At 65.7% G+C, this 230686-nt stretch carries 171 protein-coding genes, 18 pseudogenes and 1 riboswitch; of the genes and pseudogenes, 80 read left to right on the top strand and 109 right to left on the bottom strand.

Annotated features, from left to right (window positions below):
- The first annotated feature begins 323 nt into the window (after window positions 1-323).
- The 4 genes and pseudogenes from EAG14_RS00935 to EAG14_RS23690 all read left to right on the top strand — a co-directional run.
- Window positions 324-1103, top strand: coding sequence for a type 1 glutamine amidotransferase domain-containing protein (locus tag EAG14_RS00935; protein ID WP_240456897.1), 780 nt, complete (start codon window positions 324-326; stop codon window positions 1101-1103).
- Window positions 1104-1197: 94 nt separating this feature from the next.
- Complete coding sequence (locus tag EAG14_RS00930) at window positions 1198-2094, top strand: LysR substrate-binding domain-containing protein (protein WP_121727788.1); 897 nt, start codon at window positions 1198-1200, stop codon at window positions 2092-2094.
- 202 nt (window positions 2095-2296) lie between these two features.
- A complete protein-coding gene (gene sbcD, locus EAG14_RS00925) occupies window positions 2297-3553 on the top strand; it encodes an exonuclease subunit SbcD (protein WP_121727787.1) in 1257 nt (418 codons plus the stop codon).
- A pseudogene (locus EAG14_RS23690) lies at window positions 3550-4167 on the top strand (AAA family ATPase); the annotation flags it as partial. The gene sbcD and the pseudogene EAG14_RS23690, both read left to right, overlap by 4 nt.
- Before the next feature lie 2287 nt (window positions 4168-6454).
- On the opposite strand, the pseudogene EAG14_RS23685 reads toward EAG14_RS23690, so the two are convergent.
- Window positions 6455-6577: pseudogene (locus EAG14_RS23685) on the bottom strand (hypothetical protein); the annotation flags it as partial.
- Here EAG14_RS23685 and EAG14_RS23680 point away from each other — a divergent pair.
- The gene (locus EAG14_RS23680; protein WP_369827696.1) at window positions 6565-7062 is read left to right on the top strand and encodes an SbcC/MukB-like Walker B domain-containing protein; all 498 of its coding nucleotides are present in this window, start codon (window positions 6565-6567) and stop codon (window positions 7060-7062) included. The pseudogene EAG14_RS23685 and the gene EAG14_RS23680 sit on opposite strands and share 13 nt — an antisense overlap.
- Window positions 7063-7161: 99 nt before the next feature.
- Here the strand turns inward: EAG14_RS23680 and EAG14_RS00915 are convergent, their stop codons facing one another.
- Window positions 7162-8082 (bottom strand): LysR family transcriptional regulator, encoded by a 921-nt coding sequence (locus EAG14_RS00915; protein ID WP_121727785.1) that lies wholly within the window; start codon window positions 8080-8082, stop codon window positions 7162-7164.
- Window positions 8083-8210: 128 nt separating this feature from the next.
- On the opposite strand from EAG14_RS00915, the gene EAG14_RS00910 reads away from it, so the two are divergent.
- The 3 genes from EAG14_RS00910 (at window position 8211) to yjjJ (ending at window position 11619) form a co-directional block, all read left to right on the top strand.
- Window positions 8211-9047 (top strand): pirin family protein, encoded by an 837-nt coding sequence (locus EAG14_RS00910; protein ID WP_121727784.1) that lies wholly within the window; start codon window positions 8211-8213, stop codon window positions 9045-9047.
- Between the two features lie 83 nt (window positions 9048-9130).
- Window positions 9131-9775 carry an NADPH-dependent F420 reductase gene (locus EAG14_RS00905; RefSeq protein WP_121727783.1) on the top strand — a complete coding sequence of 215 codons (645 nt, stop codon included), beginning with the start codon at window positions 9131-9133 and terminating at the stop codon, window positions 9773-9775.
- A 485-nt stretch (window positions 9776-10260) separates the two neighbouring features.
- Window positions 10261-11619 (top strand): type II toxin-antitoxin system HipA family toxin YjjJ, encoded by a 1359-nt coding sequence (yjjJ, locus tag EAG14_RS00895; protein WP_121727781.1) that lies wholly within the window; start codon window positions 10261-10263, stop codon window positions 11617-11619.
- A gap of 157 nt (window positions 11620-11776) precedes the next feature.
- Here the strand turns inward: yjjJ and fosX are convergent, their stop codons facing one another.
- The 12 genes and pseudogenes from fosX to EAG14_RS00835 all read right to left on the bottom strand — a co-directional run bounded on the left by fosX (window position 11777) and on the right by EAG14_RS00835 (window position 27842).
- Window positions 11777-12193 (bottom strand): FosX/FosE/FosI family fosfomycin resistance hydrolase, encoded by a 417-nt coding sequence (fosX, locus tag EAG14_RS00890; RefSeq protein WP_121727780.1) that lies wholly within the window; start codon window positions 12191-12193, stop codon window positions 11777-11779.
- 358 nt (window positions 12194-12551) lie between these two features.
- Window positions 12552-12656, bottom strand: a pseudogene (locus EAG14_RS22575) (DUF2130 domain-containing protein); the annotation flags it as partial.
- A 41-nt stretch (window positions 12657-12697) separates the two neighbouring features.
- Window positions 12698-14869: an AAA family ATPase gene (locus EAG14_RS00885; RefSeq protein ID WP_121727779.1), complete on the bottom strand. Its 2172-nt coding sequence runs from the start codon at window positions 14867-14869 to the stop codon at window positions 12698-12700.
- An 82-nt stretch (window positions 14870-14951) separates the two neighbouring features.
- The gene (locus tag EAG14_RS23145; RefSeq protein ID WP_240456896.1) at window positions 14952-15134 is read right to left on the bottom strand and encodes a 3'-5' exonuclease; all 183 of its coding nucleotides are present in this window, start codon (window positions 15132-15134) and stop codon (window positions 14952-14954) included.
- Window positions 15135-15326: 192 nt separating this feature from the next.
- On the bottom strand, window positions 15327-16181 hold the full coding sequence (locus EAG14_RS00875) for a DUF6216 family protein (RefSeq protein WP_162995869.1): 855 nt from the start codon (window positions 16179-16181) through the stop codon (window positions 15327-15329).
- A gap of 381 nt (window positions 16182-16562) precedes the next feature.
- On the bottom strand, window positions 16563-18683 hold the full coding sequence (locus tag EAG14_RS00865) for an alpha/beta hydrolase domain-containing protein (protein WP_205603473.1): 2121 nt from the start codon (window positions 18681-18683) through the stop codon (window positions 16563-16565).
- Between the two features lie 266 nt (window positions 18684-18949).
- A complete protein-coding gene (locus EAG14_RS23620; protein ID WP_121727777.1) occupies window positions 18950-20587 on the bottom strand; it encodes a methyl-accepting chemotaxis protein in 1638 nt (545 codons plus the stop codon).
- A gap of 339 nt (window positions 20588-20926) precedes the next feature.
- Window positions 20927-21910 carry a glycerophosphodiester phosphodiesterase family protein gene (locus EAG14_RS00855; protein ID WP_121727776.1) on the bottom strand — a complete coding sequence of 328 codons (984 nt, stop codon included), beginning with the start codon at window positions 21908-21910 and terminating at the stop codon, window positions 20927-20929.
- Between the two features lie 117 nt (window positions 21911-22027).
- Window positions 22028-22384 carry a DUF4124 domain-containing protein gene (locus EAG14_RS00850; RefSeq protein ID WP_121727775.1) on the bottom strand — a complete coding sequence of 119 codons (357 nt, stop codon included), beginning with the start codon at window positions 22382-22384 and terminating at the stop codon, window positions 22028-22030.
- A 38-nt stretch (window positions 22385-22422) separates the two neighbouring features.
- A complete protein-coding gene (locus EAG14_RS00845) occupies window positions 22423-24471 on the bottom strand; it encodes a UvrD-helicase domain-containing protein (RefSeq protein WP_121727774.1) in 2049 nt (682 codons plus the stop codon).
- A 231-nt stretch (window positions 24472-24702) separates the two neighbouring features.
- Window positions 24703-24933 carry a hypothetical protein gene (locus EAG14_RS00840; protein ID WP_121727773.1) on the bottom strand — a complete coding sequence of 77 codons (231 nt, stop codon included), beginning with the start codon at window positions 24931-24933 and terminating at the stop codon, window positions 24703-24705.
- Window positions 24930-27842 carry a DNA topoisomerase III gene (locus tag EAG14_RS00835; protein ID WP_121730227.1) on the bottom strand — a complete coding sequence of 971 codons (2913 nt, stop codon included), beginning with the start codon at window positions 27840-27842 and terminating at the stop codon, window positions 24930-24932. The genes EAG14_RS00840 and EAG14_RS00835 overlap by 4 nt, the downstream gene beginning before the upstream one ends.
- 133 nt (window positions 27843-27975) lie before the next feature.
- Here EAG14_RS00835 and EAG14_RS00830 point away from each other — a divergent pair, with 133 nt between their 5' ends.
- The 4 genes from EAG14_RS00830 to EAG14_RS00815 all read left to right on the top strand — a co-directional run bounded on the left by EAG14_RS00830 (window position 27976) and on the right by EAG14_RS00815 (window position 30925).
- Window positions 27976-28566: an SET domain-containing protein gene (locus tag EAG14_RS00830; protein WP_099742386.1), complete on the top strand. Its 591-nt coding sequence runs from the start codon at window positions 27976-27978 to the stop codon at window positions 28564-28566.
- A complete protein-coding gene (locus tag EAG14_RS00825) occupies window positions 28563-29423 on the top strand; it encodes a biotin--[acetyl-CoA-carboxylase] ligase (RefSeq protein WP_099742387.1) in 861 nt (286 codons plus the stop codon). Before EAG14_RS00830 ends, EAG14_RS00825 begins: the two co-directional genes overlap by 4 nt.
- Window positions 29424-29460: 37 nt before the next feature.
- Window positions 29461-30183 (top strand): sporulation protein, encoded by a 723-nt coding sequence (locus tag EAG14_RS00820; protein ID WP_099742388.1) that lies wholly within the window; start codon window positions 29461-29463, stop codon window positions 30181-30183.
- 274 nt (window positions 30184-30457) lie between these two features.
- On the top strand, window positions 30458-30925 hold the full coding sequence (locus EAG14_RS00815; protein WP_099742389.1) for a YidB family protein: 468 nt from the start codon (window positions 30458-30460) through the stop codon (window positions 30923-30925).
- A gap of 13 nt (window positions 30926-30938) precedes the next feature.
- On the opposite strand, the gene EAG14_RS00810 is transcribed toward EAG14_RS00815, so the two are convergent.
- Window positions 30939-32336 (bottom strand): acyl-CoA dehydrogenase family protein, encoded by a 1398-nt coding sequence (locus tag EAG14_RS00810; protein ID WP_121727772.1) that lies wholly within the window; start codon window positions 32334-32336, stop codon window positions 30939-30941.
- Window positions 32337-32532: 196 nt separating this feature from the next.
- Here EAG14_RS00810 and EAG14_RS00805 point away from each other — a divergent pair, with 196 nt between their 5' ends.
- Window positions 32533-33324: an SOS response-associated peptidase gene (locus EAG14_RS00805; RefSeq protein WP_121727771.1), complete on the top strand. Its 792-nt coding sequence runs from the start codon at window positions 32533-32535 to the stop codon at window positions 33322-33324.
- A 165-nt stretch (window positions 33325-33489) separates the two neighbouring features.
- Here EAG14_RS00805 and EAG14_RS00800 read toward each other — a convergent pair whose 3' ends face one another.
- Together EAG14_RS00800 and EAG14_RS00795 are read right to left on the bottom strand one after the other, a co-directional pair.
- Window positions 33490-34887, bottom strand: coding sequence for an esterase-like activity of phytase family protein (locus EAG14_RS00800; protein WP_121727770.1), 1398 nt, complete (start codon window positions 34885-34887; stop codon window positions 33490-33492).
- A gap of 104 nt (window positions 34888-34991) precedes the next feature.
- The gene (locus EAG14_RS00795; RefSeq protein ID WP_121727769.1) at window positions 34992-35882 is read right to left on the bottom strand and encodes an aldo/keto reductase family oxidoreductase; all 891 of its coding nucleotides are present in this window, start codon (window positions 35880-35882) and stop codon (window positions 34992-34994) included.
- A gap of 109 nt (window positions 35883-35991) precedes the next feature.
- Here EAG14_RS00795 and EAG14_RS00790 point away from each other — a divergent pair, with 109 nt between their 5' ends.
- Window positions 35992-36888 (top strand): LysR family transcriptional regulator, encoded by an 897-nt coding sequence (locus EAG14_RS00790; RefSeq protein WP_099742394.1) that lies wholly within the window; start codon window positions 35992-35994, stop codon window positions 36886-36888.
- 20 nt (window positions 36889-36908) lie between these two features.
- On the opposite strand, the gene EAG14_RS00785 is transcribed toward EAG14_RS00790, so the two are convergent.
- Complete coding sequence (locus EAG14_RS00785) at window positions 36909-37859, bottom strand: DMT family transporter (protein ID WP_121727768.1); 951 nt, start codon at window positions 37857-37859, stop codon at window positions 36909-36911.
- Window positions 37860-37925: 66 nt separating this feature from the next.
- On the opposite strand from EAG14_RS00785, the gene EAG14_RS00780 reads away from it, so the two are divergent.
- A complete protein-coding gene (locus tag EAG14_RS00780) occupies window positions 37926-38915 on the top strand; it encodes a LysR family transcriptional regulator (protein WP_121727767.1) in 990 nt (329 codons plus the stop codon).
- Here EAG14_RS00780 and EAG14_RS22570 read toward each other — a convergent pair.
- Window positions 38885-39046 carry a hypothetical protein gene (locus EAG14_RS22570; protein WP_158235604.1) on the bottom strand — a complete coding sequence of 54 codons (162 nt, stop codon included), beginning with the start codon at window positions 39044-39046 and terminating at the stop codon, window positions 38885-38887. The two genes, EAG14_RS00780 and EAG14_RS22570, sit on opposite strands and share 31 nt — an antisense overlap.
- Before the next feature lie 388 nt (window positions 39047-39434).
- On the opposite strand from EAG14_RS22570, the gene EAG14_RS00775 reads away from it, so the two are divergent.
- The 5 genes and pseudogenes from EAG14_RS00775 (at window position 39435) to EAG14_RS00760 (ending at window position 50476) form a co-directional block, all read left to right on the top strand.
- Window positions 39435-39680, top strand: coding sequence for a hypothetical protein (locus EAG14_RS00775; RefSeq protein WP_099742396.1), 246 nt, complete (start codon window positions 39435-39437; stop codon window positions 39678-39680).
- Between the two features lie 50 nt (window positions 39681-39730).
- Window positions 39731-46594: pseudogene (locus EAG14_RS00770) on the top strand (glucoamylase family protein); the annotation flags it as partial.
- Between the two features lie 107 nt (window positions 46595-46701).
- Window positions 46702-48702, top strand: a complete 2001-nt coding sequence (locus tag EAG14_RS23675; protein WP_371414390.1) for a GH36-type glycosyl hydrolase domain-containing protein — start codon at window positions 46702-46704, stop codon at window positions 48700-48702.
- 234 nt (window positions 48703-48936) lie between these two features.
- Window positions 48937-49596, top strand: coding sequence for a Crp/Fnr family transcriptional regulator (locus EAG14_RS00765; protein ID WP_199173454.1), 660 nt, complete (start codon window positions 48937-48939; stop codon window positions 49594-49596).
- 178 nt (window positions 49597-49774) lie between these two features.
- Window positions 49775-50476 carry a Crp/Fnr family transcriptional regulator gene (locus tag EAG14_RS00760; protein ID WP_121727766.1) on the top strand — a complete coding sequence of 234 codons (702 nt, stop codon included), beginning with the start codon at window positions 49775-49777 and terminating at the stop codon, window positions 50474-50476.
- Window positions 50477-50603: 127 nt separating this feature from the next.
- Here the strand turns inward: EAG14_RS00760 and EAG14_RS00755 are convergent, their stop codons facing one another.
- From EAG14_RS00755 to EAG14_RS00715, 9 genes are all read right to left on the bottom strand, one after another.
- On the bottom strand, window positions 50604-51113 hold the full coding sequence (locus EAG14_RS00755; protein WP_240456895.1) for a BON domain-containing protein: 510 nt from the start codon (window positions 51111-51113) through the stop codon (window positions 50604-50606).
- A gap of 284 nt (window positions 51114-51397) precedes the next feature.
- Complete coding sequence (locus EAG14_RS00750) at window positions 51398-53098, bottom strand: NAD(P)-binding protein (protein ID WP_121727764.1); 1701 nt, start codon at window positions 53096-53098, stop codon at window positions 51398-51400.
- A gap of 2 nt (window positions 53099-53100) precedes the next feature.
- The gene (locus EAG14_RS00745) at window positions 53101-54093 is read right to left on the bottom strand and encodes a two-component system response regulator (protein ID WP_121727763.1); all 993 of its coding nucleotides are present in this window, start codon (window positions 54091-54093) and stop codon (window positions 53101-53103) included.
- On the bottom strand, window positions 54090-57845 hold the full coding sequence (locus EAG14_RS00740; protein ID WP_121730226.1) for a PAS domain S-box protein: 3756 nt from the start codon (window positions 57843-57845) through the stop codon (window positions 54090-54092). Before EAG14_RS00740 ends, EAG14_RS00745 begins: the two co-directional genes overlap by 4 nt.
- Before the next feature lie 263 nt (window positions 57846-58108).
- Window positions 58109-59680, bottom strand: a complete 1572-nt coding sequence (locus EAG14_RS00735; RefSeq protein ID WP_121727762.1) for a polyamine aminopropyltransferase — start codon at window positions 59678-59680, stop codon at window positions 58109-58111.
- A 137-nt stretch (window positions 59681-59817) separates the two neighbouring features.
- Window positions 59818-61977: a TonB-dependent siderophore receptor gene (locus tag EAG14_RS00730; RefSeq protein ID WP_121727761.1), complete on the bottom strand. Its 2160-nt coding sequence runs from the start codon at window positions 61975-61977 to the stop codon at window positions 59818-59820.
- A 152-nt stretch (window positions 61978-62129) separates the two neighbouring features.
- Window positions 62130-62351: a DUF350 domain-containing protein gene (locus tag EAG14_RS00725; RefSeq protein ID WP_099657108.1), complete on the bottom strand. Its 222-nt coding sequence runs from the start codon at window positions 62349-62351 to the stop codon at window positions 62130-62132.
- Window positions 62352-62408: 57 nt separating this feature from the next.
- Window positions 62409-63920 (bottom strand): DUF4178 domain-containing protein, encoded by a 1512-nt coding sequence (locus EAG14_RS00720; protein ID WP_121727760.1) that lies wholly within the window; start codon window positions 63918-63920, stop codon window positions 62409-62411.
- Between the two features lie 123 nt (window positions 63921-64043).
- A complete protein-coding gene (locus tag EAG14_RS00715; RefSeq protein ID WP_121727759.1) occupies window positions 64044-65084 on the bottom strand; it encodes an SPFH domain-containing protein in 1041 nt (346 codons plus the stop codon).
- Between the two features lie 251 nt (window positions 65085-65335).
- Between EAG14_RS00715 and EAG14_RS00710 the strand changes: the two genes are divergently transcribed.
- Complete coding sequence (locus EAG14_RS00710) at window positions 65336-65590, top strand: DUF2061 domain-containing protein (RefSeq protein WP_121727758.1); 255 nt, start codon at window positions 65336-65338, stop codon at window positions 65588-65590.
- A gap of 102 nt (window positions 65591-65692) precedes the next feature.
- Here the strand turns inward: EAG14_RS00710 and proX are convergent, their stop codons facing one another.
- From proX to EAG14_RS00690, 4 genes are all read right to left on the bottom strand, one after another.
- A complete protein-coding gene (gene proX, locus EAG14_RS00705; RefSeq protein WP_371414389.1) occupies window positions 65693-66739 on the bottom strand; it encodes a glycine betaine/L-proline ABC transporter substrate-binding protein ProX in 1047 nt (348 codons plus the stop codon).
- 116 nt (window positions 66740-66855) lie between these two features.
- Window positions 66856-68157 carry a glycine betaine/L-proline ABC transporter permease ProW gene (proW, locus tag EAG14_RS00700; protein ID WP_121727757.1) on the bottom strand — a complete coding sequence of 434 codons (1302 nt, stop codon included), beginning with the start codon at window positions 68155-68157 and terminating at the stop codon, window positions 66856-66858.
- 46 nt (window positions 68158-68203) lie between these two features.
- Window positions 68204-69460, bottom strand: a complete 1257-nt coding sequence (proV, locus tag EAG14_RS00695) for a glycine betaine/L-proline ABC transporter ATP-binding protein ProV (RefSeq protein ID WP_121727756.1) — start codon at window positions 69458-69460, stop codon at window positions 68204-68206.
- A gap of 482 nt (window positions 69461-69942) precedes the next feature.
- The gene (locus EAG14_RS00690; RefSeq protein ID WP_099657115.1) at window positions 69943-70497 is read right to left on the bottom strand and encodes an adenine phosphoribosyltransferase; all 555 of its coding nucleotides are present in this window, start codon (window positions 70495-70497) and stop codon (window positions 69943-69945) included.
- 341 nt (window positions 70498-70838) lie between these two features.
- Here EAG14_RS00690 and EAG14_RS00685 point away from each other — a divergent pair, with 341 nt between their 5' ends.
- Window positions 70839-73892, top strand: a complete 3054-nt coding sequence (locus EAG14_RS00685; RefSeq protein WP_121727755.1) for an EAL domain-containing protein — start codon at window positions 70839-70841, stop codon at window positions 73890-73892.
- Between the two features lie 270 nt (window positions 73893-74162).
- On the opposite strand, the gene EAG14_RS00680 is transcribed toward EAG14_RS00685, so the two are convergent.
- On the bottom strand, window positions 74163-76148 hold the full coding sequence (locus tag EAG14_RS00680; protein ID WP_099742408.1) for a monovalent cation:proton antiporter family protein: 1986 nt from the start codon (window positions 76146-76148) through the stop codon (window positions 74163-74165).
- A gap of 79 nt (window positions 76149-76227) precedes the next feature.
- Between EAG14_RS00680 and EAG14_RS00675 the strand changes: the two genes are divergently transcribed.
- From EAG14_RS00675 to EAG14_RS00660, 4 genes are all read left to right on the top strand, one after another.
- Window positions 76228-77229, top strand: coding sequence for an SIS domain-containing protein (locus tag EAG14_RS00675; RefSeq protein WP_099657118.1), 1002 nt, complete (start codon window positions 76228-76230; stop codon window positions 77227-77229).
- Between the two features lie 182 nt (window positions 77230-77411).
- Complete coding sequence (locus tag EAG14_RS00670; protein ID WP_371414388.1) at window positions 77412-77900, top strand: KdsC family phosphatase; 489 nt, start codon at window positions 77412-77414, stop codon at window positions 77898-77900.
- On the top strand, window positions 77900-78529 hold the full coding sequence (gene lptC, locus EAG14_RS00665) for an LPS export ABC transporter periplasmic protein LptC (protein WP_099658872.1): 630 nt from the start codon (window positions 77900-77902) through the stop codon (window positions 78527-78529). Before EAG14_RS00670 ends, lptC begins: the two co-directional genes overlap by 1 nt.
- Before the next feature lie 36 nt (window positions 78530-78565).
- On the top strand, window positions 78566-79351 hold the full coding sequence (locus EAG14_RS00660) for an SDR family oxidoreductase (protein ID WP_121727753.1): 786 nt from the start codon (window positions 78566-78568) through the stop codon (window positions 79349-79351).
- A gap of 89 nt (window positions 79352-79440) precedes the next feature.
- On the opposite strand, the gene EAG14_RS00655 is transcribed toward EAG14_RS00660, so the two are convergent.
- Entirely contained in the window at window positions 79441-79995 is a 555-nt protein-coding gene (locus EAG14_RS00655; RefSeq protein WP_121727752.1) for an RNA-binding protein, read from the bottom strand.
- 292 nt (window positions 79996-80287) lie between these two features.
- Entirely contained in the window at window positions 80288-80680 is a 393-nt protein-coding gene (locus EAG14_RS00650) for an RNA-binding protein (protein ID WP_099657122.1), read from the bottom strand.
- A 234-nt stretch (window positions 80681-80914) separates the two neighbouring features.
- Window positions 80915-81097: riboswitch (yybP-ykoY riboswitch) on the top strand.
- A gap of 16 nt (window positions 81098-81113) precedes the next feature.
- Between EAG14_RS00650 and EAG14_RS00645 the strand changes: the two genes are divergently transcribed.
- From EAG14_RS00645 to metW, 3 genes are all read left to right on the top strand, one after another.
- Window positions 81114-81680: a TMEM165/GDT1 family protein gene (locus tag EAG14_RS00645; protein WP_099743647.1), complete on the top strand. Its 567-nt coding sequence runs from the start codon at window positions 81114-81116 to the stop codon at window positions 81678-81680.
- A gap of 160 nt (window positions 81681-81840) precedes the next feature.
- Window positions 81841-83022, top strand: a complete 1182-nt coding sequence (locus tag EAG14_RS00640; protein WP_121727751.1) for a homoserine O-acetyltransferase — start codon at window positions 81841-81843, stop codon at window positions 83020-83022.
- A complete protein-coding gene (metW, locus tag EAG14_RS00635) occupies window positions 83019-83603 on the top strand; it encodes a methionine biosynthesis protein MetW (protein WP_121727750.1) in 585 nt (194 codons plus the stop codon). Before EAG14_RS00640 ends, metW begins: the two co-directional genes overlap by 4 nt.
- A 27-nt stretch (window positions 83604-83630) precedes the next feature.
- Here metW and EAG14_RS00630 read toward each other — a convergent pair whose 3' ends face one another.
- Window positions 83631-84212 carry an NAD(P)H-dependent oxidoreductase gene (locus EAG14_RS00630; protein WP_121727749.1) on the bottom strand — a complete coding sequence of 194 codons (582 nt, stop codon included), beginning with the start codon at window positions 84210-84212 and terminating at the stop codon, window positions 83631-83633.
- Between the two features lie 330 nt (window positions 84213-84542).
- Here EAG14_RS00630 and EAG14_RS00625 point away from each other — a divergent pair, with 330 nt between their 5' ends.
- The 9 genes from EAG14_RS00625 to ubiD all read left to right on the top strand — a co-directional run bounded on the left by EAG14_RS00625 (window position 84543) and on the right by ubiD (window position 93962).
- Window positions 84543-85766, top strand: coding sequence for a diguanylate cyclase (locus tag EAG14_RS00625; protein WP_121727748.1), 1224 nt, complete (start codon window positions 84543-84545; stop codon window positions 85764-85766).
- 153 nt (window positions 85767-85919) lie between these two features.
- Window positions 85920-87416: a M20 family metallopeptidase gene (locus tag EAG14_RS00620; protein WP_121730224.1), complete on the top strand. Its 1497-nt coding sequence runs from the start codon at window positions 85920-85922 to the stop codon at window positions 87414-87416.
- 46 nt (window positions 87417-87462) lie between these two features.
- Window positions 87463-88332 carry an alpha/beta hydrolase gene (locus tag EAG14_RS00615; protein WP_121727747.1) on the top strand — a complete coding sequence of 290 codons (870 nt, stop codon included), beginning with the start codon at window positions 87463-87465 and terminating at the stop codon, window positions 88330-88332.
- A 284-nt stretch (window positions 88333-88616) separates the two neighbouring features.
- Window positions 88617-89669: a peptidase U32 family protein gene (locus tag EAG14_RS00610; RefSeq protein WP_121730223.1), complete on the top strand. Its 1053-nt coding sequence runs from the start codon at window positions 88617-88619 to the stop codon at window positions 89667-89669.
- Window positions 89670-89754: 85 nt separating this feature from the next.
- Window positions 89755-90687: a U32 family peptidase gene (locus EAG14_RS00605; RefSeq protein WP_099742415.1), complete on the top strand. Its 933-nt coding sequence runs from the start codon at window positions 89755-89757 to the stop codon at window positions 90685-90687.
- Between the two features lie 32 nt (window positions 90688-90719).
- Entirely contained in the window at window positions 90720-91301 is a 582-nt protein-coding gene (locus EAG14_RS00600) for an SCP2 domain-containing protein (RefSeq protein ID WP_121727746.1), read from the top strand.
- A 13-nt stretch (window positions 91302-91314) separates the two neighbouring features.
- Window positions 91315-91788: a putative zinc-binding protein gene (locus EAG14_RS00595; RefSeq protein ID WP_240456894.1), complete on the top strand. Its 474-nt coding sequence runs from the start codon at window positions 91315-91317 to the stop codon at window positions 91786-91788.
- Entirely contained in the window at window positions 91781-92410 is a 630-nt protein-coding gene (locus EAG14_RS00590) for a UbiX family flavin prenyltransferase (RefSeq protein WP_121727745.1), read from the top strand. The genes EAG14_RS00595 and EAG14_RS00590 overlap by 8 nt, the downstream gene beginning before the upstream one ends.
- Before the next feature lie 64 nt (window positions 92411-92474).
- Complete coding sequence (gene ubiD, locus EAG14_RS00585) at window positions 92475-93962, top strand: 4-hydroxy-3-polyprenylbenzoate decarboxylase (protein WP_121727744.1); 1488 nt, start codon at window positions 92475-92477, stop codon at window positions 93960-93962.
- 72 nt (window positions 93963-94034) lie between these two features.
- Here ubiD and EAG14_RS00580 read toward each other — a convergent pair whose 3' ends face one another.
- Window positions 94035-94517 carry a DUF2262 domain-containing protein gene (locus tag EAG14_RS00580; protein WP_162995868.1) on the bottom strand — a complete coding sequence of 161 codons (483 nt, stop codon included), beginning with the start codon at window positions 94515-94517 and terminating at the stop codon, window positions 94035-94037.
- A gap of 58 nt (window positions 94518-94575) precedes the next feature.
- Window positions 94576-95160, bottom strand: a complete 585-nt coding sequence (locus EAG14_RS22565; protein ID WP_162995867.1) for a hypothetical protein — start codon at window positions 95158-95160, stop codon at window positions 94576-94578.
- A 260-nt stretch (window positions 95161-95420) separates the two neighbouring features.
- On the opposite strand from EAG14_RS22565, the gene EAG14_RS00570 reads away from it, so the two are divergent.
- Window positions 95421-95942, top strand: coding sequence for a GNAT family N-acetyltransferase (locus EAG14_RS00570; RefSeq protein WP_121727741.1), 522 nt, complete (start codon window positions 95421-95423; stop codon window positions 95940-95942).
- A 33-nt stretch (window positions 95943-95975) separates the two neighbouring features.
- Here EAG14_RS00570 and EAG14_RS00565 read toward each other — a convergent pair whose 3' ends face one another.
- Window positions 95976-96869, bottom strand: a complete 894-nt coding sequence (locus tag EAG14_RS00565; RefSeq protein ID WP_121727740.1) for a LysR substrate-binding domain-containing protein — start codon at window positions 96867-96869, stop codon at window positions 95976-95978.
- Between the two features lie 129 nt (window positions 96870-96998).
- Here EAG14_RS00565 and EAG14_RS00560 point away from each other — a divergent pair, with 129 nt between their 5' ends.
- Entirely contained in the window at window positions 96999-97928 is a 930-nt protein-coding gene (locus EAG14_RS00560; protein ID WP_121727739.1) for a DMT family transporter, read from the top strand.
- A 56-nt stretch (window positions 97929-97984) separates the two neighbouring features.
- Window positions 97985-98461: pseudogene (locus EAG14_RS00555) on the top strand (NUDIX hydrolase); the annotation flags it as partial.
- Window positions 98462-98505: 44 nt separating this feature from the next.
- Here the strand turns inward: EAG14_RS00555 and EAG14_RS00550 are convergent.
- The 5 genes from EAG14_RS00550 to EAG14_RS00530 all read right to left on the bottom strand — a co-directional run bounded on the left by EAG14_RS00550 (window position 98506) and on the right by EAG14_RS00530 (window position 105260).
- A complete protein-coding gene (locus EAG14_RS00550) occupies window positions 98506-99480 on the bottom strand; it encodes a tripartite tricarboxylate transporter substrate binding protein (RefSeq protein WP_121730221.1) in 975 nt (324 codons plus the stop codon).
- A gap of 213 nt (window positions 99481-99693) precedes the next feature.
- Window positions 99694-100875, bottom strand: a complete 1182-nt coding sequence (gene tcuB, locus EAG14_RS00545; RefSeq protein WP_121727738.1) for a tricarballylate utilization 4Fe-4S protein TcuB — start codon at window positions 100873-100875, stop codon at window positions 99694-99696.
- Entirely contained in the window at window positions 100862-102334 is a 1473-nt protein-coding gene (tcuA, locus tag EAG14_RS00540) for an FAD-dependent tricarballylate dehydrogenase TcuA (protein ID WP_121730220.1), read from the bottom strand. Before tcuA ends, tcuB begins: the two co-directional genes overlap by 14 nt.
- Before the next feature lie 236 nt (window positions 102335-102570).
- Window positions 102571-103503 carry a LysR substrate-binding domain-containing protein gene (locus EAG14_RS00535; RefSeq protein ID WP_121727737.1) on the bottom strand — a complete coding sequence of 311 codons (933 nt, stop codon included), beginning with the start codon at window positions 103501-103503 and terminating at the stop codon, window positions 102571-102573.
- 149 nt (window positions 103504-103652) lie between these two features.
- Window positions 103653-105260: a methyl-accepting chemotaxis protein gene (locus tag EAG14_RS00530; RefSeq protein WP_371414387.1), complete on the bottom strand. Its 1608-nt coding sequence runs from the start codon at window positions 105258-105260 to the stop codon at window positions 103653-103655.
- 337 nt (window positions 105261-105597) lie between these two features.
- Here EAG14_RS00530 and mnmA point away from each other — a divergent pair, with 337 nt between their 5' ends.
- A complete protein-coding gene (mnmA, locus tag EAG14_RS00525) occupies window positions 105598-106731 on the top strand; it encodes a tRNA 2-thiouridine(34) synthase MnmA (protein ID WP_121727735.1) in 1134 nt (377 codons plus the stop codon).
- A 237-nt stretch (window positions 106732-106968) separates the two neighbouring features.
- Here the strand turns inward: mnmA and EAG14_RS23130 are convergent, their stop codons facing one another.
- The 11 genes from EAG14_RS23130 to EAG14_RS00470 all read right to left on the bottom strand — a co-directional run bounded on the left by EAG14_RS23130 (window position 106969) and on the right by EAG14_RS00470 (window position 124160).
- The gene (locus EAG14_RS23130) at window positions 106969-109464 is read right to left on the bottom strand and encodes a DUF5682 family protein (RefSeq protein WP_371414386.1); all 2496 of its coding nucleotides are present in this window, start codon (window positions 109462-109464) and stop codon (window positions 106969-106971) included.
- A gap of 268 nt (window positions 109465-109732) precedes the next feature.
- The gene (locus EAG14_RS00515; protein ID WP_121727734.1) at window positions 109733-110851 is read right to left on the bottom strand and encodes an AAA family ATPase; all 1119 of its coding nucleotides are present in this window, start codon (window positions 110849-110851) and stop codon (window positions 109733-109735) included.
- A 131-nt stretch (window positions 110852-110982) separates the two neighbouring features.
- Complete coding sequence (locus EAG14_RS00510) at window positions 110983-111696, bottom strand: Bax inhibitor-1 family protein (RefSeq protein WP_121727733.1); 714 nt, start codon at window positions 111694-111696, stop codon at window positions 110983-110985.
- A 79-nt stretch (window positions 111697-111775) separates the two neighbouring features.
- Entirely contained in the window at window positions 111776-112345 is a 570-nt protein-coding gene (locus tag EAG14_RS00505; RefSeq protein WP_121727732.1) for a hypothetical protein, read from the bottom strand.
- A gap of 232 nt (window positions 112346-112577) precedes the next feature.
- The gene (locus EAG14_RS00500; RefSeq protein ID WP_121730219.1) at window positions 112578-116387 is read right to left on the bottom strand and encodes a DUF4132 domain-containing protein; all 3810 of its coding nucleotides are present in this window, start codon (window positions 116385-116387) and stop codon (window positions 112578-112580) included.
- 200 nt (window positions 116388-116587) lie between these two features.
- Window positions 116588-118720, bottom strand: coding sequence for an SWIM zinc finger family protein (locus EAG14_RS00495; protein ID WP_121727731.1), 2133 nt, complete (start codon window positions 118718-118720; stop codon window positions 116588-116590).
- A 24-nt stretch (window positions 118721-118744) separates the two neighbouring features.
- Window positions 118745-119893, bottom strand: coding sequence for a VWA domain-containing protein (locus EAG14_RS00490; protein ID WP_121727730.1), 1149 nt, complete (start codon window positions 119891-119893; stop codon window positions 118745-118747).
- 137 nt (window positions 119894-120030) lie between these two features.
- Window positions 120031-120591 carry a single-stranded DNA-binding protein gene (gene ssb, locus EAG14_RS00485; protein WP_099742431.1) on the bottom strand — a complete coding sequence of 187 codons (561 nt, stop codon included), beginning with the start codon at window positions 120589-120591 and terminating at the stop codon, window positions 120031-120033.
- Window positions 120592-120693: 102 nt separating this feature from the next.
- A complete protein-coding gene (locus tag EAG14_RS00480; RefSeq protein WP_121727729.1) occupies window positions 120694-121893 on the bottom strand; it encodes an MFS transporter in 1200 nt (399 codons plus the stop codon).
- A 172-nt stretch (window positions 121894-122065) separates the two neighbouring features.
- Entirely contained in the window at window positions 122066-122806 is a 741-nt protein-coding gene (locus EAG14_RS00475) for a choice-of-anchor U domain-containing protein (protein ID WP_162995865.1), read from the bottom strand.
- Between the two features lie 292 nt (window positions 122807-123098).
- Window positions 123099-124160, bottom strand: coding sequence for a helix-turn-helix domain-containing protein (locus tag EAG14_RS00470; protein ID WP_121727727.1), 1062 nt, complete (start codon window positions 124158-124160; stop codon window positions 123099-123101).
- A gap of 108 nt (window positions 124161-124268) precedes the next feature.
- Here EAG14_RS00470 and uvrA point away from each other — a divergent pair, with 108 nt between their 5' ends.
- Window positions 124269-127325, top strand: a complete 3057-nt coding sequence (uvrA, locus tag EAG14_RS00465; RefSeq protein ID WP_121727726.1) for an excinuclease ABC subunit UvrA — start codon at window positions 124269-124271, stop codon at window positions 127323-127325.
- Window positions 127326-127391: 66 nt separating this feature from the next.
- Here the strand turns inward: uvrA and EAG14_RS00460 are convergent, their stop codons facing one another.
- Together EAG14_RS00460 and EAG14_RS00455 are read right to left on the bottom strand one after the other, a co-directional pair.
- Window positions 127392-128363 carry an alpha/beta hydrolase gene (locus EAG14_RS00460; protein ID WP_121727725.1) on the bottom strand — a complete coding sequence of 324 codons (972 nt, stop codon included), beginning with the start codon at window positions 128361-128363 and terminating at the stop codon, window positions 127392-127394.
- 176 nt (window positions 128364-128539) lie between these two features.
- Window positions 128540-129136, bottom strand: coding sequence for a hypothetical protein (locus EAG14_RS00455; protein WP_121730218.1), 597 nt, complete (start codon window positions 129134-129136; stop codon window positions 128540-128542).
- A 205-nt stretch (window positions 129137-129341) separates the two neighbouring features.
- Between EAG14_RS00455 and ompR the strand changes: the two genes are divergently transcribed.
- Window positions 129342-130085 (top strand): two-component system response regulator OmpR, encoded by a 744-nt coding sequence (gene ompR / locus EAG14_RS00450; protein ID WP_099658886.1) that lies wholly within the window; start codon window positions 129342-129344, stop codon window positions 130083-130085.
- Entirely contained in the window at window positions 130082-131467 is a 1386-nt protein-coding gene (locus tag EAG14_RS00445) for an ATP-binding protein (RefSeq protein ID WP_121727724.1), read from the top strand. The genes ompR and EAG14_RS00445 overlap by 4 nt, the downstream gene beginning before the upstream one ends.
- Window positions 131468-131530: 63 nt before the next feature.
- On the opposite strand, the gene EAG14_RS00440 is transcribed toward EAG14_RS00445, so the two are convergent.
- Window positions 131531-133495 carry a sigma-54-dependent Fis family transcriptional regulator gene (locus EAG14_RS00440; protein WP_371414436.1) on the bottom strand — a complete coding sequence of 655 codons (1965 nt, stop codon included), beginning with the start codon at window positions 133493-133495 and terminating at the stop codon, window positions 131531-131533.
- Window positions 133496-133840: 345 nt separating this feature from the next.
- Between EAG14_RS00440 and EAG14_RS00435 the strand changes: the two genes are divergently transcribed.
- The 4 genes from EAG14_RS00435 to EAG14_RS00420 all read left to right on the top strand — a co-directional run bounded on the left by EAG14_RS00435 (window position 133841) and on the right by EAG14_RS00420 (window position 137868).
- On the top strand, window positions 133841-135364 hold the full coding sequence (locus EAG14_RS00435; RefSeq protein WP_121730217.1) for an aldehyde dehydrogenase family protein: 1524 nt from the start codon (window positions 133841-133843) through the stop codon (window positions 135362-135364).
- Between the two features lie 257 nt (window positions 135365-135621).
- Complete coding sequence (yiaY, locus tag EAG14_RS00430) at window positions 135622-136776, top strand: L-threonine dehydrogenase (RefSeq protein ID WP_121727722.1); 1155 nt, start codon at window positions 135622-135624, stop codon at window positions 136774-136776.
- A 13-nt stretch (window positions 136777-136789) separates the two neighbouring features.
- The gene (locus EAG14_RS00425; protein WP_099658887.1) at window positions 136790-137200 is read left to right on the top strand and encodes a DUF779 domain-containing protein; all 411 of its coding nucleotides are present in this window, start codon (window positions 136790-136792) and stop codon (window positions 137198-137200) included.
- A gap of 221 nt (window positions 137201-137421) precedes the next feature.
- Window positions 137422-137868 (top strand): acyl-CoA thioesterase, encoded by a 447-nt coding sequence (locus tag EAG14_RS00420; protein WP_099657154.1) that lies wholly within the window; start codon window positions 137422-137424, stop codon window positions 137866-137868.
- Between the two features lie 75 nt (window positions 137869-137943).
- On the opposite strand, the gene EAG14_RS00415 is transcribed toward EAG14_RS00420, so the two are convergent.
- The 10 genes from EAG14_RS00415 to def form a co-directional block, all read right to left on the bottom strand.
- Window positions 137944-138936 (bottom strand): succinylglutamate desuccinylase/aspartoacylase family protein, encoded by a 993-nt coding sequence (locus EAG14_RS00415; RefSeq protein WP_240456892.1) that lies wholly within the window; start codon window positions 138934-138936, stop codon window positions 137944-137946.
- Window positions 138937-138944: 8 nt separating this feature from the next.
- Window positions 138945-139940, bottom strand: coding sequence for a tripartite tricarboxylate transporter substrate binding protein (locus EAG14_RS00410; RefSeq protein ID WP_121730215.1), 996 nt, complete (start codon window positions 139938-139940; stop codon window positions 138945-138947).
- Window positions 139941-140139: 199 nt separating this feature from the next.
- A complete protein-coding gene (locus EAG14_RS00405; protein WP_099742441.1) occupies window positions 140140-141036 on the bottom strand; it encodes a LysR family transcriptional regulator in 897 nt (298 codons plus the stop codon).
- Between the two features lie 76 nt (window positions 141037-141112).
- Window positions 141113-141940: an orotidine-5'-phosphate decarboxylase gene (pyrF, locus tag EAG14_RS00400; RefSeq protein ID WP_121727721.1), complete on the bottom strand. Its 828-nt coding sequence runs from the start codon at window positions 141938-141940 to the stop codon at window positions 141113-141115.
- A gap of 375 nt (window positions 141941-142315) precedes the next feature.
- Window positions 142316-143512 (bottom strand): phosphoglycerate kinase, encoded by a 1197-nt coding sequence (locus EAG14_RS00390; protein ID WP_121727720.1) that lies wholly within the window; start codon window positions 143510-143512, stop codon window positions 142316-142318.
- A 120-nt stretch (window positions 143513-143632) separates the two neighbouring features.
- Window positions 143633-143968 (bottom strand): AzlD domain-containing protein, encoded by a 336-nt coding sequence (locus EAG14_RS00385; protein ID WP_099657158.1) that lies wholly within the window; start codon window positions 143966-143968, stop codon window positions 143633-143635.
- Window positions 143965-144762 (bottom strand): AzlC family ABC transporter permease, encoded by a 798-nt coding sequence (locus EAG14_RS00380; protein ID WP_099657159.1) that lies wholly within the window; start codon window positions 144760-144762, stop codon window positions 143965-143967. Before EAG14_RS00380 ends, EAG14_RS00385 begins: the two co-directional genes overlap by 4 nt.
- 29 nt (window positions 144763-144791) lie before the next feature.
- Entirely contained in the window at window positions 144792-145769 is a 978-nt protein-coding gene (fmt, locus tag EAG14_RS00375; protein WP_121727719.1) for a methionyl-tRNA formyltransferase, read from the bottom strand.
- Between the two features lie 93 nt (window positions 145770-145862).
- Window positions 145863-146429, bottom strand: coding sequence for a hypothetical protein (locus EAG14_RS00370; RefSeq protein WP_121727718.1), 567 nt, complete (start codon window positions 146427-146429; stop codon window positions 145863-145865).
- Complete coding sequence (def, locus tag EAG14_RS00365; RefSeq protein WP_099657162.1) at window positions 146426-146935, bottom strand: peptide deformylase; 510 nt, start codon at window positions 146933-146935, stop codon at window positions 146426-146428. Before def ends, EAG14_RS00370 begins: the two co-directional genes overlap by 4 nt.
- Window positions 146936-147134: 199 nt before the next feature.
- Between def and EAG14_RS00360 the strand changes: the two genes are divergently transcribed.
- The gene (locus tag EAG14_RS00360; protein ID WP_121727717.1) at window positions 147135-148337 is read left to right on the top strand and encodes a LysM peptidoglycan-binding domain-containing protein; all 1203 of its coding nucleotides are present in this window, start codon (window positions 147135-147137) and stop codon (window positions 148335-148337) included.
- A gap of 97 nt (window positions 148338-148434) precedes the next feature.
- The gene (gene dprA, locus EAG14_RS00355; RefSeq protein ID WP_121727716.1) at window positions 148435-149595 is read left to right on the top strand and encodes a DNA-processing protein DprA; all 1161 of its coding nucleotides are present in this window, start codon (window positions 148435-148437) and stop codon (window positions 149593-149595) included.
- 83 nt (window positions 149596-149678) lie between these two features.
- Here the strand turns inward: dprA and EAG14_RS00350 are convergent, their stop codons facing one another.
- The 5 genes from EAG14_RS00350 to EAG14_RS00330 form a co-directional block, all read right to left on the bottom strand.
- Window positions 149679-152072: a DUF1631 family protein gene (locus EAG14_RS00350; protein WP_121727715.1), complete on the bottom strand. Its 2394-nt coding sequence runs from the start codon at window positions 152070-152072 to the stop codon at window positions 149679-149681.
- Window positions 152073-152089: 17 nt separating this feature from the next.
- The gene (gene secF / locus EAG14_RS00345) at window positions 152090-153043 is read right to left on the bottom strand and encodes a protein translocase subunit SecF (protein ID WP_099657166.1); all 954 of its coding nucleotides are present in this window, start codon (window positions 153041-153043) and stop codon (window positions 152090-152092) included.
- An 11-nt stretch (window positions 153044-153054) separates the two neighbouring features.
- The gene (gene secD, locus EAG14_RS00340) at window positions 153055-154941 is read right to left on the bottom strand and encodes a protein translocase subunit SecD (RefSeq protein ID WP_121727714.1); all 1887 of its coding nucleotides are present in this window, start codon (window positions 154939-154941) and stop codon (window positions 153055-153057) included.
- A gap of 109 nt (window positions 154942-155050) precedes the next feature.
- Window positions 155051-155386 carry a preprotein translocase subunit YajC gene (yajC, locus tag EAG14_RS00335; protein ID WP_099657168.1) on the bottom strand — a complete coding sequence of 112 codons (336 nt, stop codon included), beginning with the start codon at window positions 155384-155386 and terminating at the stop codon, window positions 155051-155053.
- Window positions 155387-155816: 430 nt separating this feature from the next.
- Window positions 155817-159389 carry an indolepyruvate ferredoxin oxidoreductase family protein gene (locus EAG14_RS00330; RefSeq protein WP_121727713.1) on the bottom strand — a complete coding sequence of 1191 codons (3573 nt, stop codon included), beginning with the start codon at window positions 159387-159389 and terminating at the stop codon, window positions 155817-155819.
- 333 nt (window positions 159390-159722) lie between these two features.
- Between EAG14_RS00330 and EAG14_RS00325 the strand changes: the two genes are divergently transcribed.
- Together EAG14_RS00325 and EAG14_RS00320 are read left to right on the top strand one after the other, a co-directional pair.
- Complete coding sequence (locus EAG14_RS00325; protein ID WP_099657170.1) at window positions 159723-160211, top strand: Lrp/AsnC family transcriptional regulator; 489 nt, start codon at window positions 159723-159725, stop codon at window positions 160209-160211.
- Window positions 160212-160402: 191 nt separating this feature from the next.
- Window positions 160403-162154 (top strand): MFS transporter, encoded by a 1752-nt coding sequence (locus tag EAG14_RS00320; RefSeq protein WP_121727712.1) that lies wholly within the window; start codon window positions 160403-160405, stop codon window positions 162152-162154.
- A gap of 99 nt (window positions 162155-162253) precedes the next feature.
- On the opposite strand, the gene EAG14_RS00315 is transcribed toward EAG14_RS00320, so the two are convergent.
- Window positions 162254-163117, bottom strand: a complete 864-nt coding sequence (locus tag EAG14_RS00315; protein WP_121727711.1) for an SDR family oxidoreductase — start codon at window positions 163115-163117, stop codon at window positions 162254-162256.
- Window positions 163118-163225: 108 nt separating this feature from the next.
- On the opposite strand from EAG14_RS00315, the gene EAG14_RS00310 reads away from it, so the two are divergent.
- The 3 genes from EAG14_RS00310 to EAG14_RS22555 all read left to right on the top strand — a co-directional run bounded on the left by EAG14_RS00310 (window position 163226) and on the right by EAG14_RS22555 (window position 165390).
- Window positions 163226-164101 carry a LysR family transcriptional regulator gene (locus EAG14_RS00310; RefSeq protein ID WP_121727710.1) on the top strand — a complete coding sequence of 292 codons (876 nt, stop codon included), beginning with the start codon at window positions 163226-163228 and terminating at the stop codon, window positions 164099-164101.
- 220 nt (window positions 164102-164321) lie between these two features.
- Window positions 164322-164801: a hypothetical protein gene (locus EAG14_RS00305; protein WP_240456891.1), complete on the top strand. Its 480-nt coding sequence runs from the start codon at window positions 164322-164324 to the stop codon at window positions 164799-164801.
- A gap of 70 nt (window positions 164802-164871) precedes the next feature.
- A complete protein-coding gene (locus EAG14_RS22555; RefSeq protein WP_162995864.1) occupies window positions 164872-165390 on the top strand; it encodes a hypothetical protein in 519 nt (172 codons plus the stop codon).
- 38 nt (window positions 165391-165428) lie between these two features.
- Here the strand turns inward: EAG14_RS22555 and EAG14_RS00295 are convergent, their stop codons facing one another.
- Together EAG14_RS00295 and EAG14_RS00290 are read right to left on the bottom strand one after the other, a co-directional pair.
- On the bottom strand, window positions 165429-167384 hold the full coding sequence (locus tag EAG14_RS00295; RefSeq protein WP_121727708.1) for a phosphatase PAP2 family protein: 1956 nt from the start codon (window positions 167382-167384) through the stop codon (window positions 165429-165431).
- Window positions 167385-167559: 175 nt separating this feature from the next.
- Window positions 167560-168783: a murein transglycosylase A gene (locus tag EAG14_RS00290; RefSeq protein WP_099743661.1), complete on the bottom strand. Its 1224-nt coding sequence runs from the start codon at window positions 168781-168783 to the stop codon at window positions 167560-167562.
- A 238-nt stretch (window positions 168784-169021) separates the two neighbouring features.
- Here EAG14_RS00290 and EAG14_RS00285 point away from each other — a divergent pair, with 238 nt between their 5' ends.
- Window positions 169022-169666 carry an OmpA family protein gene (locus EAG14_RS00285; protein ID WP_099657174.1) on the top strand — a complete coding sequence of 215 codons (645 nt, stop codon included), beginning with the start codon at window positions 169022-169024 and terminating at the stop codon, window positions 169664-169666.
- 13 nt (window positions 169667-169679) lie between these two features.
- On the opposite strand, the gene EAG14_RS00280 is transcribed toward EAG14_RS00285, so the two are convergent.
- The 4 genes and pseudogenes from EAG14_RS00280 to EAG14_RS23555 all read right to left on the bottom strand — a co-directional run bounded on the left by EAG14_RS00280 (window position 169680) and on the right by EAG14_RS23555 (window position 177361).
- On the bottom strand, window positions 169680-170309 hold the full coding sequence (locus tag EAG14_RS00280) for a response regulator transcription factor (protein ID WP_099657175.1): 630 nt from the start codon (window positions 170307-170309) through the stop codon (window positions 169680-169682).
- Between the two features lie 5 nt (window positions 170310-170314).
- On the bottom strand, window positions 170315-172357 hold the full coding sequence (locus EAG14_RS00275; protein WP_099743662.1) for a nitrogen regulation protein NR(II): 2043 nt from the start codon (window positions 172355-172357) through the stop codon (window positions 170315-170317).
- A gap of 5 nt (window positions 172358-172362) precedes the next feature.
- Window positions 172363-173181, bottom strand: coding sequence for a carbon-nitrogen hydrolase family protein (locus EAG14_RS00270; protein ID WP_121727707.1), 819 nt, complete (start codon window positions 173179-173181; stop codon window positions 172363-172365).
- A pseudogene (locus tag EAG14_RS23555) lies at window positions 173181-177361 on the bottom strand (YhdP family protein). The gene EAG14_RS00270 and the pseudogene EAG14_RS23555 overlap by 1 nt, the downstream one beginning before the upstream one ends.
- Before the next feature lie 282 nt (window positions 177362-177643).
- Here EAG14_RS23555 and glnE point away from each other — a divergent pair.
- Window positions 177644-180401 (top strand): annotated as a pseudogene (gene glnE, locus EAG14_RS00260) (bifunctional [glutamate--ammonia ligase]-adenylyl-L-tyrosine phosphorylase/[glutamate--ammonia-ligase] adenylyltransferase).
- Window positions 180402-180507: 106 nt separating this feature from the next.
- Here the strand turns inward: glnE and EAG14_RS23615 are convergent.
- The gene (locus tag EAG14_RS23615; RefSeq protein ID WP_121727706.1) at window positions 180508-182370 is read right to left on the bottom strand and encodes a methyl-accepting chemotaxis protein; all 1863 of its coding nucleotides are present in this window, start codon (window positions 182368-182370) and stop codon (window positions 180508-180510) included.
- A gap of 195 nt (window positions 182371-182565) precedes the next feature.
- On the opposite strand from EAG14_RS23615, the gene EAG14_RS00250 reads away from it, so the two are divergent.
- The 14 genes from EAG14_RS00250 to EAG14_RS00185 all read left to right on the top strand — a co-directional run bounded on the left by EAG14_RS00250 (window position 182566) and on the right by EAG14_RS00185 (window position 198700).
- Window positions 182566-183285, top strand: a complete 720-nt coding sequence (locus tag EAG14_RS00250) for a CerR family C-terminal domain-containing protein (protein ID WP_121727705.1) — start codon at window positions 182566-182568, stop codon at window positions 183283-183285.
- A gap of 50 nt (window positions 183286-183335) precedes the next feature.
- On the top strand, window positions 183336-184739 hold the full coding sequence (locus EAG14_RS00245; protein ID WP_121727704.1) for an efflux transporter outer membrane subunit: 1404 nt from the start codon (window positions 183336-183338) through the stop codon (window positions 184737-184739).
- A 51-nt stretch (window positions 184740-184790) separates the two neighbouring features.
- The gene (locus tag EAG14_RS00240) at window positions 184791-185960 is read left to right on the top strand and encodes an efflux RND transporter periplasmic adaptor subunit (RefSeq protein ID WP_121727703.1); all 1170 of its coding nucleotides are present in this window, start codon (window positions 184791-184793) and stop codon (window positions 185958-185960) included.
- Between the two features lie 11 nt (window positions 185961-185971).
- Window positions 185972-189070, top strand: coding sequence for an efflux RND transporter permease subunit (locus EAG14_RS00235; RefSeq protein ID WP_121727702.1), 3099 nt, complete (start codon window positions 185972-185974; stop codon window positions 189068-189070).
- Between the two features lie 77 nt (window positions 189071-189147).
- Entirely contained in the window at window positions 189148-190359 is a 1212-nt protein-coding gene (locus tag EAG14_RS00230; RefSeq protein ID WP_121727701.1) for an HD-GYP domain-containing protein, read from the top strand.
- 307 nt (window positions 190360-190666) lie between these two features.
- Window positions 190667-191284 (top strand): glutathione peroxidase, encoded by a 618-nt coding sequence (locus EAG14_RS00225; RefSeq protein WP_121727700.1) that lies wholly within the window; start codon window positions 190667-190669, stop codon window positions 191282-191284.
- Between the two features lie 245 nt (window positions 191285-191529).
- Complete coding sequence (locus tag EAG14_RS00220) at window positions 191530-192849, top strand: NAD(P)/FAD-dependent oxidoreductase (protein ID WP_121727699.1); 1320 nt, start codon at window positions 191530-191532, stop codon at window positions 192847-192849.
- Complete coding sequence (locus EAG14_RS00215) at window positions 192846-193649, top strand: DUF1365 domain-containing protein (RefSeq protein WP_121727698.1); 804 nt, start codon at window positions 192846-192848, stop codon at window positions 193647-193649. Before EAG14_RS00220 ends, EAG14_RS00215 begins: the two co-directional genes overlap by 4 nt.
- A 42-nt stretch (window positions 193650-193691) precedes the next feature.
- On the top strand, window positions 193692-194924 hold the full coding sequence (locus EAG14_RS00210) for a cyclopropane-fatty-acyl-phospholipid synthase family protein (protein ID WP_121727697.1): 1233 nt from the start codon (window positions 193692-193694) through the stop codon (window positions 194922-194924).
- A gap of 28 nt (window positions 194925-194952) precedes the next feature.
- Window positions 194953-195504, top strand: a complete 552-nt coding sequence (locus EAG14_RS00205) for a chalcone isomerase family protein (RefSeq protein ID WP_121727696.1) — start codon at window positions 194953-194955, stop codon at window positions 195502-195504.
- Complete coding sequence (locus EAG14_RS00200) at window positions 195501-196778, top strand: MFS transporter (RefSeq protein WP_121727695.1); 1278 nt, start codon at window positions 195501-195503, stop codon at window positions 196776-196778. Before EAG14_RS00205 ends, EAG14_RS00200 begins: the two co-directional genes overlap by 4 nt.
- A gap of 76 nt (window positions 196779-196854) precedes the next feature.
- Complete coding sequence (locus EAG14_RS00195) at window positions 196855-197400, top strand: DUF3833 domain-containing protein (RefSeq protein WP_121727694.1); 546 nt, start codon at window positions 196855-196857, stop codon at window positions 197398-197400.
- Window positions 197397-198203 carry an SDR family oxidoreductase gene (locus tag EAG14_RS00190; protein ID WP_121727693.1) on the top strand — a complete coding sequence of 269 codons (807 nt, stop codon included), beginning with the start codon at window positions 197397-197399 and terminating at the stop codon, window positions 198201-198203. Before EAG14_RS00195 ends, EAG14_RS00190 begins: the two co-directional genes overlap by 4 nt.
- Window positions 198204-198226: 23 nt before the next feature.
- Window positions 198227-198700 (top strand): nuclear transport factor 2 family protein, encoded by a 474-nt coding sequence (locus tag EAG14_RS00185; protein WP_121730214.1) that lies wholly within the window; start codon window positions 198227-198229, stop codon window positions 198698-198700.
- Window positions 198701-198959: 259 nt separating this feature from the next.
- Here EAG14_RS00185 and aroQ read toward each other — a convergent pair whose 3' ends face one another.
- The 6 genes from aroQ to EAG14_RS00155 all read right to left on the bottom strand — a co-directional run bounded on the left by aroQ (window position 198960) and on the right by EAG14_RS00155 (window position 204236).
- The gene (gene aroQ, locus EAG14_RS00180; protein WP_099657192.1) at window positions 198960-199403 is read right to left on the bottom strand and encodes a type II 3-dehydroquinate dehydratase; all 444 of its coding nucleotides are present in this window, start codon (window positions 199401-199403) and stop codon (window positions 198960-198962) included.
- Between the two features lie 163 nt (window positions 199404-199566).
- Entirely contained in the window at window positions 199567-200571 is a 1005-nt protein-coding gene (locus EAG14_RS00175; RefSeq protein WP_121727692.1) for a TRAP transporter substrate-binding protein, read from the bottom strand.
- Between the two features lie 78 nt (window positions 200572-200649).
- The gene (locus EAG14_RS00170) at window positions 200650-201930 is read right to left on the bottom strand and encodes a TRAP transporter large permease (RefSeq protein WP_099742478.1); all 1281 of its coding nucleotides are present in this window, start codon (window positions 201928-201930) and stop codon (window positions 200650-200652) included.
- 60 nt (window positions 201931-201990) lie between these two features.
- A complete protein-coding gene (locus EAG14_RS00165; RefSeq protein ID WP_121727691.1) occupies window positions 201991-202608 on the bottom strand; it encodes a TRAP transporter small permease in 618 nt (205 codons plus the stop codon).
- 175 nt (window positions 202609-202783) lie between these two features.
- Window positions 202784-203506 carry a TetR/AcrR family transcriptional regulator gene (locus EAG14_RS00160; protein WP_121727690.1) on the bottom strand — a complete coding sequence of 241 codons (723 nt, stop codon included), beginning with the start codon at window positions 203504-203506 and terminating at the stop codon, window positions 202784-202786.
- A gap of 112 nt (window positions 203507-203618) precedes the next feature.
- Window positions 203619-204236, bottom strand: a complete 618-nt coding sequence (locus EAG14_RS00155) for a glutathione S-transferase N-terminal domain-containing protein (protein WP_121727689.1) — start codon at window positions 204234-204236, stop codon at window positions 203619-203621.
- A gap of 158 nt (window positions 204237-204394) precedes the next feature.
- Between EAG14_RS00155 and purB the strand changes: the two genes are divergently transcribed.
- Window positions 204395-205774, top strand: a complete 1380-nt coding sequence (purB, locus tag EAG14_RS00150; RefSeq protein WP_121727688.1) for an adenylosuccinate lyase — start codon at window positions 204395-204397, stop codon at window positions 205772-205774.
- Window positions 205775-205878: 104 nt separating this feature from the next.
- The gene (locus EAG14_RS00145; protein WP_099658894.1) at window positions 205879-206439 is read left to right on the top strand and encodes a YaeQ family protein; all 561 of its coding nucleotides are present in this window, start codon (window positions 205879-205881) and stop codon (window positions 206437-206439) included.
- A 100-nt stretch (window positions 206440-206539) separates the two neighbouring features.
- On the opposite strand, the gene EAG14_RS00140 is transcribed toward EAG14_RS00145, so the two are convergent.
- From EAG14_RS00140 to EAG14_RS00130, 3 genes are all read right to left on the bottom strand, one after another.
- Window positions 206540-206845, bottom strand: a complete 306-nt coding sequence (locus EAG14_RS00140; protein WP_099657199.1) for a putative signal transducing protein — start codon at window positions 206843-206845, stop codon at window positions 206540-206542.
- 58 nt (window positions 206846-206903) lie between these two features.
- The gene (locus EAG14_RS00135; protein ID WP_121727687.1) at window positions 206904-207359 is read right to left on the bottom strand and encodes a DUF3717 domain-containing protein; all 456 of its coding nucleotides are present in this window, start codon (window positions 207357-207359) and stop codon (window positions 206904-206906) included.
- A 207-nt stretch (window positions 207360-207566) separates the two neighbouring features.
- Window positions 207567-208259: a TerC family protein gene (locus tag EAG14_RS00130; RefSeq protein ID WP_121727686.1), complete on the bottom strand. Its 693-nt coding sequence runs from the start codon at window positions 208257-208259 to the stop codon at window positions 207567-207569.
- Between the two features lie 536 nt (window positions 208260-208795).
- Here EAG14_RS00130 and EAG14_RS00125 point away from each other — a divergent pair.
- The 3 genes from EAG14_RS00125 to EAG14_RS00115 all read left to right on the top strand — a co-directional run bounded on the left by EAG14_RS00125 (window position 208796) and on the right by EAG14_RS00115 (window position 210633).
- Window positions 208796-209527: a TerC family protein gene (locus EAG14_RS00125; RefSeq protein WP_099657202.1), complete on the top strand. Its 732-nt coding sequence runs from the start codon at window positions 208796-208798 to the stop codon at window positions 209525-209527.
- Window positions 209528-209678: 151 nt separating this feature from the next.
- Window positions 209679-210173, top strand: coding sequence for a hypothetical protein (locus EAG14_RS00120; protein WP_121727685.1), 495 nt, complete (start codon window positions 209679-209681; stop codon window positions 210171-210173).
- Between the two features lie 106 nt (window positions 210174-210279).
- Window positions 210280-210633, top strand: coding sequence for a phage holin family protein (locus EAG14_RS00115; RefSeq protein ID WP_121727684.1), 354 nt, complete (start codon window positions 210280-210282; stop codon window positions 210631-210633).
- On the opposite strand, the pseudogene EAG14_RS00110 reads toward EAG14_RS00115, so the two are convergent.
- Window positions 210601-212096: pseudogene (locus EAG14_RS00110) on the bottom strand (M48 family metalloprotease). The gene EAG14_RS00115 and the pseudogene EAG14_RS00110 overlap by 33 nt on opposite strands.
- Before the next feature lie 227 nt (window positions 212097-212323).
- On the opposite strand from EAG14_RS00110, the pseudogene moaC reads away from it, so the two are divergent.
- Window positions 212324-212809 (top strand): annotated as a pseudogene (gene moaC / locus EAG14_RS00105) (cyclic pyranopterin monophosphate synthase MoaC); the annotation flags it as partial.
- Between the two features lie 177 nt (window positions 212810-212986).
- On the opposite strand, the gene EAG14_RS00100 reads toward moaC, so the two are convergent.
- The 14 genes and pseudogenes from EAG14_RS00100 to sucC all read right to left on the bottom strand — a co-directional run.
- Window positions 212987-213178 (bottom strand): Wzy polymerase domain-containing protein, encoded by a 192-nt coding sequence (locus tag EAG14_RS00100; protein ID WP_371414435.1) that lies wholly within the window; start codon window positions 213176-213178, stop codon window positions 212987-212989.
- Window positions 213179-213678: 500 nt separating this feature from the next.
- Entirely contained in the window at window positions 213679-214452 is a 774-nt protein-coding gene (gene tfpZ, locus EAG14_RS00095; RefSeq protein ID WP_162995861.1) for a TfpX/TfpZ family type IV pilin accessory protein, read from the bottom strand.
- Between the two features lie 67 nt (window positions 214453-214519).
- Entirely contained in the window at window positions 214520-215050 is a 531-nt protein-coding gene (locus tag EAG14_RS00090; RefSeq protein ID WP_121730212.1) for a pilin, read from the bottom strand.
- Window positions 215051-215320: 270 nt separating this feature from the next.
- Window positions 215321-215845, bottom strand: a complete 525-nt coding sequence (locus EAG14_RS00085) for a pilin (protein ID WP_121727681.1) — start codon at window positions 215843-215845, stop codon at window positions 215321-215323.
- Between the two features lie 218 nt (window positions 215846-216063).
- Window positions 216064-216858, bottom strand: coding sequence for an MBL fold metallo-hydrolase (locus tag EAG14_RS00080; RefSeq protein ID WP_121727680.1), 795 nt, complete (start codon window positions 216856-216858; stop codon window positions 216064-216066).
- A 94-nt stretch (window positions 216859-216952) separates the two neighbouring features.
- Complete coding sequence (locus EAG14_RS23100; RefSeq protein WP_240457089.1) at window positions 216953-217675, bottom strand: adenylate/guanylate cyclase domain-containing protein; 723 nt, start codon at window positions 217673-217675, stop codon at window positions 216953-216955.
- Window positions 217676-218131: 456 nt separating this feature from the next.
- A pseudogene (locus tag EAG14_RS23095) lies at window positions 218132-219204 on the bottom strand (CHASE2 domain-containing protein); the annotation flags it as partial.
- A 65-nt stretch (window positions 219205-219269) separates the two neighbouring features.
- Window positions 219270-219922, bottom strand: a pseudogene (locus tag EAG14_RS00070) (FHA domain-containing protein).
- A gap of 43 nt (window positions 219923-219965) precedes the next feature.
- Window positions 219966-220751, bottom strand: a pseudogene (locus EAG14_RS00065) (Stp1/IreP family PP2C-type Ser/Thr phosphatase).
- Window positions 220752-220768: 17 nt separating this feature from the next.
- Window positions 220769-222253, bottom strand: coding sequence for a serine/threonine-protein kinase (locus tag EAG14_RS00060; RefSeq protein ID WP_162995860.1), 1485 nt, complete (start codon window positions 222251-222253; stop codon window positions 220769-220771).
- 289 nt (window positions 222254-222542) lie between these two features.
- The gene (locus EAG14_RS23670) at window positions 222543-222938 is read right to left on the bottom strand and encodes a CHASE2 domain-containing protein (RefSeq protein ID WP_121727677.1); all 396 of its coding nucleotides are present in this window, start codon (window positions 222936-222938) and stop codon (window positions 222543-222545) included.
- 112 nt (window positions 222939-223050) lie between these two features.
- Window positions 223051-223224, bottom strand: coding sequence for a hypothetical protein (locus EAG14_RS00045; RefSeq protein WP_162995858.1), 174 nt, complete (start codon window positions 223222-223224; stop codon window positions 223051-223053).
- A gap of 388 nt (window positions 223225-223612) precedes the next feature.
- Window positions 223613-224474: pseudogene (sucD, locus tag EAG14_RS00040) on the bottom strand (succinate--CoA ligase subunit alpha).
- Window positions 224475-224494: 20 nt separating this feature from the next.
- Window positions 224495-225633 (bottom strand): annotated as a pseudogene (gene sucC, locus EAG14_RS00035) (ADP-forming succinate--CoA ligase subunit beta); the annotation flags it as partial.
- Between the two features lie 174 nt (window positions 225634-225807).
- Here sucC and argC point away from each other — a divergent pair.
- Window positions 225808-226702, top strand: a pseudogene (gene argC, locus EAG14_RS23090) (N-acetyl-gamma-glutamyl-phosphate reductase); the annotation flags it as partial.
- 74 nt (window positions 226703-226776) lie between these two features.
- Here the strand turns inward: argC and recX are convergent.
- A pseudogene (gene recX, locus EAG14_RS23665) lies at window positions 226777-227209 on the bottom strand (recombination regulator RecX).
- A 98-nt stretch (window positions 227210-227307) separates the two neighbouring features.
- Window positions 227308-228378, bottom strand: a pseudogene (gene recA / locus EAG14_RS00020) (recombinase RecA).
- 242 nt (window positions 228379-228620) lie between these two features.
- On the opposite strand from recA, the pseudogene EAG14_RS00015 reads away from it, so the two are divergent.
- Window positions 228621-229095, top strand: a pseudogene (locus EAG14_RS00015) (MarR family winged helix-turn-helix transcriptional regulator).
- A gap of 172 nt (window positions 229096-229267) precedes the next feature.
- Here EAG14_RS00015 and EAG14_RS23660 read toward each other — a convergent pair.
- Together EAG14_RS23660 and EAG14_RS23655 are read right to left on the bottom strand one after the other, a co-directional pair.
- Window positions 229268-229477: a hypothetical protein gene (locus EAG14_RS23660; RefSeq protein ID WP_371414385.1), complete on the bottom strand. Its 210-nt coding sequence runs from the start codon at window positions 229475-229477 to the stop codon at window positions 229268-229270.
- A complete protein-coding gene (locus tag EAG14_RS23655; protein WP_371414384.1) occupies window positions 229462-229626 on the bottom strand; it encodes a hypothetical protein in 165 nt (54 codons plus the stop codon). Before EAG14_RS23655 ends, EAG14_RS23660 begins: the two co-directional genes overlap by 16 nt.
- Window positions 229627-230686: the final 1060 nt, after the last annotated feature.

Raw genomic sequence — 230686 nt, 5'->3', positions numbered from 1 at the left:
AAAACAGAAGCACCTGCCGACACCGGCCATAGCCAGGGCCTTCACAGCTGCCGGGGCCATCGCGCCACCGGCACTGCACCAGCGCCCCACCAAAGCGGAGCCAACCAGGCACGGGTGTGCCCTGGCGAGGCATGCACCCACTGCATGGCATGACCCGTGCCCGGCGCATCGCAGGCACCCCGGTTCCACCGTCCAATCGTGTCTGCGGTGGTGGACGGGGCTGCGCATCTGCGGCCGCCATCGCCACCCATCACCCGGCGGCGATGGCCCCCTGCCCCATCACTGCGCCGCCCCTTTGAACCTCTTTTTGCAAGGAAGCCCGCATGACCTCCCTGAACCGCCGCTTTGCCATGAAAGCCCTGGCCGCTGCCGCCACCCTGGCTTCGGTGCACGGCGCCGCCAATGCCCGCACGGCCAACGGCCAGGCGCCCCGCATCCTCATCGTTGTCTCCAGCCACGACCGCAAAGGCAAAGACCTGGTGGCAGGCTTCTGGTTTCCCGAGCTCACCCACCCCGCCAAAGTGTTTGCCGAGGCGGGCATCGCCTTCGACATCGCCAGCCCGCAAGGCGGCATGCCGCCCTTTGATGGGTTTGACCTCAAGGACGAGGGCAACAGCTGGTTCTGGATTCAGCCCACGCTGCGCAACCAGCTGGCGCACAGCCTCAAGCTGGCCGATGTGGACCCCACGCGCTACGACGCCGTCATGCTGGTCGGCGGCCACGGGCCGATGTGGGACTTTGCGCGCAACAGCCGCCTGCACACCGTGGTGCGCAGCGTGTACGAGCGCGGCGGCATCGTCAGCGCGGTGTGCCACGGCCCCGCCGGGTTGCTGGGGCTCAAGCTGTCTGACGGCACCCCTCTCATCGCGGGCCGCAAGCTCACCGCCTTCACCAACGAAGAGGAGGTATCGCGCCAGTACGACAAGCTCATTCCGTTTGAGCTGGAAACCGCACTGCGTGCAGAAAACGCAGCGTTTGAAGAGGCCCTCATCTTCCAAAGCCGCGTGGTGGTGGACGGCAGGCTGATCACGGGCCAGAACCCGGCCTCTGCCAAGCCGTTTGGCGAAGCCGTGGTGGCCGCACTGAAGGCCCTGCCCGCCTGATCTGCAAGCCACGCCCCCGGTGGGCGGGGCTGCACGGGTTTTATGATGGCCTCACCGCCCACCGTGCCCCCGTGCCGTCCACCCCCAGCAGCCCATGAGCGACATCACCATCGCCGCCCTCCATGCCTTTCGGGCCGTGGCGCAGTGCGGCAGCTTCACGGCGGCGGCCGACGACCTGGGCTGCTCCCAATCAGCCATCAGCCGCCACATCGCCCTGCTGGAAGAAAGCACCCGCCAAACCCTGGTGCTGCGCGGGCACCGGCGCATACAGCTCACCCCGGCGGGCACCCTGTACCTGGAGACCGTGCAGCGCGCCCTGCAAGAGCTCGAGCGCGGCACCGCCCGCCTGGCCAGCCACGCGCAGCGCCCGCACAGCGTCAAGATTCTGGCCATGCCCTCGTTTGCCGCACGCTGGCTGGTGCCCCGCCTGGCCCATCTGCACCTGGCGGGCATTGATGCCGAGATCGAGCTGGCCACCTCCATCTGGGACGCTGACTATCGCAAAGAGCGCTTTGACATTGGCATCCACTACGGCGACGGCTCGCTGCCCGGTGCGCAGCTGCTCATGCACGACAGCCTCGTCCCCGTCATCGCCCCCCGCCTGGCCCACGAACGGCCCGTGCGCACGCTCGAAGACCTGGGGCGCTTCCCCTGGCTGCACGACGCACTGCGCAGCAGCAAATGGCCGCAATGGCTGGCGGCCTGCAACGCACCGCAGCTCACCGGCATCCGCCACCTGAAGCTGCAAGACGCCGAGCTGACCCTATCGGCCGCCGTGGCAGGCCTGGGCATCGCCATGGGCCACGAGGTGCTGGTGGCCCACGACATCGCCGAAGGCCGCCTCGTCAAAGCCTGGCCCCAGCACCTGCCCATGGCTGCGGGCTACCACCTGCTGCTGCCCGCGCGCGGCAAAGACAACCCCCACACCCAAGCCATCGCCCACTGGCTGCTGCGCGAAGCGCGGGTGGCGCAGGGCACGCCCCCGGCCTGAGCGGGTGAAGGCCGATGCACCCGGGTTGGCGCCCCGCAAGCAAGGCGCAGCACCGCCTGTCTTCTGGTCAAATGGCCTGATCGACAAAACCCCTGAGAGACCTCTCCCACCCGTTCGGGCGGAGGCACAAATCCCATCAGGTCAAATTGGCCTCTAGCGCAATCTCGATCAGCGCAAGAAGCTATCAAAACCGTAGTACCCCATGCGCATCCTTCACACCTCCGACTGGCACCTGGGCCAGCATTTCATGGGCAAGAGCCGCCAGGCCGAACACCAGGCGTTGATCGACTGGCTGCTGGTGCAGGTCGATGCGCATGCGGTGGATGCGGTGCTGATTGCGGGCGACATTTTCGACACCGGCGCACCCCCCAGCTACGCCCGCGAGCTGTACAGCCACCTGGTGGTGCGCCTGCACCGCGCAGGCGTGGCGCTGCTGCTGCTGGGCGGCAACCACGACTCGGTCGCCACGCTGGGCGAGAGCCGTGCGCTGCTGGCGGTGCTGAACACCACGGTGGTGGGGGCCGTGGGCGATGCGGCCGACCATGTGGTGGTACTGCCCCAGCGCGGCGATGCTGGCGGCAGCCATGAGCCCGGCTGCATCGTCTGCGCCGTGCCCTTCATCCGCCCGCGCGATGTGTGGCAAAGCCAGGCGGGGCAAAGCGCGCAGGACAAGCAACAGTCCCTGCAAGCCGCCCTCCAAGCCTATTACCAGGCGGTGGTGGATGCGGGCCGCGCGCGGCAAGCGCAGCTGCAGCAGACGCTGGGCCGCGTGGTGCCGCTCATCGCCACCGGCCACCTCACCACCGTGGGCGCCAGCAGCAACGACTCGGTGCGCGAGATTTATGTGGGCTCGCTCGACGCCTTCCCCACGGCCGCGTTTCCGCCGGTGGACTACATCGCCCTGGGCCACATCCACCAACCGCAAAAGGTGGGCGGGCTGCACCACATCCGCTACTGCGGCTCGCCCATTGCGCTGGGGTTTGACGAGGCCAAGCAGCAAAAGGAAGTGCTGCTGGTGGACCTGGACGCCAGCGGGCTCGCGGGCGTCACGCCGCTGCCCGTGCCCCGGTTTCAGGCGCTCATCGCCGTCAGCGGCAACCTGGCCGCGCTGCCGCAAGCCATTGCCACCGCCGCCACACAAGGCACGGCCGAGCAGCACGCGTGGCTGGAAGTGACCGTGGCCGAAGACGACTACCTGCAAGACCTGCCCGAGCGCATCAACGCCATGGTGCAGGGCCTGCCCGTGGAGGTGCTGCGCGTGCGCCGCCAGCGCACCAGCGCCGCCGCCGCGCTGCAGTCGGCCGCCCAGGAGACGCTGGACGAGCTGAGCCCCCACGACGTGTTTGCCCGCCGCCTGGCCGCCGAGACCCTGGCGCCCGAGCTGCAGCAAGCGCTGCAGGAGCGCTACCGCACCGTGGTGCAAAGCATCACCAGCCCCACCGAGGAAGGCGCCGCATGAAGATCCTGAAGCTGCGCCTCAAAAACCTCAACTCGCTCAAGGGCGAATGGGCCATCGACTTCACCCAGCCGCCGTTCACCGAGAACAGCCTGTTCGCCATCACCGGCCCCATGGGCGCGGGCAAGTCCACGCTGCTCGACGCGATCTGCCTGGCGCTGTACCACCAGACGCCGCGCCTGAGTAGCGTCTCCAAATCCGCCAACGACCTCATGACGCGCCACACCGCCGACTGCCTGGCCGAGGTGGAGTTCGAAGTGAAGGGCGCCGTGTACCGCGCCTTCTGGAGCCAGCGCCGCGCCCGCGACAAGGTGGACGGCTCGCTGCAAGACCCCAAGGTGGAGCTGGCCCAGGTGGACCCGGCCACGGGCCTGGGCACCATCCTCAGCAGCCAGAGCAACGACAAGCTGCGGCGCGTAGCCGATGTGACCGGGCTGGACTTTGGGCGCTTCACGCGATCGATGCTGCTGGCGCAGGGCCAGTTTGCGGCCTTCCTCAACGCCAGCGCCAACGACCGCGCCGAGCTGCTGGAGGAACTGACCGGCACCGACATTTATGGCGAAATCTCCCGCCGCGTGTTCGAGCAGGCGCGTGACGCCCGCGAGCAGTTGAACCAGCTCAAGGCCCGCGCCGACGGCGTGGAGCTGCTGCCCGCCGAGCGCATCGCCGCGATGCAGGCGGAGCAGGAGGCATGGACACACACGCTGGCCGAGGTGCAGCAAGCCCACGCCACCACCAGCGCGCAGCGCCAGTGGCACATCGACGTGGACCACAGCGCGCAGGCCGTGCACGACGCCACCACCGGCCAGCAGCAAGCCACCGCCGCCCTGCAGGCCGCCGCCCCCAGCCTGCAACGCCTGGCCGACAGCGAGCCCGCCCAGGCCCTGCGCGCACCGCACGCCGCGTGGCGGCAGGCCCAGGCCGCCTGCCACAGCAGCGATGCCCTGCTGGCCAGCCTGCAAGCGCAGCACCGGGCCGAAGCGGGCCTGCACGCCCAACACCACCGCACCGCCGCCATACAGGCACAGCGCGTGGCCCGCGCTGCGCAGGCCGAGCTGGCGCAGGCCGAGGCCGCCCAGCAGCGCCACACCGACTACTGCAGCGCCCACGCCCAGCACGCCCACCTGGGCGAGCGCCTGGGCGAATGGCGCCAGCTACTGCAACAGCAACACCAACGGCACACCCGCCTGGCCGAGCAGCAACAGGCCCTGCAAGCGCTGCAGACGGACATTGCCCAGCGCAGCGCACAAGCCACAGCACAGCACGGCCACGTAGAAGCCGCAACACAGGCCCAGGCCACTGCCGCCGCCGCACTGCACGCCGCACAGGCAGACCACGCCGACGCGCTGGGCGGCCACAGCATTGCCACGCTGCGCGAGCGCTGGCAACACGCCCAAAGCCACGTAGCCGCCTGGCAGCAGGCCATGCAACAGGCCCAGCAGCGCCGCGAGCTGGCAGACCAGCACACCGCGCTGGGCACCGAAGTGCTGCGCCTGCAAGCCGCCGCCACAGAGCAAGAGGCCACACGCCAGGCCCTGCGCGCGCAGTACAACGCCCTCAAGGAACAGGTGGCCGACAAGCGCCAACTGCTGGAACAAGAGCGCCGCATCCAAAGCCTGGACCAGCACCGCCACGCCCTGCAGCCCGGCCAGCCCTGCCCGCTGTGCGGCGCCACGGCGCACCCCGCCATCGATGCGTACCAAGCGCTGGACGTATCGGCCACCGAAGCCGCGCTGCAGCACAAGCAAGCCGAGTTAGAGGCCGTCACCACCCAAGGCCAGGCCGTGGCCGAAGCCCTGACCACCAGCCAGACCCGGCTGGCCGAGCGCCAAGCGCAGCAGCACGCCACTGCCCAGCGCATCGTGCAGTGGGAGGCCAACTGGGCCGACTGGGCCACCTTGGCCGCCCGCCTCGGGCCGCTGGGTGCCGAGCACACCCTGCACCCCGAAGACTGGCAGCACGCCGACCGCATCGCCGCAGGCCACACCGCCGCCCAGGCCACCCAGGCCCAACTGGAGGGCGCCCTGCACCGTGCAGAGGCCGCCGCCCAGCGCGTGCAGCAGGCCCAGGCCGCCGCCAGCCAGTGCGACCAAACCCTGCAAACCGCCACGCACCAACTAGCGCTGCAGCAGCAAGCCGTGCACGAAGCACAAGCACGCCAAGCCGCCCTGGCAGACGCCATTGCGGCGGCCCAGGCCGAAGGCACCGCGCTGCAGGCCCACCTGCGCGCCGCCCTGCAAGCCGCAGGCTACGACCTGCCCGCAGACCCCGCCCCCTGGCTGCAAGCGCGGGACGCCGAATGGCAGCGCTGGCGCGACACCCAGGCCGAGCTGCACACACTGGCCCAGCGCATCACGCGCCTGCAAGCGCAGTGCGATGCCGCCCAGGCGCAAGCCCAGCAGTGGTCGCAACGCTGGGCTGCGTTGCAAGCCACGGCCCATGCGGCCACCGAGGCGGCATGGGCGGGCGAGCCCCACGACACAGCGCACGACATAGACCAAGACAGCGCCATCGATGCCGCCGCAGCCCTGCAAGCCAGCGTGGCCGAGATCGAGCGCCTGCAACGCACCCTGGCCGCCCTGGAAGGCCGCCAAGCCCAGGCACAGGCCACGCGCACCCAGCAAGCCACCGAGCTGGAGGCGGCCACCCACGCATGGCACGCCGCACTGCAGGCCAGCCCCTTTGCCGACCTGGCCGCCTTTGAAGCCGCCCTGCTGCCCGAGCCCGAACGCCAAAGCCTGGCAGCCCAAAGGGAAGCCTTGCTGGCCGCCCAGCAACGCGCCGACGCTCTGCTGCAGGCCGCACAGGCCCGCCACGCCCAGTTGCAGGCCCAAGCGCTCACCCCGCAAACACTGGATGCGCTGAACGCCCACTTGGCCGCGCTGGAAACCCAGCGCAGCGCCCTCAGCGAACAGATTGGCGCCCACCGCGCCCTGCTGGCCAAAGACGCCCAGCAGCGCACCAACCAGCAGGCCCTGTTCGCGCAGATCGGCCAGCAAACCGCAGACAGCGATGTGTGGCAGCGGCTGGACGCGCTGATCGGCTCTGCCAAAGGCGACAAGTACCGCAAGTTTGCCCAGGGCCTCACGCTCGACCACCTGCTGCAACTGGCCAACCAGCACCTGGCGCGCCTGCACGGCCGCTACCTGCTGCGCCGCAAAACCACGGGCGAGCTGGAGCTGGAGATCGTCGACGCCTGGCAAGGCGACGCAGCGCGCGACACCCGCACCCTGTCGGGCGGCGAAGGCTTCCTCGTCAGCCTGGCCCTGGCCCTGGCGCTGTCCGATCTGGTGAGCCACAAAACGTCCATCGACTCGCTGTTCCTGGACGAAGGCTTTGGCACGCTGGACGGCGACACGCTGGAGGTGGCGCTGACCGCGCTGGACTCGCTCAACGCCAGCGGCAAGATGATCGGCATCATCAGCCACGTCGAAGCGCTGAAGGAGCGCATCCCGGCGCAGATCCGGGTCGTCAAAGGCGGGGGCGTGGGGCATTCGCGGCTGGTGGTGTAGGGCCGCTGCCGGACACATCCGTTCGGGCTGAGCCTGCCCGAGCCTTGCGCGGCGCTTCGACAAGCTCAGCGTGAACGGCTCCAGTGACCTCCTGCCTTGTCATCCATCACCCTGCGGCGGCAGTTCCTGCATCGCGCCCATCTTGCTGATGACCAGCTCAATGAAAGCCGACACCGCCAGGGGCAGATAGCGCCTGCTGGGGTAGACCATGTGCACGCCGTGCCCCTGCCGGTGGTACTGCGAGAGCACGGGCACGAGCAGGCCCGCGCGCAAATCGCGCTGCGTCAGCGTGGAGGGCAGCAGCGCAATGCCCAAGCCCGCCAGCGCGGCTTTGCGCAAGGCCTGCGCCGCGTTGCCGCTGAAGCGGCCAGTCACCTGCACCTCGGCCGGTGCGCCCTCCGGCCCTGTCACGCGCCAGGTGGCCTTGCCGCTGGGGTGGCTGAACACCAGGCAGTCGTGGCCTGCCAGGTCTTGCAGCGTGGCCGGAACACCCCGGCGGGCGATGTAGGCCGGGCTGGCCATCAGGCCGTCGCTGCCCGCGTCCAGCACCTTGCGGGCAAACAGGCCCGAGTCCTCCAGAATGCCGCCGCGAAACGCCACATCAATCCGGTCTGCAATCAGGTCCGCGCGGCCGTCGCTCAGCACAAAGTCCACCCGCACCTTGGGGTGCGTGACCAAGAACTCGGTCAGCCACTCCATCGCAAAGAAATCAAAAAAATCAGCCGGGGCCGCCACCCGCACCAGGCCGCTGGGCTCCTGGTTCACCGCCAGCAGCTCCTCGCCCGCATCCATCAGCCCCTCCACCGCGCCGCTGCAACGCTCCAGAAACACCTGGCCCGCGCTGGTGAGTGTGAGGTGGCGGGTCGAGCGCTGCATCAACCGGGTGCCCAGCTGCGCTTCCAGCTGCTGCACCCGGCGGCTCAGGGTGTTGGGCGGCACGCCCAGGCGGCGCGATGCCTCGGCAAAGCTGCCGCAGCGCACCACCTGCACAAAGATGGCCACGTCGTTCAGATCCAGCATGGTTGCGCGCCCTCACTCACTAATTCATTCGATTAATGGACGAGTGCAATCATATTGCGCTATCTAGTCAATCAATCGATGAATTTTTAAGCTACAGGCATCAGTTCAACATCTCCAAGGTTCTCTGTATGTCTGCACCCGCCACCGCCCCACGCGCCATCACACACCGCACCCGTGGCACCACACACGGCCCCATCACCCGCCTCATGAGCCCTGGGGACCTGGGCCAAGTGCTCAAGCCCTTCATCTTTTTGGACCTGGTGCACTTTCAGCCCGGCGCAGCGCAGCAGGGCTTTGGCATGCACCCCCACTCGGGCATCGCCACGGTCACGTTTTTGTCGGAGGGCGATGTGCGCTACGAAGACAGCACCGGCCAAGCGGGCCTGCTGCCTGCAGGCGGTGTGGAATGGATGCGTGCTGGCAACGGCGTGTGGCACACCGGTGCCCCCGTGGGCGACACGCCGGGCCGGGGCTTTCAGCTGTGGGTGGCCCTGCCCGCCGCGCTGGAAAACGCCCCCGCCCACAGCCAGTACCTCGCCCCCGAGCTGGTGCCCCAGGTGGGCCCGGTGCGGGTGCTGCTGGGCGAGTACGGCGCAGCACAAAGCCCCGTGGCGGCGCCCGAGGGGATGACCTATCTGGCCGTGCAGTTGGCCCAGGGCGAACGCTGGACCTACACGCCGCCCCCCGGCCACACCGTGGCATGGGCGGCAGTGGCCACCGGCGCGCTGACGGCGGGCGAACCCATTGCGGCAGGCGAACTGGTGGCGTTTGAGCCCACCCACCAAAGCATCGACTTTGTGGCCACCGAAGCCACCCGCTTCGTGCTGGGCTCTGCCGTGCCGCACCCGCATGAGCTGGTCATGGGGACTTACTCCGTGCACACCAGCCAGGCAGCACTGCGGCAGGGCACCACAGAAATCCGGCGCATTGCAGGGCAACTGCGCCAGGCCGGGCGGCTGGGTTAATCCCTTTCACATCCCCCTCCACATTCGACTTTTCACTGTTCCCTTTCCCTCCACCCACTTCACTCATTGACAAGGAAATCACCATGAACATCGGCATCATCGGCTCAGGCGCACTCGGCTCTAACGTGGCGCGCGCATTGGCCAGCAAAGGCCTGTCGGCTACCCTCTCCACCCGGCGCGGTCCGGAATCACTGGCCCCGCTGGTGGCCGAACTGGGCCCCACCATCAAAGCGGGCACCGTGGCAGAGGCTGCTGCCGCAGACATCGTGCTCATCGCCGTGCGCTGGGAAGACCTGGGCCAGGCCCTGGGCGGCCTGCCTGCGTGGAACGGTCGCATCGTCATCGACGGCACCAACCCCGTGGAGTTTCTGGACCCCAACTCGCCCGCCGCCAAAGACCCCAGCAACCCGCTGGCGGCCTACGGCATCAAGGCCATCGACCTGGGCGGGCGCTCGTCCAGCGAAGTGTTCAGCGAATTCGTGCCCGGCGCCCGCGTGGTCAAGGCGTTCAACCACCTGGACGTGAACGTGCTGGCCCAGCCCCAAGTCTCCGGCGGCCAACGCGCCATGTTCTACGCAGGCGACGACGCCGCAGCCAAGGCCGAAGTGCGCAAGGTGCTGGACGCCATCGGCTACTTCCCGGTGGACCTGGGCACGCTGGCTGTGGGCGGTCGCCTGTCAGAGCTGCCGTTTGGCGCGTTGTCGGCCAGCCAGTTCATCAAAATCTGAGCCAGAGGTGCCTGACAAGGCACCTACAGAAGGCCCCCAACGCAGTTTGCGCTATGCGAAGTGCCTGGGGGCTTTCGTGCGTTCATGCGTTCATGCCAAATCGATAAAGCAATGCCCCACGCTCAAGGCCATTGATGAATAGCCGTTGGCAAAAAATGAGGCCGCCACTATGAAAAATCATGGCATTTCATGTATTCACAGCGTCTCTGTCTGTATCGAACCTGCTTGAACTTGCGCTAGCGCCCCCACCGCCTGCCTCCCTGCCGACTTGGCACAGGCTCCAACTCTCGGTACCGTAGCGCAAAGCCACAGCCACAGCCACAGCCACAGCCACAGCCACAGCCACAGCCACAGCCACAGCCACAGCCACAGCCACAGCCACAGCCACAGCCACAGCCACAGCCACCAGTATCTATTCACAAATGGCTGTAATTCATTGATAAATAACGATTTTTATAAAAATAAATCTATTCATATAATTATTCATGCCTCCAACCCCAGACCTCTCCGCGAGCATCGTGCAAGCCCTGCGCCGCCAGGGCGGGGCACTTAGCAGCGCCGAGCTGCAAGACCAGCTACGGGTGAGCCAGCCCACCGTGTCGCGCGCGCTGGCCCCACTCATTCAGTCGGGCGAAGTGCAAAAGGTAGGGGCCGCCCGCAAACAGCGCTATGTGCTGCCCCGCACCGTGCGCGATGTGGGCCGCAGCGTGCCGGTCATGCGCATCAACGCGCAGGGTCAGCCCAGCCCGTTTGCGCGCATGGTGCCGCTGGCCAGCGGCGCCGTGTGGGTGGACGAAGAAGACGGCCTCTCCAAGCGCTTTGACGGCCTGCCCTGGTTTCTGGACGACATGCGCCCCCAGGGCTTCATGGGCCGCACCTTTGCCACCACCCACCCTGAGCTGCAGCTGGCCAAAGACCCCCGCTTCTGGAGCGATGACGACGTGCTGCGTGCACTGGCCCTGTGCGGCGACGACCTGCCCGGCAACCTGGTGGTGGGCGAGGCCGCGTTTGCGCGTTTTCACACCCTGCCGCAGCGGGCCAGCCGTGCGGCATCGCCTGCCGACTACCCGGCCCTGGCCGATGCCGCCATGCAAGGCAGCATCGGCGGCTCGTCCGCCGGGGGCGAGCAGCCCAAGTTCTGCACCATCGTGGGGGGCGACGCCTCGGGTGAAGTTGCTCGCCATGTGCTGGTCAAGTTTTCGCCTGCGGGCAACGCCCCCACCGACCTGCGCACCCGCGACCTGCTGGTCTGCGAACACCTGGCCCTGCACACGCTGGCCACTGCCGGCATTGCCGCCGCCTCCAGCCGCATCAGCACCGGCGCAGGCCGCGTGTTTTTGGAGGTGGAGCGGTTCGACCGCACACCCATCAACGCCGCCAACCCGCAGGGCCTGGGGCGCATCGGCATGGTGTCGCTCAAGGTGTACGACGCCGAATACGTGGGCGCCATGGACAACTGGGCCGCCACCGCCAACCGCATGCAAGAGCGCGGGCTGCTGCGCCCTGCCGACGCGCGCACCCTGCGCCTGCTGGAGGCGTATGGCGAGCTGATCGCCAACACCGACCGGCACTATGGAAACATCTCGCTGCTGCTGGACGGTGACGACTGGGCCCTGGCCCCCGCCTACGACACGCTGCCCATGCTCTACGCCCCCGTAGGCGGCGAGCTGGTGCCGCGCGACTTTGCAGCCCGCCCCCTGCAACCCACCGCAGCCACCCTGCCCGAGTGGCCGCAGGCGCTGGCCCTGGCCCGCAGCTTCTGGGCCGCCGCCAGCGCCGATGCGCGCATATCCGACGGCTTTCGGCAAATAGCCTCAGAAAATTTGAGCCATATCAGCCGCTAGACCTCATGGAATAAGCGCAAGCAGCTATTAAAAACGCAGCAAAATGGGTTTCTGCACACGCGTTTGAGCCGTGTTGCAGCGGTATTCACCGCACAAAACGCGGTGATTAGAAGAAGCGCCCCCGCCTAACGGCGCAGCGGCAGACCAACCCTACGCCCTACCCCTGCGCATACCGCGCCAGCCGCTGCGCCAGCGCGCCGGTGTGCAGCTCAAACAGATGGTTGTCAAAGTCATAGAAGTACAGCGACTGCCCCTCGCCCTCCACACGAGGCCGGGGCGGCTTCACCTCCACCCCCAGCGCCCGCAGCCGCGCCTCGCAGGCGGGCAAATCGCCATCGGCCACGGCAAAGGCGACATGGCGGTAGGTGCGTTCTGCGGGAGGCTCGCCCTCCATGAACGCCAGCCACAGCCCACCCAGCAGCACAAACTTTTCGCGCGAGAGCGAGAAGTTGCGGCCCTGGCTGTCGTAGACCTCTTGCGCGCCCAGGCCTTCGCAGAAAAGGTGGGCGGTGCGGTCTACGTCGCGCACGATGAAGGTGAGGTGGCTGAGGCCGAGGATGGGAGCGGGTGCCATGGGGGGAGCCTGTACTCATCAATGTGCTGAGGGGTGGTTGTGCCGCATGCATGGCCCGCCCCACACAAACCAACCCTCCTCTATGCGTTTAACCCATTGTTTTCATTAAGTTTTCGGTAAAAAAGCAGAAAACACAAAACATACCGAAATGCACAAATTCAGCCCTGCCATCACACATGGCTGCCGGCCAAACACGCCAGCGAGACCGAGTTGTGGGTGCGCTTCTTCCAAAAGCCACAGGCCAGCCGCTCAGCCCAGCGTGATTTGGTGGCGCGAAGAACCATGCGGCTCCGCAAATCTGGCCGCAATCGTTGGGTTACCGCGTGTGAGCTTCTTGATCGTCAGGTGATCGGCCTTGTCGTTGGCCGAACTCGCCATCGCGCACCTGCTTGAGGATGTCGGCATACCCCGCCTCGTCAATCTTGAAGGCTTTGCTGCAGTGGGGGCAGATGATTTCGTGCATGGGGAATGGAGCCCTTATAGATTGAACAGTTAGCAATTGGCCTAAATTTCCAACAGACCATCAACTTCTTGGTAGAGACGGATCAGATGATCAATGGTTAGATCAAGTATTGGTTCGTACATGAACGAGTTCAGGTGAATATTCGAGCTGACAGTGATGCTTACCTTTTCCAAGGTGCGCAGTGCGTTAGACCCTGGCTGCAATTTTTTGTATTCCTTCACCAAGAAACCAAATTGACTCTTAGACTCACACCAATAGCCGGGGTCCTGTTTGATCTCTCTGATTTTGCGAATGAGGAATTCTTCTGACTTCATGCGAATTGCCATGGAAAGCAAAACCTTGTCTTCCAAATTCAATCCAGCGTGATCTGCTTCATTCGATATGGCAGTAGCTTGTTCATGAAGCAAGTCCTTGATCGGCTTGTTTTGCCCGACATGCGCAGTCCCAAAAGTTCGGTTGTAAATCTCGAAATAATCCATTTCGGTAATGGCGTCTGTGCCCTCCTTCCAGTGAAGTAGGCAAGTTAGCTTGAGATAGTCCGGATCATTTTCTCCCTTGGTGTACTCGATCAGATTCCTAGTAAACGGAATAGTCGCACACAGTGCACGAGGATTTACGTGTACCTTTTCTTTGAGAATTCCGATGAAGTAGTTCTTGATTCCATCGGCTTTTGACAAAGTGATATGCGCGGCATGACGGTTTGCCATCAGGCATCTATCACGATGAACAAAGTTGTTCGCAAGGGTCCTGAAAAAGTCAAAGTTGTGTGTCAGAATAATTTGAAAAAAATTAGGATTACCATCCAAATCTTCCAAATATTGAACAATCGCATGCTTGTTCTTGTAATCAAATGAGTCGGCTACATCGTCAATAATGAATAGTGTTTTTTGCGAAACAAGAGATCTTGCCTCGACTTCAAAAATAAAATTCAACAAGTAGAGTGCGCGTTTCTCGCCTTGACTTAACGTCTTAATCTCGGAGCGACCCCATTCAACAACGTCATCACCGTCTTTGAATGTGAACTTTAGTTTGGCCTTCTCCTTGCCGAGCGCAGCTTGGGCCTGATTGGCGACGGACAAGCTGAATGGCATGTCAACGAAACGATCATTAAAAAGGGCAACCGCCTCAGTCCATTTCGGCGCTGCTTGAGCTGCAGCCATTTCGATAGCCTTGATCTCTTCCTTGGTTTGTTCATGTAACTCAATGAAGTCCGTGGCATCGGAGCTATTTTGTACATGGTGAGCCCATATGTCCTGCCGAAAGTCAGCTTGTCGCTCTGGCCTTAAATTTTCAAGAAGCTCGTCAACTTGGGTTATTGGCAAGCTCTCGATGAGGTCCGACAAAGCCTGTGTTTGAGCATTCTTGGCCAAGCTCGAGCGTATTTTTCTTAAACTTTCATCGCCGTCTATTCGAGCATGAATCTTCTTCAATCGTTCATCCAGCTCAACCTTGCCAATAGCGGTTGCTTCGCCTCGCATTTGCAAGCGATGTCCACCATTGAAAAACCCTTGCTTATCCAATGTGCTGAAGGAAGTCTCGGCTCTTGCAGGATTAAAAACTCCTTTCTGATAAATCGATCCTTCTTGACTGAAGAGTTCTTGGTACCGCGTGTTGAATTCTTTGGAATTTGAAATAAAATCTGGACTTCTCAAAACATCAATGGCTTTCGGATCGAAAAGGATGCTGTAGTTAAGGTGAGCGAGTTCACACAGGATTTTGCGCGATCTGAGACTAGTGATGCATTCCGGGAATTCATGAAATCCGATGTCATCAAGCAGTGTTTTCTCAATGTCCTTTTTCGGCACACCCGACGCCTTTTGTAGGCTGGCAATGAGCATTGTTTTTTGCTTATCGATATCAATGAGTATTGCGTCGTAGCGGGATTTATTCTCCGGGTTGACAAGGATATCAGTAAGTGCCGGACTGTCATCTTGGATATCTATCTCTGACTTGAGAACATAAATTGACTCTTTCGGCATTTGAGCTCCATCCATCCGTGCCTCGGATATCGATGCTCTGTTATAGCGTTCCTCCACAGCTGCACTTCCCACGGCCAGCTTTTCAAACGTCCTAGTGAATGAAGTTTTCATCAGTCCATTCGGCGCGTACACGGCGAAAGCTTTATTTCCAGGTTTGCCATTTCCAAAATCGAACTCATGTTCAAGAGACTGGATTCCGTAGCAGTTTTTAAATTTTATAGCGAGTTTTTTCATATTTCACTCTTCTGACAGTTGTGCAATATTGATGCGGCTGATGTTTGGTTTCTCAACTCATTGCTGAGTGATCGACCTTCGATTAATTCAGTCTTCGACCCAAATACCTACTCGCGTTCGCACCAATCACTAACCGTTGCGTCGCCCGCGTAGCCGCCACATAAAACGCCCGCGCCGCTTCCTTACCGTCCTCCCCCGCGGCTGGCATATGCCACACGCCGGGTAGCGCCACCATGGGGAACTCCAGGCCTTTGCTGACCTTCATGGTCATCACCTTGATCTTGTTGCTGGTGGGGTCAAAGTCGCAATGCCCAGCCTGTTCTCTACCGGCAGCTTGCGTTGGGCTAGGGCGATGGCGCACAGGTCCATGGTTTTCCAGTCCGCACACAGCACCGCTTTGTCCCCAAGCAAAGTCATATCCATGCACCTTCGTTTTGTGCAGTCAAAGTGCGCGACTTCAGTCTTTTGCACCATACAAATCCAACTCGACCTGCTCCCCCGGCAAGGTAGATGGCAACCCACGGGCCAACAGATCCTTGGCACTGACGACCTTGTTCAAAACCACGACCACGCGAGCAAGCAGAGCAAGAAAGAACAACGTGCAAACAAACAAAGACCAGCGCTGCTCTTTCAGCTTGGTCGCCAGATGCGCTGGCCACTCGTCGGCTGACAAAAGCTCGCACAACGTTTTCACTTCCGCCTCGGTGAAGGAGGTGCGCGCCGCGTTCGTTGCCAGCGGCTGATCGCAGTCGCTCTTTTTCAATGGGTTTCTGTTGAAGAGGACGGGGGGCCACAAGGTCTGCGCGCTGAACTCTGTGGCGAGAAAGGTGCGCTCGCTCGCCTTGAAGGTGAACGGTACTTGCGGAATCAGCATCAGCCAGGCGCAGCCTATCGACGCAAAGAGAAACACGACGAACGCAGCGATATGGGCATAAAGGTAGGGGCGTGAGGGCAAGTCTTGCTTACGCACCTGCCGCAACCCGGTGTCGAAGTAGTGCCCGCAAGCGGCGATTTGGCGCAAATCCAAGCGGTGGAGTTGTGCCCACTGAACCAACTGGTGCGCTTCTTCCAGGCTGGCGGCCTGCACGCCAGAGAACATGCGAAAGGACATGAGGTTGGTCTGCTCGTCCACATACGAACGGATCTTGGGGTCCGAGATTTCATCGCTGCCGTGCACCAGCAGCCACAGGCGCCGCAGCAGGGTGTGCAGCGACACCGTGCGCCAGATGACAACGGCAAAGCCAGCAATCAGTACGAGTGGAATCAAGGCGGCCAAGGCGCCGCCGAACTGCGTGATGGTGGCGAAGTCCATCACGCAGCAGAGGGCGCGCATCGCCCAAGGTGGTGCGGCCTCGATGCAAGCGAGTCGTTGGCTTTCTCTTGCGGCCTGTCAGCCAGGCGTTTTTCTCCACGGGTCATGCGCGGCAAGCACGCACCCAGTGCCGGTATCAATGTCGCCATGCTGCTGGCAGTTTCCCTGAGCTGAATATGTGTGTAATTGTTAAAACACTGTAGGGTCAGGGATCGGTTTGCGCAACTGCCAAAGTTGGTAGGTACCTCAATTTATAAAAAAACAGGCTCTAGCGCTTATTGAATAAGCGCTAGCAGCTATGTTTTTAATAGCAAATTGGCACACCGACACGCTGCCGCCCCACTGTGCACGCCGTGTGCAGCGGGGTGGCTGTGCGGGTGCTCAGGGCAGGCGGGCCAGGGTGCCTGCCTCTGCCGCGCGCACGGCGGCCTGGGCGTCGGCGGGGAGCAGCAGGCGTTGTTGCTCCAGGCGCCAGGCGGCGGCGCGCACGGCGGTGGTGTAGGCGTCTGGCGTGGGGTAGCGCTCTGCGATGGAGGGGCGGGGGTCTTTGCGGGCCAGGCGTTCTGCGCGGGTGGCGGCCAGGGGCAAGGTGCTGCCTTGCTGGGTGCAGATGCCGGAGGGGTTCAGAGGATCGATGGGCGCGGTGGTCTTGGCGTTCCAGCCCACGTAGGTGGCGCGGGGCACGGCCACGGCGGGCAGGCGCACGGTGCCCAGGGCCAGGCCGTCGGCGTCGGTGCGGGGCACCAGCACGGGGTAGTGGCCCAGCACGGTGGGCAGGCCGCTGGCGCTGTCGGTGCGCCACGATGGGGTGGCGTAGCCCTGGTAGCCCAGCAGGGTGCGCAGGCCTTGGTATTGGCCGGGGTAGCTGGTGTGGTCGGGGGGCACCAGGGTGCCGTCGGCCACGTTGGGGTAGTGGCTGGCCGGTGGCTCGGTGCCGTGGCGCACCCAGTCGTTCATGCCGGTGAGCAGGGCGCGCATGAGCGGGCCGACGTAGATGGGCGATGTGGGCAGCAGGCAGCCAGCCTCGGGCTTGGCCAGGGCGTCAAACGCGGCGAAGTGCGGGGTGCCTGCCACCAGGTAGGCGCGCACGTTGGCGGGCAGGGGCAGGTGCTGGGCCTGGGGGTCGGTCACGCTTTGGCTGCCGTGCGATGCCCACATTTCGTATTCCGAGTCGACCTGCATGATGCGCGGGCAGGTGCTGGTGGCGGTGCAGCGTTGCAGCAGGCCGTCGGTGCGGCCGGTTTGCGCATCGGTGCTGGTGGCGTAGGCCATGGGGAACTGGTCTACGGGGTACAGGTCGTCGCTGTTGGGGCCGGGGTTGCGGGCGGGCTGGGCAAAGCGGGCGTTGGTGTAGCTGCGGCGCCCACCGGGGATTTGCAGCAGCAGGCCGTCGTACACGGGGCGGTGGTCGGCGCTTTCGTTAAAGCCCAGGTACACAAAGTCGCGCAGCACGCGGCCCGATTGCGAGATGCCGGTGCCCAGCAGGGTTTGCATGGTGGGCTGGCCGCCTGCGGCCAGGGGGTTGGCGGCGCTGGTGTCGTGCCGCAAGAAGTGGGCGATGTCGCGCAGCGCGGCCAAGCCCAGGCCCATGACCTTGGCGCCCCGGGCGGTGTAGGTGAATTCGTAGATGGCGTCTGCCGGTTGATTGGCTGGGCGGGTGATGGCGATGGTCTGGTCGTCCACAAACCGCCATGCCAGGCCTGCGGGCTGGGTGCGGGGGTCTTGCACGCGGGCGCGCACGGTGAGCTGGGCGCCTTCGCGCGTGGCGGCGGGGTAGGCGAGCTTGACGGTCTGCTCGGCCTCGGTCTGCTTGGGGGTGAAGACCCATTCGTCGCGCGAGGGGCCGGTGATGCCTGGCAGCGTGGGCACGTTCAGGCCCAGCGCTGCAGCGCCTTGGCCGCCGCTCACGGGCAGGTCGCCCTGCCAGCCGATCCACGCCAGGGTGTAGCCCTGGGCCAGCAAGAAGCCTGCGCCTGCGTCGGCGGGCTCGCTCAGGCGGCCGTAGCTGGTGGGGGCGTCGTCAAACCCGGGGCCGATGAGCTTGCGGCCCCGGTTGGGGGTTTCGATGAGCAGGGTGCCGTTGGGGCGCTGGGGCTGCAGGATGACGACGTCGGCCACGCCGGTGACGCGGCCTGCGGCGTTGCGCGGGGCCAGGGCGATGTCGGCAATGGCGGCGTTGCGGGGGTCTGCGGGGTCGACCGCAAAGGTGGCGCGGGCGGTGATTTTGCGGGCGGTGCCGCGCTCGCCAAAGCTGCGGGCCTGCAGGGCCGGGGCTTGGGTGCTGAGCACTTCAAACTGCGTGACCTGCGCCTGCACGGGGGCTGCGGCGCACAGGGCCAGCGCGCCAGCCACCCAGCCGCCCTGCCACAGGCTGGCAAGGGCGGTGCGGGGTGCCAGCCACCGGGCCAGCAGGGTGACCTGGGGCCGGTGGGCCGCGGGGGCAATGGCCGCAGGGGCGGCCATGCGGACCGGTGCGGGCGAAGGAGTCAGGTGGAGGTGCATCGTGAAACCCTTGGGCTGGAACGGGTGGACAGATGGAATGCCAACGGTGTGGTGGGGCATGGGTGAGGCCATGGTGGGCAAGCTGGGGTGCGCAGGCAATAGGTGCCGACACCGATCCACCAGATGCGCAACGCAAGCCCGCCGCATGGTGTGGTTTGGTGTGGTGCGCGGGGCGCTGCGCGCGCAGGGCTGCAAAAGAAAGATAGGCGGACGCCATGGCACGCACGGTGCGCTGCGCCCCAACCTCAGGCAGCCTCAGGCCACGCTCAGGCCAGGCGCAGGGTAGGCTCTTGGCCCCGGCCAGGCTGGCCCAGCGCACCGGCGCCCTGGTTGGTGCCAACTTGTGCGCTGGCGCCGGGCACCCGAAAGACGGCTACCAGCTCGGCCAGTTGGCGGGCCTGGTCGTTGAGGGCATTGGCCACGGCGGCAGATTCTTCGACCAGGGCGGCGTTCTCTTGGGTGACCTGGTCGATCTGGGCCACGGCCTGGTTGACCTGGTGGATGCCCGCACGCTGCTCTTGCGATGCGGCGGTGATCTCGTCAATGATGACGCGCACTTGCTGCACGGCGCCCACGATTTCTGTCATGGTGGTGCCCGCGCGGTCGACCAGGCCAGAGCCTTCGCGCACTTTGCCTGCCGAGGTGTCGATCAGGCCCTTGATCTCTTTGGCGGCCTGGGCGCTGCGCCCGGCCAGGCTGCGCACTTCGCTGGCCACCACGGCAAAGCCACGGCCTTGCTCGCCTGCGCGGGCGGCTTCCACCGCTGCGTTCAGCGCCAGGATGTTGGTCTGGAAGGCGATGGAGTCGATGACGCCGATGATTTCTGAGATGCGGTTGGAGCTGTCGGTGATGCCACGCATGGTGTCCACCACGTTGCCCATCACGGCGCCGCCGCGCTCGGCAATGGCAGCGGCGTTGTGCACCAGCTCGCCTGCGCGCTGGGCGTTGTCGGCGTTTTGGGTGACGGTGCTGGTGAGCTGCTCCATGCTGGCAGCGGTTTGCTGCAGCGAGGAAGCTTGCGATTCGGTGCGCGAAGACAGGTCGAGGTTGCCCGAGGCGATTTCGCTGGCGGCGTGGCGGATTTCTTCGGTGCCATTGCGGATGTTGCCAATGAGCCCCGCCAGGCGGTTTTGCATGGTGTGCATGGCGGCCATCAGGCTGTGCGGGTTTTTGCCCGAGACGGGCACCACCACCGTGAGGTCGCCATCGGCAATGCGGCCGGCCACGTCACCGGCCTGCGCGGGCTCGCCACCCAGGCTGCCCGTGACGCTGCGGATGATGAGCAGCATGGAGACATGGATGATGGTGCCCAGCACCAGCACGATGGCCAGCAGCTTGGTGATGGTTTTGTAGAAGGAGGCCTGGATGTCGCCCACCAGCACGCCCGCCATGATGTGCCAGTCCCACGCCTTGTTGTAGCGCACGTAGGTGACTTTGGGCATCCGCTCGACCTTGCCATCGGGCTGTGTCACGCCAGCCTGGTAGGAGACAAAACCCTGGCCGTTCTTCTGGCCCATGGCGGCCAGCTCTCGGTAGTAGGCAACGCCGTCGGGGTCTTTGCGGTCGCCCACGTTGGTGCCAATGAGGTTGCCGCCCGTGGGGTGCATCAGCATCAGCGGCGCCGAGTCGATGACGAAAAGGAAGTTCTTGCCACCGTCAAACCGCAGCTTGGACAGCCGGGCCAGGGCCTGCTCTTTGGCGGCGGGCAGCTCCAGGCGCCCGGCGGCCACCTCTGCGGCATACGACTCCACCAGGCTGTAGCCCAGGTCCACCACATGGTTGACGGCGGCCTGCCGCTCGTCGGTGACCACAGAGCGGGCGTGGAACGCGGCCCACGCACCGAGCAAGAACAGCCCGAGCCACATCAGGATCAAGGCCAATGTCAGTTTGGTTTTCAGTCGCATAGAGAGATGGGGCCCCAGGGGGACTAGACGGGTTGGAAACAAATCAGGACAACGCGACCCGCCGGAGCAGACACCCAAGACCTAGGGTTAACACCAATAACGGAATGCGAGAGGCTGGATTGTTAACCAAATCTCGTAACCAAATATTTCTATTTGACATTCAAGCAACATTTTTTGTTGCGTTCTCAACCCCTTTTGCTGCGCTTCATTGCGCGCGATGGATTGAGTATAAAAAAAGCGGCCAGCGCTTGATAAATAAGCGCTGGCCGCTATAAAAAATGAAGCAAATGGTGCACCAACAGCCTCAGGGGCGCCAACCCCTGGGGCGCTCAGGTGGCCTTACTTGCCTTGCACGTAGGTGTTGCGGGCGGCGACAGCCAGGTCGGGGTAGTTGGCAAACATGCCGTCCATGCCCATGTCCAGGAACTGGCGGAACTCAGCCGCCGCCAGGGTGGCGTCGGCCTGGGCAAAGGTCCAGCCGTGCACCTTCAGGCCCGCGGCGTGGGCCTGGTCGATGAAGGCTTTGGTGAGGGGGTAGGTGGTGTTGTTGATGAGCACGCCCACGCCTTCGGTGAAGCCCGCCACCTCTTGCAGCGTGAGGGTGGTCACGCTGGTGCTGCCCACCACGCCCATGCGCAGCGAGCCATCGGCCGCCTTGGTGGCCACGCCCAGCAGGATGAGCGGCATCTTGTTGTTCTGCGCGATCTGCTTGGTGCGCAGGCTGCGCAAGGTGGCGTCGCTGAAGGATTGAATGAAGAGCTTGCTGCCAACGTTGTAGCCGTTGGCGTTCAACGTCTTCAAAATGCCGTCTTCCATCACCGGGTCGGCCTGCTTGGCCTCGGGGTAGATGCCCACTTCGCGGCCCACGGCGTTGCTTTGCTTCTTGGCAAAGTCCACCACTTCTTGGAAGGTGGGCACCGTGAAGGGGCTGGCGGCGCTGGGGGTGAAGCCGGGGTAGCTGGTCTTACCCGTGCCGGTGGGGATCACCGTCAGGGTCTTGATCTCGGCCAGGGTGAAGTCGGCGACCTTGTAGCCGCCATTGCGCTGCGCAAACAGCGTGGCCACGTTGGTGGTGCGGTTCAGGGTGTCGTCGTGGATGGCGACCAGTGCGCCGTCTTTGGTGATTTGCAGATCGGGCTCGATGAAGTCGGTGCCCATGCGGATGGCCAGCTCGTAGCCGCCCAGGGTGTGCTCGGGCAGGTAGCCGCTGGCACCCCGGTGGGCAATGACCTGGGGCTGTGCGGGCGCGTCATCGCTGCCACCGCAACCGGCAAGGACCAGGGCAGACAAGCAAACGGCGGCAAGGGATGTGAGGGCTTTCATGGCGTGATTCCGTGGTGGGAAAAACGCGCGACTCTAGGGGCGCGCAATGACATTGTGGTGACATTGCGCGATGGGGCTGACGCCGACCGGACAGGGCGGCGCGGGACGTGCGCGGCCTTACCGGGGCAGCGTGGTCACGGCGCCGCCGTCCAGCAGTTGCTCCTGGCTGCCGGGTGGGCAGGGCTGGTCGGTGTAGATGGTGCGCCCTTGCTGCACGCATTTGCGGGGCGTGGGTGCCACGGGGGCCGATGCGCCACCGCGCGCACTGCCGGCACCGCCTGCGTTAGCAGATGCCGCCTTGCGGTCCTGCGGCAAGGTGTCTGCGCCGGGGCGGGTGGCTTTGCGCCAGGCCTGCTCGGCCCAGGGCTGCACCTGCCCGGCCCATTGGTCGCGCGTCCACCACGCGGCGACGGCGGCGGCCAGCAGCAGCACGGCCAGCAAGGTCCAGAAGGCGCGTTGGCGGGGGCTGCGCATGGTGTGGGCTCCGGTGTGTGGTGTGCGGTGGATGCGGCTTAGGTCTCTGCCGTGCGGGCGCCGGGCACGGCTGTATCGCCTGCGTCCGCACCCTTGGCAGCGGCAGCGGCTGTGACTTTGGGGCTGGCGGCGTAGCCCAGTTGCTCCACAAACACGCTGGGGTGCTGGCGGTGCGACAGCAGGGTGAGCTGCTGGCGGGCGCGGGTCATGCCCACATACAAGGTGTTCTTCTCTTGCGCAAAGGGTGCCTGCGGGTCGGGGAAGGCGCCCTGCTCCAGATAGGGGATGAGCACATGCTCAAACTCCAGCCCCTTCACATGACCAATGTGGGCCAGCACCAGGCTGGCGGTGCTGCGCAGCTCGCGCTGGCGCTGCTCGGCGGCGTTGAGGTGCAAAAAGTAGTCGCGCGCGCTGCCAAAGGCCTGGGCGGCGTGGCTCAGGCCCGCCAGGTTGGCCAGGGCGTCGGCACGGCGCTGGCGCGAGACGAACACCTCGCGCACCACGGCCTCGATCTGCAGGGCCTCCAGCAGGCGGGCCAGGGTATCGGGGCCATGGGCTTCCTTGGCCACCTTCAGCGCGTTGCGCAGGCGCCGCTGCATGGCGGGCTCAACGTTGGGCACGATCTGGTTGGTGAAGAAGCTCTCGAGAAACAGCGGGTTGTCTGTGACGCTGCGGATGGCGTCGGCCAGCAGGTCGTGCTGCGATTCGTGCTCGCGCCCCTTGACCACGATGCGCGCACCGCAGAAGAAGACCAGGGCGCGCATGAGCTTTTCTCGCGTACGCGGCTCGGTCACGCTGTCGAAGTTATCGGTGGCCACGGCCAGCAGGCCGCGCACCAGCAGCACCTCGGGGCGCAGCAGGTAACTTTCAAAACCGCTGATGGTGTAGGGCACGCCGTCGGCCAGCAGCCGGTTTTCGATGGCGATGGACTGGCCCGGGTGGCGCAGCAGCACGGCCAGCCCGGCCATCTTGCCGCGCGTGGCGGTGCGCCACTGCTGCACCTGGTGGGCGATCAGGTCCACACATTCGGCCTCGTTGTCGTAGCCCAGCAGTTGCACGGCGGTGTCGTGCGCAGCCAGCGACCCGTAGGGCTTGTCTGCCAAACGCCCGGCCTTGATGGCCAGCTTGCGACCAAAGCGGTGGCTGGGCGTGAGGGGCAGGCGCGCCACCGGGCGGCTGGTGTGCGCGGTGATGGCGTCGCCCATGAACACGGCGTCGGCCCCGTGCGCGCCGTAGATGACCTGGTCGCGGTCGCCCACGCCGCAGAATTGGCACGGGGTCGAATCGAGCAGCTCGCGCAGCACGCGGAACGAGGCCGCGTTCATGTCGTGCATCTCGTCCACCAGCACCATTTGCAGGTTGCGCGGCCAGTGCGGCAGGCTGGCGGCGGTGTCGCCTTCCAGCAGGCGGCGGGCCAGGTCGTAGGTGGCGTCGTAGGGGCCGCGAAACAGCGGCTGCTCGGCCAGCTCACGGCGGCGGATGCGCTCGTACGCGCGGAACACCTTGAGCTGCGTGTAGCCCAGCCCCAGGTCGCCCGCATAGTCGGGCGTGGCCGGGCCGTCGTCACGCTCCAGGTCGTCTTTCATCGTGCCCTTGAGCCACAGGGCCATGGCCAGAAAGTCTTCGATAAAGCCCGCATCGCCCGCGCTGGGCAGCTGCAGTTCTTCGGGCCAGCGCTCGTATTCGTTGGCCTCCACACGCTGCACGGCCTCCCACACGTAGGGGCGCAGGGCCTCCATGGTGTCGATCTGCTCTACCGGCGGGGCATAGGGCTCTTGCAGCATGGCAGCGCAAAAGGCGTCAAAGCTGGCGATGCGAAAGCGCTTCACCACAGGCGCGGGCAGGCCGATTTTGCGCAGCGCGGCCTGCAGGGCCTGGCAGGCGGTGTCGGTGTAGGTGAGGGCCAGGCAGCGCTCGGGCGGCATGCCGGTGGTCCACGCCTGGGCCATGCGCAGCGCCAGCGTGGTGGTTTTGGCGGCGCCTGCGTTGGCCTCGATGATGAGCGTGCGCTCGGCAGACATCTGCACGGCGACTTGCTCGTCGGTGGGGGTGATGTGCTTGGGTTGGTAGGGGTGAACGGTGGCCAACGGGGGTCCTCTTACCGGGTATGCCGGGCATGCCGGTGGGCATTCAAAAAATCGACACAACCTTTCATGCGGGGCCTGTTGCAGTGCACAGGCCGTGCCCTGGCTTCGACAGGCTCAGCCCAATCGGTTAGGGCTTGGGCCGCGGCTCAGTCCCTGACGGATCGAACGTGCACCGGCGCCCCCGGTACGGGGCGCGGGTTGCATGCAAACGCTGTGGGCACAGCGCGAAGGTCAGCGCCGCCGGCCCACGCCCACGTCAATCTCGCCATACACGGTAACGCCGCTGCTGCCGCCGCCCATGTCCGTCACAGCGTTGCCCTGGGGGCCACTGCTGCTACCTGCGCTGCGTTTGTACAGGGGGCCAGGGGCATCGCCCCCGGCGGCTGGCGTGCCAGCGCAGCCTGCGAGCAGGCCCAGGGCTGCGCACAGCGCCCAGACCCGTGCGCAGGCCTGCGCGGTCATGCGTCGCCGCCCAGGTGGTTGCCCAGGATGCCCGCCAGCTCGAACATGCCCGCGCTGTCTTTGCCGAACACGGCGCGCAGCTTGTCGTCGGCGACGATGGTGCGCTTGTCCTTGGGGTCTTGCAGGTTGTGGGTCTTGATGTATTCCCACATCTTCTTGACGGCCTCGGGGCGTGCCACGGGTTCGCTGCCAATCACAGCGGCCAGGGCGGCGCTGGGGGCCTTGCCTGCGGCGGCCTTGCGCGGGGCTTTGGCGGCGGTGGACTTGGCTGCGGCCTTTTTGGCAGGGGCTTTCTTGGCGGCAGCGGTGGTCTTGCCTGCCTTGGCGGCGGCGGTTTTGGCCGCAGCGCCCGGGCGGGGTGGGAACTTGCTGGGCGCAAACTCGAAGTTGACCTTGCCCGCTTCCTTGTCCCACGCCAGGTGGGCCTTGAAGTTGCGGCGCGTGCGCATGCTCACGAACTTGTCGAGCAGGTCGGTCTTACCGGTCTCCAGCAGCTTGTGCATCTGCTCGCGCTCCACGGGCTGCTGCAGGATGATCTTGCCGCTCTTGAAGGTGCAGCTCGGTGTGGGCTGCGCTGCAGTGGGCACGGCTTTGCTGCACACGTAGTTGCTGCCATGCTCGTGCACGTCTGATCCGCAGATAGGGCAAGGGCCGAGGGCGGCATCTTCAAACTCGACAATCTCGCCGGACTCTTCGCCCTTCTTGTCGTCGCCGAAGTCGAACTCGAGCTTGTAGTTGTGCGCTTCGTCGTCGTACTTGATGACGATCTCGGAGGTGAACGGCCAGCCCGCCTTGGAGCGGAAGCCTTCCAGCGGGCCGATCTTCTTGTCGCGCAGCAGAGCGTTGGCCTCTGCGGTTTCAAAGGTGCGGCCTGCGGGAGATTTGCCAAAGCTGAAGCCGCAACCCTCGGCGCCGGGCTTGCCCACACAGGCAAAGCGGCGGTAGTTTTCCTTCACCACACCGCCGCAGTTGGGGCACGGCGATTCGAGCGTGGCGTAGTCGCCTGGGATGGTGTCGCGGTCGTATTCCTTGGCCTTCTTGACCATGCGCTCCGTCATGGCGGCGATCTCGGCCATGAAGGCTTCGCGGCTCAGTTGGCCCTTTTCCATTTGCGAGAGCTTGTACTCCCACTCGCCGGTCAGGTCGGCGCGGCAGAGCTCCTCCACCTCCAGCCCGCGCAGCAGCGTCATGAGCTGGAAGGCCTTGGCCGTGGGGATGATCTCGCGGCCTTCGCGCAGCATGTACTTTTCAGTCAGCAGGCCTTCGATGATGGCCGCGCGCGTGGCAGGTGTGCCCAGGCCCTTTTCCTGCATGGCAGAGCGCAGTTCTTCATCGTCAATCTGCTTGCCCGCGCTTTCCATGGCGCCCAGCAGCGTCGCTTCCGAATACCGGGCGGGGGGCTTGGTCTTGAGGCCCTTGGGGTCCACCGCCAGGGTGTTGACGCTTTCGCCGGGTTTGACCGGCACCAGGTTCTGGCCCTTGTCGCCGTCCTTGCCGCCTTCGACTTCTTCAGCGGCTTCCTTGCCGTAGATGGCCAGCCAACCCGGCTTGACCAGCACCTTGCCTTCGGTCTTGAAGCTGTGCGGGGCCACGGTGCTGATACGCGTGGTCACGGTGTATTCAGCACTCGGGAAGAACACCGCCATGAAGCGGCGCACGACCAGGTCGTACAGCTTTTGCTCGGCCTCGCTCAGGCCGCTCGGTGCCTGCAGCGTGGGGATGATGGCAAAGTGATCGCTGACCTTGCTGTTGTCAAAAATGCGCTTGGACGGGCGCACGTAGTTGTTATTCAGCGCGGTGAGCGCGTGGGGTGCCAGGTGGCGCATGCCGCTGTCGGCCAGCATTTCAAAGGTCTGCTTGGCCACCGGCAAATAGTCTTCAGGCAGCGCGCGCGAATCGGTACGCGGGTAGGTCAGGGCCTTGTGGCGCTCGTACAGGCTTTGCGCCAGGGCCAGCGTGGTCTTGGCGCTGAAGCCGAACTTGCCGTTGGCCTCGCGCTGCAGGCTGGTCAAATCGAACAACAGGGGCGACGCCTGCGTGGTGGGCTTGCTCTCTTCGGTGACGGTGGCCTGCTTGCCGCGCACGGCGTTGGCTATTGACTGTGCCTCGGCGGCAGACCACACGCGGTCCGCTCGCATCTCTGCATCCTCGCCCTTTTTCCACTTGGGGTCGAACCACTTGGCGGGGTATTCACCGGCCTGGGCGCCAAAGGTGGCGTGGATTTCCCAGTAGTCGCGGCTGATGAACTTGCGGATCTTTTCTTCGCGCTCCACCACCAGCGACAGGGTGGGCGTCTGCACCCGGCCCACGGTGGTCAGGAAGAACCCGCCGTCGCGCGAGTTGAAGGCCGTCATGGCGCGGGTGCCGTTGATGCCCACCAGCCAGTCGGCCTCAGAGCGGCTGCGCGCCGCGCTGGCCAGGCCCGCCATCTGCTGCTCAGAGCGCAGGGCGTTGAAGCCATCGCGGATGGCCTGGGGCGTCATCGATTGCAGCCACAGGCGGCGCACGGGCTTGCCCAGGGGTTTGGAACCACCGGCGTACTGCTCGATCAGGCGGAAGATGAGCTCGCCCTCGCGGCCCGCGTCACAGGCGTTGATGAGTTCAGACACGTCCTTGCGCTTGGCCTGCTTGACCACCGCGTTCAGGCGGCTCTTGGTCTTGTCCACGGGCTTGAGGTCAAAAAACGGCGGGATCACGGGCAGGTGCGCAAAGCTCCACTTGCCGCGCTTCACATCAAACTGCTCGGGGGCCTGGATCTCCACCAGGTGGCCCACGGCGCTGGTGACTACATAGCGGTCGTTCTCGAAGTGGTCTTCGTGCTTGTCAAACTTGCCAGCCACGGGGGTCAGGGCGCGCACGATGTCCTGCGCCACTGAGGGTTTTTCTGCAATTACCAGGGTCTTGGTCATTTTGGGGCTCTCGCCAGTCATTCTGGTTGCCCGGGTTGCGGGCGCTTCTACAATTCGGCTCTCACGCGCATGCACACGCATACACGCGCACGCACACACATGTGTGCACCATCAAGTTAACAGAGTTTTTGCCATGGCCCGCAATGCAACGCCCGCCGACCCCAACGCCCACTCCGGCCGCCGCATCCAGACCCGGCGCTCGGGCGTGCACGGCAGAGGGGTTTTTGCCCTGCAGGACATCGCCGCTGGCGAGGTGCTGGTGGAATACACCGGCGAAATCATCAGCTGGCAAGAAGCGCAAGACCGCCACCCCCACGACCCCAGCCAGCCCAACCACACGTTTTACTTCCATGTGGACGAGGACCGGGTGATCGACGCCAACTACGGTGGCAACTCGGCCCGCTGGATCAACCACAGCTGCGATCCCAATTGCTTTGCCGACGAGCAGGACGGCCGCATTTTCATCACCGCGCTGCGCAACATCAAGGCGGGCGACGAGTTGAACTACGACTACGGCCTGATCATTGAAGAGCGCTACACCCCCAAACTGAAGGCCGAATACCCCTGCTGGTGCGGCGCTGCCACCTGCCGAGGCACGCTGCTGGCCCCCAAGCGCGGCTGGCGCCCGCCCATGCCCGACCTGCCCCCGCCAGAGCCCCGCGCTGCACGGGGCAAAGCCAAGGCCACCAAAGCCACGAAGGGCGACAAGGGCGGCAAGGCATGACCGCCCCCATCCGCTGGCCCGCCGAGGCCGTCTGGGAGGCCGTGGCCCCACTGTTGCCGGGCTTCACGGTCGAGGTGCTGCCCAGCATCGATTCGACCAACACCGAGCTGATGCGCCGCGCCCGGGCCGGGCAGACCGAACCCACCCTGCTGGTGGCCGAGCAGCAAACCGCCGGACGCGGCCGCCTGGGCCGGGTGTGGCAGAGCGATGTAGGCGCGTCGTTGATGTTGTCCTTGGGCCTGCCGCTGGCGCCCAAGGATTGGTCCGGCCTGTCGCTGGCCGTGGGCGTGAGCGTGGCCGAGAGCCTGCAGCCCGCCCTGCCCCCGCTGCAGCCCGGCCACAGCCCCCGCATTGGCCTGAAGTGGCCCAACGACCTGTGGCTGAGCGGCGACCGCAAGCTGGGCGGCATTTTGGTGGAGACCGCCAGCTTCGTATCGCCCCAGGCCGCACAAGCCGCCCCCGGCGCCAGCCAGCATGGCACCGCCGCCCGCTACGTGGTAGTGGGCATTGGCATCAATGTGCTGCCCCGCAGCGCCGAGGGCATGAGCATGCCCCCCGGCAGCCTGCAGGATGTGGAGCCGGGCCTGGATGCGCCCGCCGCCCTGCTGCGCATCGTGCCCCCGCTGGTGGGCATGCTGCAGGGCTTTGAGGCCTGCGGCTTTGCGCCCGTGCAGCCCCGCTTTGCTGCGCGCGATGTGCTGCAGGGTCGCCCTGTGACGCTGAGCGACGGCCAGACCGGCACCGCCCATGGCGTGGGCGAAGACGGCGCGCTGCTGGTGCACACCGCCCAGGGCATGCAGGCCGTGACCAGTGCCGAGATCAGCGTGCGCCCTGCCGTGGTGGCCGCCCCGCTGTGACCCCCACCTTGAACTGAACCGAGAGAAGCCCCCACCCATGCTGCGCCTTGCCGTCATCGCCCTGCTGCTGGCCAATGCCGGTTATTACGCCTACACCCAGGGCTGGCTGCGCAGCGCAGGCCTGGCCCAACCCGAGCAGGCCGAGCCCCTGCGCATGCAGCAGCAGATCCGCCCCGAGACCCTGAAAGTGCTGCGCACGCAAGGCACCACCGCCGCCCCCACGCCGCCCGCCCCACCGGCGGCTGCGGCCGATGCCGGGGCCTCTGCCACGGCCGCAGCTGCCACGGCCGCAGCTGCCCCGGCCGCCGATGCGGGCGAATGCCTGCAGGCCGGCGTGTTTGACGACAAGCAGGCGGCGGCACTGCGCACCGCTGCCGCCAGCTTGCCCCAGGGCAGCTGGACGCTGGAGCCCACGCCCATCACCGGGCGCTGGATGATCTACATGGGCCGCTTTGACGACCAGGACACGCTGGACAAAAAGCGCGCCGAGCTGCGCGCCCGCAAGGTGGACTTTGACCGCGCGGGCGGCACGCTGGAGCTGGGCCTGTCGCTGGGCCGCTTCTCCACCGAAGAGGCCGCGCAGCGGGGCCTGACCACCCTGAACGCCCAGGGCGTGCGCACCGCCCGCGTGGTGCTGGAGCGCCAGGCCGCCCCGGGCTTCACCCTCAAGCTGCCCGCTGTGACCGATGCCCAGCGCCAGCAGTGGCTGGCCACCCTGCGCCCCGCCATGGCGGGCAAGACGCTGGGCAGCTGCGGCTAGCAGAACAATTCAAAGAATCCAGGCAGCGGTCCTCTGCCTACTCTGTCCGCTAGGGATTCGGCACGGGCCCGAGCGGAGATTTCAAGTTCAAAGAGGCTGAATCAACCGGCCCCGCCAGTTTGCACAAGTTGACCATTGGCCCAGCAAGCCCATGGTGGCTTGCGGCACACTGCCCCACGCACACGGCTGAGAGCCTGAACCGGCCCTCAGCCCGTGCCGCGCAGCGGTGGGCCACCCCGCCCGCCTTTTCAACGGTTTCACAGGGAGCAGCACCATGGGTTTATTCGATTCAGTCGTCGGCGCAGTCTTGAACAACGCAGGCCAGGCCGGGGGCACTGCCGCAGGCGGTGGCCTGGGCGGGCTGCTGGGCATGGCCGCCCAAAACCCGCAGCTGGTGCAAGCCGTGCTGTCCCTGCTGGGCAACGATGGCGCGCACGGCGGGCTGGCGGGGCTGGTAGAGCGCTTTCAGCAAGCGGGGCTGGGCAATGTGCTGCAGTCGTGGATTGGCACGGGCACCAACCTGCCGATCTCGGGCGAGCAACTGGCCAGCGTGCTGGGCCAGGGCACCCTGTCGCAGCTGGGCAGCCAGGTGGGTGCAGCCCCGGCCGATGTGGCCCAACAGCTCAGCCACCTGCTGCCCGGCCTGGTGGACCAGCTCACGCCCCAGGGCCAGGTGCCCCAGGGCGGCCTGGGCAACAGCAGTGACCTGATGGGCGTGCTGGGGCAGTTTTTGCGCGGCTGAAGCCCCAAGCCGCTCAGGCCTTCAGGCGCGGCGGGGCCGCCAGCTGCTCGGGCGTGGTGAAGTAAGCCGTGTGGCTGCCCAGGCCCGCGCGCGCCTGGGCCAGCACCTGCCGGGCCACGGTGCGCAGGTGCACCTCGTCAGGCCCGTCCATCAGGCGCAGGGCGCGGCCCCAGGTCCAGAAGGCGGCCAGGGGCGTATCGGGCGACAGGCCCATGGCGCCAAAAATCTGCATGGCCCGGTCCACCACGCGCTGCTGCAGCCGGGCTGCCACCACCTTGATGGCCGCTACCTGCGCGCGCACCTGCCGGGCGTTGGCCGCTTCTGGCCCAGCGCCTTGTCCAGTGCCCTGCCCCGTTTTCACCCCGCGTTCTTCCCCGTGCGGGCCTTGGTCCAGCAGCCAGGCCGTGTGCAGCACCAGCCAGCGCGCCTGGTCGATCTCGATGCGCGAGTCGGCCAGCCACTCCTGCACATTGGCTTGTTCAGACAGCGGCTTGCCAAAGGCGTGGCGCTCCAGCGCGCGTTCGGCGGCCAGTTGCAGGGCCAGCTCGCACTGGCCGATGGTGCGCATGCAGTGGTGCACCCGCCCCGGCCCCAGGCGCGCCTGCGCCATGGCAAAGCCTTGCCCCCAGGCGCCCAGCAAGGCGGTGGCGGGCACACGCACGTTGTGCAGGCGAATTTCGCAATGCCCCTCGGGCGCGTGGTGGTGCAGCACGCGGATGTTGCGCACCACCTCCACCCCGGGTGTGTCCAGGGGCACCAGCACCATGCTGTGGCAGTGGTGGGGGTCATGGTGGTGGGAGCCACCCAGGCTGTCGGGGCTGTCGATGCGGTCGGCGTCTTCGTCCCCATCGGCGTTGCGGCACAGCACGATGAGCAATTGGCACTGCGGGTGCGCCGCGCCAGTGATGAACCACTTGCGGCCATTGAGCACCAGGACTTCACCCTCGCGCCGCACCGTGGTCTGCAGGTTGGTGGGGTCGGACGAGGCCACGTCCGGCTCGCTCATCGCAAAGGCCGACCGGCACTGGCCGTGCAGCAGTGGCTGCAGCCACTGCACGCGCTGCGCAGGGCTGGCAAAGCGGTGCAGCAGCTCGATGTTGCCGGTATCCGGTGCGCTGCAGTTGAACACCTCGGCCGCCCAGGGCAGGCGGCCCATGGCTTCGGCCAGCGGTGCGTAGTCCAGGTTGGACAGGCGCGTGCCGGGCTCGTCATCGCGCAGCGTGGGCAAGAAGAGGTTCCACAGCCCCTCTTCGCGGGCCAGGGCCTTGAGGTCTTCGAGAAACGGCGGCGGGTAGTCGCCCGCCTGCACGGCGGCATGCCAGGCGGCGTTGTAGGGCAGCACGTAGCGGTCGATGAAGGCGTTGAGCCGATCGCACAACTGCCGCGCCAGGGGGGAGGGGTTGAAGTCCATGCGGGCATTGTGAAAACCGCGCAGGCCCCTGTCAGAACGCAGGCGACACCCGGCTTGACGCAGGTCATCGCAAGGGCGCGGCACGCCCTTGCATCGCACCTAAACGCTATTATTTTCATAGCTTCTAGCGCTTATTAGATAAGCGCTAGAAGGCATTTTTAACCCAAACCCAGGCTTTCCACGGTACGATCCGCGCATGACCACCCAGTACGAAACCCTGCACCCCGAAGACACCTACCGCGAGGCCTTTGGCGTGGAGCCCCCCGAGGTGCCTGCCGAGCGGATGCTGTGGCCGCGCAAGCCGGGGTTCTTCATCGTGCACCGGCCCGTGGCCACCGCCCTGCGGGCGCCCGCAGCTGCAGGGCCTGAGGTGACGGCGGCTGCGCCCCAGGCCGTGGCGGCCGATGCGCCCTCCGCAGAGGCCCCGGCCCCCACACCACCCGCCGACCGCACCCGCGTGCTGATGCCCGCGCAATGGGGGTTGGTGCCGCACTGGGTCAAGTCGGCGTCGGACGCCAAGCTGCGCGCCCCCAAGCTGACCACGGCCAAGTCCGACCTGCTGGGCACCGGCACCGCCTTTCGCGAAGCCTGGCTGGCGGGGCAGCGCTGCATCGTGCCCATGCAGGCCTTTTATGCAGACGACCACCGCAAGGGCAAGCCCGTGCCCACCCGCATTGCCCGCGTCGACGGCAAACCCATGGGCCTGGCAGGCCTGTGGGCCCGCTGGCAGGGGGCCGAGGGCGAAGAGATCATCAGCTACGCGCTCATTACCGTGAACGCCAACAACCATGCGCTGCTCAACCGCTACCAGCCCCCGGGCAGCGAAAAGAGCATGCCCGTCATCCTGAACGAGGGCGCCTACGACGCTTGGCTGACCGCCCGCACCGACAAGGCCAAAGAGTTTTTGCGCCAGTACCCCGCGCAGTCGCTGCTGGCCAACCCGGTCGAGAAGAAGGCCGACAAGACGCCCAAGGGTTGGCTGGACTGAGCGCTCACGCGTTGCGCAAGGCTTCGACAAGCTCAGCCCGAACGGTCGGTAGGTGCACCAAGCCCCCTCCCGACCCCGCCCCACCCTACCCGTTCGGGCTGAGCCTGTCGAAGCCAGGGCACGGTGCCTGGGCAGTCCCACATCCGCCCGCAGGCGGTGCAACCTTCAGCGCGCCTTGAGCAGCGCCTCCACCTGCAACAGCACCAGCTCGTTATCGTCCGCCTTGTTCGGGTCGCGGCTGGAGCTGAAAGGCAGGTTGTTGTCATTGCCCACCACGATGTGCTTGTCGTCCACCACGTCCACGTTTTCAATGGTGAAGAACGGGAAGGTGAGCACGCCATTGTTCAACGGCTTCTTGGCCAAGCGCTGCGGGTCTTGGATATTCATCAGGTCGATGTAGCCCACCTTGCGGATTTCGCCGCCCACGTTGGCGTCGTTCAATTCCACCTTGTACACCCGCTTGAACTGCGCCAGGTCGTGGAAGCAATCCGTGCGCTGCTGGCCCGTGGGGCAGGCCTTGTCGGCCGTGCCTTCGCCGTTGTCGCGCTCGATGATGAGGCCCATGGCGCTTGTGCCATCTCCCGAGATAGTGGCGTCGATCATGTTGAAGTCGCCAATCGCGTGGTGGTTGGCCTCCAGCACGTACTTCCAGTGACGGCCCGTCCATTGCTCGGTCTTCACATCGAATTCGAGCACGCGCAGGTACTGCTTGCCGCCCACGTTCTCGTAGGCCTTGGCGGCGTCGTTCCACAGCGCGCCTTCGAGCAGGGCGTAGAGCTTGCTGCCGTCCTTGCTGGCGGCCATGCCTTCAAAGCCCTTGGAGCGCTTCACATCGAACGCGGTGGGCTTGGCATCGGGCGCGCCGGGCATCAGCACGCCGGGGGCATCGGGCGAGCGCACCACCTTGCCGTCCACCTTCGTCTCAAACACCGCCAGCACCTTGCCGTTCAAATCGGCCTTGATGAGGAAGGGGCCAAACTCGTCGCCAATCCACAGCGCACCGCCCGCAAACTGAAAGCTCTCGGGGTCAAAGTCCGCGCCCGTCAGGTAGCGCTTGTCGGTGCCCTCTTGTGTGATGCGGAAAGGCACCTTCTTGTCCGGGTCGTGCAGGAAGATGGTCTTTTGGCGGCTGAACTGGCCGCTTTGGAAATCCACCTGGTAGTGGCTCAGGTGCAGCATGAAGTCGGGCGAATTCGCCTTGGAGCCCGCGCCGTTGTCCGTCAGCAGCCAAAAGCTGCCGTCCGGCATGCGCTTGATGCCCGAGTGCCCTTGCAGCGGCTGACCGTCAAACGGCAGACCAATGCCCGTGGGGCGCCCAGCCGAAAGGCCCGCCACCGAGCCCAGCTTTTCCACGCGCTGCGCGGTGGTGAACTTGCCCGCATGGCGCAGATCGGCCGGGGCATCGGCGGGGGCAGCAATCACCGTCATGGCAGGCATCACGGCGTGACCGGCCAGCGTGGAGGGAAAGGCTTGCTGGGCGTGGGCAGTGAAAGCTGGCGACAGGGCAACGCAAGCCAGCGCAACGCTGGCGGCCAGACGATTCAAGGAGAAGAAAGCAGACATAGTGGCAAGGGTGCACAAAAGGAAAGGCGCAACCTTGCCGGGGGGATGTGACGTGGGTGTGACGCCGCAACACCCGGCCGGGCAATGCGTCCAATGCTGTACGTTTACGCCGGGTGGTTGCCCGCGCGGTCCTGCACCACGCAATCGAGTTCTGCGAGCACTTCGGGTGCAAGCGCGAGTTGCGCACTGGCCAGGTTTTGCCGCAGGTGATCGACGGACGAGGTGCCCGGAATCAACAGCACATTGGGTGACCGCTTCAGCAACCATGCCAGCGCCACTTGCAGCGGCGTGGCCCCCAGCCGCAGGGCGATGCTCGACAACTGGGTCGACTGCAGCGGGCTGAATCCTCCCAGCGGGAAAAACGGGACATACGCAATGCCTTGGCGTGCCAGTTCGTCCACCAAAGCATCGTCCTGACGATGTGCCAGGTTGTATTGGTTTTGCACGCAAACCACAGTGCACAGGCGCTGGGCCTCAGCGACCTGGGTCCGGGTGACATTGCTCAGGCCAATGTGGCGAACCAGCCCCTGCTGTTGCAGCTCGGCCAGCACGCTGACCTGCTCCTCAATAGCGCCTTCGCTCGGGCCAAACGCATTGAACATCACGCGCAGGTTCACGACATCGAGCACGTCCGCACCCAGATTGCGAAGGTTATCGTGCACAGCCTGAGTCAGCTCATGCGCCGATGCTGCCGGCAGCCAAGCGCCTTGATCGTCTCGGCGCGCACCGATTTTGGTCACGATGGTCAGGTCACCTCGGTAGGGGCTGAGCGCCTCACGAATGAGTTGGTTGGTGATGTGGGGGCCATAGAAGTCGCTGGTGTCGATGTGATTGACGCCGCTTTCCACAGCCGTGCGCAGCACCGACAGGGCGGCTGCTTTGTCCTTGGGTGGCCCAAAGACCCCTGGCCCCGCCAACTGCATGGCACCGTAGCCCAGACGGAAGACAGGGCGGCTACCGAGCAAAAACGTGCCAGCTTGTTCAAGAGAGTGCATGAAGTGGTCCTTGGTTGCGAGGGTGAATGGGGATGGGTCGCAGTGTAGAAACGCACCAAAGAATTGATAAGCCCGCACAGTGCGCACAGCTTGTGCAGAATGGCGCACAATGAATGTGGACCTGAACGACCTCAAAGCACTGCTGGCCGTAGCGAAAGCCCAAGGTTTTCGCGGAGCGGCCAAGCAGCAGGGTGTCAGTGCATCGGCCATCAGCGAGGCCGTGCGGAGACTGGAAGGACAACTGGGCGTGCGCCTGCTGAACCGCACTACCCGCAGCGTGGCACCGACCGAAGCCGGGCAGCGACTGCTGGAGCGACTCGCCCCCGCGCTGCAGGAGGTAGGGGACGCACTCGATGCGGTCAACTCCTTGCGTGACCGCCCTGCGGGCACGCTGCGCCTGAACGTGCCCGTTGCCGCCTGCAAACTGGTGCTTCCGGCGCTACTGCCGGGGTTCAAAACGGCTTACCCCGACATCACGGTGGAGGTGGTTGCGGAAGACAGTTTTGTCGATGTGCTGGCCGCCGGTTGTGATGCGGGCATCCGCTACAGCGAAAGCCTGGAGCAAGACATGATCGCGGTCCCCATAGGGCCCAAGGTGCAACAGTTCGCCTGCGCTGCAGCACCGGGCTACATCTCCCGCCGAGGGATGCCCGCCCATCCGCACGCGCTACTGGAGCATGACTGCCTGCGTCTGCGTTTTCCAAGCGGCAACCTTCCGCCGTGGGAGTTTCATCAAGGCAGTGAAACACTGACCGTGAACCCCGTGCCTGCCCTTCTGGTGCAAGGGGGCGCTGCCGCAGACCTGGCCGTAGATGCGGCCATCAGAGGCATGGGCATCGTCTATCTTTTCCGCGACTGGTTGCAACCCCATCTGGACCAGGGCGCGCTCGTGCCCGTGCTACAGACGTGGTGGCCACAGTTCTCTGGCCCGTTTTTGTACTACCCCGGCCGCCGCCTGGTACCGGCACCGCTGAGAGCCTTTGTTGACTACGTGAAGGCGGCTTGACGTACCAGCGCGTCATCCCCTCACCGCCGCGCCATCCACAGCGCCGCCCCCACCACCAGCGCCCCGCCCAGCCAGCCTTGCGGCCCCAGGCTCTCGCCCAGCCAGGCCACGGCAAACAGCGCCCCCCAGGCGGGCTCGGTGCCGGTGAGCAGGCCCACGCGGCTGGGGCTGGTGTGTTTGAGGGCCCAGTTTTGCGCCACCAGGGCGAACACGGTGCAGCCCAGCACCAGGTAGGCGGTGGCCCACCAGAAGGCGCTGGCGGCGGCCCAAGTGGGCAGGGGCGGCAGGCCTTGCGGCAGCAGCGCCCAGCCCATGGCCAGGGTGCCCAGGCCCACCACGGCCGACTGCACGGTGGTGAGCAGCAGCACAGGCACGGGTGCCGCGCCCGGGGCTGCGCTGGGCGAGATGTGGCGGGCCGCCCGTGCGGTGGCGCAGGCCATGAGGGCGCGCAGCACGGCGGCGGCCAGCATGAGGGCATCGCCCCCGCTCCAGGCGCCCTGCCAGCCCCCGGCCAGCAGCAGTGCGCCGCACAGCGACACGGCCACGCACATCCACACGGCCCGGCTGGGGCGCTGGCCCATCAGCGCCCATTCGGCCACGGGGGTGAAGACCACGCACAGGCTGATGAGGAAGGCGGCGCGGCTGGCGGGCGTGTGGGCCACGCCATAGGTTTCGCACACAAAAATGGACAGCAACAAAGCCCCGAGCGGCAGCCCCTTGCGCAGCGCGCCCCACCGCTGCGCGGCCGTGGTGCCGCGCAGCGCCACCGGTGCCAGCAAGGCCGTGGTGAGCAAGAAGCGCACGGCCAAAAAACCGAGCACCGGGTAAAACGCCAGCGCCCCCTTGGCCACGCCGTAGCTGGTGCCCCAGACGATGGCCACCAACAGCAGGGCCAGGTCGGCACCGCGCAGCAGGGGGGATGGGGCGGTTGCCAGGGAGGAAGCGCTGTGCACGGCGGCGGGAGAGTTCATGCCTGCGATCGTAAATTTGCGCAGCCATGCTGATAATCCAGCCTTTCAGAACAACATTTGTTCCCCATGCGCACAAATGAAGCCTTGGCACCCATCGCGCACCTGGCGCACCTGACCGACATGGCCGTGTTTGCCCGGGTGGTGGAGGCGGGCAGTTTTTCTGGCGCGGCGCGGGCGCTGGGCACCACACCGTCGGCCGTGAGTCGGCAAGTGGCACGGCTGGAAGGCTTGCTGCAGGTGCGCCTGCTCGAGCGCACCACCCGCAAGCTGCGGCTGACCGAAGCAGGCCACGCCGCCTACACCCGCTGCCAGGCACTGGACAGCGCCGCCCGCGAGGTGCTGCAACTGGCCGAGCAGCACACCCACACCCCGCAGGGGCTGGTGCGCATGAGCGTGCCCAAGGCCTATGGGCGCCAGCGCATCCACCCACTGGTGCCCCCGTTTCTGGCGGCGCACCCGCAGGTCGATGTGCAGCTGGTGGTGACCGACCGGGTGGTGGACCTGTTTGCCGAAGATGTGGACCTGGCCATTCGCATCACCGACACACCCCCGCCCGGGCTGGCGGGCCGCCCGCTGGAGGCGGTGGAGCACATCGTGTGCGCCAGCCCCGCCTACCTGGCGCGCCGTGGCACGCCGCAGCACCCGGGCGAGCTGGCCGCGCACGACTGCATTTACCTGGGCGAAGACCCGAGCGACCGGCGCTGGCGGTTCACGCAGCGCGTGGCGCCAACCAAGGGAAAGAGAAACGACCCAGCAGGCCCAAAGCCGCTGCAGGATGGGGAACAAGCCACCGTGTCAGTGCACGGGCGCTACGTGGTCAACCACAGCGAGATGCGGCGCGAGGCCGCCATTGCGGGCCTGGGCATTGCCAGCCTGCCGGGATTTGCGGCCCAAGCGGCCCTGGCCAGCAGCGCGCTGGTGCGGGTGCTGACCGCATGGCGGCACGACACGGCCTATTCAGGCACGGCGTGGCTGCTGTACCCGCCCAACCGGTTTTTGCCCAGCCGGGTGCGGGCGTGGGTGGATTACTTGGCCAGCGCGATGGGGGCAGGCTGAGCCACGGGCAGCGCCCAAGCGCGTGCGGTGACGGCCAGCAGGGCCATGGCGGTGGCATTGCTGGCGTGGGCCACGTGGGCCATGTTGGCAGCGATGCGGGAGACGATGGAGGATGCAGACAGAACAGGCATGACAGTCCAAAAACACAACAAGATGAAGACAAGCGAGAGCTTGCCCACGCGCTGTGACGGCGGTATGACAGATCGAGCGCCATGGCGTGACAGCGCGGCGCAGGCTAGCCAGGTGGCGAAGTGGGCACCCTCCTTCACTGCACTGTCTCTTCAGCCTCCATCGCACTACATTTTTGATAGCTGCTAGCGTATATATATCAAGCGCCAGATCCTCTTTTTCCCTCTACCTACACAGCCTTGTTCTCCATGGTGCCCCAGCAGAGTTGCCAGTGCCAAGGGCCCAGGTTGTGTTCGTCAACGCACAGACGCCCCGGCATCCGGTCGGTACAAGTGAACCAGAGCAGGGCGGCACCGCCGCCGTGCCGTTCACCCGCCACAGGAGGCCGCCATGACCCACCCCATCCACCCCCCAACCTGCGCCTGGGACACCGCCTGTGCGGGGCAGCCTGCCGATGTGTCGCTGCTGGAGTTGTCCAGCCTGGGCGAGCACCTGCAGCACTGCGGCGCCTTGCGTGGGCCCATGGACAGCCTGCTCACGGGCGCCCTGTGGCTGCAGGCCGTGGTGGCTGAGCATGTGGTCACGGTGGTGCTGGTCATCACACTGCTGGTGGGTGCGGTATCGCTGGCGCTGTGAGCGCGGCGCGCAGGGCGCTGCGCGCGCAGTGGCCCTGGGTGCCCGCCGCGATGGAGGGCATGCTGGACGCACGCGCTGGCGCGGTGCTGGAGCCGGTGCGCGCCGAGGTGTTTGGCCTGGCACGCTTTGAGGAGCACGGCAGGCACCTGGGCAACACGCACCGCGCCCGCAAGGCCCCGTTTGGGCGGGCCACGTTCTACCCCCGGCTGCAAAGCAACATCCGCGCGTTGCGCTCGGCCCACCGCTACCTCTTTGATGCGCCCCATGAAGAGCACACCATCAGCCCCGCCGCCGAATGGCTGTTTGACAACTTCCACCTGATCGAGAGCCAGCTCAAAGAGATCCACGCCGGGCTGCCGCCGCGCTACTACCGCTCGCTGCCCGTGCTGCAAAACGCCCCGCTGGTGGGGCTGCCACGCGTGTATGGCGTGGCCTGGTCGTTTGTGGCGCACACCGACAGCGCGTTTGACGAGCCCCTGCTGGTGCATTTTCTGAACGCCTACCAAGAGACCTGCGAGCTGAGCCAAGGCGAGCTGTGGGCGCTGCCCACCACGCTGCGGGTGGTACTGATTGAGAACCTGCGCCGCCTGGCCGAGCGGCTGGCCAGCCACAAGGCCGCGCAAGAGCTGGCCAGCCTGTGCGCAGCCCGCTGCAACGACCTGACGCTGCCCACCCTGGACGCGGCCTGGGCCGCCATGGAGCGGCGCGGCGTGGGGGCCGTGTTTTTGGTGCATCTGGCACAAGCCATGGCGGGGCGCAGGGCGCAGGGCGGCACCAGTGGGGATAGCAGGGAAGCGGCCTCGGCAGCGCCCCAATGGCCCGTGCAGCAATGGCTGGCAGGCGCGGTGCCCGACCTGGCCGCGCTGCAAACACAGCAGCAGATCAACCAGGCTGCAGACCAGCTCAGCATGGGCAATGCCGTCACGGCGCTGCGGCTCATTGGCGCGGCCGACTGGAGCGACATCGTGGGACAGACGAGCCTGGTGCTGCGCGCCATGCTGCAGTCGCCCGTGTTTGCGGCAGAAGACGAGTCCACACGCAACACCACACTGCACGGCATTGAGCGCCTGTCGGCCCGCAGCCACTGCGGCGAAGCGGCCGTGGCGCAAACGCTGATAGCGCACATGGGCAGCGGGGTGGGCACGGGCGGTGAAGCCGCAGCGCCCAGCCACACACCGCACAGCACCCAGCACAGCGCCCTGGCGGGCTACTGGCTGCAAGGGCCGGGCCGGGCCGCGCTGGAGCAAGCCCTGGGCGTGCGCCACCACGCCATCACCGCCGCTGCGCTGTGGCACGCCGCCGTGCGCGCCCTGCGCGTGCCCTGGTACCTGGGCGCGCTGCTGGTGGGCACACTGGCCCTGCTGGCCTGGTGGCTGGCGCCGCTGTGGCATGCCTTGCCCACCTGGCCTCCTGGCCCGTGGCCTTCACCAGCGGCATTCATGGCTGCAGACGTGGAAGACGGTGGCGCAGACCTGGCCTGGCTGGCGGGCCTGGGCAGCTTCGCAGGCGTGGCGTTGCTGCTGCTTTTGCCAGCGTCCGAGATCGTGGTGGCGGTGGTCAACCGACTGGTGGGCGAGTCCATTCGCCCCAGCTACATGCCGCGCTACCTGCTGCCCGGCGGTATACCGCCCACCGCGCGCGTCCTGGTGGCCGTGCCCGCCATGCTCAGCAGCCCCGGCGCCATTGCGCGACTGGCCCACCGCATGCACCTGCACTACCTGGCCAACCCCGAGCCCTGCGCCCAGTTTGCCCTGCTGAGCGACGACGTGGACGCCCCAAGCCCCACCCTGCCCGCAGACGCCGAACTGCTGGCACTGGCCAGCGCACAGCTGCAGGCCCTGAACGCCCAACACCCGGTGGCCGCTGGCCAGCCCCCCCGCTTTGTGCTGCTGCACCGCGCCCGCACCTACAGCGCCACGCAGCAGCAATGGATGGGCTGGGAGCGCAAGCGCGGCAAGCTCGAACAACTGGTGGCCGAGCTGGCCACCGAAATGCCCGGCGCCTTCATGCCGCTGGGCACACTGTCGCAACTGGCCGCAGACACGCGCTACGTGCTCACGCTCGACAGCGACACGCTGCTGCCCCCGGGGCGCCTGCGCAGCCTGGTGGGCGTGGCCGAACACCCGCAAAACCAGCCCCGCCTCGACGCCAGCGGCCTGCGCGTGGTGCAGGGCTACGGCATTTTGCAGCCGCGCGTGCTGGCGCCGCTGCCCGCGCAGCGCCACGCCACCCTGTGGCAGTGGATTTTTGCCGGGCAGCAAGGGCTGGACCCCTACAGCGCCATGACCTCGGACGTGTACCAGGACGTGTTTGCCGAAGGCAGCTTCACCGGCAAGGGCCTGCTGCATGTGGCCACCGTGCACGCGGTGCTGGGCGGGCGCTTGCCCGCCGACCAGGTGCTCAGCCACGACCTGCTCGAAGGCGCGCTGGCGCGCTGCGCCATGGTCAGCGACGTCACGCTGGTCGAAGCCGAGCCCGAACACAGCGACAGCGCCGCTGCCCGCCTGCACCGCTGGACGCGGGGCGACTGGCAGCTGTGGCCCTTTTTGCGGCACGCCCGGCGCTGGGGGCTGTCGCCCATCCACCGCTGGAAGATGGCAGACAACCTGCGCCGCTCGCTGCTGGCCCCGGCCTCGCTGCTGCTGCTGTGGCTGTCCTTTGCGGGCGTGGGCCTGCCCCTGGCCGCCACCTTGGCCGTGGTGCTGGCGGCCCACATGGCCGCACCGCTGATGGGCGCGCTGGCGGGCGGCGTGCCTGCCCGCTTTGGGCTGGTGGGCCTGCGCTTTGCCCATGCCGCAGGGGCCGACTTGCTGCGCGCGCTGGCCAGCGGCGTGTGGCACCTGGCGCTGCTGCCCCAGCAAGCCTGGCTGATGGCCGACGCCGTGGTGCGCACCGTGCACCGCCAGGCCGCCAGCCGCCTGAATCTGCTGCAGTGGACCACCGCCGAAACCGCCCAAAACAACCTGGTCACCCGCCTGGGCCCCACCCTGCGCCGCCACACCCTGGCACCCTGGCTGGCCTTGGCCACTGCGGCTGTGCTGTGGGCCTGGGGTGGGGACAGCGTGCCGCCCGCACTGGCGTGGCCGGTGCTGGCACTGTGGGCCCTGGCGCCGCTGCTGGTGTGGGGTGCCAACGCCGCCCGCCAACGCGGCAGCGCACAGGCGCTGACGGCGCCAGACCGTCTGCTGCTCGAAGGTGTGGTGCGCGACACCTGGCGGCTGTTTGAGCGCTGCGTGGACGCTGCCAACCACCACCTGCCGCCCGACAACCTGCAGACCGCCCCCTACGAAATGCTGGCGCACCGCACCTCACCCACCAACATCGGGCTGTACCTGCTCAGCGCCACCTGCGCACGTGAGTTTGGATGGATTGGCACGCAAGACCTGCTGCTGCGCCTGGAGGCCACCCTGGCCACGTTGCAAGGCATGGAACGCCACCGGGGGCACTTTTTGAACTGGTACGACACCGAAACGCTGCAGCCCCTGCTGCCGCGCTACGTCTCCACCGTGGACAGCGGCAACCTCAGCGCCCACCTGGTCGCCGTGGCCCAGGCCTGCAGCGCCTTGGCGCACAACACCTTGAGCCCATCAGGCCCGCTGAACCCCGCCGCCAGCGTGCTGGCCGTGCGCGCCTCTCGGGCGCGGCTGCAGCCCTGGCTGGATTCGCTGCAGCACGGCACCCGCAGCCTGTTGCACCAAAGCGCGCTGTGCCAGTTGCTGGGCATGCCCAATGCAGAGCCCCTGCAACCAGCGTCCGACCCGACACCCGACCCCACCTCAAGCGACGCCTACGCCGCCCTGCTGGCGCGCGCCCAGCAAGAGCTGCACAGCATGGCGCTGCCGCACTACCCGGCCATCGTGCAGACCCCGCCCACCGCGCACGACGAGCTGCAGTGGCTGCTGGCAGACCACCTGGCCACGCTGCAATCGGCCGAGCGCGACCGCGCTGCCGCCCAGCAGCCCGGCGGCGCGCAGGCGGCCGCCCAGCGCCTGATGGCGGTGGCCGAGGCGCTGGATGCGCTGGCGTGGCAGGCCGATTTCCGGTTTCTGTACCACCCACGGCGGCATCTGCTGCACATTGGCTACCGGGTGGAAGAGCAGCAACTGGACGCATCGTTTTATGACCTGCTGGCGTCTGAGTCGCGCACCACCAGCTTGCTGGCCGTGGCCAAGGGCGACGTGCCCGTGCGCCACTGGGCCGCGCTGGGCCGCCCGTTCTTTGCCAGCGGGCACCGCGCCGTGCTGCGGTCCTGGTCGGGCTCGATGTTCGAGTACCTCATGCCCACGCTGGTGATGGCCGAGCCCCACCTGAGCGCGCTGGGCGAGGCGGGCCGATCGGCCCTGCGCGAGCACCGCGACTACGTGCAGGCGCAAGCCCAGGCCCACAGCGCCGAAACCCTGCGGCACCCCGCCACGGGCAGCGCCCTGCCCATGCCCTGGGGCATTTCAGAGTGCGCGTACGCCGGGCGCGACCACACGCTGGCCTACCAGTACGCCCCGCAGGGCGTGCCGCGCCTTGCGCTGCGGCGCGCACCAGTGGGCGAGCTGGTGATTGCCCCCTACGCCACGGCCCTGGCCACGCAGGTGGATGCGGGCATGGCTTGCAGCAACCTGCGCACCCTGGCCGCCCTGTCGGCACGCGGGCGCTATGGCTTTTACGAAGCGCTGGACTTCACCCCCGAACGCCAGACGCACGGCGCACCCTACACGCTGGTGCACACCTACATGGCCCACCACCAGGGCATGACCATCGTGGCGCTGGCCAATGTGCTGCTGGACGGGGTGGCCCAGCGCTGGGGCATGGCGCATGCCCGCATCGAAGCCGTGCTGCCGCTGCTGCAAGAGCGTGCACCGCGCGAGCTGCCCTCACTGCGCCTGGCGCCGCCCCGCCTGCCGCTGCACACCCGCCAGCAAAAAGCGCCCGACCATGTGCGCGCCGTAGTGCCCGGTGCACAGGCGCTGGAGCCCACCCACCTGCTAGGCAACGGCCGCTACAGCGTGACGCTGCGCCCCAACGGCGCGGGCTGGAGCCGCTGGCACCAGACCGGCATCACCCGCTGGCGCGACGACGCCCTGCGCGACGCGCATGGCAGCTTCATCTACGTGCGCGCCGCCGGGGGCGTGCCGGTGTCCACCACCAGCCACCCCGCACCCGATGCGCAAGCGGTGTACCGCAGCGTGTTCCACACCGACCGCGTGTGCTTTGACGCCCTGTGGCCCGGCCTGAAAGTGCACACCACCGTGTGGGTGAGCCCGGAGGACGACATCGAGCTGCGCCGCGTGGAGGTGAGCAACCTGGGCACGGAGACGCTGGAGCTGGAGCTGATCTCGGCGCTGGACATCACGCTGACCAGCCATGCTGCCGACGAGGCCCACCCGACCTTCTCCAACCTCTTCGTCACCGCACACTGGCTGCCTGCCGAGCAGGCGCTGCACTTTGAGCGCACCCCACGCCTGCAAACCGAAGCCACGCTGCACGCCGCCCACTTTGTGGCCCATGCCGAGGGCCAGGTGCTGGGCCTGCTCTACCAGACCGACCGCCAGCACTGGCTGGGGCGCAACCACACGCCTGCCCGTCCCCTGGCGTACCTGCAGCCCGTGCCCACAGATCCGAATGAACCGAACCAGCCCACTGTGCTGGACACGGGTCTGGACCCTGTGGCGGCGCTGGGGGTGCGCCTGCGCCTGGAGCCCGGCGGGCAGGCGTGCATCACCTTTGGCACGGCGGCCTCGCCCAACGCGGTGACGCTGCGCGCCATCGTGGACAAATACCGCCAGCCCAGCTATGTGGAGCGCGCTTCGGCCATGTCGGCCACGCTGGCCAGCATCCAATGGGCATCGCACCGCCCGCACCGCGACTACCTGCCCGCCCTGCAAATGCTGACCACCGCCCTGGTGCTGACGCTGCCCAAGGTGGATGCGCCCGGCACCCACGTGCTGGCCGTGCCGCCAGCGCCCTCGCGCGTGTGTGACCGGCGCGTGCTGTGGCAGCTGGGCCTGTCGGGCGAGCGGCCGCTGGTGCTGGTCACCGCCGGGCCACCCCAAGGCATGGGACTGCTGCGCACCCTGGCCCAGGCCCTGCGCGAATGGGCGCACGGCGGTGTGGCCTGCGACCTGGTGGTGCTCAGCAGCGAGCCCCACTCTTACCTGATGCCGCTGCAGCGCGAGCTGACGCTGCTGCGCGAGCACCACGACACCGACCTGCTCGCCCACAGCGGCCCGGCGGTGACCAGCTTGCGGGTGCTGCGGCTGGAGGAGCTATCGGCCCAGCAACTGGGCACCCTGGCCAGCCTGGCACGCATCACACTGCAGGCCGATGGCCATGCCCTCATGCACCAGGTCAAGGCCTGGGTGGCCGCGCACGGCGCCGCGCGGGGGGGCGCGGGTGCCAGCCCTTGGCGCGGCGGCGCTACCGACGACGTGCCCACCCACGCAGCGCACACCACCGTGCCCGCGCCAGTGGGACAGTTTGCGCCTGGCACAGGCACGTTCGGGTTTGAGGTGTCGCCGCAGCTGCGGCCCACCCGGCCCTGGGTGAATGTGCTGGCCAACCCGCACCTGGGCACCCTGGTGTCGGAAACGGGCGGGGGCAACACCTGGGCGGGCAACAGCCGCCTGAACCAGCTCACGGCCTGGTCTAACGACCCCGTGGCAGACCCCACCGCCGAGTGGCTGCTGCTGCAAGACCGCCGCACCCGCGAGGTGTGGAGCCTGACGCCTTCGGCCTGGGGCGCGGGCGTGCCCTACCGCGTGGAACATGCGCAGGGCACCACCACCATCACCCACCGCCGTGGGCCACTGCAGGTGGTGGTGCGCTGGTGTGTGGACGCTGCCACCGCCGTCAAACAGGTGCATGTGCAGGTGACCAACCTGGGCACGCAGCGCGCGCATTTGCGCACCGTGGCCATGGTGGAGTGGATGCTGGGCGAAAAGCGCAGCGACCGCGCCACGCTGGCCACCCGGCCCTGCTTTGAACCGGCCGATGACACCGAACCGAGCCCAGAGCGGCTGCTGGGCCTGCTGTGCACCCAGACCGAAGCGGGCGCAGGGCTGGGCGGGGGACGGCGTTTTTCTGCGAAGCATCGGTTGGGGCGGGAGAGGAGGAGCGGTCCAACGACAGCACCGACTGGACCTGTGACCGCAGCGAGTTCTGGGATGCGCAGGGCCGCCTGGTGCTGCCGCTGCAACTGGGCCAGCGCAGCGGCTTTGGGCTGGACCCGTGCGCCGCGCTGTCCCGCCTGGTCACGCTGCGCCCGGGGGCCTCGTTTGCGCGGGTGTATCTGCTGGGCTATGCCGCCACCGAGGCCGCTGCCCGCACGCTCGCCCAGCAGGCCGCTGGCGTGGCTGCGGCCGAGCGCGAGCACGCCACCCTGGCGCAATGGAACGCCCTGCTGGGTGCCACCCAGGTGCGCACCCCTGACCCATTGCTCGATGTGCTGGTCAACCGCTGGCTGCTGTACCAGACCGTGTCATCGCGCCTGTACGCCAAGGCGGGCTTTTACCAGGCGGGCGGCGCCACGGGCTACCGCGACCAATTGCAAGATGCCATGGCCCTGGTCTGGGCGCAGCCCGGCCTGCTGCGCTCGCAGATCGTGCTGTGCGCATCGCGCCAGTTTGAGGCGGGCGACGTGCAGCACTGGTGGCACGCGCCGGGCGGCGCGGGCGTGCGCACGCACTTTTCCGACGACCTGCTGTGGCTGCCTTTTGCCTGCGCGCACTACCTGCAGCACACCGCAGACAGTGAGCTGCTAGGCGAGCAGGTGCCTTTTTTGCAAGGCGCCGAGATCCCCGAAGGGGCAGAAGATGTGTACGAAACCCCGCACACCAGCGCCACCACGGCCAGCATCTACGAGCATGCTGCCCGCGCCATCGATCACAGCCTGAACGTGGGCGCCCATGGCCTGCCGCTGATGGGGGGCGGCGACTGGAACGACGGCATGAACCGCGTGGGCGATGGCGGGCAGGGTGAATCGGTGTGGCTGGGCTGGTTCTTGTGCACCATCACCCGCGCCTGGATTGCGCTGGCCCGCCAGCAGGGCGACCTAGCCCGCGTGCAGCGTTGGGGCGATGCCCTGGCCGGCTGGCGTGCAGCGCTGGCCACCACCGCGTGGGACGGCGACTGGTACCTGCGCGCCTTTTTTGACGACGGCACCCCCCTGGGCACGCACACCCGGGCCGAGGGGCGCATTGACCTCATTGCACAGGCCTGGGCAGTGCTCTCTGGCGAGGCCAGCCAAGTGCGCCAGCATGGCGCCATGCTGGCCGTGCAGACGCACTTGGTTGACCCTGGTGCCGGGCTGATCCAGCTGCTGGAGCCGCCGCTGGTGCATGCACAGCCCAGCGCAGGCTACATCCAGGCCTACCCACCGGGCGTGCGCGAAAACGGGGGCCAGTACGCCCACGCAGGCGTGTGGGCGCTGATGGCCGCTGCCACACTGGGCGTGCAAGACCCCCGCAACGCTGAGGCAGCCCGGGTGCCCTACCGCTACTTCACCTACCTGAGCCCCGCCCACCGCGCGCAGCACCCCGTGTGGGGCGCGCAGTACGGGGTGGAGCCCTATGTGATGGCGGCAGATGTTTACAGCCAGCCACCGTATGTGGGGCGCGGCGGCTGGAGCTGGTACACCGGCGCCGCAGGCTGGCTGCACCGGGCGGCGGTGGAATCCATCCTGGGCCTGCAGATGAGCGCCCACGAGCTGTTTGTGGCGCCCTGCATGCCGCACGACTGGCCGAGCGCCGAAATCACCCTGGTGCGCGGCCCGCGCACCCTGCGGCTGCTGCTGGTGCGGGTGACGTCGGCCATGGCGCTGTACCTGCTGCCGCCCAACGCACCCGCTGGCGCGCGCCTGCTGCAGGCCGGCGAGCCCCTGCGCTGGGCCGACCTGCCCGGCAGCGCGTGCTTTGTAGTCCCCCTGTATGCCCCAGCCATGGCGCCCCTTGCCTCCCAGGATCCCCGCGCACCTGGCGCAGCCCCCCAGCCCACGCCCCCTCGGGTGGACGAAGCGGGGTCGTTTTCGGCCTAGCAAAGCCTCTGCACCGTCTTTTTTGCGGGGGGCGTACCCTATGTGCGGTACCGTACAGACTGCGCGCGGCCCAGCATCGCACACTGAGCTTCGCGCAGCGTGGCGGCACCCGGGGAGGCGTGCCGTCCCCCCGGGGTGCTGCCACGCCTCCTCACGACGACGAAGGGGCCCGCCATTCACGCCACCGATAACCCCCTGAACAACCGGCTGTTGGCCGCCCTGCCCCCAGCCGATATGCAACGCTGGCTGCCACTGCTGGAGCCTGTGGATTTGTCGCTCGGGCTGGTGCTGTACGAGTCCGGCGCGCACATGCCTTATGTGTACTTTCCCACCAGTGCCATCGTGTCGCTGCTGTATGTGCTGGAGAGCGGCGCATCGGCAGAGATTGCTGTGGTGGGCTTTGAAGGCGTGGTGGGCGTGTCGATTTTCATGGGCGGCGGCTCGACCCCTAGCCGGGCCGTGGTGCAAAGCGCCGGACGGGGCTACCGGCTCAGCGCCCAGGCCATCAAGGCGGAATTTGAGCGCTCGGGGCCCGTCATGCACCTGATGCTGCGTTACACCCAGGCCCTCATCACCCAGATGGCGCAAACCGCCGTGTGCAACCGCCACCACTCACTTGACCAGCAACTGTGCCGCTGGCTGCTGCTGAGCCTGGACCGGCTGCCAAGCAGCCAACTGGTGATGACGCAAGAGCTGATCGCCAACATGCTGGGCGTGCGCCGAGAAGGGGTGACCGAAGCTGCCATGAAGCTGCAAAAGGCAGGCCTCATCAGCTACGCCCGGGGGCACATCAACGTGCGCAACCGCCCTGGCCTAGAGGCACGCACTTGCGAGTGCTACGAGGTGGTGAAAAAAGAATACGACCGGCTGCTGCCCAAGGGAGTCGCCAGCTAGACCGCTGTGCGCACTGCGCTGTGTGCGGTATCAGACAGTCACACCCAACACAAGCGCCCACACTGAACGCAGACTGGCACGGCGTGCTGCCACCCCATCATGGAAGGGGCAGGCCACCGTGCAGTCCTCAGGCTGCGGCCCCTTCGGACTGCGCTGATTCCTTTGTGAAGCGCACTGCATGCACCGCCCTGAAAACAAACTCCTTCGCCAGCTGCCGCAGGCGGCACGCCAACAACTGTTGGGCCACTGCGAGCTGTGTGAACTGTCGTTGTCCACCGAGCTGAGTGTGCGCGGGCAGCCGCTGCGCCACGCTTACTTTCCGACCGAGGGGTTTTTGTCACTGGTGATTGATGTGGACAGCCACCCCGCGCTGGAGGTGGGCATGCTGGGGGCCGAAAGCATGCTGGGCTCAGAGCTGGTGCTGGGGCTGGCCGCTACCCCCTGGCGGGCGCTGGTGCAGGGCGCGGGGGCTGGCTGGCGCATTGGGACCAACGACCTGCGTGCGCAATGCGATGCCCTGCCCTCCCTGCAAAAGCTGCTGCAGGCCTGCCTGCTGGTGCGGCTGCACCAGCAAACGCTGGCTGCGGCGTGCCAGCGCTACCACCTGATTGCACCGCGCCTGGCCCGCTGGCTGCTGATGAGCCAGGACCGCTCACGCACCGAGAGCTTTCACCTCACACAAGAGTTCATGGCCCTGATGCTGGGCGTGCGCCGCGTAGGGGTGACGGAGGCCGCCAGCCTGTTCCAGGACAGCGGGCTGATCTCGTACCACCGGGGAGAACTCACCGTGCTCAACCGCAAGGCCCTGGAAGCCGAGGCCTGCAGTTGCTATGCGGCAGACAAAGACATCTACCAGCGCCTGATGCACGTGGGTGCGTAGGCGCTGGAGGGGATGGCGGGCTGAACACGTTGAATGGGAAGGGACGCGATGAGGAAGAGCTTGCAGGAGGCACAGCATGGAAAGGGCCAATGCCTCCCCCTTGCCCCGCGCAGCCTCTTTTTCACACTCAAGGCTTGATGAGCAACTCGTCCTGGATGCTGCCGATACCCAAAACACGGTAGGCCAAGGCCCTCATGGGCGAGACCGTGGGACTGTACGGCCGTCCGCCAGCATCGTCGGCAGCCAACGGGCTGCTGAGTGTGGGCAGCTCGTCAGGGGTGGACTGCGCGGCTTCCAACCCTTCATCGGGCCTGCCATAGTCCATCGCGGCGTAGGCGACGCCCGGCATGAAGATGAAGCTGTCCACCTTGTGCACGCCGCGCACGCTTTGGGCCACAAACACGGCCAGGTCGCGCTGGGTGGCATCGTCCACCCGGCCACTGAGCAACACCACGCCCTGGCGCACATCCACGCCGATGTAGATGCTGTTTTGCACGGGCGACAGCAGCAGCGCAGCCTTCACGCGCGAGGTCAGCACGCTGTCTTCCAGGTAGGCGCTGGGCGCCGGACTCACCAGCGCCCAGGAGGTGGTGGTGTCCACGTGCTGGCAGCCCTGCAAGGCCAGCAAAGCCAGCACGCCACCACAAAGGGCAACAGAGCGCGCGCGTCTGCGCGTGCGGCGAAGGCGTTGGATATGGTTTTTTTGGCGGCGCATGGAACAGACCCTCAGAAGGTAAAAGCCACCGGGCGGCAGCCTCTGCAGTCACTGTCTCACGCGGGGGCACCGCCGTCTGTTCGCAGGCGCACCATGGGTGCTAGCTACGCCACTGGAGCGCCGGCATCGCAACAGGGAAGTTGCAAACAAATTGCTATATTTTTAATAGCTTTTAGCGCTTTATTAGCAAGCGCCAGAGGGCTATTTCATCCCTGCCACAGCCCCGCCGCGTGCCCCCGCGTAAAAGCCTCTTCAAACACCGAGTAGCCCGACCAGTCGCTGTGCGCAAAGGCCAGCCGCGCGGTGGCCGGGGTGGGGATGGGGCGCTGGCGCTCTCCATTCAATAGCAGCTTGCGCTTACCCTGTGCGCCCTGCAGCCCGATTTGGCTTAAAAACTGCTGTACCCCCGGCACGGGGATGGACATGGCATGCCCGTAGCGGGTGACCTGCACGCGGGTGGCGCGCTGCAGCACGTCGGGGTGCGGGCCCGCCAGCGACGCCAGGGCCGCCCTGCCCCAATGTTCGGCGTTGTGGGTGGCCAGTTGCTGGCGCGCATCGGCCACGTCGCCCAGGGCCTGGTAGCAGGTGAGCACGGTGGGGCCGGGGCGGGGATCGAGCTTTTGGTGGGAGGCATCGACGTAGCCCAGGCCACCGGGGTTGGTGTCGCCGTAGATGACGTTGTCCCACGCCGGGGCGGCGCCGGGGCGGTCGGTCAGCGGCGCATTCAGGTGGATGTTGGTCACGGCCCAAGGCGCCCACTGCAGGCGCTGGGCGGCTTGCGCCAAAAACGCGGGGGGGCTTTGCACCACGCGGGCGGCCACGAACACGGGCAGCGCCACCACGCAGCGCGGCGCCTGCCAGCGCTCTACGTTGCCCGTCTGGTGGTTGTAGGCGTCCACCTCCACGCCACGCCGGGTTTCGGCAATGCGCAGCACGCTGGTGGCGGTGCGCAGCTGGCCTGCCGCCTTCAGCGGTGCGACGAGCTGCTGGGTGAGCCAGCCATTGCCCTCAGGCCAGGTGAGCACGCCTTCGCGGTCTTCGGCCACGGCCTCGCCGGGTGCGTGAAAGCCGTGGCGGCTGGCAAAGTAGTGCAGCCCGGCCCAGGCCGACACGCGGGCGATGCCTGCGCCGTAGTCGTCGCGGCAGCAGTAGTCCAGGTACCAGCGCAGGTGCGCATCGTCCAGGCCTTGCTGCTGCAGCCATGCTTCCAAAGTCATAGCGTCTAGCGCTTGATGGGCGGGCGTCAGGCCGGTTTTTGTATTCAATGCGGCAAACAGCGGCATGGTGAAGCGGGCGGCGCGGCTGGCGGCGTCTACCGCCTGGGCAAAGCTGCGGTATTGGGCCAGGGTGGATTCGCCCACGCCTTGCACGGGCAGCAGGCCTTCTTGCCACTCGTGCTCGAAGTACAGGCGCTCTTGCGGGCTGTGGCACAGGTGGCGGCCGCCCTCGCCGCCGTATTCCCAGCGCCCGGCCACGCGCTGGCGCAGGCCCAGTTCTTCGAGCAGGTCTTGCACCTCGGGCGCATCGTCGCCGGGCACGGGCAGGTAGTGCGCGCCCAGGGGGCAGGCCACGCCGTTGACGGCGCCGCCCCGGCTGTTGCCGCCTGCGGTGTCTTCCAGCTCCAGCAGGGCAAAGTCGTGCACCCCGGCCAGGCGCAGGCTGCGCGCGGCGGCCAGCCCCGCCACACCGCCCCCGGCGATGATGACCTGGGCACGGCGCACCACGGCGGGCTCTGGCAAGGTGCCCCGGGCCAGCAGGTCGCGCAGCGCGTGGCCACGCTCCATGTCGATGCCTGCAAAGGCGTATTCCAGCGCGGGCGGCGGGCTCTGGCAGCCGCTAAGCAGCGAGGCTGCAGACAGGCTGGCCACCGAGGCCGCAGCCCCGGTCACAAAGTGGCGTCGTTGCATGGTCAGTCGGCCCACTGGGCGCGGATCTCCAGCAGCTGGGGCAGCAGCGGGATGAACAGCGCCACCAGGGCCGGGTCAAAGTGCTTGCCCGCCTGGGCGGTGATGTGGTCCATGGCCTCTTGCACGGGCCAGGGCTCTTTGTAGGGGCGGCGGGTGGTGAGGGCGTCAAACACATCGGCCACGGCCACGATGCGGGCCGACAGCGGAATCGCCTCGCCCGCCAGGCCGTTGGGGTAGCCACTGCCGTCCCATTTTTCGTGGTGGGCCAGGGCGATTTCGCGGGCCAGTTGCAGCACGCCTGAGGGGTGCTGGCCAATGATCTCGGCCCCGATCTCGGGGTGGCGGCGCATGGTGTCCCACTCGCTGGCGTCCAGCGGGCCGGGCTTGCGCAGCACGGCGTCGGGGATGCCGATCTTGCCTACGTCGTGCATGGGCGCGGCGTTGAGTAGGTCTTCGGCCCAGGCGGGGCTGCAGCCCGCCGCCAGCGCCAGCCGCTGGGCAAAGTGGCTCATGCGGATGACGTGCAGGCCGGTCTCGTTGTCCTTGTATTCGGCCGCGCGGCCCAGGCGCTGCACGATCTGCAGGCGGGTCTGGCGCAGCTCGTCCATGCGCACCAGCGACAAATGCGTGCGCACCCGTGCGCGCACCACGGGCGGGCTGACGGGCTTGGTGATGTAGTCCACCGCCCCCGCGTCAAAGCCCGCCGTCTCGTCCTGGCTGTCGCTCAGCGCGGTGATGAAGATCACGGGAATGTGGGCGGTGGCGGCGTCGGCCTTGAGGGCGTGGCACACGGCGTAGCCGTCCATGTGGGGCATCATGATGTCCAGCAGCACCAGGTCGGGCTGCTGCTCGCGCGCCACCTGCAGTGCGCGCTCGCCGTCGGTGGCAAACAGCAGGCGGTAGTCGGCCTGCAACACATGGCGCAGCACCTGCAGGTTGGTGGGCTCGTCGTCCACCAGCAGCAGACGGGGGCGCTGGTCAGGGGCCTGGTTCATGCGGGGGTCTCCGTGGGCTCGTCGATCCAGTGGGTGCGCAGCTGCTGCAGTTGCACCAGCGCCTGGTCAAAGTCAAAAGTATCGATCGCTTCCTGCAGCCGCTCCATGGCATCGCCGGGCAGCAGCTGTGCCAGCACGTCCAAAGGCGGCTGGGCCAATTCCGATCGTGCCAAAGCCTGTGCCAAGGCCTGCGCCGCCGCCAGGGCCTGCGCGCGCTGCGCAGGCGCCAGCGGCGCGTGCTGGCCCACGCCGGGGGCGGGTGCGGCGGCGGCATCGGCCTCGCTGGCCAGGGCCTGCTGCACAGCCCGCATGGCGGCGGGCAGAGCGGCCACCAGCGGGACCAGGGCGGTGCGGTCCAGCGCGCGGGCAGCTTCCTCAATGCGCTGGGCCAAGGTTTGCAGCGGCACCAGCGCCAGGTTGGCCGCGGCCCCGCGCAGGCGGTGGGCCAGGGCCCGGGCGCTGTCCAGGTCGCGTTGGGCCACCAGGGCCTGCAGTGTTGCGGGGGTGGCCTCGTGCTCGCCCACCAGGCGCGCAATGGCATCGCGCAGCAGCGCGCGCTGGCCCCACAGGCGGGTGCCGCGCTCCCAGTCGATGACGCCCTGCGCCTGGGGGGCAGGCGCCACGGCAGGGCTGCTGAGCGCAGCCGCTGCGGTCAGTGCGCCCCAGTCCGAGGCCGCATCGGGCTGCAGGTTGAGCACCCGTGCGATCTCGCGGAACAGCCGCGCGGGCTCCAGGGGCTTGCTGGCAAAGCCGTCCATGCCCGCCGCGCGGGCGTTGCGGCGGTCTTGCTCCAGCACGCTGGCCGACAAGGCGATCACCGGCACAGGCTTGCGGCGCCGCGCCTGCTCAAACGTGCGGATGCGGCGCGTGGCCTCCAGGCCGTCCATGCCGGGCATTTGCAGGTCCATCAGCACCACATCAAAGCGCCCCTGTGCATACGCCTGCACAGCCTCTTCGCCGTCACGCGCCACGGTGACCTGGTGGCGGCCACGGTGGAGCTGGATTTGCAGCAGTTCGATGTTGGCGGGCACGTCGTCCACGGCCAGCACGCGCAGTGGTGGCAATTGCGCCGCATGGCTGGGGGTGGCCACGGCCTCGGTGGCCTGGCCGGTGGGCAAGGGCAGGCGCACGGTGAACGTGGTGCCCACGCCCAGGGTGCTGCGCACGCCGATGGTGCCGCCCATCAGTTCGACCAGTTGGCGGGAGATGGTGGTGCCCAGCCCGGTGCCACCAAACTGGCGGGTGGTGGACGCATCGGCCTGCGCAAAGGGGTCGAAGATGCGGTCCAGGTGCTGGGCTGCGATGCCAATGCCAGTGTCCTCGACCTCCATCACCAGCGAGCCGTCCTGGTAGTCCAGCCGCAGCAGCACATGGCCTTGCTGGGTGAACTTGAGCGCGTTGCCCAGCAGGTTCAGCAGCACCTGCTGCAACCGCAGCGCGTCACCACGCAGGTAGGCAGGCACCTGCTCGGTGGCCAGGCACTGCAGCTCCAGCTGCTTCTTGGCGGCATGGATGCGCAGCGAAGCCAGAATCTGCTCGCACACCTCCTGCAGCGAGAAGTCGGCAATCTCCAGCTCGACCGCACCTTTTTCGAGCTTGGCGGTGTCCAGAATGTCGTTGAGCAAACGCAGCATGGAGCGCGCCGCATGCTGCACCGTGCCCAGGTGGCGGCGCTGCTGGGGTTCCATGGGGGTGTCGAGCAGCGCTTCGGTGAAGCCGATGATGGCGTTCATGGGCGTGCGGATTTCGTGGCTCATGTTGGCCAGGAAGGTGCTGCGCGCGGCAGCGGCCTGTTCGGCACGCTCTTTGGCGGCGCGCAGCTCTTGCTCCATGGCGCGGCGCTCGCTCAGGTCGGTGGCAAATTTCACCACCTTGAAGGGCTGGCCCTGCGCGTCGAAGATGGGGTTGTAGGTGGCCTGGATCCAGATGCGCCGCCCGCCTTTGCCCAGGCGCTGGTATTCGCCACCGTCCAGCTTGCCATCGCGCAGTTGCTGCCAGAACTCGGTGTAGGCGGCGCTTTGCGCATAGGCCGGCTCGCAGAACATGCGGTGGTGCTGGCCCACGATTTCGTCCAGCCGGTAGCCCATGAGTTCGCGAAAATTGGTATTGGCCGTGAGCACGTTGCCTTGCAGGTCGAACTCCACCACCGCCAGGGCGCGGTCAATGGCGCGCACGGTGCTTTCAAACTCGGCGTTGCGCTCTTTGAAGACCGTCATGTCCATGATCACGCCGTCGATCCACTGCACCTCGCCATCGTCGCCCACCACGGGGCGACCGCTTTCAGACACCGAGCGCACACGGCCCTGGCGGTCCAGCAGGCGAAATTCAACGTGGTAGGGCCGGCGCTGCGCGATGGCGGCCGACACTTCTTCCCACAGGCGGGGCACTTCTTCGGGCAAGGTGAGCTGCGTGAAGTTGACGCGCCCCTCCAGAAAGTCCTGCGGCTGCCAGCCGGTCAGGGCCGTCACGGCATCGCTGATGAACAGCATGGTCCAGTCCGCGTCGTAGCTGCAGCGAAACGTCACCCCGGGGATGTTGCCCATCAAGGAGCGCAGGCGCTGTTCGCTGCGTTGCAGCTCTTGCTCCATGGCACGGCGCTGGCTCAGATCGCCGATGAAGCCCACAAACACCGGGTCACCATCGAGCCGCACACGCCCCACCGACAGGCGGATGGGCACGGTGCTGCCATCGCGCCGCAGGGCCTGCACCTCGCGGCTGCTGGAGCCCACAATGCTGCCGCCCTGGCCGCGGAGGTAGCGCTGCAGGTACCCATCGTGGCGCGAGCGGTCGGGCTCGGGCATGAGCATGGACACGTTCTGCCCCACCACTTCGCTGGGGTGCCAGCCCAGGATGCGCTCGGCCGCCGCATTGAACGACTGCACCAGCCCCCGCGCGTCGATCATCACGATGCCGTCTGCTGCGGTGTCGGCAATGGCCCGCAGGCGCGATTCGCTCTGGCGCACCTTCATGAACATCTGGCGGTAGCGCAGGCCAGCGTTGATGGCGACCACCAGCAGCCCGATGACCACCGCCACGCCCGCAATGGCCAGCGCCAGCGGCGTGCTTCCGGCAGAGGCTGCCAGCAGCTCGGGTTCGTCCGGGGCATCGATGAAGCGCAGGGCGGCCATGCCGGTGTAGTGCATGCCCGCAATCGCCAGGCCCATCACCGCGCCCGCCGCCCAGTTCAGGCGCTGCCTGCGCCAGCGCACCGCGCGCTCCAGCCCAAAGCGCACCCACAGCGCCACAATGGCCAGCAGCACCGCCACCAGCACCGATGCGGCAAAGCCCCAAGGGTCATAGCGCATGACGGGGGCCCACTCCGATGCCGCCATGCCGATGTAGTGCATGGCCCCAATGCCCGCACCCACAAACACCCCACCCGCCACCAGCGCCATGCGGCCCACCTCACGGCGCATCAACAGCCCCAGCGCCACCCACGAAGCCAGCACGCTGGGCAACATGGACAGCACGGTGGTCACTGCATCGAACCGCCCCCGGGCGCACACCGCAAAGGCCAGCATGCCAATGAAGTGCATGGACCAGATGCCTCCGCCCAGCGCCAGGGCCCCCGAGCCCCGGGCCAGTTGCCGGGTGAACCCCACATCGGCCCGGCGCGCCAGGGCGGCCATTTGCAGCGCCAGCACCGAGGCCAGCATCGCCATCGCCACCGACAGCGCCACCAGCCAGGGGTTGTGCTGCGCCCATAGCAAGGGGTAGGCCTGCGCTTTGCTGATGAAAAATTGGTCCAGCATGGAATCCACCTGTGTGATCGGAGCCTGGTGCGGTGAACAAAACCCAGCAAGGCAGCCTGGGCCAAGCGCTCAGTAGCCGGCCAGTCCTGCGCAGCAGAGCGGCGCCATGGCGCCAAGGGCGTTTTGTGAACCGCGCCCAAGGCGCTTGTTTCCAGCGGTTACCGCCTGTTTTTTGGCATGGTAGCGGGAATAACTGCACCGCATCGACAAAGCCTGAGCGCCCCACGTGAACACGGCGCGGTGTACACGCCGGGCAGCCAGGCTCAGTGCGCCACCACCTTGCCCCACTCACGCTCGTAGGTGTGCACCAGCACCTGGTTGGACAGGCGGTTGACCTCGGCAGGCACACGCGCCATGTCCAGCGGAAAGTCAAAGAGCAGCGGCAACGTTTGCGGGCTCAGGAACTGCAATCCACCGGGCAGCGCATCGGGCATGCGCCAGGGGCGGCGGCTGGCCAGCACGTAGCCCCACTCGCCAAAGCTGGGCACATGGGCGTGGTAAGGGGCCGTGCGCAGGCCCACCGATTCGATGGTGCTCACCACCGTCCAAAAACTCTGGCGCGCCACCAGGGGCGAGGTGGTTTGCACCACGGCGTAACCGCTGGCCGACAGGCGCTTGTCCAGCAGCGAATAGAAACTGTTGGTGTAGAGCTTGCCAATCGAAAAATTGGTCGGGTCTGGAAAGTCCACCACGATCACGTCAAAAGTGTCTTCCCCTTGCTGCAGCCACTGAAAGGCGTCGGTGTTGACGATGTGCACCTTGGGGTTCTTCAGCGCGCCGCCGTTCAGCCGCGCCAGCGTGGGGTGCTCGGTGAAGGTGCGGGTCATGGCCGGGTCCAGCTCGACCAGCGTGACGGATTCGACCGAGGGGTATTTGAGAATCTCGCGCACCGCCATGCCGTCCCCGCCGCCCAGCACGGCCACGCGCTTCGGACGACTGTGCGCCGCCATGGCTGGGTGCACCAGGGCCTCGTGGTAGCGGTACTCGTCACGCTCGGCAAACTGCAGGTTGCCATTGAGGAACAGCCGGTGCCCCGCCTTGCCGTGGGTGACCACAATGCGCTGGTAGGGCGATGCGGTGCTGTAGACCACGCGGTCCTGGTAGAACTTGTCTTCGGCCAGGGTGGTGATGTGGTCGGCCCCGGCAAAGCCCGCCAGCAGCGCCAGCAGCACCATCACGCAGGCCACCGCATGCGCGCGCAGCCGCCGCAGCTCGGCACGGAACAACCACACTGCCCACAGCGCCACGGCCGCATTCATCAACCCAAACAGCAGCCCTGTGCGGATGAGTCCCAGGTGCGGCACCAGCAGCAGCGGAAAGGCCATGGACACGGCCAGTGCGCCCAGGTAGTCAAACGTGAGCACCTGCGACACCAGGTCCTTGAGGGCGGTGTTGCGCTTCAAGATGCGCATGACCAGCGGAATCTCCAACCCCACCAGCGTGCCCACCATGAGCACCATGCCGTACAGCAAAAACCGAAAGGCCCCCGGCGCATACGCATTGGCCAGGAACAGCGTGGCGGGCAGCGCCCCGCCGATCAGCGCCACCAGCAGCTCAATGCGCAAAAAATGCGCGGGCAGCTGCCGCTCAAAGTACCGCGACAGCCACGACCCCACGCCCATGGCAAACAGGTAGGTGCCGATGATGGTGGAGAACTGCAGCACCGAATCGCCCAGCACATACGACGCCAGCGCCCCCGCCGCCAGCTCGTACAGCAGGCCACAGGCCGCCACCACGAAGACGCTGATGAGCAGGGCGATGTCGATGGGGCGGGGGCCTGGGGAGGGCAATTCGGGCGCCGTAGCGCCCGCAATGGAGTGGGGGATGGAAGACATGCGAAGGAGACCGGGCAATGCCCTGACAAATCAGCCCAGTATTGTGGGGGTGAATGCCTTGTCCCTCTGCAACAAACCCCGGAGCCAAAGACCGGTATGGCGTCCCTGCACAGACGGGGTGCTGCCGATACCGAGTCTCAGAACTGGTAGTTCACACTCAGAAGCACGCTGCGGGGAGCACCCGGCATGCTGGACGAGCGCCAATACTCCTTGTCCAACAGGTTGGACAGAGCCAGTGTGGCGCTCCAGGGGGCAGCACGCCAGCCGACCAGGGCGTCCCAGCGGGTGTAGCCGGGCAGGCGGGTGGTGTTGGCCTCGTTGGTGTAGCGGCTGCTGGTGTGCGTCACGCCCAGTTCGCCATACCAGGCGCCATCGGGTGCGTAGCGCACGAACAGATTGCCGTTGCGCTTGGCGGTGTCACGCAGGTTTTTGCCTTCGTTGGCTGGCACGCTGCGGTCCTCCACTACCTTGGCGCTCATCAGGCCAACGCCACCACGCACATACCACGAAGGCGCCAAGCGACCTGCTGCACTCCACTCAATGCCGCGCGAGCGCTCCTTCCCTCGCACCATGTAAAGCAGAGGGTTGTTCACGGGCTCCGGCTGGTAGCGAATGTTGTAGTGCTCCAGTTGGTACACAGCCAGCTGGGTAGACAACTTGCCATCCAGCCAGTCGCTCTTGATACCGGCCTCCATCTGACGTGAGTGCTGAGGTTCTGCATCGAACACAGCATTGGGAACCACGGATACCCCCAGCAACCCACGCCCTCCGTAGGGAGAAAAGCTCTTGCTGTAAGAGGTGTAGAGACTGTGGTCACGCACAGGCTGCCAGACCAGCCCAACACGCGGGCTCACAGAATCCCCGCTGGACGAGCGCTGGACTCCACTGAGTTGGTTCAAGGTGGTGAAGTCAAAGCTGTCGTAACGCCCGCCAAGCAGCAACTTCCACTGCGGAGCCAAGTGGATGAGATCTTGGGCGTAGAGCGCTTTGGCTTGCGCTTCATGCAGGTTTTGCTGCGACGGCGCGCCTTGCACGGGGCGCACGGCGTTGAGCACCGGATTGAACGGATCGATCGACCCATTGCTGTTGGCCGTTGAGAACAAGCGGGGGTTACGCACCTCTTCACTGTGTTCCAGTCCCACCAACAACTCATGGCGCATGCCCGCCAGATCAACCCGGCCAGTGAGGTCCAGGGTGTGATTCGTCGTCTTGTTACTGGTCTGCTGCCAAGCGTAGCTTTGGCGGACGCGACCGGGGTTGGCGCACGCCACGCCCGCGGATGTACGCCCCTGCGCATTGCAGTACGTGCCCGCAAAGTAGTGGTCAAAGTCTTGACTGGCCTCGCGCTTGCTTGCCACCCAGCGCAGGCTCCAGGCCGCGTTGAAGTCGTAGCTCAGGTCCGAACGAAGCACACGCAGGCGGTCTTCCACGTAGTCTCCAGGCTGCGCAAACCCCTGCCGAATGGACACCCCCGCTGGCAATTGATCGTATGCAGGCCCACGGTCGGGTACACGCCACACGTTGTCATAGGTGTATTGACCCGTCCAACGCAAGCCTGTGCGCGTGTCCACCGTGATGCTGGGCGAAACCATTTCGTTCTTGTTGCGGATGCCACTGCGAAAGCTGTGCGCCTGCTCGCGGTCCGCGGTCACGCGCACGGCCACGTTGGGGTTGATGACTTTGTTGATGTCCAGCGTGCCGCCGTAGTTGTCCCACGAGCCACCTCGCAGGGTCAGGCTGCTCTTGGCATCAAAGCGTGCCTGTTTGCTGACCATGTTGATCACCCCACCGCCTGCGCTGCGGCCGTACAGCACCGATGCGGGGCCCTTGAGGATTTCAATGCGCTCGACGTTCGCGGTGCTGCGGCGCACCTGGCCGCTTTCGCGCACGCCGTCACGGTAGATATCGCCCGAGTCCGCTGCAAAGCCCCGGATCATCACGCCCTCGCCGCGCATGTCATAGCTGGTGTTGACGCCCGGCACGCCGTCGAGCATGGTGGCCAGGTCGTTGATGCCATAGCTTTTGTATTTGTTGACTTCCAGCGTGTCGATGGTTTGCGGAATGTCCTTGGGCGCCATGTAGGTTTTGGTGGCGGTGGTCACGCCTTCGGGGCGCACATCGTCGGGGTCATATTGCGCACCCGTGACCTGCACAGCCGGCAGTTCTGCGGCCGTGCGCAGAGTGTCTTGCGCCAAGGCCTGGCCGCCCCAAGAGCCAAAACCCACTAAAAGGGCTGCGCCCATGCGGCCCAAAGGAAAACGGGCAGCCTTGCTGCCCGTGCTGGAATCGATTGCCATGTCAACGTCCTAAATAGCGCGCGCTTCTTTGCAGGAGGCGCCAAATACTGAACGTCACATTTTAATGCAAATGAGAACAATTATTATTTAATAATTTACCAAAGCGACACATTGAAGCCACACAGCGCACAGGCCTGCGCGCCAACGACACATCAATGGATCGCGGCCGCCACGATGATGCTGATGCCCAGGCACATGGCGGCCACCACCAAGCCCAGGGCCTGGTTCTGCTTTTCCACGATTTCGCGCCACAGGTCATAGGGGGTGATCTTGTCCACCACGATGAAGCAGACCCAGAAGATGACGACGCCGATGAGTGCGTAGAGGATGGACCCGAGGAACGCTGCGGGCTTGAGCCATTCGATTCCGACCATGGTGGTTGCTCCTTGAAAAGAGGGAAAGACTGAGAGTTTTGGAATGACAGCCGCAGGCTACTTGTGCCCGCCGCCGGAGGAATACCCGCCGTACGAGCCGCCCGAACTGCGGTAACCCGATGAGGAGCAGTTCTCGACCCGTGGGTCGCAGCTGGAGCAGCGGCTCATGAGGATGAGCACGATGATGATGACCACCGCGATGAGGATGATGGTGCCGCAGCCCATGCCCGACTTGGCCACAAAAGGGCCGGTGTCGTCACGCTGGAGCACGTCCTTCTTGTCGTCGAGCTTGAAGGCCTTGGCCACCGTGTCGCTGCTGAGCTTGTCGCCCGACGACCAGGTGATTTCGTTGGCGCTTTGCTCCAGCGACAGCAGGCCTTTGCTGCTGGCGAAGTCGCGGTTGGAGGTTTTCTGGCCCCGGCTCACTTGCCAGTAGAACTCGCCCAGCACGTAGGTGGTTTCAGCCTCGTAGGTGTATTTGAGGTCGTACTTGGTGCCCATGTACGTGGCCGAGCGCCCACTGGAGGCCAGCTGCGGCGCGCCGGTGGTGGGGCGCACCATGCTCCAGCCTTCTTCGGAGTCGACCAGGAACGCGAAGCCGCGCTTTTGGTTGTAGAGCAGGTACTCGCTCCAGCCAAAGTGCTCGTCGTCGCCAGGCTCCACGCCCATGCGGTGCTGAAAGCCCACCACCTGCCAGTGCACGCCCTGCAGCTGCCCTTTGGTGCCCAGTGGGATGATGGGCTGCACGGGCTCGTCCTGCACGGCAGCGCGCAGCTCGCCGCCCACGCCACTGTCCAGGTTGATGAGGCTGGCGCACGAGCCGCAGGTGAGGCTTTTGGTGGTGGACAGCTGCACCTGCACCGGCGCGCCGCAATGCGGGCAGTTGAACTGGCGGCCTTTTTCTTCTTTGGCCGATTCGTCCTTGAGGCCTTGCAGTTGCAGGTCTTCGAGCAGCACCGAGGTGCCGCGTTCCACATTGGGCGGCGTGTGGCCGTAGTCGATGCTGAGCACTTCGCCATCGGCGCTGCGCAGTTCCACCATGTCAAACGGCTGGCCCAGGGGCGGCAGTTTGGGCAGCTCGCCCTGGGCGGACAGCAGCTGCGCGCTGCCACTGAAGGCCACGCTGTAGCTTTTGCCGTTGATGGCCGTGGTGGCCCCCAGGCGAAAGCGGCTGGCCTCGGGCAGCTCACGGCCCGGGTTGATCTTGCGGGTGAAGACGTAGGCGCCGTTGTCTTCGCCCAGGCTGGCCATGGTGCCGTCTTGCAAAAACGCCACCCACTCGGTCCAGACCCCGGCCTCGGTTTTGTACTGCAGCCGCCCGATCAGGGTGAAGGGCTGCTCTTTGCCATCGAGCTTGGCGCGCCCGCTGGCCATGAGCTGCAGCGGGCTGTGGTCGTCGAACAGCTCGGCCATCTTGCCCAGGCGCGTGAGCACGTCGCCGCTGCGCACCACAGTGCTTTGGCAGTAGCCGCACACGGCATGCGTGGATTGCGCGCTCTTGAATTCCACCGGCGCGCCGCAGCCGGGGCAAGGGGCGCGGTAGGCGCGCTGGGTTGGGTCTGTGGCCATGGGCAGGCGATGGGAAGGCGGTGAGCGAGTAGGCGTCACCTGCGAACAAGGGCTGAAGGCAAAAAATGCCTCCAGCCCTCATTCAACAAGCGCGAGCAGCTATTGATTCAATAGCAAATCCGGTCAGACCAGCTTTTTCAGCAGCTCTGCCTTCTTGGCGTCGAACTCTTCCTGCGTGAGGATGCCCTTGGCCTTGAGGTCGCCCAGCTTTTCCAGCGTGGCCATCACCTCGTCAGGGCGCACGCCTGCGGGTGCTGCGGGCACTGGCGCGGCCTGGGCGCCGCCGCCTTGCAGGCCCTGCTGCAGGTTTTGCGCCAGCACCTGGCCCAGCGCCACGCCCGCACCCAGGCCCATGGCGTCGCCCGCAATGCCACCGCCATTGCCCGCACCTTCGGCAAATTTGGGGATGGCTTGCGCCGTCTGGTACTGCATGAACTTGGCCATGTCGTTGCCGACCATGCCCATGCCGATCTTCTGGTCGAGGATCTTTTGCAGCTCTTCGGGCAGCGACACGTTCTGCACGGTCATGGCTTCGAGCAGCAGACCGATCTTGGCAAAGGCGGGTTGCAGCTCTTTGGCCAGCGCGTCGGCAAACGCAATCTGGTTAGCCGCCAAATCCAGGAACGGCAGGCCGCTGCTGGCGATGGCGTTGCTGATGTTTTGCAGCACCAGGCCACGCAGTTGGCCGTCCACTTCGGCCACGGTGTATTCCTCGCGGGTGCCGGAGATTTCGGTGTGGAACAGCTTGGGGTCGGCCACGCGGAAGGCGTAGTTACCGAAGGCGCGCAGGCGCACGGCACCGAAGTCCTTGTCGCGGATGGTGATCGGCTGGGGCGTGCCCCACTTCTGGTCGATCTGCTGGCGGGTGCTGAAGAAGTAGACATCGCTCTTGAAGGGCGACTCAAAGAGCTTGTCCCAGTTCTTCAGGTAGGTCAGGACGGGCAGCGTCTGCGTGGTGAGCTTGTGCGTGCCGGGGCCAAACACGTCGGCCACTTTGCCTTCGTTGACGAAGAGCGCCATCTGCGACTCGCGAACGATGAGCGTGCCCCCGTTCTGGATTTCCATGTCGCGCATCGGGAAGCGCCACGCCAGGGTGCCGTCGCTGTCTTCAGTCCACTGGATGATGTCAATGAACTGTTTCTTGATGAAGTCCATCAGGGCCATGTGTGCTCCCAGTAGCGCTTGCGCGCCTGCGCTGTTGAAAAGACAACCATCATAGCAACGGGGGTGTTGCGAAGAAAGAGCACGCGGCGTATGGATTTAGGGCAGGCGGCAACACGGCATTGCAGGGCCATCACGCTCGCTTATTCATAGTGGCTATCTTTTGTTTAGCCAATGCCAATTGGTGTTTGCTATTGAGAATGCCTACCATTTGAGCCAGTCCCCACAGCACACCATCCCTCAAGGAGCCCGCCATGTCCCACATCCGCCGCATCGCCCGCCAGAACAAGACCATGCTCATGAAGACGGGCAGCTACTACCTCATCCACATTGGTGTCGCAGCCATGGTCGCCTATGCCGTCACGGGCAATTTGCTCGCGTCGCTCACGCTGAGTTTGCTGGAGCCTACGGTGCAGGCGGTGGCCTTCTTCTTTCACGAAAAGGCCTGGGCACGCAGGCAGAACGCGCCAATGACGCAAGCCGCCCCAACCGCCCCAGCAGCAGCCTGACCCGTGCGGAGCACCACCATGGCACGCACCCACTGGAATGACTTTGCAGGCTGGCTCACGCAACGTCTGGCCGAGCAGGCGCGCTGCGGCGCTTGAATCCGCCTACCGCGCCGCCGCCAGCGCCTGCGCCACCCACCCGTCATAGGTTTTTTGGTGGGCCTGGATCCACCCCTTCACATGGCGCTCAATGTCTTGGGGTTTGTTCTCGCCATCGCGCATGCGCAGGTTCTGTGCGTTGACATCCGACACCGGCAATTGCATGACTTCAAAGAGCTTGGCCGCAGCGGGGTTCTTTTGAGCAAACGCCTTGTTGGCCACGATGCGCTGGGTGTTGACCGTGAAGCCAAAGTCCTTCCCATCCGGCAGCCTGGTGCTGAGCTTGGCTTGATCGCCCGGCAAGGAGGAGTGCGGCACCTGCAGCCAGACCACATCTTTGCCAGGCTGCAGCACACCGCTGACCCAGTAGGGCGTCCAGGTGTAGTACAGGATGGGCTGGCCTTGCTTGTAGCGCGCGATGGTGTCCGCAATCAGCGCGGCGTAGCTGCCCTGGTTGTGTGTGACGGTGTCGCGCAGCTTGTAGGCCGTGAGTTGGTGCTCAATGACCAGCTCGCAACCCCAGCCAGGGTTGCACCCGGTCAAATCGGCTTTGCCGTCGCCATTGGTGTCGAACAGCTTGGCCAGCGCCGGATCGGACAGCTGTGAGATGTGGGTGATCTTGTATTGGTCGGCGGTCCTCTTGTCGATGAGATAGCCCTGCAAAGAGTTGCGCACATAAGCCCCCTGCCGCCACAGTTTGTCATCGCCCCCCGCGTTGCGATAGAAGTCGGCATGCAACGGGTCCCAATGGGTGGCCATGAAGGTCGCATCGCCGTTGGCAAGGGCCAGATGCCCGGTTGCGTATTCGGTCTCTTGGGGGGCTTTCACCGTGTAGCCCAGCGTCTCTAGCGCTTTGGAAACCAGCATGGTTTGAAAGGCCTCCTCTGCGATAGAACTCTGAATGGGTTGGACCGTGGTGCCCATACCAGGCAGCAGCTCCTGGGCCTGCGCCGCACCCGCCAAGCCCAGCGAGAGAACACCCACAGACAGCGCCGCCGCCAGGCGGTTACGGGTTAGGCGGTACACACCTGTCATCAAATTTTGGGGGTGCATGAAATAGCTCCTTCACGGGTGAATGAATGCAAAAGGCCTGCGTTCCCGTTGTGGCAACGGGCACGCACGGTGGGGAAGAGGAAAAAGGGAAAGGCGCGCAGGCTGGCGCGCCCCATTCACGCCGCAGCCTGGGCTGCAGGCAGCGGGTGCGCGCCAGCGGTGTCTGTGTTTGCAGGCGCGGTGGTGGCTCGGTGCGCTGGAGCCCTGCGCAAACGCGCCCACAGCCGGACCACCCAACCCACCGGGCCCACCTGCCACCAGTGGCGCGCACCACGGCGCGCTTGGCCCATGGCCTGGGTGATCCGGTCCAGGGTGATGGCCAGCAGCACGATGCCCAGGCCACCCACGGTGGCCAGCCCCATGTCCAGCCGCCCGATGCCGCGCAGCACCATTTGGCCCAGACCACCCACGGCAATCATGGAAGCGATCACCACCATGGACAACGACAGCATCAGCGACTGGTTGATGCCCGCCATGATGGAGGGCATGGCCAGCGGCAGTTGCACCTTCACCAGCATCTGCCAGGGCGATGCCCCATAGGCGCGGGCCGCTTCGATCAGGTCAGGGCGCACCTGGCGGATGCCCAGATTGGTCAGCCGCACCAGCGGAGGCAGCGCAAAGACGATGGTGACCACCACGCCGGGCACGTTGCCGATGCCAAAGAGCATCACGACGGGGACCAGGTACACAAACGCCGGAGTGGTTTGCATCGCATCCAAAAAGGGCCGCATCCAGCGCTGGGCCCGGTCACTGCGGGCCAGCACAATCCCCAGCGGCAGCCCGATGGCCAGACAAAACGCGAGCGAGGTCAGCACCAGAGAGAGGGTGACCATGGCTTCAGACCAGATGCCCAGCAGGGCCACCAGCAGAAAGGACACCATCGCGCCGATGGCTACGCCACGGCCTGCGCATTGCCAGGCCAACAGGCTCAGCAGCGCCACCATCCACAAGGTGGGCACGCTTTGCAGCAGCCCTTCCATTGCGGTCAGCGTGCTGTCGATCGGACCGCGCACGGTCTGGAAAAATGGTCGAAAGTGCTGGACCACCCAGCCCAGCCCCTGGTTGATCCAGGACTCCACCGGCAGGCTGCCATCCCACAGCGCGTGCAGCGCAAACCCTGGGTCGGCACCGTCAATACCCGCCGGTGCGTCCAGGGCGCCCGTGGAGGTTGCTGGGGCCGCCCCCAGCCAATCTCCCCCGGCATCGGGCACGGCCGCAGTCTCGCCCCAGGGGTTGGCAGATGCCGCGTCGGCAGCGACATCGGGCGATGCCAGGGACGGCGCCTGCACAGACGCCGCGTCGGCATTGGTCCAGGGGTTGTCTGCCACCGGTGCGTCGTTGGAGGGTGGTGGTGTGGACGGCGCGGCGCTCAGTGGGGTGTTGTCGTAGGGGTTCTTTTCAAGCGTCAGGTCAGACATGGGTCAGGTTCTTTCAAGTTCTGGAATCGGAGCGTTTCGTCGGCCGTCAACGCACTGGCGCAGACGCCACATCGGCCCCAGAGGGAGGCCCCGAAGGAGGCACTGGCGGGGTGTCCCGGTCCAAAAACTTGAGCAAGGTGGTCTTGCTGATGGCGCCGCCGAAGCGGCCATCGGCCTGCACCACGGGCATGGCAAACGGCGCATGGGCGACACGACCAAACAACTCACTGACGGGCTCGTCGGCCACAACGGGCTGCACCCCTGGCAGGTAGGCGTGCACCAACCCCAGTGGCCCCTGGTGCCCCGCCAAAGCCGAGCGAAGCGACTCCACCGACACCACGCCCAGGAACTGCTGCGCGGGGCTGACCACATACGCGTACTCACGGTCTTGGTCCTGCAGCATCCTCAACGCCGCGCGCGAGCCCCGATCGGCATGCTCGGCCACCACGGTGAGGGGCTTTCGCGCGATGTCCGCGGCCTTGAACACGGCAGCCGCGTCCACACCCCGAACGAAACTGCGCACGTAGTCGTTGGCGGGGTTGCGCAGGATGTCGTCGGGCGTGCCCACCTGCACCACCTGCCCGTCTTTCATGATGGCAATCCGGTCGCCAATGCGCATGGCCTCGTCCAGGTCGTGCGAGATGAAGACGATGGTGCGCCGGCGCACCTTTTGCAGGCGCAGCAGCTCTGACTGCATTTCGGTGCGGATGATCGGGTCCAGCGCCGAAAACGCCTCGTCCATCAACAGGATCGAGGGGTCCGATGCCAGCGCCCTGGCCAGCCCCACGCGCTGCTGCATCCCGCCGGAGAGTTCGTCCGGGTAGCTATCGCCCCACCCGGCCAGGCCCACCTGCTCCAGCGCCTGGGCTGCCTGCGCCTGGCGCTGAACCCGATCGACACCGGCCAACTCCAGGCCCAAGGCCGTGTTGTCCAACACCGTCATATGGGGCATCAAGGCAAACGACTGAAACACCATGCTGATGTCTTTGCGGCGCAGCGCCCGCAGTTGCGCATCGGGCAACTGCGCGATGTCCACCCCGTTCACCAGGATGCGGCCGGCGCTGGGCTCAATCAGCAAATTCAGCAGCCGCACCAGGGTGGATTTGCCAGAGCCCGACAGGCCCATGACCACGAAAATCTCGCCCGCCTCGATCGACAAGTGGGCATCAAACACCCCGATGGACTGCCCCGTGCGGGCCAGGACCTCCTGCTTGCTCAGGCCTTGGCGGACCAGCGCCAGGGCCTCTTGTGGATCGTCTCCAAAGACCTTGAACACGTGATCAATAACGATTTGTTTTGCCATGGACTTTCTCCTCCCGGTTGAACGACACAAGCCGCCCCACACGAGCGCAGGGTCCGAGGAGGGCGACAAGCCCACGCCTTGGCGATGCAGCAGCCAGGCAGCGCCTTGCGGCGTGCACAGCAGCACGAAAAAACGTGGGATTTACAGAGACCGACCCGGATGGCACGCGGCAGACGTGCGCAAGGGTCGAGAAGCGGACGGGCCGCTGCGCGAGACCAGCTCGCTCGACATGGTTGGAGCGGACGCATGCCCGCTCCGGGTGCTGCCATTGCCAATGCGTTGGCAATACAGAGTCGCATGCACGACTCCCGGCGGCACTTCACTCAAGGGTTGAACACCTGCGTGGCAGGTAGTGAAACACGGGGAAAGTCTACGGATTCACACCCTCAAAGTCAAAACACGGGGTTTTACAAAAATGGTATTCGCGCGCAATAAAACGAAAAAGCCGCCCGAAGGCGGCCAGATGCAGGCGGTAACGGACATCAATGGCCCGCGAAATCCACCAAGGTAAACAGCGGCAATCCCGATGCTTTGAGCCGATCCGAGCCACCCAGCTCGGGCAAATCGACAATGGCGGCCCCCTCGGTGACCGTGGCGCCCAGCTTCTCCAGCAGGCGGCGCCCGGCCATCATGGTGCCGCCGGTGGCGATCAGGTCGTCGATCAACAGCACGCGGTCACCAGGCTTTACGGCATCGGTGTGCAACTCCACGGTGGCGCTGCCGTATTCCAGTTCATAGGTTTCCTCCACCGTGGTGAAGGGCAGCTTGCCCTTTTTGCGGATGGGAACAAACCCCACGTTCAGCTCGTAGGCCACCACGGCGCCCAGGATGAAGCCCCGCGCGTCCAGCCCAGCCACCACATCGGGGCGCAGCGCCTTGTCCATGTAGCGGTGCACAAAGGCGTCGATCAACACGCGAAACACCTTGGGGTCTTGCAGCAGCGGCGTGATGTCGCGGAACTGCACGCCCGGCGCGGGCCAATCGGGCACCGTGCGGATGTGTTGACGAAGGTACTGGTTGACGCTGAATGACTGCATGGCAAAAACGGCCTGGGGCCGCAAGGTGAATCCTGAAACACGGGAAAAAGCGCCCCGGCCGGGCGGACCCGGCGCCAGGGCGCTATCGAAAAGCCGCTGTGCGGCGCTGCGCCACAACGAAGGGGGCGTATTGTTCCAAATTGTGTGCGATGTCGGCCAGTTCTCTGCACAATGGCAGGCACGATGCGCGGATACCGGACATGACTGACGCAAAACAGGGCACAAGCAAGCCGTTCAGCCCAAAGCAAAGGCGGCTGTTGCCTCCTGATTTGCGTAAGACCCTGTTCTAAGTCCTAACGGATGTTTTCGCGCCCCTGGCTGCCTGCCCTCCACCACAGTCCATGCCCATCACCGTCCTTTTGATTGACAACGATAGGGAACACGCCCAAGCGCTGGTCTCTGCGCTGGCAGACCCCTGGCTGGGCTGGCGGGTGGACGTGACCAGCAGTGTGCAGGCCGCCCGCGAACGGCTGCGCCAGCAGGCGGTGGACATTGTGGTGTGCACCCAGCAGGTGGACGACGGCGGTGCGTTTGACGTACTGGAAACCCTGCACGGCGTGCCGGCCCTGATCTTGGTGCGGCCTGGCCAGGAGGGCCATGCCGCCCACGCCATGCGCCACGGTTTTGCTGACTTTGCGGTGCAGGACCCCGGGATGAACTACCTGCTGGCCTTGCCCGCGCAGATTGAAGCCGTGCTGGAGCGCAGCACCAGCGCGCGCGCGCGCCGCTCTGCCGAGGCCATGCTGAACCGCCAGCACCGTTTGCTGCAGGCCATTTCGCGGGCACAGGCGGTGTTCATTGCCAGCGCCCGGCCCCAGGCGGCGTTTGACGCCCTGCTGGAAGAGCTGATGGAGCTGACCCGCAGCAGCTTTGGCATGGTGGGCCATGTGCAACACCACCCCGACCGCGCCCCGGCCCTGCATGTGCACGCGATGACGGACATCCGCTGGGATGAGGCCGCGCGCATGCAAACCGTGCGGCGCTCGCAAGACGCCCTGGTCTTTGACGAGCCAAACTCCCTGATTGGGACGGTGCTGGCCAGCGAGCAGCCCCTGATCGCAGACAACGCAGCCACCGACCCACGCTGCCAAAACGCCCCCCCTGGCCTGCCCGCATTGCGCACCTGCCTGTGCCTGCCCATCCACGCCGCCCAGGACATGGTGGCCATGGTGCTGCTGGCCAACAGCCACCACGGCTATGCCGCCGAGGATGTGCCGTTCATGCAGCCGCTGCTCAACACCGTGGGGCAGCTGGAGATGGCGCGCCGTGCCCAGGAAGACCGGCGCCAGCTGGACGCCGAGCTGCTGCGCACCAGCGCCTTGCTGCGCGAAAAATCCAACGCCCTGCACGCCACGCTGGCCAGCGTGTCGCAGGGCATCGTCAAGGTCGATGCCGACGGCAAGATCCGCGTCTACAACCAGCGCTACCTGGAGCTGCTGGAGCTGCCCGAGGCCTTTTTGGCCACCCAGCCCAGCCACGAAGACATCGTGCGGTTTCAGACCGAGCGCGGGGACTTTGGCATGGGGTTTGAGCTGATCGAGGCCACGGCCCGCGCCTATGTGCAGGCCGAATACGCCGCCCAGGGGCGCGGCCACAGCGTGCCCGACAGCTATGTGCGGCGCACACGGGGCGGCCGCTACCTGGAGGTGCGCACCTGCACCATGCCCGACGGCGGCCGGGTGCGCACCTTCACCGATGTGACGGACTACCTGAGCACGGTCGAGGCCCTGCGCCAGAGCGAAGCCCGCTGGCGCAGCCTCACGCACCTGTCGTCGGACTGGTACTGGGAGCAGGACGCGCAGCTGCGCTTTGTGCGGCTGGACGGGCGATCGAGCGACGCCGTCGGCATCCAGGACAATTCCTTTTATGGCCGCACCCGCTGGGAGCTGGACAACACCTTTGTGAACGACACGCTGTGGGTGGAACACCGGGCCCAGCTGCAGGCCCGCGAGGTGTTCCACGACTTTGAAATCCAGCGCCAGACCCCTTCGGGCGAGATGATGTGCGTGTCGGTCAGCGGCGAGCCTTTTTATGACGAACAGGGCCAGTTCGCTGGCTACCGGGGCATTGCCCGCGACATCACCGAGCGCAAGCGGGCCGAGGCTGAAATCCAGCGCCTGGCGTTTTACGACGAACTCACCGGCCTGCCCAACCGGCGCCTGCTGACGGACCGATTGGAGCGCGCCGTGGCCACCAGCGCGCGCGACGGCAAGCACGGTGCCCTGCTGTTTCTGGACCTGGACAACTTCAAGGGCATCAACGACACCCTGGGCCATGAGTGGGGCGACCAGCTGCTGGTGCAAGTGGCCCAGCGCATCACCGCCAGCGTGCGGGCCAGCGACACCGTGGCCCGCCTGGGGGGCGACGAATTTGTGCTGGTGCTGCAGGACCTGCACGAAGACCCCACGCAGGCGGCGGTGGAGGCTGAGCTGGTGGCGCAAAAGGTGCGGCTGGAGCTGAACAAGCCCTACGCGCTGGAGGGCTCGGTGCTGCACAGCACACCCAGCATTGGCATCACCTTGTTTCGCGACCAGGCGCAGCCGGTGCAAGAGCTGCTCAAGCGCGCCGACCTGGCCATGTACCAGGCCAAGGCCCAGGGCCGCAACACCCTGTGCTTTTTTGACCCGGCCATGCAGGCAGCGGCCTCGGCACGCTCGGCCCTGGAGGGCGATATCCGCAGGGGCATTGAGCGCAACGAGTTTTTGCTGCACTACCAGCCAGTGGTCAATGAAAGCGGGCAGGTGCTGGGCGCCGAGGCGCTGGTGCGCTGGCGCCATCCGCAGCGCGGCATGGTGTCGCCGGGCGAATTCATCCCCCTGGCCGAGCAAACCGGGCTGATCCTGCCACTGGGCCAGCAGGTGCTGCGCATGGCCTGCACCCAACTGGCGCACTGGCACCAGCAGCCCGCCACCCGCTTTTGGACGGTGGCCGTGAACGTGAGTGCACAGGAGTTCCGCGACCCGGACTTTGTCGCCCAGGTGTGGCAGGCCTTGAAGGAAACCGGCGCGCCCCCCCAGCAGCTCAAGATCGAACTGACCGAGAGCCTGCTGCTGCACGATGTGGAAGACAGCATTGCCAAGATGCAGTCCCTGCGCCAGCGGGGCGTGGGATTTTCGCTGGACGACTTTGGCACCGGCTACTCGTCGCTGAGCTACCTCAAGCGCCTGCCACTGGACCAGCTCAAGATCGACCAGAGCTTTGTGCGCGACGTGCTCACCGACCCCAACGACGCCGCCATTGCCTGCACCATCGTCACCCTGGCCCAGAGCCTGGGGCTGGACGTGGTGGCCGAGGGCGTGGAGACGCAAGGCCAGCGCGAGTTCTTGCTGCGCAACGGCTGCCAGCAGTTCCAGGGCTACCTGTTCGGGCGGCCTGGGCCTGCCGACTTGCTCTAGTTTGCTATTGAAAATATAGCTGCTAGCGCTTTATCAATAAGCGCTAGGGCCTGATTTCATTCAATATTTTGCTACTAATCCGGCACGAACCTACTTGAACCGTTCACTGAGCGCAGTCGAAGCGCCGCGCAAGGTTTCGACAAGCTCAACCCGAACGGATCTTTCAAGTTCAAAGAGGCCGACCCAACATCCCACGGGCCATCGCCCGACCCCAAAGCCGAAGATCCGGGCCACAGGAGACGGCGCACTGCGTCCCAGGGCAGACCACCATCAACCGCGCAGCAGCTTGTCCTCGGCCAACGCCAGGGCGGCGGGGTGGCCCGACAGCACCAGGGTGTCGCCCTCTTGCAGCACGGCGCTGTCCACCACGCTGGACTGGTGCCCGTTGGCGCGACGCAGGTTGACCACGCGCACGCCCACGGCGGGCAGGGCCAGGTCACCCAGCGGGCTGCCCAGGGCTTTGGCGCCCAGCGGCAGGCTCACGGTGCTCATGCGCTCCTGGTCGCGTTCGTTCACGGTGTCGTCGTCGGCGCCATGGAAGTAGCCGCGCAGCAGGTTGTAGCGCGCGTCGCGCTGGTCCTGCACCACGCGCAGCACCCGGCGCATGGGCACGCCCACCAGCGCCAGGGCGTGGCTGGCCAGCATGAGCGAGCCTTCGATGGCCTCGGGTACCACTTCGGTGGCCCCGGCGTCCTGCAGCTTGTCGAGGTGCGCGTCGTCCTGCGTGCGCACCACCACGGGCACCTGCGGTGCGTGCGAGCGGGTGTTGGCCAGCACCTTGAGGGCTGCAGGCACGTCGATGTAGGTCACCACCACGGCACTGGCGCGCACCAGGCCCGCGGCCATCAGCGCCTGCAGCCGGGTGGCGTCGCCATACACCACCGAATCGCCCGCCGCTGCAGCCTGGCGCACACGGTCGGGGTCCAGGTCCAGCGCCATGTAGGGGATGTTCTCGCGCTCGAGCATGCGCGCCAGGTTCTGGCCGCACCGGCCGTAGCCGCAAATGATGACGTGCTTGCTGGTGTTGATGGATTTGCGGGCGATCGTGGTCATCTGCAGCGACTGCTGCAACCAGTCGCTGGCCACCAGCTTCATCACGATGCGGTTGCTGTGCATGATGAGGAAGGGCGTGGCCAGCATCGACAGCACCATGGCCGCCAGGATCGGGTTCATCAGCGCAGGCTGCACCAGGCCATGGTCTTGCGTGAGCGACAGCAGCACAAACCCGAACTCCCCCGCCTGCGCCAAAAACAGGCCCGAGCGCAGCGCCACGCCCGTGGTGGCGCCCATCAGCCGGGCCAGCACCATGATGATGACCAGCTTGACCAGCAGCGGCACGGCCAGCAGCGCCAGCACCAAACTCCAGCGGTCTACCAGGATGTGCCAGTCCAGCATCATGCCGATGGTGATGAAAAACAGGCCCAGCAGCACATCGTGAAAGGGCCGGATGTCCGTGCCCACCTGGTGGCGGTATTCGGTCTCGGACACCAGCACCCCGGCGATGAAGGCGCCCAGCGCCAGACTCAGCCCGGCCAGCTCGGTCAGCCAGGCCAACCCCAGGGTGATGAGCAGCAGGTTCAGCATGAACAGCTCTTCGCTCTTGCGGCGCGCCACCAGGGTCAGCCACCAGCGCATCACCCGCTGCCCGCCGGTGAGCAGCACCCCCACCAGCACCATCGCTTTGAGCAGCGCCCAGCCCAGCGCCACCAGCAATTGGTCAGACGACGAGCCCAGCGCTGGGATCAGCACCAGCAGCGGCACCACGGCCAGGTCCTGGAACAGCAAGATCCCCATCACGCGGCGCCCATGCTCGCTCTCCAGCTCGGCGCGCTCGGCCATCAGCTTGACCACGATGGCCGTGCTGCTCATGGCCAGCACGCCCGACAATGCCAGCGCCGTCTGCCAGCCCATGTCCCAGATACCGCCCACCGCGTAAGACAGCAAAATCCCGCCGCCCGCCACCACCGCCATGGTCAGCAGCACCTGCATCAGCCCCAGGCCAAACACCTGGCGGCGCATAGCCCGCAGCTTGGGCAGGCTGAACTCCAGCCCAATGGCAAACATCAGGAACACCACCCCAAACTCGCCCAGGTGCCGCACGCCCTCGGAGTTCTGGGCCAGCGCCATGGCGTGGGGCCCGATCAACACCCCGGCCGCCAGATACCCCAACATGGGCGGCAGCTTCAGGCTGCGGCAGACGACCACCCCCAGCACGGCGGCCAGCAGGTACAGCAAAGTCAGGGCGAGTGAAGACATAGGGTGATGCTATACGAGGCACAGGGGCGTTGAGACGCCTATCGCCCAGCAATGGCGCCCCGGTCGATAGAATCCCGGCATGACCGTCAGCCCCTCCACGCTCCCCCATTTCGACGCAGAGCAAGCCCTGCGACTGGCCCGCGAGACCTTTGACATCGAGGCCGCCGCGCTGACCGGGCTGGCCGCGCGCGTGGACGAGCGCTTTGCCCAGGCTGTGCAGATGGTGCTGCGCACCACCGGCCGCCTGGTGGTGATGGGTATGGGCAAAAGCGGCCATGTGGGCCGCAAGATTGCCGCCACACTGGCCTCCACCGGCACCCCGGCGTTTTTTGTGCACCCCGCCGAGGCCAGCCACGGCGACCTGGGCATGGTGACTGGCGCAGACCTGGTGCTGGCCATCTCCAACAGCGGCGAAAGCGGCGAACTCACCGCCATCCTGCCCGTGCTCAAGCGCCTGGGAGCCCCCCTGATCGCACTGACCGGCGGGCTGCAATCCACCCTGGCTCGCCATGCCGATCTGGTGCTGGACTGCAGCGTGGAGCGCGAAGCCTGCCCCCTGAACCTGGCCCCCACGGCCAGCACCACCGCCCAGTTGGCCATGGGCGACGCCCTGGCCGTGGCCTTGCTGGACGCCCGCGGCTTTCGCCCGGAAGACTTTGCGCGCTCGCACCCGGGCGGCTCGCTGGGCCGCAAACTGCTCACGCACGTGAGCGATGTCATGCGCAGCGGCAGCCAGGTGCCCCGTGTCGCGCCAGACGCGTCGTTCAGCGACCTGATGCGCGAGATGAGTGCCAAAGGCCTGGGCGCCTCGGCCATCGTGGATGCAGGCGGCCAGGTGCTGGGCATCTTCACCGATGGTGATCTGCGCCGCCGCATCGAGGCGGGAGCCGATTTGCGCACCGCCACGGCGGCCCAGGTCATGCACCCCTCGCCACGCCGCATTGCGGCCGATGCGCTGGCAGTGGACGCTGCCGAGATGATGGAAGCCCATGGCATCACCAGCGTGCTGGTGGTGGACGCGGGCGGCGCACTGACCGGCGTGGTGCACATTGGCGATCTGATGCGGGCAAAAGTGATATGACCCCCCTGAGTCGCTTCGCGCCTTCCCCCCAAGAGGGACGCACCCCCCGGCCCGGCGAAGCCGGTTCCACGGGTGCACTGGCTTTGGCCGTGCCTGTTCAAATGCTGTGTAATGACCTCTGACGCAACCTTTCCCGTGCTGCAATTCCCCCCGAGCTGCTGCTGCGCGCCCAGAGCGTGCGCGTGGCCTTTTTTGATGTGGACGGGGTGCTCACCGACGGCGGCCTGCTGTTCAGCGAAGCGGGCGAAACTCTCAAGCGCTTCAACACCCTGGACGGCCACGGCATCAAGCTGCTGCAAAAGGCAGGCATCACCCCCGCCATCATCACCGGGCGAGACTCCGCCCCGCTGCGCCTGCGCCTGAAGGCCCTGGGGGTGGAGCACGCCATCTACGGCACCGAAGACAAGCGCCCCGCCGCCGAGCAAGTGCTCGCCAGCCTGGGGCTGGACTGGTCGCAAGCAGCGGCCATGGGTGACGACTGGCCCGACCTGCCCGTGATGCGGCGCAGCGCACTGGCCTGCGCTCCGCACAACGCCCATGTGGAGGTGCGCCAATGCGCGCACCACACCACCCAGGCCCGCGGAGGCGAGGGGGCAGCGCGCGAATTTTGCGACCTGCTGCTGGTGGCCACGGGCGCCTACGCCCGCCTGCTCTCGGACTACGCCGCATGATGCGCCGCCGCATGCTGCAAGCCGTAGACCGGCTCTCGCTGTACCTGCCGGTGCTCCTCATGGGCCTGCTGGCCCTGGGCACCTGGTGGCTGGTGCGCAATGCCCCCACCCCACTGGCGGCCACCGCCCCCAAGGTGGCGCCAGACCAGCCGGACTATTCCATGAAAACCTTTGCCGTCAAAAGTTTTGATGCCAAGGGGCGGCTGCAAAGCGAGGTGCAGGGCGACACGGCTCGCCACTTCCCCGCCACCGACACCCTGGAAATCGACAAAGCCCGCATGCGCTCCATTGCCCTCGACGGGCGTCTGACTTTCGCCACATCGGACCGGGCCCTGAGCAACGCCGACGGCTCCGAAGTGCAACTGTTTGGCAACGCCATCGTGACGCGCGAGGCCGTGCCCGCGCGCCAGGGCGCATCCGCGCAGCCCCGGCTGGAGTTCCGTGGCGAATTTCTGCACGCTTTTACCCAGGAGGAGAAGGTGCGTTCCAATCAGCCCGTTCAGCTCACCCGGGGCAGCGACCGCTTCACGGCAGACGCCATGGAGTACAACAACCTCGACCAGGTGCTGCAACTGAGCGGCAGGGTGCGCGGCATGCTCATGCCCGGCGGCACGGCGGCGCCCAAGTAACCCCAGCGCCATCGCGCCACCGCACAAGCAAACGCCATGACCCAGCCCCTCGCATTCATCACCGGCGCCTCCAGCGGCATCGGACAAGCCCTGGCACTGCGCTTTCACCGGGCGAGCTACCGCCTGGCCTTGGTAGCGCGGCGCACAGCCGAAGTCAAATCATGGGCTGAGGCCAATGGAATAAGCGCTAGCAGCTATGAAATTTATAGTGCCGATGTGGCCATCACCGACAGCATCGTGGCCGCTGGCAAAGACTGCCTTGCGCGCCAGGGCCTGCCCGATGTGGTGATCGCCAACGCGGGCATCAGCGTGGGCATGGACACCGCCGACCGCGACGACCTGGACGTCATGGCCCGCACCTTTGCCACCAACAACATCGGCATGGCCGCCACCTTCCACCCCTTTGTGCAGGGCATGACAGAGCGCAAAAGCGGCACCTTGGTGGGCATTGGCAGCGTGGCCGGTATCCGGGGCCTGCCCGGCCACGGCGCGTATTGCGCCAGCAAAGCCGCGGTCATCAGCTACTGCGAAAGCCTGCGCGGCGAAATGCGGCCCTTTGGCGTGCGTGTGGTCACCCTGTCGCCCGGCTACATCGACACCCCATTGACCCGCGAAAACCGGTACAGCATGCCGTTTTTGATGCAGCCCCAGGATTTTGCAGACCAGGCCTTCCGGGCCATCGACAAAGCAGACAGTTACCGCGTCATCCCTTGGCAAATGGGTGTGGTGGCCAAACTGCTGCGCGCCCTGCCCAATGCCGTGTTTGACAAACTGCTGGCCGGCCGGCCGCGCAAACGCCGCCAAACCAAAACCGGACGCTGACAAGCTCCGCATTCCACCGCGCACAGGCAACAAAAAAGCCCCCGAAGGGGCTTTTTGCGTATCTTGGGGCCAGATAGCCCTGGATGGGATCAGTAACCGCTGTTGCCGCCACCGTAGCCACCGCCGCCGCCATTGCGACCGCCGCCACCGTTGCGTGGGCCCGAGCCGTAGGGGCTGCGGAAGCCGCCGTCACCACGACCACCGCCATCACCACGGCCACCGTAGCCACCGCCGCCGCCTTCACGACCGCCGCCGTAGCCGCCGCCTTCACGGCCACCACCGTAGCCACCGCCGCCGCCTTCGCGACCACCGCCGTAGCCGCCGCCACCGCTGCGACCACCACCGCCAAAGCCGCCACCGCCGCCGCCGAAGCCACCGCTGCGTGGAGGACGCGGCTCCATGGGGCGTGCTTCATTGACCACAATGCCACGACCACCCAAAGGCTGGCCATTCATGCCCTGGATGGCGGCTTGTGCTTCGGCATCGCTGCCCATTTCGACAAAGCCGAAGCCCTTGGAGCGGCCTGTGTCGCGCTCCATCATGACCTTGGCACTGGTCACGGCACCGAATTGGCCAAAGGCCTGTTCCAGATCGCTGTCGCGCACCGAGTAAGGCAGGTTGCCGACGTACAGTTTGTTGCCCATCGAAGGACTCCTCAAAAACACATGAATAAAGCGATGGAGTCCCGAAAACGCAGCCAGCTAATCTCAATGACGCTCTCAGCGCGAAACTGACGGATCACCGCAAACCAAAAGCGAGGAAAACTCGCTTTGGCATTATGCGCCACAAAATTAAAAAAAAGCAAGCCGATGCATGGGAGCCAGCCAGTGTGGCGGCAAAGTCTCAGGCATAAAAAAAGGAGCCCGAAGGCTCCTTGATTGTTGCGGACCAGACTGAATGCCTGCCCGAACGGGGTGCTTTTAAGCAGCGAAGTGCTTAGTAGCCGCCACGGCCACCGCCGTAACCGCCGCCACCACCTTCACGGCCACCGCCGTAGCCGCCGCCACCGCTGCGGCCACCGCCGCCGTAGCCGCCACCACCATTGCCGCCACCGAAGCCACCGCTGCGTGGAGCGCGGGGTTCCATAGGACGGGCTTCGTTGACCACGAGGTCACGGCCGCCAAAGTTTTGGCCATGCACGCCTTGGATGGCGGCTTGTGCTTCGGCATCGCTGCCCATTTCGACAAAGCCGAAACCCTTGGAACGGCCGGTGTCACGTTCCATCATGACCTTGGCGCTGCCCACGGAGCCGAACTGGCTGAAGGTTTGTTCCAGATCTTGGTCGCGGAAAGAATAGGGCAGGTTGCCCACGTAAAGTTTGTTGCCCATGGAGGGACTCCTCAAAAAACATGAAAACGCGATGGAGCCCGACGCAATCAACAAACCTGTGACGACTTCAAAGACGCGAAACTGACCAATCACCGCTTACTTCGGCGCCCTCGTGCCGCGCAAAGCTCGACATAAGGACCGATCCATTATTAATCACTTTATGGGTGTTGTGGCTTTTTATTTGTACCCGCGTTTTTCTTGTTCGGGAAAATAGGCATTGCATTGCGCTAAAATTCACGGGTCTTTGGGGAGTAGCCCGCCGGTTGCGCAATGCGCCGGGGCATACGTCAACACACTTGGGTTTCTTGAAAACCTATGGCGTATGCGGCTTGAATGCTGGGCGAGACCATTGACTGCATGCCGATCCAATGGCCGGAGTCGGGGTGCAGTCAATGTGCGTCTCAACACAATCCGGCCGGATTGACCCCCCACCATGGAAGCTTTTTTTGTTTCAACCGCCATCGTCGCCTTGGCCGAGATGGGCGATAAGACCCAGCTGCTCGCATTGGTATTGGCAGCCCGTTTCCGCAAACCCTGGCCCATTGTTCTGGGCATTCTGGTCGCCACCTTGGTCAACCATGGCCTGGCGGGTGCCGTCGGCGCCTGGGTCACCACCTTCATCGGCCCGCAGGTGCTGCGCTGGATTTTGGGCGCATCGTTCATCGCCATGGCGGTGTGGATGCTGATCCCGGACAAGCTCGACGAGGGCGATGCCGATGGCAAACCGCGCTGGGGGGTGTTCGGCACCACGGTGGTGGCGTTCTTCCTGGCCGAGATGGGCGACAAGACTCAGATCGCCACCGTGATGCTGGCAGCGCAGTACAACGCCTACCTGTGGGTGGTGGCCGGCACGACGCTGGGCATGATGCTGGCCAACGCCCCCGTGGTGTGGCTGGGCGACCGCATCACGCGCAAGGTGCCGATCCGCGCAGTGCACATGGTCTCTGCGGTGATCTTCCTGGTGCTGGGCTTGCTGGCGATCTTTGCTCCTGCAGGTTAAGCCAGACAGCAGGCCGAATCGGGTAGCGCAGGCGGGGGGGCTTTTGGTATATTTACCGAACGCGCCGATTTGCCACAGCTTGCGGGCGCTTTATAAATCCTGCTAAAGACCCGTCCGACATACCCGCCCGGCCTCGTTTTTAGCGATGCCGGGTTTTTTTATGTCGTTCATTGCCACGCCCCAATCCATGCATTTTCCGGAGGCCCTGCCGCTGCAAAGCGGCGCGTCCATCCGCGACTACCACCTGGCCTTTGAGACTTACGGCACGCTCAATGCCGACAAGTCCAATGCCGTGCTGGTGTGCCATGCCCTCAATGCCTCGCACCACGTCGCGGGTGTGTACGAGGGCCAGCCCAAGAGCGAGGGCTGGTGGGACAACATGATCGGCCCCGGCAAGCCGGTGGACACCAACCGCTTTTTCGTCATTGGCGTCAACAACCTCGGCTCGTGCTTCGGCTCGACCGGCCCGATGCATGCGCACCCCGACACGGGCGAGATCTACGGCGCGGACTTTCCGGTGGTGACGGTGGAAGACTGGGTCAACGCCCAGGCCCGCCTGCTTGACCGCCTGGGCATCGCACAACTGGCCGCCGTACTGGGCGGCAGCCTGGGCGGCATGCAAGCCCTGAGCTGGACGCTGCAGCACCCCGAGCGCATGCGCCACGCTGTGGTGGTGGCCAGCGCCCCCAACCTGACGGCCGAGAACATTGCCTTCAACGAAGTGGCCCGCCGCGCCATCGTGACGGACCCAGACTTCCACGGCGGGCACTTTTACCGCCACGGCGTCATCCCCAAACGCGGGTTGCGCATTGCGCGGATGATTGGCCACATCACGTACCTGAGCGACGACGTGATGAACGAGAAGTTTGGCCGCCAATTGAGGCACCAGGTGCTCGAAAAAGCCCCCTTGGGGGGCAGCGATGACGCGCCAGCGCAGAGCGTGGGGGCTTATCTCTACAGCACGCAGGACATCGAGTTCCAGATCGAAAGTTACCTGCGCTATCAAGGCGACAAGTTCAGCGAGTACTTTGACGCCAACACCTACCTGCTGATCACCCGGGCGCTCGACTACTTTGACCCGGCCCGCGCGCACGCCAACAACCTCACCCTGGCGCTGGCACGCGCCCAGGCCAAGTTTCTGCTGGTGAGCTTCACCACCGACTGGCGCTTCTCGCCCCAGCGCAGCCGCGAGATCGTCAAGGCCCTGCTCGACAACCGCCGCCGCGTGAGCTATGCCGAGATCGACGCCCCCCACGGGCACGATGCCTTTTTGCTCGATGACGCCCGCTACATGAGCGTGATGCGCTCTTATTTCGATAGCATTGCAAAGGAGTTTGCATGAGCGAACAATCCACCCTGGAAGCTCTGGCGCGCCTAGTGCCAGCGGGCTCGCGCGTGCTGGACCTGGGCTGCGGCAACGGGGCCATGCTGTCGTATTTGCAACGCGAGCGCGGCTGCACCGGCTATGGCGTGGAGATTGACGACGCCAACGTGCTGGCCTGCGTGCAGCGCGGGGTCGATGTGATCCAGCTCAACCTGGACGAAGGCCTGGCGATGTTTGGAGACAACAGCTTTGACGTGGTGCTGCAGATCGACACCTTGCAACACCTGCGCAACGCCGAAGTGATGCTGCGCGAAACCGCCCGCGTGGGCCGCACCGGTGTGGTGGCCTTCCCCAACTTTGCGCACTGGCCCAACCGGCTGTCCATCCTGCAAGGGCGCATGCCCGTCACGCGCCGCCTGCCCTACCAGTGGTACGACACGCCCAACATCCGCGTGGGCACGTACAAAGACTTTGAGGTGCTGGCGCACAAGAACCGCCTGCGCATCCTCGACTCCTTCGGGCTACAAGACGGGCAGGAAGTGCGCTGGCTGCCCAATGCACTGGCAGGCACGGCGGTGTTCCGCTTCGAAAACGCCTGAGCCGCCCCCACCAGTCCGTCCGCCCCCTCAAGACTGGCGCGAGCCCAGCTGCCCCGCCTTCTCCAGCCACTGGGCGATGCGCGTGGGGCTGGCGCTGCGCACCGGGCCAAAGCTGTGCACCCGCACCGGCCGGATGCCGCTGTACTCGAGGATGGCCCGCTTCATCTGCTGGTGGCCCGGCATGCGGGTCACCCAGCGGAAGTACCAGGGCGGCGAATCCATGGTGACCAACAGCTCGGCGGTGCGCCCGGCCAGCAGCTTGTCCCACAGGGACGATCCCTCGCGGTACTTGAAGGCAAAGCCGGGCAAAAACACCCGGTCGATGAAGCCCTTGAGCAGCGCAGGCATGGCGCCCCACCAGATGGGGTACACCCACACCAGATGCTGGGCCCAGAGGATGTCCTGCTGCGCCGCCACCAGATCTGGCTCCAGCGTTTGCACCTGGCGGTAGCCCGCATGCAGCAGCGGGTCAAACGCCAGCGAGCCCAGCCGCAGCACACGCACCTGGGCCCCGGCGGCACGGGCGGCGTCGGCATAGGCCGTGGCCAAACCCGCGCACAGGCTGTCAGAACAAGGGTGCCCAAGCACCACCAACACTTGGCGAGACATCTGATACCTCCTTGGAACCGCACAAATCCACGGCCGCATGGTGCAGACCGCTGCGCACTTGCGGCGCCGTGCGGTGGGCCATTCTGCGGGATGCACCCCCAAGCCCCAAGGCGCCACAGGAGCAACCCCGTCGCATGCTATTAAAATAATAGCTTCTAGCGCTTTTGCCTATTGCCCTGGGTGCGGATTTCATGCCAACATGAAACACCACAGCGGCCTGACCCGGGCCGACCTTTGTCCGCCTGCCCGCCTGTCTGCACCGCCCCACTGGCCGTGGGTGCGCCATGCACAAGGCTTGCGCCATCCAACACCAGCCATCTCGCCCGCCCCATGCTCCTTGCCGCCGCCGACGTTCCCACGATGCTGGTGATGATCATCCTGTCATCCCTCGTCACCGCCGGGGGCATGGCCGTGGTGGGCTGGGGGCGCCAGGACGACGGCGTGCGGCTGTGGGCGCTGGGGCTGCTGCTCAATGCGGTCACCCACCTGCTGTTTGCCCTGCGCGGCCGCATTCCTGACCTGCTGTCGGTGGTGGTCGGCAACGCTGTGCTGGTGGGCGTGTACCTGTCCATGCTGGCTGCGGTGCTGCAGTTCCAGGGGCGTGCACTGCCGCGCCGGCTGACACTCGCCTTGCCTTTGCTGATGGCGGGCTGCATGGCCCTGTTGCTGGGCAGCTACTCGGCCCGCGTGGTGGTGGCAGGGCTGCTGCTGTGCGCGCTGAACCTGTGGCTGCTGGGCAGCCTGCTGGTGCGCTGGCGTACCGTGGGGGGGCGCGGCGCCTGGCTGGTGGTGGGGGCCCTGGGCTTTCAAACCCTGGTGTTGCTGCTGCGCGTGGCCCTGGTGGGCGTGAGCCCGCTGGCGGGCAGCGAGCTGCTGCAGTCCAGCGCAGTGCAAACCATGACGTTCATGACCACCTTTGCCGTGGTGCTGGTGGCCTCGATGGGCTTTGTCTTCATGGCGCGCGACCGGGCCGATGCAGGCAACCGGCGCATGGCAGCGGTGGACTCGCTCACCGGTGTGGCCAACCGGCGTGCCGTGATTGCGGCGCTGGACCGCGACGTGGCCCGCTCCATCCGCACCCGCGAGCCCATCGCCGCGATGATGGTGGACATTGACCACTTCAAGGCCGTGAACGACCGCTACGGCCACCCCGTGGGCGACCAGGTGCTGTGCAGCGTGGTCAACGTGCTGCGCGAGCGGGTGCGCTCGCAAGACCTGGTGGGCCGCTACGGCGGCGAAGAGTTCCTGGTGGTGCTGCCCGACACCACCATCAAGGGCGCCTACCTGCTGGCCTTGCAGCTGTGCGAGGCGGTCGAGGCCTCCAGCTTCATCCACGAGGGCCACGAAATCCCGATCACGGTGAGCATTGGCGTCTTTGGCGGCACGCTGCAGCCTGGCGACCATTGGGACATGCTGATCTCTGCCGCAGATCGCGCCCTGTACGAAGCCAAAAACCGTGGGCGCAACCGCGTGGAGGTGGGCGAGGTGCTGCGCCGCCCCGCATCGCAGGCGGCCGCAGCCTCGGGCCCCGAGACACAGCCCGGGCTTTTTTAAGGCCCGCAGGTCGGGGCGGCCGCCACGGCAGCGCCCCCTTTCAGCGGCCCCACCATGCACCCCGGCCCATGGTCGGAATACGCCAAATTCGATGGCAGCCCCCGCGCGCTTGTGTTGGAATGGTGCTTTTTCCACCGCCCACAGGAGCCCGCCATGAACGCCCGTGTCCCCACCCAAGCCCTTGAACCCACCCTGGCACTGGAGCGGGTGAGCCAGGCGTGGGACAGCGACATCGTGGGCCAGCTCACCGACTACATCGCCATCCCCGCCAAGTCGCCCATGTTTGCAGCCGACTGGGCCGAGCAAGGGCTGCTCGACACCGTGGTGCGCAACGCCGCTGCCTGGGTCGAAGCGCAAAAAGTGGCGGGCCTGCGCCTGGAAGTGGTGCGCCTGCCCGGCCGCACCCCCGTGCTGTTCTTTGAGATCGAAGCCACCCAGGCCCACGCCCCGCAAACGGTGCTGATGTACGGCCACCTGGACAAACAACCCGAATTCAGCGGCTGGCGCAACGACCTGGGGCCCTGGACGCCCAAGTACGAGGACGGCAAGCTCTACGGCCGGGGCGGCGCAGACGACGGCTACGCCGTGTACGCCAGCATCGCCGCCGTGCAAGAACTCAAGCGCCAGAACGTGCCCCACCCCCGCATCGTGGGCCTGATCGAGACCTGCGAAGAAAGTGGCTCGCGCGACCTGATGCCCTACATCGACGCCCTGCGCTCCCGCCTGGGCGATGTGGGCCTGGTGATCTGCCTGGACAGCGGCGCAGGCAACTACGACCAGCTGTGGCTCACCACCAGCCTGCGCGGCATGGCCAGCGGCACGCTCAAGGTCGAAATCCTCACCGAAGGCATCCACTCGGGCGACGCCTCGGGCCTGGTGCCTTCGTCCTTTCGCATCATGCGCCAGGTGCTCGACCGCCTGGAAGACAGCGCCACCGGCCGCCTGCTGCCCCAGAGCTTTCACTGCGAAGTGCCCGCCGAGCGGCTGGCCCAGGCGCAAGCCACCGCCGCCATCCTGGGCGAAGAGGTGTACCGGCGCTTTCCGTGGGCGTACTACGACTGCGGCGGCTCTACCACCTTTGCGCTGCCCACCACCACCGACCCGCTGCAGGCGCTGATCAAGCGAACCTGGGAGCCCACGCTCTCCGTGACCGGCGCCGAGGGCTTTCCGGCCCTGCAAGACGCGGGCAACGTGCTGCGCCCCTACACCGCCTTCAAGCTCAGCCTGCGCCTGCCCCCGCTGGTGGATGCGGCCCAGGCGGTGCAAGAGCTCAAAACCCTGCTCGAAGACAATGCGCCCTACCAGGCCAAGGTCACCTTCCAGAGCCTGAGCGGCGCCACGGGCTGGAACGCCCCGGCCACCACGCCCTGGTTCGAGCAGGCGCTCAACGAAGCCTCGCAGGCGCACTTTGGCGCGCCCTGCGGCTACATCGGCCAGGGCGGCACCATTCCGCTGATGAACATGCTCAGCGAAGGCTTTCCCACCGCGCAGATGATGGTGTGCGGCGTGCTCGGCCCCAAGAGCAACGCGCACGGCCCCAACGAGTTTTTGCATGTGCCCTACGCCAAGCGCCTCACGGCCTCGGTGGCGCATGTGATTGCCACGATGGCGCAGGCCCAGGTGGCCACCAGCGCAACCGCAGCCCCCTGAACCCCTTGCGCTGACCGCGCCCACCCCCGCCACCCTGCGCCCCGGTATGCCCCAGCACTGTTCACCCTCCACCCTCAGCCCCTTCACTGCTGCCGATGGGGAAAACCTCGCCTTGCACGAATGGCCCGTGGCCGCCAACACACCGCTGCGTGGCCTGGTGGTGCTGGTGCATGGCCTGGGCGAACATGCGGGCCGCTACGGCGCGCTGGCCGAGCAGCTCAACGCCTGGGGCTTTGCCGTGCGCGGCTACGACCACTACGGCCACGGCGCGTCGGCCGGGCCGCGCGGTGGCCTGAGCAGCGACACACGCCTGCTGGACGACCTGGCCGACATGGTCGAATGCACCCGCGCCCGCCTGCCGCCCGGCCTGCCGCTGGTGCTGCTGGGCCACAGCATGGGCGGCCTGGTGGCCGCGCGGCTGGTATCGCTCAACCTGTGCCCGGTGGATGCGCTGGTGCTGTCGTCCCCCGCGCTCGATGCAGGCCTGGGCACGGTGCAAAAGCTGCTGGTGTCCACCCTGCCCCGCATCGCCCCCAACCTGCGCGTGGGCAACGGGCTGGACGCCCACTACCTCTCGCACGACGCGCAGGTGGTGGCCGACTACCGGGCCGACCCCCAGTGCCATGACCGCATCAGCGCCCGCCTGGCCCGCTTCATAGCCGACGCAGGCCCCGCCACTGTGGCCACCGCCCCCTCCTGGGCCGTGCCCACCCTGTTGATGTGGGCGGGGGCCGACCGGCTGGTCAACCCCGCAGGCAGCCGCGCCTTTGCGCAGGCAGCGCCGCCAGCCGTGGTGCAGTCGCACTGCTTTGAGGGCGCCTTCCACGAGCTGTTCAACGAAACCCCCGAGTACGCCACGCCCGTGCTGCAGATGCTGCAGGACTGGCTGCTGGCGCGCTTTGGCGTGAAATACTGAACCCGGTTTTGATAGAAAAATGCCTCTAGCGCTTATCCAATAAGCGCTAACAGCTATATTTTCAATAGCACACTTAACCAGCCGATCCGGTCCGCTGGCAGCACAGCCCGTGCCCCCGGCGCCACAGCGCAGACGCTGGACCGGCAGGCGCGTCAAATCCCGATCAAATTTGTCTGGCATTCTGCAGCCCGGTTGATGAAGATCAGCGGCTGCGCACGCAGGGCTGACTAAGGTGGCGGCCAATGCCTTGGCACCCTACCGGTGCTGGCGATGAAACGCTTGCCATGGAACCCTTGACCCCCGCTGCAGCCACCTCCGCAGCCCCTGCCTCCGTTGCCCCCGAACTCGTCTGCCCCGCAGGCAGCCTGCCCGCGCTCAAAGCCGCCGTAGACCACGGCGCCAACTGCGTCTACCTGGGCCTGCGCGACGCCACCAACGCCCGCAACTTTGCGGGGCTGAACTTCGACGAAGCCGCCATTGCCAACGGCATCGCCTACGCCCACCAGCGCGGCTGCAAGGTGTTCATGGCGCTCAACACCTACCCGCAGGCCTCCAACCCCGGCCCCTGGCGCAGCGCGGTGGACAAGGCCGTGGACATGGGGCTGGACGCCGTCATCCTGGCCGACCCCGGCCTCATGCAGTACGCCGCCCAGCACCACCCACAGCTGCGGCTGCACCTGTCGGTACAGGGCTCGGCCACCAACTTCGAGGCCATCAACTTCTACCGTGAGCAGTTTGGCGTGGTGCGCGCCGTGCTGCCGCGCGTGCTGTCGATGGAGCAGGTGCGCCAGGTGATCGAGCGCACGCCCGTCGAGATCGAAGTCTTCGGCTTCGGCAGCCTGTGCGTGATGGTGGAGGGCCGCTGCGCCCTGTCGTCGTACGTGACGGGCGAATCGCCCAACACCCACGGCGTGTGCTCGCCGCCCAAAGCCGTGCGCTGGCAAGAAACCCCGCAGGGCCTGGAGTCGCGCCTGAACGGCGTGCTGATTGACCGCTACGCCCCCGGCGAGAACGCGGGCTACCCCACGCTGTGCAAGGGCCGCTTTGACGTGGCCGATGAAGAAAACTACTACGCCATCGAAGAGCCCACCAGCCTGAACACGCTGGAGCTGCTGCCCCAGCTGGTCAAGATCGGCGTGCGCGCCATCAAGATCGAAGGCCGCCAGCGCAGCCCCGCTTACGTGACCGACGTGACGCGGGTGTGGCGCGAGGCCATCGACCACTGCATGGCCCAGCCCCACCGCTACGCCCCCAAAACCCACTGGATGGCCCAGCTGGACCAGGTGGCCGAGGGCCAGCAACACACGCTGGGCGCCTACCACCGCCCCTGGAAATAAACCTGCGCCAGCGAGGCACACCACACAAGACCCGGAGCACAGAGGTGCACAGCGCCCGCTCTTCCCCCACACGGAGTCCCCCACCATGAAAATCACCCTGGGCCCCCTGCAGTACTACTGGCCGCGCAACACCGTCTTTGCGTTCTACGAAACCATGGCCGACACGGCCGTGGACGAGGTCTACCTGGGCGAGACCGTGTGCTCGCGCCGCCACGAACTGCGCCTGTCCGACTGGCTCGGGCTGGCCCGCCACCTGCAGGGCAAGGGCAAGCGGGTCGTCATGTCCAGCCAGGTGCTGCTCGAATCGGGCTCGGACGTGGCCTGGCTGCACAAGCTGGCGGCCAACGGCGAATTCACCGTCGAGGCCAACGACATGGGCGCCGTGCACTGCCTGGCGGGCAAGCAGCCCTTTGTGGCCGGGCCGCACCTGAACCTCTACAACCCCCAGGCCGTGCAATGGATGGCCCAGCTCGGCGCCAGCCGCTGGGTGATGCCGCTGGAGATGCGCCACCAGGACCTGGCCGTGGTGCAGGCCGCACGCCCCGCAGGCCTGCAGACCGAGGTCTTCGCCTACGGGCGGCTGCCGCTGGCGTACTCGGCCCGCTGCTTCACGGCGCGGCACTACAACCAGCCCAAGGACGACTGCCGCTTCAGCTGCATGGAACACCCCGAAGGCCTGCCCCTGCGCACGCGCGAGAAAGAAGGCTTCCTCGTGCTCAACGGCACACAAACACAGTCAGCCCGCGTCTACAACCTCATCGAAGAACTGCCACAGATGCAAGCACTGGGCGTGGACCTGGTGCGCCTGAGCCCCCAGCCCCAGCACATGGAACAGGTGATTGCCCTGTTTGACGAAGTGCGCCGCCAACCCGCCAACGCCGCGCACGCCCAAAACCGCATCCTGGCGCTGATGCCCGACTGGCCATGCAACGGCTTCTGGCACGGCCGCCCCGGGCTGGAGCAAGGCCGCAGCGACCTGCACCAGGCACAGCACACCGCCCAACGCTCGGCCGCCTGAACGGCCCGCCGCACACCCTTTTCTGGACCGCCATGTACCCGCCCGCACACCCCACAACGCACCCGTCCGCCAAGCACCACACCGCCCGCCCCCGGCAACTGCCCGCGCCCGTGGGCGCCGTGCTCTCGCGCCTGCCGGCCTACCCCGGCTCGGTGCTGCTCGTCACCGCGCTGAACCTGGCGCTGGCCCGCCACCTGCCCGCCGACGTGCTGGCCCTGCTGCTGCACCGCAAGCTGCGCATTGAGGTGCGCGATGCCCGCGTGGCCTTTGACTTTGCCTGGAACGGCCAGCGCTTTGCCCCCTGCAGCCCCGCCCGCCCCGGCGGCGCGGCCGAAGCGGCCGGAGCCCCCAGTGCGTCCCAAGCGACCAACGCACCCACTACACCCAACGCGCCCGACCTCACCATCAGCGCCAGCGCGCACGACTTTGTGCTGCTGGCCCAGCGCCAGCAAGACCCGGACACACTGTTCTTCAGCCGCCGCCTGTCCATGCAGGGCGACACCGAGCTGGGCCTGGTGGTGAAGAACGCGCTCGACGCCCTGGAGCTGCCCGTGCTCGACCCCGCGCAATGGGCCCCGCGCGCCGTGCTGGCGCGCCTGTTCCCCAAGCCCTGAGGAGGCCTGCCGTATGAACACCGAACCCGGCGACCTGCGCCCGCCCAATCCCCCCACCCACGCAAGCCCCCACGCCAACGCCCCCCTGCCGCTCGTGTATTCGTGCTCGGGTTGCTCCAGCGCAGCGCAGCTGGCCAACCACGTTGCCCTGCGGCTGGACCGCTGCGGTGCGGCCGAGATGTCGTGCATTGCGGGCGTGGGCGGCGATGTGCCCCACCTCATGAAAACCGTGCGCTCGGGCCGCCCCATCATTGCGCTCGATGGCTGCCCGCTGGTGTGCGTCAAAAGCACCCTGGCCCGCCACGGCATTGACCCCGGACGCCACTACCAGCTGCAGCAGTACGGCGTCAAAAAGCGCGCCCATGAAGACTTCGACCCCGCCCAGGCCGCCCTGGTGCTGGAGCGCGTGCTGGACGACCTGCACTACGAGCCGCTGGCGGGCGCGCCCCACCACCCACAGCCCCGCCCAGAGACCGCCCATGGCTGATGCCGAAGCCGCCCCCTGCAGCACCGTGGCTCGCATCGTCGTCGGCATCTCGGGCGCCAGCGGTGCCACCTACGGCGTGCGGCTGCTGCAGGCCCTGCACGGCCAGCCCGGCATCGAAGCGCATGCGGTGGTGTCAGACGCAGGCTGGCGCACGCTGCAGCATGAATGCGGTGTGGACAGCCCCGCCGCGCTGCAGGCCCTGGCCCCCGGCCACCAGCTGCACGATGTGCGCAACGTGGGCGCCCTACTTGCCAGCGGGTCCTTTCGCAGCCACGCCATGGTGGTAGCGCCCTGCTCCATGCGCACCCTGGCCGCCATTGCCCACGGCCTGAGCGACAACCTGCTCACCCGCGCGGCCGACGTGGTGCTCAAAGAGCGCCGCAAACTGGTGCTGATGGTGCGCGAAACCCCGCTGCACCTGGTGCACCTGCGCAACATGCTCACCGTGACGGAGATGGGCGCCATCTGCTGCCCGCCCCTGCCCGCCTTCTACCAGCACCCGCGCAGCGTGCAAGACATCGTGGACGCCAGCGTGGCCCGGGTGCTCGACCTCATCGACGTGCCCCACACCCTGGCCACACGCTGGGCCGGGCTGCCCGCCCCACTGGCCACCGCCTCTTAACTATCAATTTCATAGCTGCTAGCGCTTACCCATCAAGCGCTAGAGGCCTTTTTTACTCAAAACCATGGCCTACCAAGACCTGCGCGACTTCATGGCCCAGCTCGAAGCCACAGGCGAGCTGCGCCGCGTGGCGGAGCCCGTGTCGCCCCACCTGGAGATAACCGCGCTGAGCGACCGCGTGCTGCGCGCGGGCGGCCCGGCGCTGCTGTTCACCCAGCCCACAGGCCACCGCATGCCCGTGCTGACCAACCTGTTTGGCACACCCGAGCGCGTGGCCCGCGCCATGGGCGTGCCCGACCTGCGCGGCGTGCGCGCCCTGGGTGAGCTGCTCGCCACGCTCAAAGAACCCGAAGCCCCCAAAGGCTTCAAAGACATGCTGGGCATGGGCCAGCTGCTCAAGACCCTGTGGAACATGGCGCCGCACACCGTGGGCCGCAACGCCCCTTGCCAGCAAGAGGTGTGGGAAGGGCCCGATGTAGACCTGGCGCGCCTGCCCGTGCAGCACTGCTGGCCCGACGATGTGGCCCCGCTCATCACCTGGGGGCTGACCATCACGCGCGGCCCGCGCAAGGCCCGGCAAAACTTGGGCATCTACCGCCAGCAGGTGCTCTCGCGCAACCAGATCATCGTGCGCTGGCTGGCCCACCGGGGCGGCGCGCTGGACTTTGCCGACCACTGCGCCCAGCACCCTGGCCAGCCCTACCCCGTGGCCGTGGCGCTGGGGGCCGACCCGGCCACACTGCTGGGCGCCGTGACGCCCGTGCCCGATGGGTTGAGCGAATACCAGTTCGCTGGCCTGCTGCGCGGTGCGCGCACCGAAGTGACTGCTGCTTTAGGCGTGCCGCTGCAAGTGCCCGCCACCGCCGAGATCGTGCTCGAAGGCCACATCCGGCCCGACGCCAACCATGCGAGCGGCTGGCAGCACGCGCTGGAAGGCCCCTACGGCGACCACACCGGCTACTACAACGAATGCGCCGAATTCCCCGTGCTCACCGTGGACCGCATCACCCTGCGCCGGGGCCCGATCTACCACAGCACCTACACCGGCAAGCCGCCCGACGAGCCCGCCGTGCTGGGCCTGGCAATGAACGAGCTGTTCATCCCCCTGCTGCAAAAGCAGTTCCCCGAAATCGTGGACTTCTACCTGCCGCCCGAAGGCTGCAGCTACCGCATGGCGGTAGTCAGCATCCGCAAGGCCTACGCAGGCCACGCACGGCGCGTGATGATGGGCGTGTGGAGCCACCTGCGCCAGTTCATGTACACCAAGTTCATCGTGGTGGTGGACGACGACGTGGACGTGCGCGATTGGAAGGAAGTGATCTGGGCCATCACCACCCGCATGGACCCGGCGCGCGACACCATGATGGTGGAGCACACGCCCATAGACTACCTGGACTTCGCCTCGCCCGTGAGCGGCCTGGGCAGCAAGATGGGCATGGACGCCACCAACAAATGGCCCGGCGAGACGCAGCGCGAGTGGGGTAGGCCGATGCACATGACACCGGAAGTGAGCGCGCGGGCTGAGGCGCTGATGCGGGGGCTGGGGCTGTAGGGGCGTGTCTTGGTTGAGAGACCGTTTTGGGTCCATACCGGAAGTACGCGGAAACCAGAAGCCGACGTTCGACTAGCCCAGCATTTCGACCGTCAGGTCAGTCAAGGCCAAACCATCGAACGATGTCAGGCAAAGGTAGTGTCCCCAGAACATGTCCCCATCGGAATACGAGAGCGCAATAGTGTTGTCCCCTGTGAATTCGAGCGTAGTAGGAGTGAGCATCGATGCGAACTGCTCCTCGTTAAAAGGAGGCTTCTCGAATGTCTTTGTCGAGCCATCGGCCTGAACTTCCCCGCCAAAACGCCAGTCACTGTTGTACGCGGCCAAGCTGTCATTTGCGATGAACTTTCGACAGCGAGCGTCCAGTTCGCTAAGTACTGATGCAGCATCCGTCGCCAAACGCAAGGTAGCTTCCAGCGGCCCGCCGTCAGGAACTATCCAGACTTCTACATCGGCACCGTTCATGTTTACGACTGAGCGAAGGACTCCGGAGAGTTTTTCATGCGGCTCTAGTCTTCCGAGAATCGGATGATCAAGGGCGTTGAGCTTGACCATAGGGGGCTTGGTTTTGAACAGACCGAACACCTTAATTCCTAATTGAAAACTTTCAGAGCTATCCCCAGAACCAAATCATGCCAAGGCCCGCGCCGCAAGCATGGTCAAGGAATTCGTGCAGAGCTTTGACATCGGCAAGCGCATACTTAACAAGCTCTTGCTCGTCATCGCCCGTCTCTGCAGCGTAGGTACGGGATCGCTGTTCCACCGTGGCCACATCCAGGTCGAGCAACGCTGCTCGAAGCTTAAGGACCTGCGCTGCACGAAACGCGTGAGCATGCCCGAGTTGCACCTCTCCGAGTTCAATCGCAAGCCCTAGCATCTCTCCGCGGTACCGGCCTCCAACATTAGGAAAGTTCGTGACGACACCGTCGACATTCGCAGTAGTTCCATTGAGAACGAAATACAGACAGCCCCTTGAATAGAGCGTCGTGCAGGCGACTTCAGTGTTTGGCCATACACATCCAACTTCGACATCGACCTCTCTTGTAACCTCGCGCTTCGAAAGCCAAGAGCCGACTTTTTCAGTTGTGGTCACCTTTGGGCACCGACCATTGATGTAATCGCGTGTGTATATCGTGTTTTTCCGAAGGTAATCCAATTGCTCATCACTGACGATGCACAGACTTAGGTCGTACCCCATCTTCTTCCTTCAAATTGGGCGGCTGGTCTGAATGTCCGCAGTTGGCCGAATTCTGCCTCACGGCGAACAGAGACGAAGCCGCCCGGGTAGGCTGATTTGCGCGGGCAATAGGCATCCAAGGCCAGATGGCTCAATGCGATTGCAGGGATGGAAACGCCTTGGCAACGGGCCATTTCCTCATATCCTCCTGAATCCGGATCATCCCGATGGATCGCACACCACTGTGGTGTTTGCCTTCTCCAATCCCTTCTCTCACCCCCATGCCTGCGCTTGAAGTCCGCCCCCTGCAAACCCACGACCTGCCTGCCCTGATGGCGGTGCAACGCGCCGCCTATGGCGAGGGCTTCATGGAAAGCGCCGAGGTCTTCACCCGCCGCCTGGCCAGCCCGGTGAACTGCTCGCTGGCGCTGCTGGCCGATGGGCAGCTGTGCGCCTACCTGGCCGCCTACCACTCAGTGCAGGGCAAGGTCACCCCGCTGCACGGCGACTTTGAGCCCCCTGCAGGTACCGCGCCCGACACGCTGTACCTGCACGACATGGCCGTGCTGCCCGGCATGGCGGGCCGGGGGCTGGCGCAGGCCCTGCTCAAGCCCCTGTGGGAGCGTGCCCAGCAACACGGCCTGCGCCACACGGCACTGGTATCGGTGCAAGGCTCGCAGGGCTACTGGGCGCGCCACGGGTATGCCGAACACGCGCTGCAGGACGCAGTGCAGCGCCAGCGCCTGGCCACCTACGGCGAGGGCGCCACGTACATGGTGCGCCGCCTCGCCCCAGGCCACTGATGCGCGGGGCCTGGGACTCCGTCGCTTCGCGGCTCAGCCCACACGGATGTGCCCGGCCAGCAGGCCCTCACCCACCACCCAGTCGCGAAAGCGCCGCAGCGCCGGGTCGATCAGTGCCTCAGGCCGGTACACCAGGCGGTAGCCCAGCGGCGCCTGCACGGCGGGGGCCTGCAGGCCGACCAGGGCCCGGGTGGCCAGTTCGCGCTCCACCACGGCCCGGGTCACCAGCGCAAAGCCCTGCCCAGCCAGGGCCGCCTCGACCGCGCCGTTGGCCCCTGCAAACACCACACCCTGGCCAGAGTCCACCCGCCCCAGCCCCTGCGCCTGGCACCACATGCGCCAGTCGTCGCGGTGGCCATCGTGCAGCAGCCGGGGGCCGGTAATGTCTTCCAGCCCCGCCCAGAGGCGCGGCGCCACCAGGCGCGGGCTGCACACGGGGATCAGGTCATCGTCCAGCAACCACTCGGCGTGCAAGCCGGGGTAGGGCCCCAGGCCGTGGCGCACCGCAAAGTGCATGTCCTCGGCCAGCAGGTCCACGGCGCGGTGCGTGCTGTTCACATGCACGTCGAGTTCGGGGGCACTCTGCAAAAACAGCTGCAGGCGCGGCACCAGCCACTGCGCAGCAAAGCTGGGGGTGCAGCTCACCCGCACCACGCGGCGCGCGCCAGCCGCCAGCCGCGCCGTGGCGTGGCCAATGCGGGCCAGGGCCTCGCCGCAGGCAGCCTGGTAGTCCATGCCAGCGTGCGTGAGCGCAAGCCCTCGCGGCAGGCGCTCAAACAGCGCGCAGCCCAGGAAGGACTCCAGCCGCCGCACCTGCTGCGACACCGCACCGGGCGTGACATGCAGCTCGCGTGCCGCCTCGCGCACGCTGCGGTGGCGCGCTGTGGCCTCAAAGAATCGCACGGCAATCAAGGGCGGTAGTTTCATGATGATGTGCTCCAGGTGTTCAGCTGGGCTAAACGGTTGTAGAGGATAAATCGTTTGCCATGGCTCAACGTATTTTCAACAATAGCAGCACGTTTTTAATGCCTCTTACCGAACCTCACAGGTGCCGCCATGCCATTGCCCAGCTTCTTGCGACTGATGCTTCTTGCGGCCCTGTGGGGCGGCAGCTTTTTGCTGATGCGCGTGGCTGCACCGGTGCTGGGCGCCCTGCCCACCACCTTCGCCCGGGTGCTGCTGGGTGCCACGGGGCTGGGGTTGCTGCTGGTGGTGCTGCGCCTGCGCCCCCGTTTTGAAGGAAAGCTCGGCGCCACGCTGGCGCTGGGGGTGGTGAACTCGGGCATCCCGTTCCTCATGTTTGCCATGGCAGCACGCAGCCTGCCCGCGGGCTACAGCGCCATCCTCAATGCCACCACGCCGCTGATGGGCGTGCTTGTGGGTGCGCTGGCGTTTGGCGAACGCATCACAGCGGCCCGCGTGGGCGGGGTGGTGCTCGGCATGGTGGGGGTGGGGGTGCTGGCCCAGGCGGGGCCGGTGGCGCTCACCCCCGAGGTGCTGGCCAGCATGGCTGCTTGCCTGGTGGCCACTGCGTGCTACGGGCTGGCGGGCTTTCTCACACGGCGCTGGATCACCAATCGGGGTGGCCTGGACAGCCGCACCGTGGCCCTGGGCAGCCAGATGGGCGCAGTGCTGGTGCTGGTGCCCTGCGTGGCGTGGGAGCTGTGGCGCCAGCCTGCCGTCGCCACGGCCTGGCTGGCCGCGCCGGCACCGGTCTGGGGGGCGCTTCTGGCACTGGGCCTGCTGTGCACGGCACTGGCCTACGTGCTGTATTTCCGGCTCATCGCCGATGTGGGGCCGCTGAAGGCGCTCACCGTCACTTTCCTGATCCCGCTGTTCGGCGTGGCCTGGGGCTGGCTGTTTCTGGACGAAGTGGCCACGGGTGCGCATGTGGCGGGCGGGGTGCTGATCGGGCTGGCGCTGTGGCTGGTGTTGCGCCCGGTGGCGGCGCCAGCCACGGCGCCCTCGGCCGCCCTGCGCCGCTAGCGCCACGGGGCCAGCGCGACAGGCAGTTGTCACGGCCCGTGGTCATAATGGGTGCCATGCCAAACCGCTGGAAACCCAACGTCACCGTGGCCGCCCTCATCGAGCGTGATGGGCGCTTTTTGCTGGTGGAAGAAGAGACCACGGACGGTCTCAAACTCAACAACCCCGCAGGCCACCTGGACCCCGGCGAATCGCCCGAACAGGCCTGTGCCCGCGAAGTGCTGGAGGAAACTGCGCACGACTTTGTGCCCACCGCCCTCATCGGCGTGTACCTCAACCGATTCACCAAAACCCGCACGGGCGACGACCTGACCTACATGCGCTTTGCGTTTGCCGGCACGCTGGGCACCCACCACGGCTGGCGCTCGCTGGACGCGGGCATCGTCCGCACCCTGTGGATGACCCCCGACGAAATCCGCGCATGCCCCGAGCGCCACCGCAGCCCGCTGCTGCTGGCGTGTCTGGAGGACTACCTGGCAGGCCAGCGCCACCCGCTCACGCTGGTACACACCGACCCCTCTGTGACAACCCCCGGTAGGCCCTGCGCAAAGACCTTAGGGGCTGCGCTCAGAGCGGCTCAGTCCATCGAAATCTTGCGCTCCTTGATGGTGGCGGCCCACTGCGCCGACTCTTTCTTCATGAAGGCCGCCAGCTCTGCCCGCGTGGTGGGCTGGGGCGTGAGGCCGTGCTTGTTCAGCGCCTCTTTCACGCCGGGGTCGTTCAGCACCTTCACGATCTCCTGGTTCCAGCGCTCGAGCAGCGGTGCAGGCGTTTTGCCCGGGGCCACAAAGGCATACCAGTTGAGCGCCTCAAAGCCCGGAAAGCCCGACTCCGCCACGGTGGGAATGTTGGGCAAATAGGCCGGGCGGGTGAGCCCCGTGGTGGCCAGCGGGATCAGCTTGCCCGCCTCGATGTGCGGCAGCGCCGTGGGCGGCGCGGCAAAGTACGAGGTGACGCGCTCACCCAGCAAATCCTGCAGCGCCGGGGCACCACCCTTGTAGGGCACGTGGGTCATGTCGATGCCCGCACGCTGGTTGAACAACTCGCCCGCCAAATGCGATGCCGAGCCCGCGCCGGTGGAGGCAAAGTCCACGCTGCCGGGTTTCTTTTTGGACAGCTGCACAAACTCGGCCAGCGTCTTCACGCCCGCGCCTTTGTGCACCACCAGCACGTTCGGAAAGTTCACCCCGCCCGAGACCGGGGCCAGGTCTTTGAAGGGGTCGTAGGTCACCTTCATCAGGTGCGGCGCAATGGTCAGCGGCCCGACCGATCCGAGCAGCAGCACCGTGCCATCGGGCGCCGCATTGGCCACAAACTGGTGGGCGATGTTGCCACCCGCGCCGCCCTTGTTGTCCACCACCACCGGCTGGCCGATGTTCTCGCCCAGTTTCTTGGCAATCAGGCGCGCCGCCGCATCGGCCGCACCGCCTGCCGCAAAACCCACGACCAGCGTGACGGGCTTTTTGGGCGGAAAGTCTTGCGCCGCAGCGCCAAAGGCCAGGGGAACGGTTGCCAGCGCCAGGGCGCAGTGCAGCAAGGTGCGTTTGTTCATCGGGGTCTCCTTCATCGTGGGTTATTGGGGTGTGGTTGGAAAGTGATTGCGATTGCGCAGCGCTGGCGTTCGTCAACAGTGGCGCCTGTGCGAGTGCCACCGTGCAAGGGCCTGAGCCGGCCGCCCCGCCGCACCGGTGGCGTCCCCCTTCCCGCGCGCAGCGCGAGAGAAGGGGGAAGGCGCGCAGCGCCACAGGGGGTTGCGCACTGCACTTCAGTCCGCACCAAGCCCGATGGGGTTGGGCTGGCGCTTTTCCACCGCGTGGCGCAGCAGCGATGCGGTGCGGAAAATGCCGTGGGCAAACTTGCCGTAGGGCAGCGTGGCAAACAGCGCCATCACCGCGCCCAGGTGCAGGCACAGCAGCAGGGGCAAGGCCGCGCTGCCGCGGGCCGCCCACAAGGCCAGGCCGCTGGTGGCGGTGAGGAACAGCAGCGCAATGAAGGCGCGGTCCATGGGTTTTTGTGCCGCATCGCCATGCTGGGAGTGGCGGCGCAGGTTCAGCCGCCACAGGCCTGCGGTGCCCAGCGCCAGGCTGATGCCGCCCACGCCGCCCAGCAGCTTCGGAAAACTGGGCAGGTCATACGGAGCAGGCACGCCCAGCAGGTAGTGGTACAGCGTGGCCACGCTGGTGGCCGCAAAGCACAGCATGAAGCCGTAGAACGTGAGGTGGTGCATGCGCCTGCGCGAGAGGGTGTAGGCATCGTCCTCGTTGTGGCAACCGTCGCCGTGGCCGCCGTCCAGGTATTTGAGGCGCAGTACCGCACCAGTGGCCTCGGCCGTTGCGGGCGTGCTCAGCGGCGCGCCGCTGGTGGCGGGCGTCACGTCGCGCCAGAAGCGGCGCACGCCCAGGCCCAGGGCCAGCACGGCAAACAGGAACACCGGCGCAAACAGGCCCACCAGCAGGTTGTGGGGGAAGATGCCGTAGAAGCCGCCCGCTGGCGATTGCCACAGCGCGCTGACGCCCTGGCCATGCAGCCCCACCGCCAGCAGCAGGAACAGCGTGAGCCCCGCCACCAGCGCCAGCGCCAGGGTCAAGCCGTTGCGCTGGTAGAGCTGGCCCAGCGCTGGGGGCCAGGCATAGTCGGCATAGGTTTGCCCACGCACCTGGGCCATGGCCTGCGGCACGTTCACCGCAAACTCGTGCGGCGGCGCGTACTGACAGGCGTGCAGGCAGGCACCGCAGTTGTGGCACAGGTTGGCGATGAAGTGGATGTCGGCCTTGCCAAACTCCAGCCGCCGCGTCATGGCGGGGAAGACGGCGCAAAAGCCCTCGCAGTAGCGGCAGGCGTTGCAGATCTGCAGCTGGCGGGCCACTTCAGACTCGGGGGCCGACAGCACGATGTCGCCGTTGGCCAGCGCCTTGGCGTCGCAGGTCAGGGCTTCAAGCGTTTGCATGAGTTGCTCCTGTATTTGTAGCTGCTTGCGCTTTATGGATAAGCGCTGGAGGCTGTTTTGAGTTCAAAGCTGCACGGGCCGCCTGCGTACCGGCAATGCGGCCAAACGCGGTGCCAATGCTCATGCCCACCCCGGCGGTGTAGCCCTTGCCCAGCACGTTGCCCGCCATCATTTCGCCCGCCACAAACAGGTTGGGGCTGGGCTGGTCGTTGAAGCGCACGGCGGCGGTGTCGTCGGTGTGCAGGCCGAGGTACGTGAAGGTGACGCCGGGCTTGAGCGCGTAGCCATAGAACGGCCCGGTGTCGATGGGGCGGGCCCAGTGCGTCTTGGCAGGCACCACGCCTTCGGTGTGGCAGTCGTCCAGCGCGGTGTGATCGAACGTGCCCCTGCGGCAGGCGGCGTTGTAGGCATCGAGCGTGCGGGTGAACGTGTCTACCGGCAGACCCAGCTTTTGCGCCAGCTCGGGCAGCGTGTCGGCTTTGACGCCCGGAAACACAGGCGGCATGAAGCGGCCGATGGCCTTGCTGTCGATGATCGAATAACCAATCTGCCCCGGCTGCTGCGCCACCAGGCGGCCCCAGATGGCGTAGCGCTTGGGCCAGAAGTCTTCGCCCTCGTCGTAAAAGCGCGCGCCCTCGCGGTTGACCACCACGCCCAACGACACGCAGTCGATGCGCGTGCAGATACCGCCGTCGTACAGCGGGGCACGCGCATCGATGGCCACCATGTGCGCCTGTGTGGGGTCGCCAATGCGGTCGGCGCCGTGGTCGTCGAGCAGGTGCTTGAGTAACACGCCCTTGTTGTAGGCCGTGCCGCGAATCAGGAAGTTGTCCGCAGGCCACTCGCCGCGCTCGTTCTGGCCCCAGGCCTCGCGCAGCCATTCGCGGTTGGATTCAAACCCGCCTGCGGCCAGCACACAGGCCTTGGCCGTGATGCGCTCACGCTGGCCGTTGACGGTGCAATGCGCGGCCACAAAGCGGCCGTTCTCCACCTCGATGCGGTCCACCGGCGATTCGTAGCGAATCTGCACGCCCAGCTTTTCCGCGCTGCGGTAGTAGGCATTGACCAGCGCCTTGCCCCCGCCCATGAAGAAGGCGTTGGTGCGCGCCACATGCAGCGCACCCGACAGCGGCGGCTGAAAGTGCACGCCGTGGCTGCGCATCCAGTCGCGGCAGGTGCTCGATTCACGAATCACCAGGCGCGCCAAGTGTTCGTTGGTCAGCCCGCCCGTCACCTTGAGCAGGTCTTGCCAAAACTCTTCTTCGGGGTAGGCATCGACCAGCACGTCTTGCGGCGCATCGTGCATGCAGCGCAGGTTGCGCGTGTGGCCCGAGTTGCCGCCGCGCCACTCGCGCGGGGCCGATTCAAGCAACAGCACGCTGGCCCCGGCCTCGCGGGCCATCAGCGCAGCGCACAGGGCAGCATTGCCGCCGCCAATCACCAAAACATCGGGGTGCATTTGCAGTTCTTCTTTGCATTCATGGGTGGCCTGAATGTAGGAAGAACCCCGCTGCTTGTGCAGGGGCTGCACAGGCATGGCCCCATCACGGATCGTGATGGGTTGGGTGATGGCTCCGGTGCTTCTTGCCATGCTCCCACCGTTCGGGCTGAGCCTGTCGAAGCCTTGCGCCGCGCTTCGACGGGCTCAGCGTGAACGGTTGGTGCTTATAGAGAAGGTCAGAAGCTTCTGCGGGCCTACGCCAACGTGGCGCCGATCCACCGGCCCGACTGCACCAGCTCGCGCACGCAGTCGCCCAGCACCACGCGCGCAGCCAGGGCGGCGGGCGAGAGTTCATCGTCCGACAAGCTGCACAGCGCCGCAGGCCGAAAGGCGGGGCCGTCCGCAATCTCGGCCAGCACAAAGCGCTCTGCCGCATCGGCATAGCGTCCCACCGCCGCCCAGGGCTGGATGGTGCTGCCCAGGCCCATGTCCACCGCGTCCATCAACAGCGCCAGCGAGTCAATCTCCATGGCCATGCGCGGCACCACACGCGCCTGGGCAAAGGCCGCATCCAGCCGGCTGCGCAGGCCGTGCGGGCCGGTGGGCAAGATCAGGGGTTCATCGGCCAGCTGCGCCAGCGCCACCTTGCGCCGCAGCGCTGGCTTGCGCACGCCGCGCTGGGCCGAGCGGATGAGGAACAACCGCTCTTCCAGCAGCGGCAGCACGCTCCAGCGGCGCGCGGGCTGGGTGTCGAACAGCACCGCCAAATCAAGTTGGCGCGCATTGAGCATGTTGGAGAGGTGGCCCGACAAACTGCCCACCATGTGCAGCCGCACATCGGGGTAACGCTCGTGCATGGCGCGCATCAGCGGCACGCCCAGCACCGAGGCCGTGGTGGGCGACAGGCCCACGCTCACACTGCCCGTCAGCCGCGCCTGCTGCGCCGCCCGCGCCGCCTGATCGGCATGGCGCAGGGCCAGTTGCGCCTCGCGAAAAAACGCCAGCCCGGCTTCGGTCGGCACGGCACCTTTGGAGGTGCGCTGCAGCAGCCGGGTGCTCAGCTCACCCTCCAGCCGGCTGATCTGCTGGCTCAGCGCCGACTGCACTATGTCCAGATCGGCCGCCGCCCGGCCCATGGAGCCGAGTTCGACAATGCGGACGAAGTAGCGGAGTTGGCGGAGTTCCATGGGGGGATGGTGGCACAGTTGTGGATCTGTCTTTCAGTCCCTGGGCAAGAACTCTTGCTCAGCGTCCCACAGTCAATGGGCTGCTGTGCTGATAGGCCAAGTCGGCAGCAACTACACCCAGCGGCTAGAGGCTTACGCCGCTCAGTGCGTCAAGCGCGCAAGGCTTGCTGCACAGGTTGGGTGTGGGGCAGTCTGGCGGCTCCCGCATGGACTCCATCCTCGAACTGGAAGGCGGCCACCGCACGCGAGAGCCGCTGCGCCTGTTCGTTGAGACTGCCCGCCGCTGCAGCCGACTGCTCCACCAGCGCTGAGTTCTGCTGGGTCATCTGGTCCAGCTGGTTAATGGCAACATTGATCTGGGCAATACCCTGGCTCTGTTCACGGGTAGCAACGCTGATTTCGCTAACGATATCCCGCACTTTCTGGATGCTGTCGACGATTTGCCCCACCGTAGCTCCGGCTTCCTTGATTTGTGTTGAGCCTGTTCCAACCTCGCCCACGCTGTCGTCGATCAGCGTCTTGATCTCCTTGGCGGCAGCGGCAGAGCGCTGCGCCAGCGCCCGCACTTCGCTGGCCACTACGGCAAAGCCCCTGCCTTGCTCGCCCGCTCGGGCCGCTTCCACGGCAGCATTCAGCGCAAGGATGTTGGTCTGGAAGGCGATGCCATCGATCACGCCAATGATGTCGGCAATGCGACCAGAAGAGGTGTGGATGCGATCCATGGTCTGTACGACCGTGCCCATGAGCTGGCCTCCGCGCTGAGCCACATCCACTGCAGTCAACGCAAGCTGGCTAGCCTGTGAAGCCGCGTCAGCGCTTTGCCGAACGGTGCTGGTCAGCTCCTCCATGGCACTGGCAGTTTCTTCCAGACTGCCGGCAGTGCTCTCGGTGCGGGCGCTCAGGTCCATGTTGCCCGCTGCAATTTCCTGGCTGGCGGTGTGTACGCCATCCACAACGCCACGGACCTCCAGCAGCGTATTGCGCAATGCGGCACGCATGCGGTCCAGCGCCTGCAAAAGAGCGCCGGTTTCGTCCCTGCTATAGGCGGGCTGGGGCTGCCCCCGCAGGTCCATCGATCCAATTTCTACGGCGATCGCATGCGACTGGCGCACGGGACCAACGATGCTGCGTGACAGCAACCACGCAAGCACAACGCCCAGGACCAGCCCGACGCCAGCGCTGACCGACAGGAGCCACAGCGTGCGCGAGCGCAGCGCCAGCACCTGCGTGCCCCGTGCATCCAACTGTTGACGCTGCATGCTCACCACCTTTTGCACAGCCTCTTGGTAGGCGCGGGCGGCGGGATCGAACTTCTCGTCAAAGAGCCGGCCCGCTGCCGCTTCATCGCCCGCATCCTTGAGTTTGGTGACTTCATCGCGCACGATCTGGTAGGCCTTGCGGCGGGCGTTGACTTCTTCCAAGGCGGCGCGGTCACCTGACGAATTAAGCTGCTCGTCGATCTGCTTTTGAAACTCTCCGGTCACGCGCACACTTTGGGCATTGGCCTCCGCAAAGTAGGCTTTGAGGCCAGGGTCCTGGCTTTTGGAGATGGCTGCGCGCCGTTGCACCGCAGCGTTCAGATTCATGCTCCAGTCAACTGCCAAACGCTCAGTGCGGGTGTTGCGCTCCAGCATCACCTCCACCTCCTGGCCGAGCTGCTGCAACATGACCATAGCTAAGCCACTGGTAATGACTAGCAGCGCAAGGATGGCACCTAAAACCAGTGCCAGCCGTTTTCCAATCGACAAGTTTTTCATCAACATCTTCTCCGGCCCTGGGCGGGTTCTGCATATCCAAAGGGGTAATACCAACGCAAAAAACCATGCAATCCGCTAGCAATTGCAGGGCGCGACCAATGTACAGGGTTACGTCTACCGATACCAGATTCAGAACCAACGCGGCAGCCCTGCGGCGACGCCCGTGGCGGTGGCCGTGGTCGCTGCGCCCTAGAAGCGATGGCGCCTTTAGAACGTGTTTGCGCTTTTGTCGGAAGGCGCGTTGATGGGCACAAAATGACTCCGTCGTCATACATCCGCACGGTCTTTGCGGAGAGGAAGGGCGACAAGGCCGCTCCAAAAATACAATCGTGACCCTATGGGTAATCAACATCAGCGCGTAGTGGTCGGTCTCAGTGGTGGCGTGGACTCCGCCGTCACGGCCTATCTGCTCAAACAACAGGGCCACGAAGTGGTCGGCATCTTCATGAAGAACTGGGAAGATGACGACGACAGTGAGTACTGCTCGTCCAACATCGACTTTGTGGACGCCGCCGCCGTGGCCGATGTGATTGGCATCGAGATCGAGCACGTCAACTTCGCGGCCGACTACAAGGACCGGGTGTTTGCCGAATTTTTGCGCGAATACCAGGCGGGCCGCACGCCCAACCCCGATGTGCTGTGCAATGCCGAAATCAAGTTCAAGGCCTTTTTGGACCACGCCATGCGGCTGGGCGCCGAGAAGATTGCCACCGGGCACTATGCCCGCGTGCGCCACAACCCGGCCACGGGCCTGCATGAGCTGCTCAAGGGGCTGGACCCGAGCAAGGACCAGAGCTACTTTTTGCACCGGCTGAACCAGGCGCAGCTGTCCAAGACGCTGTTCCCCGTGGGCGAGCTGCACAAGATCGAGGTGCGCCGCATTGCCGAAGAGATTGGCCTGCCCAATGCCAAGAAGAAGGATTCGACCGGCATCTGCTTCATTGGCGAGCGACCCTTCCGCGAGTTTTTGAACCGCTACATCAGCCACGCGCCCGGCCCCATCCTGGACGACCGGGGGCGCAAGCTGGGCCAGCATGTGGGCCTGTCCTTCTACACGCTGGGCCAGCGCCAGGGCCTGGGCATTGGCGGTATCAAGGAGAAGGGTGCCCAGCGTGGAGGCGGCGCGCACGAGCCCTGGTTTGTGGCCCGCAAAGACCTGGAGAAGAACACGCTGCGCGTGGTGCAGGGGCACGACCACCCCTGGCTGCTGTCGCACCGGCTGGTCGCGCAAGACGTGAGCTGGTGCGCAGGCCACGCGCCCACGCCAGGTGCCTATGCCGCCAAAACCCGTTACCGCCAGCAGGATGCGGCCTGCACGCTGACCGCCGCCCCCGAGGGCTTTGCCCTGGACTTTGCCGATGCGCAATGGGCCGTGACACCGGGCCAGAGTGCGGTGCTGTATGACGGGGAGGTGTGTTTGGGGGGTGGGGTGATCAATGCAGTGGAGGGGCTGGGCGAGGCCGTCCGCTGAGGGCGTTGCGCACTGCGTGCCCCGGCTTCGACGGGCTCAGCCCGAACGGGCGTGTGGTGCGATGAGCCTTCGGCTGCACTCCCCCGCCCGTTCATGCGGAGCCTGCCGAAGCGCTTCCCTAGAGGTGAATTCGCCTCTGGGCATTACGTGATCAGCGCAGACAGCTATCATTTTGAGAGTGCATGACGCCCTGCCCTGGCTTCGGCAGGCTCAGCCCGAACGGGTAGTGCGGTGCCCTCACGGCCCAGCCCACGCCCCTAACCCATCACGCACCAACGCCGCCTGCAAGGCCTGCTGCAGCGCCAGCCCGGCTTGCAGGTCGGCCTCGCTGGTCTCGTAGTGCATGGCCACCAAAGCGCTGGCCGCGCCCGCGTCCCCGCCATGCAAGCCCACCACGCGTTCGGCCAGGGTGGCGGTGTCTTGGGGGCGCAGGGCCGTGAAGGCTTGGCGCAAATCAGGCAGGTGGGCGATGAAGGCGGCTTCGTCCCAGCCGCGCACCAGGGCGTCCAGCCCCTGCAGCAAGGCGGGCAGGCACAGCAGCAGCTCGGGGGCGGCTTGCATCACGCCGTTCAAAAACCGCACCGCATCGGCAGGCACGGCACCGGGGCCAAAGCGTTGGCGCAGCACGGTGTCAAGCTGGGCGTCGTCCCACAACCCCTCCAGGTACAGCAAGGCGGTGGCGGCGCCGCACACGCCGGGGGCGGTGTCGGGCTCGGTGGCAAAGCGCTGCAGGTGGGGGGTAAGCAGGCTGGTGTCGATCAACGCGAGGGCTGGGGCAGCTGTAACGGCTGGCGCATCCAGCGTATGCAGCATGCGGCCCAGTTCGCGCAGGGCGAGCAGGTGCTGCACGGCTTGCGCCTCGGCATCGGCCGGGCTGTGCTGCAGGTTGGGCAGCAAGAAGAGCGCGGCGGGCCACACACGGGCCAGCAAGCGGCGCAGCTCGGGGTGCTGTTGCACGCCCAGCGGCTCACGAGCGCGCCACAGGGTCACCAGGCGGTGGCCGCAGTCGATGACGGAGCCGAGCGAGGCGTCTTCGTTGAGGTGGGTGGAGAGCATGCCCAGCAACTGGGGCAGGCGGTGCTGCAGGCCCACCAGGCAAGCGCGCAGCAGCAGCATGACGGCGGCACTGGCGCTGCGGCCCCGGCCCTCATCCGCCAGGGCGGCTTCTTCGCGCTGCAGCTTGGCCAGGCAGGCGGCCTCTACGCTGGCGCCGTCGGCGGCCAGGGCGATCAGGCGGGCTTCGACCAGCGGGCTCCAGGCGCCGTGCCATTCTTCAAACAGCAGGTTCAGCCGCGTGCCCGCCAGAAAGTCGGGGCCGTTCACCCATTGGGCCAAGCCGGTGTCGAGGTAGGCCATGGCCTGAAAGAAGCGGCTGCGCACACGGTGGGCGCTCTTGCGGTACAGGTCCAGCCGAGTGGTGCGGGCGGTGGTGTCGTCGAGCCGCACCCCGGCGGCGCGGGCCAGGCGGCGGGCGTCTTCGATGAGGGGTGGCGAGCCTGCGCTGGGGGGCACCTCGCCCATGCGGCTGCCGCTGAGGTAGGCACGCAGGTCTGCCGTAAAGCCTCGTGTGCCTTCGTCGATGGCGCCTTTGACAAAGCACGAGCGAATGGCGTCCAGCAGGTCTTGCCGCCCCGGCCCGGCGTTGCCACGCAGATCGGCCAGGCGCTGGGCCTGCAGGGCGGCGGCCTGCACCAGGGCGGTGGAGATCGCGTCGGCCTGGTCTTGCTGGCGGGTTTGCTGGGCGTAGCCGGTGAGCACATCCAGCGCCACGGCAATGAAGGGGCTGGGCGTGCCAAGGCCGTGCGGGGCTTCGGCAGGCTCAGCCTGAGCGGATGGGGATGAAACCAACGGCCTGGAGGCCGATGGCGCCGATCCGTCGGACTCGCTGCGGTTCAGAGCCTCCCACAGGCGCTGGTAGTAGCCGGGCGAGGGCATGCCTGCGCTGTAGCCGTTGAGGGCGTCGAGCTGCTCGAAGCTGTAGCGGATGAGCCAGGCGCTGGGGGCGGCTGCCGCAGCGGATGCCTTGGCCACCTTCGCGGCCGCCGTGGCTTTGGTTTTACGGGGCTTGCTGGCGGCAGCATCACCGCTGGCAGTAGCCGCGTCACTGCGCCCGCACAAGCGCAGCAGCTCGGGCGTGTGAAAACCGCCCGTCACCACCACGATGGGCCCCTGCACCTGCGTGCGCCAGCGCTGGATGTGTGCGGCCATGTGGCGTTCGCGGGGCAGGCTCAGCTCGGCTTCGAGCACTTCGGGCTCGTAGTCCAGCCGGGCCATGGCGCACCAGCTGAACACGTCGGTGAACAGGCTGCGCCAGTCGGCCCGCTGGGCAGGGCTGCGCAGCTCAAACAGCCGGTCCCACAGGTCGTGGTGGTCGGCACAGCCAAGCTGGCGGGCCATGGCCGTGAGGTAGCGGCTGTGGGCAAAGTGGCGCTCTGCCATCTGGCTGCGCGCGGCGGTGCCCAGGGCCTCTGCGTCGCCTTCACCGTCCTCGCGCTCCCAGGCTTTGTCTTGCCAGGGCAGGTCGATCAGGGCCACTTGCGCGCCCAGCGCTGCGCCTTCGCGGATGGCGATCCACTCGGGGCTGTAGTCGCAAAAGGGGTAGAAGGAGCTGCGCGTTTCAGTGCGGGGGCCATCGGGTTCGGCGTCTGCGCCTGCTTCGGGTGCAGCGTCATCGGTGGTGTCACCGGAGATGGCGACAGGCCGCTCGCGCACGGCCTGGCACAGCCAGGCCACGGGGGGCGGGTCTGCGGCTCGCTCATCAGCGGCAGCAGGGCATGCGCGTCGTCCGGGCCTTCGATGAGGATGGCGGCGGGGCGCAGCTCGCGCAGCAGGGCGCGCAGGGCCCAGGCGCAGGCAGGGCTGTGGTGGCGCACAGGCACAAAGACGACGCGGGCCGGGTCACCCTCGGTGCCCAGCAGCTGGGGCAGTTGCTGCGCTATCGCATCGGGCAATGCGGTGGGCAGTGCTGTGGGTTGTGCCGGGGTGCCTGCGGGCATCACGCTCATTGCCACAGGCTGCGGGCGGCGTCGTGAAACTGCTTCCACAGCGTGTCGCGGCGGGCGCGCTCGCGCACCACTGTGTCGAAGTAATGGCGCACGCGCTTGGCGTCGTCCAGGCTGTCTTTGAGCACCACGCCTTGCAGCTGGCCTGCGATTTCGCGCGGGGTCAGCTCGCCGCCATTGAAGTGCCTCGCCTGCAGTGCAGCGGCATAGGCCACATTCACGGCCTCGGCGGTGGACATCACGGCGTCAAGCCCCTTGATGGCCGTGCCCTCTTGCGTCTGGCCTGCGCGCAGCTCTTGAAACGTGGTGACAAGCAAGCCCACCACATCGCGTGGCACCTGCACGGGGGCCTCGGTGCCTGCCAGCTCGCGCTGCAATTGGGCCATCACCAAATCCACCTCAAACTGGTGGTCGCGGATGGGGCGCACGGTTTCAAAGTTGAAGCGGCGCTTGAGCGCGGACGACATCTCGTGCACGCCCCGGTCGCGCAGGTTGGCGGTGGCGATGATGTTGAAGCCACGCTGCGCAAACAGGCGCGAGCCATCATTCTCGTCCTTGGCCAGCTCGGGCACGATGAGTTGCTTGTCGCTCATCAGCGAGATGAGCACGTCCTGGATCTCGGGCGGGCAGCGGGTGATTTCTTCAAACCGCACGATCTGCCCGGCCTGCATGGCGCGGTACACGGGCGAGGGCACCAGCGCGCGCTGGCTGGGGCCTTCGGCCAGCAGCAGAGCGTAGTTCCAGCTGTATTTGATGTGGTCTTCGGTGGTGCCTGCCGTGCCCTGCACGGTGAGGCCCGAATCACCGCTGATGGCGGCGGCCAGCAGCTCGGACAGCAGCGACTTGGCCGTGCCCGGCTCGCCCACCAGCATCAGGCCCTGGTGGCCCATGAGGGTGACGATGGCCCGGTCGACCAGGGCATCGTCGCCAAAGAACTTCTGGCTGACCTTGAGCCCCGCATCGCCCAGGATGAACTGCCGCACCGCACGCGGTGACAGCCGCCAGCCCGGCGGGCGGGCATGGGTGTCGGCAGCAGCCAGGCGGGCCAGCTCGTCGGCAAAGCGGTGTTCAGGGGCCAGGCGCACGGCCTGCGCAGGGGTGGGGGCAGAGGCGGTCATTTGCTATCAAATCAAGAGCTGCTTGCGCTTATCAATCAAGCGCTACAGTCACTTTTTACATCAAACAGGCAGCACCATGAAAAAAGCCGGAGCGTGGTGGGCTCCGGCTTGGTCGGCACAGCGGGGTGCGATCAATCGTCGTTGGTGGCCAGGCTGATGAGGATGCGCAGCACGTACCAGAGCATCAGCGCGATGGAGGCGAACAGGTGCAGGGCTGCACCGGCAGGGCGGTCCACAGGGTAGTCACGGATGATTTTGGAGGTGTCGTACAGCACGCAAGCGCCGGCAAACGCCACCATCAGGCCCGAGAACCAGATGCCCAGCTTGAAGCCAAAAATGGCGCCAGCGATGATGGTGCCCAGCGCCACCAGACCCACCACCTTGAGCGTGCCGCCCAGGAAGGAGAAGTCGGTCTTGGAGGTGAAGGCGGTCCAGGTCAATGCGCCCACCAGCAGCAGCGTGATGAACGCCGCCGCGCCGATGGCGCCAGGGGCCACGATCTGTGCAATGCCGAACATGGGCGCGAAGATCAGGCCTTCGGCCAGCACGTACAGGCCCAGGCCCATCAGCTGGGTTTGGGGATTGTCAGAGTTGTCGGCCAGGTGCGAGGCCAGCCAGCCCACCAGCATGAAGGCGCCCATGACGCCCAGCCACAGGAACTTGTTGCCGCTGCCCAGCAGCATCTTGGCGGCGGTGCCAGAGAAGCCGGTCATCATCAGCACGGCCGACAGCACCACGAACGCCAGGATGGCGGCGCCCAGGTGCTTGTAGGTCGAGACGATGAAGTCGCGCCGCTCAAACGGGGCACCTTCGGGTGCGTCGGGGGTGAGTACGTTAGGGTTCATGGCTTATTCCTCCTTGGTGGTTTGGCAATTTGGGAGCCGGCGCGCAGGTGCGCACCTCCTCCCCCTCTCTCTTTGAATCTCAGGCCGCTGCGGCTTGCGCTTCTTCGTCGGCAGCGCGCAGTTTACGATTGGACCACACACCGGCGGCGCCAATCAGTGTGAGGAAGATGGCAAAAATCCACATTCCCGCGCCGCTCATCGACTTGGCCGAAGAGGCTGCCTCGGCCACCAATCGCTGCTTGGTGGTTTCGTAGGCGATCAAGGCCTGGCCGTTCACCGTCACTTCGTACACCACGTCGTTGTCGCTCTTGTCGACCAGCGCCGTCACCTTCTCATCGATCATGGCACTCACCACCGCCTTGGGCGTGGTTTGGTCGATGCGCAGCTTTTGCACGTCACCGCCCGCATCGGGCTGCACGTTGATCTGGAAGTAGTGCTTGGTGGAGCGGCGCTTGCGCTTGACGGTGACTTCCGAGGCTTCCATCACTTTGCCGGTCACGGTGGTGAGCTTTTCGCGGGCGGTGAAGGCGTGGTCGCCATCGGCCTTCCAGCCGCTGTACACCGACATGGCAATCAGGCCGGGGCCCAGCAACAGCAGCAGCCATGCATAGCCGGTGATGAAAATCAAAATTTTGCGAATGAATCCCATGGCAATCCCTCTCTCTTTCTTCGGTTGTGAATCAAAACACTGAAAACGGCAGCCCGGCGTTCAAAGGCAATGCACGGGCAAGGCCGTGATGATCTTCGAATTGGGCGCTCTTGTTATCAAAAATTGCACGCGGTGTGGCCAGCGCACCGCACTGGACAAAGTGGTGGGGTGGGCCCGCTGCAGCCGGGTGTAAAAGCTGCCGAACCCGCCCCGGATGCCCCATGGCACCGCGTTACCAAGGCATCTTTTTTTCCCACTCCGCATCATAGCCAGCGCACACTTTGGCCAGCGCCAGGTAGTCGCCGTAGGCCTCGGCCAGCAGCACTGGCGGCACTTCGGCCAGGGGCATGCTGTGGTCGCCCCAGCTGCGTTGCTTGCTGTTTTCAAAGCTCAGTGTCTTGAGGGCAGCAGCGACGTTCTCTTCAGGCAGGCAGTTGCCCGAGAACTCCATCACCACGCGCACCCCTGCGCTCGCAAACTCTTTGGTGTACTGGTAGAAGAAGCCCCCGTCTTCCGCCTGCGCGCGCTGGTACCCCAGCTTGGTGAAGGTCCCGCGCAGCGTGAAGGTGTCGCTCACCCAACCCTCGCGGTCCTTGATCTCGCGCACCGCAACGCCCTTGTCGTCGGCCAACGCGATGTCCGGCGCCTTGCGGGCCATCTGCGCAAACAGGGGCGTGAGCTTGTAGTCCTTGAAGTGCGCCGTCCAGGCGCTGGCCTGCGCATCGTCCAGCACCGAGGCATGGGCCAGGCGCAGCGCGCTGCCGCCCGCCAGGGTCACTTCATCGTCGTCGGTGTTGATCAGGCTGCCGTCCTCGGTGGGGCGGAAGGTTTGCAGGCACTGCCCTTGCGCGTCCAGCTCCATCCACACCAGGCGCTGAATTAGCCGCCCGGCGATGGGGTGGGCCTGCAGGTATTCCGTCCACTCGGCCTGCGGCCAGACGCGGCCGGTGCACATGGCTTCAAACAGCCGTGCGGTCTGCAGGTCGATGACCTGCTTGAGCTCTTTCTTGCTGGACGACAGCTGTGCCTTGGTGTCTTTGGTCTGCGCAGGGTCGTCGTTTTGGCGCGGCTCGGGCAGGGCCTTGATCGGTTTGCCTTCGGGGTTGCGCAGCTCGGGCTTCATGGCCACGTCCAGCACCATGGTGAAGGTGCGGTCGCCATAGGGCAGCGCCAGCGTGCCAGTGTCGTCCAGCCCGGCGGTGGGGATGGTGCGGTCGGCCAGTTGCTCTTGCGTCCAGCCGTTGCGATCGGCAATCTCTTGCACCAGCGTGCGGGCCTTGGTTTGCACCGAGGCCGTGCGGTAGCGGCGCGACAGGCCCAGCAGCAGTTGGATGACCAAGGGATCATTGCCCGGCGCAGCGCCTTCGAGCATGGCTTCGATCTGCGCACGGCGCTGGTAGTGGTCGCGCATGTAGTGCTGCAGCAGCGTCACCAACTCGTGTCCCGGCGCGTGGGCGGCCAGGGCCAGGATGCCCTTTTCGCCAATCGCGCTGCCCAGGTACTCGCCCATCTTCTCGCGCTTGCATTCCTCAAACACCTGCTCTTGCGACTTGGCGTAGTTGGCCTCGTAGTACTGGCGGTATTCGGGCTTGGCGTTCTGGTAGCCGCGCTGGTAGCTTTGGTAGCGCCCCGCCGCGTGCTGGTGGGCGTAGGCAATGCCTTCTTCCAGCGGCGGGTGGCGCGTGTCTTGCGCGATGAACTGGCGCAGCACCGTGCTGCCCAGCGCCTGGCGGCTGGCGCTGTCCAGCAGCCCCATGTAGCGGGTGAGCAAGGCATTGCCCCCGGGCTCTTTGAGCTTGCAGGCCAGCACCACCCACCAGCGGGTGATCTCAGGCTCCACCGCGCTGCCATCGGCCCAGCGGGCGGCGGGCAGGCCCTCCATCGCAAACCAGGCCAGCCCTGCGGGGGGCTTGGCTTTGAGGCCTTTTTTGGCCTCGGCCAGCAGCAGCGCCGGGGCCAGGCGGGGCGCGATGTCTTCGCCCAGAGCCTCCAGGGCGGTGAGGAGGGCTGCGCGCACGGTTTCGCGGCTTTCCTTGTCCAGCGCCTGGGTCAGGGCGGGCACTGCGGCGGTGTGCTTCAAGTCGGCCAGCCAGCGGGCGGCTTCAATGCGCACCTCGCTCTTGGTGTGGGCTAATGAGTCGATCACGCTGCGGCCAATGTCGGGCACGCCCGCCAAGGCCTTTTGTGCCAGTGGGCGGTGGGTCTTGCCCTCGCCCAGGGCCAGCTCCATCAGGCGCGGCATCCAGCGCGCCGGGATGTACGGAAACACGGCCAGCACGCGCATCGTGGCCCCCATCTCCAGCGGCCAATGGTTGCGTTCGCGCTTGGGCGGCGCCACCAGGCCCAGGCCTTCGTCGATGAACTCGGGGTGCTCGGCAAAGAAGGGCCAAATCTGTTCGGGCGGCAGCACATCCACGGCGTTCGGGGTGTTCCAGTAGTCGCACAGCGCAGCGCGGGCCACGTCCTCCAGCGGCAGGCCTGCACGTTGGAACACCGCTGCCAGGGCACGCAGGTCTACACTGCCTGCGGGCTGCTGGCCCAGCCATTTTTGGAATCCGTCATCGGCCCAAAAGCTGCGCCAGTGGTGCGAGGCCGTGAGCCAGCGCACCAGGTGCACCGGGCCAAAGCCGGGCAAGGTGTACAGGCGGTTGCCAGCGCTCACCACGTTGGCCACTTCGCCGTTGCGCACCCGCTGCGCATCTTTCTTGTCGCCTTCGCCGTTCAGCAGTTTCAGGGCCGCTTGCAGATCCTCGGTGCTCACCTTGCCCAGCTTGGCGTAGTGCTGCTGGCACCAGGTGTACTTGTGCTTGGCGTCCTTGTTGCTTTGGATCTCTTCTTCTGCAGCCTTGCGGGCGCGCTCCACCACTTCCTTGCGGTTGGCCTCAAACAGCTGCAGTGCCGCATCGCCCAGGGGCGCATCGGCAAAGGGCGTCCACTCGGGCGCGGGGGGCAGGGCTTGGTCTTGCGCATCGCTGGCCGCACCCAGGCGGTTCAAGGCGGCACGAATGGCTTGCTGCACGGGCTTGCTGGTTTCGCTCTCGAGCGCTGCCTCCAGCAAGGGCGCGGTGGTATCGGCGGGCCAGCGGGCCAGCAGCTCGGCCGCCTGCGTGCGCTGGGTGGTTTCGCCTTCGCGCAACAGGGCGCCCAACAGGCGCAGGCGGTCTTCGGTGGGAATGCCTTCGAGGTGTTTGACGGCCTCGGCGCGCGTGGTCTTGGCGCCGTCCACCGCCAGGGCCACCAGCTCGGGGGCAAAGGCCGTGGTCAGGTTCTTGGCTTGCCCGATGCGCCTTGCCAGCTCCACCTTGCCGCTGGCAGACAGCTGCTGCAGCAAGGCCCGCACGGCCTCGGGGTGGTCTCGCATGTACTCGGCCACCTCGGTGGGTTCTACCAGTCCGCGAAAGCGGTCGGAGTAGTAGCTGTCGAGCCCCTTTCGCTCAAATACCAGTTGCAGCACCAGGGTTTCGTCCAACCCCTCATGCGCCAACAGCTGGGCGAACAAGGGCACGCGCCAGGCGCGCCGCTGGGTCAGGTCGTGTTGGTTGCTGTGCCCACCAAAGGAGGCGTGCAGCGCGTCGTTGACGAGGTATTGCAACCAATCAGGAATGGGCGCGCCGGGGTGGTCCAGCGACTTGCCCTGGTCGCCCGCCGCCAGCACCTTGCCCAGCCGCACGATCACCTCCAGCGGCACCGGGTGCTTGGCCACGCTGTCGTAAAACGCGGCGCGGCCCGCCATGCTTTTGTCGCCCGCACTTTGCGACTTGCCGCCATGCCCGGCATGAAAACCCCAGCGCAGGCGACCAGGCTGGCCCAGCAGGTTGCTGCTGACCTCGGACGGTGTAACGGAAGCCAGGTCCTGCAGCACGCCTTCTTCAATGCCCTCGGTGATGAATGCCAGCGCGCGCTCTGCCACACGGGGGGCCGAGAGGGTGCCCAGCGGCTCCATGGCCTGGCGCAGCAGGTTCACCTGGCTGGCAGTCAATGCACCCGCATCGCTGGTGGTCGATCCCAGCACGGCTTTCACCATCTTGTCGAGCAATCCCATGGGCATCCCTTGTAGGTTGTGTGCACAGGGGCGCCAAGAGCCCCGTCAAAGAGGCTCCGTCAAAAAGCCTCAGCGTAAAAACCGAGCATTCTGGCAGCAGACCGTGGCGATTCAAGGGGTGCGGCCCCCTCTTGGGCGGGTTGCGTGAGCCCGGTGTGGCATATGTCGCACGCTCGCCGCATTTGCCGCTCGGATGTGTATCAAGGCGTATCGAATTCGGCACACAAAGGCAGGCCGTCCAACTCCAAAGTCCACTGCGCCAGACAGGCCAGTGGCAACAGGCTGTGGCTGCTGGGGGCGAGCAGATGGGTGTGCAAGGCGGCATCCAGCGTACGCAGGCCCACCGAGGCCAGCGCAGCGCGCGCCTGCACCAGGGCATCACGCTGCGCATCGGTCAGTGCCATGCGGCCCGTGGCGGCCTGGGTCTCCAGCACGGTCATCACCGGCTGCAGCAGGCGCTGGGCCAGCGTGGGCTGCGCCAGCGCCGGGGCGGCCTGCTGCTCTTTGCGCCACTGCATCAACCGCAAAATGCGCTGCGCCAGCGGCGTGGGGCGCGCTGGCTCGGTGGCAAAATCCAGCGACACGGCTTGCACCGCATCGCCGGAAGAACCCGCAGACACGCCGCTGCTAAGCACCGCCACGGGCACCAGCAAGGTCTCGGCCCCGGTGCGCTCCACACGCACCAGCACGGCATGGACAGGGGCCTGCCGGGCGGTGAGGCGGTCCAGGTTATCGAGGCGCAGCGCGGTCTCGTCGCTGACGGGAACGGTCAGGCGCAGCCACTGGCCCGCCTCGTCCTGCAATGCCCAGTGCAACTGCTGGCGGGTCTCGTCCAGCACCGGGGCGTGGGTGCGACTGGGGCGCAGCAGCAGCATGTCCACCGGCTCACCGCCCAGGCCGGTGGCGGCCTGCAGCGGCCCGCGCAAGTCGGCCCAGCGGCCACAACCCAGCGTGGCCAGGCGCGGGTCGTCGGCCCGCCAGGCGGGGGCAGCACTGGCGCGGCTGGCGCCGCCCACGGCCAGGCGGCCATCGTCTGCCAAGCGGGGCTGCTCCAGCTGCAACGGCGCCTGGCACAGCTGGTGCGCCGCCCCGGCACCGGGCCAAACGGCCAGCGTGGCCCAGGCGGCGTGGCGAGAAAACCCCGGATCGCTGCCATCGGGGCGCGCCAGTGTGGCCTGCAGCAGGCGCTGGCCGTCCACGTCCCACAGCCCCAGGGTCAGGCCGCGCGCACCGCCCAGCGTTTGCCACCAGTAGGCCCCCAGCGGCAGCAGCGCCAGCGTGGCGGTCTCGTCAAAATCACGCCGCACACGACCGCGCAGTAGCGCCAATGTGTCGGGCGTCGCCTCGGGGGCGCACAGCGCCACGCACAGGGCATGCGTGCGGGCCATCAGGGCCAGTGCGTCGGCCTCCAGCGTGCGGTGGTCACGCCGCTCCAGAGCGTCGACCATGCCGGCCAGGTTGCGCAGCAGTACCGCCAGGCGCGGCAGGCCCTCGCCCCGGGCCGACATATTCAGCGCCAGCAGCTGGGCACTCGACAGGCGGCTTACGTGCGCCAAGCCGCCACGCAGCAGCTCGCCCAGCAGCGTTTGCACCTGCTGCACGAAGGCGCGCTCGCTAATGCCCAACGGGCGTGGCGCCTCGATGGCGGGTGTCGCCTGGGGCGCTTGCCCATCGGGCCACGCCAGCGGCTGCCCTGTGGCACTGCGCACGGCGGCCAGGGCGATCAGGTGCACAGCGCGCCGCTCCCGCGCGGGCACCTCGGACACCATGCCGTCAAACCCGGCCCCGGCCAACCAGCGGCAGCTCACGCCCAGGGCGGGCAAATCCACCACCAGCGCGCTGCCTTGCACGCGCCACTCCACCCCGCAGGGCAAAGCCTGCAAGGCCCGCCGCTGCGCGGCCACACCGGCGGCTTTGAAGAGGGTGGCAGAGTCCAGCGCTAGCACTTCTGCCAAGGGGTCGGCCTGCGCCGCAGGGGGCGGCGGCGCGGGGGTGTCAGCGTTGGCCTCCAAGGCAGCCGCGTTGGCGGGGACGGCTTCGGGCACGGAGGCTTCGAGGCCTCCTTCCGGCAGCGCACGCAGCCACAGCGCTGCCACCAGAATGTGCTTGCACAAGCCGGGCGCCGGGCAGTCGCACTGCGCCTTCTGGGGACCGCGCGCGTCCAGTTGCACCTGCTGGCCATCGGCCTGCACCACGCCATCGGTGTCGCCCTGGCGCTGCCACTGCACTTTGCCTGCCTCCACGTCTTTGGCGGCGCGGCGCAGCAGCCCTGCATTGGCCAACGTGGCCAAGGTGTCGTCGTCGTAGGCGCGGTAGGCGTGGGTCCAAGTCATGTGGGTTCAGTCAACTCAGGCACTTCAGTTCATCACCTCGGCCAGCCACTGCGCAAAGTGGGTTGGCGTGAGGGCTGCCACGTGCATGCCCTGGCTGGCCAGGCGCTGGGCCATTTGCCGGTCGTACACAGGGTTGGCCGATTCGTCCAGCGCGGCCAACCCCAGCAGCTTGACGCGCGCCTGCGCCATGCGCTGCACTGCGGCCAGCAAGGGGCCGGGCGAGGCACCTTCTTCAAAGTCGCTGATGAGCGTGAACACTGTGCGCTGCGGGTTTCCGATGAGCGACTCGCAGTACCGCACAGCGCGGCCGATATCAGTGCCGCCGCCCAGTTGCACCGTGAGCAGCACCTCCACCGGGTCGTGCGCCAGGTGGGTCAGGTCGACCACGCTGGTGTCAAACACCACCAGCTTCACGCGCACAGCGGGCAGCGAACTCATGATGCCCGCCACCACGGCACTGTAGATCACCGAGTCCATCATCGAGCCGCTCTGGTCCACGCACAGCACCACGTCCCAGGGCAGGTTGCGCTTGACGCGGGCATTGAACAGCGGCCGCTCGATGATGAGCTGGCCACGCTCAGCACTGTAATTTTTGAGGTTGGCGGCAATGGTGGCGCGCGCATCAAAGCTCTGGGCGTTGGGCACCAGCGAGCGGCGCTGCCGATTGCGACGGCCCACCAGCGCGTTCACAAAGTCGCTTTTGAGGCGGCGGGTGATCTCGTCCACCGTCTTGCGGATCACATCGCGCACGGCATCGCGCATCTGCCCCGACAGGCGCCCGCGCATGCCCAGCAGGGCCTTGGCCAGGCCGGGCGTGGCGTCCATCGAGCGCAGCACCTCGGGGTCGTTGAGCAAGCTGGTGAGCTGGTAGCGGTCGATCGCCTGCGTCTGCATGCGCTCAAACACCTCTTGCGGAAACAGCTTGCGCGAGCGGTTGAGCCAGTCGATGGCGCGCAACTGGGTCGGGTCCAGCGAGCCTGGGCCACCCGCAGGCTTGGCCAGGCCCCGGCCATCGTATTCGCGCCCGTAAAGGTATTCCAGCGCCTGGTCGAGCTTCCAGTCCTCGCCCTGCATGCCCACGCCTCCCATGGGCCGCGCGGCGTAGCGGCCCAAAATGAGCCGCCAGCGGCGCAGTGCGTCGTCAGATGTGGGCGAATCGGCTGGAGCGGTCATGCAGGAAACGCGGTGTCTGGATCAACAATGCCAACGAGGAGCGTGAACGCGCAAGGCGCCCAGGCCCACAAAAAAGCCTGCCAGCGCGGACGCGGGCAGGCTTGCGGTGGTGTGCGGGTGTGCACGCTGGCCAGGGGTCAGAACGGAATGTCGTCGTCCATGTCATCAAAGCCCGAAGCCGCGCGGGGGGGCTGCGCCACGGGTGCTGGCGCGGGGCGCGGGGCCGGTGCGGCCATGGGGCGTGGCGCTGGCGCTGCGCGGCGGGGGGCTTGGTCGTAGCCGCCACCTTGGTCGCCGCCACCGCCGTAGCCGCCGTCGTCATAGCCACCGCCTTGCTGGCCGCCACCTTGGCCGCCCATGCCTTGGCGGCCGCCCAGCATTTGCATCTGGTCGGCGCGGATTTCGGTGCTGTACTTTTCAACGCCGGCCTGGTCGGTCCACTTGCGGGTGCGCAGGCTGCCTTCCACGTACACCTGCGAGCCCTTGCGCAGGTACTGGCCTACGATTTCAGCCAGACGGCCGTTAAAGACCACGCGGTGCCACTCGGTGGCCTCTTTCATTTCGCCGGTCTGCTTGTCTTTCCACTTGTCGGTGGTGGCAATGGTCACGTTGGCCACCTGATCGCCACTGGGGAAGGTGCGCATTTCAGGGTCACGGCCCAGGTTTCCGACGATGATGACTTTGTTGATGGATGCCATGGCTGTGCTTTCACTTAAAACAGCGCCGGATTTAGGGAAGTTTCCGCGCGCCAAACGCGCCATTGTGCCGCAACCGACTCCTGACCGGACACGCGCGCGACTTCAATGTCCCGCAGAGGCACCACCCGCATCATGGCGGCCGATAGGCTTCAACTTCCGGGAAACGGCCAGCCACAGCACCATCAGCAAGGTGGTAGCTGCAAATAAACCTGTGGGGCCCACCCACTTGACCAAGGCACCGCCCAGTGCCCCACCGGCAAACAGTCCCATGGACTGCAGCGTGTTGTAGCTGCCCAGCGCAGCCCCCCGCACCTGGGGCGGGGCCATGCGCGAGACCAGGCTGGGCTGGCTGGCCTCCAGCGCGTTGAACCCGCAAAAAAACACAAACATCAGTGGCCCCAGGACCCACAGCGAAGGCGCAGCGCCACTGGCCGCCAGCGCCCCCAGCCCCACCTGCACCGCCAGCACCAAGCCAATGGCACCCAGCAGGGCAGCACGCAGGTGGCCCTTGCGCTCCAGCGCAAACAGCCCGCCCATGGCCACAAACGACAGCACCACGGCCGGCAGGTACACCTGCCAATGGTGGTCTTTGCCCAGCCCAGCCTGCACCAACATGGCAGGCACCGCCACCCACATCGACAACTGCACGGTGTGCAGCACGAACACGCCCAGGTTCAGGCGCAGCAAATCGGGGTGCGCCCACACATCGGCCAGGCGGCCACGGGGGGCGTTCTTCAGGTGTGCGGGCTCAGGCGGCACCCACCACAGCACCACGGCCACGCCCGCCAGGGCCAGCAGGCAAGTCAGCCCAAACAAACCCGGCAGGCCCACAGCCGCCGTAAGCACGGGCGCGGCCACCAGCGCCACCGCAAACATCAGGCCAATGCTGCCGCCCACCAACGCCATGGCCTTGGTGCGCACAGCGTCGCGCGTCTGGTCGGCCAACAAGGCCGTGACGGCGGCCGACACCGCCCCCGCCCCTTGCAAAGCGCGGCCCAGCAGCAGGCCCGTCAACGAATCTGCCAGCGCCGCCAGCAAACTGCCTGCGGCAAACACCAGCAGGCCCAGCACAATCACGCGCTTGCGGCCAAAGCGGTCGGACGCCATGCCCAGCGGCAGCTGCAGCACCGCCTGGGTCAGGCCGTAGATGCCCATGGCCAGCCCCACCAGCGCGGGGTCATCGCCGCCGGGGTACTTGCGGGCCTCCAGCGCAAACACGGGCAGCACCAGAAACAGGCCCAGCATGCGCAAAGCAAAAATCAGCGCCAGGCTCACGCTGGAGCGGCGCTCCAGCGGGGTCATGCGCTCAGGGGAAGGGGTCGATCGGGCTGCCGTGGCATCCGACAGGGAAGGGGAAGAATCCGGCACGGTGGTGCACTCAGGCCAAATAAAGCAAAGGGGGATTCTCACCGATTGGCGGCCCTGCCGCCCGAGCCTGGGCACGATGGGGGCCAATGCACCCCTCAAGAACCGGTCACCGGCCTGTGATGCGTGGCCGACTGCGCATGTCCAGCCACACCATCAGCCCCAGAATCACTGCCGCCACCCACAGGGCCCAGGTGGTGTCGGCCAACAAGGGCACCGCCACCAAAGGCACCAGCGCCACCGTGGCGGGGTCGCGAATGCGGCCCACCGCGGGGTCCGAATCCCCCACGCCGTTGTCTTGCACGGTGTAGGTCACGGTGCGGCGGTCGGCACTGAACTGCGCACCGCTCCAGGCAAACCAGGTGGAGATGGTGGCGCCCTGGGTGGCGGGGCCCAGCTTCCACAACTGGGCCGTGGGCGGCAAGGGCTCAGGATAGGTGAGCTGCACCGTGATGCTGCCCGTGCAGCCCGAGGCGCTGAACGCCAGCACACCGTAGGGCATGCGCACCCCTTTGGGCTCGGGCTCCGGTGCCTGGCCAAAGCCACCCCCGGGCTCGAGCGCGCAGTCCGCCCCACCGCCCAGCAAGGTCACCACGGCCTCGCCCTGCATCCCCTCCAGACCGCCCGAGAGGGTTTTGCGCACCGGTGTGGCGGCTGCATCGGCCACCAGGGCCACTGCGGTCCCCGCCTCCAGCGCCGCTTCGGCAGAGGCTTCCTTGCCCTTGGCACAGGCCCAAGGGCACAGCCCCACCAACAAGGCCACCAAACCCGCACGCGCAGCGCCCCCCCGCACTGCCAAAAAAGCAGCAAGTGAGGCGAAATCCGCCAGGTGCAGGTGCTTGCGGGGCATGGACGATGCAATCAACAGGGGCCTGGGCCGCCCCAAAAGGTAAAGCCCGCCAGGCGCCAGAAAGCCTGCAGCCCATTGCGCAAGCACTCCGCCAGACGGAACCCAACCCGATGCTAGGGGCTGCCTTGTGCACGATTTGCCTGTGCGTTTGCGCTTTGTTGACTGAACGTCCCAGCCCTGACGGAAAGGGCCGTGCGCAGACAGGAGGGGACGGTGGAGCGCAGAAGGATGCGAAGGTCTGCAGGGCCCAAATGACCAAAGAAGCAAAGGGCCAGGGAGCCGCCGCCCCTCTTTATCGCGCCTTCAGGCTGCGCAGCCAGGTGGCGTATTCCACCGAGGACAGTGGATGCGCGCCCACATCGGCCATGGCCCCCGCTGACGCCGCCGACAGGGCCATGGCCCGGGCATCGCTGGGCGACATGCCAAACGCCGCCCGGAACGCGCGGCTGAAATGCGCGTTGCTTGCAAAACCCGTGCGGGCCGCCACCTCGGCCACCCGCAAGCGGCGGCTGGCCGGGTTGACCAAGGTGTGAAACGACTGCAACAACCGGCGTTGCTGTACGTAGTGAGCGACACCCCCTAAGGGCTCAAACAGCCGGTACAGCACGCTGCGCGAAATGCCGAACTCGTTGCACAGCCCCTCCGGGCTCAACGCTGTGCCCAGGTGCCGTGCAATGTGGCGCTGGATGCGCTCCAGAGCCACGCCCTGAACAGCCTCCTGCGCATGGGCCTGCGTGTCGGCACCGGGCCGCACACAGGCCGCCAGCATCTGCACGCTGGCCCGCGCCACCTGGGGCGCGTCCTCCAGCGCAATGGCGGGCAAGCGCCGCTGCAAAGACAAAAGGTGGTCACTGAACAAACCGCCCAGCGGCGTCTCGGTGCGCAGCACCGTTCCGTGCAGGCCCAGCGCACGGCTGCCAAAGGCTTCATCGGCCAACGCGCGGGGCACGATGAGCGACATCACATGCGAAGGCTGGGCAAAGGTGCGCAATGTGCGCGACAAGTCCAGCACCGTGATGTCGCCCGCGCGCACCTCGATGTCCTTGCCATCGTCGTACTGCCCCACAAACCCGCCGCCGCGGTACCACTGCACCAGATAGTGGTCCAGCCCATCCCGCGCCACCCGCGCCCGCTGCCGCGAAAACTGCTGCCCGCTGAAATGCAGATCGCCCAACAGCAGCATGCCCAGGTGCGTGGCCTGCACCGAGGCATCAAACCCCTCCACCGCCTGCGGTGTGAGCGGCGCCACGTCGAACACCACGGAAATGCTCTGGCGCCAGGCTTCAAAGCGTTCTTCACCGTCCGATTGGTCGGTTTTGAAAACGGTGGAGGGCAATGGCTGGGGCGATGTCATGGCGGGGCAGATTATGTGGCGCGCAACTGCAGTTCTGCACCAAGCCAGCAACGCGGTCAAAGAAAGACGACTGGCCTATCATGGTAGGTTTTTTGCAAATCGCCGCCCGTGACCGACACCACCGCCTCCCCTCCACCCGCCGATGGCCTCTACCTCGCCCGCGCCCTGCGCGAGCAGCGCATCAGCATCCGGGGGGCGCGCACGCACAACCTCAAGAATATTGACCTGGACATCCCCCGCAACCAGCTGGTGGTGATCACAGGGCTGTCGGGCTCGGGCAAGTCCAGTCTGGCGTTCGACACGCTGTATGCAGAAGGCCAACGGCGGTATGTGGAAAGCCTGTCGGCCTATGCACGGCAGTTTTTGGGGCGGCTGGACAAGCCGGATGTGGACCTGATCGAAGGCCTGTCGCCAGCGATTTCCATCGAGCAGAAGGCCACCAGCCACAACCCGCGCTCCACTGTGGGCACGGTGACCGAGATCCACGACTACCTGCGCCTGCTCTACGCCCGCGCGGGCACACCGTTCTGCCCGGACCATGGCCTGCCGCTGGCGGCGCAGACGGTGAGCCAGATGGTGGACGCCGTGCTGGCCTTGCCCGAGGACACCAAACTCATGGTGATGGCCCCCGTGGCACGCGAGAAAAAGGGCGAGTTCACCGAGCTGTTTGCGCAGATGCAGGCGCTGGGCTACATCCGCTTTCGGGTGGATGGGCAGATCTACGAGCACGAGAACCTGCCTGCGCTCAAGAAGACCGAAAAGCACGACATTGACGTGGTGATCGACCGGGTGAAGGTGCGCGCTGACCTGCAGCAGCGCTTGGCCGAGAGCATTGAGGCGGCCCTGCGCGTGGGCGGCAACGAGGGCAATGGCCGCGTGCTGGCGCTGGAGATGGACACGGGGCAGGAGCATCTGTTCAGCAGCAAGTTTGCGTGCCCGGTGTGCAGCTATTCACTGGCCGAGCTGGAGCCGCGCCTGTTCTCGTTCAACTCGCCCATGGGCGCGTGCCCGGCGTGCGACGGCATTGGCCAGCGCGAGGTGTTCGACCCGGCGCGCGTGGTGGCCTTCCCGTCGCTCAGTCTGGCCAGCGGCGCCATCAAGGGCTGGGACCGGCGCAATGGCTACTACTTTGCGATGCTGGAGAGCCTGGCCCGGCACTACACCTTCGATATCGAGGCGCCGTTTGAGTCGCTGCCTGCGCCGGTGCAGCACGCCATCCTGCACGGCTCGGGCGATGAAGAAATCGCCTTCAGCTACATCATGGACAGTGGGGCCTCCAAGGGCAAGGTGCACACCAAGAAGCACCCGTTTGAAGGCATCATCCCCAACATGGCGCGCCGCTACCGCGAGACGGATTCGGTGGTGGTGCGCGAAGACCTGGCACGCTTTCGCAGCACCCAGCCCTGCCCCGAATGCCACGGCGTGCGCCTGCGCCGCGAGGCCCGCCATGTGAAGGTGGGCGAAGGCACACAGGCCCGTGCCATCTACGAAGTGAGCCACGCCACGCTGAGCGACGCGCACGCATGGTTCCACTCTCTGCAGCTCACCGGCGCCAAGGCCGAGATTGCCGACAAGGTGGTGCGCGAGATCGCCACGCGCCTGCAGTTTTTGAACGACGTGGGCCTGAGCTATTTGAGCCTGGACCGCAGCGCCGAGACTCTCTCCGGCGGCGAGGCGCAGCGCATTCGCCTGGCCTCGCAAATTGGATCGGGCCTGACGGGCGTGATGTATGTGCTCGACGAGCCCAGCATTGGCCTGCACCAGCGCGACAACGACCGGTTGATCGCCACGCTGCAGCACCTGCGCGACATCGGCAACAGCGTGATCGTGGTCGAACACGACGAAGACATGATGCGCGCCGCCGACCATGTGATCGACATGGGCCCCGGTGCGGGTGTGCATGGCGGGCGCGTGATGGCGCAGGGCACGTACGACGAAGTGCGCGCCAATGCGCAATCGCTCACGGGCCAGTACCTGTCGGGTGCCCGCACCATTGCCGTGCCCGCGCGCCGCACGCCCTGGTTGCCGGTGCTGGACCAGCCCGCGCCCGTGGTGGAGGCCAAGCCCAAGTCGCGCTTTCCGCAGACCGAGGCGAGCAAGCGCCGCGCCGAGCGCATGGCAGAGCACCATGCGCGCCAGGGCGCCGTACAGGCGCTGCGGGTGGTGGGTGCCACGGGCAACAACCTCAAGGGAGTGACGGTGGACTTCCCGGTGGGGCTGCTCACCTGCGTGACGGGCGTGTCGGGCTCTGGCAAGAGCACCTTGGTCAACGACACGCTCTATGCCGCCGTGGCGCGGCAGGTGCACCGTGCGCACGAAGAGCCGGCCGAGCACGAAGAGATCGTGGGCATCGAGTATTTCGACAAGGTCATTAATGTGGACCAAAGCCCCATTGGCCGCACGCCGCGCAGCAACCCCGCCACCTACACGGGCCTGTTCACCCCCATCCGCGAGCTGATGGCCGAGACCAACACCGCCAAGGAACGCGGCTATGGCCCGGGGCGCTTCAGTTTCAACGTGTCGCAGTCTTCGGGCGGCGGCCGTTGCGAGGCCTGCCAAGGCGACGGCGTGGTGAAGGTGGAGATGCACTTCTTGCCCGACGTGTACGTGCCTTGCGACATCTGCCACGGCCAGCGCTACAACCGCGAGACGCTGGAGGTGTTGTGGAAGGGCAAGAACATCGCCCAAATCCTGGAGCTGACGGTGGAGGACGCTGCGGCGTACTTCAAGGATGTGCCATCAATAGCGCGCAAGCTGCAGACGCTGCTGGACGTGGGCTTGAGCTATATCCGCCTGGGCCAGGCCGCCACCACGCTGTCGGGCGGCGAGGCGCAGCGGGTGAAGCTGGCGCAGGAGCTGAGCAAGCGCGACACGGGCCGCACGCTCTACATCCTGGACGAGCCCACCACCGGCCTGCACTTTGCCGACATCGACCTGCTGCTCAAGGTGCTGCACCAGCTGCGCGACGCGGGCAACACCATCGTCATCATTGAGCACAACCTCGACGTGATCAAAACCGCCGACTGGCTCATTGACATGGGCCCCGAGGGCGGTGCGGGCGGCGGCACCGTGGTGGGCGTGGGCACGCCAGAGGAGCTGGCGGCCAACCCGGCCAGCCATACGGGGCAGTACCTGGCGCCCTACCTGCGGGCAGATTCGGTATAAAAATGGCCGCTAGCGCTTATTCAACAAGCGCTAGCAGCTATTTATTTCGTAGCAATCAGCACCGCATCACTGCAGCCGCCGCGCCACCTCGGCGTCGAGCGATCCCATGAAGACCTCCACCGCCTGGGTGTAGTCGCTCTCCAGGCCCAGTTGGGCGTTGATTTCGCCGTGGGTCAGGTCCTGCGGCAAGATCTCGGCGCGGCCACCCTGGTTGCGCACATGGCGGGCCATGGCGTCGGCCTGGGTGCAGGGCTGGTCGGCCCGTTCGGTGGAGCACACCATCTGCATCGGCGGCGCACCCGCCGTCCATTGGTGGAAGGGCGACAGCGCCAGCCAGTAGGCCGGGTCGCTGCCAAAGGCATCGTCGTACAGCGGCATGTGCGGCGCACGCATGTAGGCGGGCACGTTCATCACGGCGCTGTCGAGCGACACCGCGCCCAGCCAGGGCCAGGCGCCTTCGCGCAGGGCCTGTGGCGCGCGGGCGTTGAGCAGGGCCACGAGGTGGGCTCCGGCCGAGTGGCCCATGAGGATGAAGCGGTTCGGGTCCCCACCCCAGGTGGACACGCGCTGCTGCGCGGCCATGAGGGCGGCTTGCACATCACGCTCCTGCTGCGCCACGGGGGCATCCGGCAGCATGCGGTAATTGATGGAGATGAGGATGAAGCCCTTGAGTACCCAGCGGTTCACCTTCTCCTGCACCACGCGGCCCATGGCCTTGTCGCCATGCCGCCAGCCGCCGCCGTGCACCATGAAGATGACGGGCGCGCGCACCGCGCTGGCCACCAGGCTGTTGGTGCCCGTGGCGGGGCTGGTGGGCACATACACGTCCATGCGCTGTGCCGGGTCCACGCCATAAGGCACATCGGCAATGCGCTGCACGCCTGCAGACAGCACGGCCGGTGCGGCGGCGGCCTGCTTTTGTGCGATGAGGGCCCGCAGGCGGCCACCGTTCTGTGGGGTGGTCTGGGCTTGTGCGCTGGCAGTGGCCAGTGTGAGGGCCGCAAGGGCGGCCATGGTCAGAAGATGGCGCAGGGACATGGGAAGGCTCCTGTCAGGGACAAAGGTGGGAGGAAGGGAATCAGAGGGGGCGATGGAGAAGGCCGGCTCCAACCAAACCGATCACGCTGAGCCTGTAGAAGCGCCGCGCAAGGCTTCGACAAGCTCAGCCCGAACGGATATTTCTAGCTCACAGAGGCCGGGTACCGGCGGCGAACTCAAGGCCGCGTGGGGCACGCCATGGCCGCGCCGCTGGCGTCGTAGCAGGTGGCGCTGCGGCTCAAGCCAGTGTCTTTGCTGTAGCTGCTTTGCGCCTGCACGCTGTTGCCGGTGGCCGCGCTGGTGGCGGTCGAGGTGCGCGCTTGCGTCACGGTGCCATCGGCGTTGCGGGTGGCACCGCCGCTGCTTTGCAAGCTGCCCTGGGCGTTCTGGACCGACACAGCGCCGCTGTGGCTGGCGCTGCCGTCTGCATTGCGCGTGGTGCTGCCCTGGCGCACAGCCATGCCGCCCTGCGCGCCCACGGCAGCGCCACGGCGGGTCACGCTCGCGTTGCCCTGCCCATCGGTGGTGGCGGTGCGGCCGCGCAGCACGGCGCCGTTCGGGCCACTGCGGGCCACGCCGGTGTGAGCGGAAGTGTTGCCGTCGGCGTTGTGTTCCACGCTGTGGCGGGTGCGCGCCTGGGCCTCGGCCGGGGCCGCCAGCGCCAGCACGGCGCTGAGCCCCAGCGCGGTGAGGGCCGAGAACACAAATACACCGGCGGCCAGCGCAGGGCGTTGCAGCAGGTCAGGGTCAGCGGGGCGGGTCAGCAAAGGCATGGCAGTCAACTCCTTGGGGGGTGGCATGGCTGTGTACTGTGGGCCCCAGGTGTGAGCCATTGATGGCAGAAAGCGGCCGATGTATGACAAACCATGACAAACGCCTGCGGCCCGGTCATGCCTTGTCATGGCTGCGGGTGCATCGCCCTCTGCCGCGTCTACCATTGCCACCATTCCCCTTGCGACGTTACCCCTGCCCCTGCCCATGACCGACACCCTGGCCAAGATCCTGGTCGCCGATGACGAGCCCGACCTGCGCGCCCTGCTGCAGCGCTACCTGAGCGACCAGGGCTACACCGTGCGCACGGTGGAGGGCGCCGGGCCGCTGGATGTGCTGCTGGCGCGTGAGCGCTTTGACGTGCTGGTGCTCGATGTGATGATGCCGGGCGAGGACGGCCTGTCCATCTGCCGGCGCCTGCGCGCGCAGGGCGAGACCATTCCCATCCTGATGCTCACCGCCCGGGGCGATCCGGTGGACCGCATCGTGGGCCTGGAGATGGGCGCGGACGACTACCTGCCCAAGCCCTTCAACCCGCGCGAGCTGCTGGCACGCATCCAGGCCATGGTGCGCCGCCAGCGCATGCTGGGCGCGCACACCGGGCCGCAGGGTGTACACGAGCGGCTGGCGTTTGGCGACTTTGTGCTGCTGCCTGCCGAGCGGCGGCTGGAGAAGGCCGGTGCGGATATGGCCCTCACCACCGGCGAATTCGCCCTGCTGCTGGCCCTGGCCCAAAACCCGCAGCGCCCCTTGGGGCGGGACCGGCTCATGGCCCTGGCCTATGGCCCCGACCACACGGCCACCGACCGCAGCATTGACGTGCAGATCATGCGGCTGCGCAAACTGATCGAGGCCGACCCGGCCCAGCCGCGCCACATCCGCACCGTGTGGGGCGTGGGCTACGTGTTTGTGCCCGATGGCGCTGCGCCTGCCAGCGGGGGCAGGCCATGACCACACACGCTGCGGTGCCCGCGCCTGCACCCACCACACCCAGGGGCCTGTGGCCCCGCAGCCTGCTGGGCCGCAACCTGCTGCTGATGGCCGTGCTCATCGTGCTGGGCCAGCTGTGCGCGGCGGTGCTGGTGCGGCAGATGATCCTCAAGCCCCGCGTGGCGCAGGTGGCCGATGGCGTGGCGCGCAATGTGGCCGCCCTCCGCGCTGGGCTGCAAGCGCTGCCGCCCGGACAGCGGCAAGCGTTTGTGCAGGCCTTCAACGCGCAAGCCGCGCAAACACAGGCCTTTGCACTGACGGCTGCGCCCGGCGCCTGGCGCGCCGTGCTCTCGCCCATGGAGCGGCAGTTTGTGCGCGCAGTGACGCAGCGGCTGGACGAGGCACAGGGCGCGCCTCCCTCAGGCGAGCCGGTCTGGCGACGCGACAGCAGCGGCGTACTGTCGCTGCGCGTGGTGCATGAGGGAACGGAATACTGGCTCAACCTGCCCAGCGTCTTCCCCACGCGCGAGTTCACCGGGGCCTGGCTCATGGCCACACTGGCCAGCATGGTGCTGGCGCTGGCGGGCGCGTGGTGGCTGCAGCGCCACCTTAACCAGCCGCTGCAGCGCGTGGTGCTGGCCGCGCAGCGCCTGGCCCGGGGCCAGCCGCCCGCGCCCCTGCCCGAGGACGGTCCCACCGAGATCGCCACCGTGGCCCGCAGCTTCAACCACATGGCCCACAGCCTGGCCCAGGCCGACCAGGAGCGGGCGCTAATGCTTGCGGGCGTGTCGCACGACCTGCGCACGCCGCTGACCAAGCTGCGCCTGGGGGTGGAGATAGCGGGCCCGCAGATTGAGCCCGAGCTGGCCACGCGCATGGTGCGCAGCATGGACGAGATGGACGCCATCCTCGGCCAGTTTTTGCACTTTGCCCGCATGCAGGAGGCCGAGCCCCCGCAGCCCGCCGCACTGGACGACCTGGCCCAGGCCATCGCCCAGGCGCAAGCCGACCATGGCCGCAGCGTGGCGCTGGAGCTGGGCGCGCCGCCGCCCGCGCCCGTGCAAGCCCAGGCCCTGCGCCGCGCAGTGGACAACCTGGTGGAGAACGCCTGGCGCCACGGCGCAGCGCCCGTGGTGCTTCGCACGGGCAGCGAAGGTGATGCCGTGTGGATCGAAGTGCAGGACCACGGCCCCGGCCTGCCCGCCACCGAGCTGGAGCGCGTGCGCCAGCCCTTTGCCCGGGGCGAGGCGGCCCGCAGTGGCCGCCCCGGCGCAGGATTGGGCCTGGCAATTGCCGACCGTGTGGCCCGCGCGCACGGCGGGCGGCTCGAGCTGCACAGCGCCCCGGGCCAGGGGCTGCGGGCGCGGCTGGCGCTGCCCGTGGGCAGCGCACCAAAGATTTAAGCAAAATAGACTGCTAGCGCTTGATATACAAGCGCTAGCAGCTATGTTTTTAATAGCAAACGATCAATGCACGCGCGCTGCCAGCTTGCGGTACAGCGTTTGGCGGCTGATGCCGAGCTGGCGGGCGGCCTGTGACACGTTGCCGCGTGCGCTTTGCAGGGCCTGGTCGATGGCGGCGCTGGAGAGTTGCTGCAGGCTGAGCAGCACTGGGGCGTGCCCGTGCACATGCCTTTGCAGAGGCGGGTATGGAGCTTGGGGAGCCGCCGCTGCAGACACGGGTGCAGCCACCGTTTCCAGCGCCTGCACGATGTCGTCACCCAGGTGCTCCCAGCCCAGCTGGTCTTCGCCCTCGGCCAGCATGGCGCAGGCGGTGCGCAGCACGCTGGCGTATTGGCGCAGGTTGCCGGGCCAGGGGTGGGCGGCAAGGCGCTGCAGCAAGGCGGGGGCCAGGTGCACGGGGTGGGGCAGGCCCTGCTCAGCGGCCAGCTCGGCCAGCAAGTGGGTGGTGAGGGCGTCAAAGTCGCTGCGCTCGCGCAGGGCGGGCAATTGCACCGTCAGGCCGTTCAAGCGGTAGTACAAATCGTGCCGAAAACGCCCCTGCTCGGCCGCCTGCAGCAGCTGGCAGTGCGTGGCGCTGATGAGGCAAAAGTCCACCGGCACGGCCTGGCCTGCGCCCACAGGCGTCACGCTGCGGTCTTGCAGCACGCGCAGCAGGCGGGTTTGCAGGGCCAGGGGCATGTCGCCGATTTCATCGAGAAACAGCGTGCCGCCGTGGGCCTGGCGCAGGCGGCCCAGGCTGCCCTCTTTGCGGGCGCCGGTGAAGGCACCGGCCACATGGCCAAACAGCTCGGATTCGATCAGGTGCTCGGGGATGGCCGCACAGTTGATGGCCACAAAGGGGCCGCTGCTGCGCGGGCCGCTGGCGTGCAGGGCGCGGGCAAACACTTCCTTGCCCACGCCCGATTCGCCCTGGATGAGCACCGGGATGGGCTTGCCCACCACGCGGCGGGCCTTGTCGGCAGCGGCGCGCCAGCGGGCGTCGCCCGTGTCGAGCCGGGCCAGGGCATCGTCCGGCACGGCCGCCGTGTGGACGCTGGCGCTGGGCTTGTGCACGGCAGGCCAGGCAGCGGCGTCCAGTTGCACCTGGGCATACAGCAAGGCCCCGCCGCGCAGGCGCAGCGCCTGGGGCTGCTGGGGGCGGCGGTGGTGGTGCGAGAGCAGGTCATCCAGCCGCACGTCGGCCACCCGCTCCAGCAAGGTGGCGCCCAGGTCGCCCGTGTGCAAGCCCAGCTGGGCCAGGGCCACGCGGTTGGCGCCCACGATCCAGCCGTCGGCCGACACGGCAACGATGCCTTCGGCCACGCTGCCAATGCCTTCGGGCTCGCGGTGCAGGTGCAGGCGGATGTTGCGCGTGCAGGTGGCCACCAGCAGGCGGTTTTCGATCATGCGGGCGGCGGTGCTGACCAGGCCCAGGGTGTGGGCGTGGCCATTGCGGTGGTCGCCCGAGATGTCGAGGATGCCCAGCAGCTCGCCCGTGGCCGAGAGGATGGGCGAGGCCGCGCAGGTGAGAAAGCTGTTGCGCTCCAGAAAATGCTCGCCGCCATGCACCTCCACCGCGTTGCCCTCGGCCAGCGCGGTGCCGATGGCGTTGGTGCCCCGGTGGGCCTCGTGCCACGAGGCGCCGCAGGTCAGCGCCACGCGCTCGGCCTTGTCGATGAAGCCGGGGCTGCCCAGCGTGTGCATGAGCATGCCCGCACGGTCGGCCAGCACCACCACGCTGTGGCTGTGGCGCACCTGGTCGAACAGGTATTCCATGATGGGGCGCGAGTGGGTGAGCAGGCTGTGGTTGCCCGCCATGGCCTGGCGCAGGTCACCGGGGCTGGGCAGGTCTGCCATGGCGCGCCCGGTGGGGGCCAGGCCTGCGGCCACGCTGCGCCGCCAGGAGCGGGCCAGCCGCTCGTCCACTACGCCACTGGGGCAATGGCCGTGTTCCAGCAAATGTCGCCGGGCCTGTTGCAAGGCCAGCAGGGGGATGTGGTGCGCACGCTGTCTCCTGAGCGGGCCTCATGGCGTCCCGCTTCAAGGGGCAGTATGGCCGGGCCTGCGGGGCAGGGCAATAGCGTTTGCGCAGGGGGTGTTCCAACTGTTCCATTTCGTGACAGGTGTTCTGTGTTGGAACGTAACGCGGTGGCCTGGTGTCACCCACACAGCGCCCCTGAAAGACAAAAATCCAATGGAATCAAGGGCTTGCCTGCCTAGCCCGGCGCAGCCAATGGCTGGCATGGGTCTTGTATGGGACCTGACATCTGCCTGCCGCAACCGCCTGCCGAAATGCGTGCAGCAGATGCCAACAACACCTACAGGAGACACCGCATGACCGTTTACGCAGCCCCCGGCGCCGCTGGCGCCAAGATCGCCTACAAGTCCCAGTACAACAACTTCATCGGCGGCAAGTTCGTGGCCCCGGTCAAGGGCCAGTACTTTGATGTGATCTCGCCGGTCAACGGCAAGGTCTACACCCAGGCCGCCCGCTCCACCGCCGAAGACATCGAACTGGCACTGGACGCCGCCCACGCCGCGGCCGATGCCTGGGGCAAGACCGACGCCGCCACACGCGGCAACATCCTGCTGAAAATTGCCGACCGCATCGAGCAAAACCTGGAGCTGCTGGCCTATGCCGAAACCGTGGACAACGGCAAGGCCATCCGCGAGACGCTGAACGCCGACATCCCGCTCACGGTGGACCACTTCCGCTACTTTGCGGGCTGCGTGCGGGCGCAAGAAGGGGCTCTATCCAACATCGACGAGAACACCGTGGCGTACCACATCCAGGAGCCGCTGGGTGTGGTGGGCCAGATCATTCCGTGGAACTTCCCCATCCTGATGGCGGCCTGGAAGCTGGCCCCTGCGATCGGTGCGGGCAACTGCGTGGTGCTCAAGCCTGCAGAGTCCACGCCCATTTCCATCCTCATCCTGGCCGAGCTGATTGCCGACCTGCTGCCGCCCGGTGTGCTCAACATCGTCAACGGCTTTGGCCGCGAGGCGGGCATGCCGCTGGCCACGAGCAAGCGCATTGCCAAGATTGCGTTCACCGGATCGACCAGCACCGGCCGCGTGATTGCACAGGCCGCCGCCAACAACCTGATTCCTGCCACGCTGGAGCTGGGTGGCAAGAGCCCCAACATCTTCTTTGCCGACATCATGGACAAAGACGATGCGTTTCTGGACAAGGCCATCGAAGGCCTGGTGCTGTTTGCGTTCAACCAGGGCGAGGTCTGCACCTGCCCCAGCCGCGCCATCATTCAAGAATCGATCTACGACCAATTCATGGAGCGTGTCTTGAAGCGCGTGGCCGCCATCAAGCACCAGAACCCGCTCGACACCGACAGCATGATGGGCGCGCAGGCCAGCAAGGAACAGCTCACCAAGATCCTGAGTTACCTGGACCTGGGCAAGCAAGAAGGCGCCGAAGTGCTGGCCGGTGGCGGCCAGGCCCACCTGGGCGGCGACCTGGAAGGCGGCTACTACGTGCAGCCCACGCTGTTCAAGGGCCACAACAAGATGCGCATCTTCCAGGAAGAAATCTTCGGCCCCGTGCTGGCCGTCACCACCTTCAAGGACGAGGCCGAAGCCCTGCAGATCGCCAACGACACGCTGTACGGCCTGGGCGCGGGCGTGTGGAGCCGCAACGGCAACGTGGCCTACCGCATGGGCCGCGCCATCAAGGCCGGGCGCGTGTGGACCAACTGCTACCACGCCTACCCGGCGCACGCAGCGTTTGGCGGCTACAAGGAATCGGGCATTGGCCGCGAGACCCACAAGATGATGCTGGACCACTACCAGCAGACCAAGAACCTCTTGGTGAGCTACAGCGAGAACAAGCTGGGCTTCTTTTGAGCCCATTTGACGGGGGTCAACGGAAGGCCTGAGCCCCCCGCTTTGCCAGACCACAGCGGGCGTACGATTTTGGCAAAGCAACCCCTGCCTTGGGCGCTGAGACCTGCTTCTCACGCCCTGGGCCGACCGCCCCGCCACCCGCATGGCGGGCGCGGGCCGACCCGCAGCGCCCCAAGGCAAGGGCATGCCCCGCCCTGCTGCGCACACACCGACCCGACCCTTTCCCCATACCTATAGCGATACCAAGGAGGTTCACGATGACCAGTACGTTCTTCATGCCCAGTGTCAACATCATGGGCGCAGGCTGCCTGCAAGAGGCCATGGCGGCCCTGAAAGGCCATGGCTTTCGCAAGGCGCTGATCGTTACCGACGCCGTGCTCAGCAAGCTCGGCGTGGCGGCGCGCATCCAGGCCCAGCTGGCCGGGCAGCAGATTGCCTCGGTGGTGTTTGACGGCACGCAGCCCAACCCCACGGTGGGCAATGTGCGCGCCGGGCTGGCGCAGCTCAAGGCCGAGCAGTGCGACTTCGTGATCTCTTTGGGCGGCGGCTCGCCCCACGACTGCGCCAAGGGCATTGCCCTGTGCGCCACCAACGGCGGCGAGATTGCCGACTACGAAGGCGTGGACCGCTCTGCCAAGCCGCAACTGCCTCTGGTGGCCATCAACACCACGGCGGGCACCGCCAGCGAGATGACGCGCTTTTGCATCATCACCGACGAGACGCGCCACATCAAGATGGCCATCGTGGACCGCAACGTCACGCCCATCCTGTCCGTCAACGACCCCGAGCTGATGCTGGCCAAGCCCAAGGGCCTGACCGCCGCCACCGGCATGGATGCGTTGACCCACGCGGTGGAGGCCTACGTGTCCACCGCCGCCACGCCCATCACCGATGCCTGCGCCTTGAAGGCGGTAGAGCTGATTGCCCGCAACCTGCGCACCGCTGTGGCCCAGGGGGACAACCTGCCCGCCCGCGAGCAGATGGCGTATGCGCAGTTCCTGGCGGGCATGGCGTTCAACAACGCATCGCTGGGCTATGTGCATGCCATGGCGCACCAGCTGGGCGGCTTTTATGACCTGCCACACGGCGTGTGCAATGCGCTGCTGCTGCCGCATGTGGAGGCGTTCAACGTGCCCACATCGGCCGCACGCCTGCGCGACGTGGCGCATGCCATGGGCGTGGAGGTGCAGGGGCTGGGCGCCGAAGCGGGCGCACAGGCCTGCCTGACCGCCATCCGCCAGCTGGCGCTGGACATTGGCATCCCCAAGTGCCTGAGCGACCTGGGCGTGAAGGAGGCAGACATTCCGCTGCTGGCCACCAACGCGCTCAAGGATGCGTGCGGCCTGACCAACCCGCGCACGGCCACGCAGGCCGACATCGAAGGCATCTTCCGCGGGGCCATGACGGCCTGACGCCATGAAGGCCATGGACGCCGCCACGGCAACCCAGGGCACCCCACCACCCCCACGGGTGGTGGCCACGCCTGCTGCACTGGAGCTGGTGGCCTTGCTGCAGGCCAAGCATGGCCAGGACTTGATGTTCCACCAAAGTGGCGGCTGCTGCGACAACAGCGCCGCCAACTGCTACCTGCCCGGTGAAATCACCATGGGCGCGGGCGATGTGTACCTGGGTGACATTGGGGGCTGCCGGTTCTACATCGGCAAAGCCCAGTACGAGACCTGGAAGCACACGCAGCTCATCATCGATGTGCTCGACGGGCATGGCGGCGGCACCTTCTCGCTGGAGGGGCCGGAGGGCAAGGCATTCCACACGAGGTCGCGGGTGTTCACGGCGGCCGAGCTGGCAGCGCTGGGCATCAGCGCGCCAGGGCCCTGACGCCCAAAGGCATCACAGCCAAAACAGGCTCTAGCGCTTTATCAATAAGCGCTAGCAGCTATATATTTAATAGCAATTACCAGACTGCGCCCTGCGGGATGCGCGGGGTATCGCTACAAAAGGTCACTTTCAAGATCGCAACGGCGGGCACAAACCCAGGGCACTCATGAATAATGGGGCGGATTGAGAACTCTTTCGCTCCACCCGAGCCAAGCGCCCCCATGACCACCACCTCGACCATCCTGCGTTTTCTGGCGGAATCTTCCGCAGACAGCCCCGGCGGCCGCGTGTCGGCAGGCGTGGTCATGAAGTGGATTGACGAAGCCGCCAACGTGGTGGCCAACCAGTGGGCCAAGAGCCCCTGCGTGGCCGCCAGTTACGGCAGACTGCGCTTCATGCACCCGGTGGTGGGTGGCGCCATGGTCGAGGTCGAGGCCCGCCTGGCCTACACCGGCACCACCAGCATGAACATCTTCATCGAAGTGCGCAGCGGCCCACAGCCAGGCGAGGCCTACCAGGAAGTGACCCACTGCGTGGCCGTCTTCGTCTCGCCCGACGACACCGGCACCCCCCGGCCCGTAGACAAGTGGACCCCCGAAACCCCCGGGGACATGGCTTTGGCCCAACTGGTGCGGGGTCAGATAGAGGCGGGACGCCCGGGCCACTGAGACACGCCAGCGCCAGCAACCCAACCCCCACAGACGCGGCAGCCGCGCTGGCCGCCCCGCAGATTCAATGCCCGGTCACAGCAACGTGCGCTGCGCGAACCGCACCACCGTCACGCCCGCGCGCGCCTGCCGGACCGAGGGCATCACCAGCACGCAGTTGTCGTAGGGGGTGGTGACAGGCACCCCATCGTTGTCACCGATCACGGTACCAGCCTTTTCAAACAGCTCCAGGCCCGTGTAGGGCGCCACAAACCGGAACGCGCTGCTGGTGGCCACCACCGGGCCGGTCACCTCCAGCGCCCACTGCCGGGGCGCATCGGGCATGCGCCAGCCAGGCAGTTGCTGCGCCAGCGCCTGCACACCGACCACGCCAGACTGCTCGATGAACCGCACGCACTGGTCCTGGGCCACCTGCAGGCTGGCCGGGTCGCCATGAAAGCCGCACTCGATCAGCAGCGAACGGGTGTCACCGGCCTCGGCATCGGGCAGGCCGAAGCGGCCGTAGTCGCGCATGCGCACACCGTCTTTGTGGCCCGCGTCCACCACGATGTGCTCGGGCGAGCGCATGGCATGCGCCAGCGCCAGGTTGCGCGGCTGCACGCCGGTGAGCAGCAGCGGGGCCGAGGGCTCGTGCATGGAATGGATATCGAGCAGCCAGTCGGCCTGCTGCACAAACGGCCGCAGCGCAGCGGCGCGGCGGCGCTCACGGGTGTCGCCCGCGTCGATGCGTTCGTTGAGCCACTGGCGGTTGAGGTCTTCGTCGGTGAAGCGCGAGGCATCGTGGTGGCTGGCATCGAAGCGGTCAAACGCATCAAGGTTGCAAAACGCCAGCGTGAGGCGGCCCTGCTCGGGCCGCACCCCAGCCTCCAGCAGGCCCTTGAGGGCCCAGGCGCCACACAGCTCGTTGCCGTGCACCAGCGCGCTGACCATGGTGCTGCGGCCGGGCTTGCCGCTGTCAAAGTGCCAAACCCCCTCGACCCCGGTGTTGCCAACGCGCCAGGCGCTGATGTCGGGGACTGGCAGTGAAAAGCCGGGCGATGCGGCGGTGGTGTCCATGCGTGTGCTCATGTGGGCGGTCATTCTTCGATCTTTGCGAACTGCACGATCTTCTGGTACTTGGCGATTTCACTGGCGATGTACTTGTCGGTATCGGTGGCGGGGGAGGCCACGACAGAGCCGGTGGCTTCCATCTTCTTGCGGAAGTCGGGCGACTGCAGCATGTCGGTCAGCGCCTTGCGCAGCTTGTCGTAGATGGGCTTGGGCAGGTTGGCCGGTGCCATCAGCGCAAACCACACACCGATGTCCACGTTCTTGAACTGGGGCAGCTCGGCCAGGGCCGGAATGTCGGGCGTGATGGGCGAGCGCTTGGCCTCGGTAGTGCCCAGGGCAATCACCTTGCCGCTTTTGATGTGGGGCAGGCCGCTGGAGAGGACGAACACGCCAAACTCCAGGTTGTTGCCCACCAGGTCGTTGGTCAGCGGGGCCACGCCGCGGTAGGGAATGTGCGTCATGAACAGCTTGCCCTGGTCTTTGAGCATCTCACCCGCCAGGTGCAGCGAGGTGCCCACGCCCGAGCTGCCGTAGCTGAATTTGCCTGGGTTCTTGGCGACCAGCTGCGTGAACTCGGCCGCATTCTTGACGCCCGAGGCGGGTGATGCCACCAGCACCAGCGGCTGCGACGCCACCAGCCCGATGGCGGTGAAGTCCTTGATGTCGTACTTGACCTTTTTGGTGACCAGCTTGTTGATGGCCAGCTCGTTGCTGGCGCCCACCAGCAGCGTGTAGCCATCGGGCTGGGCATTGGCCACCTTTTGCGCGCCAATGGCGCCGCCCGCACCGCCGAGATTCTCGATCACCACCGGCTGGCCCAGTCGGGTGGACAGCTCGGTGCCCACCATGCGGCCCATCAGGTCGGTGCTGCCGCCGGGCGGGTACGCCACGACGATGGTGATGGGCTTGGTGGGATAGGCTGGTGCCTGGGCCCAGGCCGCGGATACGGCGGCGGCACACGCCAGTGCACCGGCAACACATCGGACAAGCCCCTGGCGGCGGGCAATAGAGAGAGGACGCATCGTGTTTCCTTGTGTGGGGTGGTAGTGCCCCATTGTCCGAATCGCCGCCCCTCCATGTGGTGCCTAAATGGCACGAGACGGTGCATTTTTGGCACCGGAATCTCCTGGCCGCCGGTTGTTCTGCTGCCCCTCAGCAACTGATGCACTGTCCTGTGGGTCCACGCACCATCTGCGCAGGCAACCGCGCAACTGCGCTGTATCAGCGGCGCGCAATCGTGGACCAGAGCACCTCTGCCAGCGTGCTGAGTCGGCGCTTGGGGCGGTACAGCCGCACATCGAACTTCACCTCCAGGCTCTTGTCACCGGCAGGCGCCAACAGGCCCGACTTGCAGTCGCCATGCACCATGGACCAAGGCAGCCAGGACACCCCCAAACCTTTGCGCACGTACTCGTAGTTCGCATCGGGCGAGTCACATTCCACCAACCGCTGCAGGCTGCTGGCCTGGGGGTGGTGGGCCAGCAGATCCTCCACCAAACGCCCCAGCGCGAGCGTGCGGCCAAACGCGATGTACGGCACCGCTGTGCTGCCCGCACCCAGCCGATAGCGCGGAGCGCCATGCGCATCTGCCAGGGCTATGGGCAAGAGCCGGTCAGTAGCAAGGGCGACATGCAAAAACTGTCGCCCATCCAAAGGCACCGTCAGCGAGGGGTGGTGATAGAGGATGGCGAAATCTGCCACGCCCTGCTGCAAGTCTTGCACCGCATCGGCCAGCGCGCGGGTGAGGATGCGCAGCTCCCCATCGGCCAGATGGGGCCGCAAACGCACCAACCAGTCGGCTACCACGGTGCGCGCCAAGGTGCGGCCTGTGGCCAGGGTGACGGTGCGGGCCTGGCGGCCTGCAATGGCCATCAGCTCATCGTGCGACTGGGCCAGGTTGCGCGCCATTTGCTCGGCCGTGTCCACAAAGGCCTGGCCTGCGGCGGTGAGCCGCACCGGGCCACCGCCACGCTCGATCAGCGGCGTTCCGGCCCAGGCTTCTAGTGCGCGGATGCGGCGCCCAAAGGCCGGGTGCGTGACGTGGCGTATCTCAGCGGCGCGGGTGAAGCTGCGCTCCTGCGCCAGCACGGCAAAGTCCTCCAGCCATTTCAGTTGCATGGGCAAGGCACCTGGGGGCAACGCACAAGGGCTGGCGCTGGAGGGGGTGGAAGGGGCACAGCCTGCGGCCGGGGGCTCAGGCGCTGCGCGCGGCCTCCAGCACAGCGCGGGTGCGCTGCGCTTCGGCACGGGCTGCCGCGCCAAAGTCGGCGCCCTGCGATGCATAGAGCACGGCGCGGGACGAGTTGACGATGATGGGCCCGTCGCTGCGCAGGCCTGCGCGCACAGTGGCCACCGCATCGCCGCCCTGCGCGCCCACGCCGGGGATGAGCAGGGGCAGCGTGGGCGCAATGCTGCGCACGCGTTCAATCTCTTGCGGGTAGGTGGCGCCCACCACCAGGCCGAGCTGTCCGTTCAGGTTCCAAGGGCCTTGGGCCAGCTTGGCGATGTGTTCGTACACCAGGGGCTGGCCTTCGATGCTGGCCAGGCGCTGGTTTTGCAGGTCGTCGCCACCAGGGTTGGAGGTGCGGCACAGCAAGAATGCGCCCTTGCCGTGGTAGGCCAGGTAGGGCTCGATGGAGTCAAAGCCCATGAAGGGCGAGAGCGTGACGGCGTCGGCCCCGTAGCGCTCGAACGCTTCCTTGGCGTACTGCTGCGCGGTGGAGCCGATGTCGCCGCGCTTGGCATCCAGAATCACCGGCACCTTCGGCGCTGTGCGGCGCATGTGCTCCATCAGGCGTTCAAGCTGGTCTTCGGCGCCGTAGGCGGCAAAGTAGGCAATCTGCGGCTTGAAGGAGCAGACCAGATCGGCTGTGGCATCGACGATGGCTGCGCAGAAGTCGTAAATCTTGCTGGCGTCGCCCTTCATGTGGGCGGGGAAGCGGGAGGGCTCAGGGTCCAGGCCCACGCACAGCATGGATTGGTTTTGCGTGGTGGCAGTGCGCAGTGTGTCGATGAAGGTCATGGGGGGTGATTTTAGGTGGGTGCCGCTGAAATGGGCGTCGGGTGGGTCTGCCCATGAAAAAGGCCACCCCGCAGGGTGGCCCTTAGAACCTGTTGACGATCTTTTCGGGGATCGCATTGGAGTGCAATCGGGATGAGTGGATGCTTCGGGTGCGCCGCATGGGCTCGTGCCCATGCAAGCAGCCGGGGCGTCCAATCGCCCGATTTCACTCCAACCCTTCGGGCAAGTGTCTTGCCGGGCGGTCTGCGTTGTTGCACCGCTTGCCAATAGCACGGGCTATTGGCCGCACGCTGCGCCTAGCATCCCATCCCGGCAAGGCACTTGTGCGACCCCGAAAAGATCGTCAACAGGTTCTTAACGAAGCACGGAATGGTCTTAGTTTCCGGCTGCGCGCTTTTCCAGAATCTCGAAGGCGGGCAGGGTCTTACCTTCCAGCACCTCCAGGAAAGCACCGCCGCCGGTGGAGATGTAGCCCACCTGCTTGTCGATGCCGTACTTGGCAATGGCGGCCAGCGTGTCGCCACCGCCCGCAATGCTGAAGGCGGGCGACTCGGCAATGGCCTTGGCGAGTTGCTTGGTGCCGTTTTCAAAGGCGGCAAACTCAAACACGCCCACGGGGCCGTTCCAGACGATGGTGCCTGCGGACTTGAGCTGTGCCGCCAGGCGGGCCGCGGTCTCGGGGCCGATGTCCAGGATCATGTCGTCTGCCGCCACATCGGTGGCGGCCTTCACGGTGGCGGGGGCGTCGGCTGCGAAGGTCTTGGCGACCACCACGTCGGTAGGGATCGGCACCTCGGCGCCACGGGCCTTCATCGCGGCCATCACGGACTTGGCGGCGTCCAGCAGGTCGGGCTCGGCCAGGCTCTTGCCGATGGGCAGGCCTGCGGCCAGCATGAAGGTGTTGGCAATGCCGCCGCCGACGATGAGCTGGTCCACCTTGTCGGCCAGGCTTTGCAAGATGGTGAGCTTGGTCGACACCTTGGAGCCCGCCACGATGGCGGCCAGAGGGCGCTGGGGCTGGGCCAGCGCCTTGGTCAGGGCGTCAATTTCGGCCGACAGCAGCGGGCCGGCGCAGGCTATTGGGGCGTACTGCGCGATGCCGTAGGTGGTGCCTTCGGCGCGGTGGGCGGTGCCAAAGGCGTCGTTCACGAAGATGTCGCAGAGCGCGGCCAGCTTGCGGGCCAGCTCTTCCTTGTTCTTCTTCTCGCCCACGTTCAGGCGGCAGTTTTCCAGCAGCACGATCTGGCCGGGGGCCACTTGCACGCCGTCCACCCAGTTGGCAACCAGCGGAACCTCACGGCCCAGCAGCTCGGCCATGCGTTTGGCCACGGGGGCCAGGGAGTCTTCGGGTTTGAACTCACCTTCGGTCGGGCGGCCCAGGTGGCTGGTCACCATCACAGCGGCACCGGCGTCCAGCGCCATGCGGATGGCGGGGATGGAGGCACGGATGCGGGTGTCTTCGGTGATATTGCCAGCGTCGTCTTGCGGCACGTTCAGGTCGGCACGGATGAAGACGCGCTGGTTGCGGGCCTTGCCCTGGGCGCACAGATCGGAAAAGCGAAGGATGTTCATGGAAAAAGGGTTTCCTGGATGGGCTCGTGGATCAGGAGCGCCATTTTAGTGACCCCGACCACTCCCCTTGTCCCGCCCCTTGGCCAAACCCTGCGTGTAAGTCCTGCGTTGTGCCCGGGGCTACCAGCCCCAGCCGATGTGCAGCGGCAGGTACACCGCCATACCCACCACGATGGTGCCCAGGATGCCGCGCTTCCAGAAGTAGTAGGCACTGGCCAGGACCACGGCGGGCAAGCGGGCGTCCTGGAAGGTCTGGATGAATTCGCCGTGGGCCATGAAGATCTCGGGCGCAATCACGGCCGACAGCGCGGCCAGCGGGGCGTATTTGAGGCCGCGCTTGAGCCAGTCGGGCAGCGCCATCTCGCGCTCGGGGATCATGAAGAACGACCGCGACACCACGGTGATGACGGCCAGCCCCAGGATGGCGATGACGGGTTCAACCCAGGACCAGTTCATGGATGGCGCTCCTCGCGCACGGGCACGACGTCGCCGTCGCGCACATGCTGTTTTTCGTCCGCAGGCAGTTTTTCGTTGGCGGGCACCAGCAGCAGCTCGGGGTGGCGGCGGCGGTGCTCCACCGCCTCGATCATCAGCCCCACGGCCACGGCGGCGGCAATGGCCACCAGGATGTTGAGCTTGAGCGGCAGCGCAAAGGCGGCGATGGCCGCCGTGGCCGCCACGCCCGTGGCCAGCCAGGTGGCGCGGTCGAACAGCAGTGACAGCAGCACCCCCAACAGCGCCAGCACGCCCGCAAACCCGAGGCCCCAGGACAGCGGCACCACATTGGCCAGCGCAATGCCCAACAGCGACGGCACCTGCCATGCCAGCCAGTTGGTGCAGGCGGCCCCGGCAAAGTAGGGCACTTGGTCAGGCTCGGGGGTTTGCGCGGGAAAGCGCTTCATGAACGCCACAAAGATCACGTCGCCGCTGAAGTAGCCAATCACCAGGCGCCAGCGCCGTGGCAGGTGGGCAAAGTAGTTGCGCCACATGCTGCTGAAGATGACGAAGCGCAGGTTCACACACGCGGCCGTGAGCCACACCACCCACAGCGGCGCGCCCACCGTGAGCAGCGGTATGACGGCCAGCTGCGCGCTGCCCGCGTACACCACCAGCGACATGAACACTGCCATCGGCAGCGACATGCCGCTCTTGATCATGGCCACCCCGGTGACCAGCCCCCAGGCGCCAATGCCCAGCGAGGTGCCCGCCATGTCTTTGGCGGCCATGCGAAAGGACGGGTGGCGCACCATGGCCCCCCAGGTGGATGGGGTTGCCGTGCTCACGCCGCCCCCGCGCCAGCGCCCAGCACCTGCCCCACCGGCAACTGAAAGCCGCGCAAGAAATCAGCCACGGGCAGGCGCTTGCCCCCCGCACGCTGCAAGGTGGTGAGGCGCAGGGCGCCGTCGCCGCAAGCCACCGTCACGCCCTCGGGGCCTGATGCCAAAATCTGGCCGTAGCGCTCATTAGATAAGCGCGAGCAGCTATCAATTTCATAGCTCCATACCTTGATAGCCTCGCCCTGCAAATGGGTGCTGGCGCCCGGAAACGGGTCGAACGCCCGGATGCGCTGGCCAATGGCCGCAGCAGGCAAAGACCAGTCGATTTCGCTCTCGGCCTTTTCAATCTTGTGGGCGTAGGTCACGCCCTCAGCAGGCTGCGGCACGGGCTTCAGGCCACCACAGGCGGCCAGTTCCAGGGCTTCCACAATCATGCGACCGCCCAGGGTGGCCAGGCGGTCGTGCAGCACGGCGGTGGTGTCGGTGGCGGCGATGGGGGTTTTCTCCAGCAGCAGCATGTCACCCGTGTCCAGGCCCGCATCCATCTGCATGATGGTGACGCCAGTTTGTGCATCGCCCGCCTCGATCGCCCGGTGGATGGGCGCTGCGCCGCGCCAACGTGGCAGCACGCTGGCGTGGATGTTGAGGCAGCCTTTGGCGGGCAAATCCAGCACCCACTGCGGCAGGATCAGCCCGTAGGCGGCCACCACCATCACATCGGCCTGGGCGGCCAGCAGGGCCTCGCGCACGGCAGCGGCGTCTTCGGGGTACTTGCCGTCCAGCCGCAGGCTGCGCGGCTGGGCCACGGCAATGCCATGCTCCAGCGCGCACTGTTTGACGGGCGATGCCTGCAGCTTCATGCCGCGCCCGGCGGGGCGGTCGGGCTGCGTCAGCACCAGCGGCACGGTGAAACCCGCCGCCAGCAAGCGGTCCAGGGCCACGCGGGCAAATTCGGGGGTGCCGACAAAAATCACTCTCATGGGGTATCTCTCGCAATACGGGTCAGCGGGGCAACAGCCCTCTGGGGTCGGTGGCGCAGCTGAAAGCGGCCCGATGGGGCCGCCGGGCCAACGTCATGGGCGGTCGTCTGGGGCGTTGGAAACATCGTCCACAAACAGCACCTGCCGCACGGTGCCCGAGGGGTCGATATGGATGTAGGCAAAACGGGGGTCGGACAACTGGGTGAAGCGGTAGACCCAGACCTCCCCGTCAAAGCGGGCGACCCGGTCTACGCGCTGCGGGGTGCCCAGCCAGTAGCGCACATCGGCCACAGTCCATTGCCCGATGGGAATCTGCTCCAGCCACTGCTGGGTGAGCGCCGCAGCGTTGGCCACCAAGCGGCCAGCGGCATCAAAGTCCAGGTTGTAGACCTGAACGCCAGCGGGCAACTCGGAATACTGCCAGCGCTCCCCCCCTTCGGCCCGGGGGTACACCGCCGTGGGTTGCCCCAACCGCTGGGCCACGTCTTGGCGCGAGGCACCCAGGGGTTCTTTGGCCGGGCTGGCGCAGCCCACCAGCAAGGCACAGGCAACGCCCAGTCCATACAGCGCAACCGCGGATGCCCACCGCTGCGCACGCAAAACCATGCGCGCGCGCAGTGCCCGCACCCCCACATGGATGCTGGGCACCTGGGTATTCACTCGCGATTACCTCGCTGCTGTTTGACCATTTTGGTCTTGATGCGATTGCGTTTGAGGGGAGAGAGATATTCCACAAACACCTTGCCCAGCAAATGGTCCATCTCGTGCTGAATACACACAGCGAGAAGGCCATCGGCTTGCACGGTGTGCGTCTGGCCTTTTTCATTCAAGGCTTTGACATGCACGCTGCTAGAACGCTCGACACCGTCGTAAATACCCGGCACAGACAGGCAACCTTCATCGCCCACTTGCTTTTCAGGGCTGGCCCAGGTGATTTCAGGGTTGATGAGCACCAGCGGCTGATCGCGCTCTTCAGAGACGTCGATCACCACCACGCGCTCATGCACGTCAATTTGCGTAGCGGCCAGGCCAATGCCGTGGGCGTCGTACATGGTGGCCAGCATATCGGCCACCAGGGTTTGGATGCGCTCGTCCACCGCAGCAACAGGCTTGGCCACCTTGTGCAGGCGTGGATCGGGGTAACAGAGAATAGGAAGAATTGCCATGAAACCAGGTAATAAGTGTCGCTATTTTCGCCACTTTTGAGCAAAGGCGCTGCCCAGCAGGCCAATATTCGTTGCCGAATCAAGGGCTTGAGCAGAGAATCTGAGATGATTTGTAATGGTTTTGCTTGGCCACTCGCCTGATATGGGTGGCCAGGCGTCAGTGAGGGGGCGTTTCTCAATGCATCAAAAAAGGAAAAACATGATGACTTTCTCCAGCGCGCAGCGAACAGCCTTGGGTGCGCTGACAGTCATTGCCGCAGCTTTGGCATGCACGCCCGCCTTGGCACAAAAGTACCCGATTTCCGATGCCCAGCGCAGCACCGCGCAACAGGTGTCGGAGAAGGGTATCCCAATCTCCGAGTTGGCCCCCAACGCCCCTGACACCTATGTCGTCAAGCGCGGCGATACGCTGTGGGACATCTCCAAGATGTACCTCAAGAGCCCATGGCGCTGGCCTGAGCTGTGGGGCATGAACCTCAAGGCTCTGCCCAACCCCCACCTGATCTTCCCCGGACAAACGCTGTACCTGGACAAGTCCGACGGCTATGCGCGCCTGCGCACCCAGCCTGTGGGCGGCTCCGACACGATCCGCCTGTCGCCGCGCACACGCACCGACAGCCTGGCCAGCCTGGCCCTGCCCACCCTCAAGTCGCACCTGATTGCGCCCTTCCTGGTCGAGCCCCTGGTGGCCGATGCCGCCACCATTGAACAAGCGCCCCGCTTGGTGGCCACGACCGACCAGCGCGTACTGATGGCCGCAGGCGATCGTGTGTACGCACGCGGCAGCGCCAATGCCCAGCTGAGCACCAAGGCGGGCAACCCCCGCAGCTTCCGCGTGTTCCGCGATGCCGTGGCACTGAAGGACCCCGTGTCGGGTGAAATCCTGGGCTACGAAGCGCGCTACCTGGGCAATGCCGAACTGGCCCGCAGCGAAACCGTGGAAGAAGTCAGCGACGGCAAGGGCAAGGTCAAGCAAGAGTTGGTGCCAGCCACCGTGGACATCACGGCCACCAAGGAAGAGATTCGCGCAGGCGACCGCATGCTTCCTGAGCCTGGCCGTAACTTCAAAAACTACATTCCCCACGAGCCACAAACCAATGTGAACGCCCGCGTGGTGTCCATTTATGGCTCCTCCAACGTGGCGGTGGCTGGCCAAAACCAGGTCGTGGCCATCAACATGGGCTCCACCCAAGGCATTGAGCCAGGGCATGTGCTGACCTTGCTGACCAAAGGCGACCTCGTCAAGGACGTGACCGGCGACGGCAAGCCAATGATCAAGCTGCCCAGCGAACACAACGGCTTGGCCATGGTGTTCTTGACCTTTGACAAGGTTTCGTACGCGCTACTGCTGGAAGTGCGCACTGGCGTGCAAGTGGGCGACCGACTGGTCAACCCACAGTAAACGCAGCCCAGCCTGCGATCGATCACGCTGCAACGGGGCCTTCGGGCCCCGTTTTGCATCGCCCCCATACAAACCTTCCAACCCTCATTGGCCAACTATGGACCGGGACGAACTGGGCGCATGGCTACGGCTTGCCACCACCAAAGGCATTGGCAACCAGGCTGCGCGCAAGCTGCTGGCGGCCTTTGGCCTGCCTGCGGGCATCTTTGCCCAGCCTGAAGCAGGCTTGGGTCAGTGGGTGACGCCGCGCCAGGCCCAAGCCCTGAGCACGCCGCCCGCCGAATGGCCGGATTTGCTGGAGAAGACCTGGCAGTGGCTGCAAGCGACCGATACCCCCGAAGGCGTGGCCCGGGACATCATCACCCTGGGGGATCGGCGCTTTCCCCAGAAAATGCTGGACACCGAGGACCCGCCCCTGATGCTGTACGTGATGGGCGCCCAAGCCCTGGTGCAGAACGCACCCTTCAGCGAGGGGCAATGCCTGGCCGTGGTGGGCAGCCGCAATCCCACGGCACAGGGGGCAGACAACGCCTACCAATTTGCCAAAGCACTGCGCGCTGCGGGGCTGACCATCGTGTCTGGCCTGGCGTTGGGCGTAGATGCCGCCGCGCATGAAGGGGCCTTGGCCGATGTAGCACCGGGCGATGGCTCAGAGCAGGCCGCCACCATCGCCATCGTGGGCACGGGACTGGACCGCGTCTACCCCAGTAAACATCTGGCACTGGCACACCGCATTGCCCGGCACGGCCTGCTGGTCAGCGAATACCCGCTGGGCACCCCGCCCTTGGCAGGCAACTTCCCCAAGCGCAATCGCATCATTTCCGGCCTATCGCAAGGCACCCTGGTGGTCGAGGCCGCATTGGCCTCGGGCTCGCTGATCACGGCCCGCATGGCATCCGAGCAAGGCCGGGAAGTGTTCGCTATTCCGGGCTCCATCCACGCACCTCAATCGCGGGGCTGCCACGCACTGATCAAGCAAGGCGCCAAACTGGTCGAGTCGGCCCAAGATGTTCTGGAAGAGTGCCGATGGTCTGCAGCCCCGTGCACACTAGAAGCAGTGGCTGGCGATGCACCTGCAGCAGCCACCGAAAGCCCGCTGCTACAGGCCATGGGCTACGACCCGGTCGGGCTGGATGCGCTGGTCAGCCGCACAGGGCTGGACACGGCCAGCCTGCAAGTGCAGCTGCTGGAATTGGAGTTGGACGGTGCCATCGCCCGGCTGCCCGGCGCATTGTTTCAGCGCATGGGGCGCGGCTAGGCGCCGCTCAAAGCAGGCCGAAGCCTGTGCGGTGTGACAGGGCGCTCACTGCCAGCTGCGTGCACGCAGGCTGGCTGGCTGGCTCAGTCGAGCAGGCGCTCGGGGTTGGCGTCCAGCTTGGCCAGGGCGTCGCGGGTGGCACGCATGGTGAGCCCCTCTTCGTCCTGCGCCACCAGCAGGCCGGTCTGCAGATAGGCCGCCAGCCGGTGCAGCTGGATCAGGTAGCTGCTGCCATCGACGGCAGCAAACAGATGCAACTGCTTGCGCTTGCTCTGCCACGCATACTGCACCTGGGCCGAAGACCCATTGTGGTCCAGCGTGTACCAGGTGCCGGGCTTGAGGTCCTGGGCCCACGCCACCATGGCGTCGTCCACCGGGGCGCCGTTGTCGGCAATCACGAAGATCGAGGATGCATCGATGCCCAGCATCATTTCGATGCTTTCGGAATTGAGCGGCATGTCGCCCAGCGTGGCATCGTTGATGAAGTCTTCCAAATTGGCCAAGCGCTTGGACATGGCCTCGATGTGCGCCTGCGGAATGCTCGCCGTCTTGGACAAAAATGCTTCGGCCAGGGTGTCCGTCAGCACCTTGATGCCCGCATCCTGCTCAGCCCCGGTCACACCAATCAGCGTCAGCCCCTGGCGCAGGCGCTGCAGCAGACCCGGCAGTTGCTGGATTACCAGCGAGCGGTCGGTGCGGTTGGGCTTGGCGCTGGCGGCCCACACCAGATCGGCGGCGGTCTGCTTGAACATCACCGTGTCAGCATGCTGCGCACCGTCGCGCACCGCAGACAAGGCCAGCACCTCGGCCCAGGTCTTGAAGAGAAATTCACGGATCTCATCGCGCACCGGCATGTCGCGCAGCATGGTCCGCAGCTCGATGGTGTATTGGATGGCCAGCGTCTCACGCTGCTCCACCTGCTGGGCCACGCTCACCAGGCGCAACGTGGCCTGCTTTTCGGTCAGGAACTTGGAGAGGAATTTCTCAAACTCTTCGTACACCAGCTGGAACACACGGCGCCCGGTCTCGGGGTACTGCTCAATCACCTGCACCACCCGGCGGATTTCTGCCTCCAACGCACTGCCGTTGATGGCCGTGGCGTCAAAACCCATGACGCAAGCGCCCATGCGGTCAATCAGTTGCCGTGCAGGGTGGTCCAGGTTGCTGAAAAACTCGGGCTCTGCCAGGGCCACCCGCAACACCGGCACCTGCAAGCGCGCAAACCACACCCGCACGGCAGGCGGAATGCGGTCTTCGGCCAGGATGCTCTGGAACATCAGCGCCACCACCTCAATGATGGCCTTTTCACCCGGGGTGACGGCTTTCTTCTTGAGCTCAACCGAGCGTTCGCGCACGGCACCAGCCACCTGCACCACGGCAGCGGGACTGTAATCTTCCATGAGAGTGGCTACGCCGCTGTAATACGTGTCTGCCTGAACCCGCTGCGCAGACAAGGCGTGGGCCAAGGCAGCGGAGGCTGGTGGAGCCTTGACCATGTCAAAACCGGTCGCTGGCTGGGTCAACAGCTTGCGCAACTGGCCCATCACCCCCTGCGCACGCTGGCGGGCACGGATCAATGGCGTCATGCCCGTGGCGGCGCCGTAGCCTCCACCCACCATGCCCGGGTGGGGCGCCATGTACTGCCCTTGCTGGGGGGGCATCATGGGGCGCTGTAGCAAAGGCTCGCCCCGGCCAGATGCCGGGCCACCCCATCGCGCGCCCGGCGCACCTTGCATGCCCGCCATGGCATCACGCGACTGGGCAAGTGCCTGGGAGGCCAAACCGCTCGCACCGGAGGATTCAGCCCCCCCGCCCACGCCACCCGAAGCGGTGCGGCGCACGCGCCCCCGCATGTCCGTGGGCATGGCCACGCCTTGCTCCACATAAAACACGTTGACGGCCTGGTAGTGCTTTTGGACCTGCTTGGCCAGCTCCCGCTGCAGCGGGTCAACCACCGTGAGCAAATCGGTGCGGGGCAAGCCCGCATCCACCCATTGCTCCACCAGCTTCAGGCACACCGTCTCGACCCGCAGGATGTCAGTGCTGTCCATGTCCTGGCCCTCCAGCACCTGGGTGCGCTGGCGTAAGGAGTCAAACTGCTGGCTCACCTGCTCAGCCACCGTGATGGCCATGCGGGCGGCGACGATCTTGTTCTCCACCACATCGTCGCTGAGCAGCTCGAACTGGCTGCCCAGTACGGCCTGCCCCTGGCTGCTGCTGGAGTGGGGGGCCAGCGCATCACGCCAGGTCTTGGCCGTGCGCTCCAACCAGGCCGTGTGGTGTTGCTGGTACAGCAGCCAGGCGTCGCGCCGGGTCTGCATTTCACGCTGGGTGCCTGTTTGCGCCATAAGCGCCGACAGGAACTCGGTCACTGTCTTGTCCAGGTCCGGCAGACTGGTGCACAACCCCTCAACGAAACGCTGGCGCGCCTGGCGCGCCAGGCGGCGTTGCGCTACGAGGGAGTCGTTTGTCTGCATGCGTCAATATTACCGGGTCAGACGGCGGCTCCGGCATTCGGGTCATTGGGATCACCGGCCTCTTTGCGTGGACCCGACACCAGATCTTCGCGCTTGACACCCAGCCACATGGCAATGGCAGCGGCCACAAACACCGAAGAGTAAATACCAAACAAGATACCGATGGTCAACGCCATGGCGAAGTAGTGCAGGCTCGGGCCGCCAAAGAACAGCATCGACAGCACCATCGCCTCGGTCGAAGCGTGGGTGATGATGGTACGGCTCATCGTGCTGGTGATGGCGTGGTCAATCACCTCATGCGTCGTCATCTTGCGGTACTTGCGGAAGGCTTCGCGGATACGGTCAAAAATCACGACCGACTCGTTGACTGAGTAACCCAGCACCGCCAGCACGGCGGCCAGTACCGACAGCGAGAACTCCCACTGGAAGAACGCGAAGAAGCCCAGGATGATCACCACGTCGTGCAAGTTGGCGATGATGGCCGCCACACCGAACTTCCACTCAAAGCGGAACGCCAGGTAGATCACGATGCCCAGCACCACCATGCCCAGCGCCATGAGGCCACCGTGCACCAGTTCATCGCCCACCTGCGGCCCCACAAACTCAGTGCGGCGCAGCACCACATTGGCATCACCAGCCTTCAGCGCTTGTAGCACCTGCTCGCTTTGCTGTGCCGACGTCACGCCCTTTTGCACGGGCAGGCGAATCAGCACATCGCGGGGCGTGCCAAAGCTCTGGACCTGCACATCGGTATAACCCAGGCCCGACACGGTGTCGCGCACCTTGGCCAGCTCAGCGGGTTGGCTGTAGGCCACTTCCATCACGGTGCCGCCCGTGAACTCCACCGACAGGTGCAACCCGCGGGAGAACAGGAAGAACACCGCCAGCGCAAAGGTGATGAAGGAGATCGCGTTGAAAACCAACGCGTGCTTCATGAAAGGGATGTCTTTTTTGATGCGGAAGAACTCCATGTCTTCCTCCTTTATTGCGACTTGGCCACAGCAGTGGCGTCCGACTCAGGCTTCCAGACCTGGCCGATGGAAACGCTCTTGAGCTTCTTCTGGCGGCCGTACCACAGGTTCACCAGACCGCGCGAGAAGAACACCGCCGAGAACATGCTGGTCAAAATGCCGATGCAGTGCACCACCGCAAACCCGCGCACAGGGCCCGAGCCAAAGGCCAGCAAGGCCAAGCCCGCGATCAGCGTGGTCACGTTCGAGTCCAAAATTGTGGCCCACGCCCGGTCATAACCGGTGTGGATGGCCGCCTGCGGTGCCACCCCGGCGCGCAGCTCTTCGCGCACGCGCTCGTTGATCAGCACGTTCGAGTCGATGGCCACACCGATGGCCAGCGCCATGGCGGCAATGCCAGGCAGCGTGAGCGTGGCCTGCAGCATGGACAAGATGGCCACCAGCAGCATCACATTCACCGCCAGCGCAATGCTGGAGATCACGCCAAACAGCAGGTAGTACACACACATGAACGCGGCAATGGCGGCCAGGCCCCACACCACGCTGTGGATACCACGCTCGATGTTGTCAGCGCCCAGCGTGGGGCCGATGGTGTATTCCTCAATGATTTCCATCGGCGCAGCCAGCGAGCCAGCGCGCAGCAGCAGCGCGGTGTTGTTGGCCTCGGCCGTCGTCATGCGGCCCGAAATCTGCACGCGGCCGCCACCGATTTCAGAGCGGATCACAGGCGCAGTCACCACTTCGCCCTTGCCCTTTTCAAACAGCACGATGGCCATGCGCTTGCCAATGTTCTCGCGCGTGATGTCGCGGAAAATGCGCGAGCCCTTGGCGTCCAGCGTCAGGTTCACGGTGGGCTCTTGCGTCTGGCCGTCAAAGCCAGGCTGGGCGTCGGTCAGGTTTTCGCCGGTCAGGATGACCTGCTTTTTCACGATCACGGACTGGCCGCTGCGCTCAGGGTAGCGCTCGGTGCCAAAGGGCACGGGGCCACGGCCTTGCTCGGCAGCGCGGGCTTCGGTGCTCTCTTCCACCATGCGCACTTCCAGCGTAGCGGTGCGGCCCAGAATGTCTTTGGCCTGTGCGGTGTCCTGCACGCCAGCCAGTTGCACCACGATGCGGTCCTGGCCTTGCTGCTGGATCACGGGCTCGGTCACGCCCAGTTCGTTGATCCGGTTGTGCAGCGTGACGATGTTCTGCTTGACGGCCTGCTCTTGCACCTTGCGTGCCGCCTCGGGCTTGATGCTGGCGCGCAGGCGCAAGCCATCGCCATCGGGCTGGCTCACCACCTGCAGGTCGGCAAACTGGTCGCTGATGAGGTTGCGCACCGTGGTCTGCGTGGCCTCGTCGGCCACCTTGATGTCGACGTTCTGGCCATCGCGCGAAATGCCGTTGTGGCGCACGTTCTTTTCGCGCAGCGCGGTGCGGATGTCACCAGCGTAGGCCTCGGCCTTCTTGGTGAGGGCCGCTTGCATATCCACCTGCAGCATGAAGTGCACACCGCCCCGCAAGTCCAGCCCCAGGAACATAGGGCGGGCGCGGATGGCGCTGAGCCAGGCAGGAGTGCGCGAGACCTGGTTCAACGCCACCACAAAGCTCGGGTCGTTCGCATCGGGCACCAGGGCCTTCTGGATGGCGTCCTTGGCCTTGAGCTGGGTTTCCAGCGAGTCAAAGCGGGCACGCACCGAAGTGCCTTCCACCGCCACGCGCTCGGCCGTCAGGCTGGCGGCCGCCAGGGCCTGCTCCACCCGCTGCGCCACGTCGGCGTCAATTTTGACGCCGCTCTTGACCGCAGAGACCTGCACCGCAGGCGTTTCACCAAAGAAATTGGGCAGGCTGTACAAGGCACCCACCAGCAGCACGATCACCAGGATCGCCCACTTCCAGACCGGATATCGGTTCATGATCGCGCTCTTACCTCACGGAAAGCTATCGGGGCGGGCGGCGCCATGGCCGCTGCCCCTGACGAAGGCTGGCAGCGACAACCGCTGCCACGCCCTGACTTCAGGTTTTTTACTTCACCGTGCCCTTGGGCAGCACTTGCACCACGGCGCTGCGCTGGATCTGCACTTCCACGTTGTTGGCGATTTCGATGTGCAGGAAGCCTTCGGACAGGCGCGTGACCTTGCCGATGATGCCGCCCGATGTGGCCACTTCGTCGCCCTTGGCGATGGCGTCAATCATGGCGCGGTGCTCTTTTTGGCGCTTCATCTGGGGACGGATCATGACGAAGTACAACACCACGAACATCAGCACCAAAGGCAGCATGCCGGTCAGCGAAGACATCAGGTCGCCACCACCTGCAGCGGCGGCAGGAGCGGTCTGGGCAAAAGCAGAAGAAATAAACACGGCAGGGACTCCACAGCGGATGGTCAAAACGGTCGAAATTCCACACGGCCAGCGCCAGGGTGCCGAATAGGAAATTCGTTGATGCAAGAAAGAGGTCGAAATCGTCTCCAGGCAAGGCGCCAACCGCAGCGATAGCCGTCGCTATCGCGAGGATTGGCAACGCAGCTTGGCGGCGATGCTCGGCGTCTTTATGCAACGAATTCCCCATTCGGGGCCCTGGGCGCCCGCCATGGGGTAACCGGGCATTGTATGCGGCACCCCGCCCAAGCCCAAGACCAGATGCGCCTGGGGGAGTTGGCGGGTGCCAGTGCTGCTCGCAATTCCAACAAAAATAGCTTCTAGCGCTTGATAGATAAGCGCCAGAAGCTATTAATTCAATAGCACCCAAGCTTGCCACCCCACCGACCCGACGGCACGGTGGCCGCCCGCCTCAGGCGGCTTGGCGTTGGGCCGGGGCCCCAGGGGTGCGCCACTGGGCCATCAGGCCGCTCCACTTGGGGCGCGCGGCCTGCAGGTGGCGCTCCTTCACATGGCCGTAGCCACGGATCTCTTCAGGGATGCGGGCAATCTCCACGGCCAGGGCCAGGTTGTCGCTGCTCAGGCGCTCCAGCAGCTCGTCGATGCAGGCGCGGTATTCCACGATGAGGGCGCGCTCGGTGCGGCGCTCTTCGGTGTTGCCGAAAATGTCGAGCGCCGTGCCGCGCAGGCCTTTCATGCGGGCCAGCAGGCCAAAGGCTTTGCGCATCCAGGGGCCGTAGCTTTGCTTGAGCAACTCGCCCTTGGCGTTCTTCTTCGCCAGCATCGGCGGGGCCAGGTGGTGCACCAGCTTGTAGTCGCCTTCAAACTGGGCCGCAATCTTGTCCGTGAACGCCTTGTCGGTGTGCAGGCGGGCCACTTCGTACTCGTCCTTGTAGGCCATGAGCTTGAAGAGGTAACGGGCCACCGCCTCGGTCAGTCGGGTGGTGCTGCCCAGCTTCGATTCCGCTGCCTGCACCTTTTGCACAAAGACTTGGTAGTCAGCGGCGTAGGCGGCATTCTGGTAGCCGGTGAGGAACTCAATGCGCTTGGCCACCATCTCGGCCAGTGCGGGCTTCTTGACGAACTGGATCACCTGCGCCGCCTGAAACAAAGCCTGCACCGCCGCCAGATCGTGCGCGCAGCGGCGGCCCCATTCAAAGGCGGCCTTGTTGTTGTCCACCTGCACGCCGTTCAATTCCATGGCGCGCATCAGTGATGCGTAGGTGAGCGGCACGCGGCCCTTTTGCCAGGCGTAGCCCAGCATGAGCGGGTTGGTGTAGATGCTGTCGCCTAGCAATTGGGTGGCCACCTGCTCGGCGTCAAAGCTGCCCACACCGCCCGCGCCCACGGCAGCGGCAATGGCGGCATCGCAGTTGCCGCCGGGGAACTGCCAGTCCGGGTTGTTCACAAACGCCGCCGTGGGCGTGCCGTGCGTGTTGAGCGCCACAAAGGTGCGGCCCGGCTGCATGACAGCCAACGTGTACTTGTGCGCGGCCACGATGGAATCGCAGCCAATCACCAGGTCGGCCTTGGCCGTATCGACCTTGGTGGTGTAGATAGCGTCAGGCCGGTTGGCGATCTGGATGTGGCTCCAGGTAGCGCCGCCCTTTTGGGCCAGGCCGCCGGCGTCCTGGGTGATCACGCCCTTGCCATCGAGGTGCGCAGCCATGCCCAAGAGCGAGCCGATGGTGATGACCCCGGTACCCCCCACGCCGCCCACCACGATGCCCCAGGCGGTTTCGGCCACGGGCAGCACGGGTTCTGGGATGTTGGGCAGTGCCGACAGGTCGCCCTTCTTTTCCTTCTTGGGCTTCTTGAGCTGGCCGCCTTCCACCGTCACAAAGCTCGGGCAAAAGCCGTTGACGCAGGAGTAATCCTTGTTGCAAGTGCTCTGGTTGATGCGGCGCTTGCGGCCGAACTCGGTCTCCACGGGCTCCACCGAGAGGCAGTTCGACTTCGTCGAGCAGTCACCGCAGCCCTCGCACACCAGGTCGTTGATGACCACGGTCTTGTCGGGCGTGGCCAGCTTGCCGCGCTTGCGGCGGCGGCGCTTTTCCGTGGCGCAGGTCTGGTCGTAAATGATGGTGGTGCAGCCCTTGATCTCGCGGAACTGGCGCTGGATGGTGTCCAGCTCGTCGCGGTGGTGCACCGTCACACCATCGGCCAGGGCCACGCCGTCGTATTTGTGCGGCTCGTCCGTCACGATCACGAGCTTGGCCACGCCTTCGGCCTTCAGGCTGTTCATGATCTGCAGCACCGAGTGCCCCTCGGGCCGCTCGCCCACCGTCTGGCCCCCGGTCATGGCCACGGCATCGTTGTAGAGCACCTTGTAGGTGATGTTCACCCCCGCCGCAATGCTCTGGCGAATGGCCAGCAGGCCGCTGTGGAAGTAGGTGCCGTCGCCCAGGTTGGCAAAGATGTGCGCATCGGTAGAGAAGGGCTGCTGGCCCACCCAGGTCACGCCCTCGCCACCCATTTGCGTGAAGGTGCTGGTGCGGCGGTCGGGCATCCAGTTGACCATGTAGTGGCAGCCAATGCCGGCCACGGCGCGCGAGCCTTCGGGCACGCGGGTGCTGGTGTTGTGCGGGCAGCCGCTGCAGAACCACGGTGCGCGCTCGCCGGTGTCCACCTTCAGCTCCGTCATCGCGCGCTCGCTGGCCTCGATGATGGCCAAGCGCGCCTCCATGCGGGCCACGATGTCAGCGGGCACGCCCAGCTTCTTCAAGCGCTTGGCAATGGCCTTGGCGATGATGGCGGGCGTGAGGTCTGCCTTGGGGCGCAGCAGCCAGTTCTGACTGGGGTTGGGCATGCTCCACTCGCCGCCCGAGTTGTCGCCTTCCACCTCGTCAAACTTGCCCAGCACATTGGGCCGCACATCGGCGCGCCAGTTGTACAGCTCTTCCTTGATCTGGTACTCGATGACCTGGCGCTTTTCCTCCACCACCAGAATCTCTTGCAGGCCCTGGGCAAAGTCGCGGGTGATGGTGGCTTCGAGCGGCCACACCACATTGACCTTGTGCACGCGAATGCCCAGCTGGCGGCAGGTGTCGTCATCCAGGCCCAGGTCCACCAGCGCCTGGCGCGTGTCGTTGTAGGCCTTGCCGCTGGCGATGATGCCGAAGCGGTCTTGCTTGCCTTCGATCACGTTGTAGTTGAGCTTGTTGGCGCGGATGTACGCCAGGGCCGCGTACCACTTGTAGTCCATCAGGCGCGCTTCCTGCTCCAGCGGCGCATCAGGCCAGCGGATGTGCAAGCCGCCCGGCGGCATCGCGAAGTCTTCAGGCAGGATGATCTTCACACGGTCGGGGTCGATGTGGATGCTGCTGGACGACTCCACCACCTCCTGGATGGTCTTCATGCCCGACCACACCCCCGAGAAGCGGCTCATGGCAAACGCATGCAGGCCCATGTCCAGAATCTCTTGCACGCTGCTCGGGAAGAACACGGGCGTGCCGCAGGCCTTGAAGATGTGGTCGCTCTGGTGCGCCGCCGTGCTGCTCTTGCTGATGTGGTCGTCGCCTGCAATGGCGATCACGCCGCCGTGCTTGGCGGTGCCCGCCATGTTGGCGTGCTTGAACACGTCCGAGCAGCGGTCCACGCCCGGGCCCTTGCCGTACCAGATGCCGAACACGCCGTCGTACTTTTTGCTCTGCGGGTACAGGTCGAGCTGCTGCGTGCCCCACACCGCCGTGGCGCCCAGTTCTTCGTTCACACCGGGTTGGAAGACGATGTGGTTCTCGGCCAGGTGCTTCTTTGCGGCCCACAGAGCCTGGTCGTAAGTGCCCAGCGGGCTACCCCGGTAGCCGCTGATGAAACCGGCGGTGTTGAGCCCCGCCGCCGCATCGCGCTGGCGCTGCAACATGGGCAGGCGCACCAGGGCTTGCACGCCGCTCATGAAGGCGCGCCCCTCACCTAAGGTGTATTTGTCTTCTAGAGTGACCGTCTCTAGGGCTCTGCGGATCGATTCGGGCAAGGGGGCGTTCATGGCTGTCTCCGTGGGGGATGGCGGCCCTGCCACCACCTTGTGGGCAGCAGCGGGCGTCGAAATAGATGATTTGGGATGTCCTGCATCACTCCCTGCGGTCTGTGATAGCGCGGCCTCGGGCCATCCGCCGCGTTGCTTTTTTTGCCAATAGCTCGGCTATTGGCAAAAAAAGACGCCTTGCGGCCTGTCCCGATCCGCACTACCACCGACTCGCGAGGGTGATGCAGGACATCCCTTGCAGGCAGTTTAGGCAGGCGCGCCGGATATGTGCTTTCGTTTTTATGCCGTGTTTACCCTCGATTCAGAAAGGATCTTTCTTAAAATTACAGAAACATGAACAATTTAGACAAATACGACCTCGCCATCTTGCAAGAATTGCAGGCCGACGCCCGCCTGACCAATGCCGAACTCGCCCAGCGCGTGGGCCTGTCGGCCGCACCGTGCTGGCGACGCGTGCGGGCGCTGGAAGAGGCCGGCTTCATCAAGGGCTACCGCGCCGAGATCGACCGCCACAAAATCGGCCTGGGCGTTTTGGCCTTTGTGCGGCTTGACGCCGACCGCAGCACCGGCAACCTCACCCGCGCCATGGAAGAAGCCATCCGCCAGATCCCCGAAGTGGTGGCCTGCCACTACATCAGCGGCACCGGCACCTTTGAGCTGCAGGTGGTGGCGCGCGACCTGGACAGCTTTTCGCAGTTTGCGCGCGATGTGCTGCTGAACCTGCCCAACGTGAAAGACATGCACACCAGCTTCTCGCTGGGCGAGGTCAAGGCCAGCGGCGCGCTGCCGCTGGCGCACCTGACGCAGCCCAAGCCCCGCTGAGCCAGCCCAGGCTTGCCCCGGGCTGGGCGAAGCCCGATATCGCTCCTATTTTGATAGCTTTTAGCGCTTGATAGATAAGCGCTAGAGCCCTTTTTTCTTTGAATTCACCGATCCCCCAAGCCCATGGCACAAGCCGGGTCGCCACGCCTGCGCTGGGCACAATGAGGTCAGACATCGCACAATCAGCGCACATGCCACCCCAGCCCCACCACGACAGCCCCAGCGGCCCCACGCCCACCGCCGCAGGCGATGCCCCCACCCCGGCCCACACACCCACGCTGAGCGCCGCCGAGCGTGCCGCCCTCGCCCAGGGCACCGAAGAATCGGCCCAGCACAGCCTGGACCAAAGCGCTGCGGCTGGGGCCGTCCACTCCGACGCCTCGCTCTCGCCCTTCGCCCCGCTGTCGGTGCCCGTGTTCCGCATGCTGTGGCTGACCTGGGTAGCGGCCAACACCTGCATGTGGATGAACGACGTGGCGGCCGCCTGGCTGATGACCACGCTCACCACCTCGCCCGTGCTGGTGGCGCTGGTGCAGTCCGCCTCCACCCTGCCTGTGTTCTTGCTGGGCCTGCCCAGTGGCGCACTGGCCGACATCCTGGACCGGCGCCGCTACTTCATGGCCACGCAGTTCTGGGTGGCCGCCGTGGCTGTGGTGCTGGCCTTTGCCATCGTCTCGGGCGGCATGTCGGCCCCGCTGCTGCTGGCCCTCACCTTTGCCAACGGCATTGGGCTGGCCATGCGCTGGCCGGTGTTTGCCGCCATCGTGCCCGAGCTGGTCAGCCGCCCGCAGTTGCCTGCCGCCCTGGCGCTGAACGGCGTGGCCATGAACGCCTCGCGCATCATGGGCCCACTGCTGGCGGGCGCCATCATTGCCAGCGCGGGCAGCGCCTGGGTGTTTGTGCTCAACGCCGTGCTGTCGGTGCTCTCGGGCCTGGTCATCATGCGCTGGAAGCGCGAGCACGTGCCCAGCCCGCTGGGGCGTGAGCGCCTGCCCAGCGCCATGCGCGTGGGCGTGCAGTTTGTACGCCAATCGCCCCGCATGCGCGCCGTGCTGTGGCGCATCTCCGTCTTCTTCTTGCACGCCACGGCCCTCATGGCCCTGCTGCCGCTGGTGGCCAAGGGGCTGGAGGGCGGCGGCGCAGGCACCTTCACGCTGCTGCTGGCCAGCATGGGCGCGGGCGCCATCGTGGCCGCCATGTTCCTGCCCCGCCTGCGCCAGGCCATGCCGCGCGATGTGCTGGTGCTGCGTGGCACGCTGCTGCAAGCCGCCGCCACCGGCGCCATGGCCTGGGCCCCCAATGTCTACGTGGCCGTGCCCGCCATGGTGCTGGGCGGCATGGCCTGGATCACCACCGCCAACACCCTGAGCGTGTCGGCCCAGCTGGCCCTGCCCAACTGGGTGCGGGCGCGCGGCATGTCCATCTACCAAATGAGCATCATGGGTGCCACCGCCGCAGGCGCCGCCCTGTGGGGCCAGGTGGCCTCGCTCACCGATGTGCACACCAGCTTAGGGATTGCCGCCGTGAGCGGTGGCATCGTGATGGCCGTGGTGCAGCACCTGGCGGCCGACCGCTCCATCGAGGAAGACCTGAGCCCCTCACGCGCCTTCAAGGCCCCCACCGCCCCCACGCCGCCCGAGGCAGGGCATGTGGTCGTCACCATCGAATACTTCATCCACCCGCCGCGCGCCCCTGAGTTCCGCGCCGTGATGCAGGAAAGCCGCCGCAGCCGCCTGCGCCAGGGCGCGCTGGACTGGCAACTGCTGCACGACATCAGCAACCCCACGCGGTATGTGGAGCGCATCGAAGACGAATCGTGGACCGAGCACCTGCGCCGCTTCGACCGCGTGACCGCCTCCGACGTGGCCCTGCGCGAGCGCAAGCTGGCCTTCCACACCGGCGATGCACCGCCCAAGGTGACGCGGTGGACGGTGGAGCGGTGAGCCTTCGCTGCGTGCACAGGGGCCCAAGCCGCATTGGATACGCCTCACAGCATGGGGAGGCATACGAAGAGGCTCCCTGCCCCGCCGTAGCGAGGTCGTTTAACCAGCCACTTTGGCTACAAAGTCGCGGTAAGAGTGCAAAGGCCGTCCGAGGATCTTTACCAGACGCTCGCGGTCGCCCTCTCGCGGGATCATGCCGTCACTGACGTAGCGCTCGGCCATGACCCGCATTTCATACGCCATCCATTTCGGCATCAAACGGCCCATGTTTGCTTCAAAGCCGCTCGGATCATCGCCGCCGTAGGCAATCGGGCGACCCAGCACTTCGCTCCAGATGGCGGCCGCATCCGCGCCGGTCAGCGTGTCAGGCCCCACGATGTTGATCGTCTCCAGCGGCAACTTGCCAGGCGCCTGGTCACGGCGAATCAACTCCATCGCAGCCACTTCAGCGATGTCACGCGCATCGGCCATGGCAACGCCCTTCGATCCAATCGGCATCGGATAGAAGCCGTAATCCTTGACCACGCCCTGGATCATCACTTCGTTGTCAATGAAGTAGGTGGGTCGCAAGATCGTGGCGCTGAAACCTAGGGCTTCCAGCATCCGCTCAGCGCCGTGCTTCACCGCGAAATGAGGCACGTTCACCGCACGGTCTGCATCGAACACCGACAGGTAGACAACCCGGTCGATGCCAGCCTCGCGGGCGAGGTTCAGCGCAATGATCGCTTGCGTGAACTCATCGCCCGTCACAGCGTTCAACAAAAAGAGTGTCTTGACTCCGGCCAGGGCACTGCGCATTGCATCGATGTCCAGCAAGTCGCCAACGACGACTTCCACGCCCGCCGCAAAGTGGGCCTTGGCGGGGTCACGGGTCAAGGCGCGAACCGCGGCGCCACGCACAAAGAGTTGTTCGACAACATGGCGGCCGACGCGGCCTGTAGCGCCTGTAACAAGAATGGTCATTTCAATTTCTCCAGAAAGTTGGGTTGGGGTGAATGGACTGTATTTCGTCTCAATTTCCTCGCATAGACTCCAAAATTTATACTGGTCGTTTCAAAAATGAGACCACCTATGGACCTCGATGCCCTTCAGGACTTCCAGCTCGTGGCCGCTCACGGTGGGTTTGGCAAAGCCAGCCGTGCCAGCGGACGCTCCAAGGCCACCCTTTCGCGCAGGCTTGCAGACTTTGAGGACGCGCTGGGGATGCGTCTCATCGAACGAGGCGGCCGAAGTCTTGAGCTCACGGAAACGGGCAAGCTGTTGTTCGCCCAGACCTCGGGCCCCATGCGCGACATTGAAGAGGCGGTGAGGGCCGCACGGGAAGGCCTCACCACACCCCGAGGACACCTTCGCGTTGCAGCGCCGTTGCTGTTTTCACAAGTCGCGCTGGGGCTGCTGGCTGCGCGGTTCAGAGTCTTGCACCCAGAGGTACAGATCGAAGTCGTCTCGGAGGACCGTCTGACCGACCTGGTGGAAGAGCACTTTGACGTTGCGATCCGCATCAATCCGAAAGAGGACGGCTCCCTCGTCGGCAGGTGTTTCGCCAAAGACAGGCTGGTCCTTGCTGCGGCTCCATCGGTGCGAATTCCGCAGGCAAGTGCGGGCCAGCCAACCCCCATTCCTGCCGTGGTGATGCCCACTTATCGGGAAGGGGAAGTCTGGTCGGTGCGCGAGGGACAGATCGCCTATGAACCCCAACCCGTGCTCAAGCTGTCTTCGCTGTTATCGATCCGCGACGCGGTGGTGGCGGGGGCAGGAGTCGCGTTGTTGCCGCAGTCCATCATCGCAGGCCACCTGGAAAAACGAGAGTTGGTGTCTTGGGGCATTGCGGGCAAGGAAACCCAGCTCTGGGTAATGCACACGTCTCGCCGCTTACAAAGCCCGAAGGTGAAGGCATTTGTGGAGTTCATGGTCAACCAATACCCCACAGGATGGTTCGCCGTTTAAGAACCTGTTCCAAGCCATTGCGCGAACGCAAGCGGGTCTTCCACACCAGTGATGCAGCACCGACGGTGACGCGGTGGACAGTGGAATGGTGAGGATTTTTAGCGATTTCAGGCTCTAGCGCTTATCCATAAATCGCTAGAAGCTATCAATAACATAGCAATCAATCTGCTTCGTCAGACACCATGGCACCAATGCCCAACCCCGTTGAAAATCACGGCCCATGAACCGCATCGCATATTTCCGCTGGCTGCTTTCTTTGCTCTGCATCGCGCCCTGCGCCCAGGCCGCTGCCCCAGACCCCGCCTTGCTCGGCTGCTGGCGCGCCGCCACCATCGTGCTGCACACGGCAGACGGTCAAAAGCTCGAAGACCGCTCTGGCCGCTGCACCCTGCAGTTCAAGGAGGAGCAGTTCGAATCGACCTGCAGAACCACCCGGGGCCTGGCAACCACCACGTACCAGTACCAGATCGTGCGCCCCCAGGTGTACGCCACCACCTTGGCGGGCAGCACGGTCAGGACAGAGATGGCCAGCGCGACGCGCGAATACACCTACCGCATCGAAGGCGAGCGGCTGCACACCGAGACCGTGCCCCCAGCGGCAGTGGCGGGTGCCTCTGCAACGCCCCGCGCACAGAAACCGACGCCACCAAGGTGCCCTGCCCCTGAACAGGGCTGCGGGCCTCTGGGCACTGGTGTGTGACGGCGACCGCCATCGCGCTCTATTGGATGGCGGGATTACATTGACGGGGTTGCATCCTCGTCAGGCTCTCATGAAATTGGTATCGATAGTGTTTGCTTGCACGTTAGCGACAGTGCTCCTTGCAGGCTTGTTTCTGAGGTTTTTTGTGGTCGCCTTGGGAGAAGGACAAACAGGGGTACGACTCAAGGCGGGCACTCCAACCCATGAACGCATCGCACAAGGGCTTCACATCAGGATCCCGCATTTCTACGACGTCGAGCGCTTCCATGGCGGTATTCATATTTCGGCCATCCGACTTCCCTGCAAAAGCCCAGATGGCAGCCCGCCACAACCCGCATCCGCCAAGGTCCTTTGGAACATCATGGATGGACGCGCGTTCTATCCACTGACCCTCGCAAATCCCCAAATGACCCACGCCGAAGTGGGCGAACGGGCCATTGAACAAGCGCTCTGCGCCTTGTCGGCATCTGCTGAAAACATCAACCTTCTCGGCACGAAAGACAGGCATCGGGTGATGGGCCATCTGGACGAAGTTCTGCAGGCGCCGAAAGGCATCAGGGTGCTCGCTATCGATGAGAAGCACCCTTGACTGGCGCGGCCATTTTCGATCGATGGCCGCCGCCTCCTTCAGTTGCTCAGCACCAACTGCACGCTGTCTCCGTTGTACACCGCCGTCGCCTTGAAGCCCGCCACCGTGATGGCGCTGAACGTGCCCTGCACACGCTTGGCGCGCAGCAGCGTCAGCGTGTCGCCCACCTTGGGCGTGAAGCCGGGGCGGAAGGTGACTGCCAGCGGGCCAGCCAGGGTGGCCACGCCTGCGGTGCTGAGGGTGCCTGCATCGGCCGCGCCCAGTTGCAGGGCCAGGGTGCCGGTGGCGGTTTGGGTCAGGCCGCCGGGCAACTCCACAGCGCCCGTGGTGTTGGTGAGCAGCGTGCCGCCTGCCACATACACAGCGCCTTGGCCCAGGGCCTTGGCAGTGTCGGCGCGCACGGTGCCTGCAGCGATTTCGGTGCCACCGGTGTAGGTGCTGGCACCCGCCAGGGCCAGGGTGCCGCTGCCGCGCTTGGTCAGCTTGCCTGCACCGCTGATGTCGTTGCGCCACACGTCCAGGGCGTGAAAGCCGCCCAAGGCGGCGTCCATGGCTACCTCCACGTCGCCCGCGAACGCACCGTAGCCACTGCCTGCGGCAAACAGGTTGAGGCGGCCAAAGCCTTCGGCGTCGTCCATCACGGGGTAGCCCGAGGGCAATGCGGTGGTTTTGAGCACCACACGGCGCTGCGCGTCGCTCAGGTAGGGCAGGCGCGTTTCCAGCAGCACTTCCGCCCCCTTGGGCACCACTGCGGGCAGCGTGGTGCTGCCGATGGGCGTGAAGCCGAACACCAGACGGCGCTGGTAATGGAGCTGGTTGGCCGCGTAATCGGCAAAGCGGTCCTTGTCCGTGCCCTGGCTGCGGGCAAAGGCCGCGAACTGCGCGGGCGTGGTGGTCCCCACAGCGGCCATCAAGGTCTGGTGGGCCTGGTTGTAGGCGGCGGTGCGCGTGTCTTTGGAGGCCGCTGCAATATTGCCCAAGGCCGAGGCCTGGCCCAGAAGGCGCCCGCTGATCACATCCAGCGGCGAGTGCATGCCGGCGAGGATGCGGTTTTCGCCCAGCTCCAGCCCGCGTGCGAGCATTTCATGAAAGCGCTCGGGCACCAGATAGGCCATGGCCACGGCGTTGCGCACCGCCTCGGCGCTGTGGCCGCTGGTGTAGCCGCCATCGGTGGCCGCAGTGCTGCTGCGCGCGGGCAGCAGCGTGGGCTCCACTTTCACGTCCGCGCTCCAGCGCCAGGGGCGGGCGTACTTGTAAAAGCGTTTGGCCGGTTCGGTGGAGGCGTTGGCCCCCATGCTTTCCACAAAGGCAATCACGCGGCCAAATTCGGGATTGGTGTCGCCCGAGATGCCAGTGTTGTTGCCGCCGTCCTCGTACTTCACGGTGGTCGCATCGGCAGGCACGCCCGTGATGGTGGTGGTCTGGCGAGCGGCCTTGCGCCACGCGTCGGTGAGCGGGCCCATGCCGTCGGTCACGCTGTAGTTCTTGCCACGGCGGTCGTCCATGTAGGCGGCCAATGACTGGGCGGCCGTGCGCGTCACGGTTGTGCGCACCACAAAGTCGATGTTCTCTTTGTGCACCGCTGCGTTCTTGACCTTGCCATCCGTGGCGTCGCCAGGGATACCGCTCCAAGTGGAGGCCACGACCGCCGGGAACCCCTCCACAGCCGGTGCGGTCTGCCCCGCATCGACCAGGCGGGTGCTGGGCTCCCACACCTCCAAAAAGCCGGAAAGCAACCGCACGCCCGCGTTGGTTTGCAGCGTTGCATAGCGCGCATCGCCGCGCTGGTTGGTGGCGGCAGCGTCCACAAAAGCTGTCACGGTGGGCACGGGCGCCGTGTCGGTCACGCCCAACGCCTGCGGCATGGCCGGGGCCACAGACTCATCGCCCCCGCCACCCCCACAGGCAGACAAGGCCAGCAACGCGGCGATGGAGGTCAGGCGCAAGCGCGCACCGGGCTGGGAGGGTGCGGGGAGAAAACGGGCGAAGGGCATGGGCAATCCGAGCGGCAAAACGTAAAGCGCTGGATGCTAGGCACGGCCTGTGAAAGCTGCGTGACACCGCGCCCGCCCCTGCACATGTTCCTGCGCGTGGGCCGCCAATGCACTATGCATTTAATAGCTGCTAGCGCTTAATTGACGGGCGCTAGCAGCCCAAAAGATTCAATTTTTACTTAGGCCAAAGCACCCACAGCCGCAGGTTCTGCTTGAGCCGCCCGGCGATGTCGCCCGCCTCCGGGCCCCAGCCCGTGAAGTAATCCGCCCGCACCGCGCCCAGGATGGCGCTGCCGGTGTCTTGCGCCAGCACTAGGCGGCTCAATTGCACCTGCGGGCCGCTGGAGGCCAGCCACACGGGCGTGCCGTAGGGGATGCTTTGGCGGTCCACCGCGATGGAGCGGCCGGGCGTGAGGGGCACACCCTGCGCGCCCTTGGGGCCAAAGCCTGCGTCCATGCCCACCAGGGGTTCTTCCTTGAAGAAGACGTAGCGCGGGTTGGTCCACATCAGCTCGTTGGTGCGCTGCGGGTTGGCGGCCAGCCAGGCGCGGATGCCGGGCCAAGTGGCATCGCGGGTGTAGCCCTGGTCCAGCAGCCAGCGGCCAATGCTGCCGTAGGGCTGGTCGTTGGTGCCCGCATAGGCCACCCGCAGCATCGTGGTCGAGCCATCGGCCTCGGTGATACGCAGGCGGCCCGAGCCCTGGATGTGCAGCACCATCGATTCGACCGGGTCGCGCAGCCAGGCGATGGCGCGGCCTTGCAGGGCGGCCTGGGCTTCGGGCAGGGTTTCGATCTGCTGGCGGGTGTACCAGGGCTTGCGAGCGCCAAAGCCTGCGGGCGTGCGGTAGATGGGCACGTTGAAGCCGTTGCCGCTTTGGCGGGCGGCATCCATCAGGGGTTCGTAGTACGCGGTGAGCAGGCCGTCGGGGTTGCCGTCGGTGGCTTCCACGCGGTAGGGCTGCAGGCGGGCCACCATCCAGGCGCGCTGCTCTTCGCCGGTGGCAATGCTGAGTTGGCGCACCTCGCTGCACAGGGCGGTGAAGGGGGCCACGGGGCGCTCACAACTCTTGATCCAGGCGTTCCAGGCCTCGTGCAGGGCGTCGTCGGCAAAGCCAGGCAATTCGCCCCAGCGCACGGGTGTCCAGCGGCTTTTGGGCTGGGCCAGGGGCGGGGGCAGCGGGCCGGTGTCGCCGGGCACGGCATAAGGCCCGGTCGGCCGGGGCGCAGGCATGCCCCCAGGGTACGAAGGGGATGGGGCGGGCGGGGTGGAGCAGGCGACGAGCGTTCCTACAATCAGCGCCGTTGCAACCAGGCGCAGGAGTGTCAATTTCATGGGGCTGATTTTGCTTGAAGCGCTGCTGGCGCTGGTGGTGTTGGTTGCGATTGTGTGGTGGACGATGTTTTCCGGCCGCAAGGGCGGCGAGCTCAAGCCGCCCCCCCAGACGACCAGGGCGGGCCACCGCCACCTTCCTCGCCCCCGTGATGGGCTGTACAGGGGCAAGGCGCTGTCCTACACCCCCTTGGCTCGCAGTCCGATGGCGCAAGCCCGGCTGTGGCCTGACCATCGCAGCAGCCGACGGCCCCGGCCCGCGCGCAGCGCTGGCAGGGCGCTGCCTCGGTGTTCAAGGAGTACACACATGCGCAAACACATTCTTCTGGGCGTCAGTGCCGCCGTCATCTTGGCCACAGGTTGCGCCAGCATGGACGACACCCAGCGCCGCACCGCCACGGGCGCGGGCATTGGTGCACTGGCCGGGGCGGTGATTGGATCGGCCACCGGCGGCAACGCAGGCACGGGCGCCGTGGTGGGTGCGGGGGTCGGGGCCCTGGGCACCTACATCTGGTCGCAGAACATGGAGCGCCAAAAGCGCGAGATGGAGCAGGCCACCCAAGGCACGGGCATTGCCGTGACGCAGACGGCCGACAACCAGCTGATGCTGAACATTCCGAGCGATATTTCGTTTGCGGTGGGCCGCTCTGACATCCAGCCCAACTTTGCGCCGGTGCTGGACCAGTTTGCCGCCGGGCTGCGCAACAACCCCTACTCGGACGTGCGCATCGTGGGCCACACCGACAGCACGGGCAGCGATGCGGTGAACAACCCCTTGTCGGTGGACCGCGCGGCCAGCACCCGCAGCTACCTGGTGGCGCGCGGCGTGGACGGGCGCCGCATTGCCATCGATGGCGTGGGGGAGCGCCACCCCATTGCCAGCAACGACACGGCCGACGGGCGCGCCCGCAACCGGCGGGTGGAAATCTTTGTGGGTGAGCGCCCCCGCTGAAGCGGCGCGGCGCTCAGTGGCCGGAGCGCAGCAGGTTGGCCAGCTCCACGGCCGACTTGACCTGCATCTTGTCGAACACGCGTGAGCGGTGCACTTCCACCGTGCGCACGCTGATGTCGAGCTGGTCGGCGATCAGCTTGTTGGGCAGCCCTGCCACCACCAGGTCCATCACGTCGCGCTCGCGCTCGGTCAGGTCCTTCAGGCGCACCTGCAGGTCGCTGCGCTCGCGCAGCTGGGCCAGCTGCTCACCCGACTGGGCCAGGGCCTGTTCGATGCGGTCCACCAGCGCGTTGTCAGAAAACGGCTTTTCGCAAAAGTCAAAGGCGCCGCGCTTGACGGCGTCCACCGCCGTGGGCACATCGGCATGGCCGGTCAGGAAGATGACGGGCATGGTCTGCAGGTCGCCCCGCGCTGCCAGCAGGTCAAACAGCGCCAGGCCACTCAGGCCAGGCATGCGCACATCCAGCAGCAGGCAGCAGGGCTGGCGCTGGGGCGAGCGGGTCTGCAGCATGGCGTCGAACGCTTCGGCGCTTTCAAACGATTCACTGGGCAGGCGGCGCGAGCGCAGCAGCCAGGCCAGCGCTTCGCGCACGCCAGCGTCGTCGTCCACGATGTACACAGTCGCGTTGGATACGGGTTCCATCAGGATCAGCTCTTGGAAGGTTGGTGGGCGGGCAAGGTGAAGGTGAATACCGTACCACGGGGCTCGTGGGGCGCAAACCCCAGATAGCCGCCATGCTGCTCCACCACCGTGCGGCACAGGCTCAGGCCCAGGCCCATGCCTTCGGTGCGGGTGGTGAAGAAGGGGGTGAACAGCTTTTGCGCCACCTCATCTGGGATGCCGCTGCCGCAGTCGGTGACCGAAAACTCCAGCCAGACGTTGTGCCTGTTCGACGCCGCCCTCTTGACGCGGATGTCCAGCACACGCGTGTGGATGGTCGGGTCGTCCATGGCCTGCATGGCGTTGCGGGCCAGGTTGAGCAGCACCTGTTCGACCATGGTGCGGTCACACAGCGCGGGGGGCAGGCCGGGCTCGACCATGGTGTGCACGCGCACGCCCAGCTTGCGTGCCTGCAAGATGGCCAGCGGCAAGATGGCGTCCACCAACTGCTGCGCAGGCACGGCCTCGCGGGCCTGGTCGCGGCGGCGCACAAAGTCATGCACGCTTTTGATGACGCGGCCCGCGCGCTCGGCTTGGCGGGCGATCTGGCGCATGGCCATGCGCACGTCCTGCAGGCTTTCAGCGCTGGGCTGGGGGTCGGTGGCAGACGGTGGCTCCAGCAGGTTCAGCGAGCCCGTGGCATAGCTGGAGATGGCGGCCAGGGGCTGGTTCAGTTCGTGGCTGAGCAGCGATGCCATCTCGCCCACCGTGGCCAGGCGGGCGGTGGCCTGCAGGCGCTCTTGCGAGGCGCGCGAGAGCTCTTCCACGCGCCGCTGCTCACTGATGTCCAAAAACGCGCTCATCCAGCCGGTGTGCAGGCCCTGCGCGTTGATGAGCGGAGCCTCGATGATGAGCACCGGAAAACGGGTGCCGTCCTTGCGCATGAACTCGGACTCAAACCCTTCGCGCGGGGGCGTGTTGCCCGCAAAGCGGATGGCCTGGCGTTGGCGGTACTCCTCCACCCGCTCGGGCGGCCAATACAAGGCGGAGGCGGGGGCCGAGGTGCTGTGGCCCATCAACTCTTGCGCCGTGAAGCCCACCATCTCGCAAAACGCGGGGTTCACATAGGTGATGCGCCCCTGCAGGTCGCGCGCGCGCAGCCCAGTCACCAGCGAGTCTTCCATGGCCTTGCGAAACGCCAGTGCGTCGCCCAGGTCGCGCTCGGCGCGCAGGCGGCGGCGGTTGTCGCGCACCAGCACCCACATCACCGTGACCAGCGCAATCGACATGGCCGTGACCAGCGCCGTGAGCACGTTGGGGAACACGCTGGGCGCGGTGTGCCAGGTGTCCATGCGCAACACCAGCGTGGTGCCGGGCAAGTCCAGCAGCTGCTGCGCGGTGAACATGCGCGAGCCCCGGCGCGAGGCGCCCAGCACGGCCAGACGGGTGCCGTCGGGCTCGGTGAACGAGGCCTCCTGGCTGCGCGTGAGGCTGGCGCCCACCATGTCGGCCAGCACCGACTGCAGCGCATAGGTGGCGATCAAGTAGCCCGAGGCACGCCCACCCGTGCTCAGCGGCAGGCACAGCTCCATCAGCTCTGAGCCCAGCCCATCGACATGGGGCTGGTAGTAACTGCCCGAGTAGGCGGGGCTGCTCAGGCGGCGCGCCGTGCTGCAGGCCTGGTTGGCTTCGGAGTTGTTGTGGTCGCGCAGCCCCCGGTCCCACAGCACGGCACGGTAAGGGCTTTGCACATGGGTGCGCAGGCGCATGGCACTGTCGCGCCACTCCAGGCGCACCAGTTCGCGCTGGTTGCGCAGCAGGTCAGAGGCCTCCACCTCCCAGGCCAGCAGGCCCGGGTCGCCAGAGTTCAGGGCTTGCAGGCTTTGCAGGTTGCGGGTGAGCGCGGCGCGGATGTCCGACACCGCGTCGGCGGCATCGCGCTCCAGGTGCGACTGCACCTGGCTGGCCTCGTAGCGCCCCGCCAACCACACCATGGTGACCAGCATCGACACCACCAGGGCGATGAGTGCTGTCCACAGCGACCAGCGGCGCCAGGCGCTGCGCCAGCGCCGCCAAATGGCGCGGGGGATGGTGCTCACAGGATGCGGTGCGCAAGGGCGGGCAACTGCTGGCGCACGCTGCGCAGCCGGGCGGGGTCCAGCTCGGCCAGCACCACGCCGGGGCCCTGGGCTTGCTGCGCCAGCACCTGGCCCCAGGGGTCTGCCACCAGGCTTTGGCCCCAGGTGTGGCGGCCGTTCTCGTGCACGCCGCCCTGGGCGGGCGCCACCACATAGGCCAGGTTTTCGATGGCGCGGGCACGCAGCAGCACCTCCCAGTGGGCCTGGCCCGTGACGTGGGTGAAGGCGCTGGGCACCAGCAGCAAATCGGCCCCGGCGCTGGCATGGGCGCGGAACAGCTCCGGAAAGCGCAGGTCGTAGCACACCGACAGGCCCACGCGCCAGCGGTGGCCGTCGCGGGCGGGCAAGTCAAACTGCACCGGGGCGTTGTCTCCGGGCTCGATCACCCGGCCCTCATGGAACTGCTCACGCCCGTTGTCAAACCAGAAGAGGTGGATCTTGTCGTAGCGCGCCACGCACGCACCGTCGGGAGCAAACACCAGCGTGGTGTTGCGCACGCGCTCGGGGTCGGTGGTGCGCAGGGGCAGGGTGCCACCCACAATCCACAGCCCCAGCTCGCGCGCGGTGCGCGCCAAAAAATCCTGGATCGGGCCCTGGCCCGGCACCTCCTGGTGGGCCAGCTTGTCGGTGTCGCGCAGGCCCATGATGCAAAAGTACTCGGGCAGCACCGCCAATTCGGCACCCGCCTGCGCGGCCTGCTCCAGCAAGCTGCGGGCGGTGGCCAGGTTGTCCTGCGGGCGGGGGCAAGACACCATCTGGATGGCTGCGACTTTCATCATGAGGGGTCTCCGGTGTGGGTCGGTTCAGGCGATGCCACTTGCGGGGCGGGCGTGCTGTGGCCGGTGCTGCCCACCCCTTCGCGGCCACGGCGGGGCACGCGCACCACGCGCGGATCGCTCCAGGCGCCGTCCACGCGAAACTCCTGCGTGGCCGCCTCGATCAACGGGCCGCGCAAAAACACCTGCGCCAGGAAGCTGCCCAGCCCAATCACGGGGTTGATGGCCGTGGCCACCAGCGATGCCGTCATGGCGTTGATCTCGGGCACCACCACCACGCGCAGGTCTTGCGTTTCCTTGTCGATGTCGGCACTGCCTTCCATCAGCACGGCGGCGTTCACGCCCTTCATCTGCAGGTTGTTGGTCGAGGCCACGCCTTGCTCAATGTGCATGTCGCCGCGCACAAAGTCAAAGGCAAAGCCTTCGCTGAACACATCGCGGAAGTCGAGCGTGAGGCGGCGCGGCAGCGACTGCAGGCTGAGCACACTGAGCAGCTTGGCCAGGCCCGGGTCGGCCTTCAGAAACTGCCCGGCCTCGATGTTGAGGTTGACCTGCCCGGCCATGGTCCGGTAGTCAGGGCTGAAAGGCGCGCCAATCCAGCCCACCTGGCCCTCCATGCGGCCCTTGCCGCGCTTGATCACGTTGACCATGCCGAAGCGCCCCAGCAGGTCGCCTGAGTCGCGGATGTCCAGCTTGAAGTTGAGCACCGTGCGGCGGTCTGGCGCGCGGGGGGCCGCACCCGCTGCAGCGGCCCTGGCGTGGTTGAGCACCGCCCAGTTGCCGCTGGCCGTCAGGCTGGCCTCGGGGGTGCTGATGTTGAACTTGTTCAGGCGCCACTCGCGCTGGGCTGCGTCGCCAGTGCGGTTTTGTGCCTCGATCTCGATGCGCCCCAGCTTGCGCCCACGCAGTTCAAAGTCGTCCACCACCACGTCCACAGCGGGCAGGGCGCCAGGCTGCTCGTCCAGCAGCGCCTCCACCTGGGTGGCCTCGCTTTGCGGCATGCTCAGGCGCGACAGGCGGGCAAACAGGCGGCCGCTGCCCATGTCGCCCGAGGTGGGCTGGCGAAACTCCAGGTAGCCATTGAGTTCGGCAGCGTCCAGATTGGCGCGCCACAGGTTGCCTTCGCGCAGACCACCAGCCACCAGGTTGTGCAGGGTGCGGCCCTCGGCCGTCAGCTCGCTGGCGCGCAGGGCCAGCACATTGGGCAGGTAGTCCATGGCCGGGTTGGCCGCAGGCCCTGGGCCCATGACGGGCACGGGCCCAGGCCGGGCGGCACCGGCCACGCCAGTGGACTGGGTGAACAAGCGCTCCCACGCGTCCACGTCCACCTTGCCCAGGCGGATGTTGGCGCCCACCCCTTCGGTCGGTTGCGGCGCCGATTCGCCGGCGAGCAGGCCCACGCCAATTGCGCCGCGCAGCACCCGGGGCTGGGCGCCGCTCACATCGCGCAGGTAGGTGGCGGTGCCCACCCCACCCAGGTCCAGCGTGATCTGGTCGCGCAGCGGCGGCTGGGGGGCGCCCGCCGAGGTGCTGACCAACGACTCGCGCGCCACCATTTGCTCGTAGCGCAGCGGCTGCTGGGCCTCGGCGGTTTTGCCCAGGGGCGCAGGCAAGTCCAGGGCCATGCCTTGCAAGGTGGTGTTGACCTGCAGCTCTGGCACCCCCCGGCGAAACGACAGGGCCAGGCTGTAGGGTGCGCTGCCAGTGGCGTTGCGCGCCAGTTGCGCCACAAAGCCCAGCGATGGCGTTTGCTGCAGCCCCTGGGCCGTGGCCACACCCTGTGCGCGCAGCTGGATGGCCGCCTCGGTCGGGGGTGCACCAGGGGGCAGAGCGCGCATGCCGCCTTCCAGCCGCACATCGCCACCCAGGGCGCGTGCCTGCATGCCGCTCAAGGCAAAGCCGGTTTCAGAGAACTGCACGACGCCACGGGCACGGCTCATGGCAGGGGTGTCGGGGGTGATGCGCACCTCGTTGCCCGACAAGGTCACGCTGCCCTGTACTTTGGACTGCGCGATGTCGCTGATAGGCAGGCTCAGGCGCAGTTGCAGGTCGGCATTGCCGGTGCCGCTGGCCTGCGCCAGGGCGTTGCCCGTCATGCGTGCCAAGGGCGATGTCACCATCAGCCCCAGCATTTCTGGCAAGGGCCCACGCGCCTCGGCATTGACGCCCACCACCGTGTGGGCCAGGTTGGGAATCTGCGCTTCCACCTTGAGCAGGCGTGTCTGCGGCAAGCCCATGAAGGTGCCCGATGCGCCCCGCACCTGCATGGACGAGCGCTCAAAAATCAGCTCACCCGCCAATTGCGTGAGGGGGGCCAGCGCAGGGTGTCGTTCGGCAACAGGCTGGGCGGCACATAGGCATAGGTCACGTCCTTGACCTTGGCAGCGATGCGGAAGTCGCCCAGCTTGGGGTCGTTGAAGGGCATGTCGTGCAAATCGCCCTTGACCTTGAAGTCCACATGGCTGGCCACACCGGCCACCACGGCCTGCTGCACATAGTGGCGGGAATCTGGCGGGATGCTCAGCGGCAGATAGCGGTGCACGCGGGTGCCGTCGGCGCGCGTCAGCGCACCCGACAAATCCAGCACCCCAGGGAAGCGCGAGGCATGCGCCACGCGGGCCGGGTCGCTGGTGTGCCAGGACATGCGGGCCTGGCCCTGGGCATCGGCGTTGGCAAAGCGGATGTCGTTGGCCTGCACGGCAATGCGCTCACCCTCCAGCTGCCAGCGCACATTGGCGGTGAATTCATCCAAAGGCACCACCGGGTCTTCAAACACGCGGGGCAGCACCAAGGCCCCCGAGGCGATGGACAGCGTCGCCTTGCCCCCCGTCTGGGTCAGGTCAAAGTCCACATCGGCGCCGCGCAGGCCGGGCGTGCGGGTGGCCTCGGTGGGGGTGCCGCCCGCCAGCGTCAGCCCCTGCACCCGGCCGCGCACCTGGTACTGCTGCAGCGCATCGAGCGGGCCCTTCCAGTTGGCCTGCACTTCTTGCACCATGCCCTTGGGCGCGTAGGTGGCAATGGCCTCATGGGCCGTGGCGCCCAGTGGCAGGCGGCTGGCAATCTGGGCCAGCGCGGCCAGGTCCAGCTTGTCCGCGCGAAACTCGCCTTGCGCCGGGGCTTTGCCCGTGGCCTCGGTGTACTGCAGCTTGAGGTTGCCACCGGGCCAGTTCAGCCCGTCGTCGGCCACAAACTGCAGCGCCTGGGTCGAAAATTCAAAACCGCCCTGCAGGCGGCGCCCGCCCAGGCGCCCCTCGATGGAGGGCAACTCCAGCGCCTGCAAATCGGGGCCCAGGGTGGCATGCACGTCGGCCAGCGCCAGGTCGGCCGTGCCGCCCACAATCTGGCCACGCTGGATGTCGGCCCAGGCCCGCAGCGCCCCATGGCCCCGCGCCACCTCTACGCCTACATCGGCATGGTGGCGCAGGCGCGAGACATCGACCCGCGAGAAGTTGGCAAACAGCTGCCCGTTCCAGTGCTGCCAGTTGCTGTCGCGCACCCGCAAAAGCGGTGCACGGAACAGGCCCACCAGCGTAAACCGGTCACCCCAGGCCTCGGGGGGCGTGGCGTCTATGCGCAGGCTGTGGCGCCAGTTGCCGTTGCGCAGCACCAGGTCCACCTTGCTCAAGGCCAGCTCAGGGGCGCCGCGCAGCTCGTCGTTCCAGCGCAGGGTACCTTCGCGGATCACCACCTCGCCCTGCGAGAACAGCCAGTCGGTGGCCGCATTGCTGTCGCCCGTGCCTTGCGCCACGGGCAGCCCGGCCACAAAGATGCGGCCATCGGGGGCGCGGCGAATGTCCAGGTCGGGCGAGGCGATGTACAGCTGCTCAAACCCCCAGTGCAGCAGCGACCGGGGCGACAGCGACACCACGACCCGAGGCAAGCGCAAGGCGGCGCGGCCTTCGCCGTCGAGCAGGGCCACGTCCATCAGTTCAATCGAAGGGATCAGGCCTTCCGAGCGGGCCGATATGTCGCCAATGCGAACCGCCACACCCAATGCCTGCGAGGCGCGCGCCTCGATCTGGGGGCGAAACTCACCGATTCGCGGCACAATCCAGCCATGAAGGGCACCCCAGGCCACCGCCAGCAACAGCCAGAAGGCCACCAGCAACCCCAACGACCACCGCGCAAACCCGGCCACGATCTTGAGCAAACGGGAAGGGCGAGGGGTCGGTTCGGTCATGTTTCGGGTGAAAGTGGGCGGAATTATGACCCGCCCCCAGGGCCCCGGTTCCTGGCGCCAGCGGCTTTTATCGGGGTGTTGTGGACTGTTACGCCCAGCCCTGCCACGGGCAGGCCACCGCGGCGCCCCACAAGGCAGGGCATTGCGGCCAGCGCGCAGTGCAGCAAGCCCCAACCCCCTTGGCCGCAAAGGGGTAAATGCCCCGGCGCCCCGGATGGCCCGGCGCTTTGTATCCAATAGAAATAGATTCCATCGCCATCCCTCTCGATTGCTGTGCCCGCCATGCAGAACCTTCCCTCCGAATCCTCCCCCTGCAACACCATCGCACCCAGCGAAGGGCTGGCCGAGCATTCGCGCTTCTTCCAGAGGTTGCACCGCCGCTACGAGCAAGACCTGCCCCTGCTGCCCCCCGGCGCGCCCACCCGGGCGCTGATGGAGCAAACCCTGGCCGCCCTGCGCGCACGCGGCACCGACATGGCCAGCGCCCTGCGCATGGTGCGCCAGCTGGTGATGGAGCGGCTGATTCGCCTGGACTGCGAGCAGCGCGCCACACTGGCCGAAGTGACCCGTGCCGTGACCGAGCTGGCCGAGCTGGCCCTGGACCACGCCTGCCGCCACGCCCGGGAAGAGCTGGACAGCCGCCACGGCGCACCCCAAGGCCCCCAAGGCCAAGCCGTGCAGCTGTGGATCATTGGCATGGGCAAGCTGGGCGCGCGCGAGCTGAACGTGTCGAGCGACATTGACCTGATCTACGTGTATGAGCACGACGGCGACACCGCCGGCATGCCTGACGGCCGGGGCCGCATCTCCAACCACGAGTACTTTGCCCGCGCCGTCAAGGCCATCTACAGCCTGGTGGGCGACACCACCGAGCACGGCTTTGTCTTCCGCGTGGACCTGGCCTTGCGGCCCAACGGCAACTCGGGCCCGGCCGCCATCTCGCTGGCCGCACTGGAAGAGTATTTGCAGGTGCAGGGCCGCGAGTGGGAACGCTTTGCCTGGCTCAAGAGCCGGGTGGTCGCCCCCACCGGCTGCATTGGCAGCACCGAAGTGCAGGCGCTGCGCAATGTGGTGCTGCCCTTTGTGTTCCGCCGCTACCTGGACTACAGCGTGTTCGACGCCCTGCGCTCGCTGCACCGCCAGATCCGCGACCACGCGGCCAAGCGCAGCGCGGGCCACCCCGAGCGCGCCAACGACGTCAAGCTCTCGCGCGGTGGCATCCGCGAGATCGAATTCACCGTGCAGCTGCTGCAGGTGGTGCGCGGCGGGCAGTTCCCCGAGCTGCGCCGCCGCCCCACGCTGGACGCGCTGCAGCGCCTGGCCCAGTCCGGGCTGATGCCCCAGGAAACGGCCGACGCCATGGCCCGCGCCTATGTGTTCCTGCGCAAGGTGGAGCATCGCATCCAGTACCTGGACGACCAGCAAACCCACGTGCTGCCCACGCGCGACGACGACCTGGCCTGGATTGCCAGCACCATGGGCTACCGCGACTGCTGCGCCTTCCTGCACGAGCTGGACGCCCACCGCGAACTGGTGGCGCAAGAGTTCGACACCCTGCTGGGTGGCAACGAGAAAAAACAATGCAGTGGCGGCAGCTGCGGCGGCCCCAAGGCATCGGCCCCCCGCCTCCCGAGCTGGAAAGCCTGCTGGAGCAACTGCCCGAGGGCTTTCGCGAGCGCGTGGCCGAATGGCGCAACAACGCCCGCGTGGCCAACCTGCGCGACGAGGCGCGTGCCCGGCTGTTCCGCATCGTGCAGCGCACGGCCCAGTGGCTGAACGAGGGCCGCTGCACCCTGGAAGCCGCCTCGCGCCTGACCAACTGGCTCGAACCCCTGATGCGCCGCGAAAGCTACCTGGCGCTGCTGCTCGAGCGCCCGCCCGTGCACGAGCAACTGCTGGCCCTGCTGGGCGCCGCCAAGTGGCCTGCCCGCTACCTGCTGCAGCACCCCGGCGTGATCGACGAACTGGTGGGCGATGTGCTGATGGCCGAGCGCTTTGTGGTGGCCGACTTTGAGCGCGAGCTGGCGCAGCGGCTCAAGTCGCTGCAATCCACCGGCGAAGACGACGACGAAACCCTGCTGAACCTGCTGCGCCGCGCCCAGCACGCCGAAACCTTCCGCACCCTGGCGCGCGACGTGGGCGGGCGCATCACCGTCGAGCAAGTGGCCGACGACCTGAGCGCCCTAGCCGACAGCATGCTGCGCATCACCACCCAGTGGTGCTGGAGCCGCCTGAAAAACCGCCACCGCGACGAGCCCCAGTTCGGCATCATCGGCTACGGCAAACTGGGCGGCAAAGAGCTGGGCTACGGCAGCGACCTGGACATCGTCTTCGTGTTCGACGACGACGACGAACGCGCCCCCGAGGTGTACGCCGCGTTCGTGCGCAAGCTCATCAACTGGCTCACCGTGAAGACGGGCGAGGGCGACCTGTACGAAATCGACACCGCGCTGCGGCCCAACGGCAACTCGGGCCTGCTGGTGACCAGCTTTGAAGCCTATGCCAAGTACCAGCAGCAGCGCGGCAGCAACACCGCCTGGACCTGGGAACACCAGGCCATGACGCGCGCCCGCTTTGTGCTGGGCAGCGCCGCACTGCAAGCGCGTTTTGACGCCGTGCGCGAGGCCGTCATCACCTCGGAGCGCGACGCCAGCGCACTCCAAGGCGAGATCGTCACCATGCGCGAACGCGTGCGCTCAGCCCACCCGGTGCCGAATGGCATGTTCGAGGTCAAACACAGCCCCGGCGGCATGGTCGATGCAGAGTTTGCCGTGCAGTACCTGGTGCTGTCGCAGTCCTGCGCGCACCCCGAGCTGCGCGCCAACCTGGGCAACATCGCCCTGCTCGAGCGCGCCGAGCAAGTGGGCCTGCTGCCCGCAGGGGTAGGCCACGCCGCCGCCAACGCCTACCGCGAACTGCGCCGCGTGCAACACCGGGCACGGCTGGACGAAGCCCCTACGCAGGTGGCCCCCCCGCGCTGCAGGCCGAGCGCGATGCGGTGCTGGCGCTGTGGCAGGCGGTGTTTGGGGCTGCGCACTGAAGCACCGCGCTGGGTGGAGAGGGCCGTGCGAGCCCCGCTCTGCCAGCGGCGCAGGGCTTGCAATCAAATCGATGCCTAGCGCTTGATGGATAAGCGCTAGCAGCTATCAAATCAGGAGTAATTCACCACACTCCATCTCCCGTTGCGCTCCTTCACAGCGGTCAGAAGGATTCCCAATCCCCATCGTCGCCCCCGCCTTGGCGGCGGAGGTGGGGGCGGCAGGCTTGCCGGGCGTGCGGCCCAGCGCAGGTACCGCAGGCTTTGGGGGGGCGGGCACAGCGGCTTTGGCCGCAGCCTTGGGGCTGGCGGCAGGCCGGGGGCTGGCGGCAGGCCGGGGGCTGAGGGCGGGCCGGGGCGCTGCCGCCACGCTGGGGCGGTGCACCGGCCGGGGGGCCGCTGCGGGCTGGCCTGCCATATCCACCTTGAACTGCGCCACAGCGGCATTCAGGCGCTGGGCCTGGTCTTCCAGCGAGGTGGCGGCGGCCGAAGCCTGTTCGACCAGCGCGGCGTTTTGCTGCGTGGCCTGGTCCATTTGCGACACGGCCAGGTTGACCTGGTCGATGCCCGAGGACTGCTCGATCGACGCCGCCGAAATTTCGCCCATGATGTCCGTCACGCGGCGCACAGAGGCCACGATGTCTTGCATGGTGGCCCCGGCACGCTCGACCTGGGCAGAGCCCGCGCCCACCTTGCCGACCGAGTCGGAGATCAATTCCTTGATCTCTTTGGCCGCAGCCGCAGAGCGCTGCGCCAGTGCACGCACCTCGCTGGCCACCACGGCAAAGCCCCGGCCTTGCTCGCCTGCGCGGGCCGCTTCCACCGCCGCGTTCAGCGCCAGGATGTTGGTCTGGAAGGCGATGGAGTCGATCACATTCACGATGTCCGACATCTTGGTGGAGCTGTCCGCGATGGCCTTCATGGTGGCTACCACTTCGTCCACCACCGCACCGCCGCGCTGGGCCACGTCCATGCTGCCGCTGGCCAGCTGGTTGGCCTGGCGGGCGTTGTCGGCGTTTTGCTTCACGGTGGACGACAGCTCTTCCATGCTGGCAGCCGTTTCCTCCAGCGAGGCGGCCTGCTGCTCGGTGCGGCCGCTCAGGTCCGAGTTGCCCAGGGCGATTTCGCGCGCGCCGGTGTTGATTTCTTCCACGCCCTGGCGCACCTGGGTGACCATGCTGGCCAGCCCCGCCTGCATGGTGCTGACCGAGCGCAGCAGCCGGCCAATTTCGTTGGTGGACTGGGTGTCGATGCGGGTTGTCAAATCGCCCTGGGCCACACGGTCCATCAACTCGCCCACTTGCTGCAGCGGCGCCACCACGCGGCGGTTGATGAACAGCCAGCAACCCAACACCAGCGCCGCAGCCAGCACCAGCAAGGCCACGGCCAGGGCGCGCGACCAGGCCAGCAGGCGCTCGGATTCGTCATGCTGCTCGGCGCTGCGGTCCTTGGCGGCTTTGAAGAGCTGCTGCATCAGCTCTTCCATCTCGGCCAGCAGCTTGTTGCGCTCGGTCACGATGTCTTTGCCGCTGTACTCGGCCTCATTGCCGCCCACCAGCCCGGCCCCGCCCCGGTTGACGAGCACGGTGTAGGCGCGAAACTTGGTGAGCATGGAGTCGGCCAGCGCGCGCTGCTCTTGCAGGCCTGGGGGCAGCGTTTGCACCACCGAGGTCAGGATTTTGTCGGCATCGGCCATGGCCTTTTCGGCGCGATCGGTCTGGCCTTTGACGCTGGCGGGGGCATCGCCACGCAGCAGGTTGCGGTGCGCCACGGCCAGCGCCACCCGGTTGTCCCACATGCGGATTTCCGCCTGCTTGAGGGTAAGCATGGCGTCCGAGAAGCGCTCCTGGTTGTCTGCCGCCTGGGCACCCGCCTGGGTGCCGCGCCAGCCCACCGCAACGGCCAGCAGCAGGGCCAGGGTGAAAACGCCCATCACGGCCAACAGGCCGGTCTTGACCCCGAGATTGCGCATCTTGTCTCCTCATGGCCCCTGGCCGCTGTGTAACTCATTGGAAGCGAAGCAGTCTGCCAGAAAGAACCCTGTTGCGTGGCAGGTTGTCCGACATCTGCAACACCACGCCGCACCACAGGGCTGAAACACCAGTGCAACGTTCCGCAACAAAAAGTTAATTAATCGATTGATTAAAACATGGTGTAATCCCGCACCATGGTTGCCACCCCTCCCTCGACCCCTGACGCAGCAGATTCCCGCGCACGCCTGCTGGATGCTGCACTGCGCCTGTTTGCAGAGCAAGGCTTTGCCAAGACCTCCATCCGCCAGATTGCCGAAGCGGCGTCGGTCAACACGGCACTGATCAGCTACTACTTTGGCGACAAGAAGGGGCTGTACACCGCGGCCTACAACGAGTCCTTTGGCGGACCGCTGCAGGCCAGCGCCGGGCCCGATGGCCAATCGCTGGACTTGTTTTTGGAGCAGTTCATCACCGGCTTCATGCAGCCCCTGCACCAGGGCAGCCGCATTGAGCTGAGCATGCGGCTGCACTTTCGCGAAATGCTCGACCCCACCGGGCTGTGGCAGCAAGAACTGGAGTGCGAGATCAAGCCCATGCACGCCGCGATGGTGCAGGTGCTGTGCACCGCCGTGGGCGCGGCCGAGCCTGACGAGGACGTGCACCGGCTGGCGCTGTCCATTGGGGCGCTGCCCATGCAGTACTACGCCCACCGTGACCTGATCCAGCAGGTTTGCCCCAGCCTGGCCGACAGCCCCGAAGGCCTGACCGCCACCACCCACCGACTCATCGACATGGCCCACCACCTGGTGGCAGGCGAGGCCCAGCGGCGGCGCAACGCCGCGGTGGCTGCGACTTCCTCCAACCGCCGTGCTTCCACCCGCCGTGCCCCTACCCCTGAAGGAGACTCCCTGTGACGCATTCCGCAACCCGCCGCACAGCCCATCGGCTGTGGCTGGCGCTGCCCATGGTCGTGACACTGGCCGCGCCCCTGACAGCCTGCACCACCACGCGCCCGCCACAGGCCGTGGCACCCGCCACGCCCACCACCTGGCAGGCCCCGCTGCCGCACGACGGGCAGTTGCAGCACCTCACGGACTGGTGGGCCCGCACCCACGACCCGGTGCTGGTGGCGCTGATCACATCGGCCCAGCGCATCAGCCCCAGCCTCGCGCAGGCGCGCAGCCGGGTCGAGCAAGCCCGCGCCACACAGACCACCGCCCGCGCCGCCCTGCTGCCCACGCTGGATGCGCAGGCCAGCGCCAGCCGGGGCGTGACGGCCCCGGTGACCACACCCGCCACCAGCGCCCAGGCCGGGTTGCAAGCGGGGTGGGAGATCGACCTGTTCGGCGCCAACCAGGCCACACGCGATGCCGCCACCGAACGCTTGGCCGGTGCCCAGGCCCTGTGGCACGAGGCCCGCGTGAGCGTGGCCGCCGAGGTGGCGCTGCAAGTGAGCAGCCTGCGCACCTGCCTGCAGCAGCTGGATGTGGCCGAGCGCGATGCCCAATCGCGCGCCGCCACCGCGCGCCTGACGCAAGACAGCCAGCGCGCAGGCTTTACCGCGCCCGCCACCGCCGCCCTGGCCAGCGCCAGCGCGGCCGAGGCCACGGCCCGCGCCGCCCAGCAGCGCATGCAGTGCGATGTGGACTTCAAAGCCCTGGTGGCGCTGACCGGCGAGCCCGAGCCCGCGCTGCGCAACCAGATCACCACCGCCCCCGTGCCGGGCTTTGACGAAGCCCGCTTCACCATCGCCGCACTGCCGGTGCAGGTGCTGTCGCAGCGGCCCGATGTGTACAACGCCGAGCGCGAAGTGGCCGCAGCCAGTGCCGAGGTGGGTAGCGCCCAGGCCCAGCGCTGGCCGCGCCTGTCGCTCACCGGCACCGTGGGCACCGCCTGGAGTCGCGCGGGGGGCACCACCACCGATCTCAGCACCTGGTCCTTCGGCCCGCTGGCGCTGAGCCTGCCGCTGCTCGACGGTGGCCGCCGCGCGGCCCAGGTGGACGCCGCCCGCGCCCGCTACGACGAAGCCGTGGCGGTGTACCAGGGCCGCGTGCGCCAGGCCGTGAGCGAGGTAGAGCAAGCCCTGGTGCGCCTGCAAAGCACGGCCGAGCGTGCCGACAGCGCCCGCGCCGCCGTGCAGGGCTACCGCACCTCGTTCGACGCCACCGAGGCCCGCTGGCGTGGTGGCCTGGCCAGCCTCGTGGAGCTGGAAGACGCCCGCCGCACGCTCCTGGCCGCCCAGACCACGCTGGTGGCCTTGCAGCACGAGCGCCAATCGGCCTGGGTGGCGCTGTACCGCGCAGCCGGTGGTGGCTTTGACGCCGCCCACCCCACAGCCCAGGCAACCCCCACCGCTACGGCGCTCTGAGCACCAAAGCCCCAGCGCTTCACCCCTTTTTTGAAGAAACGGACGATCTCCATGCCCGCATTCAAACTCTCTCCCGTCGCCCTGGCCCTGACGGCCCTGTGCGTGCTGACCGGCGGCGCGGCCCTGCTGCACACCGGCGCCTCGCGCGCGGCCGACAAGCCTGCTGCGGCACAGCCCCGCCCCGCCCTCACGGTGACCACCGCCCAGCCCCAGCGCACCAGCGTGACCCAGCGCCTGTCGGCCAACGGCAACGTGGCTGCCTGGCAAGAAGCCAGCGTGGGCGCTGAAAGCAACGGCCTGCGCCTGACGGCTGTGAACGTGAACGTGGGCGACGTGGTCAAGGCCGGCCAGGTGCTGGCCACCTTTGCCGCCGACACGGTGCAGGCCGATGTGGCCCAGGCCCGCGCCAGCGTGCTCGAAGCCGAGGCCAACGCCGCCGAAGCCGCCGCCAACGCCGAGCGTGCGCGGGGCCTGCAAACCTCGGGCGCCTTGAGCCAGCAACAGATCCAGCAATACACCACCGCCGAGCAGACCGCCAAGGCCCGCGTGGAGGCGGCCCGCGCACAGCTCAACGCACAGCAGCTGCGGCTGAAATTCACCCAGGTGCTGGCGCCCGACAGCGGCGTGATCTCGGCCCGCACCGCCACCGTGGGTGCGGTGCTGGCGTCAGGCACCGAGCTGTTCCGTATGGTGCGCAAGGGCCGGCTGGAGTGGCGCGCCGAGGTCACGCAGGCCGAGCTGGCGCGCATCCGCACGGGCGCCAAGGTGCAGGTCACGGCTGCCAGCGGCGCGGCGGTGGAGGGCACGGTGCGCATGGTGGCCCCCACCGTGGACACGCAAACACGCAACGCACTGGTCTACGTGGACTTGCCCGCCAACCCCGACATCCGCGCCGGGATGTTTGCGCACGGCGACTTTGCGCTGGGCGAGGGCAGCGCCCTCACCGTGCCACAAGAGGCCGTGGTGGTGCGCGATGGCTTCTTCTACGTGTTTGTGGTGGACGGCCAGCAGCGTGCGCAGCAGCGCAAGGTGCAGCCCGGCCGCCGTGTGGCCGACCGGGTGGAAATCACCACCGGGCTGGACGCGGGCGCCGCCGTGGCCGTGCGGGGCGCAGGCTTTTTGAACGATGGCGATGTGGTGCGCGTGGCCAACGACACCGCAGATTCCAAGCCAAAACAGGCTCTAGCGCCCAATACACAAGCGCAAGCAGCTACCAAATAAGGAGCATTTGCATGAATGTCTCTACCTGGTCGATCAAGAACCCGATACCGGCGCTGATGCTGTTTGTGCTGCTGACCTTCGGCGGCCTGATCGCATTCAACGCCATGAAGGTGCAGAACTTTCCGGACATGGACCTGCCCACCATCTCGGTGACGGTGAGCCTGCCCGGCGCCTCGCCCACGCAGCTGGAAAACGATGTGGCCCGCAAGGTCGAAAACAGCATCGCCACGCTGCAGGGCCTCAAGCACATCTACACCAAGGTGCAGGACGGTGGCGCCACCATCACGGCCGAGTTCCGCCTGGAAAAGCCCACGCAAGAGGCGCTGGACGACGTGCGCTCGGCCGTGGCGCGCGTGCGCGCCGACCTGCCCGGCGATGTGCGCGACCCCATCGTCACCAAGATGGACCTGGCCGCACAGGCGGTGCTGGCGTTCACGGTGGCCTCGCCGCGCATGGACGACGAGGCGCTGTCGTGGTTTGTGGACAACGACATTGCCAAGAAGCTGCTCACGGTGCGCGGCGTGGGCGCCGTCAGCCGCGTGGGCGGGGTGGACCGCCAGGTGCATGTGGCGCTGGACCCGCTCAAGCTGCAGGCGCTGGGCGCCACGGCGGCCGATGTGTCGCGCCAGCTGCGCCTGGTGCAAACCGAAAGCGCCGGTGGCCGCACCGACCTGGGCGGCAGCGAGCAACCCGTGCGCACGCTGGCCACGGTGCAGACGGCGCAAGAGCTGGCGGGCCTGACCCTGGCTTTGTCTGACGGCCGCCATGTGCGGCTGGACCAGGTGGCCAGCGTGACCGACACCATTGCCGAGCCCCGCGCCATGGCGCTGCTCAACGGCAAGCCGGTGGTGGGGTTTGAAGTCTCGCGCAGCAAGGGCGCCAGCGAAGTGGAAGTGGGCGCGGCCGTGCAGGTGGCACTGGCCGAGCTGCGGGCCACGCACCCCGATCTGGAGATCACCGAGGCCTTCAACTTTGTGGACCCGGTGCAGGAGGAATACGATGGATCGATGCACCTGCTGTACGAAGGCGCGCTGCTGGCCGTGGTGGTGGTGTGGCTGTTCCTGCGCGACTGGCGCGCCACCTTTGTCTCGGCCGTGGCGCTGCCGCTGTCGGTCATCCCGGCGTTCATCGGCATGCAGTGGCTGGGCTTTTCGATCAACGTGATCTCGCTGCTGGCGCTGTCGCTGGTGGTGGGCATTTTGGTGGACGACGCCATCGTGGAGGTCGAGAACATCGTGCGCCACCTGCGCATGGGCAAGACGCCCTACCAGGCGGCGATGGAGGCGGCCGACGAGATCGGCCTGGCCGTGGTGGCCACCACCTTCACGCTGATTGCGGTGTTTTTGCCTACCGCGTTCATGAGCGGCATTGCGGGCAAGTTCTTCAAGCAGTTTGGCTGGACGGCATCGCTCGCCGTGTTTGCCAGCCTGGTGGTGGCGCGGGTGCTCACGCCCATGATGGCGGCGTACATCCTCAAGCCCATCGTGGGCGAGCACCGCGACCCGCGCTGGATGGGCGTGTACCTGCGCTGGGCGGCCTGGTGCATCAAGCACCGCTGGATCACCTTTGTCGCCACGATTGCGTTTTTTGCCGGGTCGCTCGCGCTCATCCCGCTGCTGCCCACGGGCTTCATCCCACCCGACGACAACTCGCAAACCCAGGTGTACCTGGAACTGCCCCCTGGCGCCACGCTGGCCCAGACCCGCGCTGTGGCCGAAGACGCCCGAGAGCGCGTGGCCGGGGTAGCGCATGTGAAGAGCGTCTACACCACCATCGGCGGCGGCACGGCGGGCTCGGACCCATTTGCGGGCGGCGGCAATGCCGAAACCCGCAAGGCCACGCTGACCATCACGCTGGATGCGCGCGGCGATCGCCCGCGCAAGCAGGGCATTGAGGCGGACATCCGCACGGCGCTGGAGAGCCTGCCCGGGGTGCGCACCAAGGTGGGCCTGGGCGGCTCGGGCGAGAAGTACGTGCTGGTGCTCACGGGCGACGACCCGCAGGCGCTGCAAACCGCCGCGCTGGCGGTGGAGAAAGACCTGCGCACCATTCCCGGCCTGGGCAGCATCTCGTCCACCGCCAGCCTGGTGCGCTCGGAAATCGCCGTGCGCCCCGACTTTGCCCGCGCCGCCGACCTGGGCGTGACCAGCAGCGCCATTGCCGAGACCCTGCGCATTGCCACCGTGGGCGACTACGATACGGCCCTGCCCAAGCTCAACCTGGCCTCGCGCCAGGTGCCCATCGTCGTCAAGCTGCAAGACGATGCGCGCAAGGACCTGTCGGTGCTGGAGCGCCTGCCCGTGCCCGGCGCCAAGGGCCCGGTGCTGCTGGGGCAGGTGGCCACGCTGGAGTTCAGCGGCGGCCCCGCCGTGGTGGACCGCTACGACCGCGCCCGCAACGTCAACTTCGAGATCGAGCTGTCGGGTCAGCCGCTGGGCGATGTGACGCAGGCCGTGGCCGCGCTGCCGTCCATCACCAACCTGCCACCCGGCGTGCGCCAGATCACCATTGGCGACGCCGAGATGATGGGCGAGCTGTTTGCCAGCTTTGGCCTGGCCATGCTCACGGGCGTGCTGTGCATCTACATCGTGCTGGTGCTGCTGTTCAAGGACTTCCTGCACCCGGCCACCATCCTGGTGGCGCTGCCGCTGTCGTTGGGCGGGGCGTTTGTGGGCCTGCTGATTGCGCAAAAGAGCTTCTCGATGCCCTCGCTCATCGGGCTGATCATGCTCATGGGCATTGCCACCAAGAACTCCATCTTGCTGGTGGAATACGCCATCTTGGCGCGGCGCGAGCACGGCATGACGCGCTTTGAAGCGCTGATCGACGCCTGCCACAAGCGCGCACGCCCCATCATCATGACCACGCTGGCCATGGGCGCGGGCATGATGCCCATTGCCCTGGGGCTGGGCGCGGCGGACGGCAGCTTCCGCTCGCCCATGGCGGTGGCGGTGATTGGCGGGCTCATCACCTCGACCTTCCTGAGCCTGCTGGTCATTCCGGCGGTGTTCACGGGGGTGGATGACCTGGGGCTGAAGATCGGGCGGCTGTGGCGGCGGCTGATCGGAGGAGGGCGCAGCGACGCTCCCACAGCCCAGTCCACGCAGTGAAACCGCGAACTACCGGACAAGCCCGGGGGTTTGCCAGCTTTTGGCGGGGTCCGTTGTCTGGATAATGGCCCCAGCCTATGAACCTCGTCGCCATCAATTTCGAATCGGTCCCGCTCGGTGAACCGCTGCCGTTCGCACTGCGTGCGGCCAATGGCGCGCTGCTGGCCCAAAAGGGCTTTGTGGTGCGCAACGCCAGCGAGTTGTCTGAAATCACGGGGCGGGGCATCCAGCTGTGCGTGGACGTGGACGAATCTGGCGAAAGCTACCGCGCCTACGTAGGCCGGCTGCAGCAGATGCTGATGTCGGAGACCTCCCTGGGCGAGTTGGCCGCCGTGAAGATGAGCGGCCCCGCCGCCGCACCGCCTCCCGCCCGCAACCGAGAAGAGCGCGGCCCGCTGGACTGGTCGGAGCTGCAGCTGCGCATGACGCAGGTGCTGCGCGCGCCCAAGGCGTTTGATTTCCGCGAGCGGTTTTTGCAGCTGCACGAGGACCTGTCGCGTCGCTGCGAGCAGGCCCCCGACGCCACGCTGCTGGCGCTGATCTTCTTGTCGGCCCAGGAAACCCGCATGTACAGCAGCACCCACGCCATGCTGGTCAGCTGCATCTGCATGGTGGTGGGCCGCGAAATGCTGCGTTGGCCCCCGGCCAAGGTGCGCCAGCTGGGCGCTGCGGGCCTGAGCATGAACATCGCCATGACCGAGCTGCAGGACCAGCTGGCCCAGCAAACCCAGCCGCTCACCGCACGCCAGATTGCCGCCGTGGAAGACCACGCCAACCGCTCGGCCGACCTGCTGGCCGAGCTGGGCGTGCGCGATGCCGTGTGGCTGGAGGCCGTGCGCCACCACCACCACCGCAAGCCCGGCCCGTTCAACGAAAAGACCGAGGGCCAGCAAATGGCCCGCCTCATCCAGCGCGCCGACGTGTTCGGCGCACGCATTGCCCCCCGCGCAGCCCGCTCGCCCATGCCCGTCACGGCCGCCATGCAGGCCAGCTACTACGACGAGGAAAACAAGGTGGACGAAGCCGGGGGCGCCCTGGTCAAAGGCCTGGGCGTGTACCCGCCCGGCGCCTTTGTGCGCCTGGCCAGCCAGGAGGTGGGCGTGGTGCTGCGCCGCGGCGTGAGCGCCACCACCCCGCGCGTGGCCGTGGTCACCAACCGCCTGGGCATGCCCACGGGCGAACTCATCCCCCGCGACACCTCGCTGGCCCAGTGGAAGATCACCGGCGCTGTGGCCCACAAGGATGTGCGGGTGAAGCTCTCGCTGGAACGGCTGCTGCCGCTGGTGTAAACCCCCACACCGCAGCGCCCCACGGCGCTCACTGCGCGCCACCGCAGGCGCCAGCGGATCGCCCCACGGGCGATCCCGCACAGGGCATTTTGCTCTTTTTTTCATAGCTTCTAGCGCTTATTCCTATTGCGCTAGCGCGTCTTTTTGTGCCCACCGCACAGCGCCGGGGCCTCGCTCACACCCTCTTACAGATTTCCTGAATCCAATGGCGTGCGCGCCACGTATACCAATCAGTTCAAATTAAAACTGATGTGGACAAAATATGATTAAGTGGTTAAATTGCCAGCAAACCACCTGGGAGCGCCCGATGCCTGCAGCCTTTGCCCGCCGTTTCATCCTGGCCCCGCTGGCCATCGCCTGCGCCACAGGCTGGACCCTTGCCATCCCCCGGCCCGCGCATGCGGCCGATGCCCCTGCCAGCAGCCCGGGCAGCGCCTGCCCCGCCACGCTGCAACACACCTATTTGCGCCTGCAAGACGAGAAGCCCCAGTCCCTGTGCCAGTACGCGGGCAAGGTGGTGCTGGTGGTGAACACGGCCAGCTACTGCGGATTTACGGGGCAATACAAGGGTCTGGAGGCGCTGTACAGCCGCTACAAGGACCAGGGGCTGGTGGTGCTGGGCTTTCCGTCCAACGACTTCGCGCAGGAAAAGGCCAGCAACCAAGAGATCGCCGACTTTTGCGAAAACACCTTCGGCGTGAAGTTTCCGATGTTCGCCAAGAGCAGCGTGAAGGGGGCGGACGCATCGCCGCTGTACCGCCAGCTGGCGCAACTGTCGGGCACGGCACCGAAGTGGAACTTCCACAAATACCTGCTCGGGCGCGACGGCAAGCTGGTGGACAACTACTCCAGCATGACCGCACCCGACAGCAAAGGCCTGATCAGTGCCATTGAGCAACAGTTGGCGGCCCCAGCCCCCCGCTGAATGGCAATTTTTCTTTACTTTTCTTTAAAAAAAATGCGCGATATGCTCTGGAACTTCTGGAACGAGTCCCCACTCTATCCATGGCAAGAGCGCGGTGAGCGCTCGAACGGTTTAACGTTGCGAAGCCTTTCGGGTCCCTTGGTTCCGACTGACCTCCTGGAGCGCTTCTCCTCCCTCCCTCTCTTATTCGTTTCGGGACGCTTCGCAACTTTTTTATTCGCTGAGTCGACCAGAGGGGGTCGACCATGAAAGTCGCCATCATCGGCTCCGGCATTGCCGGCCTTTCGGTGGCGCACCAGTTGCGCCACCAAGCGCAAGTCACCCTGTTTGAAGCTGGCAGCTACTTTGGCGGCCACACCCACACCGTGGACGTGACCCTGCCCAATGCGGCGGGCCAGCCCGTCACGCACGGCGTGGACACGGGCTTTCTCGTCTTCAACGAACGCACCTATCCGAATCTGATCGCGCTGCTGGCCGAGCTGGGCGTGGCCACGGCCAAGTCAGACATGTCATTCTCGGTGCAGGTGCCCGGCGCGCGCGGGGGCCAGGTGCTGGAGTGGAGCGGCACCAACCTCTCGACCGTGTTTGCCCAACGCGGCAACCTGCTCAACCCGCGCTTTTGGGGCATGCTGGCCGACCTGCTGCGCTTTAACAAGCTGTGCACCCGCATCGCCGAGGCCAACGCCGAGCAGGCGCTCATGCAGCCGCTGGGCGACTTCCTCAAAGAACACCGCTTTGGCGATGCCTTCCGCGACTGGTACTTTTTGCCCATGCTGGGCTGCATCTGGAGCTGCCCGACAGACCAAATGCTGCAATTCCCGGTGGCGACGATGATCCGCTTTTGCCACAACCACGGCCTCATCCAGGTAGCCAACCGCCCGCAGTGGTGGACGGTGAGCGGCGGTGCACGCAACTATGTGGACAAGATTCTGGCCGGTGTGCCCGACCAGCGCCTGAACACCCCCGTGCGCCGCATCGAGCGCGACACTGCGGGCGTGCGCGTGGTCACCGACCAGGGTACCGAGCACTTCGACCATGTGGTGCTGGCCACGCACTCTGACCAATCCCTGGCCCTGCTGGCCGCGCCCACGCCGCAAGAGCGCGCCGTGCTCGGCGCCATCCGCTACCAGCCCAACCGCGCCGTGCTGCACACCGACACCACGGTGCTGCCGCAGCGCCGCGCCGCCTGGGCGGCTTGGAACTACGAGCGTGCGCAGCAGACGGGCCGTGATAGCAACCGTGAAAGCACCAGCGTGTGCCTGCACTACCTCATCAACCAGCTGCAGCCCGTGCCCTTTGCGCAGCCAGTGGTGGTGTCGCTCAACCCGGTGCGCAGCATCAACCCGCGCCAGATCGTGGGCAAGTACGAATACGCCCACCCTGTGTTTGACCTGGGCGCCATTGCCGCGCAGCAGCAAGTGCCCGCGCTGCAAGGCCAGCACAACACCTGGTTCTGCGGCGCTTGGACGGGCTACGGCTTCCATGAAGACGGCCTCAAGTCTGGCCTGGCCGTGGCGCGCCAACTGGCGCCGCAGCTGCAAGCACCGCAAAGGCTGGCCGCATGACCACCGAGCCCCGCGCCACCACCAAGGCCGAGCCCCTGCTGGGCTTTGGCCAGGTGCGCCACACCCGGCTGCGGCCGCGCAGGCATGCGTTTGCCTACGGCACGTTCTTCCTGATGCTGCCCATGCGCACACTGGCGCAAGGTGAGCGGGATAACGCGCTGGCAGTGAACCGGCGCGGCGCCATCAGCTTCCACGACATGGACCACGGCGACGGCCGCAGTGCCGAGCAAGGCGGCGCCCTGGCGTGGCTGGACGGCCTGCTGCAGGCCGAAGGCATTGACGACGCCAGCGGCGAGGTGTGGCTGCACACCTACCCGCGCGTGCTGGGCTACACCTTCAAGCCCGTGAGCTTTTGGTACTGCCACCGCGCCGACGGCAGCCTGCGCGCCATCGTGGTGGAGGTAAACAACACCTTTGGCGAGCGCCACTGCTATTTGCTCGACGCCCCGCAGTACGGCGTGGAGCAGCTGGCGCGCAAGGTGTTCCATGTGTCGCCGTTTTGCGAGGTGGCGGGCGGCTACCGCTTTCGCTTCATGCGCACCGCACCCGGCGCGCAGGACGCAGGCCGCACCGTGGTGCGCATTGACTACGACGACGCCAGCGGCCCCCTCATCCAGACCAGCGTGAGCGGCACCCTGCAACCCGCCACGGCCCACACCCTGCGCCAGGCGCTGTGGGGCTACCCGGCCATGACGCTGGCCATCATCGCCCGCATCCACTGGCATGCGCTGCAGCTGTGGCTCAAGCGCGTGCGCTTTCACCGCAAGCCTGAGGCACCTGCCTCGATCGTGACCCGTTGACCTGCTGACCGGCCCACTGCACCGACCTGCGAGACCACCACCATGAACTCCACCACCGCACCCCGTTCTGCCCTGGCCTTGCCCGCTGGCACGCCCGCTGCCGCGCGCACCGCCCTGCAATTGCTGCAGCGCCTGCAGCACGGCCACCTCACGGTGCAACTGCCCGACGGCACGCAGCGGCACTTTGGCCAAGGCGGCGGCCCCTCGGCGGCCATTGCCTTCAAGAACTGGAACGTGTGCAGCGCGGCTCTGAAGTCCGGCGACATCGGCTTTGCCGAAAGCTACATCGCGGGCGACTGGACCACGCCCCACCTCACCGACCTGCTCAAGCTCCTTATCGCCAACCGCCAGCAGGTTGAAGGCGTGATCTACGGCACCTGGGCCGGGCGGCTGCTGTACCGCATCAAGCACCTGCTCAACCGCAACACCAAGGTCAACAGCCAGAAGAACATCCACGCCCACTACGACCTGGGCAACGCGTTTTATGAGCTGTGGCTGGACGACACGATGAACTACTCGTCCGCCTGGTTTGAAGGCGATGCAGGCGGTGACATGCGCACCGCCCAGCACGCCAAGGTGCGCCGCGCGCTTCGCATGGCGGGCGTGCAGGCGGGCGACCGGGTGCTGGAGATTGGCTGCGGCTGGGGCGCGCTGGCTGAGATGGCCACCACCGAATTTGGCGCCACGCTGACGGGCGTGACGCTGTCCACCGAGCAACTCGCCTTTGCCCAAAAGCGCATGGCGCAGCACGGCGTAGCGGGCCAGGCCGACCTGCGGCTGCAGGACTACCGCGACATCCACGACGGCCCGTACGACGCCATCTGCTCCATCGAAATGGTGGAAGCCGTAGGGCGCGAATACTGGCCCACGTACTTCGCCTCCATCAAGCGCCTGCTCAAGCCCGGCGGCAAGGCCTGCATCCAGAGCATCGTGATCGACGACGGGCTGTTCAAGCGCTACATCAGCTCCACCGATTTCATCCAGCAGTACATCTTCCCCGGCGGCTGCCTGCCCTGCCCGCGCGAGTTCCGCCGCGAGGCCGAGGCTGCAGGCCTGCGCGTGGTGGACGAGTTTGCCTTTGGCCAAGACTACGCCGAAACCCTCAAGCGCTGGCGCGAGCGCTTTATGGCGCAGCGCACCGACATCCTGAAGCTGGGCTTTGACGAGCGCTTCATGCACATCTGGGAGTTCTATCTGGCCTACTGCGAAGCCGCATTCGCCATGCAGAACATCGACCTCGTGCAGTACACGCTGGTGAACGACAGCGTGGCCTGACGTGCCCATTGCCGCAGGGTCAATCACTATGAAAAAGATAGCTGCCTGCGCTTTATTGGCGAGCGCTACAGCCATTTTTTACATCAACCCTGCTAGCGCGCAGGGCAGTGACGCCACGCCCCTGCCCGGCACCGTGCTGGCGGGCCAGGGCACCATGCGCTTTTTTGGCCTGGAGGTGTACCAGGCTCGGCTGTGGGTGAGCCCCGGCTTTGCACCCGAGCGCTATGCCGACCAGCCGCTGGCGCTGGCGCTGACCTACCAGCGCAACTTCACCGCGCAGGCGATTGCCAAGCGCTCCATCGAAGAGATGCGGCGCGTGGCCCCGTTCGGCCCCGAGCAGGCCGATCGCTGGCAAACCGCGCTCCAGGCCGCCCTGCCCGACGTGAAGCCGGGTGACACCCTCACCGGCATCTACCAGCCGGGCAGCGGCGCCACCTTCCGCCTGGGGCCGCGTGTGGTGGGCGAGGTGGCCGACCCTGAATTTGCCCGCCTGTTCTTCGGCATCTGGCTCTCGCCCAACACGTCTGAGCCCGCGCTGCGACAGGCGCTGCTGGCCGCACGCACGCAGGCCCGCCCATGACGCACCCGCTGCGCCCCAGCCAAGGCCTGGCCTATGGCCTGCTCGGCTTACCCCTGGCCTTTGTCGCGCTGCCGCTGTATGTGCTGCTGCCCAACCACTACGCCCGCAGCTTTGGCATGCCGCTGGCCACGCTGGGCGCCCTGCTGCTGGCCGCGCGCTTGTTGGACGCCGCCACCGACCCGCTGCTGGGCCGCTGGAGCGACCGACTGTTCGGCCACTCTGCCCATGCCGTGCTGGCCGTGGGTGCGGGCTCTGCCGTGCTGCTGGCGCTGGGGCTGGCGGCGCTGTTCTTTCCGCAGGTCAAGGGCGCACACGCACTGCAGGGCTGGGCGCTGGTGTGCCTGCTCATCACCTACCTGGCCTACAGCCAACTCAGCATTGCCCACCAGTCGTGGGGGGCGCGGCTGGGGGGCGATGAGCTGCAACGCGGCCGCATCGTGGCCTGGCGCGAAGGCGCAGCCCTGGTGGGCGTGGTGCTGGCATCGCTGCTGCCCGCGCTGGCAGGCCTGCCCGCCATGCTGGGCGTGTTTGCCGCAGCCTTGGCCCTGGGCTGGTGGGCCTGGGCGCTGGCCCCGCGCCCGGCCAGCGTGCAGGCGGTGCCCGGTGTGTACCACCCACCCCCATCCACCAGCCTGTGGCGCCCCTGGGGGCGGCCCGCCTTCAGGCGGCTGCTGGCGGTGTTCATGCTCAACGGCATTGCCAGCGCCATACCGGCCACGCTGGTGCTGTTCTTCGTACAAGACCGGCTGCAAGCCCCGGCGGCGCAAGAGCCGCTGTTTTTGGGTGCGTACTTTGTGTGCGCCGCGCTGTCGATACCGCTGTGGCTGCGGGCTGTGGAGCGCTTTGGCCTGGCGCGCACCTGGCTGGCGGGCATGCTGCTGGCCGTGGCCGTGTTTGCCTGGACGGCCGCCCTGGGCGCCGGTGATGCGCTGGCGTTTGTGGCGGTGTGCGCTCTCTCGGGCGTGGCGCTGGGCACCGACCTGGCCCTGCCCAGCGCACTGCTGGCGGGCGTGATTGCCCAGGAGGGCGACAGCGGCCAGCACGAGGGCGCCTACTTTGGCTGGTGGAACTTTGCCACCAAGCTCAACCTGGCCCTGGCCGCTGGGCTGGCCCTGCCCCTGCTGGGCGCGCTGGGCTACACCCCCGGCACCCGCAGCGAATCAGGCCTGCAGATGCTGGGCCTGGCGTATGCCGTGCTGCCCTGCGTGCTGAAGCTGGCCGCAGCGGCTGCGCTGTACCAGCTGGTGGTGCGCCGCACCGCGCCTGCCCATTAATCCGCGCCTGCCCCTTGATTCCACTGGCCGCTGTCTGAACCCGAGCCCCCACACCGCAACCCGAGGCACCCTCACCATGATTCCACGCCGCACCCTTTTGGCCGCTGCCGCCGCCACGCCGCTGGCGGCCCTCACGGGCTGTGCCAGCCAGAATCTGGCGGGGTATGCCAGCGAAAAGCCCGTGCTCGACCTGGCGCAGTATTTCAACGGCACCATCGACGCCTACGGCATCTTCCAGGGCCGCAGCGGACAAATCGCCAAGCGCTTCACGGTAGTGATGGAGTGCCGCTGGACGGGCAACGAAGGCGTGCTGGACGAGGCCTTCACCTATTCGGACGGCACCACGCAGCGGCGCATCTGGCGGCTGATCAAGCATGCCGACGGCCGCTACACCGGCACCGCCGACGATGTGGTGGGCACAGCCAACGGGCAGACGCAGGGCAACGCCTTTCGCTGGAACTACACCCTGGCCCTGCCGGTGGATGGCACCGTCTACCACGTGGACCTGGACGACTGGATGTACCTGATCGACGACCGCGTGATGCTCAACCGCGCCACCATGAGCAAGCTGGGCGTGCGGCTGGGCGAGATCACGCTGTCGTTCACCAAGCGCACGCCATGAGCGCCCTGTTGCACTGGCCCGCGAGCCTGAATCCCCCCATCCCCCACTGGCAGGGGCGGCGTGTGTGGCTGGTGGGCGCCTCCAGCGGCATTGGGCGCGCTACGGCGGCGCTGCTGCATGCGCGCGGGGCGCAAGTCATCGTGTCGGCCCGCAACGCGCAGGCCCTGCAAGACTTTGTGGCCGCACACCCCGGCAGCCAAGCCGTGCCGCTGGACACGGCCGATGCAGCGCAGGTGCAAGCGGCGGCCCGGCAGGTGCTGGCCACCGGGGCGCTGGACCTGGTGTGCTACTGCGCGGGCCACTACCGCGACATGCGCGCCACCGAGTTCGACCTGACCGAGGCCCTGCGCCATGAGGAAGTGAACTACACCGGCGCCCTGCGCGTGCTGGCCGGAGTTCTGCCTGCCATGCTGGCATCGGCCCAGGCCGGGCGGCCGGGGCACTTGAGCGTGATCAGCAGCGTGGCGGGCTTTCGCGGTCTGCCCAAGAGCCTGGCCTACGGGCCCACCAAGGCCGCACTCATCAACCTGGCCGAAGCGCTGTACCTGGACCTGCACGCCCTGGGCATGGGCGTGAGCGTGATCAACCCCGGCTTTGTGGCCACGCCGCTCACGGCGGGCAACGACTTCACCATGCCCGCCCTCATCACGCCCGAGGCGGCGGCGGCGGCCATCGTGCGTGGCTGGGAGCGGGGCGAGTTCGACATCCACTTCCCCAAGCGCTTCACCCGCGTGATGAAGCTGCTGCGCCTGCTGCCGTACCGGTGGTACTTTCCGGCGGTGCGCCGTTTTACCGGTTTGTGATTGACTGGTTTGTGAAAGACACCATGCCCACCCCTGCATCGCCAAACCCTGCCGCAGCCCCCTCCACCGAGGAGGCGGTCACCCGCGTGATCGCCTTCTTTGAGGCGCTGTCCCCCGCCGACATCGCGCGCATGGACAGCTTCTATGCGGTCAACGCGCGGTTCAAAGACCCGTTCAACAACGTGCAAGGGGTGCCGGCCATTCAGCACATCTTCGGGCACATGTTCGTGGCGCTGCAGCAGCCGCGCTTTGTCGTCACCGGTCGCGTGGTGCAGGGCCAGCAGTGCTTTTTGACCTGGGATTTCCTGTTCGCCTTCAAGAGCTTTGGCAAGGGCGTGACGCAGACCGTGCACGGCGCATCCCATCTGGTGCTGGACGATGCAGGGCGCATCACCCTGCACCGCGACTATTGGGATGCCGCCGAGGAGCTGTACGAAAAGCTACCCGTGGTGGGCGGTTTGATGCGCTGGCTCAAGCGGCGGGCGAACAGCCATTGATGGGTCCGGTACGAGCCTGCTTGAACCGTTCACGTTGAGCCTGTCGAAGCGTCGCGCAGGGCTTCGACAAGCTCAGCCTGAACGGACTTTTCAAGTTCAAGGATGCCGACTCCCTCCATTGACTGGGGGAGGGACTCAACGCGATTAAGAGCGGATAACAAAACCCAGCGCAGCGGTTCTGGCTAGGCGCCGCGTCGCAGGCAGTACGCGTAGTACGACAAGACGCGGCAACGACGCCAGAAGGGTTTTGTGAGCCGCTCTAAGCGGCTTTGGCGAGCTTGCGCACCAGGTAATGCAACGCCATCTCATAGCCCTGGATGCCCAGGCCCGCGATCACGCCGTCGGCAATGCCCGAGATGTAGGAGTGGTGGCGGAACTCCTCGCGCTTGTGCACGTTGCTGATGTGCACCTCCACCACCGGCAGGGCGACACCGGCCAGCGCATCGCGCAGGGCCACGCTGGTGTGGGTGAGGCCACCGGGGTTGATGACGATGCCGCGTGTGCCGTCCAGGCGCGCAGCGTGGATGCGGTCGATGAGGTGGCCTTCGTGGTTGCTTTGGAAGCAAGTGGCCGTGGTGCCCAGTTGGGCGGCTTCGGCCACAAAGTGGCGCTCGACATCGGCCAGGGTGTCTGCGCCGTAGATCTGCGGTTCGCGCGTGCCCAGCAGGTTCAGGTTGGGGCCGTTCAAAAGAAGAATGCTCATGGCGGTGTGAATCAGGGTGTGGGGGAATGGGTGAGAAGCGGCATTGTCGGCGCAACCGCAGAAGAAACGACAACACCAGAGACCGCCGTGCGCGCTGTCTCTGGTGTCGGTGACGGACCCAGGCCTGCCGCAGGAAGGCTGCGGCAGGCCTGTGTGCGCAGGCTTATTTGGCGGCGCGCAGTTTGGCCAGGGTGGCGTACACCTCTTTCACCGTCTCGGCACCCACTTTTTCGCTGTGCTTTTCCACCACGGGCTTGACCTTGGCGCGCAGCTTGTCCAGCTCGGCGGCCGAGAATTCGGTGACCTGCATGCCCGACTTCTTGAGCTGGTCCAGCGCCACGTCTGACTGCACGCGCGAGACACCGCGCTGGAAGGTGGTGGCCTCGGCCATCGCGTCGTTGATCAGCTTTTGCTCTGCGGGCGAGAGGCCATCCCAGAACTTCTTGCTGACGATGACGGCCTGCGGGTTGTACATGTGGCGGGTGATGGCCAGGTGCTTTTGCACTTCGTTGAGCTTGGACGACAGGATGGTGGTGACGGGGTTCTCCTGCCCGTCCACGGCCTTTTGCTCCAGCGCGGTGTACAGCTCTGGGAAGGGCATGGGCACGGCGTTCGCGCCCAGGGCGTTGAACATGTCGATGTAGATGGGCGACTGGATCACGCGAACCTTCAGGCCCACCAGGTCTTCCGCCTTGGTGATGGGCTTTTTGCTGTTGGTGACGTTGCGAAAGCCCAGCTCCCAGTAGCCCAGGCCCACCAGGTTCTTGGCCTTGAGCTTTTCGAGCAGCTTCTTGCCGAAGGGGCCGTCGGTCACGGCATCGGCTTCTTGCGGCGAGGCGAACAAGAAGGGGAAGTCGTAAATGCCGAATTCCTTGGTCTGCGCTGACAGGATGCCGGCGTTGAGCACCGTCATCTCCACGGTGCCGCCCTGCAGGGCCGACACGGTCTGCAGGTCACCGCCGAGCGTGCCACCGGGGAACAGCTTGACCTGGATCTTGCCGCCGCTCTTGGCCGCCACCAGGTCGGCGAACTTTTGCGCGCCCTGGGCCTGGGGGTGGTCCTTCTGGTTCTGGAAGGCGAACTTGATGGTGCGGTCTTGGGCGTGCGCGCCGGAGATCAGCGAGGCGGCCACCAGCGCCGTGGCCAGCAGGGTTTTCAAGAGGGTCATGGGAGGCTCCTTGGTAGTAATGGATGAAGCGAGGCCGAAAACGAAAGGCAGGGCGCAGGGCAAGCGAGCCCGAGGGACTCAGCCCCCCAGCAGGCGCAGCGGCACCATCACGATGGATGGGAAGGCCACCAGCAGGAACATGACGATGAATTGCGCCAGCATGAAGGGCATGACGCCGCGCGTGACGTCCGTCATGGAGATGCGCCCCACGCCCGCCACCACGTTGAGCACCGTGCCCACGGGTGGCGTGATGAGCCCGATGGCGTTGTTGATGATGAACAGCACGCCGAAGTACACCGGGTCGATGCCAGCCGCTTTGACCACGGGCATGAGCACGGGGGTCATGATGAGGATGGTGGGCGTCATGTCCATCGCGGTGCCCACAATCATCACCAGCACCATGATGGCCACCAGCAGCAGGGTCTGGTTGCCCATGAAGGGCTCGAGCATGCCAATGATCTTGCTGGGCAAGTCGGCCACCGTGATGAGCCAAGCCGACACCATGGCCGCAGCCACCAAGAACATCACCACGGCGCTGGTGCGTGCGGCGGCTTGAAAGATTTCTGCCAACTGCCCAAAGCTCAGTTCGCGGTACACCACCATGGCCACGAAGAGGGCGTACACGGCGGCGACCACAGCGGCCTCGGTGGGCGTGAACACGCCCATGCGCAGGCCCACCAGGATGATGATGGGCAGCCCCAGAGCCCACACGGCTTCGCGCAAGGCCTTGAGCAGCTCTGCCCGGCTGGCGCGGGGGGGCGGGGCCACTTTTTCGCGGCGCACCAACCACCACCAGGTGATGGCCAACGCCACGCCCAGCAAGATGCCGGGCACGATGCCTGCCAGGAACAGCTTGCTGATGGACACGTTGGCGGCCACACCAAAAATGACGAAACCGATGGACGGAGGAATGACCGGGGCGATGATGCCTGCCGAGGCGATCAGCCCCGCGGAGCGCGCCTTGTCGTGCCCAGCCGCCACCATCATGGGCAACAGCAGCGAAGCCAGCGCAGCAGCGTCGGCCACGGCAGAGCCTGACACCGCCGCCAAAATCACCGCCGCCATGATGGCCACGTAGCCCAGGCCACCGGGCACATGGCCCACCACGGCCAGCGCCAGCTTGACGATGCGCTTGGACAGGCCGCCCACGTTCATGATCTCGCCCGCCAACATGAAGAAGGGCACCGCCAGCAGCGGGAACGAGTCCGCACCGTTGATGACGTTTTGCGCCAGGATCTGGGCGTCAAACAAATCCAGGTGCCACATCAGCGCGATGCCGCTGATGAGGAGTGAGTAGGCGATGGGAATGCCGATCGCCATGGCGATGAGCAAGGAGCCGAGGAAGATAGCAACGGTCATGGCGCGGCGGTGGGTGAGAGTGGGATGGGGATCAACGGGCGAGCCAGCAGGCAGGGGCCGTCAGGGCTTGTTCGCTGGGGTTGAGTCGTCTTTGGCCACGACGGGGCCGTGCGAGAAATGCGGGGCCACATCGCCCAGGTTGCGCTGCTCCAGCGCCGCCACTTCCTCGCTCTCTTGCACCATGACCAACTCCTGGTCTGAGGTGCTGGCAAACAAGGTGCGCAGCAAATCGCGCAGCAAGATGGCCATGGAGGACACGCCCAGCATCACGCCGCTGGCGTAGAAGATGCCCACCGACGCGCCCGTGACGGGGGCCTCAGTGTCCCAATTGATTTCGGCCTGCACCCAGCTGCCTTTGAGCAGCAACCAGGACACATACAGCATGGACACCTGGGCCAGCACCAGGCAGATCTTCTTGCCCGTGCGGGGCAGGCGCGCCACCAGGGCATCGGTGCCCAGGTGACCGTGTTCGCGCAGGGCCACCACAGCGCCCATGAAGGTCAGCCACACGAAGAGCCAGCGCGAGACTTCTTCGGACATGGTGAGCCCCGAATTGAAGGCGTAACGCAACACCACGTTGCCGAAGACGAGCACCACCATGACGGCGAGGAACAAGCCCCCGAGCATGTCCAGCGCCCGGGTGTAGCCGCGCAACACGCGGTCAGCAAATTCGAACATCCTTGTCTCCAGTCAAAACGTTATCGCTTGTCTGGATAATTTTGTACGAACTGGTTAGTTTTAATCATCGGTGCAAACCCTTGGGACCTTGCGCGGGCGCAGGGCCGGGGTGTAGCAGTACCGAAGGGGCAAGAAGGGACGAGACGGGCCGTGAACGCAACGGCCCTCGCAAGGGTCAGCAGCGCACGAAGCGCACGACCATGTCGATGATGGAGTCGCGCCGCTGGGCCAAGGCGCTGGGCTCGTCCAGCGAGCGCTTGAAGATGGCGCTGAAGGTGTGGCGGTTGGCCACGTTGAAGAAGCACAGGGCCGAGATGGACATGTGCAGGTCAATCGGGTCCATGTGGGGGCGAAACACCCCGGTGGCCACTCCCCGTTCGTACACCGCCTGCACAGCATTGATGGCGGGCACGTTCAGCTCCTGGATGGTGGCGGAGCGGCGAATGAATTCGCCCCGGTGCATGTTCTCGTTCATCACCAGACGGATGAACTCGGGGTTGCCCAATTGGTAGTCGAATGTGAAGCCCACCAGGGCCCGCAGCGCGGCCTCGGGCTCCATGTCTTCCAGGCGCAGGCTGGTCTCAATCTGGCGGATGCGGCGATAGGCCTCTTCCAGCACCGCAAGGTACAAGCCCTCTTTGCTACCAAAATAGTAGTAAATCATGCGCTTGCTGGTATGGGTCAGCTCAGCGATCTCGTCAATGCGCGCCCCGGCCAGCCCCTTGTCGGCAAACTCGGAGGTGGCCACCTCCAGGATGTTGGCCATCGTGCGGTCCGGGTCGTTGACGCGTCCGCGCTCTGCGGCCGAGGCGGCCGTGGCTCCGCGCGCAGCCCTGCGTCGGGGGGCCGGCGCAGACGTGGGCCCGTCGGCAGGGGAGGTTCTAACCAGTTCGTTCATAGCAGATATAGCATACGGCAATATCTGCCAGCCGCCCCTCCTTGGATACCCGGGGGATCAGCCCCTGCACAGCGGCGGGTGCGCCATGCTGCGGGCCTTTGCCCCAGCCGTCTCAGACGGCGGGCTTGGTGTCCGCAAAACTGGGGCGCTGCATCAGCTTGTCCAGCAGCTTGCCCAGGTTGGGGTACTCGGCGCGCCAGGCCAGCTCTGGGTAGCGGAACTCCAGCCAGCCCAGGGCGCAGCCCACAGCGATGTCGGACAGGCTCAGGTGGATACCGCTGCAATACGGCTTGTCGCCCAGGCCCTGGCTCATGGCCTTGAGCGCGGCATTCACCTTGCCCATTTGCCGATCGATCCAGGCCTGGCAGCGTTGGTCATCCGGGCGGTGCACCCAGGTGGATTCCATGCGGGCGAGGATGGCGGCGTCCATGGCGCCGTCGGCCAGGGCTTCCCAGGTCTTGACCTCGGCCCGCTCACGACCTTGGGCCGGGATGAGCTTGCCAACGGGCGAGAGGGTGTCCAGGTATTCCACGATCACCCGCGAATCAAACACGGCCTCGCCACCTTCCATCACCAGGCAGGGCACCTTGCCCAGCGGGTTGGAGGCCGACACCGTGGTGTCGTCCCCCCAGACGTTGTCCTGCAGGAACTGGTAGTCGAGCTTTTTCTCGGCCAACACAATGCGCACTTTGCGCACGTAGGGGCTGGTGGTGGATCCGATCAGTTTCATGGGTAGGCAGGAAGTGAATGCCCGCACGCAAACGGCGCGCACTGGCTGGGGACGCGATTCTATCGGCCCCCGCCCACCCCCACCTGACGGGCATGGCGCAGCTACAACAGTGGGTGTCCTCCCACTGCCCACCGACTGCCCGCCTACAATTGCGCGCCATGAGCCTGTCCACCATCACCGCCCTCTCGCCGCTTGACGGCCGTTACGCCCCCAAACTCGCCGCGCTGCGCCCCATCATGAGCGAGCACGGCTACATGCACCGCCGGGTGCAGGTCGAGGTGGCGTGGTTCATCGCCCTGTCTGATGCAGGTTTTGCAGAATTCAAGCCGCTGACCACCGGAGCGCGCGCTTACTTGCTGGGTCTGATCAAGAACTTCTCCGAGGCTGATTCGGCCGCCATCAAAGAGATCGAAAAGACCACCAACCACGACGTGAAGGCCGTGGAATACTGGATCAAGAGCAAGTTCGAAGCCCGCCCCGAGCTGGAAAAGGCCGCCGAATTCGTGCACTTTGCCTGCACCAGCGAAGACATCAACAACACCAGCCATGCGCTGCAACTGCGCTCGGGCCGCGACCAGGTCGTGCTGCCGGGCCTGGACCGCATCGTGCTCAAGCTGCGCGAAATGGCCCACGCCTTTGCCGACGTGCCCATGCTCAGCCGCACCCACGGCCAGACCGCCAGCCCCACCACCGTGGGCAAGGAAATGGCCAACGTGGTGATGCGCCTGCAAACGGCCTGCGAGAAGATCGCCGCCGTCAAGATCATGGGCAAAATGAACGGCGCCGTGGGCAACTACAACGCCCACCTGTCCGCCTGGCCTGAGTTTGACTGGGAAGCCTTCAGCAAGAAGGTCATCGAAACGCCCGAACCCCTGGGCCTGGGCCTGACCTTCCAGCCCTATTCCATCCAGATCGAGCCACACGACTACATGGCCGAGCTGTTCGACGCCGTGGCCCGCGCCAACACCATCCTGATCGACCTCTCGCGCGACATCTGGGGCTATGTGAGCCTGGGCTACTTCAAGCAGCGCCTCAAAGCCGGCGAGATCGGCTCGTCCACCATGCCGCACAAGGTCAACCCGATTGACTTTGAAAACGCCGAAGGCAACCTGGGCCTGGCCAACGCATTGCTCAAGCATTTGGCCGAGAAGCTGCCCGTCAGCCGCTGGCAGCGTGACCTGACCGACAGCACCGTGCTGCGCAACATGGGCGTGGCCCTGGGCTACGCCGCGCTGGCCTACACCTCGCTACTCACCGGCCTGAACAAGCTGGAAATCAACGAAGAAGCCCTGGCCTCCGATCTGGACGCCTCGTGGGAAGTACTGGCCGAGCCCATCCAGACGGTGATGCGCCGTTTTGGCGTGCAAGGCGCCTACGAAAAGCTCAAGGAAGTGACGCGCGGCAAGACCGTGACGGCCGAAGCCCTGCACGGCCTGATCCAGTCGCTGGAGATTCCCCAGGCCGAAAAAGACCGCCTGCTGGCCATGACGCCCGGCAGCTACGTGGGCAAGGCGGCAGAGCTGGCCCGCCGCGCATAAAAAAATGATAGCTGCCTGCGCTGATAGCACGGGCCTTTGAAACCTCTAGAGCTGCCAAAGCAAGTAAATACTTGCGCTGGCAGCTCTTGTTTTTGATACACCCCATGGCCATCAAATCCACCATCTTCAAGGCGAACCTGCAAATCGCCGACATCGACCACGGCTACTACGCCGACCATGCCCTGACCCTGGCCCGCCACCCCAGCGAGACCGACGAGCGCATGATGGTGCGGCTGGCGGCCCTGGCCATCCAGGCGCACCAGCTCAACGACCTGTGCAATGGCGACGCCACGCTGGCCTTTGGCGCGGGGCTGTCGGACCCGGATGACCCGGATGCGTCACTCACCGACTTCACGGGCCGCAAGCGCGTGTGGATCGAGGTGGGGCAGCCCGAGGACAAGCCGCTGACCAAGGCCTGCAGCAAGGCCGACTCGGTGCTTGTTTACTGCTTCAACCACGCGTCAGAAGTGTGGTGGAAGGGCATGGAATCCAAGCTGTCGCGCCTGGACAAGCTGCAGGTCTGGCGCATCCCCACCGAGGCATCACAAGCCATGGCGGCCATGGCCGAGCGCAGCATGCAACTGCAAGCCACCGTGCAAGAGGGCGCGCTGACCCTGAGCAGCAACCTGGGCAGCGTACACGTGGAGCCGGTGCGCTGGAAGTGACGCCCATAGGCGACGCAACCCAGCGGCGCATATTCTTGACAAAAACAGGCGCTAGCGCTTGAAAATTGAGCGCTAAAAGCTATTTATTTGATAGCAAAACTCAGTCGCGCGGCATGAGAGCACCGCATTGCCAGCACTGCTCAAAGCCGCCCTCCACCGTCTCCCCGCAACGGCAGGCCCACAGGCGCTGGGGCAGGTTCTGAAGGTCTTGCAGCAACGCCCGGGCGCGGTCAGCGTGTTCATCGTAGTCCAGCCAAATCTCGGGCAGACATTGGTCGGGCGGCAGGTGCCCGGCGGCAGCCCCCAGGTATTGGCGCTGAACCGAAGCGGTCATGCCTGCTTCACACAGCAAGTCTGCCCACACAGTGGCAATCGCGATGTTGGGGGCTTGGGTCAGGCGCAGCATAGACCCACCTTAACCGGTAGAGCATCGCGCGTACAGGCCTGCGGACCCGGACGCCCTCTCAGGCCGAGGGTGTGCGCGCAGGTGCATGCGATGTTGGCCCGGTAGAGCGGCCTTCCGCCGCTCGTTCGGCATAGCGGTTGAAGCGCCAAGCCGAGTGCTCCAGCGTGATCCGGCGCCACACCTGGCGCTTGGCACCAGGCGTCATGGCGGGCCAATGCTGCACCTCGTCAAAGGTGCGGCCACAGCCTTTGCACAGATCGTCGCCCTGGCTGGTGGAGCAAATGGCGATGCAGGGCGTGTCGGGGGTGGTGTCGTACCAGCCCATCCAGGCCTGTAGCGCTTCGGGCGGCAAGCGGTTCTCGTCCACCGCATCTTCGTGCCGGTACACCATCAACGCGTACACCTCGGCCAGCGCCTGCACCTGCGGCGCCAGCGCCATGCCCGTGCAGGCAGGCGCGCGCTCGCGCCAGTGGTTGATGGCGGCTTCGATGTCGGTGATGTGAATGGCGGTCATGGACGCAAAAGGCAGCGGAGCGGCTGGGCGGCCGGGCCGCTGCGTGCAGCAGGGGCATGGCAAAACCGGGGCGGGAGGAAAGGGGGCTGGATCATAGCCGCCGCAGGGCACCGCCACCGCTGCAGGGTCTCCCCATGAAAAATCCCCGCCACAGCGCAGGCCGTGGCGGGGATGGCCAGGCCAAAGCCTGGAGGTGCGTCAGTGGCGTCAGGCGGCAGCGACCTGGGAGGTCTTGCGGCTTTGCAGGTATTTGCCTGTGGCCACCACCAGCACGGCACCCAATGCAGCGGCGGCGTAAAAGCCCACCGAGTGGTGGGGCACGATGGGCTCGAGCATCTTGTCAGAGACGATGGTTTCACCGCCCACCCAGCCAATCAGGGCCGCGCCCAGGGTCACGATGACGGGGTAACGCGTCATCACCTTGATCATCAGCGTGCTGCCAAAAATCACAATCGGAATGGCGATGGCCAAGCCCAGCACCAGCAAAACCATGTCGCCGTTGGCCGCTGCGGCCACGCCAATCACGTTGTCCAGGCTCATCACCAGGTCAGCCACCAGGATCGTGCGAATGGCCGCCATCAAACCGCTTTGCTTGTTCTCGCCTTCGTCTTCTTCGTCATCGCCGTCATTGAGCAATTGCACGCCAATCCACAGCAGCAAGATGCCGCCCACCAGCTGCAACCAAGGCAGTGCCATGAGCTTGACGGCCACAACGGTCAACACCACCCGCAGCACCACCGCCGCCGCTGTGCCCCAGAAAATGGCCAGTTTTTGCTGGCGCGGCTCCAGGCTGCGGGCCGCCAGGGCGATCACCACGGCGTTGTCGCCAGAGAGGATGATGTTGATCCAGATGATCTGGGCCAGCCCGATCCAGAATGCTTGGCTCGAAAGTAATTCCATTGATGTCTCCGTCCTGGGGTAGAGGGCTGCTTGCGCTGAGGAAGCCGCCCACGTTGGGGGGATGCGCAAGTCGCAGCCGTGGGCGAAGAGTTTAGGCAAGTAAACCCCTTCGCCCTATGCGTAATTGTTCGTACAGCACACCCCCCGTTTTTCTGGCCATTCCCGCTCGCTGCGAATGGTTTTTTAGAAAAAACCTACGGCGTGAAGGAAATTCTTACAATGCCCCACACTCCAAAGGGGAGTAGCTCCCATCGCTTGCAAAGCCTGTGTCGATCAGGTCTTGCAGCAAAGTCAACGGGTCGTCAGTACGGTGGCGCCCACAAGCCACCCGGCCCGTTGTGCACACCCATCCAGTGTGCCGAGCAAGACCTTTGATGGCCCCGTCGCGGGGTGATCAAGGTCGTCCTTCGCCCAAGCGGTTCGTTTGCTGGCAGGCTCCCTGATTTCCTCGAAGCGGGCCAGAGCACTCTGACGGACAGATCCGGCGCCGCAATGGCAACGGAAAACTCCTTTTGACCTAGAACACCGAGGACTTTATGGACTTTTTGGCTTCGCCCGAATTTTGGCTTGCACTGGGCCAGATCATCATCATCGACATCTTGCTTGGCGGCGACAACGCCGTCGTGATTGCCCTGGCATGCCGCAAGCTGCCACCCGCGCAGCGCACCAAGGGCATCATCTGGGGCACTGCGGGCGCCATCATCTTGCGCGTCATCCTGATCGCCTTTGCCATGACGCTGCTGGCACTGCCTTTCCTCAAGTTCGTCGGCGCACTGCTGCTGGTATGGATTGGCGTGAAGCTGCTGGCCCCGGATGAAGACGGCCATGGCGACGTGCAAGGCAGCGACAAGCTGCTGGCCGCCATCAAGACCATCATCGTGGCCGACCTGGTGATGAGCGTGGACAACGTGATTGCCATCGCCGGCGCCGCACAGAATGCGGGCGAACACTCCTTCCTGCTGGTGGTGCTGGGCCTGCTGATTTCCATCCCGATCATCGTCTGGGGCAGCCAGTTGGTCATTAAGCTGATGGAGCGCTTCCCCCTCATCATCACGCTGGGCGGCATGCTGCTGGGCTGGATTGCGGGCGGCATGCTGGTCACCGACCCTGTCTTCGCCAACCCTGACAAGTGGCAGTGGATGTTCAAAATGCCGCAGTCTGACGTCGTGAAGTACGGCGCCAGCGTGGCCGGTGCCCTCATCGTCCTGGCAGTAGGCAAGTTCATCGTGTCTCGCCGCACCACCGGCGGCGACGCAGCCCACGGCTGATCCTCCAAGACACCAGGCGCCGCCATTGCGCCTGGTGGCCACAACAAGCCAGGTCGGGCCACTCCATGCCCCACCTGGCTCGCGCCCAGGGCAGAGCGGCTCAGCACGCTCAGCCGCATTCTTGAAACCATCCACCCAGGCGGTCAACGACATGGACAAAATTATTGTGTACGTGGACGACGCTGACCATGCGCAGCAACTGTTGGCCCCGCTGGTCGCCCGCAGCCCCGCGGCACGCCAGCACTGGGTGCTGGTCGCCTGCGCGCCCCGCATGACACACCGCGTGAGCAAGTGGGTCAGCCACAGCGCCCGCGAGAGTTGGCGCACCAAATGGGCAGACAAGCTGTTTGCGCAGATCATCGCCACCGTGGGCCTGTCTTCCGCACAGGTCACCACGGTGTTGGCCAAAGGCCCTTTGGCCGAACTGACCGAGCAACTGCAAGCCGATTTGCAAGCCAACGGAAGCCGCACAGCACCGGTGATGGATGCGCGCAAGCCCAGAAGCACCGAGGCTGCGCCGCAGCCCCTGACACCCCGGGCCGCCACCGAGCTAGCGCCCAAGCCCAGCCAGTCCAGCCACTGGCCCCGCGTGCTGGGCAGTGTGCTCACCGGCTGCGGCACCTTGTGGGTTCTGGCTCTGGACTGAGCGCGGCTTCGCCCCAATAACTGCCCCCCAAAGCAGCCGCCCGTCGCCTTCGTCGCAGGGCAATCTGCCAGCCCCCACAAGCCCCCTGCGGTGCTATTCTGGCGCCATGAAAATCCTTCTGAAATGGCTGCTCAGCGCCGCAGCGCTGCTGTGTGTGGCCTACATCTACAGCGGCGTGCAAGTGCAGAGCTTTGGCTCGGCGCTGATTGCGGCCTTTGTCATTGGCCTGTTCAACGCTGTGCTGCGACCGGTGCTGGTCATCCTGACGCTGCCGGTCACCGTGGTCACCGTCGGCTTGTTCCTGTTTGTCATCAACGCGCTGATGTTCTGGGCCGCCGCCGGGGTGCTCGACGGCTTCCACGTCAACGGCTTCAGCGCAGCGCTGCTCGGGTCGTTGATTTACTCAGCGCTCGGCCTAGTGATCGAATCAGCGCTCGGCGGCCTGTTCACGAAGCAGTAGCTGCATCGCCCGCAGGCGGGTGTCGATGATCGACGCTTCGAAGTGGTCGTCGGCCAAGGTGCTGCGCCGCGCCAGATCCTGGCCCGCCTTGAAACGGTCTACCGCCGCCGCGTAGTCGTAGCGCGACACTTGCGCCTCGGCCTCAGCCCGCACGGCGCGTAAAGGCTGGTTTTGTGCATTCCACACCCCCGCCAAGGCCTGCCAGGCCCCAGCGTCGCGGGGGTGGGTGGCCAGCCAGGTTTGCAACGGGCTGGTGACCTCCTGCAAACCTTGCTGGCCCGTGCGCAAGACGATCTGTGTGCGCAGCAAGATTTCGGGGCGGCGGGTGTCCCCCGCAGGCATGGCGGCCAGGGCGGCAGGGGCATTGCCAGCAGCCAGTTCCAGCTCGGCCACCAACAACTGCGCCACGCGGGCAGCCGCCACATCCCCCTTCACCAGTTGCTGCAATTGCCCCGCCCAACGGCGGGCTGCAGCCCCATCGCGCAACTGGCTGCTGCCCAGGGCAGCGGCATACAAGACACCCGCTTTGCGCGCCAGGGGCAGGGCCGCAAAGCCCGTGCCCTGCGGCTCGGCAATCCACTGGCGCAACACATCCACGCCGGGGTTTGACAGCACTCGCGCCCGCGCTGACACCATGGCGTGCTCCGCCACCAACACCGATGCACGGCCTGCCGTCAGCCCACCCGAGGGCAGACGCGACTGCATGTCGGCCATGCGCTGCGTGGTGAGCGGGTGGCTGCGCAAATAGGGCCAGCTGCCGTTGTCGTTGATGCGATTGGCCTGCTGCAGTTTTTCAAACATGCCCACAAAACCCTCGGGCGCAAAACCGGCAGGCTCCATCAGGCCCATGCCCACCCGGTCCGCCTCGCGCTCCATATCGCGCGAAAAATTCAACTGGTTCTGCATCGCCACGGCCTGCCCGCCCACCACCAGCGCCTGTGTGGCGCCAGGGTTCTTGCTGGCCGCCAGCGCGCCCAGCACCATCGCCCCCAGCAGCAGCGGCGTCTGGCGGCTTTGCTGCGTGAGCAGCCGCGAGATATGCCGCTGCGTGACATGGCTCAGCTCGTGCGCCAGCACCGAAGCCAACTCATCGCGCGTGCCCACCACGCCGATCAACCCCAGGTGCAACCCCAGGTAGCCCCCAGGCAACGCAAATGCGTTCACCGTGCGGTCTCGCCCCAGCAACACCTCCCAGGCAAAACGCTCGTCCAACTCGGCAGACAACTCCCCCGCGAACGCGCCGCTGCAATCAACGGCTGCCAAATGCCCTGCACATACTCGGCAATCACCGGGTCATCGATGTAATCCGGGTCACGGTAAAGCTCGCGGATGATGCGGTCGCCCAGGCGTCGCTCCTCGCTGCTGGTCAAGTCGCTGCCATCCCCCAGCGTGGGCAGCCCCGCCTGGGCCTGCGCCACCGCCGGGACAAATGCGCTTGTCGCTATCAAAAGAGAAGCTGCCAGCGCTTGACATACCTGCGCTAGCGGCCTTTTTTTACCCAATATCAACACTTGTGGTCTCCCTGGCGCCGTCCATCGGCCACAACGCTCACTTGGCGATGCGTGACCGTATGATGCCCCGACAACCCAATTGTTTCGCACACGTTTGAACCCAACGTGCTTGCCCAGGCCAAGACCATGACCTCCAAAACACCAAACTCCCCCAAAACCGCCAACGCCCCCACCCCACATCCCCCCTCACCCACTTCGACGCCCAAGGTCAGGCCCACATGGTCGACGTAGGCGCCAAAGCCGCCACCCACCGCATCGCGGTAGCCACTGGCCGCATCGAAATGCAGCCTGAAACCTTGGCACTGATTGAATCGGGCACCGCCAAAAAAGGGGATGTTCTGGGCATCGCCCGCATCGCCGGCATCATGGCCGCCAAGAAAACGAGCGACTTGATCCCGCTGTGCCATCCCCTGGCACTAACGCGGGTTGCTATTGAATTTGAAGCTGCCAGCGTCCGTGTACAAGGCGCTACAGGCATATTTTGTTCAGCGACGGTAGAGACGGTGGGGCAAACCGGGGTGGAGATGGAGGCGCTGACTGCCGTGCAGATTGCCTTGCTGACGATTTATGACATGTGCAAGGCGGCGGATCGAGGGATGTCCATCCACGGCGTGTGTGTGACGGAAAAGCACGGGGGCAAGTCAGGGAGATATTTGGTGCGGTGACGCCCGGCAAAGCCCAGCGCGGCCTGTTCGACAAGCCCGTCACAACTCCACCGCCGCAAACTTCATGGAGGACTGCAGCCCCTGAATGGGAAGGGCCCGACGCCCCGTTCACTTCTGTCCAGCGAGCGTAGTCCTTGGGGTAGGCTGCGCGGAAACGCTGCAGATGGTAGGCCCCGACTAGTCATCGCGCCCTAGTAGGGCACCGCTTTGAATCAAGGGTTCGAGCACCTGCGGCTCGGGCGAACAGTGCAGTAGCGCAGTAGCCAGACCATGCACCCGTTCGGCCATGTCCGGGTTCACCGGCATGGTGGTCATGCCGCGCAAATCCACAGCATCCAATAACAGCCATGTGCCAGATGCCTTGTCCAGTGCGCCACGATTGATAGGGAATACGACACCTCAATCGCTGCCAAGGAAATAGCGCATACAGAAAACACCAATCTGGGCAAAGACATCTCGCGATTGGTGTGCCAGGCGCCTACGGGGGAGCGCTGCACCGCAGCCCGCCTCCCCCCAGGCGCTGCCACCAACCGCAGTCGCCTGGCACAAGCTGCGGGCCAACCCGCGGACGCCTTTCTGACCGGCGACTACAGCCTGTCGGATGCCAGCCAAGTGCACTAGCAACACCTGCTGGGTCACAGGCAAATAACAGACAGCGACCTGCTGGGTTTGACCATACCCACCAGTGATGTTTTGTCTGCTTTGAGGTCCGCCTGAAACCCGACACCATTCCCGGTACGAGAGCGGGGCATTTGATCATTCTGTAACCGCAATGGGTGCTATGGATGAACTTGGAACCCATAGTCGCATCCAGAACCGAGACTTTTTCCATTTAAATTGGTATCTGTCCCCAGCTTTTCCACTAGATATCAAAAAAAACCATCGATAGGTGCATAGCCCTTTGGCAGCCCCGTTTGCTTATCGATCAAAACTACCCACTCCATGGTACGGCCACTGGTCAGAGGAAGCCAAAGCAAGTCTGCCTCGCGCAACTCTGCTTTTCTAATCACGTCTTCGAGCACATCCTTCTGATCCGGCCTCGCATTCATGAGTGCAGCAAGCGGCCGCGCCCGTTGCAACAATTGCGGCAGACTCAGTTCGTAGCTTTGCCACCAAGCGGGACGCAGCGAGGGCTCTTGCCCCGCTACAGACAATTCCACACTTTTTAAAAATTCTTCAGAATCACGCGGATCGCGCAGGCTAACCAGCGTGGGGCCTGTCCAGGGAAGCTGCCGCAACCCATCGGGCGCTTTGGGAAGATCCGCTGAGTCGATTTCAGATGCGGTTACCACTCGCAGCCGGTCAGCTTCAAAGACTAAATGCACCGGCCTTGCAACCGCAACTGCATGCATGCCATACGCCAAGGCAGCAAGCTGCACCGCGACCACCATGCTCAAATCCTGGATGAGTTCTCGCCGTAGTTTTGAAGGATTCCACAACACCATAGTAAGTAGCGGGCCACAGACCACGTCCACACCCACCACCAACCAAAACAGCTCGCGCCCCGCCACCAATTTGTACAAGGGCCATGGGTACCATAGACCAAAAACCAACCCCGCCATCACTGCTGCGACCAGCAATGTCAACAAAAAATGTGCGCTGCCAGCCCGCAGCGCGGAAAACAGTCGGGGATTTAATACCATTGTGAATGCTAAGCGTTAGTAATTTTTCTGCTGTTGAGAATAGCGATGCACCGCTTCCTCAACTTGACTACGGCGTATATCGACAATTGGCCGGAACGTAACGGTAAGCGCTCACCGCGTTGATACCGCAACCCCATACGACCGGTGCACCAACTAATAGGGGAGCAGACGGGTTAGCAGAGTTAATGACTGTTCCACTTCCAGGCGTGAGAACCAGAGGGCCGGCAAGTGCAGTTGCCAATTGACCGGCATAGGTAATGACGATGCGCGCCTCTTGGGCAACAGGAGCCGTCACATCTGCGATACCGCCGATCGCAATCGAAGCAACCTGGGAGCCTGCAGAGTATTCGTATGCATAGGATCCAGCTACAGGGGCTCCCGTTCCAGCGTAGCCCAGAATGGGGCCCGACGACGTGCTAAAAAAGGCATCCATTACAGCCAATTTAGCAGTAGAGGCCAAACTCACCCCCTCGCTCACACGCGCGCGTACGACGTAGTCTTGATACGCAGGTAACGCAACCGCCGCCAAGATACCGATGATGGCGACCACGATCATGAGCTCAATCAGCGTGAAACCCGTTTGAACTAATTTTTTCATGGTGAACCCGATATTCAATTACAAATGCAACGATGACTTGCCCATAGAAATTGGCAAACAAGCAGCGCACTAAACAGGAAACGCATCGAACCTGATTTTTCTAAACAATAAGACCATACAACGGCATCACCACACATCAGTTGCAAATGTTCTAATAAAAAAAGGGCGACCATTGCGGTCGCCCTTTTTCAAGATTGGCCAGAACAATTCGCAACGAAGCTTGATTTTTCGTGGCCGAATATGATAGAGGCTGGTCTTTAGGCGCAATTATTAGAAGCGGCAGTTGGCAGGCACGTATTTAAACGCAGCAGCGACCGACGTGCAACCCCAAACCACCGGTGCGCCAACGCTCAATGCCGAGGCAGGCAGACCCGTAGTTGCACTAACCACACCGCTACCGGGGGTGAGAATGATAGGCGCTGTGAGCGCAGTATTCAATTGACCTGCGTAGGTAATTGTAATTACACCTGCACCGGCGGCCGGTGCCGTCACGTCAGCAATACCAGCAATCGCAATGGATGCGACTTTTTCGCCTGCCGTGTACTCATAGCCATAAGAACCAGCAGCAGCCGCACCAGTACCCGCATAAGCAGCTACGGCACCCGAGTTGCGAGTAGCGAAGGTTTCAGCCACAGCAGTCTTGGCTGCAGACGCCAAAACCAAGCCCTCAGTAACCTTAGAGCGGACCACATAGTCTTGGTAAGCCGGCAGAGCCACAGCGGCCAAAATACCAATAATCGCCACAACGATCATCAGTTCGATCAGGGTAAAACCTTTTTGCAGGGAACGCTTCATAAATCTCTCCTCGGGGTAAATTGCAAGTGAAACCTGTCGAAGTTCTTCAGGCTGCTTCTACAAAAGCAGATAGCGTGCCAGCTTGCGTGACTCCATGAATTCCACTGACTAGGTCAAAAATCTGATCAGTTGCCCGTCAAACACTCGCTTGTTGATGCCTTGCATGCGTCACATTGACATTTTTGTTCTGCCACGAATGTCACCAAACACATACCTCGTTACACATCAAAAACATGTCCAGCCTGCAGCCAATGGATGTCTGCTTGTGCGGAGAGACCCATCTGGTTGATCTCTTGAAGAATCAAGTCGGTTTCCGAAGGTTTGGTATGGGTGATGTAGATGGGGTAGCTGGCCCCTGCCGCTCCATCTGCCAGTTCCGCCGCTAACGAGGTGGGCGACAAATGCAGGCTGCGGCGGGCCAGTTCGCTCTCGCGATTGCTGAAGGCTGTTTCAATGACCAGCATGCCCACGGGCAACGGGGGCATTAGCTCGGGAAGTTGTTCAAGCTCATGCCACAGGCGTGGGTTGCGCTCTGTGTCCCCACTGAAAGCCCACCAGCCTTTTGCGCCCTGCACGGCGTAACCCACGGAGGGCACGGTGTGTACGGCGGGCAGCACACTCACCAATGTTCCATCCACGTTGATCACATCGCCTTCAGCAAGAGGGCGGTATTGCAAGAATGGGGTCTGGGCTGACGGAATGCGGCTGAAATCTGGCCAGATGACGTTGTTAAAGATATTGGCCTGCAGCGCAGCAATGGTGGCCGCCAAGGCATGCACCTGAACGGGCTGACTGCGCAGAGAAGACACCGCATCCAGCATAAGAGGCAGGGCCGCCACATGGTCCAGATGGGAGTGCGTCAGGAAGACATGGTCGATCTGGCACATTTCGTCCAGGGTCAAATCACCTACCCCTGTGCCTGCGTCGATCAGGATGTTCTGATTAACCAGAAAAGAGGTGGTTCGGCAATCACGAGCGATGGCGCCTGAGCAGCCGAGGACGCGGACTTTCACTGGAACATGCCTGTAACAAAGCGGCAAACAGGAGCATCAGCACAGCCGTCCAGCATGTAGTCTTGTCGCAAAAAATGGGGGCGAGAACGGCAGATCATTTGGTATCAAAGTTGGTGGCGCCATCCCAGTTCGGCAGGTGAGGCTGCGTTGCCAGCATTTGCAAGCGCTCTGCATACAGCGCATACAGCGTAGATTGAGGATCACCCTGCAGTAGCAAATGCAGCGCAGCAATGCATTTTGCCCAGTCTTGGGCACGATAGTCTGTGAGAAATTGCCGCCAAATCTCTACCAGTCTGATTTGCTCGTGGGTGGCCAGCGCATGCACGGCCACTGGCGTATAGATCGCGACGGCCTGGGCTTTGCCTTTCACCCGTACCCGGTCAAGTTCTTGCCAAAGAAATTCCGGGGCTTGGGCCTGGGTAAATTCGCTGGCGATGACCGCAACTCCATAGGTTTTAGAGAGCCCTTCCAGGCGAGAACCCAGGTTCACTGCATCGCCAATGACGGTGTAGCTGAGCCGAATGTCGGACCCCATATCGCCCACACACATGGTGCCGGTGTTCAAACCAATGCCGACCCCGACCTCGGGCAGACCTTGGGTGCGGTGCTCTTGGTTGAGCTGCTGCACGGCCTGCGCCATGCCCATTGCTGCCTGCACTGCGCAGGTAGCATGGTCTTGCGAGGGCACAGGGGCTCCCCAAAAGGCCATGACGCAATCGCCCATGTACTTATCGATAGTGCCGCGCTGGCTTTGGATGACCTGAGTGAGGCGCGTGAACACACCATTGAGGAGAGCCTGCAGTTGCAAAGGCGGCATGCATTCAGACAGGGCCGTAAAGCCGCGCATGTCACAGAACATGACCGTGAGTTCACGGTTATCGGCCTGCATGCTGTAGTGCTCAGGGTGTTTGAGCATCTCATCGACCAGCTCGGGTGGCACATAGGAGCGAAACCTGGAAGCCAAGGCTCGCTTGGAACGGCTTTCAAAAAAGTAACCGTGGGCCATATTCAGCACCGATGCACAGAGGGCCATGGCAACTACGGCCGCCAACGGCATGACCAAGCCATGGACTCGGTACAGCCACAGGTTCAGCCCCAGCAATGCAGCGATCATAGCCAGGCTGAGCACCAAGCCCGCGCCCGCAGGCAGCAGCGACAGCCCCAAGGCCAGCACCAGCCCAGCGCACACCAGCTGGAGTACATCAAAGCCACGGGCGTAGTCTGGTATCGCTATGGCATTGCCATCCATCAATGCGGACAACATGTTGGCATGGGCCTCTACGCCGGGGTAAACCAGGCCGACTGGCGTGACGCGAACATCCTGCAACCCTGGGGCCGAGGTTCCGACCAGCACCATTTTGTCGGCCAGAGCGCCTTCTGCAAGACGGCCTTCGATCACATCGCTGGCCGCAATGTATTGGTATGAACCGCCATCTGGCCCACCGGGGCCGCGAAAGGGGATCAACATCGAGAGGCGGTCGTCCACTGGCAGGGGCATGCGGCGTGTGCCCTCCACCAGCACCACGCTTTCCAGTGTCTCATGGGTGCCCAGCGATGGCGTGGCTGGAAAGCCGGGCTCTACGCTTGGCATGCCCATCATGGAGCGGAACATCCCCAGGGCCAGAGATTCGTAATACTGCCCCTGGTACTCGGCAAGCAACGGCAGACTGCGGATCACACCATCCGAGTCACTGATAGTATTGAAAAAACCCGCCACCGGGGCTGCCTGGCCCAACGCATCCAGGTTGGCACCAAATCCATTCCAAGTCGTGGCGGCCAAAGGCCGTCCGCGCAATTGGGCAGGAGTAACGACCGGGGAAGGCAGCGCACCCTGCGTGTGCCCCTTTCGATCGCTGGTGAAGTAGTAACCCAGGACCGCCGCCTGCCCCTGCAGGCTGCGCGCGAACAGAGCATCGTGATCAAGCGAAGGCGTTAACCTGGCCACCTGCTCGGCAAAGCCCGGGGCTTTTGCCAGCGCGCCACGCTCCAGGGCTTGCAGCGCGGCAAGTCCCGAGCTGTTGTCGCGCTCAGCAAAAATGACATCAAAACCGAGCACGGCCACACGCTGGCGCGCAAACAACTCTTGCGTCAGGATGGCGAGCTTGTCCCGTCCCAGGGCCAACGGCCAATGCGCTCGATACTTTTCTCGTCAATATCCACAATGACGATGCGCTCGTCCAACGTCCTGGGCATGCTCAGGCGCAGGCGGGCATCGTAAAAAATCTGGTCAAGCCGGTCGAGCAACGGCAGGGGCAACTTGCCGGACACGTGCAAAAGTGCAAACACCAGCGGAACCAGCGTGAGCAAGATGCGGCGCCAGCGACGAAACAGCAGAAGGCTCCGCATGGACCTAGACCTGTTCAGTGGATGAGCGGGGCCATTGCAATTCCAGCAAGGCCCCAGAACAACCATCAGGATTGTTCGAACTGCATCTCTGTGCCGGCCAATTCCAGCTTGTCGCCGCTCTTGAGAGGAACGGGGCTTGCACCGATCGCTACGCCGTTGAGCGTGGGCATGTCGGGGCCTTCCACATGGGCCAGCACAAAACCCTGGATGCGCTTGGTGATGGATGCCACGGCAACCCCTGGCTTACCAATGGTGGTCACCACCTTTTGCAGGGACACCTCGCGTCCAGCAGCCGCTCCGGACAATACCCGGATGACTGCATGCAAAGGCACGGGTTGCGGAGCGGCCACCCTCCAGGTCGCGCTGCCGCGTTCAGGGCAGGCAGCATCCCAGGCTTGAAAACCATGGTCTTTTCGAAGTTCTCTGCCTCGGCATCCTGGAGGAATCGAATTTTGTACTTGCCCACTTCCACGGTGTCGCCATTGCGCAACTCCTGGCGCTTCACAGCCTTTGCGTTTACGTACGTACCGTTGGTGCTTCCCAGGTCTTCGATCTCGACCCCATTGGGTGCCAAGTGGATCGCTGCATGCTCTCCGCTCACCGCCAGATTGTCGATAACGATGTCGTTATAGGGACGGCGACCAAGCGTAGTGCGCTCTTTGGTGAGCTGCACTTCTTTGATAACAACGCCGTCGATTGAAACGATCATTCTGGGCATGATGATCTACTCCTGATTTGATGATTTGTTTTGTTGCAACCCGTCATGCGGCACCCAAGAGACGGGACATGAGGCTGCGTTTTTCCCTCCCGCCGCAGCCTGCACAAGCAATACGCTAACGTTATCACGCCCACCGTGTGCATTGGCTGTATCAATTAGCAACGCCGCTTTTTCTTCCAGAGGTGCCGGGGTGCGCATCAGCTGCGCAAGATCGTCATCGTTGACCATGTCCGTCAAGCCATCTGAGCACATCACGAAAAGATCGCTGGGTGCCACCTGAAACTCGTTCACTTCCATCTGCACATTGGGCTCAACCCCCAGCGCACGGGTGACCAGATTGCGGCTGGAAGAGGCGGCTGCTTGTTCCCGCGTCAATATGCCTGCATCCACCTGTTCCTGCAACCACGAATGGTCACGCGTGATTTGCTGCAACACTCCGGCGCGCAGGCGGTAGCAACGGGAGTCCCGATGTGACCCAAAATCAAGCGATCGCCCTGGAACACACCCACGACCAGCGTGGTGCCCATGCCTGCATACTGAGGATTGGACAGCGACGCGCCCAAATGGCGTGGTTGGCGTTTTCCACACACAACTCCAACGCCCGGCGCAAATCCGTGGAAGACGGCTCTGGCCCTGCCTGCGCCAGCCAGCGGTTCATTTCGGTGCGGATGAAAGTGATGGCCATACCGCTGGCCACTTCGCCAGCGTTGTATCCGCCCATGCCGTCCGCAAGGATGGCCACCTGGGTATCCCGGTCAACGGTCACTGCGTCTTCATTGTTGGCGCGCACGCGCCCACGGTCGGTTTGGGCGAAAAATTCGTAGGTCATGGATTTTGGGCTGCACGTCATCCCACAGAGGCCACCACAGACCTTTGTTCCGGCGCCCGCTCTGTCGGGTACTCCAGTACTGTTTTCTCCAGATCCACCATGTGTTGCCCTGTCGGGGTGCGGCCCGAATCATAGACCACTGCTGACGCCGGAGATCCAGGAACCTCTGACGCAACAATGCCCATCACATAAGCCAGGTCTTGCGCCAGTTGCTGCCCCGTCTGATACCGCTCAGCGGGCAGCTTGCGCAGGGCCTTGGCTACCAGCCGCGCCACGGCCTCTGGCAAATCGGTACGAAAGGTTCGGATATCTGGCGGGTCCACATGGACGATCTTGCGCATCAGCTCCGGCATGGAGTCGGCACGCAGGGGCAAAGAGCCCGTCAACAGCTGGAACAACGTGACACCCAGGGCATACAGGTCTGCACGCCCATCGACCTTGGCGCCGGACAATTGCTCAGGCGACATGAAACTGGGCGTGCCGAGCACAATGCCCGTGCGGGTCTTGCTTGCATCGGTAATGCGTGCCACCCCAAAATCCATCACCTTGACCGTATCCGTCGCGGCGTCCCACATGATGTTGGCAGGTTTGACATCGCGGTGCACCACGTTGTGCGCATGCGCGTAGTCCAGCGATTGCGCCACGCGGTGTGCGATAGACAAAACCTGGGCCACGGGCAACAGGTAGGCCGGTTGCGTGAATGCACTCAGATCGGTCCCCGCAACAAACTCCATGGCGATGTAGGCCAAACCTTGCTCTTCGCCACTGCCATAGATGGCGACGATATGGGGATGCTGCAGCCGACTGGCGGCCTCAGCCTCTTTGAAAAAACGCTCGCGCGCGTCCACCAGTGCCGCCCCATCAAACTCTTGCTGCAATGCCAGCGTCTTGATGGCCACAATCTGCCCGGAGCGCAGATCACGGCCTTGGTAGACCACCCCCATGGCGCCCTGGCCCAGCTCATGTTTGAGATCGTAGTGCGCGAGCGGCTCCGGCACTTTATGGCGCGGAAAGGTCTCTTGCACTGACGCTGGCAATGACGAAGCGCCCGTCACCGAAATGCCACTGGCCACCGAGTCCGCAGCCATGCCCGCCTGCGCCAGCAGGTGCGCTTTGGCCCGGCGGTAGCATGCACGGGCATCCTTGTATTCCATGTCCCGGCGCAGCAGGTGCTTGAAGACTTTTTTGGCATGCGCATAGTCCTTCTTGCGCTCAAAGTCCTTGCCCAGGTGGTACAGGTTGTCTTTCAAAGCATCGCTGGTGGGCAGCGGACGAAACCGCGCAAACGCTTCCAACAAATCCCCACGCCCATGCAGCGCCAGCCCCATCATGCGCTCGGCATCCGCAGACTCTTGCGGAGAAGCGGCAGAAGCACGCTGAGGCACCCTTGCCAACATCGCGCACAGAAGCCCTCCTAACAACGCCACCCCAGCGGCAGGGAGCAGCGGCACCACATGCAAAGTCTGCTGTAGCAGCAGCCACTGCGCCGCCAATAGCAGCACGGCGGCACCAGCCCCCAAGCCACAGCCTTGCCTGCCCGAGGCATGACCACTACCAGCAAAGCCATGACCAGCGCTGCAGCCCAGCCCACTGGGTGTCCCCAACCCGGCTTGGTCACTGCGCGCGCCAAGCGCAGCCCAACAAAAGATTGCGCCACCACATCCGAGACATGCAGCGTGGCCCCTCCAGGCACAGGCCAGGAAGCAGCCTGCGGCCCAGCCGTCACGCCCACCACCACCGTCTTGTCACGCAGCGCTGAAACGGGCACCTTCTGCGACAACACATCTGCTGCTACCCAACGCGGCACCGAAGCACCAAACACCGGGCGCAAGGCTGCCGAAGCATCCACCCCCACCGACAAGCCCCCCACAGCAAACTATGGGCCTGGGCATTCCAACGCACATCGGCAGGGCTCAGGTACAGCGCACGCAGCACCGCCAGCATGGCCAGTGAAGGAACCCCAGCCTTGTCATGGCTGAGCAGCAGCGGAACACGGCGAAGCACCCCGTCGCTGTCAGCAGCCCATTGCAGATGACCGACCCCTGCCGCACCTGCTGCCAAACCCGCCAGCTGCACGGGCACAGCGTCTGGGCCAGACGGTAAGCTCCGGCACGACACTGCGGTAAAAGGACGGTGGCAATGGCGCGGGAGCACCGGTGGAAGCAAAGCCAGCGGGCCACAGCACATGCCAGCCAGCGCCACACTGCGTGCCAAGGCTTCTTGGCACCCGGCGCAGCAGTTTGAGCCAACGGGGCGGTGTAGACGATGGTTTTAGCGCCGCCCAGGGCCAATCGGTCAATCAAGCCGCATGCGTCTCATCAGACCAGCCGCCTCGCACAGCGGCCAGGCTGCGCGCATCAATATCAACCAGAAGCACATCGGCAGGAGCCACTACCGTGGTCTGGGCCAAGGCAGAGTCGTACACCATCCGCTGCAACGCCGACAGTGCGCCCACCAGCCACAAAGCGCCCACCAGTACGAGAGCGATCGCCGCACAGATCCACCCGTCCAATCGCCCTGTTTTTGGCTTGCGCTCCGATGTGTGTCTGGCCACTTGCAATCAATGTGTAAATCTGTGAATGTTTGTAAAAAGCAAATTTCACGCCCGCCCAAACCGGGCTTCCAAACCCTGCCGAACGGGCTTATCGCACGTATTCGGCGGCCGAATAAGGCGGCGTTGCCGTCTTGTCGGACACACCACGGTCAGCGACAAAATTGTCAACACCACCCCATCTCTGCGTTCCACAGACAAACCGCGCAGAAATCACCAAACAAAAAAAACACCCGCCACCAAATCGGTAGCGGTGCTTTCAGCACCTGCGCAAGGCCGCCAGAGGCAGACCTCGCTGGCTCTGATTACTTCAGTTGGCCTTGAGCAGCTTGCCCAGTTCCGAAGGATTGCGGGTGATGATGAAGCCCGACTCTTCCATATGGCCAGCTTGCATCGCCGTATCGGCGCCGCCAGAGATCAGCGCGCCGGCGTGGCCCATGCCTTGCCGGGAGGGGCTGTGACGCCAGCGATGAAGCCGACGATCGGCTTCTCATGTTGGCCTTGCACCATTGGGCGGCTTCGGCTTCGTCCGGACCACCGATTTCACCAATCATGATGACGGGTCGGTCTGATCGTCGTTGAAAGCCTTCATCACGTCGATGTGCTTGAGGCCGTTGATAGGTCGCCACCATGCCAACAGCGCTGGACTGGCCAGGCCGACTTCCGTCAGCATGGCCACGGCTTCGTACGTCAGCGTGCCCGAACGGGACCACGCCGATACGGCCTTGCGGTGGATGTGACCGGGCATGATGCGATCTTGATTTCGTCAGGCGTGATCAGGCCGGGGCAGTTGGGCCCAGCAGCAGGGTCTTCTGCCGCCAGCAGCTTCCTTGGCCTTCATCTTGTTGCGCACTTCCAGCATGTCGCGCACTGGGATGCCTTCGTGATGCAGATGGCCAAGTCCAGGTCGGCTTCCAAGCTTCCAGATCGCGGCGGCAGCGCCTGCTGAGGCACGTAGATCACCGACACGGTGGCGCCGGTCTGGTGAGCAGCTCCTTGACGGATGCGTAAATTGGGATATTGAAGATGGACTCGCCAGCCTTCTTGGGTTCACGCCGGCGACGAAGGCGTTCTGCCGTCGCGTATTCCTGGCATTTCAGTGTGGAACTGGCCCGTCTTGCCCGTGATGCCTGGGTGATGACCTTGGTGTCTTTGTTGATGTAGATCGACATGTGTGTTCTCCGGGCTTACTTACGGCAGCAACGATCTTGGTCGCAGCTTCGGCCATGGTGTCTGCGGCGATGATGGCAGCCGGACTCGGCCAGCATCTTCTTGCCCAGCTCTTCGTTCGTGCCTTTCATGCGCACGACCAGCGGCACGTTCAGGTCACGGCCTTGCAACGGTGATCACGCCGGTAGCGATGGGTCGCACTTCATGATGCCGCCGAAGATGTTGACCAGAATGCCTTCGACCTTGGGGTTCTTCAGCATGATCTTGAAGGCTTCGGTGACCTTCTCGGGGTGGCACCGCCGCCCACGTCCAGGAAGTTGGCCGGCTCGCCGCCGAACAGCTTGATGGTGTCCATGGTGGCCATGGCCAGGCCGGCGCCGTTCACCAGGCAGCCAATGTTGCCATCGAGGCTGATGTAGGCCAGGTCGAACTTGGAGGCTTCCACTTCGGCCGGATCTTCTTCGTCCAGATCGGGAAGGCCACGATTTCAGGTGGCGGAACAGCGCGTTGGCGTCGAAGTTGAACTTCGCGTCCAGGCCATCAGGTTACCCTTGGAGTCGCAGTTCAGCGGGTTGATTTCCACCAGCGACGCGTCGGTTTCCATGTAGCACTTGTAGATCTTGGCGAAGATGTCTACGGCTTGGTCGATGGAAGCGCCGGTCAGGCCGATGGCGGCTGCCACCTTCTTGCTTTGCTCGGTGATGCCGACGATGGGCGATCATCTCGGTGATGATCTTCTCGGGGTGGAGTGGGCCACTTCCTCGATGTCCATGCCGCCTTCGCTCGAAGCGATCAGGGCCACCTTCTGCGTGGCGCGGTCGGTGACCAGCGACACATACAGTTCGTTCTTGATGTCGGCGCCGTCTTCGATGTACAGGCGGCGGACCTTCTGGCCTTCGGGACCGGTCTGGTGGGTCTTGAGCTGCATGCCCAGGATCTCGCCAGAGATGCGCTTGACGTCGTCAATGGTCTTGGCAACCTTCACGCCGCCACCCTTGCCACGGCCACCAGCGTGGATCTGGGCCTTGACCACCCACACGGGGCCGCCGAGTTTTTGAGCAGCTTCCACGGCTTCTTGCACCGTGAATGCAGGGATGCCGCGCGGAACGGGCACACCAAAATTGCGCAAGATTTCCTTGCTTGGTATTCGTGAATCTTCATGAGGTCTCTCAGGGAAGGGTGGTAATTACCCGTTTGCCATGAACAGATTGTCTGGCCGCGGGCTTGGGACATGGCAACCCGCGACTGTATCATGCTGCAACGCACCATCCTTGTAGCAAACTTACGTACGCCGCAGGCCTTCCAGGTGCCCCTTTACCCTCCCGGAGCTGTTCCATGTCCAAAGTCTTTATTGATGGCGAAGCTGGCACCACAGGCCTGCAGATCCGCGAACGCCTGCAAGCCATGCCGCAAATCGAGCTGGTGAGCATGCCCCGAACTGCGCAAAGACCCAGGCGCCAAGCGCGCTTTGATCGAGACCGTGGACCTGGTGGTGCTCTGCCTGCACGACGACGCCGCCGCGAAACCGCTGCCATGGTGGACGCTATCGAGGCTGCGGGTGCCGCAAGATCAAGATCATTGACGCCAGCACGCCCACCGCACGGCCGCAGGTTGGGTGTATGGCTTTCCAGAGCTGGACGCCGCAAACCCAGGCCGTGCGCCAAGCCACCCGCTCTAACCCCGGCTGCTACGCCACCGGCGCCATTGCGCTGCGCCCGCTGGTGGACGCGGGCTTGATTCCTGCCGATGCTGCCTTGAGCCTGCCCTCGTGTCGGGTTACTCGGTGGCCGCACCATGATCGAGGCCTACGAAGCAGGCACGCAGCACCCTATGAGGCCTACGCGCTGGGCCTCACGCACAAGCACATCCCTGAGATCTGCGCTACACCGGGCTCACACGCCGCCCAGTCTTCATCCGGCCGTGGGCAACTTCCGTCAAGGCATGCTGGTGCAGTTGCCTGCCATCTGGCCTGTTGCCCGCGCCCCAAGCCAGCGACCTGCACGATGCACTGGCAGCCACTACGCCCGCACCAACACGCCCGAGCAATGGTCAGCGTGCTGCCGCCACCGACGACTTGAAGCTGGCGGCTGAACCTGGCCGACACAACAGCTGGAGCTGCGCGTGTTTGCCAACGAGGACACCGCCAAGCCGTCGTCATTGCGCGCCTGGACAACCTGGGCAGGGCGCCAGCGGCGCTGCGGTGCAAAACATGAAGCTGATGCTGGGTATGTACGGGCAGGCAAGCCCGCGATCCGCCCGTTCAAAGAGCGAGAGTGGGGATGCCCATTGGCCTTCGACGGGCGGTCACTCCTCGTCCGACGCCTCGGCGCCCTGCACTGCGCGCCGCACCACATCGCCTGAAAACCCGCGCCAGCAAAAGCGCATGTGCTTGGCACGGGTTTGTGGTCTGTCGCGGGCTCGCCAAACTTGCGGCGCCACACTGCGGGCGCGCTCCAGTTCACTGCCCTGCAACTGGGCCACAGCGTCCTGCACGGCCTCTGTGCCAGTCCTTTGGATTGCAGCTCTTGCCGGATGCGCGCTGCGCCCAGACGGCCAGCACGCCGATGCAGCACCGACTCCACCACCCGCGCCTCGTTGATGAAGTCTTTGGACTGCAGATCATCGAGCACCGCGTTCAGGTCTTCGCCCTCTTGCACATGGGGCTGAGCTTGCGCAACAGCTCGGCCCGCGAGTGCTCGCGCTGGCCCAGCAATCGCAAGGCGCGGAGCCCCCCCATACAGGCCTCGAATGCTTCTGTTTTGATAGCTGCTAGCGCTTATTGGATAAGCGCTAGCAGCCAATTTCTCTCAAAATCAGGACACCCCGTACGAAAGATCACTCGTCTGCAGCAGCCGCTGGAGCTTGCAATGCGCCAGGCAGCAGGGCAATGCCCAGGCCTTCGCGCACCTTGTTCTCAATCTCGCGGGCCAGGTCGGGGTTCTCGCGCAAAAACTCACGCGCGTTGTCACGGCCTGGCCGATTTTTTCGCCGTTGTAGGCGTACCAGGCACCGCTCTTTTCCACGATCTTGGCCGTCACGCCATGTCGATGATTTCGCCTTCGCGGCTGATGCCTTCACCGAACAGGATGTCGAACTCGGCCGTCTTGAACGGTGGCGACACCTTGTTCTTGACCACCTTGACCTTGGTCTCGTTGCCGATGGCTTCGTCGCCCTTCTTGATGGTGCCGGTGCGGCGGATGTCCAGGCGCACCCGAGGCGTAGAACTTCAGCGCGTTGCCGCCGGTGGTGGTTTCGGGCGAGCCGAACATCACGCCGATCTTCATGCGGATCTGGTTGATGAAGATGACCATGCAGTTGGTCTTCTTGATGTGGCGGTGAGCTTGCGCAGGGCCTGGCTCATCAGGCGGGCCTGCAGGCCGGGCAGGGCGTCGCCCATTTCGCCTTCGATTTCGGCCTTGGGCGTGAGGGCTGCGACCGAGTCCACCACGATCAGGTCCACAGCGCCCGAACGCACCAGGCTGTCCACAATCTCCAGCGCCTGCTCGCCGGTGTCGGGCTGGCTGATCAGCAAATCAGACAGTTGCACGCCCAGCTTTTGGGCGTACTGCACGTCCAGGGCATGTTCTGCATCGACGAAAGCGCAGGTGCCGCCCTGTTTTTGCATCTCGGCAATCACTTGCAGCGTGAGCGTGGTCTTGCCCGAGGATTCAGGGCCGTAGATTTCCACCACGCGGCCACGGGGCAGACCGCCCACGCCCAGGGCAATGTCCAGGCCCAGCGAACCGGTGGAAACCACCTGGATGTCCTCGATCGCTCGCCTTCACCCAGGCGCATGATCGTGCCTTTGCCAAACTGCTTTTCGATCTGCGCCAGCGCTGCTGCCAGGCCTTGGCCTTTTCGGCGTTCACGGGAAGGGCGGGTTGGTACCTTTGACGTCCATGGAATGGCTCCTGAATAAACGAAGTGTCTGAAGTGATCTGGGGTGATCTGTGGGGGCCAGCGGGTCAAAACATACTGTTTTTAACAACAGCACTGGCTGCTTGACCAGTAATGTAGGCCTCATAGAGCCAAGTAAACAGTTTTTTAGTCAGTTTGCCTTACCATTTAAGGCACCGCCTCGCAGTTTGCCGAGCCTGCGGAATGACCCAATCAGGGCATCTGGAGCCCCATGCACCCACCCCACCGCAATCCCACCCGACGATGCCTGGCGCCAGACCCACCTGGGCGCCTGCTGGGCCATGCCATGCGCCGCTTTGATGCCGTGTTCTGCAGCTCATGGCGCGCAACGTGGAAGTGCCCTTGGCCCTGTCGAACCTGGCCGCCGCGACCAAGTGGGGCCGCGCACATCCACCTGACGCGGCACCTGGCGCTGGGGGCGACCGGCTGACCGACCTGGCGCAACGCGCAGGCATGACCAAACAGTCGATGGCGCAACTGGTAGACCAGTGCGAAGCGTGGGGATTGGTGACCCGCGAGAGCGACCCGCACGACGCCCGGGCACGCCGGGTGTGCTTTACCCCCACCGGGCTGGCCTGGCTACAGGGATTTCGTGATGCAGTGACGCAGGCCGAAGCGGAGTTTCGCGCCGAGGTGGGCGATGACGTGGCCACGGTGGTGGCGATTGGGCTGGAGGCGTATGCGGGCGGCAGCAACCCGCCCTAAGAGCCTGTTCTCAGAACAGAGTCGCAACGATGTACCTGCCAAAGCACTGAACCCCAGGCGCTGTTGTCATTGACAGCAGCGCCTGGGGTTCAGTGAAAAAGTTTGCAGGACAGGACAGAGTTCGCGGACAGCACTGCGCTGACGGCCTATGGCGGCCCTGCAAGCCTGTGCATCAATGTGCCGTGGAGGCACCCGCTTGGCCCGCAATGCGGCTCACATCGCCACCGAGGCGGCGCACTTCGGCCACAAACTCGGGGCCGCTGCGCAGGCGGCGGTATTCGGCCAGGCTGGCTTGGTAGGCGGGATCGGCGTCGGGGGTGCGATCGCCTGCATTGGCTTGGCCCAGGCCAGCGCGGTTCCACAGGTTCAGGTCGGCTTGCACTTCAGCGCGCTCAGTGCAGGGCCTTGGGCGACGGGCTCGGCGCCCACCCATTGCTCGGTCAGCAGTGTGGGGGTGGCGGCTGAAGCGGCACCTGCAAAGGTGGCAGCAGCCACAGTGGCGATAGCGATCAGGGTCTTGGCGTTGGTCATGGCAGTTCTTCCTTTGGAGTGATTCCTGCAGTGCGTGATTGCGTTCTGCATGGGAAGAAGTTTCCGTTTTTGGCGCGTTGGCGTATGTGCGTAAACGCACAGGTTTTGCGCGTGAAGACACCACTACCAGCACCCCGATTGATGGGGTCCAGGCCCCACACCCAGCACAGACGATCATTTTTATCGTTTAAAGACTGGATGGGGCACATCGCAAATCCCGACCCGAACACGTGGCAGACCGCGCCCCCTTTATTCGTTAGCGGAAGTTCCCCGTGCGAATTTCTGCTTTGCACGAGGGCACGTCGCCATTAAACCCGTATGCCCCTCATAAGAATCATGCCAAAACACAATATTTGATAGAAATATATATTCCATATTCAACATATGCAAAATATTTCTTGCAATATATATTTTGAGTGTCATACCTCAAGAGCATCCCCTTTTATCGTATTGAGCCACCCAGATGCCCTCCATAAACTGCAGTTGCCACAAACATCTGTGGTCATTAAATATGAGAGCAAAAATGATTTACTGGAATAAAAAATTCACTGAGCTTATTCGCCAGGGTGATGGCAGCCTGTGGGAAATTGGTCTATGGTCGGTAATGTGGACCTGGGCGCATACGGAGTCATCAACCCCGAGACTGCCGAATTTGATGTCATGGGAAATGTGTTCCACGAGCACGAAGAAAAATTTTCCACAGCCGAAAAACGAACGGTGACTTCATTTTCATGACCAGCGGTGTCAAGAAGCATGATGTGGCTACCAATTGACGGAACCTTTATTGATCCAGAGACAGGAACAAAAATCAATGGCGGCGTGAAGTTTAGCTGGGATTTTCAAGGAGTACCGACCTGCTTGCTCAATATACCGCCGTGAGTCCAAGAATATTCAAAACACCCAGAACCTGATGAAGATTGATGTTTTAAAACACTCAAGACAGCCGCAGGCACCAAGGGATATTTGAATGCGGGGTATCAAGCCTGGGTTTGTAGTCATTACCAGTGTGGTGCGCAGTGCTGCGGCTTCATGATTGGATCGCAGTCGGACAACCAGACAT

It is taken from the genome of Acidovorax sp. 1608163, assembly GCF_003669015.1.
Taxonomy (GTDB): Bacteria; Pseudomonadota; Gammaproteobacteria; order Burkholderiales; family Burkholderiaceae_C; genus Acidovorax.
Note: the sequence above shows the minus strand (reverse complement) of the source record. Positions and strands in the feature narration are given on the sequence as shown.

Excerpts from the sequence above, each read along its gene's own strand:
- EAG14_RS00935 (WP_240456897.1), top strand. The coding sequence starts at position 324 with ATGACCTCCCTGAACCGCCGCTTTGCCATGAAAGCCCTGGCCGCTGCC.
- EAG14_RS00930 (WP_121727788.1), top strand. The coding sequence starts at position 1,198 with ATGAGCGACATCACCATCGCCGCCCTCCATGCCTTTCGGGCCGTGGCG.
- sbcD (WP_121727787.1), top strand. The coding sequence starts at position 2,297 with ATGCGCATCCTTCACACCTCCGACTGGCACCTGGGCCAGCATTTCATG.
- EAG14_RS00915 (WP_121727785.1), bottom strand. The coding sequence starts at position 8,082 with ATGCTGGATCTGAACGACGTGGCCATCTTTGTGCAGGTGGTGCGCTGC.
- EAG14_RS00910 (WP_121727784.1), top strand. The coding sequence starts at position 8,211 with ATGTCTGCACCCGCCACCGCCCCACGCGCCATCACACACCGCACCCGT.
- EAG14_RS00905 (WP_121727783.1), top strand. The coding sequence starts at position 9,131 with ATGAACATCGGCATCATCGGCTCAGGCGCACTCGGCTCTAACGTGGCG.
- yjjJ (WP_121727781.1), top strand. The coding sequence starts at position 10,261 with ATGCCTCCAACCCCAGACCTCTCCGCGAGCATCGTGCAAGCCCTGCGC.
- fosX (WP_121727780.1), bottom strand. The coding sequence starts at position 12,193 with ATGGCACCCGCTCCCATCCTCGGCCTCAGCCACCTCACCTTCATCGTG.
- EAG14_RS00885 (WP_121727779.1), bottom strand. The coding sequence starts at position 14,869 with ATGAAAAAACTCGCTATAAAATTTAAAAACTGCTACGGAATCCAGTCT.
- EAG14_RS23145 (WP_240456896.1), bottom strand. The coding sequence starts at position 15,134 with ATGAAGGTCAGCAAAGGCCTGGAGTTCCCCATGGTGGCGCTACCCGGC.
- EAG14_RS00875 (WP_162995869.1), bottom strand. The coding sequence starts at position 16,181 with ATGGACTTCGCCACCATCACGCAGTTCGGCGGCGCCTTGGCCGCCTTG.
- EAG14_RS00865 (WP_205603473.1), bottom strand. The coding sequence starts at position 18,683 with ATGCACCTCCACCTGACTCCTTCGCCCGCACCGGTCCGCATGGCCGCC.
- EAG14_RS23620 (WP_121727777.1), bottom strand. The coding sequence starts at position 20,587 with ATGCGACTGAAAACCAAACTGACATTGGCCTTGATCCTGATGTGGCTC.
- EAG14_RS00855 (WP_121727776.1), bottom strand. The coding sequence starts at position 21,910 with ATGAAAGCCCTCACATCCCTTGCCGCCGTTTGCTTGTCTGCCCTGGTC.
- EAG14_RS00850 (WP_121727775.1), bottom strand. The coding sequence starts at position 22,384 with ATGCGCAGCCCCCGCCAACGCGCCTTCTGGACCTTGCTGGCCGTGCTG.
- EAG14_RS00840 (WP_121727773.1), bottom strand. The coding sequence starts at position 24,933 with ATGACCGCGCAGGCCTGCGCACGGGTCTGGGCGCTGTGCGCAGCCCTG.
- EAG14_RS00835 (WP_121730227.1), bottom strand. The coding sequence starts at position 27,842 with ATGACCAAGACCCTGGTAATTGCAGAAAAACCCTCAGTGGCGCAGGAC.
- EAG14_RS00830 (WP_099742386.1), top strand. The coding sequence starts at position 27,976 with ATGGCCCGCAATGCAACGCCCGCCGACCCCAACGCCCACTCCGGCCGC.
- EAG14_RS00825 (WP_099742387.1), top strand. The coding sequence starts at position 28,563 with ATGACCGCCCCCATCCGCTGGCCCGCCGAGGCCGTCTGGGAGGCCGTG.
- EAG14_RS00820 (WP_099742388.1), top strand. The coding sequence starts at position 29,461 with ATGCTGCGCCTTGCCGTCATCGCCCTGCTGCTGGCCAATGCCGGTTAT.
- EAG14_RS00815 (WP_099742389.1), top strand. The coding sequence starts at position 30,458 with ATGGGTTTATTCGATTCAGTCGTCGGCGCAGTCTTGAACAACGCAGGC.
- EAG14_RS00810 (WP_121727772.1), bottom strand. The coding sequence starts at position 32,336 with ATGGACTTCAACCCCTCCCCCCTGGCGCGGCAGTTGTGCGATCGGCTC.
- EAG14_RS00805 (WP_121727771.1), top strand. The coding sequence starts at position 32,533 with ATGACCACCCAGTACGAAACCCTGCACCCCGAAGACACCTACCGCGAG.
- EAG14_RS00800 (WP_121727770.1), bottom strand. The coding sequence starts at position 34,887 with ATGTCTGCTTTCTTCTCCTTGAATCGTCTGGCCGCCAGCGTTGCGCTG.
- EAG14_RS00795 (WP_121727769.1), bottom strand. The coding sequence starts at position 35,882 with ATGCACTCTCTTGAACAAGCTGGCACGTTTTTGCTCGGTAGCCGCCCT.
- EAG14_RS00790 (WP_099742394.1), top strand. The coding sequence starts at position 35,992 with ATGAATGTGGACCTGAACGACCTCAAAGCACTGCTGGCCGTAGCGAAA.
- EAG14_RS00785 (WP_121727768.1), bottom strand. The coding sequence starts at position 37,859 with ATGAACTCTCCCGCCGCCGTGCACAGCGCTTCCTCCCTGGCAACCGCC.
- EAG14_RS00780 (WP_121727767.1), top strand. The coding sequence starts at position 37,926 with ATGCGCACAAATGAAGCCTTGGCACCCATCGCGCACCTGGCGCACCTG.
- EAG14_RS22570 (WP_158235604.1), bottom strand. The coding sequence starts at position 39,046 with ATGCCTGTTCTGTCTGCATCCTCCATCGTCTCCCGCATCGCTGCCAAC.
- EAG14_RS00775 (WP_099742396.1), top strand. The coding sequence starts at position 39,435 with ATGACCCACCCCATCCACCCCCCAACCTGCGCCTGGGACACCGCCTGT.
- EAG14_RS00765 (WP_199173454.1), top strand. The coding sequence starts at position 48,937 with ATGCAACGCTGGCTGCCACTGCTGGAGCCTGTGGATTTGTCGCTCGGG.
- EAG14_RS00760 (WP_121727766.1), top strand. The coding sequence starts at position 49,775 with ATGCACCGCCCTGAAAACAAACTCCTTCGCCAGCTGCCGCAGGCGGCA.
- EAG14_RS00750 (WP_121727764.1), bottom strand. The coding sequence starts at position 53,098 with ATGCAACGACGCCACTTTGTGACCGGGGCTGCGGCCTCGGTGGCCAGC.
- EAG14_RS00745 (WP_121727763.1), bottom strand. The coding sequence starts at position 54,093 with ATGAACCAGGCCCCTGACCAGCGCCCCCGTCTGCTGCTGGTGGACGAC.
- EAG14_RS00740 (WP_121730226.1), bottom strand. The coding sequence starts at position 57,845 with ATGCTGGACCAATTTTTCATCAGCAAAGCGCAGGCCTACCCCTTGCTA.
- EAG14_RS00735 (WP_121727762.1), bottom strand. The coding sequence starts at position 59,680 with ATGTCTTCCATCCCCCACTCCATTGCGGGCGCTACGGCGCCCGAATTG.
- EAG14_RS00730 (WP_121727761.1), bottom strand. The coding sequence starts at position 61,977 with ATGGCAATCGATTCCAGCACGGGCAGCAAGGCTGCCCGTTTTCCTTTG.
- EAG14_RS00725 (WP_099657108.1), bottom strand. The coding sequence starts at position 62,351 with ATGGTCGGAATCGAATGGCTCAAGCCCGCAGCGTTCCTCGGGTCCATC.
- EAG14_RS00720 (WP_121727760.1), bottom strand. The coding sequence starts at position 63,920 with ATGGCCACAGACCCAACCCAGCGCGCCTACCGCGCCCCTTGCCCCGGC.
- EAG14_RS00715 (WP_121727759.1), bottom strand. The coding sequence starts at position 65,084 with ATGGCCCTGATGGACTTCATCAAGAAACAGTTCATTGACATCATCCAG.
- EAG14_RS00710 (WP_121727758.1), top strand. The coding sequence starts at position 65,336 with ATGTCCCACATCCGCCGCATCGCCCGCCAGAACAAGACCATGCTCATG.
- proX (WP_371414389.1), bottom strand. The coding sequence starts at position 66,739 with ATGCACCCCCAAAATTTGATGACAGGTGTGTACCGCCTAACCCGTAAC.
- proW (WP_121727757.1), bottom strand. The coding sequence starts at position 68,157 with ATGTCTGACCTGACGCTTGAAAAGAACCCCTACGACAACACCCCACTG.
- proV (WP_121727756.1), bottom strand. The coding sequence starts at position 69,460 with ATGGCAAAACAAATCGTTATTGATCACGTGTTCAAGGTCTTTGGAGAC.
- EAG14_RS00690 (WP_099657115.1), bottom strand. The coding sequence starts at position 70,497 with ATGCAGTCATTCAGCGTCAACCAGTACCTTCGTCAACACATCCGCACG.
- EAG14_RS00685 (WP_121727755.1), top strand. The coding sequence starts at position 70,839 with ATGCCCATCACCGTCCTTTTGATTGACAACGATAGGGAACACGCCCAA.
- EAG14_RS00680 (WP_099742408.1), bottom strand. The coding sequence starts at position 76,148 with ATGTCTTCACTCGCCCTGACTTTGCTGTACCTGCTGGCCGCCGTGCTG.
- EAG14_RS00675 (WP_099657118.1), top strand. The coding sequence starts at position 76,228 with ATGACCGTCAGCCCCTCCACGCTCCCCCATTTCGACGCAGAGCAAGCC.
- lptC (WP_099658872.1), top strand. The coding sequence starts at position 77,900 with ATGCGCCGCCGCATGCTGCAAGCCGTAGACCGGCTCTCGCTGTACCTG.
- EAG14_RS00660 (WP_121727753.1), top strand. The coding sequence starts at position 78,566 with ATGACCCAGCCCCTCGCATTCATCACCGGCGCCTCCAGCGGCATCGGA.
- EAG14_RS00655 (WP_121727752.1), bottom strand. The coding sequence starts at position 79,995 with ATGGGCAACAAACTGTACGTCGGCAACCTGCCTTACTCGGTGCGCGAC.
- EAG14_RS00650 (WP_099657122.1), bottom strand. The coding sequence starts at position 80,680 with ATGGGCAACAAACTTTACGTGGGCAACCTGCCCTATTCTTTCCGCGAC.
- EAG14_RS00645 (WP_099743647.1), top strand. The coding sequence starts at position 81,114 with ATGGAAGCTTTTTTTGTTTCAACCGCCATCGTCGCCTTGGCCGAGATG.
- EAG14_RS00640 (WP_121727751.1), top strand. The coding sequence starts at position 81,841 with ATGTCGTTCATTGCCACGCCCCAATCCATGCATTTTCCGGAGGCCCTG.
- metW (WP_121727750.1), top strand. The coding sequence starts at position 83,019 with ATGAGCGAACAATCCACCCTGGAAGCTCTGGCGCGCCTAGTGCCAGCG.
- EAG14_RS00630 (WP_121727749.1), bottom strand. The coding sequence starts at position 84,212 with ATGTCTCGCCAAGTGTTGGTGGTGCTTGGGCACCCTTGTTCTGACAGC.
- EAG14_RS00625 (WP_121727748.1), top strand. The coding sequence starts at position 84,543 with ATGCTCCTTGCCGCCGCCGACGTTCCCACGATGCTGGTGATGATCATC.
- EAG14_RS00620 (WP_121730224.1), top strand. The coding sequence starts at position 85,920 with ATGAACGCCCGTGTCCCCACCCAAGCCCTTGAACCCACCCTGGCACTG.
- EAG14_RS00615 (WP_121727747.1), top strand. The coding sequence starts at position 87,463 with ATGCCCCAGCACTGTTCACCCTCCACCCTCAGCCCCTTCACTGCTGCC.
- EAG14_RS00610 (WP_121730223.1), top strand. The coding sequence starts at position 88,617 with ATGGAACCCTTGACCCCCGCTGCAGCCACCTCCGCAGCCCCTGCCTCC.
- EAG14_RS00605 (WP_099742415.1), top strand. The coding sequence starts at position 89,755 with ATGAAAATCACCCTGGGCCCCCTGCAGTACTACTGGCCGCGCAACACC.
- EAG14_RS00600 (WP_121727746.1), top strand. The coding sequence starts at position 90,720 with ATGTACCCGCCCGCACACCCCACAACGCACCCGTCCGCCAAGCACCAC.
- EAG14_RS00595 (WP_240456894.1), top strand. The coding sequence starts at position 91,315 with ATGAACACCGAACCCGGCGACCTGCGCCCGCCCAATCCCCCCACCCAC.
- EAG14_RS00590 (WP_121727745.1), top strand. The coding sequence starts at position 91,781 with ATGGCTGATGCCGAAGCCGCCCCCTGCAGCACCGTGGCTCGCATCGTC.
- ubiD (WP_121727744.1), top strand. The coding sequence starts at position 92,475 with ATGGCCTACCAAGACCTGCGCGACTTCATGGCCCAGCTCGAAGCCACA.
- EAG14_RS00580 (WP_162995868.1), bottom strand. The coding sequence starts at position 94,517 with ATGGTCAAGCTCAACGCCCTTGATCATCCGATTCTCGGAAGACTAGAG.
- EAG14_RS22565 (WP_162995867.1), bottom strand. The coding sequence starts at position 95,160 with ATGGGGTACGACCTAAGTCTGTGCATCGTCAGTGATGAGCAATTGGAT.
- EAG14_RS00570 (WP_121727741.1), top strand. The coding sequence starts at position 95,421 with ATGCCTGCGCTTGAAGTCCGCCCCCTGCAAACCCACGACCTGCCTGCC.
- EAG14_RS00565 (WP_121727740.1), bottom strand. The coding sequence starts at position 96,869 with ATGAAACTACCGCCCTTGATTGCCGTGCGATTCTTTGAGGCCACAGCG.
- EAG14_RS00560 (WP_121727739.1), top strand. The coding sequence starts at position 96,999 with ATGCCATTGCCCAGCTTCTTGCGACTGATGCTTCTTGCGGCCCTGTGG.
- EAG14_RS00550 (WP_121730221.1), bottom strand. The coding sequence starts at position 99,480 with ATGAACAAACGCACCTTGCTGCACTGCGCCCTGGCGCTGGCAACCGTT.
- tcuB (WP_121727738.1), bottom strand. The coding sequence starts at position 100,875 with ATGCAAACGCTTGAAGCCCTGACCTGCGACGCCAAGGCGCTGGCCAAC.
- tcuA (WP_121730220.1), bottom strand. The coding sequence starts at position 102,334 with ATGCACCCCGATGTTTTGGTGATTGGCGGCGGCAATGCTGCCCTGTGC.
- EAG14_RS00535 (WP_121727737.1), bottom strand. The coding sequence starts at position 103,503 with ATGGAACTCCGCCAACTCCGCTACTTCGTCCGCATTGTCGAACTCGGC.
- EAG14_RS00530 (WP_371414387.1), bottom strand. The coding sequence starts at position 105,260 with ATGAAAAACTTGTCGATTGGAAAACGGCTGGCACTGGTTTTAGGTGCC.
- mnmA (WP_121727735.1), top strand. The coding sequence starts at position 105,598 with ATGGGTAATCAACATCAGCGCGTAGTGGTCGGTCTCAGTGGTGGCGTG.
- EAG14_RS00515 (WP_121727734.1), bottom strand. The coding sequence starts at position 110,851 with ATGACCGCCTCTGCCCCCACCCCTGCGCAGGCCGTGCGCCTGGCCCCT.
- EAG14_RS00510 (WP_121727733.1), bottom strand. The coding sequence starts at position 111,696 with ATGAACCCTAACGTACTCACCCCCGACGCACCCGAAGGTGCCCCGTTT.
- EAG14_RS00505 (WP_121727732.1), bottom strand. The coding sequence starts at position 112,345 with ATGGGATTCATTCGCAAAATTTTGATTTTCATCACCGGCTATGCATGG.
- EAG14_RS00500 (WP_121730219.1), bottom strand. The coding sequence starts at position 116,387 with ATGGGATTGCTCGACAAGATGGTGAAAGCCGTGCTGGGATCGACCACC.
- EAG14_RS00495 (WP_121727731.1), bottom strand. The coding sequence starts at position 118,720 with ATGACTTGGACCCACGCCTACCGCGCCTACGACGACGACACCTTGGCC.
- EAG14_RS00490 (WP_121727730.1), bottom strand. The coding sequence starts at position 119,893 with ATGACCGCTCCAGCCGATTCGCCCACATCTGACGACGCACTGCGCCGC.
- ssb (WP_099742431.1), bottom strand. The coding sequence starts at position 120,591 with ATGGCATCCATCAACAAAGTCATCATCGTCGGAAACCTGGGCCGTGAC.
- EAG14_RS00480 (WP_121727729.1), bottom strand. The coding sequence starts at position 121,893 with ATGACCCCGCTGGAGCGCCGCTCCAGCGTGAGCCTGGCGCTGATTTTT.
- EAG14_RS00475 (WP_162995865.1), bottom strand. The coding sequence starts at position 122,806 with ATGCCCCGCAAGCACCTGCACCTGGCGGATTTCGCCTCACTTGCTGCT.
- EAG14_RS00470 (WP_121727727.1), bottom strand. The coding sequence starts at position 124,160 with ATGACATCGCCCCAGCCATTGCCCTCCACCGTTTTCAAAACCGACCAA.
- EAG14_RS00460 (WP_121727725.1), bottom strand. The coding sequence starts at position 128,363 with ATGTCCCTGCGCCATCTTCTGACCATGGCCGCCCTTGCGGCCCTCACA.
- EAG14_RS00455 (WP_121730218.1), bottom strand. The coding sequence starts at position 129,136 with ATGCCTTTGCTGACCCGCCCCGCTGACCCTGACCTGCTGCAACGCCCT.
- ompR (WP_099658886.1), top strand. The coding sequence starts at position 129,342 with ATGACCGACACCCTGGCCAAGATCCTGGTCGCCGATGACGAGCCCGAC.
- EAG14_RS00445 (WP_121727724.1), top strand. The coding sequence starts at position 130,082 with ATGACCACACACGCTGCGGTGCCCGCGCCTGCACCCACCACACCCAGG.
- EAG14_RS00435 (WP_121730217.1), top strand. The coding sequence starts at position 133,841 with ATGACCGTTTACGCAGCCCCCGGCGCCGCTGGCGCCAAGATCGCCTAC.
- yiaY (WP_121727722.1), top strand. The coding sequence starts at position 135,622 with ATGACCAGTACGTTCTTCATGCCCAGTGTCAACATCATGGGCGCAGGC.
- EAG14_RS00425 (WP_099658887.1), top strand. The coding sequence starts at position 136,790 with ATGGACGCCGCCACGGCAACCCAGGGCACCCCACCACCCCCACGGGTG.
- EAG14_RS00420 (WP_099657154.1), top strand. The coding sequence starts at position 137,422 with ATGACCACCACCTCGACCATCCTGCGTTTTCTGGCGGAATCTTCCGCA.
- EAG14_RS00415 (WP_240456892.1), bottom strand. The coding sequence starts at position 138,936 with ATGAGCACACGCATGGACACCACCGCCGCATCGCCCGGCTTTTCACTG.
- EAG14_RS00410 (WP_121730215.1), bottom strand. The coding sequence starts at position 139,940 with ATGCGTCCTCTCTCTATTGCCCGCCGCCAGGGGCTTGTCCGATGTGTT.
- EAG14_RS00405 (WP_099742441.1), bottom strand. The coding sequence starts at position 141,036 with ATGCAACTGAAATGGCTGGAGGACTTTGCCGTGCTGGCGCAGGAGCGC.
- pyrF (WP_121727721.1), bottom strand. The coding sequence starts at position 141,940 with ATGACCTTCATCGACACACTGCGCACTGCCACCACGCAAAACCAATCC.
- EAG14_RS00390 (WP_121727720.1), bottom strand. The coding sequence starts at position 143,512 with ATGAACATCCTTCGCTTTTCCGATCTGTGCGCCCAGGGCAAGGCCCGC.
- EAG14_RS00385 (WP_099657158.1), bottom strand. The coding sequence starts at position 143,968 with ATGAACTGGTCCTGGGTTGAACCCGTCATCGCCATCCTGGGGCTGGCC.
- EAG14_RS00380 (WP_099657159.1), bottom strand. The coding sequence starts at position 144,762 with ATGGTGCGCCACCCGTCCTTTCGCATGGCCGCCAAAGACATGGCGGGC.
- fmt (WP_121727719.1), bottom strand. The coding sequence starts at position 145,769 with ATGAGAGTGATTTTTGTCGGCACCCCCGAATTTGCCCGCGTGGCCCTG.
- def (WP_099657162.1), bottom strand. The coding sequence starts at position 146,935 with ATGGCAATTCTTCCTATTCTCTGTTACCCCGATCCACGCCTGCACAAG.
- EAG14_RS00360 (WP_121727717.1), top strand. The coding sequence starts at position 147,135 with ATGATGACTTTCTCCAGCGCGCAGCGAACAGCCTTGGGTGCGCTGACA.
- dprA (WP_121727716.1), top strand. The coding sequence starts at position 148,435 with ATGGACCGGGACGAACTGGGCGCATGGCTACGGCTTGCCACCACCAAA.
- EAG14_RS00350 (WP_121727715.1), bottom strand. The coding sequence starts at position 152,072 with ATGCAGACAAACGACTCCCTCGTAGCGCAACGCCGCCTGGCGCGCCAG.
- secF (WP_099657166.1), bottom strand. The coding sequence starts at position 153,043 with ATGGAGTTCTTCCGCATCAAAAAAGACATCCCTTTCATGAAGCACGCG.
- secD (WP_121727714.1), bottom strand. The coding sequence starts at position 154,941 with ATGAACCGATATCCGGTCTGGAAGTGGGCGATCCTGGTGATCGTGCTG.
- EAG14_RS00330 (WP_121727713.1), bottom strand. The coding sequence starts at position 159,389 with ATGAACGCCCCCTTGCCCGAATCGATCCGCAGAGCCCTAGAGACGGTC.
- EAG14_RS00325 (WP_099657170.1), top strand. The coding sequence starts at position 159,723 with ATGAACAATTTAGACAAATACGACCTCGCCATCTTGCAAGAATTGCAG.
- EAG14_RS00320 (WP_121727712.1), top strand. The coding sequence starts at position 160,403 with ATGCCACCCCAGCCCCACCACGACAGCCCCAGCGGCCCCACGCCCACC.
- EAG14_RS00315 (WP_121727711.1), bottom strand. The coding sequence starts at position 163,117 with ATGACCATTCTTGTTACAGGCGCTACAGGCCGCGTCGGCCGCCATGTT.
- EAG14_RS00310 (WP_121727710.1), top strand. The coding sequence starts at position 163,226 with ATGGACCTCGATGCCCTTCAGGACTTCCAGCTCGTGGCCGCTCACGGT.
- EAG14_RS00305 (WP_240456891.1), top strand. The coding sequence starts at position 164,322 with ATGAACCGCATCGCATATTTCCGCTGGCTGCTTTCTTTGCTCTGCATC.
- EAG14_RS22555 (WP_162995864.1), top strand. The coding sequence starts at position 164,872 with ATGAAATTGGTATCGATAGTGTTTGCTTGCACGTTAGCGACAGTGCTC.
- EAG14_RS00295 (WP_121727708.1), bottom strand. The coding sequence starts at position 167,384 with ATGCCCTTCGCCCGTTTTCTCCCCGCACCCTCCCAGCCCGGTGCGCGC.
- EAG14_RS00285 (WP_099657174.1), top strand. The coding sequence starts at position 169,022 with ATGCGCAAACACATTCTTCTGGGCGTCAGTGCCGCCGTCATCTTGGCC.
- EAG14_RS00280 (WP_099657175.1), bottom strand. The coding sequence starts at position 170,309 with ATGGAACCCGTATCCAACGCGACTGTGTACATCGTGGACGACGACGCT.
- EAG14_RS00270 (WP_121727707.1), bottom strand. The coding sequence starts at position 173,181 with ATGAAAGTCGCAGCCATCCAGATGGTGTCTTGCCCCCGCCCGCAGGAC.
- EAG14_RS23615 (WP_121727706.1), bottom strand. The coding sequence starts at position 182,370 with ATGCGCAATCTCGGGGTCAAGACCGGCCTGTTGGCCGTGATGGGCGTT.
- EAG14_RS00250 (WP_121727705.1), top strand. The coding sequence starts at position 182,566 with ATGGTTGCCACCCCTCCCTCGACCCCTGACGCAGCAGATTCCCGCGCA.
- EAG14_RS00245 (WP_121727704.1), top strand. The coding sequence starts at position 183,336 with ATGGTCGTGACACTGGCCGCGCCCCTGACAGCCTGCACCACCACGCGC.
- EAG14_RS00240 (WP_121727703.1), top strand. The coding sequence starts at position 184,791 with ATGCCCGCATTCAAACTCTCTCCCGTCGCCCTGGCCCTGACGGCCCTG.
- EAG14_RS00235 (WP_121727702.1), top strand. The coding sequence starts at position 185,972 with ATGAATGTCTCTACCTGGTCGATCAAGAACCCGATACCGGCGCTGATG.
- EAG14_RS00230 (WP_121727701.1), top strand. The coding sequence starts at position 189,148 with ATGAACCTCGTCGCCATCAATTTCGAATCGGTCCCGCTCGGTGAACCG.
- EAG14_RS00225 (WP_121727700.1), top strand. The coding sequence starts at position 190,667 with ATGCCTGCAGCCTTTGCCCGCCGTTTCATCCTGGCCCCGCTGGCCATC.
- EAG14_RS00220 (WP_121727699.1), top strand. The coding sequence starts at position 191,530 with ATGAAAGTCGCCATCATCGGCTCCGGCATTGCCGGCCTTTCGGTGGCG.
- EAG14_RS00215 (WP_121727698.1), top strand. The coding sequence starts at position 192,846 with ATGACCACCGAGCCCCGCGCCACCACCAAGGCCGAGCCCCTGCTGGGC.
- EAG14_RS00210 (WP_121727697.1), top strand. The coding sequence starts at position 193,692 with ATGAACTCCACCACCGCACCCCGTTCTGCCCTGGCCTTGCCCGCTGGC.
- EAG14_RS00205 (WP_121727696.1), top strand. The coding sequence starts at position 194,953 with ATGAAAAAGATAGCTGCCTGCGCTTTATTGGCGAGCGCTACAGCCATT.
- EAG14_RS00200 (WP_121727695.1), top strand. The coding sequence starts at position 195,501 with ATGACGCACCCGCTGCGCCCCAGCCAAGGCCTGGCCTATGGCCTGCTC.
- EAG14_RS00195 (WP_121727694.1), top strand. The coding sequence starts at position 196,855 with ATGATTCCACGCCGCACCCTTTTGGCCGCTGCCGCCGCCACGCCGCTG.
- EAG14_RS00190 (WP_121727693.1), top strand. The coding sequence starts at position 197,397 with ATGAGCGCCCTGTTGCACTGGCCCGCGAGCCTGAATCCCCCCATCCCC.
- EAG14_RS00185 (WP_121730214.1), top strand. The coding sequence starts at position 198,227 with ATGCCCACCCCTGCATCGCCAAACCCTGCCGCAGCCCCCTCCACCGAG.
- aroQ (WP_099657192.1), bottom strand. The coding sequence starts at position 199,403 with ATGAGCATTCTTCTTTTGAACGGCCCCAACCTGAACCTGCTGGGCACG.
- EAG14_RS00175 (WP_121727692.1), bottom strand. The coding sequence starts at position 200,571 with ATGACCCTCTTGAAAACCCTGCTGGCCACGGCGCTGGTGGCCGCCTCG.
- EAG14_RS00170 (WP_099742478.1), bottom strand. The coding sequence starts at position 201,930 with ATGACCGTTGCTATCTTCCTCGGCTCCTTGCTCATCGCCATGGCGATC.
- EAG14_RS00165 (WP_121727691.1), bottom strand. The coding sequence starts at position 202,608 with ATGTTCGAATTTGCTGACCGCGTGTTGCGCGGCTACACCCGGGCGCTG.
- EAG14_RS00160 (WP_121727690.1), bottom strand. The coding sequence starts at position 203,506 with ATGAACGAACTGGTTAGAACCTCCCCTGCCGACGGGCCCACGTCTGCG.
- EAG14_RS00155 (WP_121727689.1), bottom strand. The coding sequence starts at position 204,236 with ATGAAACTGATCGGATCCACCACCAGCCCCTACGTGCGCAAAGTGCGC.
- purB (WP_121727688.1), top strand. The coding sequence starts at position 204,395 with ATGAGCCTGTCCACCATCACCGCCCTCTCGCCGCTTGACGGCCGTTAC.
- EAG14_RS00145 (WP_099658894.1), top strand. The coding sequence starts at position 205,879 with ATGGCCATCAAATCCACCATCTTCAAGGCGAACCTGCAAATCGCCGAC.
- EAG14_RS00140 (WP_099657199.1), bottom strand. The coding sequence starts at position 206,845 with ATGCTGCGCCTGACCCAAGCCCCCAACATCGCGATTGCCACTGTGTGG.
- EAG14_RS00135 (WP_121727687.1), bottom strand. The coding sequence starts at position 207,359 with ATGACCGCCATTCACATCACCGACATCGAAGCCGCCATCAACCACTGG.
- EAG14_RS00130 (WP_121727686.1), bottom strand. The coding sequence starts at position 208,259 with ATGGAATTACTTTCGAGCCAAGCATTCTGGATCGGGCTGGCCCAGATC.
- EAG14_RS00125 (WP_099657202.1), top strand. The coding sequence starts at position 208,796 with ATGGACTTTTTGGCTTCGCCCGAATTTTGGCTTGCACTGGGCCAGATC.
- EAG14_RS00120 (WP_121727685.1), top strand. The coding sequence starts at position 209,679 with ATGGACAAAATTATTGTGTACGTGGACGACGCTGACCATGCGCAGCAA.
- EAG14_RS00115 (WP_121727684.1), top strand. The coding sequence starts at position 210,280 with ATGAAAATCCTTCTGAAATGGCTGCTCAGCGCCGCAGCGCTGCTGTGT.
- tfpZ (WP_162995861.1), bottom strand. The coding sequence starts at position 214,452 with ATGGTATTAAATCCCCGACTGTTTTCCGCGCTGCGGGCTGGCAGCGCA.
- EAG14_RS00090 (WP_121730212.1), bottom strand. The coding sequence starts at position 215,050 with ATGAAAAAATTAGTTCAAACGGGTTTCACGCTGATTGAGCTCATGATC.
- EAG14_RS00085 (WP_121727681.1), bottom strand. The coding sequence starts at position 215,845 with ATGAAGCGTTCCCTGCAAAAAGGTTTTACCCTGATCGAACTGATGATC.
- EAG14_RS23100 (WP_240457089.1), bottom strand. The coding sequence starts at position 217,675 with ATGCCGCCTTTGCAACTGCAGGCTCTCCTCAATGGTGTGTTCACGCGC.
- EAG14_RS23670 (WP_121727677.1), bottom strand. The coding sequence starts at position 222,938 with ATGTGCTGTGGCCCGCTGGCTTTGCTTCCACCGGTGCTCCCGCGCCAT.
- EAG14_RS23655 (WP_371414384.1), bottom strand. The coding sequence starts at position 229,626 with ATGACCAACGCCAAGACCCTGATCGCTATCGCCACTGTGGCTGCTGCC.